This is a genomic window from Spirosoma fluminis (genome assembly GCF_054778895.1).
Genome location: NZ_BAAGZD010000003.1, coordinates 346,029 through 576,714, shown reverse-complemented (window position 1 = coordinate 576,714; position 230,686 = coordinate 346,029). Strand labels below are relative to the sequence as shown.

190 protein-coding genes, 4 tRNA genes and 2 pseudogenes (2 of these 196 only partly in view) are annotated in these 230,686 nt (G+C 51.0%); 94 read left to right on the top strand and 102 right to left on the bottom strand.

What is annotated here, in order from left to right; all coding sequences use genetic code 11:
* The 10 genes from ACYVBJ_RS04375 to ACYVBJ_RS04330 form a co-directional block, all read left to right on the top strand.
* Window positions 1-893 carry the 3' portion of a hypothetical protein gene (locus tag ACYVBJ_RS04375; protein WP_460981069.1) on the top strand. It extends 232 nt beyond the left edge of the window, so the window shows 893 of its 1,125 coding nt (coding positions 233-1,125); its start codon lies off the left edge, out of view; the stop codon is at window positions 891-893.
* Window positions 894-956: 63 nt separating this feature from the next.
* On the top strand, window positions 957-1,850 hold the full coding sequence (locus tag ACYVBJ_RS04370; protein ID WP_460981068.1) for a hypothetical protein: 894 nt from the start codon (window positions 957-959) through the stop codon (window positions 1,848-1,850).
* 8 nt (window positions 1,851-1,858) lie between these two features.
* Window positions 1,859-3,409, top strand: coding sequence for a phosphatase PAP2 family protein (locus ACYVBJ_RS04365; protein WP_460981067.1), 1,551 nt, complete (start codon window positions 1,859-1,861; stop codon window positions 3,407-3,409).
* A 223-nt stretch (window positions 3,410-3,632) separates the two neighbouring features.
* Entirely contained in the window at window positions 3,633-4,535 is a 903-nt protein-coding gene (locus ACYVBJ_RS04360) for a hypothetical protein (RefSeq protein WP_460981066.1), read from the top strand.
* A 15-nt stretch (window positions 4,536-4,550) separates the two neighbouring features.
* Entirely contained in the window at window positions 4,551-6,062 is a 1,512-nt protein-coding gene (locus ACYVBJ_RS04355; RefSeq protein WP_460981065.1) for a phosphatase PAP2 family protein, read from the top strand.
* A gap of 207 nt (window positions 6,063-6,269) precedes the next feature.
* The gene (locus ACYVBJ_RS04350; protein ID WP_460981064.1) at window positions 6,270-7,466 is read left to right on the top strand and encodes a glycosyltransferase family 2 protein; all 1,197 of its coding nucleotides are present in this window, start codon (window positions 6,270-6,272) and stop codon (window positions 7,464-7,466) included.
* 276 nt (window positions 7,467-7,742) lie between these two features.
* Window positions 7,743-8,507 carry a TolC family protein gene (locus tag ACYVBJ_RS04345; RefSeq protein WP_460981063.1) on the top strand — a complete coding sequence of 255 codons (765 nt, stop codon included), beginning with the start codon at window positions 7,743-7,745 and terminating at the stop codon, window positions 8,505-8,507.
* 9 nt (window positions 8,508-8,516) lie between these two features.
* Entirely contained in the window at window positions 8,517-10,709 is a 2,193-nt protein-coding gene (locus ACYVBJ_RS04340; protein WP_460981062.1) for a GumC family protein, read from the top strand.
* Between the two features lie 99 nt (window positions 10,710-10,808).
* A complete protein-coding gene (locus tag ACYVBJ_RS04335) occupies window positions 10,809-17,510 on the top strand; it encodes an amino acid adenylation domain-containing protein (protein ID WP_460981061.1) in 6,702 nt (2,233 codons plus the stop codon).
* Between the two features lie 7 nt (window positions 17,511-17,517).
* On the top strand, window positions 17,518-21,549 hold the full coding sequence (locus ACYVBJ_RS04330) for a non-ribosomal peptide synthetase (protein ID WP_460981060.1): 4,032 nt from the start codon (window positions 17,518-17,520) through the stop codon (window positions 21,547-21,549).
* A gap of 46 nt (window positions 21,550-21,595) precedes the next feature.
* Here the strand turns inward: ACYVBJ_RS04330 and ACYVBJ_RS04325 are convergent, their stop codons facing one another.
* The 3 genes from ACYVBJ_RS04325 to ACYVBJ_RS04315 are packed head-to-tail and all read right to left on the bottom strand — an operon-like array spanning window position 21,596 to window position 26,367.
* Window positions 21,596-23,035 carry an MOP flippase family protein gene (locus ACYVBJ_RS04325; protein WP_460981059.1) on the bottom strand — a complete coding sequence of 480 codons (1,440 nt, stop codon included), beginning with the start codon at window positions 23,033-23,035 and terminating at the stop codon, window positions 21,596-21,598.
* 49 nt (window positions 23,036-23,084) lie between these two features.
* Window positions 23,085-25,439, bottom strand: coding sequence for a T9SS type A sorting domain-containing protein (locus ACYVBJ_RS04320; protein WP_460981058.1), 2,355 nt, complete (start codon window positions 25,437-25,439; stop codon window positions 23,085-23,087).
* A gap of 13 nt (window positions 25,440-25,452) precedes the next feature.
* Window positions 25,453-26,367: a gliding motility-associated C-terminal domain-containing protein gene (locus tag ACYVBJ_RS04315; RefSeq protein WP_460981057.1), complete on the bottom strand. Its 915-nt coding sequence runs from the start codon at window positions 26,365-26,367 to the stop codon at window positions 25,453-25,455.
* A 215-nt stretch (window positions 26,368-26,582) separates the two neighbouring features.
* On the opposite strand from ACYVBJ_RS04315, the gene ACYVBJ_RS04310 reads away from it, so the two are divergent.
* Window positions 26,583-27,326, top strand: coding sequence for a 4'-phosphopantetheinyl transferase family protein (locus ACYVBJ_RS04310; protein WP_460981056.1), 744 nt, complete (start codon window positions 26,583-26,585; stop codon window positions 27,324-27,326).
* Window positions 27,327-27,498: 172 nt separating this feature from the next.
* Here ACYVBJ_RS04310 and ACYVBJ_RS04305 read toward each other — a convergent pair whose 3' ends face one another.
* Together ACYVBJ_RS04305 and ACYVBJ_RS04300 are read right to left on the bottom strand one after the other, a co-directional pair.
* Entirely contained in the window at window positions 27,499-28,473 is a 975-nt protein-coding gene (locus tag ACYVBJ_RS04305) for a dihydrodipicolinate synthase family protein (protein WP_460981055.1), read from the bottom strand.
* An 18-nt stretch (window positions 28,474-28,491) separates the two neighbouring features.
* Window positions 28,492-30,090: a sodium:solute symporter family protein gene (locus ACYVBJ_RS04300; RefSeq protein WP_460981054.1), complete on the bottom strand. Its 1,599-nt coding sequence runs from the start codon at window positions 30,088-30,090 to the stop codon at window positions 28,492-28,494.
* A 231-nt stretch (window positions 30,091-30,321) separates the two neighbouring features.
* Here ACYVBJ_RS04300 and ACYVBJ_RS04295 point away from each other — a divergent pair, with 231 nt between their 5' ends.
* The 6 genes from ACYVBJ_RS04295 (at window position 30,322) to ACYVBJ_RS04270 (ending at window position 37,464) form a co-directional block, all read left to right on the top strand.
* Window positions 30,322-31,197: an AraC family transcriptional regulator gene (locus tag ACYVBJ_RS04295; protein WP_460981053.1), complete on the top strand. Its 876-nt coding sequence runs from the start codon at window positions 30,322-30,324 to the stop codon at window positions 31,195-31,197.
* A gap of 412 nt (window positions 31,198-31,609) precedes the next feature.
* Window positions 31,610-32,710, top strand: coding sequence for a sialidase family protein (locus ACYVBJ_RS04290; protein ID WP_460981052.1), 1,101 nt, complete (start codon window positions 31,610-31,612; stop codon window positions 32,708-32,710).
* Between the two features lie 1,220 nt (window positions 32,711-33,930).
* Window positions 33,931-34,884, top strand: coding sequence for a hypothetical protein (locus ACYVBJ_RS04285; protein WP_460981051.1), 954 nt, complete (start codon window positions 33,931-33,933; stop codon window positions 34,882-34,884).
* A gap of 53 nt (window positions 34,885-34,937) precedes the next feature.
* Window positions 34,938-35,810: an alpha-1,2-fucosyltransferase gene (locus ACYVBJ_RS04280; RefSeq protein WP_460981050.1), complete on the top strand. Its 873-nt coding sequence runs from the start codon at window positions 34,938-34,940 to the stop codon at window positions 35,808-35,810.
* A 68-nt stretch (window positions 35,811-35,878) separates the two neighbouring features.
* Entirely contained in the window at window positions 35,879-36,517 is a 639-nt protein-coding gene (locus tag ACYVBJ_RS04275; protein ID WP_460981049.1) for an acyltransferase, read from the top strand.
* Window positions 36,518-36,594: 77 nt separating this feature from the next.
* A complete protein-coding gene (locus tag ACYVBJ_RS04270; protein ID WP_460981048.1) occupies window positions 36,595-37,464 on the top strand; it encodes a glycosyltransferase family 2 protein in 870 nt (289 codons plus the stop codon).
* Between the two features lie 27 nt (window positions 37,465-37,491).
* Here ACYVBJ_RS04270 and ACYVBJ_RS04265 read toward each other — a convergent pair whose 3' ends face one another.
* The 7 genes from ACYVBJ_RS04265 to ACYVBJ_RS04235 all read right to left on the bottom strand — a co-directional run bounded on the left by ACYVBJ_RS04265 (window position 37,492) and on the right by ACYVBJ_RS04235 (window position 45,210).
* Window positions 37,492-38,718, bottom strand: a complete 1,227-nt coding sequence (locus ACYVBJ_RS04265) for a glycosyltransferase (protein ID WP_460981047.1) — start codon at window positions 38,716-38,718, stop codon at window positions 37,492-37,494.
* Window positions 38,719-38,772: 54 nt separating this feature from the next.
* Window positions 38,773-39,549 (bottom strand): glycosyltransferase family 2 protein, encoded by a 777-nt coding sequence (locus tag ACYVBJ_RS04260; RefSeq protein ID WP_460981046.1) that lies wholly within the window; start codon window positions 39,547-39,549, stop codon window positions 38,773-38,775.
* A 29-nt stretch (window positions 39,550-39,578) separates the two neighbouring features.
* Window positions 39,579-41,033 (bottom strand): O-antigen ligase family protein, encoded by a 1,455-nt coding sequence (locus ACYVBJ_RS04255; RefSeq protein WP_460981045.1) that lies wholly within the window; start codon window positions 41,031-41,033, stop codon window positions 39,579-39,581.
* Between the two features lie 26 nt (window positions 41,034-41,059).
* On the bottom strand, window positions 41,060-42,277 hold the full coding sequence (locus ACYVBJ_RS04250; RefSeq protein WP_460981044.1) for a glycosyltransferase family 2 protein: 1,218 nt from the start codon (window positions 42,275-42,277) through the stop codon (window positions 41,060-41,062).
* Between the two features lie 28 nt (window positions 42,278-42,305).
* Window positions 42,306-43,274, bottom strand: coding sequence for a glycosyltransferase family 2 protein (locus ACYVBJ_RS04245; RefSeq protein WP_460981043.1), 969 nt, complete (start codon window positions 43,272-43,274; stop codon window positions 42,306-42,308).
* On the bottom strand, window positions 43,253-44,191 hold the full coding sequence (locus tag ACYVBJ_RS04240; protein ID WP_460981042.1) for a sugar transferase: 939 nt from the start codon (window positions 44,189-44,191) through the stop codon (window positions 43,253-43,255). The genes ACYVBJ_RS04245 and ACYVBJ_RS04240 overlap by 22 nt, the downstream gene beginning before the upstream one ends.
* A 509-nt stretch (window positions 44,192-44,700) precedes the next feature.
* Complete coding sequence (locus tag ACYVBJ_RS04235) at window positions 44,701-45,210, bottom strand: response regulator transcription factor (RefSeq protein ID WP_460981041.1); 510 nt, start codon at window positions 45,208-45,210, stop codon at window positions 44,701-44,703.
* 440 nt (window positions 45,211-45,650) lie between these two features.
* Between ACYVBJ_RS04235 and ACYVBJ_RS04230 the strand changes: the two genes are divergently transcribed.
* Window positions 45,651-47,666, top strand: a complete 2,016-nt coding sequence (locus tag ACYVBJ_RS04230) for an alpha-1,4-glucan--maltose-1-phosphate maltosyltransferase (protein WP_460981040.1) — start codon at window positions 45,651-45,653, stop codon at window positions 47,664-47,666.
* A gap of 76 nt (window positions 47,667-47,742) precedes the next feature.
* On the opposite strand, the gene ACYVBJ_RS04225 is transcribed toward ACYVBJ_RS04230, so the two are convergent.
* Window positions 47,743-48,984: an ABC transporter permease gene (locus tag ACYVBJ_RS04225; RefSeq protein WP_460981039.1), complete on the bottom strand. Its 1,242-nt coding sequence runs from the start codon at window positions 48,982-48,984 to the stop codon at window positions 47,743-47,745.
* Between the two features lie 150 nt (window positions 48,985-49,134).
* Between ACYVBJ_RS04225 and ggt the strand changes: the two genes are divergently transcribed.
* Window positions 49,135-50,937 (top strand): gamma-glutamyltransferase, encoded by a 1,803-nt coding sequence (gene ggt, locus ACYVBJ_RS04220; protein WP_460981038.1) that lies wholly within the window; start codon window positions 49,135-49,137, stop codon window positions 50,935-50,937.
* Between the two features lie 56 nt (window positions 50,938-50,993).
* Here ggt and ACYVBJ_RS04215 read toward each other — a convergent pair whose 3' ends face one another.
* From ACYVBJ_RS04215 to ACYVBJ_RS04170, 10 genes and pseudogenes are all read right to left on the bottom strand, one after another.
* On the bottom strand, window positions 50,994-51,581 hold the full coding sequence (locus ACYVBJ_RS04215) for a DUF4142 domain-containing protein (RefSeq protein ID WP_460981037.1): 588 nt from the start codon (window positions 51,579-51,581) through the stop codon (window positions 50,994-50,996).
* A gap of 92 nt (window positions 51,582-51,673) precedes the next feature.
* A complete protein-coding gene (locus ACYVBJ_RS04210; RefSeq protein WP_460981036.1) occupies window positions 51,674-52,279 on the bottom strand; it encodes a DUF4142 domain-containing protein in 606 nt (201 codons plus the stop codon).
* Between the two features lie 76 nt (window positions 52,280-52,355).
* Window positions 52,356-53,246 (bottom strand): flavin reductase family protein, encoded by an 891-nt coding sequence (locus tag ACYVBJ_RS04205; RefSeq protein WP_460981035.1) that lies wholly within the window; start codon window positions 53,244-53,246, stop codon window positions 52,356-52,358.
* Window positions 53,247-53,252: 6 nt separating this feature from the next.
* Window positions 53,253-53,897, bottom strand: coding sequence for a hypothetical protein (locus ACYVBJ_RS04200; RefSeq protein ID WP_460981034.1), 645 nt, complete (start codon window positions 53,895-53,897; stop codon window positions 53,253-53,255).
* Window positions 53,894-54,199 carry a DUF6452 family protein gene (locus ACYVBJ_RS04195; RefSeq protein ID WP_460981033.1) on the bottom strand — a complete coding sequence of 102 codons (306 nt, stop codon included), beginning with the start codon at window positions 54,197-54,199 and terminating at the stop codon, window positions 53,894-53,896. Before ACYVBJ_RS04195 ends, ACYVBJ_RS04200 begins: the two co-directional genes overlap by 4 nt.
* A gap of 191 nt (window positions 54,200-54,390) precedes the next feature.
* Window positions 54,391-55,611, bottom strand: a pseudogene (gene fahA, locus ACYVBJ_RS04190) (fumarylacetoacetase); the annotation flags it as partial.
* A gap of 5 nt (window positions 55,612-55,616) precedes the next feature.
* Window positions 55,617-56,054, bottom strand: coding sequence for a MarR family winged helix-turn-helix transcriptional regulator (locus ACYVBJ_RS04185; protein ID WP_460981032.1), 438 nt, complete (start codon window positions 56,052-56,054; stop codon window positions 55,617-55,619).
* A gap of 66 nt (window positions 56,055-56,120) precedes the next feature.
* On the bottom strand, window positions 56,121-56,900 hold the full coding sequence (gene phhA, locus ACYVBJ_RS04180; RefSeq protein ID WP_460981265.1) for a phenylalanine 4-monooxygenase: 780 nt from the start codon (window positions 56,898-56,900) through the stop codon (window positions 56,121-56,123).
* Window positions 56,901-56,940: 40 nt separating this feature from the next.
* Window positions 56,941-58,077: a 4-hydroxyphenylpyruvate dioxygenase gene (hppD, locus tag ACYVBJ_RS04175; RefSeq protein WP_460981031.1), complete on the bottom strand. Its 1,137-nt coding sequence runs from the start codon at window positions 58,075-58,077 to the stop codon at window positions 56,941-56,943.
* A gap of 75 nt (window positions 58,078-58,152) precedes the next feature.
* Entirely contained in the window at window positions 58,153-59,313 is a 1,161-nt protein-coding gene (locus ACYVBJ_RS04170; protein WP_460981030.1) for a homogentisate 1,2-dioxygenase, read from the bottom strand.
* Between the two features lie 307 nt (window positions 59,314-59,620).
* Between ACYVBJ_RS04170 and ACYVBJ_RS04165 the strand changes: the two genes are divergently transcribed.
* A complete protein-coding gene (locus tag ACYVBJ_RS04165; RefSeq protein ID WP_460981029.1) occupies window positions 59,621-60,517 on the top strand; it encodes a nucleotidyltransferase family protein in 897 nt (298 codons plus the stop codon).
* 107 nt (window positions 60,518-60,624) lie between these two features.
* Here the strand turns inward: ACYVBJ_RS04165 and ACYVBJ_RS04160 are convergent, their stop codons facing one another.
* The 8 genes from ACYVBJ_RS04160 to nusB form a co-directional block, all read right to left on the bottom strand.
* Entirely contained in the window at window positions 60,625-61,197 is a 573-nt protein-coding gene (locus tag ACYVBJ_RS04160; RefSeq protein ID WP_460981028.1) for a DUF4136 domain-containing protein, read from the bottom strand.
* 162 nt (window positions 61,198-61,359) lie between these two features.
* A complete protein-coding gene (locus ACYVBJ_RS04155) occupies window positions 61,360-63,033 on the bottom strand; it encodes an amidase (protein ID WP_460981027.1) in 1,674 nt (557 codons plus the stop codon).
* Window positions 63,030-63,650, bottom strand: a complete 621-nt coding sequence (gene coaE, locus ACYVBJ_RS04150; protein ID WP_460981026.1) for a dephospho-CoA kinase — start codon at window positions 63,648-63,650, stop codon at window positions 63,030-63,032. Before coaE ends, ACYVBJ_RS04155 begins: the two co-directional genes overlap by 4 nt.
* Complete coding sequence (locus tag ACYVBJ_RS04145; RefSeq protein WP_460981025.1) at window positions 63,647-64,417, bottom strand: YbbR-like domain-containing protein; 771 nt, start codon at window positions 64,415-64,417, stop codon at window positions 63,647-63,649. Before ACYVBJ_RS04145 ends, coaE begins: the two co-directional genes overlap by 4 nt.
* Before the next feature lie 97 nt (window positions 64,418-64,514).
* Window positions 64,515-64,838 carry a preprotein translocase subunit YajC gene (yajC, locus tag ACYVBJ_RS04140; RefSeq protein ID WP_460981024.1) on the bottom strand — a complete coding sequence of 108 codons (324 nt, stop codon included), beginning with the start codon at window positions 64,836-64,838 and terminating at the stop codon, window positions 64,515-64,517.
* Between the two features lie 11 nt (window positions 64,839-64,849).
* Window positions 64,850-65,302, bottom strand: coding sequence for a DUF1573 domain-containing protein (locus ACYVBJ_RS04135; protein WP_460981023.1), 453 nt, complete (start codon window positions 65,300-65,302; stop codon window positions 64,850-64,852).
* Window positions 65,303-65,398: 96 nt separating this feature from the next.
* Window positions 65,399-65,701, bottom strand: a complete 303-nt coding sequence (locus ACYVBJ_RS04130) for a YtxH domain-containing protein (RefSeq protein WP_460974306.1) — start codon at window positions 65,699-65,701, stop codon at window positions 65,399-65,401.
* 99 nt (window positions 65,702-65,800) lie between these two features.
* Window positions 65,801-66,937 carry a transcription antitermination factor NusB gene (gene nusB / locus ACYVBJ_RS04125; protein ID WP_460981022.1) on the bottom strand — a complete coding sequence of 379 codons (1,137 nt, stop codon included), beginning with the start codon at window positions 66,935-66,937 and terminating at the stop codon, window positions 65,801-65,803.
* Window positions 66,938-67,094: 157 nt separating this feature from the next.
* On the opposite strand from nusB, the gene ACYVBJ_RS04120 reads away from it, so the two are divergent.
* The 5 genes from ACYVBJ_RS04120 to ACYVBJ_RS04100 all read left to right on the top strand — a co-directional run bounded on the left by ACYVBJ_RS04120 (window position 67,095) and on the right by ACYVBJ_RS04100 (window position 73,732).
* Window positions 67,095-67,790 (top strand): hypothetical protein, encoded by a 696-nt coding sequence (locus ACYVBJ_RS04120; protein WP_460981021.1) that lies wholly within the window; start codon window positions 67,095-67,097, stop codon window positions 67,788-67,790.
* A gap of 132 nt (window positions 67,791-67,922) precedes the next feature.
* Window positions 67,923-69,704, top strand: a complete 1,782-nt coding sequence (locus ACYVBJ_RS04115) for an ABC transporter ATP-binding protein (protein ID WP_460981020.1) — start codon at window positions 67,923-67,925, stop codon at window positions 69,702-69,704.
* A gap of 164 nt (window positions 69,705-69,868) precedes the next feature.
* The gene (locus ACYVBJ_RS04110; protein WP_460981019.1) at window positions 69,869-70,966 is read left to right on the top strand and encodes an alpha/beta hydrolase; all 1,098 of its coding nucleotides are present in this window, start codon (window positions 69,869-69,871) and stop codon (window positions 70,964-70,966) included.
* A complete protein-coding gene (locus ACYVBJ_RS04105) occupies window positions 70,956-72,419 on the top strand; it encodes a leucyl aminopeptidase family protein (protein ID WP_460981018.1) in 1,464 nt (487 codons plus the stop codon). The genes ACYVBJ_RS04110 and ACYVBJ_RS04105 overlap by 11 nt, the downstream gene beginning before the upstream one ends.
* Window positions 72,420-72,520: 101 nt before the next feature.
* Window positions 72,521-73,732: an ATP-grasp domain-containing protein gene (locus tag ACYVBJ_RS04100; RefSeq protein WP_460981017.1), complete on the top strand. Its 1,212-nt coding sequence runs from the start codon at window positions 72,521-72,523 to the stop codon at window positions 73,730-73,732.
* 4 nt (window positions 73,733-73,736) lie between these two features.
* Here the strand turns inward: ACYVBJ_RS04100 and ACYVBJ_RS04095 are convergent, their stop codons facing one another.
* The 4 genes from ACYVBJ_RS04095 to ACYVBJ_RS04080 form a co-directional block, all read right to left on the bottom strand.
* Window positions 73,737-74,129, bottom strand: coding sequence for a VOC family protein (locus tag ACYVBJ_RS04095; RefSeq protein ID WP_460981016.1), 393 nt, complete (start codon window positions 74,127-74,129; stop codon window positions 73,737-73,739).
* Window positions 74,126-75,490: a neutral/alkaline non-lysosomal ceramidase N-terminal domain-containing protein gene (locus ACYVBJ_RS04090; protein WP_460981015.1), complete on the bottom strand. Its 1,365-nt coding sequence runs from the start codon at window positions 75,488-75,490 to the stop codon at window positions 74,126-74,128. The genes ACYVBJ_RS04095 and ACYVBJ_RS04090 overlap by 4 nt, the downstream gene beginning before the upstream one ends.
* 245 nt (window positions 75,491-75,735) lie before the next feature.
* Window positions 75,736-76,473, bottom strand: coding sequence for a ferritin-like domain-containing protein (locus tag ACYVBJ_RS04085; protein WP_460981014.1), 738 nt, complete (start codon window positions 76,471-76,473; stop codon window positions 75,736-75,738).
* Window positions 76,474-76,488: 15 nt separating this feature from the next.
* Window positions 76,489-77,208 (bottom strand): ferritin-like domain-containing protein, encoded by a 720-nt coding sequence (locus ACYVBJ_RS04080; RefSeq protein ID WP_460981013.1) that lies wholly within the window; start codon window positions 77,206-77,208, stop codon window positions 76,489-76,491.
* 283 nt (window positions 77,209-77,491) lie between these two features.
* Between ACYVBJ_RS04080 and ACYVBJ_RS04075 the strand changes: the two genes are divergently transcribed.
* The 4 genes from ACYVBJ_RS04075 (at window position 77,492) to ACYVBJ_RS04060 (ending at window position 82,017) form a co-directional block, all read left to right on the top strand.
* Window positions 77,492-78,751 carry an MFS transporter gene (locus tag ACYVBJ_RS04075; RefSeq protein ID WP_460981012.1) on the top strand — a complete coding sequence of 420 codons (1,260 nt, stop codon included), beginning with the start codon at window positions 77,492-77,494 and terminating at the stop codon, window positions 78,749-78,751.
* Between the two features lie 214 nt (window positions 78,752-78,965).
* Window positions 78,966-81,437, top strand: a complete 2,472-nt coding sequence (gene thrA, locus ACYVBJ_RS04070; RefSeq protein WP_460981011.1) for a bifunctional aspartate kinase/homoserine dehydrogenase I — start codon at window positions 78,966-78,968, stop codon at window positions 81,435-81,437.
* A gap of 39 nt (window positions 81,438-81,476) precedes the next feature.
* Window positions 81,477-81,704 carry a hypothetical protein gene (locus ACYVBJ_RS04065; protein WP_460981010.1) on the top strand — a complete coding sequence of 76 codons (228 nt, stop codon included), beginning with the start codon at window positions 81,477-81,479 and terminating at the stop codon, window positions 81,702-81,704.
* Window positions 81,705-81,798: 94 nt separating this feature from the next.
* Complete coding sequence (locus tag ACYVBJ_RS04060; protein ID WP_460981009.1) at window positions 81,799-82,017, top strand: type II toxin-antitoxin system PemK/MazF family toxin; 219 nt, start codon at window positions 81,799-81,801, stop codon at window positions 82,015-82,017.
* A gap of 31 nt (window positions 82,018-82,048) precedes the next feature.
* On the opposite strand, the gene ACYVBJ_RS04055 is transcribed toward ACYVBJ_RS04060, so the two are convergent.
* Window positions 82,049-82,459, bottom strand: coding sequence for a hypothetical protein (locus ACYVBJ_RS04055; RefSeq protein WP_460981008.1), 411 nt, complete (start codon window positions 82,457-82,459; stop codon window positions 82,049-82,051).
* A 168-nt stretch (window positions 82,460-82,627) separates the two neighbouring features.
* Between ACYVBJ_RS04055 and ACYVBJ_RS04050 the strand changes: the two genes are divergently transcribed.
* Complete coding sequence (locus tag ACYVBJ_RS04050) at window positions 82,628-84,634, top strand: McrB family protein (RefSeq protein WP_460981007.1); 2,007 nt, start codon at window positions 82,628-82,630, stop codon at window positions 84,632-84,634.
* Window positions 84,635-84,714: 80 nt separating this feature from the next.
* Window positions 84,715-85,746 carry a galactitol-1-phosphate 5-dehydrogenase gene (locus tag ACYVBJ_RS04045; protein WP_460981006.1) on the top strand — a complete coding sequence of 344 codons (1,032 nt, stop codon included), beginning with the start codon at window positions 84,715-84,717 and terminating at the stop codon, window positions 85,744-85,746.
* 31 nt (window positions 85,747-85,777) lie between these two features.
* Here the strand turns inward: ACYVBJ_RS04045 and ACYVBJ_RS04040 are convergent, their stop codons facing one another.
* Together ACYVBJ_RS04040 and ACYVBJ_RS04035 are read right to left on the bottom strand one after the other, a co-directional pair.
* Window positions 85,778-86,200 (bottom strand): hypothetical protein, encoded by a 423-nt coding sequence (locus ACYVBJ_RS04040; RefSeq protein ID WP_460981005.1) that lies wholly within the window; start codon window positions 86,198-86,200, stop codon window positions 85,778-85,780.
* A gap of 12 nt (window positions 86,201-86,212) precedes the next feature.
* Entirely contained in the window at window positions 86,213-86,626 is a 414-nt protein-coding gene (locus tag ACYVBJ_RS04035; protein WP_460981004.1) for a hypothetical protein, read from the bottom strand.
* A 68-nt stretch (window positions 86,627-86,694) separates the two neighbouring features.
* On the opposite strand from ACYVBJ_RS04035, the gene ACYVBJ_RS04030 reads away from it, so the two are divergent.
* On the top strand, window positions 86,695-87,774 hold the full coding sequence (locus ACYVBJ_RS04030; protein ID WP_460981003.1) for a Gfo/Idh/MocA family protein: 1,080 nt from the start codon (window positions 86,695-86,697) through the stop codon (window positions 87,772-87,774).
* A 104-nt stretch (window positions 87,775-87,878) separates the two neighbouring features.
* Here the strand turns inward: ACYVBJ_RS04030 and ACYVBJ_RS04025 are convergent, their stop codons facing one another.
* Both ACYVBJ_RS04025 and ACYVBJ_RS04020 read right to left on the bottom strand, forming a co-directional pair.
* A complete protein-coding gene (locus ACYVBJ_RS04025; protein WP_460981002.1) occupies window positions 87,879-89,189 on the bottom strand; it encodes a RagB/SusD family nutrient uptake outer membrane protein in 1,311 nt (436 codons plus the stop codon).
* Window positions 89,190-89,297: 108 nt separating this feature from the next.
* Window positions 89,298-92,486: a SusC/RagA family TonB-linked outer membrane protein gene (locus tag ACYVBJ_RS04020; RefSeq protein ID WP_460981001.1), complete on the bottom strand. Its 3,189-nt coding sequence runs from the start codon at window positions 92,484-92,486 to the stop codon at window positions 89,298-89,300.
* A gap of 157 nt (window positions 92,487-92,643) precedes the next feature.
* Between ACYVBJ_RS04020 and ACYVBJ_RS04015 the strand changes: the two genes are divergently transcribed.
* Both ACYVBJ_RS04015 and ACYVBJ_RS04010 read left to right on the top strand, forming a co-directional pair.
* Window positions 92,644-94,893 carry a S9 family peptidase gene (locus ACYVBJ_RS04015; protein WP_460981000.1) on the top strand — a complete coding sequence of 750 codons (2,250 nt, stop codon included), beginning with the start codon at window positions 92,644-92,646 and terminating at the stop codon, window positions 94,891-94,893.
* A gap of 232 nt (window positions 94,894-95,125) precedes the next feature.
* A complete protein-coding gene (locus ACYVBJ_RS04010; RefSeq protein ID WP_460980999.1) occupies window positions 95,126-95,446 on the top strand; it encodes a hypothetical protein in 321 nt (106 codons plus the stop codon).
* Window positions 95,447-95,584: 138 nt separating this feature from the next.
* On the opposite strand, the gene ACYVBJ_RS04005 is transcribed toward ACYVBJ_RS04010, so the two are convergent.
* The 8 genes from ACYVBJ_RS04005 to ACYVBJ_RS03970 all read right to left on the bottom strand — a co-directional run bounded on the left by ACYVBJ_RS04005 (window position 95,585) and on the right by ACYVBJ_RS03970 (window position 103,842).
* Window positions 95,585-96,763 carry a YjbH domain-containing protein gene (locus tag ACYVBJ_RS04005; protein WP_460980998.1) on the bottom strand — a complete coding sequence of 393 codons (1,179 nt, stop codon included), beginning with the start codon at window positions 96,761-96,763 and terminating at the stop codon, window positions 95,585-95,587.
* Window positions 96,764-96,778: 15 nt separating this feature from the next.
* Complete coding sequence (locus ACYVBJ_RS04000) at window positions 96,779-97,621, bottom strand: YjbH domain-containing protein (protein WP_460980997.1); 843 nt, start codon at window positions 97,619-97,621, stop codon at window positions 96,779-96,781.
* A 133-nt stretch (window positions 97,622-97,754) separates the two neighbouring features.
* The gene (locus ACYVBJ_RS03995; protein WP_460980996.1) at window positions 97,755-98,804 is read right to left on the bottom strand and encodes a hypothetical protein; all 1,050 of its coding nucleotides are present in this window, start codon (window positions 98,802-98,804) and stop codon (window positions 97,755-97,757) included.
* 168 nt (window positions 98,805-98,972) lie between these two features.
* Window positions 98,973-99,560: a Holliday junction branch migration protein RuvA gene (ruvA, locus tag ACYVBJ_RS03990; protein WP_460974337.1), complete on the bottom strand. Its 588-nt coding sequence runs from the start codon at window positions 99,558-99,560 to the stop codon at window positions 98,973-98,975.
* Window positions 99,561-99,678: 118 nt separating this feature from the next.
* The gene (locus tag ACYVBJ_RS03985; protein ID WP_460980995.1) at window positions 99,679-101,313 is read right to left on the bottom strand and encodes a lytic transglycosylase domain-containing protein; all 1,635 of its coding nucleotides are present in this window, start codon (window positions 101,311-101,313) and stop codon (window positions 99,679-99,681) included.
* 109 nt (window positions 101,314-101,422) lie between these two features.
* A complete protein-coding gene (gatA, locus tag ACYVBJ_RS03980) occupies window positions 101,423-102,850 on the bottom strand; it encodes an Asp-tRNA(Asn)/Glu-tRNA(Gln) amidotransferase subunit GatA (RefSeq protein ID WP_460980994.1) in 1,428 nt (475 codons plus the stop codon).
* A 151-nt stretch (window positions 102,851-103,001) separates the two neighbouring features.
* Entirely contained in the window at window positions 103,002-103,205 is a 204-nt protein-coding gene (locus ACYVBJ_RS03975) for a Sec-independent protein translocase subunit TatA/TatB (protein ID WP_460974340.1), read from the bottom strand.
* 178 nt (window positions 103,206-103,383) lie between these two features.
* Window positions 103,384-103,842 (bottom strand): YkvA family protein, encoded by a 459-nt coding sequence (locus ACYVBJ_RS03970; RefSeq protein WP_460980993.1) that lies wholly within the window; start codon window positions 103,840-103,842, stop codon window positions 103,384-103,386.
* Window positions 103,843-104,042: 200 nt separating this feature from the next.
* Here ACYVBJ_RS03970 and mdh point away from each other — a divergent pair, with 200 nt between their 5' ends.
* A complete protein-coding gene (gene mdh, locus ACYVBJ_RS03965; protein WP_460980992.1) occupies window positions 104,043-104,984 on the top strand; it encodes a malate dehydrogenase in 942 nt (313 codons plus the stop codon).
* Window positions 104,985-105,063: 79 nt separating this feature from the next.
* On the opposite strand, the gene ACYVBJ_RS03960 is transcribed toward mdh, so the two are convergent.
* The 3 genes from ACYVBJ_RS03960 to ACYVBJ_RS03950 all read right to left on the bottom strand — a co-directional run bounded on the left by ACYVBJ_RS03960 (window position 105,064) and on the right by ACYVBJ_RS03950 (window position 109,741).
* Window positions 105,064-106,557, bottom strand: a complete 1,494-nt coding sequence (locus tag ACYVBJ_RS03960; protein WP_460980991.1) for a hypothetical protein — start codon at window positions 106,555-106,557, stop codon at window positions 105,064-105,066.
* Between the two features lie 133 nt (window positions 106,558-106,690).
* Window positions 106,691-109,180 (bottom strand): zinc-dependent metalloprotease, encoded by a 2,490-nt coding sequence (locus ACYVBJ_RS03955; protein ID WP_460980990.1) that lies wholly within the window; start codon window positions 109,178-109,180, stop codon window positions 106,691-106,693.
* A gap of 51 nt (window positions 109,181-109,231) precedes the next feature.
* Window positions 109,232-109,741 (bottom strand): DUF4293 domain-containing protein, encoded by a 510-nt coding sequence (locus ACYVBJ_RS03950; protein ID WP_460980989.1) that lies wholly within the window; start codon window positions 109,739-109,741, stop codon window positions 109,232-109,234.
* 119 nt (window positions 109,742-109,860) lie between these two features.
* On the opposite strand from ACYVBJ_RS03950, the gene mnmC2 reads away from it, so the two are divergent.
* The 21 genes from mnmC2 to ACYVBJ_RS03845 all read left to right on the top strand — a co-directional run bounded on the left by mnmC2 (window position 109,861) and on the right by ACYVBJ_RS03845 (window position 130,216).
* Window positions 109,861-110,526, top strand: coding sequence for a tRNA (5-methylaminomethyl-2-thiouridine)(34)-methyltransferase MnmC2 (gene mnmC2, locus ACYVBJ_RS03945; RefSeq protein WP_460980988.1), 666 nt, complete (start codon window positions 109,861-109,863; stop codon window positions 110,524-110,526).
* A 96-nt stretch (window positions 110,527-110,622) separates the two neighbouring features.
* Window positions 110,623-111,216: a thioredoxin family protein gene (locus tag ACYVBJ_RS03940; protein ID WP_460980987.1), complete on the top strand. Its 594-nt coding sequence runs from the start codon at window positions 110,623-110,625 to the stop codon at window positions 111,214-111,216.
* A gap of 157 nt (window positions 111,217-111,373) precedes the next feature.
* Window positions 111,374-113,461 carry a M13 family metallopeptidase gene (locus tag ACYVBJ_RS03935; protein WP_460980986.1) on the top strand — a complete coding sequence of 696 codons (2,088 nt, stop codon included), beginning with the start codon at window positions 111,374-111,376 and terminating at the stop codon, window positions 113,459-113,461.
* A gap of 115 nt (window positions 113,462-113,576) precedes the next feature.
* Window positions 113,577-114,095: a hypothetical protein gene (locus ACYVBJ_RS03930; RefSeq protein ID WP_460980985.1), complete on the top strand. Its 519-nt coding sequence runs from the start codon at window positions 113,577-113,579 to the stop codon at window positions 114,093-114,095.
* A 174-nt stretch (window positions 114,096-114,269) separates the two neighbouring features.
* Window positions 114,270-114,355: transfer RNA gene (locus ACYVBJ_RS03925), tRNA-Tyr, on the top strand.
* 7 nt (window positions 114,356-114,362) lie between these two features.
* A tRNA-Gly gene (locus ACYVBJ_RS03920) sits at window positions 114,363-114,435 on the top strand.
* 27 nt (window positions 114,436-114,462) lie between these two features.
* Window positions 114,463-114,534, top strand: a tRNA-Thr gene (locus ACYVBJ_RS03915).
* Between the two features lie 140 nt (window positions 114,535-114,674).
* Window positions 114,675-115,862: an elongation factor Tu gene (tuf, locus tag ACYVBJ_RS03910; RefSeq protein ID WP_460980984.1), complete on the top strand. Its 1,188-nt coding sequence runs from the start codon at window positions 114,675-114,677 to the stop codon at window positions 115,860-115,862.
* A 124-nt stretch (window positions 115,863-115,986) separates the two neighbouring features.
* Window positions 115,987-116,057, top strand: a tRNA-Trp gene (locus tag ACYVBJ_RS03905).
* A gap of 18 nt (window positions 116,058-116,075) precedes the next feature.
* Complete coding sequence (gene secE / locus ACYVBJ_RS03900; RefSeq protein WP_012928967.1) at window positions 116,076-116,267, top strand: preprotein translocase subunit SecE; 192 nt, start codon at window positions 116,076-116,078, stop codon at window positions 116,265-116,267.
* Between the two features lie 13 nt (window positions 116,268-116,280).
* Window positions 116,281-116,841: a transcription termination/antitermination protein NusG gene (nusG, locus tag ACYVBJ_RS03895; RefSeq protein WP_460980983.1), complete on the top strand. Its 561-nt coding sequence runs from the start codon at window positions 116,281-116,283 to the stop codon at window positions 116,839-116,841.
* Between the two features lie 162 nt (window positions 116,842-117,003).
* Window positions 117,004-117,447, top strand: a complete 444-nt coding sequence (rplK, locus tag ACYVBJ_RS03890; protein WP_381523162.1) for a 50S ribosomal protein L11 — start codon at window positions 117,004-117,006, stop codon at window positions 117,445-117,447.
* A 26-nt stretch (window positions 117,448-117,473) separates the two neighbouring features.
* Entirely contained in the window at window positions 117,474-118,172 is a 699-nt protein-coding gene (gene rplA, locus ACYVBJ_RS03885; protein WP_460980982.1) for a 50S ribosomal protein L1, read from the top strand.
* Between the two features lie 3 nt (window positions 118,173-118,175).
* Entirely contained in the window at window positions 118,176-118,709 is a 534-nt protein-coding gene (gene rplJ / locus ACYVBJ_RS03880) for a 50S ribosomal protein L10 (protein ID WP_460974353.1), read from the top strand.
* A 53-nt stretch (window positions 118,710-118,762) separates the two neighbouring features.
* Window positions 118,763-119,149 (top strand): 50S ribosomal protein L7/L12, encoded by a 387-nt coding sequence (rplL, locus tag ACYVBJ_RS03875; protein ID WP_460974354.1) that lies wholly within the window; start codon window positions 118,763-118,765, stop codon window positions 119,147-119,149.
* Between the two features lie 249 nt (window positions 119,150-119,398).
* On the top strand, window positions 119,399-123,268 hold the full coding sequence (gene rpoB / locus ACYVBJ_RS03870; protein WP_460980981.1) for a DNA-directed RNA polymerase subunit beta: 3,870 nt from the start codon (window positions 119,399-119,401) through the stop codon (window positions 123,266-123,268).
* Window positions 123,269-123,371: 103 nt separating this feature from the next.
* Complete coding sequence (rpoC, locus tag ACYVBJ_RS03865; RefSeq protein ID WP_460980980.1) at window positions 123,372-127,742, top strand: DNA-directed RNA polymerase subunit beta'; 4,371 nt, start codon at window positions 123,372-123,374, stop codon at window positions 127,740-127,742.
* Window positions 127,743-127,827: 85 nt separating this feature from the next.
* Complete coding sequence (locus tag ACYVBJ_RS03860; RefSeq protein ID WP_460974357.1) at window positions 127,828-128,151, top strand: DUF3467 domain-containing protein; 324 nt, start codon at window positions 127,828-127,830, stop codon at window positions 128,149-128,151.
* Between the two features lie 141 nt (window positions 128,152-128,292).
* A complete protein-coding gene (gene rpsL, locus ACYVBJ_RS03855; protein ID WP_381523172.1) occupies window positions 128,293-128,718 on the top strand; it encodes a 30S ribosomal protein S12 in 426 nt (141 codons plus the stop codon).
* A 76-nt stretch (window positions 128,719-128,794) separates the two neighbouring features.
* On the top strand, window positions 128,795-129,262 hold the full coding sequence (rpsG, locus tag ACYVBJ_RS03850; RefSeq protein WP_460980979.1) for a 30S ribosomal protein S7: 468 nt from the start codon (window positions 128,795-128,797) through the stop codon (window positions 129,260-129,262).
* Window positions 129,263-129,316: 54 nt separating this feature from the next.
* Window positions 129,317-130,216 carry an aldose 1-epimerase family protein gene (locus tag ACYVBJ_RS03845; RefSeq protein ID WP_460980978.1) on the top strand — a complete coding sequence of 300 codons (900 nt, stop codon included), beginning with the start codon at window positions 129,317-129,319 and terminating at the stop codon, window positions 130,214-130,216.
* A gap of 99 nt (window positions 130,217-130,315) precedes the next feature.
* On the opposite strand, the gene ACYVBJ_RS03840 is transcribed toward ACYVBJ_RS03845, so the two are convergent.
* From ACYVBJ_RS03840 to ACYVBJ_RS03820, 5 genes are all read right to left on the bottom strand, one after another.
* Entirely contained in the window at window positions 130,316-131,881 is a 1,566-nt protein-coding gene (locus ACYVBJ_RS03840; RefSeq protein WP_460980977.1) for a hypothetical protein, read from the bottom strand.
* A gap of 199 nt (window positions 131,882-132,080) precedes the next feature.
* Entirely contained in the window at window positions 132,081-132,728 is a 648-nt protein-coding gene (locus ACYVBJ_RS03835) for an OmpH/Skp family outer membrane protein (RefSeq protein ID WP_460980976.1), read from the bottom strand.
* Between the two features lie 19 nt (window positions 132,729-132,747).
* Window positions 132,748-133,323 (bottom strand): OmpH/Skp family outer membrane protein, encoded by a 576-nt coding sequence (locus ACYVBJ_RS03830; RefSeq protein WP_460974362.1) that lies wholly within the window; start codon window positions 133,321-133,323, stop codon window positions 132,748-132,750.
* A 170-nt stretch (window positions 133,324-133,493) separates the two neighbouring features.
* Window positions 133,494-136,082 carry an outer membrane protein assembly factor BamA gene (gene bamA / locus ACYVBJ_RS03825; RefSeq protein ID WP_460980975.1) on the bottom strand — a complete coding sequence of 863 codons (2,589 nt, stop codon included), beginning with the start codon at window positions 136,080-136,082 and terminating at the stop codon, window positions 133,494-133,496.
* 106 nt (window positions 136,083-136,188) lie between these two features.
* Window positions 136,189-136,926 (bottom strand): isoprenyl transferase, encoded by a 738-nt coding sequence (locus ACYVBJ_RS03820; protein WP_460980974.1) that lies wholly within the window; start codon window positions 136,924-136,926, stop codon window positions 136,189-136,191.
* A 150-nt stretch (window positions 136,927-137,076) separates the two neighbouring features.
* Here ACYVBJ_RS03820 and ACYVBJ_RS03815 point away from each other — a divergent pair, with 150 nt between their 5' ends.
* The 4 genes from ACYVBJ_RS03815 (at window position 137,077) to ACYVBJ_RS03800 (ending at window position 143,136) form a co-directional block, all read left to right on the top strand.
* Entirely contained in the window at window positions 137,077-138,033 is a 957-nt protein-coding gene (locus ACYVBJ_RS03815) for a fasciclin domain-containing protein (RefSeq protein WP_460980973.1), read from the top strand.
* Between the two features lie 49 nt (window positions 138,034-138,082).
* Window positions 138,083-139,126 (top strand): MBL fold metallo-hydrolase, encoded by a 1,044-nt coding sequence (locus ACYVBJ_RS03810; RefSeq protein WP_460980972.1) that lies wholly within the window; start codon window positions 138,083-138,085, stop codon window positions 139,124-139,126.
* 83 nt (window positions 139,127-139,209) lie between these two features.
* On the top strand, window positions 139,210-140,094 hold the full coding sequence (locus tag ACYVBJ_RS03805; RefSeq protein ID WP_460980971.1) for an FKBP-type peptidyl-prolyl cis-trans isomerase: 885 nt from the start codon (window positions 139,210-139,212) through the stop codon (window positions 140,092-140,094).
* Window positions 140,095-140,325: 231 nt separating this feature from the next.
* Entirely contained in the window at window positions 140,326-143,136 is a 2,811-nt protein-coding gene (locus tag ACYVBJ_RS03800) for a TonB-dependent receptor (RefSeq protein WP_460980970.1), read from the top strand.
* Window positions 143,137-143,302: 166 nt separating this feature from the next.
* On the opposite strand, the gene ACYVBJ_RS03795 is transcribed toward ACYVBJ_RS03800, so the two are convergent.
* The 10 genes from ACYVBJ_RS03795 to ACYVBJ_RS03750 all read right to left on the bottom strand — a co-directional run bounded on the left by ACYVBJ_RS03795 (window position 143,303) and on the right by ACYVBJ_RS03750 (window position 154,454).
* A complete protein-coding gene (locus ACYVBJ_RS03795; protein WP_460980969.1) occupies window positions 143,303-144,082 on the bottom strand; it encodes a 3-hydroxyacyl-CoA dehydrogenase in 780 nt (259 codons plus the stop codon).
* Between the two features lie 29 nt (window positions 144,083-144,111).
* Complete coding sequence (locus ACYVBJ_RS03790; protein ID WP_460980968.1) at window positions 144,112-146,163, bottom strand: FAD-dependent oxidoreductase; 2,052 nt, start codon at window positions 146,161-146,163, stop codon at window positions 144,112-144,114.
* 18 nt (window positions 146,164-146,181) lie between these two features.
* Window positions 146,182-146,874: a YjjG family noncanonical pyrimidine nucleotidase gene (locus ACYVBJ_RS03785; protein WP_460980967.1), complete on the bottom strand. Its 693-nt coding sequence runs from the start codon at window positions 146,872-146,874 to the stop codon at window positions 146,182-146,184.
* A gap of 284 nt (window positions 146,875-147,158) precedes the next feature.
* Window positions 147,159-147,464: a (2Fe-2S) ferredoxin domain-containing protein gene (locus ACYVBJ_RS03780; protein ID WP_460974372.1), complete on the bottom strand. Its 306-nt coding sequence runs from the start codon at window positions 147,462-147,464 to the stop codon at window positions 147,159-147,161.
* An 83-nt stretch (window positions 147,465-147,547) separates the two neighbouring features.
* The gene (locus ACYVBJ_RS03775) at window positions 147,548-149,557 is read right to left on the bottom strand and encodes a hypothetical protein (protein WP_460980966.1); all 2,010 of its coding nucleotides are present in this window, start codon (window positions 149,555-149,557) and stop codon (window positions 147,548-147,550) included.
* 124 nt (window positions 149,558-149,681) lie between these two features.
* Window positions 149,682-150,740 carry a class I SAM-dependent methyltransferase gene (locus ACYVBJ_RS03770; protein WP_460980965.1) on the bottom strand — a complete coding sequence of 353 codons (1,059 nt, stop codon included), beginning with the start codon at window positions 150,738-150,740 and terminating at the stop codon, window positions 149,682-149,684.
* 237 nt (window positions 150,741-150,977) lie between these two features.
* Window positions 150,978-152,432, bottom strand: a complete 1,455-nt coding sequence (locus ACYVBJ_RS03765; RefSeq protein ID WP_460980964.1) for a Gfo/Idh/MocA family protein — start codon at window positions 152,430-152,432, stop codon at window positions 150,978-150,980.
* A 161-nt stretch (window positions 152,433-152,593) separates the two neighbouring features.
* Window positions 152,594-153,418, bottom strand: coding sequence for a carboxypeptidase-like regulatory domain-containing protein (locus ACYVBJ_RS03760; protein ID WP_460980963.1), 825 nt, complete (start codon window positions 153,416-153,418; stop codon window positions 152,594-152,596).
* Window positions 153,419-153,471: 53 nt separating this feature from the next.
* Complete coding sequence (locus ACYVBJ_RS03755; RefSeq protein ID WP_460980962.1) at window positions 153,472-154,101, bottom strand: hypothetical protein; 630 nt, start codon at window positions 154,099-154,101, stop codon at window positions 153,472-153,474.
* 224 nt (window positions 154,102-154,325) lie between these two features.
* A complete protein-coding gene (locus tag ACYVBJ_RS03750) occupies window positions 154,326-154,454 on the bottom strand; it encodes a hypothetical protein (protein ID WP_460980961.1) in 129 nt (42 codons plus the stop codon).
* A 249-nt stretch (window positions 154,455-154,703) separates the two neighbouring features.
* Between ACYVBJ_RS03750 and ACYVBJ_RS03745 the strand changes: the two genes are divergently transcribed.
* The 4 genes from ACYVBJ_RS03745 to ACYVBJ_RS03730 all read left to right on the top strand — a co-directional run bounded on the left by ACYVBJ_RS03745 (window position 154,704) and on the right by ACYVBJ_RS03730 (window position 157,259).
* The gene (locus ACYVBJ_RS03745; protein ID WP_460980960.1) at window positions 154,704-155,255 is read left to right on the top strand and encodes a LytR/AlgR family response regulator transcription factor; all 552 of its coding nucleotides are present in this window, start codon (window positions 154,704-154,706) and stop codon (window positions 155,253-155,255) included.
* 61 nt (window positions 155,256-155,316) lie between these two features.
* Window positions 155,317-156,204: a PhzF family phenazine biosynthesis protein gene (locus tag ACYVBJ_RS03740; protein WP_460980959.1), complete on the top strand. Its 888-nt coding sequence runs from the start codon at window positions 155,317-155,319 to the stop codon at window positions 156,202-156,204.
* A 62-nt stretch (window positions 156,205-156,266) separates the two neighbouring features.
* Window positions 156,267-156,716, top strand: a complete 450-nt coding sequence (locus ACYVBJ_RS03735) for a hypothetical protein (RefSeq protein ID WP_460980958.1) — start codon at window positions 156,267-156,269, stop codon at window positions 156,714-156,716.
* 54 nt (window positions 156,717-156,770) lie between these two features.
* Window positions 156,771-157,259 carry an ester cyclase gene (locus ACYVBJ_RS03730; RefSeq protein WP_460980957.1) on the top strand — a complete coding sequence of 163 codons (489 nt, stop codon included), beginning with the start codon at window positions 156,771-156,773 and terminating at the stop codon, window positions 157,257-157,259.
* A 57-nt stretch (window positions 157,260-157,316) separates the two neighbouring features.
* Here ACYVBJ_RS03730 and ACYVBJ_RS03725 read toward each other — a convergent pair whose 3' ends face one another.
* Window positions 157,317-157,658: a hypothetical protein gene (locus ACYVBJ_RS03725; RefSeq protein WP_460980956.1), complete on the bottom strand. Its 342-nt coding sequence runs from the start codon at window positions 157,656-157,658 to the stop codon at window positions 157,317-157,319.
* Between the two features lie 24 nt (window positions 157,659-157,682).
* Entirely contained in the window at window positions 157,683-157,895 is a 213-nt protein-coding gene (locus ACYVBJ_RS03720; RefSeq protein WP_460980955.1) for a hypothetical protein, read from the bottom strand.
* Window positions 157,896-157,899: 4 nt separating this feature from the next.
* Between ACYVBJ_RS03720 and ACYVBJ_RS03715 the strand changes: the two genes are divergently transcribed.
* From ACYVBJ_RS03715 to ACYVBJ_RS03705, 3 genes and pseudogenes are all read left to right on the top strand, one after another.
* Complete coding sequence (locus tag ACYVBJ_RS03715; RefSeq protein ID WP_460980954.1) at window positions 157,900-159,066, top strand: sensor histidine kinase; 1,167 nt, start codon at window positions 157,900-157,902, stop codon at window positions 159,064-159,066.
* A 13-nt stretch (window positions 159,067-159,079) separates the two neighbouring features.
* Entirely contained in the window at window positions 159,080-159,832 is a 753-nt protein-coding gene (locus ACYVBJ_RS03710; RefSeq protein ID WP_460980953.1) for a LytR/AlgR family response regulator transcription factor, read from the top strand.
* Between the two features lie 333 nt (window positions 159,833-160,165).
* A pseudogene (locus ACYVBJ_RS03705) lies at window positions 160,166-160,278 on the top strand (helix-turn-helix domain-containing protein); the annotation flags it as partial.
* Between the two features lie 182 nt (window positions 160,279-160,460).
* On the opposite strand, the gene ACYVBJ_RS03700 reads toward ACYVBJ_RS03705, so the two are convergent.
* From ACYVBJ_RS03700 to ACYVBJ_RS03670, 7 genes are all read right to left on the bottom strand, one after another.
* On the bottom strand, window positions 160,461-161,708 hold the full coding sequence (locus tag ACYVBJ_RS03700; protein ID WP_460980952.1) for an MFS transporter: 1,248 nt from the start codon (window positions 161,706-161,708) through the stop codon (window positions 160,461-160,463).
* A gap of 66 nt (window positions 161,709-161,774) precedes the next feature.
* On the bottom strand, window positions 161,775-163,079 hold the full coding sequence (locus tag ACYVBJ_RS03695) for a Gfo/Idh/MocA family oxidoreductase (protein ID WP_460980951.1): 1,305 nt from the start codon (window positions 163,077-163,079) through the stop codon (window positions 161,775-161,777).
* A gap of 66 nt (window positions 163,080-163,145) precedes the next feature.
* Entirely contained in the window at window positions 163,146-163,931 is a 786-nt protein-coding gene (locus tag ACYVBJ_RS03690; RefSeq protein ID WP_460980950.1) for a 3-ketoacyl-ACP reductase, read from the bottom strand.
* A 26-nt stretch (window positions 163,932-163,957) separates the two neighbouring features.
* Window positions 163,958-165,397, bottom strand: a complete 1,440-nt coding sequence (locus tag ACYVBJ_RS03685; RefSeq protein WP_460980949.1) for an oxidoreductase — start codon at window positions 165,395-165,397, stop codon at window positions 163,958-163,960.
* Window positions 165,394-166,794: a glycosyl hydrolase gene (locus ACYVBJ_RS03680; RefSeq protein WP_460980948.1), complete on the bottom strand. Its 1,401-nt coding sequence runs from the start codon at window positions 166,792-166,794 to the stop codon at window positions 165,394-165,396. The genes ACYVBJ_RS03685 and ACYVBJ_RS03680 overlap by 4 nt, the downstream gene beginning before the upstream one ends.
* A 53-nt stretch (window positions 166,795-166,847) precedes the next feature.
* Window positions 166,848-168,500 (bottom strand): flavin-containing monooxygenase, encoded by a 1,653-nt coding sequence (locus tag ACYVBJ_RS03675; RefSeq protein WP_460980947.1) that lies wholly within the window; start codon window positions 168,498-168,500, stop codon window positions 166,848-166,850.
* A gap of 156 nt (window positions 168,501-168,656) precedes the next feature.
* On the bottom strand, window positions 168,657-169,916 hold the full coding sequence (locus tag ACYVBJ_RS03670; protein WP_460980946.1) for a serine hydrolase domain-containing protein: 1,260 nt from the start codon (window positions 169,914-169,916) through the stop codon (window positions 168,657-168,659).
* A 234-nt stretch (window positions 169,917-170,150) separates the two neighbouring features.
* Here ACYVBJ_RS03670 and ACYVBJ_RS03665 point away from each other — a divergent pair, with 234 nt between their 5' ends.
* The 4 genes from ACYVBJ_RS03665 to ACYVBJ_RS03650 are packed head-to-tail and all read left to right on the top strand — an operon-like array spanning window position 170,151 to window position 176,495.
* The gene (locus ACYVBJ_RS03665; protein WP_460980945.1) at window positions 170,151-172,061 is read left to right on the top strand and encodes a sensor histidine kinase; all 1,911 of its coding nucleotides are present in this window, start codon (window positions 170,151-170,153) and stop codon (window positions 172,059-172,061) included.
* Window position 172,062: 1 nt separating this feature from the next.
* A complete protein-coding gene (locus tag ACYVBJ_RS03660; RefSeq protein ID WP_460980944.1) occupies window positions 172,063-173,937 on the top strand; it encodes a sensor histidine kinase in 1,875 nt (624 codons plus the stop codon).
* 51 nt (window positions 173,938-173,988) lie between these two features.
* Window positions 173,989-175,848: a sensor histidine kinase gene (locus ACYVBJ_RS03655; protein WP_460980943.1), complete on the top strand. Its 1,860-nt coding sequence runs from the start codon at window positions 173,989-173,991 to the stop codon at window positions 175,846-175,848.
* Window positions 175,849-175,856: 8 nt separating this feature from the next.
* Window positions 175,857-176,495 (top strand): response regulator, encoded by a 639-nt coding sequence (locus ACYVBJ_RS03650; RefSeq protein WP_460980942.1) that lies wholly within the window; start codon window positions 175,857-175,859, stop codon window positions 176,493-176,495.
* A 26-nt stretch (window positions 176,496-176,521) separates the two neighbouring features.
* Here the strand turns inward: ACYVBJ_RS03650 and ACYVBJ_RS03645 are convergent, their stop codons facing one another.
* A complete protein-coding gene (locus ACYVBJ_RS03645; RefSeq protein ID WP_460980941.1) occupies window positions 176,522-177,370 on the bottom strand; it encodes an alpha/beta fold hydrolase in 849 nt (282 codons plus the stop codon).
* Between the two features lie 421 nt (window positions 177,371-177,791).
* Here ACYVBJ_RS03645 and ACYVBJ_RS03640 point away from each other — a divergent pair, with 421 nt between their 5' ends.
* From ACYVBJ_RS03640 to ACYVBJ_RS03625, 4 genes are all read left to right on the top strand, one after another.
* Window positions 177,792-177,941 (top strand): hypothetical protein, encoded by a 150-nt coding sequence (locus tag ACYVBJ_RS03640; RefSeq protein WP_460980940.1) that lies wholly within the window; start codon window positions 177,792-177,794, stop codon window positions 177,939-177,941.
* A 214-nt stretch (window positions 177,942-178,155) separates the two neighbouring features.
* Window positions 178,156-178,545, top strand: coding sequence for a hypothetical protein (locus tag ACYVBJ_RS03635; protein ID WP_460980939.1), 390 nt, complete (start codon window positions 178,156-178,158; stop codon window positions 178,543-178,545).
* Window positions 178,542-179,087 (top strand): sugar phosphate isomerase/epimerase family protein, encoded by a 546-nt coding sequence (locus ACYVBJ_RS03630; RefSeq protein WP_460980938.1) that lies wholly within the window; start codon window positions 178,542-178,544, stop codon window positions 179,085-179,087. The genes ACYVBJ_RS03635 and ACYVBJ_RS03630 overlap by 4 nt, the downstream gene beginning before the upstream one ends.
* Before the next feature lie 101 nt (window positions 179,088-179,188).
* Window positions 179,189-180,043, top strand: a complete 855-nt coding sequence (locus ACYVBJ_RS03625) for a pirin family protein (protein WP_460980937.1) — start codon at window positions 179,189-179,191, stop codon at window positions 180,041-180,043.
* A gap of 54 nt (window positions 180,044-180,097) precedes the next feature.
* On the opposite strand, the gene ACYVBJ_RS03620 is transcribed toward ACYVBJ_RS03625, so the two are convergent.
* Window positions 180,098-180,292, bottom strand: coding sequence for a hypothetical protein (locus tag ACYVBJ_RS03620; protein WP_460980936.1), 195 nt, complete (start codon window positions 180,290-180,292; stop codon window positions 180,098-180,100).
* Window positions 180,293-180,899: 607 nt separating this feature from the next.
* Between ACYVBJ_RS03620 and ACYVBJ_RS03615 the strand changes: the two genes are divergently transcribed.
* Both ACYVBJ_RS03615 and ACYVBJ_RS03610 read left to right on the top strand, forming a co-directional pair.
* Entirely contained in the window at window positions 180,900-181,310 is a 411-nt protein-coding gene (locus ACYVBJ_RS03615; RefSeq protein ID WP_460980935.1) for a hypothetical protein, read from the top strand.
* 234 nt (window positions 181,311-181,544) lie between these two features.
* On the top strand, window positions 181,545-182,321 hold the full coding sequence (locus tag ACYVBJ_RS03610; protein ID WP_460980934.1) for a DUF2490 domain-containing protein: 777 nt from the start codon (window positions 181,545-181,547) through the stop codon (window positions 182,319-182,321).
* Window positions 182,322-182,372: 51 nt separating this feature from the next.
* Here the strand turns inward: ACYVBJ_RS03610 and ACYVBJ_RS03605 are convergent, their stop codons facing one another.
* The gene (locus ACYVBJ_RS03605; RefSeq protein WP_460980933.1) at window positions 182,373-183,686 is read right to left on the bottom strand and encodes a PQQ-dependent sugar dehydrogenase; all 1,314 of its coding nucleotides are present in this window, start codon (window positions 183,684-183,686) and stop codon (window positions 182,373-182,375) included.
* Between the two features lie 278 nt (window positions 183,687-183,964).
* A complete protein-coding gene (locus ACYVBJ_RS03600; protein ID WP_460980932.1) occupies window positions 183,965-184,966 on the bottom strand; it encodes an AraC family transcriptional regulator in 1,002 nt (333 codons plus the stop codon).
* Window positions 184,967-185,119: 153 nt separating this feature from the next.
* On the opposite strand from ACYVBJ_RS03600, the gene ACYVBJ_RS03595 reads away from it, so the two are divergent.
* A complete protein-coding gene (locus ACYVBJ_RS03595; RefSeq protein WP_460980931.1) occupies window positions 185,120-185,656 on the top strand; it encodes a nuclear transport factor 2 family protein in 537 nt (178 codons plus the stop codon).
* A 72-nt stretch (window positions 185,657-185,728) separates the two neighbouring features.
* Here ACYVBJ_RS03595 and ACYVBJ_RS03590 read toward each other — a convergent pair whose 3' ends face one another.
* Window positions 185,729-187,075 carry a DUF5018 domain-containing protein gene (locus ACYVBJ_RS03590; protein WP_460980930.1) on the bottom strand — a complete coding sequence of 449 codons (1,347 nt, stop codon included), beginning with the start codon at window positions 187,073-187,075 and terminating at the stop codon, window positions 185,729-185,731.
* A 120-nt stretch (window positions 187,076-187,195) separates the two neighbouring features.
* Window positions 187,196-188,515, bottom strand: coding sequence for a DUF5018 domain-containing protein (locus ACYVBJ_RS03585; protein ID WP_460980929.1), 1,320 nt, complete (start codon window positions 188,513-188,515; stop codon window positions 187,196-187,198).
* Between the two features lie 422 nt (window positions 188,516-188,937).
* Between ACYVBJ_RS03585 and ACYVBJ_RS03580 the strand changes: the two genes are divergently transcribed.
* The 5 genes from ACYVBJ_RS03580 (at window position 188,938) to ACYVBJ_RS03560 (ending at window position 196,487) form a co-directional block, all read left to right on the top strand.
* A complete protein-coding gene (locus tag ACYVBJ_RS03580; RefSeq protein ID WP_460980928.1) occupies window positions 188,938-190,515 on the top strand; it encodes a histidine kinase dimerization/phosphoacceptor domain -containing protein in 1,578 nt (525 codons plus the stop codon).
* Complete coding sequence (locus tag ACYVBJ_RS03575) at window positions 190,512-191,267, top strand: response regulator (RefSeq protein WP_460980927.1); 756 nt, start codon at window positions 190,512-190,514, stop codon at window positions 191,265-191,267. Before ACYVBJ_RS03580 ends, ACYVBJ_RS03575 begins: the two co-directional genes overlap by 4 nt.
* A gap of 120 nt (window positions 191,268-191,387) precedes the next feature.
* The gene (locus tag ACYVBJ_RS03570) at window positions 191,388-192,302 is read left to right on the top strand and encodes an ABC transporter ATP-binding protein (protein WP_460980926.1); all 915 of its coding nucleotides are present in this window, start codon (window positions 191,388-191,390) and stop codon (window positions 192,300-192,302) included.
* 120 nt (window positions 192,303-192,422) lie between these two features.
* Window positions 192,423-192,782 (top strand): four helix bundle protein, encoded by a 360-nt coding sequence (locus tag ACYVBJ_RS03565; protein WP_460980925.1) that lies wholly within the window; start codon window positions 192,423-192,425, stop codon window positions 192,780-192,782.
* A gap of 57 nt (window positions 192,783-192,839) precedes the next feature.
* Window positions 192,840-196,487, top strand: coding sequence for an ABC transporter permease/M1 family aminopeptidase (locus tag ACYVBJ_RS03560; RefSeq protein ID WP_460980924.1), 3,648 nt, complete (start codon window positions 192,840-192,842; stop codon window positions 196,485-196,487).
* A gap of 71 nt (window positions 196,488-196,558) precedes the next feature.
* Here ACYVBJ_RS03560 and ACYVBJ_RS03555 read toward each other — a convergent pair whose 3' ends face one another.
* Both ACYVBJ_RS03555 and rsmH read right to left on the bottom strand, forming a co-directional pair.
* On the bottom strand, window positions 196,559-198,100 hold the full coding sequence (locus ACYVBJ_RS03555; protein WP_460980923.1) for a YifB family Mg chelatase-like AAA ATPase: 1,542 nt from the start codon (window positions 198,098-198,100) through the stop codon (window positions 196,559-196,561).
* 47 nt (window positions 198,101-198,147) lie between these two features.
* Window positions 198,148-199,053, bottom strand: a complete 906-nt coding sequence (gene rsmH / locus ACYVBJ_RS03550) for a 16S rRNA (cytosine(1402)-N(4))-methyltransferase RsmH (RefSeq protein ID WP_460980922.1) — start codon at window positions 199,051-199,053, stop codon at window positions 198,148-198,150.
* 41 nt (window positions 199,054-199,094) lie between these two features.
* Here rsmH and ACYVBJ_RS03545 point away from each other — a divergent pair, with 41 nt between their 5' ends.
* From ACYVBJ_RS03545 to ACYVBJ_RS03530, 4 genes are all read left to right on the top strand, one after another.
* Window positions 199,095-200,360, top strand: a complete 1,266-nt coding sequence (locus ACYVBJ_RS03545; protein ID WP_460980921.1) for a TlpA disulfide reductase family protein — start codon at window positions 199,095-199,097, stop codon at window positions 200,358-200,360.
* 159 nt (window positions 200,361-200,519) lie between these two features.
* Window positions 200,520-200,996 carry a MarR family winged helix-turn-helix transcriptional regulator gene (locus ACYVBJ_RS03540; protein ID WP_460974434.1) on the top strand — a complete coding sequence of 159 codons (477 nt, stop codon included), beginning with the start codon at window positions 200,520-200,522 and terminating at the stop codon, window positions 200,994-200,996.
* A gap of 246 nt (window positions 200,997-201,242) precedes the next feature.
* On the top strand, window positions 201,243-201,596 hold the full coding sequence (locus ACYVBJ_RS03535; protein ID WP_460980920.1) for a type II toxin-antitoxin system PemK/MazF family toxin: 354 nt from the start codon (window positions 201,243-201,245) through the stop codon (window positions 201,594-201,596).
* Between the two features lie 21 nt (window positions 201,597-201,617).
* Window positions 201,618-204,053, top strand: coding sequence for a 3-hydroxyacyl-CoA dehydrogenase/enoyl-CoA hydratase family protein (locus tag ACYVBJ_RS03530; RefSeq protein ID WP_460980919.1), 2,436 nt, complete (start codon window positions 201,618-201,620; stop codon window positions 204,051-204,053).
* Window positions 204,054-204,179: 126 nt separating this feature from the next.
* Here the strand turns inward: ACYVBJ_RS03530 and ACYVBJ_RS03525 are convergent, their stop codons facing one another.
* Both ACYVBJ_RS03525 and ACYVBJ_RS03520 read right to left on the bottom strand, forming a co-directional pair.
* Window positions 204,180-204,821: a DedA family protein gene (locus tag ACYVBJ_RS03525; RefSeq protein WP_460980918.1), complete on the bottom strand. Its 642-nt coding sequence runs from the start codon at window positions 204,819-204,821 to the stop codon at window positions 204,180-204,182.
* 84 nt (window positions 204,822-204,905) lie between these two features.
* Complete coding sequence (locus tag ACYVBJ_RS03520) at window positions 204,906-206,807, bottom strand: ABC-F family ATP-binding cassette domain-containing protein (RefSeq protein WP_460980917.1); 1,902 nt, start codon at window positions 206,805-206,807, stop codon at window positions 204,906-204,908.
* Between the two features lie 149 nt (window positions 206,808-206,956).
* On the opposite strand from ACYVBJ_RS03520, the gene ACYVBJ_RS03515 reads away from it, so the two are divergent.
* From ACYVBJ_RS03515 to ACYVBJ_RS03505, 3 genes are all read left to right on the top strand, one after another.
* Window positions 206,957-207,961 (top strand): formylglycine-generating enzyme family protein, encoded by a 1,005-nt coding sequence (locus ACYVBJ_RS03515; RefSeq protein ID WP_460980916.1) that lies wholly within the window; start codon window positions 206,957-206,959, stop codon window positions 207,959-207,961.
* A gap of 88 nt (window positions 207,962-208,049) precedes the next feature.
* The gene (folK, locus tag ACYVBJ_RS03510; protein WP_460980915.1) at window positions 208,050-208,535 is read left to right on the top strand and encodes a 2-amino-4-hydroxy-6-hydroxymethyldihydropteridine diphosphokinase; all 486 of its coding nucleotides are present in this window, start codon (window positions 208,050-208,052) and stop codon (window positions 208,533-208,535) included.
* A gap of 95 nt (window positions 208,536-208,630) precedes the next feature.
* Window positions 208,631-209,848: a pyridoxal phosphate-dependent aminotransferase gene (locus ACYVBJ_RS03505; RefSeq protein ID WP_460980914.1), complete on the top strand. Its 1,218-nt coding sequence runs from the start codon at window positions 208,631-208,633 to the stop codon at window positions 209,846-209,848.
* A 74-nt stretch (window positions 209,849-209,922) separates the two neighbouring features.
* Here ACYVBJ_RS03505 and ACYVBJ_RS03500 read toward each other — a convergent pair whose 3' ends face one another.
* Both ACYVBJ_RS03500 and ACYVBJ_RS03495 read right to left on the bottom strand, forming a co-directional pair.
* Window positions 209,923-212,352, bottom strand: coding sequence for a TonB-dependent receptor (locus tag ACYVBJ_RS03500; protein WP_460980913.1), 2,430 nt, complete (start codon window positions 212,350-212,352; stop codon window positions 209,923-209,925).
* Window positions 212,353-212,473: 121 nt separating this feature from the next.
* The gene (locus ACYVBJ_RS03495; protein WP_460980912.1) at window positions 212,474-212,845 is read right to left on the bottom strand and encodes a hypothetical protein; all 372 of its coding nucleotides are present in this window, start codon (window positions 212,843-212,845) and stop codon (window positions 212,474-212,476) included.
* 321 nt (window positions 212,846-213,166) lie between these two features.
* Here ACYVBJ_RS03495 and ACYVBJ_RS03490 point away from each other — a divergent pair, with 321 nt between their 5' ends.
* A complete protein-coding gene (locus tag ACYVBJ_RS03490; protein ID WP_460980911.1) occupies window positions 213,167-213,343 on the top strand; it encodes a hypothetical protein in 177 nt (58 codons plus the stop codon).
* Between the two features lie 91 nt (window positions 213,344-213,434).
* Here ACYVBJ_RS03490 and ACYVBJ_RS03485 read toward each other — a convergent pair whose 3' ends face one another.
* The 6 genes from ACYVBJ_RS03485 to ACYVBJ_RS03460 form a co-directional block, all read right to left on the bottom strand.
* Entirely contained in the window at window positions 213,435-214,181 is a 747-nt protein-coding gene (locus tag ACYVBJ_RS03485) for an RluA family pseudouridine synthase (RefSeq protein ID WP_460980910.1), read from the bottom strand.
* Window positions 214,182-214,269: 88 nt separating this feature from the next.
* Window positions 214,270-215,088, bottom strand: coding sequence for a 3-methyl-2-oxobutanoate hydroxymethyltransferase (gene panB, locus ACYVBJ_RS03480; RefSeq protein ID WP_460974446.1), 819 nt, complete (start codon window positions 215,086-215,088; stop codon window positions 214,270-214,272).
* A gap of 102 nt (window positions 215,089-215,190) precedes the next feature.
* Window positions 215,191-216,375 carry a Na+/H+ antiporter NhaA gene (gene nhaA / locus ACYVBJ_RS03475; RefSeq protein WP_460980909.1) on the bottom strand — a complete coding sequence of 395 codons (1,185 nt, stop codon included), beginning with the start codon at window positions 216,373-216,375 and terminating at the stop codon, window positions 215,191-215,193.
* Window positions 216,376-216,587: 212 nt separating this feature from the next.
* Window positions 216,588-218,018 carry a murein hydrolase activator EnvC family protein gene (locus ACYVBJ_RS03470; protein WP_460980908.1) on the bottom strand — a complete coding sequence of 477 codons (1,431 nt, stop codon included), beginning with the start codon at window positions 218,016-218,018 and terminating at the stop codon, window positions 216,588-216,590.
* 20 nt (window positions 218,019-218,038) lie between these two features.
* Window positions 218,039-218,932: a DUF4292 domain-containing protein gene (locus ACYVBJ_RS03465; protein ID WP_460980907.1), complete on the bottom strand. Its 894-nt coding sequence runs from the start codon at window positions 218,930-218,932 to the stop codon at window positions 218,039-218,041.
* Window positions 218,933-219,035: 103 nt separating this feature from the next.
* Window positions 219,036-220,823, bottom strand: coding sequence for a tetratricopeptide repeat protein (locus tag ACYVBJ_RS03460; RefSeq protein ID WP_460980906.1), 1,788 nt, complete (start codon window positions 220,821-220,823; stop codon window positions 219,036-219,038).
* Window positions 220,824-221,225: 402 nt separating this feature from the next.
* On the opposite strand from ACYVBJ_RS03460, the gene ACYVBJ_RS03455 reads away from it, so the two are divergent.
* Entirely contained in the window at window positions 221,226-221,642 is a 417-nt protein-coding gene (locus ACYVBJ_RS03455; RefSeq protein WP_460980905.1) for an Ohr family peroxiredoxin, read from the top strand.
* Window positions 221,643-221,712: 70 nt separating this feature from the next.
* On the opposite strand, the gene ACYVBJ_RS03450 is transcribed toward ACYVBJ_RS03455, so the two are convergent.
* The 4 genes from ACYVBJ_RS03450 to ACYVBJ_RS03435 all read right to left on the bottom strand — a co-directional run bounded on the left by ACYVBJ_RS03450 (window position 221,713) and on the right by ACYVBJ_RS03435 (window position 223,450).
* Window positions 221,713-222,018 (bottom strand): Dabb family protein, encoded by a 306-nt coding sequence (locus ACYVBJ_RS03450; RefSeq protein WP_460980904.1) that lies wholly within the window; start codon window positions 222,016-222,018, stop codon window positions 221,713-221,715.
* Between the two features lie 77 nt (window positions 222,019-222,095).
* The gene (locus tag ACYVBJ_RS03445; RefSeq protein WP_460980903.1) at window positions 222,096-222,818 is read right to left on the bottom strand and encodes an RluA family pseudouridine synthase; all 723 of its coding nucleotides are present in this window, start codon (window positions 222,816-222,818) and stop codon (window positions 222,096-222,098) included.
* Between the two features lie 161 nt (window positions 222,819-222,979).
* Window positions 222,980-223,219 (bottom strand): 50S ribosomal protein L28, encoded by a 240-nt coding sequence (gene rpmB / locus ACYVBJ_RS03440; protein ID WP_460974454.1) that lies wholly within the window; start codon window positions 223,217-223,219, stop codon window positions 222,980-222,982.
* A 66-nt stretch (window positions 223,220-223,285) separates the two neighbouring features.
* Window positions 223,286-223,450, bottom strand: coding sequence for a DUF5522 domain-containing protein (locus tag ACYVBJ_RS03435; RefSeq protein ID WP_460974455.1), 165 nt, complete (start codon window positions 223,448-223,450; stop codon window positions 223,286-223,288).
* Window positions 223,451-223,574: 124 nt separating this feature from the next.
* Here ACYVBJ_RS03435 and rocD point away from each other — a divergent pair, with 124 nt between their 5' ends.
* Complete coding sequence (gene rocD / locus ACYVBJ_RS03430) at window positions 223,575-224,852, top strand: ornithine--oxo-acid transaminase (RefSeq protein ID WP_460980902.1); 1,278 nt, start codon at window positions 223,575-223,577, stop codon at window positions 224,850-224,852.
* A 45-nt stretch (window positions 224,853-224,897) separates the two neighbouring features.
* On the opposite strand, the gene ACYVBJ_RS03425 is transcribed toward rocD, so the two are convergent.
* The 5 genes from ACYVBJ_RS03425 to ACYVBJ_RS03405 form a co-directional block, all read right to left on the bottom strand.
* Window positions 224,898-225,980, bottom strand: a complete 1,083-nt coding sequence (locus ACYVBJ_RS03425) for a M48 family metalloprotease (protein WP_460980901.1) — start codon at window positions 225,978-225,980, stop codon at window positions 224,898-224,900.
* Window positions 225,981-226,118: 138 nt separating this feature from the next.
* Entirely contained in the window at window positions 226,119-227,144 is a 1,026-nt protein-coding gene (locus ACYVBJ_RS03420) for a WD40/YVTN/BNR-like repeat-containing protein (protein WP_460980900.1), read from the bottom strand.
* Window positions 227,145-227,167: 23 nt separating this feature from the next.
* Window positions 227,168-227,671: a hypothetical protein gene (locus tag ACYVBJ_RS03415; protein WP_460980899.1), complete on the bottom strand. Its 504-nt coding sequence runs from the start codon at window positions 227,669-227,671 to the stop codon at window positions 227,168-227,170.
* 12 nt (window positions 227,672-227,683) lie between these two features.
* Entirely contained in the window at window positions 227,684-228,136 is a 453-nt protein-coding gene (locus ACYVBJ_RS03410; RefSeq protein ID WP_460980898.1) for a hypothetical protein, read from the bottom strand.
* A 208-nt stretch (window positions 228,137-228,344) separates the two neighbouring features.
* Window positions 228,345-229,145, bottom strand: coding sequence for a Rossmann-like and DUF2520 domain-containing protein (locus ACYVBJ_RS03405; RefSeq protein WP_460980897.1), 801 nt, complete (start codon window positions 229,143-229,145; stop codon window positions 228,345-228,347).
* Window positions 229,146-229,489: 344 nt separating this feature from the next.
* On the opposite strand from ACYVBJ_RS03405, the gene ACYVBJ_RS03400 reads away from it, so the two are divergent.
* On the top strand, window positions 229,490-230,686 hold the 5' portion of the coding sequence (locus ACYVBJ_RS03400) for a cellulose synthase family protein (RefSeq protein ID WP_460980896.1). Its footprint extends 294 nt past the window's final position; 1,197 of the gene's 1,491 nt are visible here — the first part of the coding sequence; its start codon is at window positions 229,490-229,492; its stop codon lies beyond the right edge, outside the window.

The window sequence follows — 230,686 nt, the reverse complement described above, 5'->3', positions numbered from 1 at the left end:
GCGTTGAACAGGGCACTCAGGTAATCAACGTATCGCACGCCATCGATTTGGGCATTACGTATATGGTTAATCACCGGTTGTCGTTCTCGGCGAACCTGCCGGTTCAGGACAACGACCGTTCGTCGCTGTACGAACACTACGGAAATGCGGTCGCGCAGAATCCCGATCAGAAACGTTTTCACACGGGTTCGCGGGGGATCGGTGACCTGCGGATTTCGGGTAGTTACTGGCTGGTCAATCCGGTCGCCTTACCAAAGGCCAATCTGGCCGTAGGCCTGGGGATTAAGCTGCCAACGGGTAACTATAGCGTAACCGACAATTTTCATAAACTGACGAAAGAAGGAGCCGATTATACGATCAATAAACCCGTCGATCAGTCCATTCAACTAGGCGATGGGGGCGTTGGGGCCAGTGTCGAATTACAAGGGTACGTCCAGCTAACCAAAGGGTTAACGGCCTACGCCAATGGATTCTATCTGTTCAATCCGCGTGAAACCAATGGCGTGGTCCGGAGCCCCGAAGCGATCACGATTGATCTGGTAACGGGTACGTTCTCGGTGGCCGATCAGTTTGCGGCCCGGGTTGGGTTAAGTCAGTCAATTGCCGCCATTGCCGGTTTCGCCGTTATGCTCGGCGGTCGGGTAGAAGGGGTTCCGGCCATCGACGCGTTCGGGGGAAGCAAAGGGTTCCGTCGTCCGGGATACATTGTTTCGGTTGAGCCTGGCTTAGCTTATATGCGGAATAAGACGTCTATCGCGGCTACGGTTCCCGTGGCTATTTACCGCAACCGGATCAAGAGCTACTCGGATCGGCTCGACCCGCTCGGACTTCGTCAGGGAGATGCTGCTTTTGCGGATTACTTAATCTCTGTTAACGTATCCCGCTGGTTTTAATTCGTTACGTGACGTTGCGCTGTTCAGCGCAACGTCACCCTTATCTTGTTCACCGTACCTATTATGAAAAGACACCTGTACACGCTCTTGACCGGCGCATTGCTAACCGCGGCTCCGGCCTGGGCACAAATGCCCCACGATGCTATCTACATGTCGAAAAATGCGGTTTGTATAGCCGCTATGTATGGACAGAGTTCGTGGAGCCGATACTGGGAGAATAGTCTCAAACGCGAAAATTTAAACATTGGCACGCATACAACCCGGAGCGCCATGGTTATGCCCGCTATCGGTATCAGCAACCGGGTCAACATTATTCTGAGCCTTCCGTATGTATGGACCAGTACGAGCGCTGGCAACCTGATGGGACAGAAAGGCTTTCAGGACCTCTCGGCCTGGCTTAAAGTAAAAGCCATCCAGAAAGGCGGTTTCTCGCTGAACGCTCTGGTGGGCGGTTCGCTGCCGGTGGGTAATTACGTCGCTGATTTCATGCCGATGTCGATTGGCCTGCAATGCCGGACGTTGACCGGGCGGCTTCTGGCTAACTACAAGCATCCGCAAACGGGTATTTATATTACGGCGCACGGTTCGTACGGCTGGCGGGGTAACATTCACGTCGACCGGGATGCGTATCAGGCCGATGATCGGGTGTATAATACCAATGAAGTGAGCGTTCCGAACACGTACGACGCAGCCGTGCGGCTGGGCGTTTTGCGGAAGGGCTTGCAGACCGAGGTATTCGCCGAGCAAAGTTCCTGCGTGAGTGGGGATAACATTCGCCGGAACGACATGCCGTTTCCGACCAATAATATGCAGGCAACCGTGGTAGGATGGTACGGTAAGTTCCAGCCGCGCAACGTGGGTGTAAACGCCCGTGTCGGTTACGTAACGAATGGCCTCAATGTAGGCCAGAGTACCAGCTATTCTGTCGGTTTGTTGTATCAGTTCAATTTTAAGTAAGCAAGTCCATGAAACCAATCATCCGTAACCTACTGATCGGAAGTTTGTCTTTAGCAGGAATAGCATCTGTATTGATTTCCTGCGATAAAAGCATTGAAGAACCGCAGCGTGTCGGCTATACGCCTACCAGCGTAGACGAAAAAGCAGGCAGCTGGAAAACCTATGTACTTACATCTCCCACCGACGTAACGCTGGCGGCTCCAGCGTCCACGACGTCGGCTCAGTACCAGGCCGAACTGACTGATCTGAAATCAAAGTCGGCGAGCTTAACCCAGGATCAGCAGGAAGCTATTGTCTACTGGGGAGCGGGAGCCGTGTACCGCTGGAACGAGATCGCCCGCGAGCTCTCCGCCAAGTATAATCTGCCCCCAGCCTCGAATGCGGAAGGTAAATACCCCGTACCCGATGCCGCCAATCCGCTGGCCGATCCGAAGTTTCCGTTCGCCAACCCACCGTACGCAGCCAGAGCACTGGCCTATCTGGGTGTTGCCCAATACGATGCGCTGGTGAGCGCCTGGGATTTCAAGTACAAGTTCAAACGCGCGGCTCCGTCGAAAGTCGACCCAACGGTTCGGGTGGCCCTACCGGCTTCGTCGTTACCCGCTTATCCGTCGGAAGATGCGGTGGTGGCGGCTGCGTCCTATACCATCCTCAAAGCGATGTTTCCGGGTGAAGGGCCATTCCTGGATGCGAAACTGGCCGAGCACCGCAACAGCCGTGTGTGGGCGGGCATGAACGTAACGAGCGACCTCGATGCCGGGGCCGACCTTGGTAATCAGGTAGCCGCTAAAGTGATGGGCCGTGCCAGAACCGATGGCATGGGAGCCGCTAATAATCAGGCGCTCACCGCTGGTATGATCGAAGCGGCCAAAGGCCGTGGCCAGACAAATGTATGGGTAAGCCAGGAACTGCCTGTGCGTCCGCCTATGCTCCCGAACTACGGTGCCGTGGCTACCTGGAATTTCGACGCAGCAACCAAAGTGAAGCTCCGGCCCGCTCCGGCTCCGCTGCCCGGTAGTGAACAGTTCAACCGCGAACTCGACGAGCTAAAGGCGATCCAGAAAAATCAAACCCGCGAGCAGGCACGTATCGCCAACTACTGGGCCGATGGAGCAGGCAGCTACACGCCACCGGGGCATTGGCTCCGCATGGCAGCTAATGCGGCTCATGAAGCTAAGTTTAGCGAGGTGCGTATGGCGCGTACGTTAGCGCTCGTCGGTACGGCCCTGCAGGATGCCGGTATTTGCTGCTGGGATGCTAAATATTTCTATTACACTCCCCGTCCACAGCAGTTTAACGTGAAAACGTCGGTGGGCTTGCCTAACTTCCCATCGTATACGTCGGGGCACTCAACCTTCTCGGCGGCTGCTGCCGTCGTGCTGGGAAGTATCTTTCCGGAGCGGGCTGATGAATACTGGGCAAAAGCGCAGGAAGCTTCCGATTCCCGCGTGTATGGAATGATCCACTTCCGCTCTGACTGTACGGCCGGGCTGGTATGTGGTAAGAGTATTGGCAACTACGCCGTAGCCCGTGGCAAGGCTGATGGATCAGGATTGTAAGCTATAGCAGATTGACTACATTTCGGCAGGGGCGTAAAAACAACCTCAACTGGCTGTTTTTACGCCCCTACATTGTTTTCAGCCGCTAACCGTTAAACATAATAGCTATCCTGAATCGGTATTAAGCAGCTTTGGAGTAAAACGGGCCGGTTAGACAGAATCCAGCATTGAATACCGGGTGAGTACGCTTTACCATTACCTTTACTCGATCTAATACTCTTATATGCGATCTACACTGATTCGGTTCGCACTTGTCTTTAGTTGTTTTGCTGCTCAGGAAACGCATGCCCAGGGGTTAGTTGACGGCTTTATGCGGGGGCAGCGGAAAGCCAGCCTTGCGGTAACGTACTCAAAAGAAACGTTCGATACGTATTACAGCAATACTACCGAAACGCGCGACCCAAACCTGGGCACAGTAACCACCGAAGCCATTAACCTGTACGGCGTTTACGGCTTAGGGTATGATCTGGACCTGGTTGTATCGGCTCCGTATGTACGTACCGAAGCCAGCGCGGGATACTGGCAGAAACAGGAAGGGTTTCAGGATCTTTCGGCCGCCCTGCGCTGGGAAGCGTATGATTATAAGATCGGGAAAGCCCGTTTGTCATGGCTGTTTGCCCTGGCTTATACCATGCCGCTCGAAAACTACGTTACTGATGCGCTGGTCACAATTGGACGCGGCTCGCGGAATATCGACGGGCGAACGATGCTGCACCTGAAAGCCGGCATTTTTTTCCTGACGGGACAGTATGGCTACATCCGGCGCGGGCAGGTCACCCTCGATCGAATCGTCAACTATTACGATCCAAGCCAGCTGAATCCCAATAGTGGTTCGAAGGTCAACGTGCCTGATGTCACCGACCTGGTTATACGTAGTGGATTAGCGACGAAGCATTTTTACGTGGACGGCTGGTTTCAGCAGCAAACGCCTTATAACGAGGGTACGAACATTGGGCCGGGCATTCCGTTTCCGACCAATGCCGTTGGCTTTACGCGGGCGGGTGCTACGTTATACATCCCTATCGTGAAGAAATTTGGGTTTATGGGTACGTATAGTACGACACTCGGCGGCCGGAACATCGGCAAAGCTACCCGGCTTAGCGGAGGTATTGTTGTGGGTATATAGTGTTCGATTTGCTGGATGAGAAACTATTTTAAAACGACTTTGGGGCTGATTTGCTTCCTGCTGTGCCTGGCCGGATGCAAAGAGCCTGTCATTACCGAAGGAATCCTTCCCCTTCGCGAGCCCGCGACGGCTGACCCTACCGGTGGCAACTGGCGGACGATCGTGTTGAAGTCAGCCGCTGAAATTAGTGTGCCGCAACCGGCCGCTGTTTCGTCTGAATCGTACCAGCGGGAGTTGGCCGCTATAAAGAGTGGCGTTGCTGGTCTACAGCCTGAGCAATTAACGGCCATTAGTTACTGGGCCGATGGCGGTGTGTTACGTTGGAATCAGATCACCCGGCAGTTAATTTCGAAGTATAATACAACACCACTTCTCAACGAAGCGACCGGGCAATACGCACCGTATGATCCGGCGAAGCCTTCTACCAACGCTCCGCTGGCTGCCCGGATTCTGGCTTTACTGAGCGTAGCGCAGTATGATGCGCTGGTGGTTACCTGGCGGGCGAAATACCAGTACAACCGGCCGTCGCTGGAACAGCAGGGCGTATCGGCGCAGGTACCGGTGGCCGACGTACCATCGTATCCGTCGGAAGACGCAGCGATTGCCGAAGCTTCCAGCCAGGTACTGGCTTTTTTCTTTCCGAACGAAGCGGCTTTCCTGAAAACAAAAGCAGTCGAACATAAACAAAGCCGCATCTGGGCTGGCGTGAACGTAGCGAGTGATGTGAAAGCAGGTGAAGAATTAGCCGCTGCCGTAGCGGCTAAGGTCATGACGTATGCGAAAGCCGACCGGTTTGCTTCGGCACTCGACCCGACCGGAACCTGGGTGACGAAACGGACCAATGCGCCCTACGATGCAAAATGGACGAGTTTAGATATACCCGCGCGGCCACCTGTGTTGCCTTTATTGGGTAACGTAAAAGCTTGGTATGATTCGACCGCCATTACCCGAAGTCTGCCACCGGCTCCCCCACTGACAACGTCATCCGAGTTTCAGAAAGCCTTAACCGAAGTACGCGAAATTGCCCAAACCCGAACCCGTGAGCAGTATCGAATTGCCAGTTATTGGGACGATGGAGAAGGAACCTATACCGTGCCGGGGCATTGGAATCTCCTTGCGGAGGAGTATGTTCGGCAGGGGCGGCAGAGCGAACTGCGCGCTGCCCGCACCTACGCCCTGATGAACCGGGCGTTGCAGGACGGTGCCATGCTGTGCTGGCAAACCAAATACAAGTACTTTGTGCCTCGTCCGTCGCAGGCGGACCCTACGATCAAGACGGCCGTTCTGATTCCGAACTCGCCCAGCTATATTGCGGAACATGCTATATTTGCCGCTGCGGCCTCAACAGTGCTGGGCTTTCTGTTTCCAGACGAAGCCACTACAGTAACCAGTCAGGCAAACGAGGCTACGTTGTCCCGGTTGTATGGCGGTGTACACTATCGATTCGACATTGACGAAGGCGCGAAAGCAGGTAATGCAGTTGGAAAACTGGCTGTCGACTGGGCCGGCAGCGACGGGGCTAAATAAGATACTTCACTTTGCATGTAACTTTTGACAAGATTCTTCGTCAAAATGTTGTCGATCAGTAGCAATAACTCGGATTTTTCTGAAAAAAGAACAAAAGTGTTCTCTAAAACTCCGGTTTACTTTACTAAATAGCTAAATCAGTTAGTCCATTATTGGGCTCCCCGATTAGTTACGTAACGGAGTCTACCTGCTGATCGTCAACCAATTATGCACTTTCTTTACAGCCTGTACCTGATTTTTCTGGTTTATCTTGGCCTGTCGGTATTGTACCTGGCCGTGTTTGCCATAGCGGGCCGGATTGGCCGTGCTGATGATAAGCCGCTGGTGGGAGCTCCCCGTATATTTCGCAAGATTGGCGTATTGATTCCTGCTTATAAAGAAGATGCCGTGATTGCAGATTCTGTTCGGGTAAATCTGCAACAGGATTATCCGGCCGATCGCTTCGATCTCATCGTCATCGCCGACTCGCTGCAACCCGCTACGTTATCGGATCTGGCAACCCTGCCGAGTAAGGTGTTTACGGTTTCATTCGCGGTGTCTACCGTATCCAAAGCGATCAACGAAGCCCTGGTCCGTATCCCGGATGAGGCTTACGATATACTGGTGGTAGCTGATGCCGATAACCACCTGGCTCCGAATTTTCTGAGCCGCATAAACGTAGCATTCGAACAAGGATGGCGGGCCGTACAAGGGCATCGGGTGGCAAAAAATACTGATACCAGCGTGGCCATTCTGGATGCTATCAGCGAAGAAATCAACAATCATTTATTCCGGAAAGGCAGCCGGGTGCTTGGGTTGTCGTCGTCGATCATCGGCTCCGGGATGGCCATTGAAACGCGTTTGATGAAAGCCGCTATGGCGGATTTACGAACGATGGGCGGCTACGATAAAGAGCTGGAAATGAATATAGTCCTTCACGGCGCTACAGTTGGTTATCTGGAAGAAGCGTTTATCTACGACGAGAAGGTCGCTAACCGGGCAGTATTCGAGAATCAGCGCACCCGCTGGATAGCGGCTCAGTGGCAATTCTTAACGAATTACTTTCGTCGGGGTCTAACCGAATTCGCTCATGGGCGAATGGCCAGTACGTTCAAGATTGTGCAGGCGCTGGTTTTGCCCAGAGTCCTGCTGCTGGGTGTATTGGGTGTTTGTGTGGTGTTGGGGTTGTTAACTGGTAAGGCACTTGCCTGGGCTTTGCCACTGATTTTGTTATTGACGTTGGTGGGTACGCTGCTGATTTCGGTTCCCGGCTATCTGTGGAAACGCGTAACGATGCGCGAACTGCTGCTCATACCGGTCCTGATGCTGAATTTCGCGCGAGCCCTGTTCAATATGCGGAAGGCGTTCAAAAGTTTTTTGCCAACCCCGCACCAGGCTAAGCGTGACGTAGAAACATCAAGGTAAATTTCAATAGCACCTTATAAACTTTATGTGACACGTAGACGAATAAATCGTCAAAAGGTAAGGAGTCTATTTAGTTAATAGATAAAATGCTGTTGAAAGAGTATCGCTGTCCATTTTGGTTCGCAGGTATACATCTCTCAACTGGCACAGAAGGAGTTCCGGATTACTGGTTAATGATTATCTTCGTAGGTTGCAAATACGTAAACCTCGGCAAATTGTTCTGAAATGAGATTTTGTTTACTCGATTGCTTACCGTTTTCTTGCCGTCGATCTAGTTTGCCATTTCTGATTGGCATGTTCTCGTTTATGGTTTGTTCGGCTCAGACAATGAGCGGCCGACGGCTGATGATGTTTGGCCAGTCTACAGCCGGTCAGCCGGTCGATACGGTATACCTTGAGGTTGATCAGGACATTGCGGGTCAGCTCATTCCCTTCGATGAACTCTATAAAGTGGCCGTGGCGAACTCTCCGCTGGTGAAATACCAGAACGAAGTGGCTAACTCGTTAAACTCAGCGTATTCAATAGCGAAGGCTCAAATTCTTCAGAATGTATCCGGGTATACAGGGTACTCAACTGGTAACCAGGGAATTATTTCTACAGGCAGAGAGTCCAGTAATATCAACCAGATTGCGAATGGCTATCGCGTTGGGGTAGATTTACGAGTAAGTTTGTTTGATGTATTTGGGCGTAAGCACCAGACCCGGCAGGCTTATTCGAATTATCGGGCTGCTGTTGTTCAGAAAGAAACGGTTGAGTTACAGATCAAACGGGAAATGAGCGACATCTATCAGGACATGATTACGTCGCAGCAGATCCTGAAAGTACTGTTAACGGATGAGCAGGCCTCTTTAACGGCGTTGCGAATTGCAGAGTCTGAAATTCAAAAAAGTAAAATAACGGCCGAAGCGCTGGCAGGGGCTACCAGCCGATACGCGCAGGCGAAAGTGACTTCTGAACAGGCGAAAGGAAATTTCATCAAGAACGTCCACCAGTTCGAGATATTGGTTGGGATGCCCATTCAGCGGTTGAAACGTAATTAACAGGGTTCTATGAATATCGAGGTCTTTCAGCGTCTTCTGAAACAATACATTTTGTGGTTCATTGTGATTCCGGTGATCACGGCGGCTACCGCCTGGTACTTTACCCGGAATCAGCCAAAGGTGTATAAATCACAGGCTACGCTCTATACGGGGCTGGCCTCGCGGTATTCATTGCTCTCTGATAAAATACCGGGTTACGGCGACCGGTCGGCGGGCGCGTTCGACAACCTGCTCACAACGCTGAATTCAAAGGAAACCCTGCTGCAGGTTGGCATCAGCCTGCTTAGCGATCACCTCCGGCTCGAACAGCCTGATTCGCTGGTACTCGCTTCGGCCGGGTTCGATAAACTGCAGCAGACCGTTAACGCCGAATGGCGGCTTATGCTGCCGATTCTGGGCGATTCGACCCAACTGCGGCTGGCGCTCGATAGTTTGGTGAAAAGTCCCAACGACAACCCCATCAAAACGCTGCTGCTGAAATCTGATTCGTACTATTCCTTCGATCGGTTAAGCGCCAATCTGGTGGCAACCGCCCGGAAAAACAGCAATGACGTACTGTTGATGGAATACGAATCGGACGATCCGGCGGTAGCCCAGCGAACGCTTCAGTACGCTATCAAATACCTGAGCCAACGCTATACGCTGCTGAAAACATCGGAAACCAACTCGGTAGTCGGCTATTACGAAATCAAATTGCAAAAAGCGAAAGAGGCCCTCGACCGGGCCGAAGCTAATCTGCGTGCCTTTAGTGTGAAGCACAAGGTCATGGATTTCGACGAGGAGTCCAAGAACGTAGCGTCGGCCAATGAGGTGCTCTCGAACGAATACAGTCAGGAGTTGATGCGCCAAAAAGCGGCTAAGGCTTCATTAGATGCCTTAAACAAACGCATGGGGCAGCAGGGTACCATTCGTTCGGCCAATAATGAACTGAACGCTAAACAGCGCAAGCTTACCGAAGCCGAGAGCCAGTTGGCCAATGCCAGGGCGTATGGCCAGCCTAAACACGTAATCAGCCGCTTGCAGGCTGCCGTTGCGCAGGCTTCGGAGGAGTTGAAGGCCAGCGCCCTGAAATACGACGCAACTACCGACTCGCCGGAGGCTGTGCCGCCCCAGGTGATGGCCAACGACCGCTTGGCTAAAGTGCTCGAATATGAAGAGTCGACGGCCCGGCTGGAGCTTTACCAGAAGCGCATGAGTGAATACCAGGCGAAACTGAACGAGTATAGCCCGCTCGGGTCGCAGCTCCGCCAGTTGAACCGGCAACTCAGCGTAGCCGAGAAAGAATACCTCGATCTGCTTCAGAACGTAGATCAGTCCCGTACGCGTCGGCAGGATGTTGCCATTGGCGGAACGCTCGAAATTATGGATGCGCCGGACTTCCCGGTTATGCCAATGCCCTCAAAACGATTCCAACTGGTAGCGATTGGCTTCGGTGTGGGCCTGTTCATTGCCCTGCTGATTACGGCGATCGGCTTCCTGATGGACAAACGGATCTACTCGCCCGACCAGGCTGAAGCCATGATCGGTTTGCCCACAGCCGCTTTCTTCCCGGTAATAAAAAAGCCCCGCGTTTTCTCGAAAGCGACTTTGGCGGCCCGCGATATGTTTGAGCAGCTGTTCAACACCATCAACATCGAAATCGCGCAGGTAACCGCTAAGCCGTATCCGCCCATCATTACCTTGTTCAGCATTCGGTCGAAGCAGGGAAAAACCTGGGTGGCGAATCGGCTGATCGATCTGTACGTAGAAGCCGATCAGCAGGTGGCATATTGTTACCCCCGCATCACGGGTAAAGAACAGCGGGAAGTAATGAAAGGCGTTACGTTACTGCCTTATACTATTCGACCGGATTTTATGAACGTAACGAGTATCGACTATCTGCTCGACCACGAATACGGGTTTGACGCCACTCGGTACGACCGCATTATTCTTGAATTGCCAGCACTTATCAATAATCAGATTCCGGGCTATCTGCTGAAAGGCAGTGCGCTGTCGCTGTTGGTAGTTGACGCCAACAGTGCGTGGGCACGGGCCGAAAAGCAACTCTTAAGCCTTTTCGTACGGGTAACCAGCCAGCCTATCCTCATGATCCTGAATCGGGTAGGGGGCAACTACATCGGCAGCCCCGTTCGGATGTCATCTACCAGAAAGCCGCTGGAGCGGCCGGATTATACATTACAGGCTCAGCGTAACGAGCCATAGGTTGTTGGGAGGTAACCAATCACATAAGTAGGCATCGAACGCTATAAGCCGCTGCTTGTAGGGATTGACGCTTATACCTCTCAGAAAACAAGTACCTGTATGCATGTTTTCAATGGATATGGCATAGACCAAACTCGTTTTCCGTCAGGCTTCGTGCAGGAGCTTGTCGAAGCGGTTGTACGTGAGCATCCCAACCGAGTCGCCGTTACTTATGGTGATCGCCAGCTAACGTATCGCGAACTAAGTGAACGATCAGCGCAGCTCAGCCAGGCTATTCTGCACGCGGACCAGACCGCCGATAGTGCTTTTGTTGGCGTGAGCAGCGCCCGCAGCATTGAGATGGTGATCGGGGTGCTGGCGGTGCTGAAAGCCGGTAAGGCGTATCTGCCGCTCGACCCAACTCATCCGGAGCAGCGGCTTCACCAGATCGCTACTGATTCGGGAATTCAGCTTTGCCTGGCCACGGATCAGCACAAAGCGACGTTTGAACAGGTTGGTTTAAAGGTGCTTACGGCTGAAGCGAAATATGTTAATGCCGAATCGCTTACTCCGCAGCAGGGAACTGCCGCCTACGTACTGTATACGTCGGGTTCGACGGGTAAGCCCAAAGGCGTTTGCATGGGGCATGGCCCCCTGGTGAACCTGCTGCAGTGGCAGACGAAGCACTCGCAGGCCGGGCTCGATACGCGTACATTGCAACTGGCTCCCTTAAGTTTCGACGTATCGTTTCAGGAGATTTTTGCGACCCTGAGTACGGGCGGAACCCTGGTCTTGATTGACGAAAGCAGACGGCTCGACCCGAATGCGTTACTAACGTATATTGATGAACAGGCAGTCAACCGCTTGTTCCTTCCCTTCGTTGCGCTTCAGTTCCTGGCCGAAACGGCCGTTGCCGACCAGCACTATCCGACGGCTCTGCGTGAGATCATGACCGCTGGTGAGCAGTTGAAAATTACACCCCAGGTCGCAGCTCTCTTCGCGGCTCTTCCCGGCTGCATTCTCTACAATCAGTATGGCCCTACGGAATGCCACGTAGTAACCGAACTGAAGCTGGAGGGCGATCCGTCGTCGTGGCCACCGTTGCCAACGATTGGTAAACCCATTGATAACACGATTCTCTACGTTGTTGACGATTCGTTGACTGTACTGCCCGACGGCGAAGTAGGCGAACTGTGCATCAGTGGCGCTTGCCTGGCCGAAGGTTACTTGAACCAGCCCGAACTGACGAACGAGAAGTTTACCGAACTGACCCTTCTTCAGCAGGGAACCGTTCGCATCTACCGGACCGGTGACCTGGCACGCTACCTGCCCGACGGAACCATCGAATTTTTGGGCCGACGCGACGATCAGGTGAAGATACGCGGTCATCGGGTTGAACTTGGTGAGATCGAAGTTGTGATTAACCAGACAGTCGGAATAAAACAGGCGGTGGTTGTCGCCCGCGAAGGGACCGATGGTCAAAAGCAGTTGGTTGCTTATCTGCTGTCCTCGACTGGTGAAACTGATAGTCTGGCTCTTCGGAAGGCGGTCGAATTGCGTCTGCCAGAGTACATGATGCCGTCAGCATTCGTCTGGCTGGACGATTTCCCCCGGACGACCAGCGGTAAGGTGGATAAGAAGCAGTTACCCGCACCGGAACGGAAACGGTCGGACTTGGGCGGAATCTACCGAAAGCCCAAAACTGAGCTGGAAAAGACGATTGCGGGCGTTTGGAGCCGATTGTTACAGCTTGACAAGGTTGGTGTCGACGATAATTTCTTTGAGTTGGGCGGGAACTCGCTGCTGGCTCAGAAAACAGTTGTCGACTTAAAACAGCAGCAGTATACCCTGCCCGTTACCAAACTGTATCAGTATCCAACAATAGCGGGTATTGTTCGGTATTTACAGCCTGAAACAACTGTTACGGAGAAAGTGCAGTTTCAGCCAACCCGTCCGTCGGCGTATCAAACCGACGTAGCCGTGATTGGCATGAGTGGTCGTTTTCCGGGCGCTGCCACAATTGACGAACTTTGGGAAATCTTAAAAGCCGGTAAAGAAACTACACGTTTCTTCTCGGCCGACGAACTTGACCTCAGCATACCCGACCGAATTAAAAACGACCCGGCCTACGTAAAAGCGCGGGGTGTTTTGGCCGAAGTCGATCAGTTCGACGCGCAGTTTTTTGGTATACCCCCGAGCCTGGCGCAAGTCATGGACCCCCAACAGCGCATCTTCCTGGAAATTGCCTGGGAAACGCTGGAACAGACAGGTTATTTGCCGCAGCATTACAGCGGGCGCGTGGGTGTCTTTGCGGGTTGCGGTAATAATACGTATTACCTGAACAACGTGTTGGGTCACGCCGATGTAGTTGAACAGGTTGGCGCGTTTCAGGTGATGACCTTAAACGAGAAAGATTACATTGCCTCCCGGACTGCCTACCAGTTGAACCTGAAAGGCCCCGCGGTCAGTGTGTATTCGGCTTGCTCTACATCATTGCTGGCGATAACGCAGGCCGTTCAAAGCATCCGGAGTGGTCAGTGTGAGGTGGCTTTGGCCGGTGGTGCCAGCGTTACGTCGCCGGTCAACAGTGGGCATACGTATCAGGAAGGCGCAATGCTGAGCCGCGATGGCCATTGCCGATCGTTTGATGCGGAGGCCCAGGGAACCGTTTTCAGCGATGGAGCGGGTGTTGTACTCCTGAAAAGTCTGGAAGCCGCTCAGCGGGATGGCGACACGATCTACGCTGTTATCAAAGGAATTGGCGTCAACAACGATGGGGGCGGCAAAGGAAGTTTTACAGCACCCAATGCCGACGGGCAGGCTGAGGCCATCCGGATGGCTATTGAAGACGCGGGATTTGATCCATCGACCATTAGTTACGTAGAAGCGCACGGTACGGCTACTCCGTTGGGCGATCCCATTGAGATTGAGGGCTTAAAAGCTGCCTTTGGTGATCAGGATCGTACGCAATTCTGCGCGATTGGCTCGATCAAAAGCAATATGGGCCACTTGACCCAGGCGGCTGGTGTGGCTGGATTGATTAAAACGACGCTGGCTTTATACCATAAACAGATTCCGGCGTCTATAAACTTCGACCGGCCCAATCCTGCGATCGACTTTGCCGCGAGCCCGTTCTTTGTGAATACAGCCCTAACCGATTGGCCATTGCAGGCACCGGCGCGACGGGCGGGGGTTAGTTCATTCGGCGTCGGCGGAACAAACGTGCATGTGGTGCTGGAAGAGGCAGAACAGATTGTCCAGCCGACCGAAGACGCGGGTCGGCCCGTACAGCTCGTTACGTGGTCAGCGAAGTCGGTGCAAAGCCGCGATGCCTATGCAAAACGCTTAGCGAACGCACTTAATACATCGGAGAGCGTGCAACCGGCTGATGTCGCTTTCACGCTCCAGACTACGCGCCCCGGTTTTAAACACCGGGCCTTTGTGGTCGGCGCAACCATCGATGAGTTGCAGGATAAGCTTAACTCGGCCCGTCAAACAAATCAGACGGCGGATGGAAGCGTACCGGGCGAGGTCGTGTTTATGTTTCCCGGTCAGGGGGCGCAGTTTGTTAATATGGGGCGGGCTCTGTATCAACATGAATCCGTATTCCGGCAGGCGGTTGATACGTGCGCCGATATGCTGAACGCGTATCTCAGCAGAGATATCCGTCAGATCCTGTACCCCGAGGTCATTGATTCGGAAGCTGAACAGCGCCTGCGAAATACCCGCTACACCCAGCCTGCGCTGTTCGTGGTTGAATACGCCCTGGCGCAGTTGTGGATGAGCTGGGGAATTGAGCCATCCGTCTTCTGCGGACACAGTATTGGCGAATTTGTAGCGGCTCATCTGGCGGGTATCTTCAACCTGGCCGATGCCCTGAAACTGATTGCTACCCGTGGTCGCATGGTGAGCGAATTACCCCGTGGCAGTATGCTGTCGGTGCGGCTGGCAGCCGAAAAAGTTGAGACCTTTCTACCGCCTGAGCTGTCAATAGCGGCCATCAATAACCACACATTATGCGTAGTGGCGGGCCCCGACGAGCACATTGCGGACTTTGCGCGTGTGTTAGACGAACAGGAAATTCCCAATCGCCTGTTGGCGACCAGCCACGCGTTTCACTCGGTGATGATGGACCCGATTGTGACGGAGTTTGCTACCATTGCAGGTAGTGTTACGTTAAATCGCCCGCAAAAGCCGGTTGTCTCAACGGTGAGTGGTACGTGGCTGACCGACGCTGAAGCCACTGATCCGCAGTACTGGGCTAAACACCTGCGGGCGACGGTTCGTTTTGCGGATGCGCTCAACACGATTTTTGAGCTGGATCAGCCGCTTCTCCTGGAGGTCGGCCCCGGTCATACGGCAGCGACGCTGGCCCGGCAGCAAACTGGTACGAAGCCACCAGTAATTCTGGCCGGGCTGGGCAATCACGAAGATGATTTAACGGCTTATCAGTCGATATTAACTACGCTGGGGCAGTTGTATGTCCACGGTCTGGAGCCTGACTGGAAAGGGGTCTACGCCAGTCAGCGCCGAACTAAACTTCGGCTGCCTGCCTACGCTTTTACCAAAAAACGCTGTTGGCTCGATCCGGTGCTGGCTAAACCCGATACGGGTTCACAAATCGGTAGCCAACCAGCCCACATATCAGATCATGTAACGCCTTCCGCACCCGTAACACCTATGCCAGTTATGAGAAAGACTGTATTACTAGATAAAGTCAAGGCGCTTTTAGAGGATGCATCGGGCATTGAGATGGCCGACGTAAAACCCGATGAAAGTTTTCTGGAGATTGGTCTCGACTCGCTCTTGTTGACGCAGGTTGCGTTGACACTCAAAAAAGAATTTGGCCTGCCAATAACTTTCCGCCAGTTGACCAGCGACTATGCAACGCCCGAACTGCTGGCTACGTACCTCGACCGGGAACTACCTGCTGAACGGTACCAGCCTACCCCGGCACCAGCACACGTAACGCCAATGCCATCTGCGCAGCCGCTTGCTGCACCAGCTCCTGTGATGAGCTATGAAGGCACGCCGACTACGCCGAATGATAGCGCTATTGGTCTAATTGCGCAGCAATTGCAGTTACTGGCCAAACAGGTTGCGTTGCTGCAAAGTCCTCAACAGGCACCACCAGCAATGAACCCAGGTCACGTAGCGCCAGCCGTTGCTGCATCAACACCGCCTTCGGTCAATCAGAAACCAGTCGTTATGTCAAATTTAACGGTTTCTCCGGCTGATCTGAGCCCCGAAGAGGCCGCTGAACTGAAGAAGCCGTTCGGGGCTACAGCACGTATCGAACGGCAGGCGTCTGGCTTAACCCATAAGCAAACGGACTTTCTGCAGCAGTTGACAACGCGGTATAATCAGAAAACAAGCCGAAGTAAAGCGTACGCTCAGGAACACCGTTCGCACATGGCTGATCCCCGGGTTGTCTCCGGGTTCCGGCCAACTACGAAAGAGATCGTGTATCCGTTGGTTGTAAATCGCTCGGCGGGAAGTCGGCTGTGGGATATTGATGGCAACGAATACATCGACGCCCTGAATGGATTTGGCTCGAATATGTTTGGCTATCAGCCCCCGATGATTAAGCAGGCGTTGCACGATCAGATTGAGCAGGGTTACGAAGTAGGGCCGCAGCATGAGTTAGCCGGTGAGGTCAGTCAACTGATCTGTGAACTAACCGGTGCCGATCGGGCCGCACTATGCAATACCGGCTCAGAAGCGGTGTTGGGCACCATGCGCATCGCCCGGACCGTAACGGGTCGTTCGCTGATCGTCGCTTTTTCGGGCTCATACCACGGCATCGTGGACGAAGTGCTCGTGCGGGGTACGAAAAAGCTTAAATCATTCCCGGCCGCACCGGGTATTATGCCCGAGTCGGTGCAGAACATGCTCATTCTGGATTACGGCACTGACGAAAGCCTGGCCATCATCCGCGAACGGGCGCACGAGTTAGCTGCCGTTCTGGTTGAGCCGGTGCAGAGCCGTCGGCCCGAGTTTGTGCCCATCGACTTCCTGAAACAAGTTCGGGCCATAACCGCCGAATCGGGTACGGCGCTCATTTTCGATGAGGTAATTACAGGCTTCCGGATGCATCCCGGTGGCGCGCAGGCCTTGTTCGGTATCAAAGCAGATCTGGGCTCGTACGGAAAAGTGGTCGGTGCGGGTTTACCAATCGGGGTTATTGCCGGTAAACGCGAATTTATGGATGCACTCGATGGTGGTTTCTGGCAGTATGGCGACAGTTCTCTCCCTGAAGTCGGTGTTACGTATTTCGCCGGTACGTTCGTGCGTCATCCGCTGGCGTTGGCGGCTGCCAAAGCTTCCCTGCAATACATGAAAGACCAGGGACCTCAGTTGCAGCAGGAACTGACCCGCAAAACGAAACGGCTCGCCGATGCCATCAACACGGTGCTAAGCCACCGGCAGCTGCCCATTTTTGCGGCTCAGTTTGGCTCCCTCTGGAAAATAAAATTCAAAGAAGACGCCCCTTATGGCGAGTTACTGTTTACGCTGATGCGTGAAAAAGGTATTCATATCTGGGATGGATTCCCGTGTTTCATTACCGAAGCGCATACTAATCCGGAAATAGATTTAATAATTAGTAAATTTACTGATAGTTTAGACGAGCTAATCGAAGCCGGTTTCTTGAAGGGCATCCCAGCGGACGATATTAAAAGCAAATTAAATGGCTTAACTTTTGCTGGAAATACCCCACCGGCTCCTGGTGCCCGGCTAGGCCGTGATCAGAATGGAAATCCAGCCTGGTTCCTGCCTAACCCCGACCAGCCCGGTAAATACATGCAAGTAGAATTAAACTGATGCCTGAATGGTGGCAAGCTCTACCAAAGTAAATCTGATTGCCGTTGATTTCGACCCGTTTTTGGGACCGGAGATTGTGCATTTGGCACCCTCTACCGAGCCTCAACTCGAAATATGGACTGCCTGCCAGTTTGGGGGAGATGATGCCAATCGGGCTTACAACGAATCTGTGTCGCTCCGCTTTGCCGGAAGTCTTAATACATCCGCGCTGGAACGGGCGCTGGCGGAACTCGTAAACCGCCACGAAGCCCTCCGTTCCGCGTTCAGTGCCGATGGTCGTCAAATCTGCGTATTTGAGAACGTACCGGTTCGGCTAGCCTATCAGGACTGCTCCGCAAAAAGCGGAACAGAACAGGAGCAGATTGTTCAGCATTACGTAAACCAGGATGCGCTACACAAATTCGATTTAATCAAGGGCCCATTACTCAAAGCAGGCCTTGTCAAATTATCGGATAGCAGCTACCATTTCACGTTGACAGCCCATCACATCGTCTGCGATGGCTGGTCGTTGGGGGTGCTGTTACAGGATTTAAGTGCCTTATATTCGGCTTACGCGCAGGGGACCACGCCCCATTTGCCACCCGCGCCCCTGTATAGCCAGTATGCACTCGATGAGCTGGCGTTTACGGAAAGCAAAGAGTACCGGCAAATCGAGCAGTTCTGGGTTGATCAATATACGGGAACTGTACCCGTTCTGGATTTACCGACCGATTTTCCGCGGCCATCCGTCCGGACGTACGCGAGCAGCCGACTCGATTTTCCAATCGACGATGCGCTGGTGCTGGCGGTTCGGAAAATGGGTATTAAAGCAGGCTGTAGCTTTGTCACGACGTTGATGACGGCCTTTGAAGTGTTGCTCCACAAGCTGACCGGTCAGAACGATGTTGTGCTGGGTTTGCCGAGTGCTGGCCAATCGGCTACGAACAATCCGGGTTTGGTTGGGCACTGCGTTAATCTGCTTCCGCTACGTAGTCATATCCGCAGCGAACAGGCGTTTGTCGATTTGCTGAAAGTCCGGAAAAATCAGTTTCTGGATGCGCTGGAGCATCAACGCTTAACGTTTGGGCACTTACTGAAGAAGATTGCCATCGGGCGCGATCCGTCGCGGATGCCGCTTGTGCCGGTTATTTTCAACGTCGACATTGGGCTGGATAACGGGGTTTCGTTCTATGACCTTACGTATCAATTAATCAGCAATCCCCGGTCGTTCGAGAATTTTGAATTATCCCTGAATGCGTCCGGTTCAGAACAGTCGATGGTGCTGGAGTGCTCCTACAACACCCAGTTGTTTACCGCCCAGGCGGTAGACCGGATGATGACCGAATTTGTTGCCTTACTCGAAGTCGTCGTCGCTAATCCGGCTATACAAATAGAGCAGATTCCGCTGGGCGATCGGCACGAATTAAGCCGAAAACTGGCTCGCTGGAACAATACGGTAGCCCCATACCCGCACGACACATCCTTATCTGCATTACTAACTCAAACGGCAGCCACCTATCCCGAAAAAACGGCGTTGCTCGTGAACGGAAAGTCGCTTACCTATCAGGAACTCGATCAGAAAGCCAATCAGGTAGCGCACCGTATTCAACAGCAGGGAATCGGTGTGGGCGATGTGGTCGGTGTCAGTTTGGATCGGTCTCCCGAGTTGATTGTTACGTTGCTGGCCATCCTGAAAGCGGGCGCTGCGTACGTTCCCATCGATCCGGCCTATCCGCAGGACCGCATTGCGTTTATGCTGGCTGACTCGGCGGCCGGTATGCTTATTACGTCCCGCCGGTATGCGGGTCGGCTTACCCATCGGGCTAAAGAAGTGCTGATTGAGGCCGTATTGGCGGATGCGGGTGAGTTGTCGACTGAGGCCCCGGCAGTCACAGCTTCCGGCCACGACCTGGCGTATATTCTGTATACATCGGGATCGACGGGTAAGCCCAAGGGCGTACTGATTGAACACCGGAATCTGGTCAATTTGCTGTATAGCATGATCGCCTGGCCCGGTATCACTAAAGATGACATCTTACTGGGCGTAACGACCATTTCGTTCGATATCGCCGGATTAGAGCTGTTCCTCCCGTTGCTGGTTGGTGCCAATCTGGTGCTGGCCGACGCGGAAATGGCTAAAGATGGACGCGCCCTGCTGGATGTTCTGCGTGAAGGAGAGGTCACCATTATGCAGGCCACACCGGTTACGTGGAAGATGATGCTAACGGCCGGTTGGGAAGAACAGTTGCCCGTGAAGGTGCTGTGCTGTGGTGAACCGATGTCGCTCGATCTGGCTCAGAAGCTTACGGCACGCTGCGGTACGCTGTGGAACATGTACGGGCCTACCGAAACGACCATTTACTCGACCGGAAAGCAGATTCTGCCTACCGATGAGATTATTACGATTGGTCGCCCGATCAACAATACCCAGATTTACATACTCGACGAGCAGCTAAACGTAGTGCCGGAGGGTATCGTTGGTGAGATATATATTGGTGGCGATGGCGTTGCCAGAGGCTATCTGAACCGTCCGGAACTGAATCGGGAGAAGTTCCTTCGCAACCCGTTCGATCGCTCGGGTTCGGGGATGATGTACCGCACCGGTGATCTGGGTAAATTCATGGCCGATGGCGAAATCTATTGCCTGGGCCGGGTTGACCACCAGATCAAGATCAGAGGTTATCGGGTTGAGCCCGGTGAAGTCGAACAGGTGTTATTAAAACAGGAGGGCGTTAAAGAAGTGCTCGTTATTGCGCGGGAGGATCGCCCGGGCGACCAGCGGCTGACGGCGTATGTAGTCGGCCAGACGCCCGTTACCGATGAGGCTTTTGCCAAAGCGGTGCTGACATGGCGACCCAAGTTGCAGGAGGTGCTGCCCGATTATATGGTACCCGCCGACTTCGTGAACATGGCGCAGTTACCCGTTACGCCGAACGGCAAAGTCGACCGCAATGCCCTGCCAAAACCGGCGGCACTGCTTCGCTCGGAAGAACCTAACGCTTCAGAACCGATTACGGACGCGGAAAAGCTGATTGCTGCGATCTGGGCGGATGCGTTAGGCATCAGTAAGGTGAGCATTCACGACGACTTTTTCGAGTTGGGCGGGCACTCGATGATTGCCGTTCAGGTCATGACTCGACTTGAAAAAGAAACGGGAAAACGGCTACCATTATCGACGCTGATGACGTACCCCACCATTGAGCAGTTAGCAAAGCTGGTGCAGGACGAGAAACCGCCAGCCCGCTGGAAATCGCTGGTCCCTATCAAGCCGCAGGGCAGCAAAGCTCCCATCTATATTATACATGGCATCGGCCTGAATTTGCTAAACTTCAATAGTTTGGTGGCGTATATGGATGCCGAGCAACCGATATATGGGTTGCAGGCCCGCGGGCTGGATGGCATAGAAGAGCCACTCGACAACATGGAAGCCATTGCGGCCTGTTACGTTGCCGAAGTGCTGGAACAGAATCCAACGGGCCCGTATGCCATTGCAGGCTACTCGTTTGGGGGCTACGTTGCCCTTGAGATGGCCCGTCAGCTCAAGGATATGGGTAAGGAGGTAAAATTACTGGCGATGTTTGATACTAACGCGCAGGAGTCAACAACCCGTTACTCGCTGCCAGTCCGGATCGGCCGTAAGATCATCCGCCAGTTTCCGAAGTCGATCTGGATTGCCAAATCATTTATTCAGGACCCTGCCACCACTGCCAAATACCAGTGGCAGTTTCTGGAGCGACATGTCCGGAGCTTCCTCGGTTTGACGGGTTTACACACCGAAACGCAGCCGGACGAAGGGCTGGCCGCGCTGGATCGCATTATTGAGAAGCACGAAGTTGCGTATCAGAACTACGTAATGAAACCCTACGATGGTGTAGTAGACCTGTTCAAAGCGAAGGTGCGTATCTATTTCGTAGAAGATAACAAGTACCTGGGCTGGCGAAAATATGCCTTAAAAGGCGTACGCGTACACGAAGTGCCCGGCGATCATGAGATGATGCTGCTTCCGCCCAACGATAAAATATTCGCGCAGGCGCTGCAACAGGCAATGGATAAGTCCTAACCAAGTAGTACAGAGGGGAGGAGCCAACGAAAGCCTACTGATCAGCTTATAACAAAGCTTGTCGGTAGGCTTTCAGTTCGTTGAGGGAAAGCTTGTACATCAGCGTCAGCAGGGCATAGGTGATCCCGCCCAGTGCTACTTCAAACAACGTATTGAGCAGGCCCGTATACCCGATAAACGTCTTGTACACGAAGACGACGGCGACCATAATCAGGCAGAACAGAACCGGTTTGGCAATGTTTCGGAGGAAATCGCGCATAAAGTTGCCCACCAAATAGTGAACAATCACAAAATTAGCCAGCAGGTTGAACAGCGTAGTGAGGAGAAAAGCGACGGCAATACCCGTAACGTGCCAGTACGTACCGAGCCAGTACACCAGCGGAATCTTGACCACTAACGTTCCCAGGTTCAGGTAGAACAGCAAATTGGGCTTACCTTTGGTAAACGCCAGCGTAAATAACGGATGGCTTAGGCAACTGAAAATACCCACGAAAACAAAAATCCGGATCAGCTCGATGGTTTGCTCCCAACCCGGTCCGTACACCAGTGGCACGACACTATCAGCGGTAATGAACAGACCGGCTAACAGCGGTAGATTGCAGTAACTGATAAAGTCCAGAATCTTCAGATACGCTTTTTGTAGGCCCGCCGTATTGTTTTTCATCTTCGCCAATATCGGATACGCTACCTGTAAAATGATCGGATTCAGTTTGGTGGTTGGATACACCGCTAACTGATACGCGATTGTGTAATAGCCAAGCAGTTTTACTCCCAGCATACCCCCGATAAAAATGTTGTCGGCGTTCGAGTGGACGAAGCCAATCAGGCCATCGCCCAGGTTGAAGATACCGAACCGCAGATGTTCCTTTGCTTCGCGTAGATTAAAGTACGCGGCCGGAAAAAAGAATTTAAAGCCAAAAACGATTTGCAAAATGGTCTTGACCGTCTGCATCGTCAACGAGCCAATTATCAACGCCAGTTCATGATAATTGCCATACGCCAGGGTGATCGTTGTTGCCGAGCCGATCACCGTACCAACGATGTCAATAATGGCTACCGATTTAAACTTAAGTTCTTTCTCAAGGAGAAACAGATACAACTGACCAAAATAAGCAATGAGAAAGTAATAGGAAGACAGATTAAGGACACCCGCTAACTTAGGTTCATGGTAGAACGAGATAATGTATGGGCTGCTAACATGAATGGCCGCATACATGAAGAAGCCTACCAGCAGATTCAGAAAATAAAGCGTTGACAAGACGTTTCGGTCGCTCTCCTGCTTGTAAATGATAGAGTTGGAAAATCCCAGGTTCGAGAAAATCTGAAAAAAAGCAATGATCAGGTTGCTGATGCTGACGATCCCGAAATCCGTAGGACTTAGCAGTCGGGCCAGAATAGCGACCTGGACAAATTGAAACAAAGTAGATACGACGCTGGCCGCTGTAATCCACTTTCCTCCATTCATTGCTTTACTTGTGTTACTCATGCAGGTCCGCTAGTGTTACGTTCGTTGTTGATGGGACAGACGCCTGGTCTTAATGCGCTCGAATGATTTTCTTGGCAACTCGTGACTCGCCCTGGCGAACTTCGAGTACGTACAGCCCGTAGGGAAGGCTGCTGATATCCACGCGCTCGGAGAAGAGCCGATTGGCTTTCGCCAGCTTTACCTGTTTGATTCGTTGGCCTGAGTTGCTGAAAACCGTTACGTCCACCGTGTCTGTACTGCCGTTTTCCAGGGTAAGTTCGACGTACTCGGCGGCTGGAGTAGGGTAGACCCGAAGCGAGTTCAGCAGGTTCCTGGCTTCGCTGTTATTCGTTGAAGATAAGAGTGCAAACAAAGGCGTTTCGGTGACCGTCAGTGGGATTGTACCGGTTAGACTCACTTTTGTGGTTCGGGTCATTACGTCCGAGCCAATGGTGGGCGAATACAATTCGACCGTATCGCCTTTCGGGACCGATAAATTATACGTACCTGTCCGGCCCTGCTCATCCGGAATCAGCAGTACGTAGGCCGAGCGGCCATCCAGTTCATACCGGTCAACTACCGGGTCGTTGTTGATTGTTTCTTTGTACCGATAATCACCGATCAGCTTTCTAGCCTGGATTAGGTAGTCGGCAGCCGGTTTGCGGGTTTTATTATCGTTGATGAGACCCATCGAACTGAACTGCACCGGATTCTGAATGTTGTCGTCGTATAATTGATAGAAATACAGCCGGTCGATGCCTACCCGCGTGTACAAGAGGGCGGTACGTAACGTCCAGTCGGCCTGCGTTTCCAGGGCTGATTTACGGCCAATCGGAATGGCCCGGATGGGGCTTCCCTGGTTAATGTCATAGCCCGCTTCGGTAATCCAGACGGGCATGTCGCTGGCGTACTGGTGGGCAATATCGACAAAAGCGGTTGCGCGTTTGCCGACTTCGGCTACCTCCGGGGCGGCTCCCCGCTCGGAATCGCCATCCTGCGACAGCTTGGTATCGGTCGCGTATAGGTGCTGATTGATAATATCCCAACAGAGATTAATTTGACCGTTGGGCTTGTAGCCTCTGAATTCGCGGCACCAGTCAATCATCGCTCTCAGATAGTCGGTGGTCGAAGCCGCGAGTCCGCCAATAGCGACCTGAACGGAAGGATCGGCATTTTTAACCCCGACGCCGGGGCCAAGGGTGTTTTTATGTCCATCGTAGAAAGCCGACAGGTTGGCTGCGTACTCGCGGGCCGTCTGGTATGCTTTACGTCCCTTCCAGGTTTTATCCCGCTCATTTTCACACTCGATGTAGTGAATCAGGTCCATTCCGATCTTCACGGTATTGGTACCGGCCCAGGTTGTTATGGGACTTACTTTAACCAGCGAAGGATCGACATTTTTATTGCTGCCGTACCGGGCAATGTATTGAAATCCCACTTTGGCCTGAGCGATATAAGAAGCTGGTGACGACAGGTCGCTGCCGTAAGGAGCCGGTACGTTTTCACCATCGCGTTCGTCAGGGGGATACGTCTCCTGAAGCCATTTCGGGATCGTTTTCAGACAGGCAAGAACTTCGATGCCTTCGGCTTTGAGCCGTTCATACATGACATCATAGTGCCAGCTGCCATTCAACGTTGGGTTATAAGTGTAGTGCCCTTCCTGATCTTCGAGCTTTTCCCAGTCCATGTAATGGCGGATGGCAAAGAACCCTTGCAGCGCTTTGATGCGGGCTTCGTCGACCTGCCAGGGCGAAAGGCCATCCTCTACGTTCCACTCGAAAGCGTTCGCCCCGATCGACTGCCGGAATGGAGTCGATCGAACGGGGGTAGGCGTTGGCGTTTTCCCGGCCTGATAGGTACCATATAGCTCCATTTCGGATGGGTACGCGCCGGAGGTGTTGATGACCAGATAACGCGCATTCGATACGGGCGCTTTCAGGGCAAATTCCGTAAGGTTATCCGGATCGGGTCCCACCCAGTTGTTATACGTAGTACCGACAAAACTAGCGATTGGAATGCGTTCCCACTTGTCGGTAATAATGGATACCGTCATGGGAGCGTCCTCGTTAGTGCCTTCGCTGTCGTAGAACCGAATTCGCTCAATGGTCATCTTTTCGCCTTCGAGTAACGGGTAATACGCGTCGTAGTTCTCGACAAGTTTGCTCCAGCCGGTGCGAACCGGTACGTCGGTGATACCGTCGAAAAGTCCTTCCAGGCCGTTACTAACGTTATTGACCTGATACCAACGGCTGGGCACAATAGGAATCTTCCCGCTCTCCAGTGCCGACGCCGGGGTTGCCATCCGTGAGCGGATTGGCAGTGGACTACATTCTTCGGCATTGGCAAACAGCAGGAGGGTCCCAAACGCTATGGTTAGCGTCAGGATCGACTTTCGGATTCGGGAACTAGAGGAAGAGATCAGCATAGCCAGTAATGGATTAGCGTAAAAGCATAACGGTGCCCGTCTGGACGTACTGTTTCACTACGTTCGAGGGGTCGGAGAGTTGATAGGTAATAGCCCAGGAATACTTTCCGGTTGGGCAGGGCATACCCGCGTAAGTTCCGTTCCAGTGGGTGGTGAGTGCATCGCTGTTGAATACGACATTGCCCCATCGATCAAACACCTTCAGGTTGAAGGAAACCGCCCCACCTAACCGAACCACCAGATCGTCGTTGATGCCATCGCTGTTTGGCGTGAAGGCATCCGGTACGTAAACCGGGGTTGGTGGACAAACCTCGCACTGTTTGAGCTGGAAATCATCAAGGGCCAGGTCGTTTCCGCAGCCGCCATCACCCTGTTTATTGATCAGCTTAACCACCACTTCTTCGGTCGTAATCGGAGCCGTAAACAGGGTTGCAAACTGTCGCCATTGTGGCGCATCGGTTTCGGGAATCGAGCCTATATCGATGGTTTGCAGTACTTGTCCACTTACGGTTTCGATGCTGATGGATAGCTTTGGAATAAGTGGGTATGTACAGACTCCTTTTTTTAGCAAATTGACACCCCATACCGAAAATTCGTAGGTTGTACCGGGGCATAAGCCGATGATTGGCTGTCGGTAAAACTCACCGGACTCCCGAGAACCGTTAATAATCAGCATGTTTCCATCAACGTCGTTCGGGGTGTGGTCTTCGGGTAGGTTATGCCATAAGAATCCGAAGCAGCTTCCATCAACAGCACTCGCTACGGTGTATTCTCCATCCTCCGGGCAGTTCGCCGATACATACTGATACGAGGTCAGGCCCGTTAGCGACGGTTTTGTGTTGCCGCGACCGAAGGACTGATTGATGGTTAGCGCAGCCGATAAGGAGGGACAAGTTTGAGCAAAAACAGGCCTGCCGATAGTACACAAACACCCTATAATAAGTAGTGAAATTAACCGTAATGCTTGACGCAGCCGTAACATAGCATCCTGAAAAAAAGCCCTCGATTATAGAGGCTCTTATTGTTAGTTAAGACTATAACATATCGGTTTAGTCACGGGCCTATCGGATTAATCTATTAATAATTTAATATTTTTGGTCACAAAGTAATAATTTAACGTTGTCATCATCTTACCCGACCAGCATGGAGTATGCGTCTGTCCGTTGTCGTACGCTTACTGACTTCGTGTGGCACGACCAGGCTGCCAGCTTTCCACCGGCCGGGGCAGCCGTTTTTCGGTTTCAGGTTCCCAATTTCGTGCAGCCTTCCTCGTCGGTTTATGACGTATTATCGACGGATGAATGGCAGCGGGCACACCGGTACCGCCGAGCTGAGGACCACTGCCGGTTCGTCTACGCCAGAGCTTTACTGCGGGTCCTGCTGGGTACGCACACGGGGCTGCATCCCAGCGCTGTCCGTCTGGCCGAGGGCGCTAACAAAAAGCCGTATCTGCCGGACCATCCTACTTTGCACTTCAACGTATCACACGCAGGGCGCTGGATTCTGATCGCCCTCGGAGCGGCCAGCGTGGGCGTTGATGTAGAAGACATAAAAGCCGATTTTCCTATTGAAGACGTAATGGCTCAAAGCTTTACGACTGAGGAGCAGATGTATATTCAGGCCAGCGAAGCCCCCCAACACCAGTTCTGCCAGCTATGGACCCGGAAAGAGGCTCTGATAAAAGCAACCGCTAAAGGGTTGGACGATGATTTTGTTCAGATACCGGCGCTGGAGGGTGTGCATCAGGTTGCGGGTACGTTGCTCGGGGCCGAAGGCAACTGGCAGGTGGCGGGATTTACAGTGGCTGAACAGTATCTGGGTGCCATTGCTTACTGCGCTACGTGGCATGACCCTGATTTTTATACGGTTACGGCTTCTGTTTTCTGACCAATCGATTGATCTGGCCATTTAGGTGACGTTAGCGCAGCTGGCCGTATCTGATTGATGTAAATCAAGAGAAGAAAGCAATGGGATAGATTCCTGCAATTAATCGGCTGGCGCCAGCTAACCATCACATTTGCTCAACCTGCGAAAGTTTCATGGTATATGACAAGAGGAATTACAGGCTAGCAGAAGCCAATTCTATATGAAGCTCCTCACAAAGCTGTGCTGCTGAATCCATCAAATCATCGATCGCCTTGCGCAGCACCGGGGTAAGCGACTCAACCTGTCGGCGGGTGTAGAGCGAAACCGGAAGACCTCGCTTTTGCAGGCTGTATTTAGCGATGGTTGGATAAGCCGTATGCACCAGATCCATGCATTCCGTAAAGAACCGCTGCAACCGCATAACCTCTTCCCGGCGGGCCGGTTGATGAACGTGAGCGCATACCCAGCTGATGAGTTCGGGAAAGATATTACCCTGAATACAGGAGAGACCAGCAGCCCCGGCTTGCAGCGACGACACTGCATTCACTAAGTAAGCGTCGTACAAACCAAACGTGTAGCCCTTGCCTGCCTCCAGTCGGCGGGCCACCTCAGCCGCATCTAAACTAGTATCCTTGAGGTAAATCAGTCGCTTAGTTGGTAAGAGTTCAGTCAGGATCGTACTATTAATGAGCCGCTTGTAGGGCACTGGACACTCATACATTCCAACAGGTATTTTTTCGGTCAAATCCAGAAGCCGGTGAAAACGTTCGAGTAAAACGGCGTCGCTCTCGTCCTGGCGGACCAACTGATTGGTTGTGATGATCACGGCCTGAACTCCCGTATCATAAATGCGCTTTACAAAGTCCGCCTGTTGGTCAATTGTTCCTTGAAAAGTGCCAGTAGCTACGACTGGAGCCCGGCCCGCCACCTGCCTGACCACTTGCTGCGTGACAGCCAGCCGTTCGGCCTCAGTCAATTCATACATTTCGCTGGACAAACAGTTGGCAAACAAGCCGGCCGCTCCAGTTTCCAGATAAAAATCGGTTAGGTAAGCTAACCCTTTCCAATCAACGGTCCCGTTGTCGCAAAACGGAGTAAGCATGACGGGAATAAACCCACGTGGCAAGGCGTGGTCTGAAGAAATAGGCAGGGGTAGAGAATGAGACATAGTTGTGGCAGGAAAACTTTATCGTGTTACGGCTGATTGTAGACTGTCAACAGCGTTAGGTGTTTTCGGACTTTGTGGACGTAGCTTGCTCAGGAAAAGCCCAATTAAAAAAATCGTCAAGGTACCGACGACCATGGTCATGTTCGAGTGAAAAGGGCTTCTGAATGCTTTTAGGTCATCAGGTAGCCGGTTTGAGAAGGTCATCCAGATAATAACCAGCACCCCAATTACCGTTGCGGTAAGTGCCTGGGTATTGCCCGCAGCTTTTGAAATGAGGCCGAGCAGAAACAATCCCAGCATACCCCCAGCAAAGATACCCGACAGGAGCCACCAGATGTCCAATACGCTCTTTATTCCAACCATAGCGATACCCGTCAGCATTCCCAAAACGCCAAAACCGGTGGTGGCGATGTAGAGCAGTCGCAATGACTGTTTTGAGCTTAAATCAGAGGTAACGTACCGCTGATAGATATCCGCTGAAAAAACGGTGGCCGAAGCATTCATCCCCGAACTGATGGTGCTCATCGCGGCCGACATGATGGCTGCTACAATCAGGCCAACTAAGCCGACGGGGACTTTATTGACCATAAAATGAGGCATAATTTTGTCGCCTACATCGGCCAGGCTCAGACTATTGGCTACCTGTCGAAGGGCCGATAAGTTTCCATTTGGCAAGCGTTCGGCCGCTACCTGCATCCGAACTGCATCGAACAGCTCGGGATTGGCCTGGTAATACACGTACAGACTTGACCCCAGAAAAAAGAACAGGAGCGAAATTGGTACGTAGAGGTAGACACACAACCAAACCGACTGGTTTGCTTCCCGAATAGACCCTGTGGAGTGATAGCGCTGAACGTAATTCTGATCCATACCAAAGTTATTGAGGTTCATAAAGAAGCCATACAATAACACGACCCAGAACGTTGGTCCGGATAAATCGGGAGCAAAACTGCCAAGACTAAACTTGTCGTTGGCATGACCAACAGACAGCACCTGGTCCAAACCCCCGGGCAAACCATTGATTACCAGCCAAAGTATAATAACCGCTCCTCCTGTTTTGATGACCCCCTGAACGACCTCGGTCCAGATGACAGCTTCGATACCGCCCAATACCGTGTAGAGAATAATACAACTGCCTACAACGAGCATGACCGTTTCCATAGAGTAACCCGTCAGAGCCTGCAGGCTTAGGGCTATACCAAAAAAAATGGATCCCATCCGGGCCAGTTGAGTAAGCAGAAAACAACATACGGCGTAAGTTCTGGCCCAGGGGCCAAACCGATGTTCTAAATGGGAGTAGGCTGATACTTCGCCCGAGTGCCGGTAAAAAGGCACAAAAAAGCGAGTAGCAACCCAGGCTGCTAAGGGCATTGACAGGCTAAAAACGAATGAATTCCAGTTTGAACCGAACGCTTTGCCGGGTACACCCAAAAACGTATTGCTACTCAGGAAAGTGGCATAAATAGACATGCCGATGGCCCAGCCCGGAATCCGTCCTGCCGCGGTCGTGAATTGATCGGCATTGGCCGTTTTACGGGAAAAATAGACACCCACGGCTATCATACTCCCTAAATAAAACAGAATAATGACCAGGTCCAGAAGAGGTAAGGTTTTCATCAGGTTGTTACTAAGTCAGAGAGCCATTGCAAAGCAACGCCATGTTAATCTACGCCATGTGAGACTGATTCTTAGCAATCAGTTAGGTTAAGAAAACTAATACATAGTCGTCTTAGAAACCTCAATTTGTTAGAAAACTAATAGTTTATTTAATTTTCTTGGTAAAATTAGATCAGGAGTTGCCACCCCTTATATCTTCAGTTCGCCAAATAGTGTAGAAAATTAGCATAAATGAAGCCTCAATTTCACCGGGTTCCCATTGACGCCCAAAGTGCCTTTAGCGTCCGACACGACATCAAGCCAAATTTTGGTACGATCTGGCATTACCATCCTGAGTTGGAACTACACTATGTCATTCGGGGGGAGGGCGTTCGATTTATTGGCGATAATGTAAGCAATTTTTCAACCGGTGAGCTGTTGCTGTTAGGTGAGAATATACCCCACACCTGGCGATGTAATAAAGAGTATTTTAACGAGCAGTCAGATTTACAGGTTGAAGCTATTGTCATTCAATTTCGACCCGATTGTTTGGGTAATGATTTTCTCAACATGGTTGAAACCCATGCTATTCGTCGGCTTTACGAAAAGGCAAAACAGGGGTTATTAATAAAAGGAGAAGTAAATGGAAGAATAGCCGGATTGATGCAGCAGACTGTTAAAGCTACCCCACTTCAACGATTAAGCCTTCTTTTAACGGCTCTTACCATCCTGGCCGAGTCGGATGACTACGAGACGATTGCCACGGCTCACCGGTTTTACCAGTCCAACGAATCTGAAACTGTGCGCTTAAATCGAGTGTGCAGCTATACAATGGCGAATTATAGTAAAGATGTTACCCTGGATGAGATTGCTTCAGTGGCTAATTTGAGTACAACTTCGTTTTGTCGTTATTTCAAAATGATGACGCATAAAACGTATCATGATTTTTTAATTGAAATTCGGATCAATCATGCCTGTCGGGCGCTGATTGACAACCAGTTGAATACCGAAATGATCTGCTTTCAAAGCGGCTTCAATAATCTATCCAATTTTTACCGTCAATTTAAACGGATCAAAGGCGTTACGCCCAGCGATTACAGGCTAAAATATTTACAAGAGTACATTTAAAGGGAACTTCCAGTGAGAAGCAAGGCTGAGTGAAAAGACATTTTATGATAATTGAATACATTTAAATGCTATTCGTGAACATACTATATGACTTCAGACGCCTTAAATTTGCCTGTAAATAGACCTTTCTTTATAAAGCGTTACACTTTATAAAGAAATAATTGTGTTATCATTAAGGGTCACAAAGCTGTGAAATGTATTGTATTGACTTGTGCACGCTGTCTGCATCAACTGCTTTGACTGAAACGGCCTTTTTAATAACCAGAGCAGAGCACCAGGATATAACGGCGCGTAGATCGGCAAAGGATGTGAATCGGCGGCTATTGCCGGGCGTTAACATTGCAGCGAAGCGAACTACTACCGATTCTGACGGCAAGTATTAACCCTAATGTAAGCAAACCCACCGAAGCCAATGAAAAAGTCATTACTAACCGGATTAACCGCACTGTGGGTATTCGTCGGGTACGGACAGGCCTTACCGCCCTTAGCCAAACCGGGTGAGGGAGCCTATCTGAAAAGCGAACTGATTTATCCTCTGGACAACCGGCCCACCCCCCAGGTACACGCGTCAACTATTGTTGAAACGCCCTCCGGTCTGGTGAGCGCTTTTTTCTCTGGCACGAAGGAAAAGCATCCAGATGTTGGTATTCGCGTATCCAGATTGGTGAATGGCAAATGGACCTGGCCAGAAGAGGTCGTCAATGGCATAATCAATGATACCCTGCGCTATCCATGCTGGAATCCTGTGCTGTTCATGCCAAAAGGTGGTCCTCTAATGCTTTTCTACAAGATTGGGCCAGATCCGCGTAGCTGGTGGGGAATGGTAATGACCTCTACGGATGATGGAAAGACTTGGTCAAAACCAGCAAAGATGGGAGAAGACAAGAAAATCGGTCATTTGATTGGCCCGGTCAAAAATAAACCCATTCAACTGGCGGATGGAACCATCATTTCGCCGTCCAGTATCGAATATATGGTGGGAAAAGAAACGTACTGGAAAGTGCATTTCGAAATCAGTCGGGACGGGGGTAAAACCTGGCGCGTTGTGGGGCCAATCAATGACGGAGTTGAATTCGATGCTATCCAGCCCAGTCTGCTGACCTACGCCAACGGAAGCCTACAGGCCATCGGCCGGACCCGGCAGAATGTTGTTTTTCAGGCCTGGTCGACCAATAAGGGAAATACGTGGAGTAAGCTAACAGGGCTAGACTTACCCAATCCGAATTCGGGAACCGACGCGGTTACGCTCCGGGACGGTCGACAGCTGCTGATTTATAACCACACCACCCAGCAGGGCAGCGAACCTAAAGATCGGAACATGCTGAACCTGGCGGTATCGGTAGACGGTAAATCGTGGAAGCCGGTGATGACGCTAGAAAATGTACCGAATGAGCATGGGTATTCCTATCCCGCTATTATCCAGTCATCGGATGGGAAGGTACATATCACCTACACCTATAACCGGTACTCAGTCAAGTACGGGGTGATTGATCCGATGAAACTGAAAAACTAAGTGAGGCACTACGTTAGGGAGTCGAGTTTACTCGGTTTGGTTCGTACAGTGTGCCTGCAAGCGTGCGGAGGTCTGATGCAACCGAGTGGGATTAGCACTAACCACCCACAGGTTGTGCAAATTACAGGGAGAGTATTAAAAAGTGTGGGGAAAGTAAGGTTGAGCTGACATTGGAGTAGCCATAGTAGCTAGGACCGGAAATCGGGAAAGTGGACCCGGAAACATAGATCCCATTCCTTGTCTAAAGCCTTTATGGGATTCTTGGGGCAACGGGACAAAGAATGGCGCTAATGATTTTTGCTCTGCTGGCGTGCCCGTGGCAATGGGCTTGACGGGCACGCCAGCAGAGCGGAGCACTTTGAAAATGTTCGACGACTGCCAATCTCAAAGTAGCTTATGACTGAGTACTCGACTGACTCCCGACTCGTAGAGATTTTTGACGGCTGGCATATTATTGAGCGACATCAGATGCTGCCCTGTTGGTTCCGTGTTTCTACCAATTCGATCAGGCCCGTGTCGGACGGCCTAACCGATTCAGTCACCTGATTACAATCGGATCCTTAGCCCGAAGGCAACTCATCGTTCGCTCGAACTTGGGCTTATGGGCTTTTACACCCGGCACATTGTCGGTGAACACGCACTCACATCTTACCTGCCCCCGAAACTAGCTTTCATTGCGTGGCTGCCCGAGCGGAGCGACTCGTATAGCAGATTAACCAAACGTGCACCTTACTGAATACCAGCCTAGCCGAATAAAAGGCATTGGCGGCAAAACCAAAGTAAGTCACCAAGCGCGTAAACGCTTGAAAACCTTAGAAGCTGTTTGGGTACCATATCGGATATCCAGGTGAAAAGTGTCTTCAAGACTAGTATGAGCGCAACCTTAACGAAGGCAAGCCGTCGATGTGGTCATCAACGCGGCCGCAACAAGCTGATGCACGAGTCTGCGTCTTTGTACGTCGGAGCCAGAAATTATGTACCTGTCCTTGCATAACCCATAGAAATTGCCGCGGTAGCATTCCACGCGCTTAGTTCTCACGCTACGTTTGTTGTTTTTCCACTCTTGATTCACAAATAAATTAAATTGGTCTTTACCTGTCACCCAATCGCTATTATTCAGTCTTAAAAGAGATGTCTGGTAGATTATAGTCTATCCTGCTCAGGTTAAGTAACTTATTTGTTGATTAAGGTAGCTAGTTAGTTCTCTACACGCTCATTGTATGCAGCGATTGATTCTGAAGTTTCTGTACGTAGTAGCCACACTTAAAAACCCCGGTATACGACGTGATCTACGCTATTTTGTGCGGGACAATTACTTCTGCCGGTTGAATCAGATTCGGTTTGTAACGCAGGATTTTTTAGTCAAAAAGAAGTACAAGGTCATTGAATACCACGGCGAGTTTCAGTCGGAAATCATCCATGTGCTGCCGTTTGCCTACTGGCATCATTTGAATGGTACGCTTTTGCAAACCATATCCTGTGCCGACACGAAAGAGTTTTATTTCTTCAGTGAAAACCATAGCGAACGGTACCCAGTCCGGGAATGGCAGGCAGGATACGATTATTACGATGTACCCAGTATGACCCACGGTTCGTCGTTCAAATCGGTGAAACGGGCGCAGGTGCCTCTGAAAGCGCACTATCGCAATGAACTGATCACCTTCGATAAACCGATACTGGTGATTGCCAACAAGTATAATATCGAGTGGGATAAGCCACCCATGAATTTTTTGAGCATTTCCGTACTAGACAAGATTGTGTCAACCTATAAGGATCGGTATCAGATCATATACAACCGGCCGCTGCCCACCCAGATTGTAGAAGATAACAGCGAAATTCTTGACCTGAACGAGCACCAATGGTTACGGGAAACCTATCCGGAGGTGGTAATGATGAGCGATCTGTTCGAACAGCACCGGACGACCGTGCGGAATTTTAACCACCTGCAGCTCCTGGTGTACGCCAACTGTGATCGGTTTATATCTGTACACGGGGGGACCGCTGCCCTGGCCAGTTACTTCGGTGGTATCAACATCATCGTATCGAGTCCGGAAGGCGGAATGGAGCATCAGTTCAACGAGTACGCGACCATTTTTCCGGCGTTATCGGATGCTAGAATATTACTGGCTAAGACCGATCAGGAGGTACTGCCGTATCTCGAAGCCTATTATTAAAACCAGAAAATCGGGCGAGCTGCCCTTGTTTGCGCTTAGGATTCAATATGGCTATGGTTGTTGCTAAAATCACAAGTGGTCTGGGAAATCAGTTGTTTCAGTATGCGCTGGCACGTAGCCTTTCGCTGCGGAACCAGGCATCACTTTACTTTGACCTTAGCTACTACAACCAGACGTATGCGTCGGATACGGCCCGGCTGTTCCGGCTTCAGCACTTTACTATTAATTATCGGGTACTAAACGCATCGCCGTACCGATTCGTGGCGAAGGCGACAAAACTGCTCCCCGGCCGGACGCTAAAACCGCTGATCGAACTCGTTCAGGAAAGCCAGTTTCAGTTTAATCCCGCCGTATTAAGTGCCAACGCCTATTTGCTTACCCTCGACGGTTTCTGGCAATCCGAATCTTACTTTGAGACGTATGCAGATTTGATCAGAACCGAACTTGCATTTACGCACGAGCCTGGACCTGCTTTTGATACGTATCAACGGGCCATTAAAATCAGTACGACGCCCGTTTCGGTACACATCCGTCGGGGTGACTACGTAGCGCATCCTGAGTTTAGTAAAACCTTTGGTTTCGTAGGACTCGACTATTACCAGGCCGCCATCGAACTATTGAAAAAGCAGTTCCCAAACCTACACCTGTTTGTGTTCAGCGATGATCAGGCGTGGGTGCAGGCCAATTTAGGACTGAATGTTCCGCACACGTTTGTTACCAGTACCGGCGAGAATGCCGATCTGGACGATTTGCAGCTTATGAGTCTGTGCCAGCATCATGTTATCGCTAACAGTTCGTATAGCTGGTGGGGGGCCTGGCTTAACCCCCTCAAAACGAAAAGAGTTGTTGCGCCCAAACAGTGGTTTAGAAACAAGCCGGACTGTAATACCGACGATCTTATCCCGCCGTCGTGGCTGCGACTATAACCTGTAGAGGGTATACAAAAAAGAGTAACTCTGTTCTGTTCAATAAAGTACCGGATCAGAATTTAGACATGAACATCAAGGAAATTATTGACCGTAAACCAGCCCTGAAACGGTTCGTGCATTGGCTGCTGATTCCGCCGAACCAGGCCAGGCCCCGGCGTTGGGTTAGCTGGTTTGTCAATCCGTTAGTTCATGAACGGGCTCGGTCTTCTTCCATTCGGTCGCGTGCCCGCCTGGACGTACTGCCCTTTAATCCGTTTTCGATTGGTGCGTCGAGCACGGTCGAAGATTTTTGCGTGGTCAATAACGGCGTCGGTGGTGTACACATCGGCGATCGTAGCCTGGTGGGCATCGGGTCCGTGCTGATTGGTCCGGTTACCATTGGTTCCGACGTAATCATTGCCCAGCACGTAGTGTTGTCGGGTCTTAACCATTCGTACGAAGATATTCAGAGGCCAATCTGCGAACAACCCGTTACGACGCACCGCATTGTTGTGGAAGATGAGTGCTGGCTGGGCGCTAATGTTACCGTTACGGCGGGCGTTACGATTGGTCGTCATTCCGTGGTGGCGGGCGGAAGTGTCGTTACCCGCAATGTACCCGCTTATACCGTTGTCGGTGGCAATCCAGCCCGCATCTTAAAACAGTATGACCCTGAGTCCGGGCAGTGGATAAAAAGCTCTCTTTCTCTGAACCCGAGCCAGTAACTACCGGAGAGCCAGAACGTGGCCAGGAAACGTATTGCTATCTCTTTTTAATCGAACTATTTGCAGACCGTTGGTTAATGACAAACCCTCTACTGCCCGGCTGGATCGCTGAACACTTGTTTACGTACGACCCAGCGCAAGTCTCGTCCGAACAACTCGAATCATTACGGAATCGGCTCGCCCAGTTCCGGACGGAAACCCCGCTGGTTTCAATCGTTATACCGGCCTACAATGAAGAAGCCAGTTTGCTAAATACGCTGTCGTCATTGGCAAGCCAACGGTTAACGATGCCTACCGAACTGCTCGTAATTAACAATAACTCGTCGGATCGGACGCAGGCGTTTCTAGACCAGTGCGGGGTTCGTTCCGTGCTAGAGACGCAGCCCGGCGTGGCGTATGCTCGTCAGGCAGGGCTGTTAGCGGCCAGGGGCCAGTTTGTGGCGAATGCCGACTCCGATTGCCTGTACCCGCCCGATTGGGTTAACGCTATCACCAGCCCGCTGCAAAAGTCAGCCATTGCCTGTACGTATGGCCTGTACTCGTTTCTGCCGCATCAGAACACATCCCGCCTTGCCCTGGCCTGTTACGAACGCGTGAGCCATACCCTTAACTTTGCCCGGAGCTTTAATAAGCCTTACCTGAACGTATATGGATTCAACTTTGCGTTTCGTCGGGACGATGCGCTGGCGATTGGCGGCTATGCGCTTGATTCAGGACCGGTAGGGTCAGTTGCTGAACTGGTTGAGGCCGGTAAAACGCCCCCTCCACCTTCGGCCAGACGTGGGGAAGATGGCTGGATGGCACTGTCGTTACGTGAACAGGGAAAAGGAGGTATCCACCGCGTTACGGATTCGCGGGCGCACGTCTGGACGAGTGCCCGGCGCTTGCTGGCGCACGGCAGTTTAGGCAAAGCGTTCATGGATCGGATCCGGCGAACAATTGGCTGAACCACTGCTCGGAACTGGTGCTGGCGGTTAGGAGAGCGCCTTATCCGCCACCAGAACTGGCGCGGCCGCTGAGCGTACGGCCTGATGAAGAACGGCTTCAAAGGCTTCAGCCCGTTTTTCCCAGGAGTTGGCTTTGGCCAGGTTAACCCGCTCCGCTACCCGTTCAGGACTGTCATCCGCCAACGCTCGTCGAAGGGCCTCTGCGAAGGTTTCGGGCTCACGCGCCAGATCAACCACACCCGCGAAATCGTCAAGTATCGAAAACGGGGTCGATACAACGGGCAGACCAGCCGCTAAATACTCATTAATCTTCAGGGGATAAATCGTGTAGGTGTGTTCGTTACACAAATACGGGATGATGGCTACCTTCATGTTAGCCAGTAAGGCCGGGAGCGCCGGGGGTTGATGCGGGGGCGTAAACGTAACGTTTGGGTAAGCGGCCAGGCGCTGCGGGATCAGGGGTTGGTTGATTTCGCCAATAAACTGAAACGATACGTCCGACATGATGCGAACGCAGTACTCGACTAGGTCAAGATCCATTCGATTATCCATCGAACCCAGATACCCCACCACCGGCTTTTGGGGCGGATTTGCTTCGGCCAGGGCCAGCGCCTGGTTAAACAGATCGAAATTGACGCCATTTTTAACGCAGAACGTATTGGGCTGCAACGCAGACTTAGCCTGACGCAGACTCTCCGACGTTGTAATGACCGACGTAACACGCTGAATGTACTGCGGTTCGTAGCGGCTGCCGTGTCGGCTGATCCAGCTCTCAAACGATATCTCGTCGAAGCAGTAATAAACCGTAGCCAGTTCGTTGAGCTTATCCAGCATGGGCACACCAAACACCGGGTTGAGCGCGTTGACGATCACCGGCCGACGCATGTTTAACCGGCGCATAACCCGTTTCAGGCCGCTGATGAACCGGTAGCTGTTCAGGGCGAGGAAACGGTCATGCAGCGTGTTAGGGAGCCAGTTGATGGGCAGCATAAGCGGGGGAGTCCAAACGTAGACCACCTGCCCGTTTTTACCGGTCTTCTTCGTTAGTGAATCGGCTAGTCCGACCAGTTCCCGAACCGGAACGTCCTGCTTTCCCTGAGCACCCCGCACCCAGTCTTTCACAGTATACTGGTAATCGATAAACAGCACAGGGTGGCGGGCCGATAACTCGGTCATTAACTGCACCACCGACTTCTGAAAATCGCCTTCCCAGGTTGTTTGACTAACGCAGATAATACTGTCAAAACTATCCATACTACCTATTGCATTTTTGCCGTTACCGTCCACAATTTACCAGACAACAATACGTCATTGCATGAACTGAATGTCGTAGTTGTACCGAAGCTGTCTGTACACGTACCGGGCAGCGGCAATGAATGGGTTGTTGCTTTGCGTCCACTCCGTCCGTTGTACGGTGCTAGGCTCAACGGCATCGTTCTCCTGCGAAAAAAGACTTTTGAAATCCGTAAAGAATAGTCCCCGCCCACCGCGCTGAATGAACGAGATGCACATTTTGTACTCGGTGCGGTCGCCATGCAGCCCTTCGGCGTACCGGCCGAACTTGGTCAGGAACGAACTCCGGCGCAGATGCGGGTGATCGCTGTACACATAAATCTTTGTGTAATTCAGCGCCCAGCGCGGCACATGCATCTCGGCATACTCAGCCGTAAATGGCTTCAGGTAAGGGTAGGCGTAATAGGCGTAGAAGCGAACGATGTCCAGCGTCTTGTCTTCGTCCATAAAACCCAGCGATTTTTTGAGCTGTTTGGGGAAACTTGACTTAGGTACAAAGTCCTCCTGAACGTACAAGGTATACGGCGTTGTTACGGCATCCTGCCCTTTGTTCATATTGTGGCCCAGACCCCGATTCTTGGGAGTGGTAACGAGTGAGAAGCCATACTCGTTCTGTAAGCGAACGAGAGCTTCCTGGTGTTCGGGTTTACTGCCATCGTCGGAGACGACAATTGCCGCGAAGGAGCAGGCCAGCTGCGACAACGCAGCAAGCAGGCGCTGAAGCGAATGGCTGCGGTTATAATGGGTAATCAGCAGGGATACGTTGTCGAAGTGGTAACTGACGGGAAGCATAGTGATAAAACTTACGTAGTAGAGTAACGTCAGGCGCGTGTTGGCTCAACGGCTTTGGCCGTATCCCACCGTTCGCAGGTCGTGAATAGAATCGAGTTGATAAACAGGATCGTACTGGTTGGAAACTGGCCAAGTGTAGGGTTTGAGTAGCTCATCACCACTATACCAATGAACTCGGCCAGTAAAGCAACCATGATTTTAGTCAGCCAGGGGTCGTTGATCTGCCAGACTTTATACGTACCAACGCAGATGATACCAGCCAACATCAGCAAATAAAGAAATACGCCCACAACACCGGTCTCGATCCATAACTGAACGTACCAGCTATCGGGCGAAATCCGTGCGGCAAAGTGATTCGGCGAAAACCGGTTTCCGGCATCCGTCGACGTACCAATACCAGCCCCAAAGGGAAGGTCTTTCATGTAAGCCCGCAGCTTCCGCTGATTTTCGAGCCGGAGCTGGAACGAGGGATCTTCACCAGGGTGCAAGGCCGTCCGCATGCGGTAGATCTGATAGTTGGAATCACCGATGTGCGTAAACATGAGGACGGCAAACAGAGGAGCGGCAACGCCAATGCTTAGCAGTATCGTCGTTACGTTACGTCGGAGGAAGAGGTAAGCCGGGTAACCCGCCAAGATAACAAACAACGCGCTGCGGGTACCGGAAACGGCAAACCCCCAGAAGAAAAGAACTGCCAGACCAGCGTAACCTATTTTTTTTAGCCATGATCTCGCATCAAACACCCAGATCATACAAATCAGGGTAAGACCGGCCATTTCGGCTCCGAACTGGGACGCATCGGTGTAAAATGAGAAGCTCCGCAACTGCCCAAACAGCATATGGGTAGCCGCGCCAACTTCGTTCAGCCACTTAAGCTCCGCCGTTTCTAACCCGATATACTGCTGTTTAAACGACCACAGACACGCCAGAAACGACCAGAAGAACCAGATTTTCAGGAATAGTTTAATGTCCTGGCGGCTGATGGGTACGACCAAGACGATCAGGGCAACGTATATCCAGTTCAGCGAGAAGTAACGTGCGTGAAAGAACCAGGCCAGGGGGTAGGGGGCTTCCGGGTTGAAAAATTCCAAAATGGTATAGAACAACCAGATCAGCAGCATGTAAAAAACGGGGTGGTGGAGCCGACTCCAGACCATCCGTTTGCCATTGACGAGTACACTCACCACCGTTAACGCGACAAGGCCGTCCAGACACAAACCAATCGGAATTTCAACCGGACTGAACCGGGGTAGACCCAGCAAAAAGCCGAGGTTTACGTACAGCAGAAGGCCAAATTTAGGTTCAGCCAGTATGCCAACCAGCCCTATGATCGCAATGGGAACGCCAACGGTCATCAATGCGCCTATAACACCGAATGTGCCGATTAGCCAACCACCTACTATGGCCGTGATTACGCCAATGAAGCCGTATAACCAGCGGTTATCCCGGAAGACATCAAGTATCGAAAGGCCTCTGTCGAACATACAAATCGCTGTAACGGATTAGCGGCTTAAACGGCGCGCTCTGCTTTTTCCCAGATCCCGGATAAATTGCCCCGCTGGAAACGGGCGAAGCCCAGCAATACGCACCAGTTCATGAACACGAAATAGAACGGCACAAACGTGAGTTTCCAACGAGTATGGCGGTTTTCCAGGGTATAGCCTACGTAGGCAGTGGTATAGAAAAGCACCTGTAAGATAAGTATATACTGCCAAAATGTAGTAGCGAATTCACTAATCGGCAGCATCAGTAAAATTCCGTTCAGGATCAGAAGTAAGGGCAGACAAAACGGAGTAACGGCCCAGCGCAGGACGCGGTGCGATACGTACTGAAAGCTCAGCCAGCCGTACCGGAAAAAGTTGAGCAGATACGCTAGCCGCTGTATAGCCTGAAAACCACCGGTAGCGATACGTACTTTTCGCTTCATCTCTTCGCTTACCGAATGAGAAGGCCGTTCCAGTGCATAGGCATCGGGTGCGTACTCAACGCGGTACCCGCGACCGGCAATGCGAAGTGAGATGATGAAGTCGTCGAGTAACGTATCGGCTTCCACAGTTTCGTAGAGCGCCGTACGGATTGCAAAGAGTTCGCCGGCCGCACCCACAATGGTGTGGAGCTGCGCGTCTAGTTTTTTCAGGAACGATTCGTACCGCCAGTAAAGTCCTTCGCCACTGCCCGCGGCAGCCTCGCGCCCCTGCACTTGTATCCGCTTTTCGCCGGTCACGGCGCCCACTTCCGCTGCCTCGAACCGCTTGACGAGCCGGCTCACCGCTTCGGGGTTAAGTTGAGTGTTCGCGTCGGTAAATATGGTAATGGGGGTAGTTACCTGCCCCATAGCCCGGTTCATGGCGGCTATTTTCCCTAATCGCTGCGTACCGGAGATAATCGTAAGGTTCGGCACATCGGCCTTCCGCTGTTCGAGGTATTCCTGGGAGCCGTCGGTGGAGCCTTCTACGACAAAAAGCAGGTGAAGATGCTCGACCGGGTAATCCTGATCCAAACAGTTCTGTAGTTTATCGGTGAGGTAGGCGCGTTCATTATACGCCGGAACGATCAACGTAACGTCCGGCACGTACTCCGCTGCCTGACCAGGTGCCTGCTTCGCGTTGGTCTTGCCCAGAATTTTCACCAGCAGCCAGGCAATAATGCCGTAGCCCAGGTAGGTATAGAAAACAATAAACGCTAAACCGAAGAACAGGCAACTAACGAGGTAGTAGAAGAAGGTCATTTGTAGACAAACGTTAAGGCGATTTCGGTTATACCGGCGATAGGCTGGTTGAGGTGAAGTTCCACATAACCCCTTTCACGAACGCACGCGCGTGCGTTCGTTTCCCGGCAAGCAGATACGTTGTTACGTGCTTGGGAACGACGCAGCTGGCAAAGAACAGGTAAAATACCAGGCGCTGAAACCCTGTACAGTGACGGCGCATGTACAGGATGCGGTTCCGCGTCAGGTAATACGTTTTCAGCGGATTATGTTCGCCAACCGACACCGACTCCTTGTGCAGGATGGAAGCAGAAGGCTGGTAATAAATCAAAAAGCCCGCGTCTTTAATGCGCTGCGACCAGTCAAGCTCCTCGTAGTACAGAAAAAAGCGATCGGCAAACCGGCCGACCTGATCGATCACTGCCCGTTTCACCATCATCGCGCAGCCATGCGCGAAGTTGGTTGCCGAAGGGTGATCAAAACGGCTGCTGTCGGGTTGCTTATAACCAATTGGCGTGGCCGTGCCGGTGTACATGTTCATGGCGTTGTAACCGGCGTACTGAACGAGGTGAGGGGTATCGTAGAACTTGATTTTAGGACACGTAACGCCGACCTGATCATCGGCCTCGAACGGCTGCAGCAACTCATCGAGTAAGTCAGGATTCAGTTCCGTATCATTATTTACGATAAAGAAGTAGTCGCCCTGAGCCTGCTGCATACCCAGGTTATTGCCCCCCGTGAAGCCCAGGTTAACCTCACTGCGGACGATGCGCAGACCGGTATAGTCAGCCTCGTCAATGAGCGTACTCAACGCGGGTTCAGAGGCATTATCAACCACAATGATTTCGTAGTTTGGATGCCTGAGCAGCCTGGACGACTCCAGGAACTGACGGGTTGTTTCAGCCTGATTGTAGTTGATGGTAATGATCGATACCAGGGCGGAAGCCGTGAGTACCTGATCGGTAGTGCGTTGGTAGGTCGACCGTGCCGGGCGCTCTATACATTCTCCTGCTGCCATAAGCTAAATATGGTTTGCCAAATGATCGACATATCCGTCTTGAATGAGAAAGACTCGGCGTATTCAATGTCGAGCAGCGTCCGCTCCCGATCCGACATCGGGCCCTGACCTCTGGCCCGTTTTTTCACTTGCCATAATCCGGTAAGACCCGCCGGGCCAGCAAATCGCTGCGCAAATTCATCAGTAGTCAGTTTCTCGGCTTCATATAAAGGAAGCGGCCGATTGCCGACCAGCGACATATCGCCGAGGAGAATATTGAGGAGCTGAGGAAGTTCATCGATGCTGCTATTTCGTAAAAACGTGCCCAACCGGGTAATTCTGGGGTCGTTCCGAAACTTCATAAATTTCGCTACCTCTTCCGTCTCCTGTAAGTACAGCTTTTCGCAGACTGGCTTGTTCTGATCGAACAACAGTTGCTGGCAGGAAACGCCCTGCTGGCGACAGGCACTGCACAGAAATTCAGACCTATCATCGCTTACTACCTCTGCCGACGAAGTCGTTTTCTCTTTCGAATAGATGTTGTTGGCGCTGAGACTGCCTAACATCTGGTCGGCCATGGCGCGCATGGTCCGGAATTTATACATATCGAAAATATGAAACCGGGCACCGGCTCGCTTCGATCTATAAAGAATAGGACCCTTAGAGTCCAGTTTTATTAACAGGGCAACAAGGACCAGGACTGGGGAAAGAATAAGCAGGGCGGTTAGGGAAACCGTAATGTCAATAGCCCGTTTCCACCACGGTAGTTTAAATGCTGGGGTAATGAGAGCTGGTTTGCCTTCCGGCAACGCATGTAGGAACGAGTTCAGCTCTAAGTAGTAGCTTACTTTGGTTTGTAAGTTCTGATTGCCTTCCGTAACAACGAGCACATCGGTTGCTCCGTTATCGAGTACAGTTTTTACCGAGCGGCTATCCATGAAATTGCAAATAGTTAAAACCGGAATCGGTCGGGAAGAAAGCGTATTTCTAACAAGGGGAGTAATGACTGGGGCGCTTTTCCTGTCAGTGATTACCAGATGAACTTCGGGGGCACTGGTTAACCAATCCTGCGCTTCACTCGCGTCTTTAAACCGTGAGACTAAACAGATTTCGCTAGCAATTGTGACAAGCCGATTGGCGATCAGGTCATTTTCCTCAACTAACAAAAGGCGAAGCACGGTAGATTCAGTCACAAAGTTTAAGTACCCACTATCTTGACGACTCAACCAGTACAGGTTGGCATAGATTTTGCGAAGTAGTTGCGGTGGCGTCGTTAAGAGGAATAAACACCAGCGTAATTTGCGTTTTCCGAGATAATATTTCGAAAAGTTGGCTAATTATGGGTAGTAATGTAGTCATTGGTGTGCGTCGTTTACTAGTTGGCATGGCATTTGCACGAAATTAACCGGTTGGTCCATGCACGCCAACCTGAAACCAGGTAAAAAAACTAAGCGGTTTGTGAGACAACCGAATCCCGGAGCAACATGGATAAAATTCGAGATTTGAGCTGGCCGAAAGGCTTGTTTTCCGCTCTCCCCCGAACTGTAAAGGGGTTCTCGCGTATGTTGTTCACGGATGTATCAACCCGACGTAGTAAAGCGTGTAGTCTGGCTTTTACTTCAAGCGGATTAAACGGTTTGGTAATGAAGCTGTCGACGCCTTGCTCCAGACATTTTATACGAGTTCCGCTGTCGGCAGCGTTAGATAGAACAACAATCGGCGTATGACTCATCAACCGGCTCATGCGAATAAGTTTGGTCAGTTCGAGGCCGTCGAAAAATGGAAGGTTTAATTCGGTCAGGACACAATCGAATTGACTACCCTGAATCAGCAAACGAGCCGCTTCCTGACCGGTTGTAGCTACTGTTACGATGAACTCTTTCTTAAAACATTGTAATAGAATGTCTGCTACGTACGGATTCTCGTCGACTAAAAGCAAGCGATGTTTGGCGGTCATTGTACAAGAGTTTTGTTCTGAATGTGCGTCAGATTAGCTTTTAGACTACAGGGTTGATATTCGGTTACCATTCCCTTCTAAAAAATACATTTTCTGCGATCTACGATCTGTTATATCCTATTAAATACGCTTTGTGAATATCACGAAATGTAATCTTAAATAATTTAAGCTACGCTCCTGTAAATCAATTATTTGCCTAGGGATATAAGAGTACGTATTAATAGGTTGTACTATGTATATATAGAAAAAATCATACTATTTATGTAAATAACAAAGCGACTATTCTTTGTTAATTATATATTAAGCGGTATGTACTTTTCGTTGACGGATGGTACCATTTACTGGTAAAAACGCAAGCTGGGCCCCTAAGCCCGGCTTTTTTTGTAACATTGCCCTGCTAAATCAGCTTAGTAGATTATCGAAAACGAGCGTAATTCAGTATGAGTATCCCTATAAATCTGTCTGGTCAGACTCGTGTTGTCATTGAGCGTATAGTACCTGAACTCGATGGGGGGCGTTTCCCGATCAAAGCTGTACTAGGCGATATTATTGCCGTAGAGGCCGACATTTTCGCCGACGGTCATGATTATCTATCTGCCCAATTGCTGTATAAACATATAGAAGATACCGCCTGGAGCGAGACGCCCATGGCTCTGCTGGGCAACGATCGCTGGGGAGCTTCATTTGTTGTTGATAAGCAAGGTCAGTATAAGTACACGTTTGAAGCCTGGGTCGATCATCTAGCCTCCTGGCAACATGAAATTCACCTCAAAGTAGCCGATGGACAACGAATTACCAGCGAACTGCTGGCTGGGGCTCAGTACGTTGATGGCATGCTGGACCGGGCTGGAGGCAAACCAGCTGTGAAGAAAGTTGGCAAAACGCAGAAAGCCTTACCGCCCGTTGAGGAGTCGGCCGACGTGCGGGCCCTGCGCGAGATGGCCGCGCTGTTTAGAGACGAAAGTCGCTATGATGAAGCCGTATCAGTGGCCGAAAGTGATCAGTTTACGTTTTATGCGAACCGGTATCCCGAACGCCAGCATCCCAGCCGGTATCGGCACGAGTTGGGCGTTGAAGTGGATCGGGCCAGAGCCGGGTTCAGTACGTGGTACTGTTTATTTCCCCGATCCGCGTCGCGCGAGGAGGGTAAGCACGGTACATTCCGGGACGTAGAAGCCTTATTGCCGCGCATCTCAGGCATGGGCTTCGACGTATTATACCTGCCGCCCATTCACCCGATCGGGATGGCACACCGAAAAGGTAAAAACAACTCTGTTGTTAGCCAGCCGGACGACCCTGGTGTACCCTACGGCATTGGCTCTGCGGAAGGAGGACACGATACGATTCATGCTGAGCTAGGCACAGTCGACGACTTTAAGCACTTGATTGCGATTGCGGCTAACTATGGTATGGAAGTGGCAATGGACCTGGCCATTCAGTGCTCACCCGATCACCCCTGGGCCAAACAACACCCCGATTGGTTCAAGAAACGCCCTGATGGTACGATTCAGTACGCCGAAAATCCGCCTAAAAAGTACCAGGATATTTATCCGGTTTATTTTGAAACCGCCGATTGGCGTAATCTCTGGGAAGAGTTAAAGCGTGTGCTGCTCGTCTGGGGCTCCTGGGGAGTCCGTATCGTTCGGGTTGATAACCCCCACACGAAGCCATTTGCGTTCTGGGAGTGGGTCATTGCCGAGGTCAAGAAAGAATATCCGGATATGATCTTTCTTTCGGAAGCCTTCACCAAGCCTAAAGTGATGCAGGAGTTGGCGAAACGGGGATTCGCCCATTCCTATACGTATTATACCTGGCGTACTACAAAAGCGGAATTGCAGGAATACCTGACGGAGCTGACCCAGAGCGAAATGAAATACTATTTCCGCCCGAACTTCTGGCCGACGACGCACGACATCAATCCGCATAGTCTGCAATCGGGCCATGAGCCGCAATTCCTGATCCGCTATTTTCTGGCTGCGACCTTATCGAGCAATTACGGTATTTATGGCCCGTCGTTCGAGCTGATGGAGCACGTACCGTTTCCGGGAAAAGAGGAGTATCTGAATTCGGAAAAATACGAGATCCGCCTGTGGGACTGGGAAAAAACGAACAAGCTGACCTACCTGATTTCAATAACGAACCGCATTCGCAAGGAAAATGCGGCCTTGCAAACGACCAACAACCTCACGTTCTGCACCGTCAACGACGACGCGATCATGGCGTATCTGAAAGTTTCGGGCGATAACCGGTTGCTGGTCGTAGTGAACACCGACGCGTACCAACGTAGAGCTGCCATCGTTCAGGTCCCTATCTGGCAATTAGGCATTAATTCCGAGCAGTCGTACACCGTTCACGATTTGCTGACGGGTGCTTACTACGTATGGCAGGGCGAGTGGAACTACGTAGAGCTTGACCCGTACGTGTTACCGATGCATTTGTTCCGGATCGAGATCTGATACGTAACTAGTGTACCCCTTAATCAAAAAGGCGTCCTGATATCAGGACGCCTTTTTGATTAAGGTAGAACAGACTTTATTTAGCTCTAATTGCAATTACAGGGTCCATTCGGGAAGCGGAAAAGGCAGGTATAATGCCGGACAGAATACCGATAACGCTCGAGACTCCTAAGCCAAGAGCAATGTTGCCCGCTGTTAGCTGTAGGTCCAGGCTGCCCAGACTTATGAAAGATAATAGATATACTAGAGTAATACCCGCTAAACCACCTACCAGACTGAGCAGCACGGCCTCGAACAGGAATTGAAAAAGGACAAAGTAATTTTTAGCCCCCAGTGATTTTTGAATACCAATGATGTTGGTACGTTCCTTCACGCTCACGAACATGATGTTCGCGATGCCGAAACCGCCGATTAGAATTGAAAAGCCACCGATTACCCAACCTGCTACGGTCAGTACGGCAAACAAACCGCTGATGGCCTGAGCCGCTGCCTCCGGACGGTTAATGGAGAAGTTATCATCCTGCGCCGGACGTAAACCTCGCCGGGTACGGAGCAGTCCGCGAATCTCGCTTTCCAGCTCCAGCAGCCCCTCGTCCTCCTCGTAGCCTTTAATGGCAATGTCGATGTCAGGCCTTGCGGAGTGGTACATCTTGGCAAAAGCGCCGAAGGGAATCAGGCATTTAATATCCGGATTACCACCGACGTTAAGTATACTTTCCCCTTTTCGCCGTTGTACACCAATAACCGTGAAGTTGTTACCGCTGATCTTGAAGGACTTTCCAATAGGGTCCTGACCGGGAAATATATTGTCGGCTACATCGGCACCAATGATGGCTACGTTACGGGATACGTCGATCTCCTGTTGCGTAAAATAGCGTCCCTGCTCAATCGGTACGTCCGAAATCTTGTTGTAGTCGAACGTAGTGCCCTGAATCAGTGAGGCCATGCTGTTGTTGCCCTGCTTGATCGTCACTCGTCCTTTAAAGTCCATGGCGACAATTGCCTGCGCGTTTTCGAGCCGATCACTCAGGAATTTGAATTCGGTATAGGTGGGTACTGGGCGCTGGAAAAACTTCCACCACTGGTATTCGCCCCCGAAGGACCATGGCCACTTTTGCACGTAGACTACTTTGTCGCCGATGAACGACAGACTGGTCCGTATGTTTCGCTCCAGCGAATCGACGAGGGTAAATACGGCTATGATGGCGAAAATGCCAATCGTAACCCCTAGTAAGGAAAGAGTGGTACGTAGGAGGTTCGAGCGTAACGCCTGCCACGCAAATCGAAAACTTTCAAAAACCTGTCGAATGAATTGCATGGCTTTTTCTAAATACACGAACGACGGACTATGACAAAAGTAAGATATTATAGGGGTTGATTTCAAGCAATTAAGGCGAAGAAGGATGGATTAACGGACGTTTGGTCAATTTTCGTAGATTAGTGGTTTCTGATGACAACCTGCAACACGATGAATCGACCTATACTTCTTCTATTGGGACTGCCGCTTGCCCTGTTTTCAGCCTGCAAAACGCAATCGCCTGCCACCACAGCGTCGGGTAGCAGGGTGCAGGAAAGCCAGGGTGTGTATCAGTACCGCGACGAGGACCCAACTGTAAAGCCGTTCTATTCGGATCGCGTTGGCGTAACTGGACATAACGGTATGGTTGCGTCGGCGCATCCCGAGGCTTCAGAGGTGGGCCTGAATATTCTAAAAGCGGGTGGTAATGCAGTCGATGCGGCTGTGGCTGTTCAGTTTGCCTTAGCCGTTGTCTATCCGGGGGCGGGCAATATTGGTGGCGGAGGATTTATGGTATACCGCGATCAGGCGGGCAAATCCTATACCCTCGATTATCGGGAGAAAGCACCGGGCAAAGCGACCCAGAATATGTACCTCGACTCGCTGGGCAACGTTCGTCCGGGGTTAAGTATTACCGGTCACCTGGCGAGTGGCGTTCCGGGTTCTGTAGATGGTATGGCCGAAGCGCATAAACGGTTCGGTAAACTCCCTTGGGCGCAGGTGCTGCAACCGGCTGTTGACCTGGCGCAGAAGGGGTTTGCCTTAACGGAACGGGATGCTTTAGGGTTGAACCGCATAAAGAATGACTTGAATACGATCAATCCGGGTAAACCGTATTTTCTGAAAAGCGCCAATCCGGTGGATACGGTTGCCTGGCATAAAAGCGACTTATTCGTACAGACGGATTTGGCTAAGACCCTACAACGGATACAGGCGCAGGGACGGGCCGGTTTTTACGAAGGTGAAACGGCTCGTTTACTGGCCGAAGAGATGCAGCGCGGCAACGGGTTGATTACGGAAGAGGACCTCAGGAATTACCACTCCGTCTGGCGCGATCCGATTCAGGCCAAGTATAAGAACTACACGGTAATCACCATGCCGCCTACCTCCAGCGGGGGGGTAGCGTTGGTGCAGCTGATGCGGTTTACGGAGCCGTATCCGTTACGTCGCTGGGGCTGGAACCGGGATTCGACCGTACAGGTGATGATCGAAGCCGAACGGCGCGTGTATGCCGACCGGGCTAAATTTCTGGGTGATCCTGATTTTGTGAAGGTGCCCGTCGACAAGCTGACAAGCGTCGATTACCTCAAAAGCCGGTGGACTGACTTCTCCTTTGCGAAAGCGACCGACAGCAAAGCCGTGAAAGGAGGCAGTATTCCGGGTTACGAAAGTCTGGAGACAACGCACTTTTCGGTAGTAGACAAAGACGGGAACGCCGTCAGCATCACAACGACCCTGAACGGTGGCTATGGGAGCCGGGTGGTGATTGGTGGCGCTGGCTTCTTTATGAACAACGAGATGGACGACTTTAGCGTCAAGCCGGGCGTACCGAACATGTTTGGCTTGATTGGCAACCAGGCGAATGCCATTGCTCCCCATAAACGAATGCTATCATCCATGACGCCCACGATTCTGGAAAAAAACGGCAAACTCTTCATGGTAGTCGGAACGCCCGGCGGGTCAACGATCATTACGTCGGTTTACCAAACGATCCTGAACGTAATCGAACACGGCATGACGATGCAGCAGGCGGTGAATGCCTTAAAGTTTCACCACCAATGGTTACCCGATAAAACTACGTTTGAAAACGGCGCGTTCTCCGACGCTACCATACAGGCCTTGCAGAACCGGGGTTACGTATTGGAAAAGCTGACGAACACGCTCGGTCGCATGGACTGCGTGTTGATCCGGCCGGATGGCTCTTACGAGGGCGCATCCGATCCGCGTGCCGATAATACCGCGCGGGGATATTAACAAAGTAGGTGCAGTCAGGAAGTAGCTAACTATCCACTGCACCTGCTTCACCATCCTTAATCCAAGGCGTTTTTGAGCTGTTTGGCTTGTTCCTTGTGCTTTTTGTCGTCGTCGAGGACCTTCCTAGCGAAGGTTTTAACGGCGTCGGCAGGGGCGTCGTCCTCCAGGTCATCGGCGGCATCGAGTGCGTCGTCATTAAGAGAAGCCATGTAGTCGAGGTACTGAACGTCAAATTCAGTACCGGCTTTCATATCGTTCATCTTGTTGACGTAGTCCTTACTTTTATTTGTCAGCGTAGTGGGCAGGACTACGTTCATCTGCTTAGAAGCTGCCTGTAGTGCCCGGTCGTCGCGCTGATGATCGTTCATGACCGTTCGGGCATAGGCTTTGACCTCAGGATTCGTTGCTTTCTGCGTAGCGAGTTGGCTAAGCTCATATTCCGTCATGCTGGTATTGGCCAGCTCAACCATATATTGGGCTACTTTCTTGGCCTCTTCTTTGGCATCGCTGCTAACGGCAACCGCCTGTTTGTCGATACGTTCCTCATTGATCTTGTTGGCCTTTTCAGCACTATCGTTACTCGATGTGCAGCCATACGCCAATCCGAGGCTGAGGCTAAGTAAGGCAAATGGGCTAAGTCGCATGGTATGTAATAAAGCGTACGTAGTAAAAACTCACAACAACGGCGCTTGTTTGCAAGTCACCGCAGGCAGTGTCTGAACAGTATATCGAACGATCAGTTAACTGCACTTTTTAACTCTATTGCCTTGTCCATGTCCTGCTGGTTGACGGCCATCAGGTTTTCGATAAAACTCATCAGGGCAGGTTTGTCGGTGTTATTGATCAGGTTCCTGGCCTTACTAACTGAATTGTCGTTCAGTTCGGCCATAAACCTCAGGTACTGTTTGTCAAAATCGGGGCCGGGTTCTTCTTGCTGAAGCATGGCTACCATCGCTTGGCTGTCGTCGGAGAGTGCGGTTGGAAGACCGATTCTGTATTGCCGGGCCTGCGTCGTCAGCGCTCGCCTTTTTTCGAGGCTGTACTGGCGAACGATCTGCCGGGCGAAATCTTTTACGGTAGGCGTCGCAGCGCGTTGGCTGGCTAGTTCGCTCAACTTAAACTTCGTCAACTCGGCATTCGACAAGTCAACCATGTATTTTGCTACGTTCTCCTGACCGGTTTCCGAACTGGCCGATACGCTTTGCGCCGTATACGGCTCCCCGCGCTCTATATTCTTTTTGTTGACTTCCTGGGTGATTTGAGTACTATCCTGCGTTGATGAGCAGGCGTTTGTTAAAAAGACTATTGAAACTAGTAAACAACCGATGATTTGATTTCTCATGACCATGCTACTTTAAGAGAGTAGTCGTTCGGTTAACGGGCTGTTCCAGGCATTGTTTTGAAGAGTTAATACGTAATTACGCATTCGTTTGCAGCAGTGTTAGCCAGGCTTCACGTACGTTGTTTTCGGCCAGTAGCTGCCTGGCGCGGAGGTGAAGTAAGTCGGGGAGATACTGGCAACCGGACCTGGCTTCGTCGAACAGCTCGTTCAGGACGCCAGAGGCTCGGAACTCATTCACTTCGACCGTGGAGGGGAGGGCTGCAAAGCTTCCCAGCTTGCCTAAGTCATTCCCCGTGAGAATCGCGCTGGTACGTATGGTCGCAGGCATCTGATCGACACCGATGCCTGCCTTCGGGCGGGCCACTTCAAACAAGGCATTACCGTGCGCACGAGCGTACCAATCGCCACCCATTCGGCCGATCAGGTCAAGGCGATGCGGGTCAATAGCGCCGTTTTTGCTGAAAATAGCGTCGTGCAGATGGGCCATAACTACCTCGCAAACTACCAGATGACCCGCACCCGGCTTTTCTCCCCCAGTCGGAATGATTTGCCGAACGACACACTCATAAGCGGCTGGCGATTCGGCTACTCTGGGCGGACGAACCCGGTCAGACGGTACCGCAGTAAACCCTGCCTTGTCAAACTCATTAATCCCTCGTTCAAACTCCGCGCTGGCCAGCGACATCTGCTCAACCATCGCGTAGTTGACGATATTGATAACCACTTCGCCAATTTCTTCCACGTTCAGCAGCGTGTGCTTTTTATGTCCATGCCGGTTGATGCTTGGGGCAAATACCAGCGTTGGCGGGTTGTACCCAAAAATATTGAAGAAGCTGAACGGGCTCAGGTTGACGTTGCCTGCGGTATCAATAGTGCTGGCGAAAGCAATGGGCCGCGGGCCGATCGTACCGATCATGAACTTGTAAAATTCATTCGGTTGCAGATCGGCGGGGTTGATGGTTCTCATAGATGACTAGTTTGGTGCCGAACGTTGAGTGCGGTAATACAATTGAACGCCAAACCCGAGGCTTATCGAAATGGTTCGACCGGTGCTGCTTCCGAAACCGGGTGCGTACATCGATGGTGGTGCCGACGGATCATAGCCAATTGTTAATCCAGCCCCCAGCCGGGCAGTTGTATGAAGCTCGAACCGATCGGATAAGCGCATAATACCACCAACATGCGGTTCAATACCCACAACGGCCTTAGTTTGGGTCGGCAGCGAACGTGTATAATCGCCGTAGGTTGCCCCCGGAAACGTAAAGCTACCCCCTTGCTGATACACCGAAATGATACCCTGCCAGCCGACCAATACGTTTTTCTTATTTATCCGGTCGGTGCCTACTTTCACGTAGAAACCTTCGTATGCCTGATTAATATTACGTAATACAGTATTTGTTGTAAGACTGGCGTATCCCGGCTGAATGGTTAGCGTATTCTTTACTAGTGGAATTTTAAGGGTTGGCTCAAGCAGCACCGCCTGCCGAAACAGCGGCCACCCGTTCGTTGCGGTCAATATTAATTTAGTCGCATCAAGGCCAATGAGTACTGATCTGTCTGTCTGTGATAGACCGACCATGGGCCAGAGCAATAATAAACAGGTAATGACGCGGTTCATGGCTGGAGGTAAACGGTAATGCCTGTAACATCGGGGCCGGGCGATTTGAAAATACCTCCGCCTTCATAATTCAGAAACGCACTAGCTTGAGGGAAGGTAGTTCTCAGAATACTCTTCCTAGCAGGCGCAGCCAGATTAAACACGTAGCCGCACTTAGTGCTTTGATACGAGAAGGTTCGTTGATACCGCACAGTTAGCGTATCTGTGCGGCTCGCCTGAACAAACACATACGTAGTACTATCCGCGTTCAGTGAAAGAGGCAACGAAATGAGGCTGTCGGCTGGAACGTTTGATCGATTCAACGTCCCGTTAAGACTACTAATTTGCGAAAAAGCAACGCGATTAACAGGAGCAGACGGGGGACGAGTGATTAAAATCGTAAGCGAAGGCTCACCGTCTGGGCCACAACGCTCACAGCTATTTAAGCCACTGATAACGAATAGACCAACGCACGAAAGATAAAGACAGCGCATAGCGAAAATAAGAACCTACGTTAGTCGAGCCGTTGTATGGCTGGCAAAACTTTGCCTGATACCTCGCCTAACTCAACCCGAACGCCATTCGAAAAACCCCACCCCCGAAGCCCAACCACATCGCCATCTTCCAGAAACGTTCGGGTTGAACCGTCTGGCAAATGAAGGGGGCGCGTGCCGTTCCAGCTTAGTTCGAGCAGTGAACCGTAACTGCCGGGTGTGTCGCCGGAGACTGTACCGGTTGCCAGTACATCACCAATTTGTAAGTTGCAGCCGTTAACCGTATGATGCGCAATCATCTGGGCAAAGCTCCAATACAGGTATCTGGCGTTGGTACGACTGATAACGACTTCATCGCCACCTTCAGGACGTACTATAACCTCCAGGTTTAGGTCGAAATGACTGGATGAACTCTCTTGCTTCGTTGGCTGTAAGTAAGCAAGTGGCCTTGGCTCCTGGGCAGAACCTGAGACGCGAAAGGGTTCAAGATCATCGAGCGGAACTACCCAGGCGGACATGGACGAGCCGAAGTTTTTTCCTAAAAACGGACCCAGGGGCTGGTATTCCCACCGTTGAATGTCCCGCGCCGACCAGTCGTTGAACAACGTAACCCCGAATATGTATTCTTCCGCTTCATCGGCCGAGATTGGTTGCCCCAATGGGTTGCTTTTGCCAATGATCAAGCTTAACTCCAACTCAAAATCCAGCGCCTGCGACGGACCAAAAGTAATCTGCCCATCCTGCATGAACTGACCCTGCGGCCGACGAATGGCCGTTCCGGACACGACAATGGATGACGCACGACCGTGATAGGCAACGGGTAACTGTCGATAGTTGGGTAGCAGCGGATCTGCATCGGGGCGGAACATTCGCCCTACGTTCTCGGCGTGGTGGATGCCCGTGTAAAAATCGGTATAGTCACCAATTCGCACGGGGAGATGCATGGTTACGCGCGACTGGTGGATAAATACCTGATCATGAACAGCAGTAACAACGGCATTCTCATCGCTGAGCAGCGCTTTCAAATGTTCGTTCACTGCGTGCCATACTGGCTTACCTAACGTAATGAAATCATTCAGGTAAGGTTTGGCAAATACAGTCGGGTCGAACTCAAGTTGGTCGAAATAGCCGAGCAGGCCAACAATCTCTAAATCGAGCACGTACTCGCCAACTTTTACGCCCACACGCGGGCTGGCAATGTCGTAGCTAAAAATTCCGTACATCATAACGCAGACAGCAAACCCGGCTACTCACTCATGTTCATGTAAATCGAATCCATAATCCGCACGAAGTGCTGATAATCTTCATCGCTCAGATCGCCCCAGCCTTTCCGGCGCATGGCTGATACAACAGGTAAGACCTGCCCATGTTTGGTTTCACCCGCTGGCGTTAGGTAAACCAGAAACTTACGCCGATCGGTATCGGCCATACGGCGCTCGGTAAGGCCTTTCTGGCAGAGGATGTCGATAATACGGGTGACGGTTGGGGCGTCTTTGGTGGTTAGTTCAGATAAGGAGTTTTGACTGATACCCGGATTGCGGAACAGGTGATCGATTACCACCCATTGATCAACAGTCAGATCGAAACCCGCGTCGTTGAACTGCTTTTGCAGCGCGTTCCTGATCTTCTTAATGGTGGTGTCAATCTTGAAAAAATATGCCCTCGTGTCAGATGGGTGAGTCATCGTTAGGAAACAGGAACCGGTTAATAGTTGGCCGTAATCAAGGATTACAGACAAAAATAGCCCAAACTAGCTGACTAACAATTCTTCTAACTTTTCCTCAATCTCCGGCACCGAATGGAATAGCTGTTCGTACGACTTGATTACGAAGTACTGCTCCTGAAAATGGTCGATGATGTACGGCGTTTTCAGCAAGGTTTCGACATCGTATGGAATGCGTTTCGGTACGTCGCTCTCCAGGCTGTAGATCGTTTCACCAGGTGACGACAATATACCACCTCCGTAGATGCGCAGACCCTCTGGTTCCTGAATCAAGCCGAACTCAACGGTGTACCAGTACAGCCGGGCAATCATTTCGATAGACTCTTCGTGGTCCACGAACTTCAGGGCAATGTGGCTCAACGCGGCCAGGAAATCGCAGAAGTGCTGATTCGTCAATACCGGAACGTGACCAAACGTATCGTGAAACATGTCTGGCTCGGGCAAATAATCGAGCTGATCCCGACGACGGAGCCAGGTCGTTGCCGGAAACTGCCGATCGGCCATCAGCTCAAAAAACTCCCGGTTCCCAATCAAGCCGGGTACGGCGATAACCCGCCAGCCGGTTATCGGCAGAAGTCGAGGGTTCAGGTCACGTTCAAAATTTGGAATCTTGTCGTTCGGAAAACCCGTTGCGACAATTCCATCCATATAAGCCTGACTAGCCCGGCCCGGCAGACGCTCCATCTGCCGCTCGAACAAGAGCTTCCAAACGGCCTGATCGTCGGCGCTATATTTAGAATAATCCTGAGTCATGGTTTTGAGGGAGCCAGTAGCAAGGAGATAGAAGTGAGAATACTCGCACCGGATGAATTCTCACTTCTATCTCCTCGTTACTGGCTCCTTTTTGTTACAACGTTCCCCGCAGTTCTTGCTCCCGCTCGATGGCTTCGAAAAGGGCTTTGAAATTGCCTTTTCCGAAGGAACGGGCTCCTTTGCGCTGAATGATCTCGAAAAATAGCGTTGGGCGAGGGCAGACTGGCTTCGTAAAGATTTGAAGCAGATACCCCTCGTCGTCACGATCGACCAGAATACCTAATGGACGTAACGTCGCGATTTCTTCGTCGATCTGACCGACGCGGTCGGCCAGGTCATCGTAATACGCGTCCGGAACACTCAGGAACTCAACCCCGCGGTCGCGCAGGGCGATCACCGTTTCCACAATGTTATCGGTGGCTACGGCAATGTGCTGAATGCCGGGACCACCGTAGAAGTCGAGATATTCTTCAATCTGCGACTTCTTTTTACCCTCCGCTGGTTCGTTGATTGGGAATTTAACGCGGCCGTTACCGTTGGTCATCACCTTGCTCATAAGCGCGGTATAATCCGTCGAAATGTCTTTATCGTCAAACGAGACTAGTTGCTGGAAGCCCATAACGTCGGCGTAGAACTGCATCCAGGTGTTCATTTCGTTCCAGCCGACATTGCCTACCATGTGATCAACGTATTTCAGTCCCGCATCGGGTGGGCAATACGTCGGATTCCAGGCTTTGTAACCGGGCAGGAAAATGCCGTTGTACTGGCTGCGCTCAACGAAAAGATGCACCGTGTCGCCATAGGTATGGATGCCCGACCGAACGACGTAACCGTTCTCGTCTTCGTCGCGGGTGGGCTGCATAAAAGCTTTGGCACCCCGGCTGGTGGTTTCTTCAAACGCTTTGGTGGCATCATCCACCCAGAGCGCCACAACGCGGACGCCATCGCCATGCTGGTCAATGTGTCGACCTATTTCTGAGTTACCGTGCAGAGGTGATGTGAGCACAAGCCGAATTTTTCCCTGCTGTACTACGTACGATTCACGGTCTTTCAACCCAGTAGCCAATCCCGCGTAAGCCACCGGCTGAAAGCCAAACGCCGTCTGGAAATAATGTGCCGACTGGCGGGAGTTACCTACGTACAGTTCGAGGTAATCGGTACCATTCAGAGGCAGAAAATCGGTTGGCTCTGTCGTTCCGGTTCGTGGTTCAAAAATGTCTACTGCTTCCATGTTTTGTTGATGTGTAAAGCGGGCGAAATCCCGCTGCGTTAACTGACCTGCAGGTTTCCACCCGCTTCACGCTAATTACTCTAACCAGGACTTCCAATACTTGCCATCATCAAGTCGCATTGCCTGCTCGGTTACCATCAGCGGGCGGAACGTATCGACCATGACGGCGTATTCCTGCGTTTCTTTCTTGCCGATGCTACGTTCCATCGCGCCCGGTGCTGGTCCGTGCGGGATACCGCCGGGATGCAACGTGACGTGCCCTGGGGCAATGTCGTTTCGGCTCATAAAATCGCCATCTACGTAATAAATGACCTCGTCGGAGTCGATGTTTGAGTGGTTATACGGTGCTGGAATCGCTGATGGATGATAATCGAACAGGCGGGGCACAAACGAACACACCACGAACGTATCGGTCTGGAAGGTCTGGTGCACTGGTGGCGGCTGATGAACACGCCCCGTTATCGGCTCGAAATTGAAAATCGAGAAGCCGTACGGATAATTGTATCCATCCCAACCCACCACATCGAACGGATGACTCGCATACACCAGTGAGTGCAGAGAACCCTGCTTTTTGATTTTCATCAGAAAATCGCCGACTTCATCGTGCGTTTCCAGATCGCGTGGCCGGATGATGTCGCGTTCGCAGAATGGCGAGTGTTCGAGCAACTGACCGAAGTGGTTCCGATACCGTTTTGGCGTATAAACCGGCGAGCGCGATTCAACGTACAAGAGTCTGTTATCCGACGTATCAAATTCGATCTGGTAGATCATACCCCGCGGGATCACGAGGTAGTCACCGTACTGAAACGGAACGGTTCCGAACAGCGTCCGCAGTCGACCCATGCCCCGGTGAATGAACAGCATCTCGTCGGAATCCGCATTCTTGTAGAAGTAGTTCGTCATGGATTGGCGGGGAGCCGCTAACCCAAAAATCAGGTCATTATTAACAAGCAACGGCACCCGGCTTTCAATAAAATCGTCGGTCGGCTCAACGTTGAACCCAATCAGCTTCCGGGCCAGCATATTTTTCTCGACGGCCATCTTCGGCGTCATGTCAACGCTCTCCAATACGTCGCGCACCATCGTTGGCCGATGCACATGATACAGCAGCGACGACATACCGTCGAAGCCGATGGTACCAAAAAGCTGCTCGTAGTATAGTCCAGAATCATCAGGCTTAGCGAACTGCGTGTGCCGTTTGGGAGGAATCTGGCCGAGTGAGTGGTAGAATGGCATAACGTATCGGTACAGCTTTAGTCTGGCCAATCCAGGGGTGAATCAGCCAGACGTTCAAGCCTCTTGTTGATGAAGTATGATACTTGTTAAAGCAATAATTGTTTAACGTACAATTATAACGCTAACGGCAGGAAATTGTATGTTGCGCAGAAATAATTTTATTAAAAATTGATTGCGCGGGTAAAAGCACTATACTGAGCCTTCGGGTAGGTAGCCGTACCGCTTTTCTATAACTTTGACCGGGCGGTGCTGTAAGTAGACCACTGCCCTAAGACAGACATTTTTATACTGATTATTTATAATTAAAATGCAACCAACACTTCTAATCCTGGCGGCCGGCATGGGTAGCCGCTACGGTGGTGTCAAACAGCTTGACCAGTTTGGTCCGCACGGCGAGACAATCATCGACTATTCCTTATTCGATGCGATCCGGGCGGGTTTCGGAAAAGTAGTCTTCATAATCCGCGAAGAACTACGTGACGATTTCGAAGAGGTATTTAATCAGAAACTAGCTGGGAAGATTGAGGTCGATTATGCCATACAGGCGCTAAGCTCGTATGTTCCGGATGAACTGGGAGAGGTAAAACGTACGAAACCCTGGGGCACCGGGCACGCCATGCTGTGTGCGAAAGACCACGTGAATACCCCCTTTGCCGTTATCAATGCCGACGATTTTTATGGGCTCGAAGCCTTCCAACTGATTGGCAACTTCCTGAAAACCGATACGGATGACCAACTGCATGCTATGGTTGGTTACGAGGTGAAGAACACACTGTCGGAGAATGGCTCTGTATCGCGGGGCGTGTGTGCCGTGAGCGAAAACGGTAATCTGGCTTCTGTTATCGAACGTACTAAAATTTACGAGAAAGACGGCCGGATTGTGTACGAAGAAGGGGAGGGCATTACGCCTTTATCGCCGGATACGCCAGTTTCGATGAATTTCTGGGGTTTCAAGCCCAGTGTGTTTCCGCTCGTGCAACATCAGTTTGAAAGCTACGCTTTTGCAAACATCAACTCACCTAAGGCTGAGTTCTATATACCAACTGTTATGACGAATTTGATTCAAACCGATACGGGGCACTGCAAGGTATTCCGCAGCCGGTCGGCCTGGTTTGGCGTAACCTACCCCGAAGACAAGCCAACGGTGCAAGCGTCGCTCAAACAACTACATGACGAAGGGGTTTATCCTGATAAATTGTGGTAGTTATCAAAGATTAACGCTAAGCCCTAGCTCACATTAAACACCGCTACAAGCAAAAAGGCCCCGCATGGCAATATATGGGACCTTTTTGCTTGGCAATGATGTGAATATCAACTGTTACGTTCGGGGAATTTTTCAACGATTCGCTCGGCTTCTTTGCTCAATTGGGCAGCAATTCGGGCTGGATCGCCTACGGCGTTCTGAACCGAACCACGCCATACGAGTTTACGAGTTCGCGCATCAACCATATCGACCACTAACGTACCAGCCTTATACTGTTCCTGCGTATATTGCTGACTGCCCCAGCCCCACCAGCCAGGTCCCCAGCCACCGTAGCCCCAACGCCCCCATCCTAAATAAGGGCCATAGTAGGGCGAGTTAGGCGTCGATACGGTACGTGTCTTGTCCTCGACGAAAAAGTGATAGCCTACGATCAGATCGGGCCGTGAATTAACCTGCTTCAGGCCTTTGTCGGTGAGCACTTTGCTCATCGTGTTCTCCACATTTTCTGTTGCCAATTGACTATAATATAATGGGTTTTGACCAGCTTTAACGTCCGAATCCATCCAGGCAAACGTTTTGTATTTGCTGAAGTTGACCCGGCTGTTGCTATCAACAACTACCCTGGGGGCACAACTGTAAATTATGGCCAGTAAGCTGGCTATCACCAATATGCGTTTCATAACGTTTGTTGTTTATATGTTTTATATGAAATCTATAGATTAATAGAAATGTTTTATTGCAAGCCTTATAAACACACGGGGCCGACGTCCAGTTAGGATTCGGCCCCGCGTTAAGATATGCATCAGTCAATACGTCGTTTGTCTACTTAACGGCTTACTCAGTTACTGAAGACTAGGGTGCTTTTTGTGCCAATCGGTTACGTCCTGATACGCCTTAGCAACCGCTAATACCTTTCCTTCTTCAAACAGCTGGCCCATAAACGTAATGCTGGTCGGGGTATTCTGCTTTGTAAAGCCATTCGGCAGCACTACGCAGGGATTTCCGGTCAGGTTCGTCAACGTCAGATTACCACCCGCATACGTTGGGCTAACGTAGACGTCGATTTTGGCTTCTTTGAGTTGCTTGTTCATTTCATTGATCAGCTTGGTGCGGGCGCGATTCGCCTGTATGTATTCGACGGCGGGCACAAAGCGCGACGCACGGAATTGATTTGGCCAGGCGTTTTTAAGTTGCCGCACCATCTGATCATCACGGCCTGAACGGGTTAACTCATCAAACGCTGCCGCAGCTTCAACGCCTAATAAAAACGAGATTCGATTGGCCGGTACGCTCGTCGGTAAGTCAAATGGTACTAGCTCCGCGCCCAATTTACGCAGGCTCTCCAGCGTGAGCGAATCATTCGCTTTGCCTGAGTAGTTCGTCTCAAACGCTTTTTTGACGTACCCAATCCGCATGCCTTTTAATGAAGCGGCTGGCGCATACCGGAATGGAGCGGCCATAATGGTGGGGTCATTGCCATCTGGCCCGTAAATAGCATTAAAAACCAGAGCGCAGTCTTCAACCGAGCGGGCAATGGGGCCAATCTTATCCATGCTCCAGCTCAACGCCATAGCCCCGTGCCGACTCACTCGCCCAAACGTCGGACGAAGCCCGGTTGTCCCGCAAATTGTTGACGGCGACACAATAGAACCCAGTGTCTCGGTGCCAATACCGAAGGGTAACAGACCAGCTGAAACGGCCGATGCTGTTCCGGCTGATGAACCACTGGACCCCGTTTCTGGCTTCCACGGATTGCGCGTCATACCCCCAAACCAAACATCGCCCATGGCCAATTCACCCAAGGTGGTTTTGGCGCACAATACGGCTCCGGCTTCCTCTAATCGCTGGATAACGGTCGCATCCTGATTAAGGGTCTGATCTTTATAGGGTACCGATCCCCAGGTTGTTTTGTATCCTTTTTTTGCCAGTAAATCTTTAACACCGTAGGGGATTCCGTGCAACGGACCGCGGTATTTGCCCACGTTTAATTCGGCGTCAGCACGTTTGGCCTGTTGGAGGGCCAGCTCCTCGGTCAGCGTAATCACGCAGAGCAATCTGGGGTTGTACGTTTTGAGTCGATTCAGGAAAAACTGTGTCAGCTCAACTGATGATACCTGGCGTGTCCGAATCAATTCACCCAACTGCCCAACGGTGTAGAAGGCGAGGTCTTCGCGATTTGCGGACAACTTAACTTTACCCGCCGGTGACGCTTTGAAGGACGAGGGGCCAACCGCCATGTTGAAGTCGGCTGGCAGTGGGTTGAAATACAAGGCTGGCGCTACGTCATTCGGCAGTTCAACCTTACGCAACTCCTCATAATTTGTACGAAAATTGGTTAAGTTGCCAAGCATCGAGTCGCGCTCGGCGGGGGTAAACTCCAGGCCGAACAACTGAGCGGCCACCTCCGCCATGTCGGCGGTTATGGGTTTCCGGGTGTCGTTGGGAGCTGTGATGAAGGCGCCGAGCAGGAAGCTTCCTGTGCAGGCGATAAGCAACGTAAGTACCGGTTTTTTCATGCACTAAAAGTAACAAAAGCCTCGTGCAATGTTGTTACCTGCGGAATCAGTAACTGGCTTTCGTCATTGGCAATGATGTAATCTGCCAGAGCAATGCGCTGCTCATCGCTGATCTGTCGATCAATGATATTGAGGACTTCGGCTTCCGAGCGGAACGGATCACGCTGCCGGATTCGGGCCAGTCGCAGGGCCATTGGCGCCTGTACCGTAATGACCCAGTTGAGCGAGTTGTTATCGCCAGCCGCTTTCATAATGGCAGCTTCTTTTAGAACGTAAGGCTTATCGGCATGTTCCTGAACCCAGTCGTCTGTATCGGCCATGACCCTCGGGTGAATTACGCTGTTTAGCCGCGATAGTAGCGATGAATCCGCGAACACCTGAGACGCGACCCAACCCCGATTATAATGTCCGGCAACATCGTACGCATTCGGGCCTAACACACGAATAATATCGGCTTTGAGAATCGGGTCGTGTTCGGTTAACCACTTGGCCCGTTCATCGGCTACGTACACCGGAATGCCCAGCGCCTGGAAAATCTGACATACCACACTCTTGCCCGAGCCAATGCCACCCGTAACGCCTACCTGATAAGGTCGCTTGGCTGGCGTCTGGCTCATCGACGGGTGCGCGTTTTTGGTTTAGATTTTTGCGTCGAAGTGGGTTTTTGCGTAGCGGTCGGGGCCAGTGGTGGCGTCGGTAATGGCGACAGGAGTTCGCCAACTTCGAAGCTTACAGCTACACGATCAGCACTGGAATGAAGGAGCGGATGCCGTAGGTTCGTTAAAGGAACTTCTTCGTCGTAGTTATCGGCAATCCGCTTGCGAGGAATCTTCACAACCAACGTATCGGCCAGGCCGCGAACTAAGCGGGCGGGGCCTTCGACCTGAATCGTACGGGGCGTCAAATTTATTACGCTCGACACCACGTAAGGCGGAACCATATTAATGTGCAGGCTGTCGGGAATTAGCCGGATGGTTTTGGTCATACGTCGGTCAAAATCCATCTCCAGCGTATCGGCCACTACGTAGTTAACCTGCAATTTCTTTACGTGTTCGGCCAGGGCAGCCGTCAACGAAGACGTATTAATAACACTAGCCTGCAGCGGATTCTTGACTACATAGTCAACCGGGTCGACGCGAAACGGAAGCCACGAATGACGTAACAGACCCCAGCCGTCGCTCGATACGTTGACGGTAACCGTACGCGGCAGGGGAGAGGTGGGTATAAACAGCGAATCGTTGTAAACGAAACGTACCGGATACTCAACGTTGAGCGTATACCCTGTTTTGTTCAACGCGTTCAAAAACCAAAACAAAGCCGCAGCCGCTAGGCACAACAAGGCTTTGGTCGGCTGAAACGGTTGCGCGTTTTGTTGAAAATTCAAAGCTGGTCAGTTAGGTAAGTGCAGTGAGCGAAGTTAACGGAGTCCAGGCAATCAGCAAGCTTCTGTTTCCCTGAACACCTGATGAGCCCCTGGCTAATTACAGCTTTTCAGTTTCTATGGGCTTACCGGTGGCTTCGCGGGAAACAGACGTTTTCTCGAAGGTCATCTTCACGCCACGGTCAACTTCCAGCGTAACCGTAGTGCCTTCCACCGAAACTACGCGGCCATGCAGCCCGCCAATGGTAACTACGTTATCGCCTTTCTTCAGGTTTTCGATAAATGTCTTCTGATCCTTCTGCTTTTTCTGCTGCGGACGAATCATAAAGAAATAAAAGACCCCGATGATGGCTACCCAAAGCAATACGTTGTAAAGCATGGGGGTGCCGGAGCCTGCTGCGGCCTGGAGTAGTATCGAATGCATAAGCGGGTTAATTAAGAGGTTTTAGTTGAATCGGTCTTAGGTTTTACCAACGCTCTGAATTGAAGATCGGTCATCGACGGATCGGTGTTGGCGAAAATGGTAATGGTTTTATTCTGCTCGCCACCTTTGCCCCGGCTGTTGAACCGTACCCGCACCGACGATTTAGTTCCTGGTGCTACCGGCTCACGCGGCCATTCGGGTGTTGTGCAGCCACAGGAAGCTGTGATGTTGTTAATAATTAAAGGAAACTCGCCGGTATTCGTAAACTCAAAAACGTGCTCGACCGTATCTCCTTCGGTAAGGGTACCAAAGTCGTAGATGCCTTTTTCCGCAAAAGTGATTTTAGGCATTTTCCCAGAGGCTACTTCCTTAGACGTTTCGCCCTGCTGCCGGTTATCGCAGCTGATCTGCCCAAAACTGACGGCGGTTATCGCTGCAATGAAAAGCCAACGTTTACTATGCATTCCAGGTAAAATTATCAGTAAACTATTCGTTAGGACCGTAAGCAGTTATCGCTGAGCCAGATGACTTGTGGTAATAACTGCTTACGGGCCAGTTCTCTACGCGTTCTGCTGCTTGATTTGCGCCATCAAACGGTCTACATCTTCCAGCAGTCGTTCTGCTTTTTCGCGTGCGTCCTTTACGACGCGCTGCCCTTCGTTTTTCGATAAATTCTCGGGTAGGTCCGCCGAGTTGATCAGGTCATTCAGTAACTGTTCAATCTGCTCTCTGTACTTCGACAACCGGAACGACAGGCGATCGCGGGTAATTTCGCCTTTATCGGGCGCATACAGCAAGCCAATAACAGCACCGGTGGCAATTCCGGTCAGCAAAAAGGTTAAATCACGGCCAATTCTGCTCATTTTTGTAAAGTGCTAAAGTTGTAGGATTACAGAGTTCACCGCGTTCTAAGGGTAGCCAGGCCAACTTTACAACCTTATAACGGAATGACTTTGTAACGCTTATTTATTATCCAGCAAACCTCGTCCGCTTTTCCGAAGACGTCCCGACGTCTGTAGTTTTTCGGAAAGGTTGTCTAGAATTCCATTGACAAACTTACCGCTTTTGGGCGTACTGTAGGCTTTTGCCAGTTCGATATATTCATTAATCGTTACTTTCACCGGAATGTTTGGGAAGTTGAGCAACTCGCAAACCGCCAGTTTAAGAATTATCTTGTCGAGGATGGCTACGCGCTCAACGTCCCAGTTTTTGAGCTGGTCGGTCAACAGCTGTTCGTAGTCCGCATCGTTTTCGAGCGACTTCCCAAACAGGGTCGTCAGAAACAATTCGTCCTCTTCCCAGTCGTCGGTGAGTGGTTCGAGTTGTAATCCCGCTGCACTCTGGGCCGACTTCAGCGTACGAATGGCTAAGCCACGCACCACTTCGCTGTTCTCGGCCCAACTCAGGTCGATTTCAGCCAAGTGATCTCTGATCACCTCGTGCTTAAATACCAATGTTCGCAACACGTACTGTGCCAGCGCCTGATCTTCGTCGGTAGTGTGCGTTTTCTGTTCGCAGTAGGCGCGGTACGTATCATCGGTCTTCAGTGCTTCACGTAACGCCTTGCGAACAAATCCCAGATCTTCGGTCCACGAAATGCCGTGCCGAACGGCTTCGTTGCGGAGCGCCTGGTGTTCGGCCAGAGCTTTTACGACGCTGTTGTCGTTCAAGTCCGACTCAAACGGGAATGGAGCCTCGTCAACATCGCGGTAGCGACGCTCGCGGTCGATGCGGGCGGCATGACCCAACTCAACCAGAAGCAGCAAGATGCGCAGGTAATCGTCGTAGATGCCGTTCACCTGCTTGATCATCATCTGAGCCAGGTGCTGACGGTCTTTCTTGGTACGAATCTGATAGAACAGTAAACCGTCGTTAGCCGCTTTGAGTACCTTTTGGGGAGCGTCTTCGTCCTGAGCGGGCTGATTGGTTTTGATGGCCTCTTCAAACAACAGACCGGCAAGCTTTCGGTAGCCTTCGAGTTGCCGCTTATTCTGCGGCAGCATCGAGTTAAGGTCGGGCTGGAAAAGATCAGCAATGCCATCGAGGGCTAGTTGCTGATTAGAAAATTCGGCCTGTCGAAGGGCATATAACGCCTGCATGACCTTTATTCGGAGTAGTCGCCTGTTGAGCATCCCGCCTAAAAACTAGTAAATCTACCGATAAGAAAAAGAACTGTCTGAACTGGTTGCAAAAATACGGAATCCCGCGTTTTTTTCCCAACCGAAACTATATGGCTTAACCTCTACTTCCTCTTTTATGTTCCCTGTTACGTGGCGATCCGGCCGTTCCCATGCCGTCGCCGTCGCTTCCGTCCTCGCTCTGCTGTCCGGCTGCGGGCCGACCCGCTATGCGTACTTCCAGCCCCAGCGAAATGCCATTGAGCGGCTGGCTTCTCCCTCAAACGAGCTTGTTGCCTCTGCCGATACGTTGCCGGAAGCCAGCCCAATTTCGATGCACACAAGCACAGAAGCATCGAACATCGACGCTGAATCCCCGGCGTCAACGCCTGCCACTGCAACCCGATATCCGGCATTGACACTAAGAATCAGTGCCAGCAGGCATCTGAACCCGGAAAACCATTCGCCAAAGCGGCTGGGTCGGTTGTTTCGCTCGATTCCGGCCGCGCACGTTGCCCCCCGGATGCAGGCCATTGATCACAATAGTACGAATCGACGAACGCATCCTCTGGCGGTAATCGCGCTAGGTGTATCGGTACTGGGCTATGTTCCTCTGTTGTTAGCGGCCAGCGGTACGTTGGTGTGGGTGTTGAGCGTAACGCTGCCACTGGCAGCCGTGCTGATGGGAGCCGCCAGTCTGACAACGATCAATCGCAACAAGGACCGGTATCGGGGCCGGGGCTGGGCCATGGCCGCCATCATGCTCGGAACCGGTATGCTGGGTTTAGCGCTGGTTGCGATTGCCGCCGTGTCCAAAGTCGTTCTTCAGAAATAAACCTCAAAAAAGCACGGATCAATCAGGCGAATGGGTGGATATACCTTTCACTCATTCGCCTGATTGATCCGTGATAATCTGCAACTTTTCGCGGATTCACGGGGTTAGGAACAAAAAGCGGTTCGGTCACCTGTGAAAGCACTTTCCTATCTTAATAAATACCTTCTCAAGTACAAATGGTACCTCATTCTGGGAACGGTATTTACTATCATTTCCAATCTGTTCGGCATCTTTCCGGCGCAACTGGTCCGGTACGCGCTTGACCTGGTGCGCGAGACGCTCGACATCTATTATCTCTACGATAAATCGCCCTTACAATCCGCTCTTTACGACGTCTTTGGCTTTAGTATTCTGCTCTTCGGGGTACTGACGCTCGTCATGGCGTTGCTGAAAGGATTCTTTCTGTTCCTGGTCCGCCAGACGCTGATTGTGATGTCGCGGCACGTGGAGTACGACCTGAAAAACGAGATTTACGATCACTACCAGACGCTGCCGCTGAGTTTTTACCGTCAACACAATACCGGCGATTTGATGGCACGTATTTCGGAAGATGTCAGCAAGGTACGCATGTACGTTGGGCCGAGTATTATGTATGGGCTAAATCTGATCGTGCTGTTCATCCTGGTCATTACGTACATGGTGAGCATCAATGCTCGCCTGTCGCTCTACGTACTGTTGCCCTTGCCAATTCTGTCGGTAGCGATTTACATTGTCAACAACATCATCATTCGTCGGTCGGAGGAAATTCAGCGGAGCTTATCGAGGCTATCGACCTATGTGCAGGAGGCTTTCTCGGGCATTCGGGTATTGAAAGCCTTTGTGCAGGAAAACAATTCGGCGGCCAAGTTTGAGGTCGAAAGTGACGAATACCGGTCTAAATCGCTCAGTTTGACGCGGGTCGATTCGCTGTTTTTCCCGATTGTTGCCATTCTGGTCGGCCTGAGCAACGTATTGGTGGTGTTTGTGGGTGGTCAGGAGATTCTGGCGGGGCGGCTGACACCGGGTAATATCACCGAGTTTATCCTGTACGTGAACATGCTGACCTGGCCGGTGATGGCCCTCGGCTGGACAACCAGCCAGACGCAGCGGGCAGCTGCCTCGCAGGAACGTATCAATGAGTTCCTGAACATCAAAACTGATATTATCTCGCAGAAAGATATTCAGCACACCATCCAGGGTGAGATTGAGTTTAAGAACGTTCGCTTCGTCTATCCAGACTCGGGTATTATCGCCATTGACAATTTCTCGATGCACGTTCGTTCGGGTGAAACCGTAGCTATTTTAGGTACGACCGGCTCGGGTAAAAGTACCCTGGCTAACCTGCTGACGCGCATGTACGACGTATCGTCGGGTGAGATTCTGGTTGATGGCATTCCGATCAAAGATTACAACCTGAACACGTTACGGGGCCAAATGGGCTACGTACCGCAGGACGTATTTTTGTTCTCCGAAAGCATCAGTAACAACGTTCGTTTCGGTAAGCCGGATTTACCGCAGGATCGGGTCGAACAGGCTGTGCGCGATGCCGACTTATACCAGAACGTCATCGACTTCCCTGAGCAGTTTGAGACGCGGGTGGGCGAACGGGGCGTTACGTTATCGGGTGGACAAAAGCAGCGGCTGAGTATTGCCCGTGCCATTGCCCGTAATCCCAAAATCCTGATTCTGGACGACTGCTTATCGGCGGTCGATACCAATACGGAAAACATTATCCTGAATAACCTCCGACGCATCATGGCCGATCGTACATCGGTAGTTATATCGCACCGTGTATCGTCGGCTAAACTGGCGGATTATATCATCATGCTCGACGACGGCAAGATCATTGAGCAGGGCACACACGAAGAGTTACAGGCGCAAAACGGTGCTTACCGCGAACTATACGAGAAGCAGCTTCAAACCGAAGAGGTTTAATTTGCTCTCCCTGAGGGTGCAAAGGAGTAACGGGTTGTTCCAGTTGGCGTAGGTTCCGTGTCAAGCCTGGAAGAATGGGCGTAGGCGCCAGACGCCATTTGAAGATCTGTGCAACTTTCCCGAACTAGTTTAAACCAAGGCCAGCCGGTTGGGTTTTAAGCGGTATGGCAGACGCATTACGTTTAGAACTATACACCCCTGTTATCGACGACCGCCCGGTATTTGTATCGGGTAATTTTAATGACTGGCACCCCAATGCCAATGGCTTTCAGCTTCAGTCAGCCGGGCCGGGTCAGTACTATTTTGAGTTTCCTGCAGATTTACCTTTGTCTGATACCGTTGAGTATAAGTATACTAAAGGAGGCTGGGATCACGTCGAGTTAAACTCGGCTGGCGAAGGCGTGCGGAATCGCGTTATGGCGACCAAAAAGCACGATGAGGCTGATATTGTACCGCACTGGCGATGGTTTGGGCAGCCCTTCAATTCCGAGTTTTTGCCGAAGGTGGTGGATGAAGAGTTTTATTTACCACAACTAGATACCAACCGCCGGATTAATGTGCTGCTTCCGCACGACTACGAAGCGCATCCTGATAAAAGATATTCGGTGCTTTACCTCAACGATGGACAGAACCTGATTGGCGAGGGCGCTGGATATGGCAGCTGGCACGTTGAAGAAAAGATGGCCATATTGGCTAGTCGTGGCCGTCATGATGTTATTCTGGTAACGATCGATCACGGGCAGGAACAGCGCATACAGGAGTATACAGTTGAAAAAACGCGCATGGCGGGTCGGGCTCGTGGCCGGGAGTATTTGAAATTTATTCGAGATACCCTCAAACCTGTGATCGATGCCAAACTGCGCACTTCACCCGGTGCCGAAAATACCGGAATTGGAGGTAGCTCGCTGGGAGGGCTTATTAGCATTTATGCCGGTTTAATGCATCCTAACGTGTTTGGACGGCTCATGGTCTTTTCGCCATCGCTCTGGATTTCGCCAAAGATTTATTTTGAAGCCATTAAGTTTGAAGCTCCGGTTCCTATGCGCGTGTTTGCGTACGGTGGAGAAGCAGAATCAAAATACATGGTGGCTAACCTTGAACGCTTCAAGGAGGCCTTAGTAAAACAACAGTACGGAGGTAATCCGATTGACGTGTACGTATCAATATACCCCCAGGGCACTCACGAAGAAACTCATTGGAGCCGCGAATTCCCCAGAGCGATTGAGTGGCTATTTTACGGCGAACATTACGATGCAAATTAATATAGACCCTCAGTCTCTCTTTGGTGGAGACGTCGTTATTCCGGTTGTAAAGACCGACGAATTGGCCGATCAGCTGATTTCAATCGCTGAACGGCTGAGCCTGCCTGCTTCGGTGCTGCAGCGCGATTTCAAAGCTGAGTTGAAAGAAACCTTAGTTCTGTATGCACCTCACGGTACGAAAACATATCTGTTAGGCCTGGGCAAGAATCCACAAGCTATGGATTGGTTGCGGGCGTTTCGAAAATTGTTTTTTGATCAGAAAGTAAAGCTGTCCGAACAGGTTAGCGTTGATCTGGCTGACTTTGGAGGAGACCTAGTAGAATCTATTGTCGTCGGTGTTCGCGGGGGCGCTTACGATCTTGGACTTTACCAAACCGAGAAAGCTGATGGCCCAGTCTTTTATTCGGACGGTGGTCGCCTGTCGATTCATATTGCACCCGATCAAAAAGAGCGGGCAGAGCAGGCATTAAAGCAGGGCGAAGCGCTTGCTCAAACCCAGCGCGAAATCCTCGATCTGATGAATGCGCCCGCCAATTACAAGCGGCCACAGACGTTAGCCGACTGGGCGGAAGCATCGGGTAAACAGCATGGCTATGACGTAACGATATTTGATAAAGCCGAACTTGAAAAGCAAGGCTTTGGCGCTTTGCTGAGCGTTAGCCATGGGAGCGACGTACCACCTGTACTGATCATTGCCGAATACAAACCGGAAGGCGTAAGCGAAGCGCCCAAAGTTGGTCTGGTTGGCAAAGGCGTTACGTTCGATACGGGGGGCGTGTCCATTAAGCCGTCGACGAGTATGCACCTCATGAAGAGCGACATGGGCGGGGCTGCCGCCGTGCTGGGTACCGTGGAGGTTGCGGCTAAGCTCAAGTTGCCGGTCCACGTAATTGGTATTGTTCCATCAACGGAAAACTCGACGGATGGCCGCTCCACCAAGCCGGGCGACGTAATTACCTCCTATAGCGGAAAAACCATTGAAGTGATCGATACCGATGCCGAAGGGCGGGTGATTCTGGCGGATGGCCTGAGTTACATGATGCGCCATTTTCAGCCTGATGTGCTGATTGATCTGGCAACGCTGACCGGCAGCGTAATCGCTACACTAGGCTATCATGCCGCCGGACTGTTTACGCCGAACGACGAGTTAGCCAGCCAACTGACTGCGGCTGCCGATCGTACGGGTGAGCGATTGTGGCGTTTGCCGGTCTGGGATGCCTATAAAGAAGACATTAAATCGGATGTTGCCGACGTAAAGAACTTCCACGGCAAACCGGTCAACGGAGCCATTGCCGCGGCCAAGTTTCTGGAAGTGTTTACGGAAGGTCACCCGGCCTGGGCGCATCTGGACATCGCCGGGATGGCTTTTGCGGATACAGAATTTGGGTCACAAAAGAACGCTACCGGCTTTGGCATCAGGCTGTTGATTGATTATTTACAGAAATTGGCCTAGTTTACGCGATCAGCGGTTATTCAGTACCGCTAACAAGATGCTGTAAATGAAGTTTGTCCTATAGATAAGCGCTTCAATCTGACTCGATACTTTTTCCCGATATGAGCCAATTGTCTTTTTTGTGCATTGCTACCTTCTTCAAAGGTCAAGAGTTCATGCGTACCTGTAAAGAACTAGGCCATAACGTGTACCTGCTGACGGATCAGAAACTGGCTGATGCCGACTGGCCGCACGAAGCCATTACGGAAATGTTCTTTCTGCCTTCGCCCAGCAATGCGGCCGAAGATCTGGAACGCATGCTTGTCGGCCTGGCGCATGCTATGCGGTCGCGCTGGATTGATCGGGTTGTAGCCTTAGACGATTTCGATGTGGAGAAAGCCGCGCTTATCCGCGAAACCTTCCGAATTGACGGCATGGGGCAAACCACGTCCCGCTATTTCCGGGATAAACTGGCGATGCGTACGCGTGCCGCCAGGGCTGATATTCGGGTACCGGCGTTCAGTCCGCTTTTTCACGACGAAAGTATCACCCATTTTTTGCGCACAACCGAAGCGCCGTGGCTCATCAAACCACGTTCGGAAGCGTCGACAACGGGTATCCGAAAGGTTCACTCGCTGGAAGAAGCCTGGGATGCTGTGCATGCGCTGGGCGATCAGCGGTACCAGTACCTGATCGAAGAGTTTAAACCGGGTAAAGTTTACCACGTCGACAGCTTATCGGTGGAGGGCCGGGCGGTATTCAGCCGGGTGAGTCAGTATCTGGCTACGCCGATGGAAGTGGCACATGGCGGTGGGGTATTTCGGACCACTACGTTAGCCGACGATGAGCTGGAAGCCACGGCGTTACGTCAGTTGAACAACCAGGTACTGGAAGCGTTCGGAATGCGCTACAGTGCCTCACATTCAGAGTATATTCGGGGCGATCACGACGGCGAACTGTATTTTCTGGAAACGGCTTCCCGGGTTGGTGGCGCGCACATTGCTGAGATGGTTGAGGCTGCGTCGGGCGTGAACCTATGGCGGGAGTGGGCGAAGCTCGAAACGGCGATGGCGTTGAAAGAACATTACGTACCACCGGTTAACGAGCCGCATCACGCCGGATTAATTGTTTCGCTGGCCCGGCAGCAGTGGCCCGATCTGGCCGGTTTTACCGAGCCCGAAATCTGGTGGCGTATGCATAAGGAGTATCACGTCGGCCTGATCGTTCGTTCCGATGACCGAAGCCGAGTTCTAGAGTTACTGGACGATTATATGCGCCGGATCAACGACGATTTCCACGCGTCGGCACCGGTGCCCAATAAGGCAACGAGCTAGAGGTCTACGCTTTGGGTTCGATCAAATCCCACAGGTTGCCATATAAATCTTCGAATACCGCCACAGTGCCATAAGGCTCTTCGGCAGGCTGGCGCACAAACCGAACGCCCTTTTCGAGCATGGTGTTGTAATCCCGCCAGAAGTCGTCGGTATGCATGAACAGGAAAACGCGCCCGCCAGTCTGGTTACCGATGCGACTTCGCTGTTCGTTGCCAACGCCTTTGGCAAGCAGCAGTCCGCAGGAACTTTCGCCTTGTGGTGCTACCCGAACCCAGCGTTTGGTATCGCTCAGGCGGGTATCTTCCAAAAGAACGAAATTGAGTTGTTGGGTATAAAACTGGATGGCTTCGTCGTAATCGTCGACGACTAAAGCCAGTTGAATAAGCCGTTGGTTCATTTTTTGTCAATCTTTTCTAATAACCCCACCATCATCTCCTTGAAATAATCGCCATTATACGGGCCGAACCAGTTCATGTCGCGGGTTTCGTAGGTCGTGCGGTTGTAATATTTATCGGGTGTTACGTAGCCAATGTAGCCGCCGTCGAAGCTGGTAACCATTACGTTAAGTCCTTTCTGGTTCGCTACGGGATTTATCTCGGCGGCTAACTCGCCCGAAAAGTCGCAGGGTGTACCGAGCAAAACTGTCTGGCCGATACGTAGCGCTTTTAAGTCTGATGGGTAATCGCCGTAGACCGCGTAGAATAGCCAGGGGCGAACCCGCCAGTTGCCAATTACACGCGGATGGGGTTCGCGCAAATCCAGTGGTAAGGTTAGTATAGCCAGGGCGCTGTCGGGTTTGGTTTGAATCTGCGGTACGGTACGTTCGATACGGGCGGCTAAATCACCCGCGTAGTTCCGTATCTCCTGGAAGTCGGTGCTGCCCCGCGCTTTTGGACCGGTGCTGCCCACGGCTCCGGCCATAAACACGGCAAAGTCGGCCGACTTCTTCTCTAACCGATCCACCAGCGATCCCGGATAATCGCGACTCAAGTATTCGCCCCTATCACCTTCAAATAACGTAGCATGACCCGCAAACGAACAAAGTAAGGCCGACTCACCCGTATTCTTCTGGATTTTGAGCAGACGTATCTGCCCATCAAGTGGTCCGGTTGGGCCCGAAAAACCAATGCGGTTATAGATATGATCGCTGGCGTCGGTCTGGCCGAACCCAACGGTGACTGGTGCCATATTCCCCTGCGCCGTGCGAATCGCTTTCAAAATGCCGTCGGTAATGCGCGTAACAATTTTTTCGTCATACCCGCCGGCAATCAACTGACCGACAATGCCCGGTGCCCAGCCCCCAACGCTGTTGTGCGAGTGAATTGCCCCCGTGTATACATTCTCCCAACGCAGTCCAACTTCCGGGAGCCGTTTCTTGAGCGCTTCGGTTACGGTCGGTGGCGTGATGAGCAGGTCGAGTCCGATAATAGCGGCTTTCGTTGTTCCGTTATCCAGCACAATTGCCCTGGCGAAAATCGAATCGCTGACAATCTGCCAGTGTTTACCCCGCCGGGCACCGTAGCCACCCGTGGGTGTTGTATAGGGCGGGGTAATATTTGTTTTCGCCCAGCCCGCCCAAAGTGGCGCTTTACCCGGTTGGGGGAGAGATAGTTGGGCAAGCCGCTGTTTGGTCTGGGTGTAGTACGGCATCTGCTGATAAGGGGTCTCATCGACAGGTGCCAGGCTTACTGCCAGAAAAAGGAGCAGGAAAATAACTATTCCTGCAAGGACTTTGAAGAGTGTACGGAGGACGTTCATACCGGCTTGGCCGACGCAGTAAAATGAGCTGCAAGCAACAAAAAAAGGACTGGATGAAAAAGCCACAAACAAAAAGGCACCAAAGAATATCCCTGGTGCCTTTCAATGATCTACCGGTTTCCCGGCTCCTCAAACTAACCTTTACTATTATCGTTTCTCACTGCCTGAACAGTGATGCTAAAGTCATTTTCCCGTATATACGAAAGCCGATGTAGTCTGGATTTCGTATCGAATAAAAAATTTTATTAACCCAAAAAAGGCTTTGCTATCGCCAGCACCTGATCCTTTGTCAGTGGCTCATCGAATGCTTCGCGGAGGGCGTCGTCTGACTTGCCCAGGTTCAGGGCTTTCAGATCAACCCCACCCTGATTGAACGTAGTCTGAGCGGTGTTGGACACCCATCCTTTCTGACCGCGCAGCCGCCGGACTTCCGATGCGTGACGGGCCTCTACCGAGTGAATCTGCAAGGCAGTCTGCAGGATGGCTTTATCGTTGATTAAAGTGCCGGCCTGACCTTTGTAGGCCTGCACACCCGTATCTTCCAATGCCTGCGCCAGACCCAGAAAGGTTTGGTAGTTCGTAAACGCATCAGCGGGAAACTTAAAAGTTGGCTTAGCAACAGCCGCTGCCCCTAATGCTCCTCTCAGCAGATTCACGTGAGCAGTTTCGTGCTTACCGATCTGAGTGAAAATGGCACGGTCGGCCGCTGGAATCAGATTCGCAGCTGCCAGCGCATTCTTGTAAAACTCATCTTCGAGGTACTCGAGCGTCAGAGCGAAATTCACTACGTCGACCGCAGCCTGCGAGGGAGCACCCGATTGCGCAAAGGCCTGATTTGCCGTAGCAGCGAAGAATGCCGGTGCAGCTGCACTGGCCAGCTTCGTGCCGTATTTGAACAGATTCCGGCGCGAATAGAAGCTATACCGTTCGCTCGCTTCGGAATCAACTTTTTCTATTTCTGAAATTATAGTTAACAGATTCATGATGCTATGTCAGGTTTACATGGGAAGATTAGCCGCCGTGATCGTCGTTTTAACGAACTTCTGAGCGGTTGGCAGAATGGCCGACGGTTTATCGGCTTTGTCGAGACCGGTTGCTACGGCCACGACGTCATCACCAGCGAAGTCTGCTGATTTAGGATTGAGCAGGTCGCGGATAGCCGCTGCGTGACGAGCTTCTACCGATACAATCTTCCCGGCCAGCAACAGGTAATTCGGGTCTTTAATGAGGTTGCCTGCGCCGTTGTAGGCCGATACGCCCAGATCTTCGAACGCTTTAGCCGTACCCAGCACGCTGGCCCGGTCGCTGAAGTTCACCGAACTGAAATCAGGCGTTAGCCCCGCAATGGCCATTGAGCCAAGGGCAGCCTTGAAAAACTCGCGGTGAATAATTTCGTGATCGCGGATATCGGTCAGCAACTGGCGTTCGGCATCCGTAATTCCCGTATACGGAGTGGTAATCACCTGCGTGTAAAAGGCGGCTTCCAGTTGCTCCAGCGCGTAGGCATAGTTCAGAATACCTACATCGCCCGTACCTAAATCAACGGCTGTGGTTGCAGGTGGTACGTTCGGATTATCGTCTTTGCTGCAAGATGCTAACAAGGCTCCACCGGCAGTGATCGCGCCAGCATAGCGCAAAAACAGTCGGCGACCGACCATGACCGGCTCCAGCTGACCTGGTAACATCGGCAGGCCTGATTCGTTTTGATGCTTACTCATTTCAAGATAAAAGTTATGTGTGCGAAAGCGCTCTTGTCGTTGAGGACTTTGTAAACACTTACGGCTACTCGCTGCGCTTGGATTTATTTTTTTGAAAGACCGCCGGAATTGATGGCTAATAGTGGCGTTTGCAAAGCGGTTTCCCTGACGGATTCGTGCCCCTTCTGTTACCCTTCAATTAGTTTATGATTTTTCTATGCAGAACCCAAATCATTTTGGCCTAACGGTCGGTACAGCTACGTAGGTACTGATGTGGCAACACGCTGGAGTTGACGTTATGAGAATGGATCGCCGATTGATTTTGATTTTTGCCATTACATTACTTGATATTATTGCTGCCAACGGGCTGGGGGTTATGGTGACCAAGTTCGTTGTCGCGCTTCCTAACAAGCCCGTATTACTCACTGCCGGTACGGCTCTCATGCTCGGCATCCAACTGGCTCTTTCGCCCGCCATTGGTCACCTGTCGGATAAGATTGGTCGCCGACCAGTCGTGATAGGTACGACCATAGCCTCCCTGATGTCCTCGCTGTTTCTGCTGCCGGTTCAGGCCTGGGGATACGTAGTGAACCGAGCGGCTAAAGGCGGAACGAATGGTCTGTATGCGGTGATGCGTTCGTCGGTGGCCGATATTACCGAGGGAAAAGAACTGATTAAATATTCCAGCCTCCTGAGCTTTCTGGTCGGGTCGAGTATAGTGGTCGGCCCGTTATTAACGGGGCTTATCCTGGTAGTATCGGCTGAAGCGCGTATCGACGCCATGCCGATGGTATTGTTCCTGATCGGGGTTGGGACTCTGAATATCCTGCTGGCTTTTTTCTTTAAAGAGACCAGCGATAACTGCGAAAAGGTCGATGTAGGCGAATTAACCGATAAGGTGGTCAAATCACTGAAAGTCAGTGAATTATGGCGGAAACTTGATGAAGCCGATAAGCAGGTTCCGGGAATCAAAGCCATCTTCATTCTGAATATGCTCGGAACGCTGGGCTTCGGGTACTACAACTTTTTTATTGCTTTCCTGACGCAGAGTGATCTGAACATGAGCCCGGTGGAGGTCGCTCATTTCTTTATGTATTTCGGCACGTTATCGGTGGTAGCGAACCTCATCTTCTTTCGGTATTTCGTAGATCGGGTCGACAAGCAAAAGGCCGTGATCCTTATTGCTGGCGTAAACATTGGCTTGCAGATTCTGTACATGTTCTCTGAATCGTCCGTTACGTTGCTGTACGTAGTCGGTGGAGTGGATGCCCTGACGGTGTCGCTGATTGGGGGGCTCATTGGCGGGGTGCTCACCGAAATCACGAAAGCAGGCGGTGGACAGGGCGAAATGTTTGGCAACATTCAGGCGTTGGGTGGACTGGCCAGCTTTGCTACAGCGCTGGTCAATAGTCTGCTTTCGGGGGTGAATATGAAGGCTCCGTTTATCTTTTGCGCTATCTGCTCGGGTATTGTAATCTGGTGGAGCCGGCGATTGCCCGATAAAACTAAAAAGTACACCGGTAAACAGAAAGACAGCCCTCAACAAGCACCTGCAAACGCGTAGCCGGTCTAATGTGCCGATTACTCCAGAGGCCGTAACAAAAATTGCAAAAGCCCCAGGACTAACCCCCATCCAATTTTCTTTATCTTTGCCCGCTACAATTGCCTTTATCAACAGCTTCTATGTTTGGAATGAATAATGCATCGTAATTAATCACCGTGCGTATAGTGGCCCGGCGGCATTATTCATTGGCTTTTATTCATTACACATTTCCACAATGCAGGTTCTTAAGTTTGGCGGTACGTCGGTTGGCTCGGTTGAGAGCATCAAGCAAGTTCTTCAAATCATCGAAAATCACCGCCGTGGCAACGAACCGCATCAAGGTGATCGCATTGCCGTTGTGTTTTCGGCAATGGGTGGCGTTACCAACCATTTGATTGAGATTGGTCGCATGGCCACGACCGGAAACACCGATTACATGGAGCTGGTCCGCCGTATTGAAGACCGCCATTTCAACGTCGTTAAAGCCTTGATTCCCATTAAGGAGCAAAGCAAGGTGTTTGCGCACGTACGGGGCATCATCAACGAACTGGAAGACCTGTTACGGGGGGTGTCGCTTATTCGGGAACTATCGCCCCGAACGCATGATCTGATTACCAGCTTTGGCGAACGCTTATCGACAACCGTTATCACCGAGTGTGTAAAGAGCCGGGGTATTCCGGCGCAGTATCTGGACGCGCGCACCATCATCAAAACGGATGCGCAGTTTGGCCAGGCTGAAGTGAATTACTCCTTGACCAATCAGCTTATTCAGGATCATTTCGCCAAAACGACCGACCTGCAACTAATCACCGGCTTTATTGGATCGACAGAAAGCAACGAAACCACAACGCTGGGCCGGGGTGGTTCAGACTATACGGCGAGTATTATAGGAGCCGCCTTAAACGCGGAAATGATCGACGTCTGGACGGATGTGGACGGGATGATGACCGCCGACCCGCGTAAGGTGCCCAACGCCTTTAATATTCCGACAATCACCTACGCCGAAGCGATGGAACTCAGCCACTTCGGCGCGAAAGTGATTTATCCGCCAAGTTTGCAGCCCGCCTTTGCCCGGAATATTCCGATTCGGGTACTGAACACCTTTAACCCCACCCACGAGGGCACCGTAGTGAGCCGAACGGCTGAACGGCGTCAGTATACGATTACGGGTATTTCGAGCATCGACGATATTGCGCTGGTCAACGTGCAGGGTTCAGGGATGATCGGGGTAGCGGGTGTGTCGGCTAAATTGTTCGGCGTGCTGGCAGCTCATAAAATCAGTGTTATCCTGATCTCGCAGGCGTCATCCGAGCACTCGATCTGTTTCGCCATCGACCCGCGCGGGGCCGAGAACGTAAAGGCCGTTCTGGACGCCGAATTTGCAACAGAGATTGCGCACGGCCATATTGATAACATCAGCATTGAGCGTGATCTTTCGGTCATTGCCACGGTTGGCGAGGGCATGCGCAAGTCGTCGGGGATTGCCGGCAAGTTGTTCTCGGTGCTGGGTAAGAACGGCGTCAACATCGTAGCGGTGGCACAGGGATCATCGGAGATCAATATCTCGGTTGTTATCAACAAAAATAACCTGTCGAAAGCATTAAATGCGCTGCATAATATCTTCTTCCAATCGGAAGCGCGGGTGCTGAATCTGTACCTGGTTGGAACGGGGCTGATCGGCAAAACGCTGCTAAAGCAGATATTTGAGCAGAATAACTACCTACGTACCGAAAAGCTGCTTAAGGTCTGTGTAGTTGGCATGTCGAACACCAAAAAGATGGTGCTTGACCCGAAAGGTATTGCGCTGGATGACTGGCACGAACGCTTGTTAACCGAAGGTGTAACAACCTCGCTGCCCGCCTTTGTCGATAAGATCAAGGATTATAACCTTCCTAACTCGGTGTTCATTGATTGTACGTCCGACAAGGATATTGTGCAGTTCTATGAATCGCTCCTGGATGCCAATATCTCGGTAGTGACGCCGAACAAGGTGGCCAATTCAGGGCCGTATAGTGAGTATCGCCGTTTGCAGCGGACGGCGCTGAACCGGGGTGTCAAGTTCCTGTACGAAACCAACGTAGGGGCTGGCCTACCCATCATCAATACGTTGCAGGGCCTGATCACTGCCGGGGACCGATTCCTGAAGATTGAAGCGATTCTGTCGGGTACGTTGTCCTATATCTTCAATAGCTTCAAATCGGGAGCCTCGTTTGCCGATGTTGTTCGCGAGGCCAAAGAAAAAGGCTATACCGAACCCGACCCCCGCGACGATCTGAGTGGTCAGGACGTAGCGCGGAAGATTCTGATTCTGGCTCGCGAAGCAGGTTTCCCTTTAGAGCCGGAGGACGTAACGATCAAAAACCTGCTGCCTGATTCGTGTTTAGCGGCCCCCACGATTCCGGCCTTTTTTGAAGAACTCGAACGTAATAACGCTTACTTCGAAAGCCTGCTGACCGAAGCTGAATCGAACGGCGAAAAATTACGGTTCGTCGCTGCGTTTGAGAACAATAAGGCGGTTATTGAACTACGTTCGGTTGGTCCTGAGCACCCATTTTATATGCTGTCCGGATCAGACAACATCGTATCGTTTACAACCGAGCGTTATAAAGATCGGCCACTAGTTATAAAAGGGCCCGGTGCGGGTGCCGAAGTAACGGCCTCTGGCGTGTTCGCCGACGTAGTCAGTATCGGAAGTTATTTAGCGTAAAGATGTTACATTCGATGCACGCTTCAACGCAACAGGATTATGAGCCGTCGACAGTTGGTAGAACAAGCTCTGCAAACCATTAATCAATTACCCGACGATCGAATCAGTGAGGTAGTTGATTTTGCAGCTTACATACTAAAGAAGCACGAGGAGTCGGTGCTTCAGAAGGGAATCGAACAATTGGTCAGGGCTTCTTCGTCGTTTGCCTTTCTGAACGAAGAGGAGGATTTGTATACTATTGATGATTTGAAAGAGCGTTATCAATGATCCAGGGAGACATTGTATTGATACCTTTTCCTTCACTGACTTACCGGGTAATAAAGTTAGACCAGCGGTGGTATTGATTAACACGCCTGCCGATGTGACACTTGCCTTTATTATAACTCAACTGCATTGGCAAGAGCCCACCGATGTCGTGATCACTCCAACAGGACTAAATAGGTTGAAAAAGCATTCATTAATCCGCCTAAGTAAAGTAGCAACTATTGACAAAGTACTGATTTTAGGCCGTTTGGGTGTACTTGATACATCAGGGTTAACAGAATTAACGCATAATTTACGCTTATTGCTTCAATTATAAAGCCACGCCAGGGGGCTTACTCCGGCTGGTTTTACTGGTCAGCCAGATGATTCTGTAGTACCTGACTTAGCTTTTCCTCAAAACCCGGGAAATCCATGGTCACACGTCCTTTAGGCCCCCATTCGATGTGGATGTGGTCGGTATGTGGCATCGTCTGGCTTTGTTCGTAGGGCACCGGGCCACCCCGGTTATCCCAGGTTTGCCGGTTCCAGATGACAGCGCCCCACTTAACCCGTGGTTTTTCGCTGACTAACAGGCGCACAATGGCATCGGCAAGCTTCTTCTGATCCGAATCATTCGCATTCAGGAAGATGTCGATTGCGCTGCCATCGTCGTGTGGGCCGTGGCCGGGGTTGAAAATCTCCATCCGCTGGCAGTAACCCGAGTCTTGGAAGACTTTAGTAAAGATACGCTTCAACTCTTTTGGGGCTGGCTGTTCCATGACTTTGTCCGAGTTTAGTTCACATATAGCAGTTTTTACCGCGTGATAAATGATGAGTCGCGAAAAGCAGCTGAATTGGAAACAGCCCCGATCAGGTGTTTGAAAGCCTCCGCTTAATCTGGGTATTAACCAACTAAAATGTTGTAAATTCGCAAGGTTAACCGCATTATGATAACCGAGGCCCATCAGCAATCTCTTATTGAACGCATCCGCGACATTGGCCACCCCGAGGCTGTTCGGCGGTTCTTCGGGTTGCTGAAGGAGCTGATTGACATTGTTAATCTGCCCAACGGCGATGCCCGGCTGGCGTTCGTCTCCGAAAAAGAGCGTACGATTACCGCAAACATCAATTTCTTTACAGCACTACGTATTTTTCGACCCTATGGTGGAGAAATCGAATACAGTCTGACCATTAAAAAGGATTGTCTCGAACGTTTATCCTTCTCGGAAGAGATAGATGTTGTTCCGCTTACCGAAAAATCCGACTACGTTTCCATTGTAGTCGGGCATACCGACGTTCACCTGATTAACAACCCTATTCTGCACAGATGTTGGGTTGATTGCCTGCTCGAACTGGCTGTTACGTCGAAACGAGGGCCGCACATGCTTCGGCATGATCCGTTGATCTATCAGGCGGCAGAAAACGATGGTTTACGGGAAGAAATTTTTAATCAGGCGGCTCAGCAAACGAACGAACGACGCTACTGGGTACTTCATGTTAACCCCGACCTATACGACATCACATCCGAATTGACGGCGGTGTCCTATTCTGAGTTCAGGGTATCGGCCAGCGTAAAAGATCGGGTGAAACCTGGCGACAAGTTTACGCTTTGGCGGTCGGGGAGCGATGCTGGCGTTGTCGCGTTTGGAGAAATAACGGATAAGCCGTCTTTACGTACGCGCGGCAAGGATGAAGACCGATTCGTTAAAAACCAGGATCGAATCAAGCGGGAACGCTGGGCCGTAACCGTGCATTATCAGGATAAGTTAATTGATAATCCCCTGAAGCGCAGCGAAGTACTGCACGAGTCGGTGTTGAAAGACCTCCGCGTATTTCAGAATCCGCAAGGCATAACCAGCACTGAGCTTACGCAGGAACAGTACGTTACGTTACGTCAACTAGCTAACCTCAACGACTACGAAGTATCAGAAACGGAAGCAGCGTATAACACGGAGCCCGAACTGCCCAATCAACCTTGTAACCTAATTTTTTTCGGGCCTCCGGGAACGGGTAAAACCTATACGCTACAGCCCTATTTGCGGGAGAATCATGCCAGTCTGATCACCTTTCATCCTTCATACAGCTACGAAGAGTTTGTGGAAGGTATACGGCCTGAAGTGGCTGGTAATCAGATTGCCTACAAAGTACATAAAGGCATTTTTTACAAAGCTTGTCTGTCGGCTATCCAACAGGCCGGATACGGTACGTTGGCCGATTGTCTGAACGATACGCCCGAGAACCGCAGCCAGAAGCTAAAGAAAGCGCCAGCTCATTATCTGCTGATTGATGAGGTTAACCGGGCAAACGTAGCCAGTGTGTTTGGGGAGTTGATCACGCTGCTTGAGTCCGACAAACGACTTGGTGCAGCACAGGAACTGTGGCTGACGTTGCCGTACTCACACGAGCGGTTTGGCGTGCCGATAAACCTGTTTGTTGTCGGAACGATGAATACCACCGATCGATCGATTGCCTTACTGGACATTGCGTTACGTCGTCGGTTTGCGTTCCGGGAGATTTTGCCAAATCCAGACGTACTCGGCTCCGTTGACGATGTTGACCTGCAACAGTTACTGCGGACAATGAACGAGCGGATTGAATATCTGCTCGACCGCGATCATCAGATTGGGCACGCTTATCTGGTGGGTGTTGAAACCTACACAGATTTGTGCGGCACATTTCGCGATCGGATCATTCCTCTATTGCAGGAGTACTTTTTCAACGATTGGCCGAAAATTCAGTTGGTGTTAGGCGACAATGCGGCCTGGGGTAAAGAGCCGGATCAGCGCTTGGTTTGGGTCAAAAGGAAATACACGAGTTCGGCAGCCAGTAAGTTGTTCGGTGAAATGCCGGATGCCATCGACGAAGTGATTACCTACGAAATTAATCCGCATTTACAACGTGGTGAATACGATCAGGTACCAGCCGATGCGTTCGTGAAAATCTACCAGAAGTAAGGCGGACAGAAGTCCGCTTTTTGTGTAAACATCAATATAAACGCAACAAAATCGGACTTCTGTCCGCCTTCCTATTACGTATGAAAGCGCTCGTTTTAACCGAATACAATCAGTTTGATTTGCAGGATGTGCCGAAACCTACCATTCGGCCAAACGAAGTCCTGGTACGTGTGCAGGCGGTGGGTATTTGTGGGTCCGACGTTCACGGAATGGACGGTAGCAGTGGTCGGCGCATTCCGCCGATTGTGATGGGGCATGAAGCGTCTGGAATCATTGCCGAAGTAGGTGCCGATGTAAAAGACTGGACGACGGGTGACCGCGTTACGTTCGATTCAACCGTGTACGCGCTTGACGACTGGTATAGCCGTCGCGGTATGTATAATTTAAGTGATGGGCGTGAGGTCGTGGGCGTATCAACCCCCGATTTCAAACGGCAGGGGGCATTTGCTGAATACGTTGCCATTCCGCAGCACATTCTTTACGCTATTCCGGAGAACGTCAGCTTTACACAAGCCGCTTTGGTTGAACCCGTAGCCGTAGCGCTTCATGCGCTCAGTCTAACACCGATTCAGGTCAACGATTCAGCGGTGGTTGTCGGCGCAGGTATGATCGGTCTGTTCGTGATTCAGGCCCTGAAACTGGCGGGTTGTGGCACCATCATCGCCATCGACCTGGATGACGACCGGCTATCACTCGCTCAAAAACTCGGCGCTACGCATACGATCAACGCCAAACAGCCAGACGTACAAAAGCAGGTACAGGACCTTACGCACGGACGCGGAGCCGATGTGTCCTTCGAAGTTGTTGGCGCTGGTCCGACCGTAAAAACGGCGATCGACTGCGTTCGTAAAGGGGCAACCGTTACGTTAGTCGGTAATCTGGCACCAGCGGTCGAGATACCGTTGCAGGCGATTGTTACGCGGCAATTGCGTTTGCAAGGCTCCTGCGCCATCAATGGCGAATACGAAGCTGCACTGGCCCTGATCTCATCGGGCCGTATAAATGTTGAGGCCATTCTAAGCGCTGAAGTACCGCTCGAAGAAGGAGCCGATTGGTTCAAGCGGCTCTACGACAAAGAAAAGGGCTTGATTAAAGTGGTGTTGAAACCCTAGGAGTTTACATCAGTTTACTCGCAGAACTTGTCTAATCAGCGCGTTTATGGAGCAATAGGTTGTCGCTGGTGCGCAGGAGCAGGGTATCTTTGTCAACCCGTTCAATAGACCATTGGGCGACACCTAAGTAATCGTAATAGCAGGCCAAATCGACGTATTTGCAGAATTCGGGTTGATCAGTTACGTAATCAAGCGAAAGTGTCTTTTCGTTACGTGTAAAGCGCCGTGGTATACAGCAACTGCCATCGCTGCCAGTATCTTCAAAGCGTATCTGGCCATTGGCAGTGAACGTAATGTAGGTGGTCTTCGTAACGGCTTCTGGTGCTTTCTTGCCAATCTGTTTCTGAACCAGTTGCCAGCGGTGATAAAGCGCGCTCGTGGAGCTAATCGAGTTATCTCGGCAGGCTCCGCTAACTAGTATCAATAGACTAACGAACGCAAAAACCTTTTTCATACGGGTATGGCGTTAAGGCGCTGGCTCATAGACGAGCGTGATTTTTTCAGTTATAAGCACTAGCTTACTGGAAGTGAGCGTCGAAATCTGCCACGTAACATCATTAAATAAGGGCGATAATATACAGTTGATACGTGCACAAATGGGGTCGGATGTATTCCAGATAAAGCGGATTGTGCTGTCGTTGCCTTCGAAGGAAACAGGCGCGCAGCAGTTATAACCCTGTTGACCGTCTCCAAATCTGCCGTCGCGCTGGAATGTTACGATACGTATGTATTGGTTCGTTACGTCTGTTCCATCAATGTCTGCCTTTATTAGATGCCACGTTCGATACAAGTGATCGGATACAGGCAGTACGCTTGCATCGTTCTTTTGGCAGCCGGGTAGGCCGATCAGAAGCAATAAGCTAAGCAGCCGACGTAGCATTGTTGTCGCGGTTTTGAGTAGATGACCCGACACTTGTGCATTTCGTTGGAATACAACATGGATTAATTATGCCTTCACCCATTCGTATTGCCATTATTGGCCCCGGTAAAGTCGCCCACCTTCATGCTAAAGCCGCACTACAAACCGCCGACACTGAATTAGTCGCGGTGTATGGACGCACGTATCAAAAAGCCGAAGACTTTGCCAATCAGTACGGGATTGCCGCCTACAACGATGTATATGACATGGTGCACCGGGAAAATGTGGATCTGTGCCTTGTCTGCACAACTCACCCGGCCCACCGCGAGCCGACCGTTGCGGCTCTGGATGCCGGAGCACACGTTTTGGTTGAGAAGCCACTGGCGTCGTCGCTCGAAGACTGCGATGCCATGATTGAAGCTGCTCGACGTAATGGGCGGTATCTGGGTACGATCAGCCAACGGCGCTTTTACGAGCCCAGCCAGCGAGTTCGACGCGCCATTGACGAAGGCAAGATTGGAAAACCTGTGCTGGGTACGATTCAGATGCTGGGCTGGCGTGATGAAAACTATTACAAAAGCGATGCCTGGCGCGGTACCTGGGCCGAAGAGGGGGGCGGTGTGCTCGTGAATCAGTCGCCCCACCAACTTGATTTACTGCTTTGGTACATGGGCGACATTGACGAGGTATATGGCGTCTGGCGTAACCTGAACCACCCGTATATTGAAGTAGACGACACGGCTCTGGCCATTATCAAGTTCAAAAATGGAGGTTTAGGTAACGTAATCGTCAGCAATTCGCAAAAGCCCGGCATCTTCGGGAAAGTACACGTTCACGGCGAAAATGGCGCATCGGTAGGCGTTCAGACCGATGGTGGCGCTTTGTTTATCGCTGGTATGTCGAGCATTACCGATCCTCCGGTCAACGATCTTTGGACGGTGCCCGGCGAAGAGGACTTACTGGTTCAATTCGTCGCCGAAGACACTGCTTTCTTCAATACTATCGACGCAACGGTTTATTATTTCGGCTTGCAAATCGCCGAATTCTGCGACGCTATTCGCGCTAACCGAACGCCCTCAGTAACCGGCGAAGACGGCCGCAAAGTAGTCGCTTTATTCCAGGCTATTTACGAATCAACCCGTACCGGTTTGCCCGTGAAGATGGCGTAAAGTAAGCGGTGCCGCAGTCAGCAATTTTGTCTACGACACCCCTCAAAACGGAAGCGGATTAGCCCATCAGACTAATCCGCTTCCATTTTACAGAACTCGACTACTTAAAGCGCCGGGTCTTGAGGAGTGCTGGTGTTATTGTCCCGTTCCGTTCGTGGGTACGGGAAGAAGTTGCGGTTACGCTCGGCACCCGCAGCACCAGGTCCCGGCCGATTGAACCGACGGCTGTCTTCCAGACGAAAACCCTGATAGGCCAGCTCAACATACCGATTTTTCAGGATGTCGAGCAAAATCGCATCGGCAGTTTGCGGACCGCTATAGGCCGGTAAAGCCGCGCCAACGCCGAATGCATCCTGCGCGGGCGTTTTTGTGCGCACTTTATTCAAAGCCGATACCGCTCCGGCTAAATCGCCCTTGCGGGCCGAGGCTTCTGCTTGTATGAGGAGCATCTCACCCGGCAAATACACCGGAATCGGCGCTGCGTTGGCGGTGTAGAAACCCGTACCTCGGTTTTGCGTAGCTGTGGGCGTTGCGCGCGTGTAAAACGGGACCCGTTGATCTCCAGCCTCAGGAGCAAATGCCCCCGACAATCCCAGGTTTACGTCGGTTGGCTCAAATACGTTCCGGTTTCCGAAAGCCGCTTCAAACAGCGGATTCCGTGTGTTGTCGTCAAAGTTGAATACCGATTTTACCGTCAGATTAACCCGACCTGCTGCGGCTAGAGCTTTGTCGTTATCGCCTGCGAACAAAGCATACCGGGCAATTAACGCCTGGATCGTATTCGGTATATCGACACCCGGTACAATTCGACTCGTAAAATTGGCGGACACCGGCGTAGCTGCTACCTGCGTGGCGGCTGCTTCTAAAGTACGAATGGCTTCGGCGAATACCTGAGCGCGGGGCACAAAGGCTACGTTGGTGCCTGTAGTGATGGGAGCCTGCTCGAAAAATTGCGCTAACGTACCGAGCGATAAGGCCCGAAAGATAGACGCATAAGCGACAAGACCACTTTTAGTGCCCGGATCATTATTGGCTACGTCAACGTTCGCCAGAATTAGCTCAGCGTTTGCACGGACCAGATTGCACTGTGTCCAGAGATTGCGTACAACGCCGTTCCCGTTGTTGACGTTGCCACCGCCGACGGATAAATTGGCTTCTTCGGTGTTGCCTACGTTCAGAATAAGCAGTTCGCGGGTGGTGAGCCCGGCTCCCGCCGTTGCGTTGTATAATACGCTGAGGGCACCGCCGGCCGTGTACCGGTATTGCAGGCCATTGGCCAGTGTCAGCAGGCCATCAATCGAGCTAACCGCCTGCGACTGGCTGATGGAACTTGGATTGAGATATTCCTGCTGTTTGCAGGCATTCTGCGAGAGCAGTAACCCGCTTAATATGGAAACGATAAACGTCTTTTTCATGATGGTAATCAATAGGCATTACGTAGTCATCTTCTGGCATTGATAGTTGCCCTATTCCGTTCACAATACGAGCTTCCAATACCCACGATTGACAAGTAATGACGGTTCTTAAAAAGTGGCCGTTAGTTTAAGCTGGTACGTACGAGGAATAGGAACATTACCGAAGTCGACGGCTCGAATCAAATCGTTGTTTCCTCCCGCATTCGTTTCGGGATCGAAACCCGTGTACTTGTCCCACGAATAGAGGTTGCGGCCAATCAGCGATACGTTCAATCGGCTAATGGTTTTCACAAACTGGGGTAACGTGTACGACAGGGCTACTTCGCGGAGCTTCGTATAGGAACCCGGATCAATGCGGAATTCCTGGGTATTGTAAACGCCAAAGATATAGCCGCGAGCTAGTTCACCCCGCAGTTCCTTCTCTGCGTAATCGCCCAGACCAACACCCTGCCGGGTACGTTTATCGGCATTGAAGACATCAACTCCCTGCACCGCATCGAGTAATACGTGCAGATTCAGCTTCTTATACGATAAGTTCGTGCTAAAGGAGCCCGTCCACTTGGGGTTCGGATTACCAATAATCATGTTGGCCAACGGTTTGCTTACGTCAACTTTTCCATCGGCGGTGCGGGCGGGTACGAAATCAATAGTGCCTGTATTGGCAGCCACAGCACGTTCTGATTGTGGAAATCCTGAGGGAGACGGAATTAGTGCTCCATTCGGACCTTTTGCGTAGCCGGTACCAAAGAACACGCCAACCGGCTGGTTAACCAGTAACCGAACCGGCGCACCCGTTACCCCTTCAGCACCTACATCAATGACCGTCAGACCGCCAAGGTCGGTGACTTTGTTGCGGTTTTGGTTATAAATGACGGTGAAGTCCCAATTAAAATCGTTCGTCTTAACTGGATTTGCGTCGAGCATAATTTCGAAACCTGTGTTTTGCATCGCGCCAACATTGTTGAAAATGTTGGTGCCGCCCGTCGTTGGTGCCAGCGTTCGGTTGACCAGCAGGTTACTGATTTTCTGCTGATAAGCCGTAACACTCAGGCCAATACGTCCGTTGAGGAATCCCATGTCAATACCGCCTTCCAGTTCTCCCATGCGTTCGGGTTGCACGTCAGGGTTGGCCAGGAGTGTACCCGGCGTTACCGTATTCCGACCTAAGAATCCGACTGGGTTGAACTGGTAAAAACGGCCATACGTAGGCAGGTTAGCCAGGTTGCCGGCTTCGCCGTAACTGGCTCGAAGTTTCAGGCTGTTAAACACCTGGCCAAACGTAGCGGCTTTCCAGAAGTCTAAATCGGACACGATCAACGAACCACTTACTTTGGGATAATACTGGTTGGTTTGCGAAGGCGAGAACTTCGTCGATTGATCGCGCCGGATCGCACCAGTGATAAACGCCAGATTGCGGTAGCCTACTGTAGCCTGTGCGAATAATCCGCTTAAGCCGAACCGATCCAGGCCGTACCCCAAATTATACGTCGTGTTGCTGGCTCCGCTCACCGTTTCGATGAATGGCGAGAGGTTCTGTCCGCTGGCGGTTGCATAATCGGACTGATAATATTGATAACTATAGCCAGCTACGGCATTCAGTTTGAGGTTTTCGCCAAACTGCTTCAGGTACGATACATTCAGATCGTTGTTGAACTGCACCACCTGGTTGGTCGCGTTGGCGGCAAAGCCTTGCGGATACCGGGCGGCTGGCAAACCGGCCACTGCCTGATACGGATAAGGCCGGATGTAGTTTTTACCGAACTGCGAGTAAGCATCAACCCCGGCGATGTAATCGACTGATAACCCTTTAGCAGGGGTTAAATTCAATTGGACGCTGCTGATAGTACGGCTTACCTGCTGCGAAAACTTCATGTCTTCGATGGTCGACAGCGGATTTATCCGCGTTGGTTCGACCGCTAACAGGTTACCAGCCGCATCGCGTTTTGTAATATCGTAGATGTTATTGGTGATGTTAACCGAGTTGATGGGGCTGTAGAATACGTTCCCGTTTGCTTTCTCGTTCGAGAAGCTGTTCGCGTAACTTAAGCCCACGGTCACCTTCGCCCAGTTGGTCAGCCGCTGGTCGACACGCGCACGCAGGCTGTAGCGAGTAAAGTCAGTGCCTTTAATGATGCCCTGGTTGTTGAGATAACCCGCCGATACGTAGTACTGCGTGTTGTCATTCCCGCCCGTAACCGACAGGTTGTTATCGGTACCCGTACCGGTCCGGAAAATCTGGTCGAAGTAGTTGTAGCGCGTTACGTCAACCAGGTTCGTAGCTAGTGGCGTATATGTACCATCCCGATAGATGTCTGTCGTAGTAACTCCCGGATTCGCGGTGAGCTGAGCGGGTGTGATGCCACTTATGGTATACAACCGAAAGCCTGGGAAACCAAATTGCTTGCCATACATATTAACGGGCACACCTTTACGTAGCTCATTTACATTAAACGATGTAGAAAACGATACCTGTGGTCGACCGCTCTGTCCACGTTTCGTCGTAATAATCACTACTCCGTTGGCGGCCCGCGATCCGTACTGAGCAGCCGCAGCCGCGCCGTTAATTACATTCAGGCTGGCAATATCGTCGGGGTTAAGGTCGGATAAGCGGTTTTGACCCGGATTGGCCGTACCAATATCATTAACCAGTGCAAGCTGCGATACGTTGGTACTGGCATTGCTGACAATCACACCGTCGACAATGTAAAGCGGGTCCGATGAGCCCGCCAGTGACTTAATACCCCGCAGTCGAATGGTAATGCCACCCGCTGGATCGCCGGAGTTTTGGGTAATCTGCGCGCCCGGTACTTTGCCCTGCAACGAATTAATCAGGTTGCCGGAGCCTGAATTTTGCAGGTCCTGCGCTTTGATGGTGCTTATGGCATTACCCAGTTCGCGTTTGGGCGCTGATAGGGTAGAGCCTGTCACCACCACCTCGTCGAGATTTGTCGCGGATGCGGTTAAGGTTGCGTTGCTGGTGATTTGCTCCGCGTTGCCGAGCGTCAAATTCTGGCGTACACTTTCGTAGCCAATTGCCGAAATGACCAGTGTAATTGGGCCGGGTTTGATTGTGGCCGCAAGCGAGTAATTTCCTTCGGCATCAGAAGCGGTACCAATCGTCGTACCGGCAACCAATACGGTAGCGCCGGGTAAGGCCTGCCCATCGTTATCAATGATGCGCCCTTTAATTGTATATCGATTCCCTTGCGCAAAGCTGTTCGCGCAAAGCAAAAGGGCCAGCCAAAGCATCCAGAATGAGCGAATACGATGACCCACAGAGGAGTAATTGTTGATCATAGGAAGTACTAAGTAAATTGTAAGACAATAAGTAATTGATGCAAGGTTGAAAGATAGCACAAATTGCTGTTGAATCGACTGGTTCGGCTCGTTTATCTGTGGTGCCTGAATATGCTGTTTTTTAGTAAATTTGAATCTTAGATAAGTTCTATATTTTATGACAAAACGTACTTCATCAACGTATCTGTTGACTATAACAAGTCTGGTTCTGTTGTTAATAAGTGATCAGTTAGCAGTAGCCCAAACCAAACAACGATACGCCAATCTTCAGGAGGCCCTTTTCTCGGCCGGTCAGCTTAACGGCTCCAATGGACCACGTAGCGTGAACTGGATTGAGGGAGGCAACAAATTTTCGTTCATCGACGGACAAAGCACCATTAAATCGCTTACCCCAAAAGATCAGAAAGAAGAGCTTGTTTTCGATGGGAGTCAGCTCAAATTTCCTGGCACCGACAAGGCGTTTGCCTACGGCTCATTTCAATGGTCTAAAGATTCCAGAAACATTCTGTTTCAAAGTAATTTTCGACCGGTATACCGGCGTTCGGGGGTGTCGGATTACTACGTGTATTCGGTAGCCAACAAGAGCCTGAAGCTGGTCGCGAAGGATGCACAGACGGCTGAATTGTCGCCCGACGGATCAAAAGTCGGTTACGAGCGGGCAGGAGACTTATTTGTGTTCGACTTTACTACCCAAAAAGAAACGCAGTTGACGAACGACGCTAAACCGGCGTTCTATAACGGCCGTTTCGGCTGGGCGTACGAAGAAGAGTTCGGTTTAGCGCAGGCCTGGGAGTGGTCGCCCGACAGCAAGTTTATCGCCTTCTGGCAATCGGACGAGCGGCAGGTACCCATCTACAAGTTAACGGACTATAAAGGCTTCGACGAGAAATATGATTCGTTGCCGTACCCGCGCGTTGGCGATCAAAACCCAACCGTTCGCATCGGTACCATTGAAATTGCAAACCGGAACAAGCAATGGATGAAGGTTGAACTCGGTCGCAATGGCGAACCGGATGGCTACATTCCGCGCATTTACTGGACAACGCAGGAAGGCCAGCTGGCTGTCGTTCACCTCAACCGGAAGCAGAATCACCTTCGCCTGTTCATGACAAACGCCCGTACCGGAGAGGCCCGACAAATTATGGAAGAGAAATCGAATACCTGGATTGATGTATTCGATTTCTTCGCCGGGATTAACCATTTGCTGTACTTTCCGGCAGGAACTCAGGAGTTCTACTGGGTGTCGGACCGGGACGGGTATGCACATCTGTATCGGTACGATTATTCGGGTAAACTGCTCAATGCCGTGACCAGTGGCAAGTGGGAAGTAACGTACGTTCACCACATCGACCCCAAAGCGAAAAAGGTATATTTCACGTCCACAGAAGTGTCCCCTATGGAACGACACCTGTTTGTGGCTGACCTCGACGGTAAGAACAAGCGTCGGCTGACGACTGTACCGGGGCGGCATACGGTTAACTTCTCGCCCAATGGCCAGTATTTTATTGATCGCTATTCGAACGTTCAAACGCCCACGCAGGTAGAGCTACGTGATACAAAAGGGCAGCTGATTAAGGCGCTGGATACTAATCAGAAGGTAAAAGAATACGTGGCTGGTCACGACTATTCGCCAAAAGAGCTTACGAGCTTCACTACGTCGGATGGTCAGGCGATTGACATTTCGATTATCAAGCCGTTTGGTTTTGACCCAACTAAAAAGTACCCGGTTGTAATGGATATTTACGGCGGTCCGGGTGCTCAGTCCGTTTATAACGACTTTGCAACAACGGGCTGGCACCAGTGGCTTGCTCAATCCGGCTACGTTGTTGTGAGCGTTAATAACAGGGGAAGCGGAGGGTATGGCCGTGATTTTGAAAAAATAGTTTACGAAAAGTTGGGTAAATACGAGAGTCGGGATTTTACCGAAGCGGCCGCCTACCTGGCTAAACAGCCTTGGGTCGATGGCAACCGAATGGCGATCCGGGGCCACAGTTACGGCGGTTACACCAGCAGTTACACGATGCTGACCCATCCGGGTGTATTTAAGGTGTCGCTCGTCGGTGCGCCGGTTACGGATTGGCGGCTCTACGATAGCATCTACACCGAACGTTATATGGGCCTGCTACCCGAAAACGAAGAGAAGTATAAGGCTAGCGCCGTCTCCACGTACGCGAAAAATCTGACCGGGAAAATGTTCATCGCGCACTCAACGATGGATGAAAATGTACACGTTCGCAATACGTTTCAGTTGATGAACGCCCTGGAAGACGCCGGTAAGGATGCTGATTTACGGATTTATCCACCCGGCGCGCATGGTGTTTCGTACAACTCGGCCAGTTATGTACTGCTCTATCAACAATACACAACGTATCTGGAAAACTTCTTAAAAGGAAGCCCTATCAACTGATCATTTATCTGCAAAAAGCCCGGACATCCGGGCTTTTTGCAATTGTGCGTTAAGAGGAAAGTCGAATACAATGATTTACAATAGTTGCTTTCTAGGCCTGATATATTTATGGGTTTTTCTATAAATTATAGAACTAATTTTATGTAAAGTGTAAACAACATGATTATGTTGAAGTTTATAACACTCTGAAAGCCTGTTAAACAAGCAGGTATCTCACTTAATTCTCAACACAATGAAAACGTCAAGCGTCATTTTTGCAGCTCTATTTCTGTTTACTGCGACTACAGCCGCTTCAGCACAAGCTGTTCAGCAGGGTAAGCAAGCCAAGAAGGAAATGAAAGCCGAGAAAAAAATGGCTAAAGCTCATGAATACAAAGCAGAGGCTAAAACCGGCAAAGGCGTTGAAATAGCGGGTATCTCCGATCCTAAAACCCGAATGGCTAAAGCGAAGCGAAAAGAAGAAAAAGCCGAGAAAAAAATGATTAAAAGCGATGCGAAAGCCTTAAAGGCAATAGCAAAAAATAAGAAAAAGAAAGCGGACGGAGTCGATTAAATGATAGTCAGCTTCTTCAGTGATAATCCGTTTTGTTAAGAACGGCTACATACAAAAACCGTCTGAAAACTTATATCACTTATACGTTCAGACGGTTTTTGTATAGTAAATCCAGACAAACTAACCATTGCTGAGGGCTCACCGTCGCAACTGCCCACCGATATAATTGGTGTGGTATTGACGTAATAAGGCGTCAAGTTGATACCCGACCCGATAACGCGAGCCAACATTAGCCTCTCCATTATAGGTGTATTCCCACCTAAACTCTTCAGAAGTACGAACTCGGAATCGTTGACTTTGAATTAATCGGCCCGGTGGAATAGGTATGGCAAAATTGAAACCAGCTGTCGAACCCCGTGTTGTCATCGTAGCATAAAGGCCGATCTCCACGGAATAAAATTGACGGATAAAATCAAGCCGCGCTCCCTGATCGCCATAGAGATATTGACCGCCTGACAATTTTAACGTAATGTCGCGCGCTTTAACTCGATACGCTACGTCAGCTAAGAGCATGAATCGTTGTAGGGGCTCGCAATAAATGCCTCGTTTCGGAAAATAATAATCGCCTGTTAAGCTGGTCTCAAGTCCAAAAGACCAGGCGTTTGTTAAGTTAGCCCATCGATACTGGACGTTAAAACCGTATTGGTTGTTGTAAAATAAACCGGCTGAAGTACTCAAAAAATTCCGCTTATCAAGTGCTAAGAATTGATTCAGATATACAGGAGCTGGCCGAATATTCATCGGCTGTGTATCATAATTATTAACTAAAGGAAATAAAACACCCCAGTTTAAAACTAAGCCTTGAAGTAGATACAACTGACTTTGCAGAAGCAGGCTTGTTTTTGATTGCAGCGCGTCTGGTTTATAGCCAAAATTAGCAATGAACTCCGGGTGTATTCTAAAATCAAATTTATACTGGCGTTGACCGAATGGATATACCTTATTTAATTTTGTGCGTTCACGATGAGAAAATAACGTGGTTTTAAAAGGAGATGTAAGGCTGTAAGCCGCAATCGGTACCCCCTGAAAATAAGGAACGTATTCGGTCAGACTCGGCTTATTCAGGGCTTGGCTTAATTCTAGCAGACCAACAGCAGGATTACGGTACAGACGCTGCTCGTAATGAACACGTTGTGTTACGCTATCTACAGTTAGGTTTTCAAAATTTTTGAGCGTACTTGATTGATCTGACTGACAAATTCCATCATGAATACCAATAGTTAATATAATTAAGCAGGAGTGGTAAATAAAGAAAATTCCTTTCTTGAGGGAATATAGTTTACGAAAAATTATTTTGCTGATATAGAGACTAACCATGCCCGCTGCTTAAACTTATTGAGTTAAATGCTCTGGTTTTGATCGTAACCGTTTGGGGAATTGTAATAATGAAACCGCATAGGATGTACCAAAGGTGAGCTGGTCGAAACCACTGATGCCGGCTTGTATTGTCCAATGATTAAATAACGTAATGTAAGCTCCCGCATTAAACTGTCGAGCATCCCATTCAACCATTAATCCCACTTTTTTAGCCAACCGGAAATTTACTCCGCCAAAAAGACCGGACAAATACGGAATCGGGCGATCGTTTTTATTGTGGAGTTTATAATTTGAGAAGATATTAAAATCGTTGCCGTGGTTATCACTACGGTCAAAATAATAAGGGCTCCCAAATCCCGCCGTTACTTCAGCCGTAATTGATTTAATTACTGATACATTCTTAGTAGCTACTACTGAATAGGCAATAAGCGAATTATCGACTCCAAAAGGAGCAGAAGCAATTATAACTACGGAAGGTCTTGATTTATTTTCAAGTAAGACGGCATATTTAACGTCAAGCTGCCGATCGCCTATTCCCCGCGAGTCTAAAGGTATATAGCCATTTATGCGAAATAAGCATACACTTAATTCGAGACGTTTCAGCATAGCCAAGTGCACAAAAAATGTGCTCGATGACCGCTGGCCAGTACAATCTACAATAGGATTGGGGTTATTTAATCTATAGTCGTTACGTATTGGGTTGTAATGATAGCCAATATGAAATGAGCCTTCGGATAATACGCGCGCGGTTGGGATATTGATTAAGCCAGGTTTTCCGGCGATATTTACCTGCGCCATTCCTGAATAGGTTATCAGGTTTAGAAGTAACAATAAATTTTTTGTTACATATTTTTTCATGTATGTAAGTTATTGCGTTGAACTAATAGCTATAAATAAATTTTAAAAATCAGACTTAATATTTGCTGCTCATTTGAAATTAATTATGCCATTATAGTTAGCAATTTTCTATAATAATATATTGAGTCATTTATTATTGGCCACTTCCCTGGGTGTCATTTGAGCTCTGATAAAGTTTAAGGATTAGGTCTTGAGTTGATTTCAACGTTTCATTAAAACTTGCGTTTACTGACTTTATATCTGTGTTACGTGTAATGGTAGCAGATAAATTTTTAAATTCCATTGTAATAACAAGCGCATTATTGTCAATGGCGTGTAATATATGATTTGCTTGTTGATGATTGCTATATAAAGTGTATAGTAGAGCCGTAAGTAAATTATAGTATTGATCATTTAACCGGGACTTCGCGGCCTTCAAAGCATTAGTGTTTGCTGTGAAATTTTGATTTGTACCATCCATTAACGCGGTATATTTAGCTGAAATTCGATTCAATTCATCTTGAAATTCTTTAGCTATTTTAATCTTTTCTTGGTCGTAAGCTGAATCGATTCTACTAATCTGTTCGGCCCTTGATTTCTCAAATTCCTGCGCTTTTGACGTAAGTAACTTATTTGCCGTTTGAAGGAGCTCGTTACTGGCAGGACTTACAGCTTTGCTTGGTAGAGCGTTTATAATTGATGTAATCGAGACTGGCTCTGTAATCTCCGGAATACTACGTGGATAAGTTACAGTGGTAGAAGATGCATTAATTTCTTGCCCATTTACGGTTGCTGGTGAGAAGCCGGATAGATAAGCCTGTAAGTCAGGCGTTTTTACCAATTCATTGAATTTTGTTTGTAATGCAGGGGGTAATACACCTTTCAGCGATAAATTGGTTAGTACGTCTGGCGTAAACTTACTAATATACTCAGTAGAAGAAATATTAGTGATCGCCAGTGCGCCGTTCATACTCGCAGCCGCCTGGGTCAGAACAGAAGGTAGATCGCCAGAAGTTGGTAGACTGCTGATTCCTGCATTGAGGGATGCAGACCGAGCAGCTGTGGTTTGTGCAGAGAACGTAACAGCTATCGGCTCCGGGGATGAACGTTGAATTTCGGGGAGTTTAATAGTAATTACTACCTCAAATTTATGAGGTAATAATGGTTCTACATCTGCAGATCTGCAGCCTTGAAGGATGGCCATAGCCACTACGTATAGCAAGATAAAAGCTCTCGTCATTCTGAAAACTTAATATACACTAGCTTATAGTCGACGTACAAAGATGGCTCTGGTAGATGGGCAATTCCTAATATAGCTCGCTAACTAAGGCTACGACCTCCTGATTTATGATTAGGAGGTCGTAAGTTAACACTACCGGAGAGCCCGTCGGATTACTTCTTCAACAGTTAAGTTCGGGTCCGCTTTTAAGGCATCATCCACGCTCTTTTCGGCCGTAGGTTTTGGGAAGCCTAAGGCCACCAGCGCAGCTAACGACTCTTCACGAACAGGATTCGTCGCCTGTTGACGATACGTTGGGCCATCAGGGACGACACCCGCTTTCTTCATCTTATCGCGTAGTTCGAGAATAATGCGTTGGGCCGTTTTTGCTCCAATGCCCTTGATTGCCTGTACGGCCCGAACATTTTCGCCTAAAATAGCCAGGCGTAGGTCACCGGGCTGCATAGCCGAGAGCATACCTAAAGCCGTGTTAGGACCCACGCCTGATACGCCGATCAAATCAAGAAAAAGCGATTTTTCGTCAGCCGCGGCAAAGCCATATAAGGTCTGTGAATCTTCTCGAAATAGGTGGTGGATAAACAGTTTTACCCGGTCGCCCCCACCAGGTAGGGTCGAATACGTCTGGAGTGAAATATGAACAGCATAGCCTACTCCATGTACGTCAATGATCGCGTAGGTAGGCTCTTTATACGATAGCAATCCGTCGAGATAGGCAATCATTTAGGTCGAAAAAAGTCTTGTTAATAAGGTAGTTATAACTAGTAAAGATACGAAAATCCCACGACTTTTTAAGGTGAGTCGTGGGATGTAGAAGGGTTTGCAAACGGGTTTTTGAACGCTACCCAACAATCAATTTTTGGCCGGGCCGAAGGGCATTGCCCCGAATATTATTCATTTTTTTCAACCGGTCAATGGTTAGACCGTCGTAACGCTGGGCGATATTCCAGAGTGTATCTCCATTCTGAACGCGATGATAGCGGGGTTTATACCGCTTAGTTTTCGTTATGCTTTCAGCCTTCTTCTCAGCTTTCGGGCTTCCCTGATCGGCCAGCCGTTCGGTACGGGTTTCGGCAACTTCTTTCAGAATGACGAGCTTTTGACCTCGTTCAATACGTGACGAACGAATGTGATTCCAGCGTTTGAGATCATACAGCTCTACGTTGAACCGATCCGCAATATCGCCCAGATTATCACCCCGTTTTACAACATAGGTCTGTTTGCGGGGCTTTCGGGAGACAACCGTCTCTATATCATCCTGTAGCACATTGGCTGGCTCCGCAATAGCAAGCTGGCTGGCCACCCGTGCCTGTTTGTCGACGCCTTTTGTTGAGGCTACTACTTCGGTAGGAGTCTCTTCTAACGTAATACGGGCTAACGGATTCTTACCTAAATCTTCCCAAATGTCGACCGAATCATTGCTGTACCGAATGTCTTCGGCATGCGCTAACAGAATGTGGGGCATAGCCACCGGCAGACGGCTTGCCGAGTCCATGATAGCCCGCCGACGACTCGCGAAATACGGAAATTGTTCGCGCGGCACTCGTAGCGGATAGCGATTGGTATATTCTGGTAAGATCGTTGTTGTTACGGCTGGATTCATTTTCTGAAGATCCGCCAACGGCATGGTACTATGCTTGGCAAATGTTTCCAGATTGAAATAGCCCGTGACCTGAATGGTATCGTGCGGGATGGGGTATTCGTAGTTCTCCGCAAAAATACCGTGATCATTAGCGTAATGCATCAAATACGTAAATGCCACAAACTGCGGTACGTACCCACGTGTTTCTTTAGGCAGGGCATCGTAAATTGTATAGAAGGAATCGCCACCCGATCGGCGCATGGCGCGCTTAACGGCACCTGGTCCACAATTATAAGCAGCCATCGCTAATTCCCAGTCGCCGAAAATGTTGTAAAGGTCCCGAAGGTACTTACAGGCCGCTTCGGTCGCTTTAACCGGATCCATGCGTTCATCGATGTAATCGTCCTGATAGAGTCGCATGTCTCGGCCCGTGCCCGGCATAAACTGCCACAGTCCACCTGCGCCAGCATGGGAAATGGCTCGTGGGTTCAATGCCGACTCAACAATGGAAAGAAACTTAAGCTCTTCGGGTAGGCCATATTGAGCAAACATCTTTTCATACAGAGGAAAGAAGAGCGGGATCCGCTCCAGCATCAGCTTGGTCGAACTGGCTTTCCGGAAGGTGAAATAGTCGACATAAGCCTGAACGGCCTTATGGTAATTGAGCGGAATGGTTTTTTGTAGTTTCGTCAACCGCTCACGTAACAGGCTATCGTTGACGGTGGGAACGATAGCTACAGTGTCTTTTTTGACGATGGTACTGTCTGTTACGCCCGAATCAGCTTGCCTGGTCACAGGCGATTGAAACGTAGTCCCGGCGTAGCTGGCTGTTGCCAGACCTAGCACCGCACTCATAAAGCCCACTCCCAACAGGCTACGATTCAAGTATTTCATGTAGTTTTGGTTAGGTTTATGTTACGTAAATTGAGCGACGATTAAGTCACAAAATTCCTTTTGTTACGTTCTGCCTGACAGCTTTGCTGGTTGGTGCCAGAACCACCGTTTATAGTTGTTTGGCCAGTGCCACCAGCGAACCTTCGGCAAATGGCGGGGCCATAAATTGCAGGCCGATTGGCAGACCGTTGGCGTCAAGACCATTCGGAATCGATATGGCTGGATACCCGATCACGTTAGCCTGAACCGTGAAAATATCGGCCAGGTACATTTGCAGCGGATCATCCATCTTTTCGCCGAGTTGAAAAGCGGGGGTAGGGGTGGCTGGCGATAGTAAGAAGTCATATTGCTCAAAAACCCGTTCCGTTTCTTGCCGAATCAGCCGACGTACCTGCTGCGCTTTTGTGTAATAAGCGTCGTAGTAACTGGCGCTCAGCGCAAACGTACCCAGCAAAATTCGCCGACGTACTTCCGGGCCAAAGCCCTCCGTGCGACTGCGCTTGTACAACGATAAAAGGGCGTTTGCTGATGTATCGGCCAGCGGTTTACTTCGGTACCCGTACCGTACACCGTCGAAGCGGGACAGGTTTGAGGAAGCTTCTGCCGTAGTCAGAATATAGTACGTTGGCAACAAGTAGTTCAGTAGTGAAAAATCAACCGGCTCCACAACATGACCGGCTGACCGCAAGTCGTCAATCTTCTGTTGGGTTGCCTGGCGGATGCTGGCATCGATGGCCTCGCTTTCTACGCCATCGCGCAGATACGCAATGCGAAGCGGGCGTTCGGGTAACTGAGCTTGCGTATACGCACCAACAGGCAGGCTTGATACCGTACTGTCGAAATCGTCGGCACCTGCCATTATCTCAAGCAGCAGTGCAGCATCTTCGGCTGTGTTCGTAATCGGACCAATGCAGTCAAAGGAAGATGCATAAGCGATCAAGCCCCAGCGGCTGATTCGTCCATAGGTAGGCTTTAAGCCAACCACTCCGCAGAAGGCTGCCGGCTGGCGTACCGAACCGCCAGTGTCGGAGCCAATACTGGCCAGGCACAGACCTGCCTGAACCGCCACCGCCGAACCACCGCTCGATCCGCCCGGTACACGAGTAGGATCGGCCGCGTTACGTACGGGACCAAACGCTGAGGTTTCGTTCGACGAGCCCATCGCGAACTCGTCGCAGTTCTGCCGACCGATGATAACGACATCTTCGTCGAGCAGCCGCTGAATGGCTGTAGCGGTAAATTGAGCCGTAAAATTGTCGAGGATTCGGCTGCCCGCCCGAATACCATGACCGGCATAACACAGTACGTCTTTTATGCCGATAACCATGCCCGCCAATCGGCCCGCCGTTTTGTTCGCCAGCTTTTGATCAACAAAAGCGGCCTGTTGACGGGCCTCGTCGGCGTAGACTTCGGTGAAGACATTCAGGTGTTGGTACTCCGCGATTCTAGTCAAATATTGCTCTACTAACTGGAGACACGTAATGGAGCCGCTTTGCAGATCAGCCTGAACAGCAGAAAAGGTACGGTGTAAAGTCACAAGAGGAGGGTTACTAATTACAAATTCATGCTTACTTCCTGCCAGTTCAAGACCTTAAAAGCCCTGAACTGGCAAAGCTGGATCAAAAGAAACAGACAACCAGGCAGCCTGTGATAAAGCTACCTAATTGTCTGCTTATGATCAAACTCGATTATTTACCTGGCTCTTTCAGACCTTCTTCGATATTCTCACGAACGTCCTTCGTGGCATCTTTGAATTCTTTGATGCCTTTACCAAGGCCGCGTGCTAGTTCAGGGATCTTCTTAGCGCCGAACAACAGGAGCAGTGCTAAGAAAATGAACACCATTTCCTGACCGCCCAAACCCATAATTGCGAAAATGCTTGCCGAAATCATGATTCTTAGGATTTGAATATATGCAAATTTATAAAACTCTCGCGTAGTACCCTATAAAAACAGGGTTAAAGTTATTCTACTTTATTTCTAGACCTTCAAATCGCATCAGAACGATATTCGCTTGAGGAACATGGACTTTAGCCGCGCAGACAAAAGGTCTAAACAAAAAGCAGCCGTACTAGCCGATCTTAATCGTTTGTCGGCGTGGGGCCTCCTCCTGCGAGGTCGAATTGGACTGTTCCCACAACCGAAATTTTTCAATGTCATCTTTAATGCCGCTGAACAACCAAAGCATTAACGCAATATCATCCGTCAAGCCGACAATTGGCAGGAAATCAGGCAGTATATCGATTGGCGATACGAAATAGATTAATACCGCAATGACCCGAATCAAAGTTTTCCAGGGCAGTTGACGATAGTCGCCCGAAGCGTAGGCTTTCAGCAGGCGGGTCACAACGCCCAGCTGTTCCCGGAAGACCGCGATGTTTTTGCCCGACAAACCGCCACTTTTATCGAGCGCTTCCCGGATTAAGGTGTATAAGCTTCGCGTGTTACGAGCGTAGCGGACGGCACCGATATTGGCTCGTTTAAAAAAGATGGAGGTTAGGACTCGCGTCAGTATACTCTTATTTGCCATTGACGTTTAAGGATCATCTGACTAATCTGTCTGAATTGCCAGGTGAATGGTTAGTTACTTTCCCTATAACAAAAAAAATCTCTGAATAGTCCATAAACTGATCTTGGAGACCGGAAGTTTATTCAGCTTGCCATTGGTTTGTCTTAAACTCCGACCGTACTTTTGCGCTCGCTTGTTAACCTTTTAATTTCGAATACGCTATGAAAGTAACCGTAGTAGGTGCGGGGGCCGTTGGAGCCACCTGCGCCGATAACATCGCCCGCCGTGAACTCGCTCATGAAGTTGTGTTATTAGACATCAAAGAAGGCATCAGCGAAGGCAAATCGCTTGATATGCTTCAGGCGTCAACACTACTCGATTGCGACATCAAACTGACGGGCTCTACTAATAACTACGAAAAAACTGCGGGTTCAGATGTAGTGGTTGTTACATCGGGTTTGCCCCGTAAGCCCGGTATGACGCGCGAAGAGCTGATCGGTATCAACGCGGGTATCGTAAAAGGCGTTACCGAAAATATCCTGAAATACTCGCCCGACGCCATTTTTGTCATTATTTCTAACCCGATGGATACAATGACGTACCTGGCGCTGAAATCGTCGGGTTTGCCAAAAAATCGGGTGATTGGTTTAGGTGGAGCGCTGGATTCGGCTCGCTTCAAAACCTATCTGTCGCTGGCCATGAACTGCTCGCCCAATGATATTCAGGCGAGTGTGATTGGCGGACACGGCGATACGACGATGATTCCGTTGACTCGTCTGGCCACCAAAGGCGGTGTACCCGTTAGCCAGTTCCTGGACGAAGACACCCTGAAAAAAGTAGCGGCTGACACAATGGTCGGTGGCGCGACGCTGACGAGCCTGATCGGTACCTCGGCCTGGTATGCACCGGGAGCGGCTGGAGCTTACATGGTTGAAAGCATCCTGCGTGATCAGAAGCGCGTGATCCCGTCCTGCGTTCTGCTTGAGGGTGAATATGGCCAATCCGATATCTGCCTGGGTGTTCCGGTGGTGCTGGGACGTAACGGCTGGGAAGAAATCATCGATTACAAACTGAACGACGAAGAGCAGGCTGCGTTTGCGAAGTCTGCCGATGCCGTTCGGAACATGAACAACGTATTGAGCACGTTGAACATAGGCGTGTAAATACGTAGTTGATAGTAGCCGTATATAACAAAAGCCCTGCTGATCCACAGCAGGGCTTTTGTTATGGAAAAATAGGTGTTTAAATAAACACCTGGAACTGGAGCACAAACTGGCCGCGTCGCCCGGCTGCATTGATTTGCTGAACGTTCCCATCTACTGTTGCCCCCGTTTGGTAGTACGGCCGGTTCTGATAATCGAGGGTTATCTTCGTGTTGTTTCCGCGAATGAGCCAGTTGACTCCAAGGTTATAGATGCCTAAGGTTCCATTGATACGTTGATAATCTGCAATCTGGGCTTGTGCGTACGGCATTAATGTGCCGTTTCCATTGCCAAACAAATCTTGCCGCAGCAGATACCCCAATTGGCTATACACTACGTTACCGCTACCAAACATTGGGAATGCATTCCCCTGCGTCCCGCCAACACCGGCCGGGGCTGATGCAATCCCCGTTGCGGGGTTCATGATGCCGTTAAAGCGCAGGTAGTTCTTGCCGTAATCGGTATGAAAATACCCCAGATACGCATTTACTGCCGTACCCTTTTGTCTATTCAGCGGCATGTCGAGGAACGCGGCAACCGACCACAGGTTCAGAGCTCCGTAGACCGTATCGGGAGCCGTTGTGGTGCCTTCACGGTGCCACATAGCGTTATTTTGATGAATGAAGCCAGTTTCCAGATTAAGAATTTTCTTTTTGCCGAGGTACGTACCAGTCATATAACCCGGAGTTTGGTGCGACTCCTTATCAAAGAGTTGATAGAGAAGTAGCCCCTGAAACTGCTTCTGATGCCCTTTCTGAGCGAATGATGAGTACTGACTAAAAGCCGCTGGAACTGCTCCATTGGTTTGAACCGGAAACGGATCGCTCATGGCAAAGCGGTAATCAATCGGCCCAATTTGCCCACGGACGTACAAGCTCAGCTTACGGGCGAACTCATCCGTTTGGTCTACCGTTGCCTGCGCGAACACCGGTACGTCCATACTCACAATGGTGCTAACGCTGGGCTGACTAAACCGGGATAGACCATTTACGACGGTCAGGCCATAGCCGATCTTCAGGTAATCTTTGTTTTTGAAGACCAGGTATTCCGCTACCGCGTCGTGGAAGAATGCCTGCACTTTCCGGTTGGGTGGCGCTGTCGTAGAGCCGTAGGCCGGGTAGGCATTCAGAAAGTTGAAATTGTTCAGACCAAACTGAAAGTACACCAGAACCCGGTCGTTTAGCTGACCAAACAACTGAATACGCGTTCGACGAAGCCCAATGTCGAGGGTCTGTTCTTTTGCCGTGTTCGCCACCGTAGTGCCGGGGTTGCTGTTGTTAAGCCGTAACCACGACTGATTCAGGAGCGTAACCTTAAAGAAGTGGCTGCCTGACGCATTAAGGTTATACTTTAATTCATTTTTGTCGGTTCTGGCCGTGTCGGTAATTGTAGATGGGGGAGTAGTAGTGCCAGGTGCCTGTTGCTTTTGTTCAGTTGTAGGAGCCAGTGTGTCGGCTGGTAACGTAGTAATGGGTTGCTGGGCTACGGCTAGGCCACTACATGATAAAAAAAATGCCGCTACTAGTCGGTTCATAACTGATTACATAGGGAAGAAATGAAAACGCACGACCAAAAGTAGACCGTGCGTTTCCTGACTTACTTAGAAATTGCTTAGAATACCTGCAGCAGGTCGTTAAAAGTTGTGACCAGTGCCAGTTCAGTTGGGTTTACCGCCAGTCACAATCGGCAGAAAGCCAGTCCTGACCCGGATCAATAGGAGCACCATCGGGGGGCGCCAGGGTTGACGGGGTTACAGACCGATCGGGATCGGAGCGGTACTGCTCAATTAACCACCGGTGGTAGTCATACCGATACGTGGCGAACGTTTTTGAGTTCGTGTAGTAGGCCTGCAAACGCATGATGGCTTCGTGCGTTGCCGCCCGTACACTACCATCCGCATCTTTATTGGTGGCCAGGCGAATGAGCTGATCAAGCAGTAACCGCTCGGTTTGGCGGGCAATTTCTCCTCGGTACGTTTCCTGATTTATGAAAGACGATTTAACGACCGCGTCACGTAAGCGATCCAGTACATCATTGAGTCCTGGCAATGTAGAGTCAACGGCTTTTTGGCGTATTAAGCGAGCACATCGTTCAGGGTTCAGCAGCAACCGTAAAGTCATGCTCACAGCCGCTTCTGGTGGCCCTAAGGGGTCGAAGGTCATACCCGTATGCCGTTTGAAAACCTCGCGGGGATTGGGTTCATAGCGGAAGGGACGGGGCGGAATCAGGCTCAGGAGCTTTTCAGGTACGGCTAGTATTTGTGCATCGAGGGTCTGCAACAAGGTGGCCAGAGCTTTTTCCTGTTCAGCCGCCGGAACGGTCTGTAACACTTGCTGTCCATCCCCACGTAGTGCGTTGGTATACGCCTGGCCACCGACGACTTTTGCGGTTGCTTCAACCTGATACCGGTGGAACATATACATCGGCACGAACACTTCTTCCAGCGTAGCCATTGGCATCCCCGACGGAATCTTTTTATCCGTGAAATTGGCTAGTGCAATGCGCCGAACGGTCATTACGCGCTTTAGTTCGTCTACGGCATTGGCCCCATTATCCCAGAGGTGGGTGGCCGGGTGCGATGAGCCTTCGGGACGGGCATCCTGATCGGTCAGGAACGACAGCCCGGCCGCGTGCATCTGGTTGATGATTTTAGTAAGCTCCTGCTTCTCGTCCGCCCCGGCCGGGAACTGTTCATAACCGTACCGGATACTCCACTTATCATAAGCGCCGATACCTTTGGCGTAGGCGTCCGATAGGTCGATGGAGGCCCCCTTAATCTTGGCGACCATCGTCGGATAATCCATGACCGACGCGCGACCGAACTGATCGGGCTGCCCGCCTTGCGTACTGGCTAGGTAATTATGCGGTAGGCCCAGTGTGTGACCAACTTCGTGCGCAGCCAGTTGGCGCAGTCGATCCAGCGACATCGTCATCAGTTCGTTGACATGGGCCGAATCGCTCGTATCAAAATTGCCGATTAGCCCTTGAGCGATCAGGTAATCCTGCCGGACACGTAATGAACCTAACGTAACCTTTCCTTTTATGATCTCGCCGGTACGTGGATCGATGATACTGGCTCCGTAGCTCCAGCCCCGCGTCGACCGGTGAACCCACTGGATAAGATTATAACGGACGTCCATCGGATCGGCGTCAGGCGGCAGGAGCTTAACCTGAAAGGCGTTCCGGTAGCCAGCGGCTTCGAAAGCCTGGTTCCACCAGCTGGTGCCTTCTAGCAGCGCCGACCGAATGGGTTCGGGCGTACCAGGATCGAGGTAATAAATGATCGGCTTTACCGCTTCACTGACGGCTGCATTAGGCTCTTTCTTTTCCAGTCGGTGCCGGGAAATGTAGCGTTTGGTAATGGGCTGGCTGACGGGTGTTGCATAATCGAAGAACTCAATGCCACCATAGCCGATACGTGGGTCAAAGGCGCGGGGTTTGTAACCGGCATCGGGCAGCTGCACGAACGAATGGTGCTGGTGCATGGTCACAGCTGCTGGCGTTGGCACCACATCCCGGAGGTAGGGACCGGCGTTTTCGCCCGTAAGCGTAATGATGGTCTCGAATTCAGTATTCTGCGGGAAACTTTTGGTACGCGGCAGGTACATAGCACTGCGCGACAGATCAAATTTGTAACTGCCCTGCTTAGTCTGAGAAATGGCCTGGGCGGCCCCAACGGCGTCCTGCATCAGAAACGGCGTCAGGTCGACAAGTACTCGACCATTCTCTTCGGCAGCAACCTCAAATCCGGCATGTACCGACCTGGCAAACGACTCCTCAACCGCCCGTCGTTCGAGCGGATCGCTGCTGATAGCCCGATACGCGTAGTTCGGTTCAATCAGCAATATTTTAGGGCCGCTCCGTTGAAACTTGACGATATGCTCCTGGCCGAGTCGGCCGCGATCCAGGCCAATGTCGTTGGAGCCGACGCCCTGAGCGAGAGTAGGGTAGTAGAGAAGCTCCGTGTCGAATTTGTCGATCTCCAGCCAGATTTTGCCTTTCTTGGCATCCCAGTAATAGGTGAGAAAGCCAGGGTAACGCTCCATGTTGGCCGTAAAACCCGTGATGTTGACAGGAGCGGTGGTACTAGGTTGGGCGTTTGCCGTGAAAGAGGCTGGTAGAACGAAGCAAAGAAGAGAGAGTAAGCGTTTAATCATCTTGAGCGAGGTCGTATTTCCCCGCTCAAGATAAAAGAAAAGCAAGACAATCTAACGCAGGCGATCGGACCCCCGCACTAGCTTCTCATCCCGGCGAATAAACCGATTAGCTAATGCGTTAAACAATAAGGCTGCAATGACAGCGTAGAAGCCTAACAGAAAATTACCCTGATCGGCCGGATTGCCGAATTCCTTACCCGCGTACAGGGTTCGGTATAATATGATCCCCATGATGGCCGTGAGCATTAAGGCGTTTACGGCGCACAGCGCGGTCTGGGTCAGCCGGTTCCGGTATTGAAAAATTGCGTACACCGATGATAAGGCCACTAGAGCCAGGAGTAAGCCCAGGTACCATACCGACGTAATCATCGTCATAGGGGCTTGTTGAGCCGGAATGCCTGCCTGTTGCGGAACAGTTTGTTGTTGCGTGTATTGCAGCGCCGTTAGTTGTGCTAGTTCGGTAGGTTGAGTGCCGGTCTTCTCCCAGAGTGGATTAGCCAGCGCAACGCCCATAGCGACAGCGATAAGAAACAAAAAAATAGTTTGAACGCGTTGAATCATTGGAATAAATGAAAGATGTGTAATTGGCCGCAGATCATCGACCGCCAAACGACAGTACGTCGCATCGCTTGTCCATTATGCATTGTCCGGAGGCAAAATTAGCCCAAAACCGATAGATTATGAAAGCAGACGTCCGATTGGTCCTTACGGCCGATGGCTCACATACCGCCGTTAATCAAACACTCGATAAAACGTACCATTCGATCCACGGAGCGTATCAGGAATCACAGCGCGTGTATATCGAACTGGGCCTGCTGGCCGCGTTCGAGAAATTTGAGGATCAGCCGTTGCGCGTTTTTGAAATGGGATTCGGCACGGGCCTGAACGCCTTACTGACTGCACGCGAAGCCGAAAAACACCAGCGGCCCGTTCATTACGTAGCCGTCGACGCTTATCCAATGCCCACCGCCGACGCCCGGCAACTTAACTATGACGCATTGCTCGGTACGGATTACTTGTCGAAACTGCACGAATCCCCCTGGAACGTACCCGTCGAAATCAATTCATATATGACCCTGACCAAACTGGAAAGCAGTTTACAGGAACTTCGACTCGCTGAGCAGTTTGATCTGATCTATTTTGATGCCTTTGCGCCAACGGCGCAGCCTGAGCTTTGGGAGGAACCGGTTTTTGGGCAAATGGCAAACTTATTGCTTCCTGAAGGTATACTGACCACGTACTGCTCAAAGAGCTACGTACAACGTAACATGCGGGCGGCTGGCCTAACGGTTGAGAAACATCCTGGTCCTCCGCATAAGCGGGATGTAATCCGGGCCGTACGTTGAACTGAGGGATAAACCACATTTTAGCGCTCTCGGCTTAATTTTAGTGAAGACTGTACGTTATAAACGAAACAACTGCATCGGTAACCTCAACTGCGTATGAACCGTCTGATTCTCTTCTTCGCTGCTTTTGTGATCGTCACAATCAGCGCATTCCGTACAACGCTGCCAACGGAATCACTTGTGAAGGCTCCCACCGAAACTAAACGTATCAATTGGTTAACGGTTCAGCAAGCGTACGCCCTGACTCAGAAGAAACCTAAGAAATTCGTTATCGATGTATATACAGATTGGTGTGGGTGGTGCAAGGTGATGGATCGCGAAACGTTCTCCAAACCGGCAATCGTCGACTACGTCAACGAGAACTATTACGCCGTACGGCTTAATGCTGAACAGCCAGGTGACATTACGTTGGGGAAACAAACGTTTAAATACATGAGCAGCGCCAACGGGCGGGGCGTTCAGGAACTGGCCGCTGCACTCATGAAAAACCAGTTGAGTTACCCAACTACGGTGTTCATGGACGAAAAATTTAACTTGATTCAACCCATTCCGGGTTATCTCGAACCGCGTACGTTCCACCAGATCATCACGTATTTCGGGAACGATTATCACCAGAAAGAGCCCTTCGATCAATACAAATCGGGTACGTATACCAAGCAATTTCAGGCCGCTCTGAAATCCAGTAAGTAACGTAACAGGAGGCCCACGCGGGCCGGACAGACTCACCAGTGAAAACGGGCTAATCGTTTTATGCTGGCAAGTCCGTCCGGCCCGCGTTATTCGTTCGTATAAATGCAAGAAGATAAGTAGTTTTGTAGCCTTCATTTACCCCAACTGGTACAAGTACATGAATCAACAACTAATTTTTCTGTCGGCAATTGCTGTGTCGGTAAGCCTCACGGCTGCCACCCCGCCGAAGAAAACAACCGGTGACCCCATAAGCCGGTCACGGCCAAGCGCTCGCCTGAAAGCTGACCCGCGTAAGTTCATCGACCCGCAAAACATGGATATGTCGGTAAAGCCGGGCGATAACTTCTATCAATACGCAAACGGGAACTGGCTTCGTCAGAACGCAATACCCGCGTCGAAAACGTCATGGGGTAGCTTCAACGAGCTCCGCGACAAAAGTCTGGACGCCATGAAATCGTTGCTGGAAGATGCGTCAAAAAGCGCGACGAAAGGTCGTTTGTACCAAATGGTTGGCGACTACTACGTCAGCGGTATGGACAGCGTAACCATCGAGAAGCGAGGCTTCGATCCAATCAAACCCGAACTGGCCCGAATCGAGAAGGTCAATAACAAGCCCGCATTTCTGGACGAGTTAGCGTACCAGCGTTCACAGGGCAACGGTATGCTGTTTGGCTTCTTCGTCGCGCAGGATCGCAAAAACGTAAGCAAGTATCTGCCTCAGCTCAGTCAGGGAGGCACTACGTTGCCTGACCGTGATTATTACCTGAAAAATGATGCGCGTAGTCAGAAAATTCGGGAAGCGTACCGCGATCACCTGACCAAGATGTTTGCCCTGATCGGTGAAGAGCCTTCGCAGGCTTCTCAGGATGCCGACGTAATCATGCGGGTTGAAACGGCACTGGCTAAAGCGCAGATGGCCCGTGTTGAACTGCGCGATCCGTATAAAACCTATAATAAGTTAACAGTTGCTAATTTCAGTCAGCAAACTCCCGGCATCAACTGGGCGGATCAACTGACCAAATACGGCGCTAAAGGCCAGGATACGGTATTAGTCCAAAGCCCTACGTTTTTCCGCTCGTTGGATAGCTTAGTTGCGGCTACCCCCATTGAAGACCTGCGCACATTTATGCGCTGGAATATTCTCAAAGGATCGGCCCCGTACTTAAGTGATGCATTTGTTAAGCAGAACTTTGCCTTCTCGAAAGTACTCACTGGCCAGAAGGAGCAGACACCACGCTGGCAACGTATCAGCGGACTGATCGACGGATCGTTAGGCGACCTGCTGGGACAGCTATACGTTCAGCGCTATTTCAAACCTGAAGCTAAACAGCGTATGTTAACGCTGGTTGATAATCTCGAAGCGTCGTACAAAGAACACATCAAAAACCTGGACTGGATGAGTGAGGATACGAAAAAACGTGCCTTAACAAAACTTACCTCGTTCAAACGGAAGATCGGCTACCCGGATAAGTGGAAAAACTACGAAGGTGTCACCATTGCCCGGAATGATTTCTACGGAAACGTTAAGTCAGCCAGCAAATGGCAGTACAACTACATGATCAATCGCCTAGGTAAGCCGGTCGACCGGACGGAGTGGGGCATGACACCTCCGACGGTAAATGCCTATTACAATCCCGTAAACAACGAGATCGCGTTTCCGGCAGCTATTCTACAGTTCCCGTTCTTTGACTTCAACGCCGATGATGCCGTTAACTACGGTGGTATTGGTGCAGTTATCGGTCACGAAATGACGCACGGCTTCGACGATTCGGGCCGCCAGTACGATGCCGATGGTACGTTACGGGACTGGTGGACGAAGTCCGATGCTGATAATTTCAAGAAGCGGGCCGATCAGGTGAAAGAGCAGTTCTTCGGCTTCAAGGTACTTGATTCCATTAAGGTCAATGGCCAACTAACACTGGGCGAAAACTTAGCTGATTTAGGTGGATTAGCTATAGCTTATGATGCATTTAAGAAGACCGCGCAAGGTAAAGCCAATGCGAAAAAAGGCATGATTGACGGTTTCACACCCGATCAACGTTTCTTTTTGTCCTGGGCACAGATATGGCGGATCAACGTATTGCCCGAAACGCAGGCGCAGTTGATAATGACCGATCCACACGCACCGGGCCTCTATCGGTGTAATGGACCTCTGTCTAATATAAATGCCTGGTATCAAGCCTTTACCATTCAACCCGGTGATAAAATGTACAAGAAGCCGGAAGACCGCATAAAAGTTTGGTAATACAGATGTATCAAATGTTTAGAAGAGCCCTATCCACTACGTAGATAGGGCTCTTCTAGTTTATGGAGCTAATTTTAGTAGATTGCCCATTCAACCTGAACACTGATAGAATGCCATGAATTTCTTGAAACCAGCTAGTGTCATCCTGCTCGCAGGCAGCTTAGCCTGCCAGACAACATCGAAAACAGAAACAACGGTTGCTACACCAACCGAAGAAGTTGACAGTGTCGCTTTGCTTACCAAACGTCCCTCTGCGGAAGCCCCCAGATCGGCCGCTGATCGATTAGTAAGAGCGCTTTACTTTGAGCATAGAAAAAAAGAAAATCCGTTTAAAGAAACGAAAGACCGTACCCTTGTTGACCAATTTTTTGCAAAGCCAACGGCGGACCTTATCTGGGAAAGTAAGAAGCCACTAAAAGCTGATTTACTGTTTAATGCACCCGATAAAGCTGTTGAAAAAGCCTGGGTATTACCCGCTAACGTAGCCGGCAAAAAAGCGGTTGTGTTTGTTACCTTCAACCGCGAGAGCAGGCCTGTGGAACTGCAATGCGAAATGCAGCAGCAAGACGGCCGCTGGCGCATAACAGACATGTTGTATCCAGATGGTAAGCGGTTAACGGAGTTGCTCAAATAAAAGACGGGTTCTATAAAAAAGTCTCCGCTCATTGAATTTTCGTGCTGGTTTTAAATGAATTAGCTTTCTTCCTTAAATTATTTTCAATCTAGCTGTTGACAACACCGCAAAAGCGTGTAATTTTGCAACTCCAAACCCGAAAGGGAGCGGAAATTGTTCTTTAACAGTGATTTTGGGGAGTTTCCAGAGTGGCCAAATGGATCAGACTGTAAATCTGCTGGCGTACGCCTTCGGAGGTTCGAATCCTCCACTCCCCACCAATAAAAAGCGGAAGTAGCTCAATTGGTAGAGCGATAGCCTTCCAAGCTATAGGTTGCGGGTTCGAGACCCGTCTTCCGCTCAGTTGATTACACACTGTTAAAAACAAGCCGTTATAGCTCAGCGGTAGAGCACTTCCTTGGTAAGGAAGAGGTCCGGGGTTCAAGTCCCCGTAACGGCTCAAGACTTCTTCGTGAAGTCTTTTTGCGTATTAAAGCCGTATCCTGGTCGCGCTGTTTGGGCGTAATTTCGGACGGCTTGACTGACGTTCAGCGAGTTAATCCAAAAACAAACAACAGTTCACAATAGCGTTTTAAAAACATGGCAAAAGAGAATTTTGACCGCTCGAAACCGCACGTAAACATCGGTACGATTGGTCACGTTGACCACGGTAAAACGACGCTGACGGCTGCCATTACGAAAGTGCTGGCCGAAAAGGGTCTGGCCGCAATTCGGGACTTCTCCTCGATTGACAACGCTCCGGAAGAAAAAGAGCGTGGTATCACCATCAATACATCACACGTTGAGTACGCGACAGCCAACCGTCACTATGCACACGTTGACTGCCCAGGCCACGCTGACTATGTGAAAAACATGGTAACGGGTGCTGCTCAAATGGACGGTGCTATCCTCGTGGTAGCTGCAACGGACGGTCCAATGCCACAGACCCGTGAGCACATCCTGCTCGCTCGTCAGGTAGGTGTACCTCAGCTCGTTGTGTTCATGAATAAAGTGGACATGGTGGACGATCCAGAGTTGCTCGAACTCGTAGAAATGGAAATCCGCGAACTGTTGAGCTTCTACAACTTCGACGGTGACAACATCCCAGTTATCCAAGGTTCGGCTCTTGGTGGCTTGAACGGCGATGGCAAATGGGTTAAAACCATTGAAGAGCTGATGGATGCTGTTGATAGCTTCATCCCGCTACCTCCTCGTCAAACGGATCTTCCGTTCCTGATGCCGGTGGAAGACGTATTCTCAATCACGGGTCGTGGTACGGTTGCTACGGGTCGTATCGAGCGGGGTGTTATCAACTCGGGTGAGCCAGTTGAGATCCTCGGCATGGGTGCTGAAAACCTGAAATCTGTTGTAACGGGTGTTGAAATGTTCCGGAAAATTCTGGACCGTGGCGAAGCCGGTGACAACGTAGGTCTGCTGCTCCGTGGTATTGAAAAAACCGATATCCGTCGTGGTATGGTTATTTGCAAGCCTGGTTCGGTAACTCCTCACATGAAGTTCAAGGCTGAGGTTTACGTATTGTCGAAAGAAGAAGGTGGTCGTCACACCCCATTCTTCAACAAATACCGTCCTCAGTTCTATTTCCGCACCACCGACGTAACGGGTGAGATCTCTCTTCCTGCTAACGTTGAAATGGTGATGCCAGGTGATAACATCACGATCGACGTAACGCTGATCAACAAAATCGCTATGGAAAAAGGTCTTCGCTTCGCTATTCGTGAAGGTGGCCGTACCGTAGGCGCTGGTCAGGTAACCGAAATCCTTGATTAAGTAAGTAATTCAGAACAAGTGCATTTCTTTCGGGGGATGCACTTGTTTTTTGATATTATTTCGTAATTTTGCAGTCCGTTTCGGAAGCACGCCGTGACGGACTTTTTTTAAACAGTACTCCGATACGGGTGTAGTTCAAGGGTAGAATAGCGGTCTCCAAAACCGTTGATGGGAGTTCGAATCTCTCCACCCGTGCAAATCCCTTACTTAACAATGGACAAGTTTATCTCGTTTCTGAAGGCCTCTTGGGAGGAAGTTCAGCACAACGTGACTTGGCCCAAATTCAGCGATCTGCAATCCAGCTCAACCCTGGTACTGGTAGCATCGCTGATTTTTGCGCTATTGGTCGGGCTAATCGATTTGGTGTTTGAGAACGGACTGAACGCGTTCTATCAGTCATTCTAAAACGATAACAAACATGAGCGGCATACAATGGTACGTCATTCGGGCGGTCTCTGGTCAAGAGAAGAAAATCAAATCTTATCTTGATAACGAGATTATACGGCAAAAGTTGGATGAGATTATTCCGCAGGTATTAATTCCAGCGGAAAAGGTATACGAAATGCGTAATGGTAAAAAGCGCGTTCGGGAAAAATCATTTTTTCCCGGCTATATCTTAATCTCGGCTGACCTAGGAAATAACCGTGCGCTTGACTTGATCCTGAATATGCCAGGTGTGTTAGGTTTCTTAGGAAACTCACAGGTTGGAACAACTTCAAAGGTTCCAGTGCCCTTACGTCAGGCCGAGGTAAACCGTATTTTAGGTAAAGTTGATGAGGAAACTCAGGAAGTGGCAACACCAACTGTTGCTTACCTGAAAGGTGAGTCTGTAAAAGTAGTTGATGGCCCCTTTGGTGGCTTTATCGGTACAGTAGAAGAAGTATTCGACGACCGGAAGAAATTAAACGTCGTTGTAAAAATATTTGGCCGGAGTACTCCGGTAGAACTCAGTTACGCACAAGTAGAAAAGGAAAGCTAGTCTTCCAGCTAGCTTTCAGTTGGTCAGGCGTTCTTTGCTTCCCTTAGAGAACAAATGGCTGGAATTGAATTGATGGTCAATGGTTGCGGTTTACGATGTGACTAATAAACTGTAATCAGAAATCAGATGGGGCTGCTTACGCGGTCGTAAATTATTCAGACAATGGCAAAAGAAGTAGGTGGCTACGTAAAGCTGCAAGTCAAAGGCGGGCAGGCTAACCCTTCTCCTCCGATCGGTCCGGCACTAGGTTCCAAGGGTTTAAATATCATGGAATTCTGCAAGCAGTTCAACGGCCGTACGCAGGATAAAATGGGGATGGTTCTGCCGGTTTTGATTACGTATTATAAGGACAAGTCCTTTGATTTCGTGATCAAAACGCCACCGGCACCAATTCTGCTGATGGAAGCGGCTAAGCTGAAAGGCGGATCTGCTCAACCAAACCGGAACAAAGTTGGCTCTGTATCGTGGGATCAAGTTCGGACAATCGCGGAAACGAAGATGCCTGATTTGAACGCGTTCACGGTAGAGTCGGCAATGAAGCAGGTGGCCGGTACGGCTCGCAGTATGGGTATTACGGTGACAGGCACTGCGCCTTTCGAGATTTAATCAGACTTGCCGAAGCAAACACAGAGATGGCTAAGTTAACGAAAAAACAAAAAGAAGCGCAATCGAAGTACGATTCCTCTAAGGAATACTCACTGCAGCAAGCTGCTGAGATCCTGAAAGAGATTTCGTTCACTAAGTTCGACGCTTCTGTGGATATTGACGTTCGGTTAGGCGTTGACCCGCGTAAAGCTGACCAGATGGTACGTGGTGTTGCCACATTGCCGCATGGTACAGGAAAGACGGTTCGCGTTCTGGTGCTTTGCACGCCGGATAAAGAAAACGAAGCGAAAGAAGCAGGAGCTGACTTCGTAGGTCTCGACGATTACATTCAGAAGATCGAACAAGGCTGGACGGACGTTGACGTGATCATCACGATGCCGAACGTAATGGCTAAAGTAGGTCGTCTGGGTAAAGTGTTAGGACCTCGTGGGTTGATGCCAAACCCAAAATCGGGTACGGTAACGCCGGAAGTTGGTAAAGCAGTTCGTGAGGTGAAGGCTGGTAAAATCGACTTTAAAGTTGACAAAACCGGTATCATTCACACCAGTATTGGTAAGGTATCGTTTACGCCGGAAAAACTGGCAGAGAACGCGCAGGAGATTATTTCTACGTTAATGCGTCTGAAGCCTTCTTCGGCTAAGGGTACGTACGTTAAGACGATCAACCTGTCGAGCACGATGAGTCCGGGAGTTACGATTGATAAAGGCACAGTTGCCGGAATTTAAGCCATGAAGCGCGAGGACAAAGGAGCAATTATTGAGGAATTGACTGAAAAGTTTCAGTCTACTCCCTTCTTCTACATCACGGAAGCCAATGGCATGACGGTTGCTGAAACCAACGATCTCCGTCGGATGTGTTTTGAACGGGGCATCGAGTATAAAGTGGTGAAAAATTCATTCATCAAAAAAGCGCTCGAAACCCTTGATACGGATTATACGCCGTTCAACGATGCGGTGCTGCACGGTCAGTCAGCGGTGATGTTTCACCCTGAAAATGGCAAAGCACCGGCGCAGCTTATCAAAGAGTTCCGTAGAACGAACGATAAGCTGCAATTAAAGGCTGCTTCTATCGATTACAGCCTGTTTATTGGTGCTGATCAACTGGATACGCTCATCGCACTGAAGAGCAAGCAGGAACTGATCGGCGAAATCATCGGTCTGCTGCAATCCCCTGCCAAAAACGTTATTTCGGCGTTGCAAGGTGGTGGTAACAAACTGGCCGGTATCCTCAAAACGCTGTCGGAGCGAGAGGAAGCAGCTTAATTATCCGACGTATAATTTTCAACATCGTATCACAATCAAATTAAAATACTACAATGGCAGATTTGAAAGCGTTCGCTGAGCAGCTTGTAAGCCTAACGGTTAAAGAAGTAAACGAACTGGCTGCTATCCTGAAGGATGAATACGGAATTGAGCCGGCTGCTGCCGCTCCCGTAATGGTAGCTGGCGGTGCCGCAGGTGGTGGTGATGCTGCTCCGGCTGCTGCTGAAAAAACCTCATTCGACGTGATCTTGAAAGCGCCGGGTGCTGGTAAACTAGCGGTTGTTAAACTGGTTAAAGATCTGACAGGTCTGGGCCTGAAAGAAGCGAAAGAACTGGTTGACGGCGCACCAAAACCTGTAAAAGAAGGCGTTGCTAAAGACGAAGCAGAAGCACTGCGCAAGCAACTTGAAGAAGCTGGCGCTGAAGTTGAAGTGAAGTAAGCAATTGCTTATCGCATATCGCTCCAGGCAGGGGAGGCCAGACCAACGTCTGGTCTTTTCCTGTTTGGAGACTTTTTTGTCTATGCCCTTGCAAAAGACAAACTTATTTTTATTGACTTACGTTGTCTATTTACGCCCCTTGGGTTGGGTGACGCCTGGGGTCTGAATAGCCGCTTAGTCCGAGCGCCGTAGCAAATCTTCGCAACGCACTCATTAAGAATCGGTTACGCAACTAAACAGAGTACAATCTTGGCTACAAACGCGAAAATCAGTACGCGCAAAAATTTTGCGACGATTCAGCCAGTGATTGAATATCCGGATTTTCTGGATATTCAGGTAAAATCCTTCAAAGATTTTTTCCAGCTTGATACCCCTTCGAACCAACGGTCGGAGGAAGGGCTGTTCAAGGTGTTTCAGGAAAACTTTCCTATTTCGGACTCCCGTGAGAATTTCAAACTGGAGTTCATTGATTATTCAGTTGACCCACCGAAATATTCGGTTGACGAATCCATTGATCGGGGGTTGACTTATTCTGTGCCTTTGAAAGCCAAATTGCGTCTGTCAAACAATGATCCTGACAACGAGGATTTTGAAACGATTGAGCAGGAGGTTTTCCTGGGCAATATTCCGTACATGACCGAGAAAGGCTCGTTCGTAATTAACGGAGCTGAGCGGGTGATTGTTTCGCAGTTACACCGTTCGCCAGGTGTGTTCTTCTCGATGAGTAAGCACACCAATGGTACAAAACTATACTCGGCACGAATCATCCCATTTAAGGGATCGTGGATTGAGTTCTCGACGGACGTAAACAATGTTATGTATGCGTACATCGATCGGAAAAAGAAATTTCCGGTAACGACGCTGTTACGTGCCATTGGGTTTGGATCTGACAAAGACATTCTTGATTTGTTCGGTTTGTCGGAGGAGGTTCCAGCTACGCCAGCGAATCTGAAAAAAGCGATCGGTCGTCGGTTGGCGGCTCGGGTGCTTCGCACGTGGACAGAGGACTTCGTGGACGAGGATACGGGCGAGGTAGTTTCGATCAGCCGGAATGAGGTATTGCTTGAGCGTGACTCAGCAATCACGGCGGACGATATTGATGTGATTACAGACTCGGGTCAGAAATCAGTCATCCTGCATAAGGAAGACATGAACATGGCCGATTACAACATTATTTATAACACCCTGCAAAAAGATAGCTCTAACTCTGAGAAAGAGGCTGTGGAGCAAATCTATCGGCAGTTACGTAACGCGGATGCCCCCGACGAACAAACGGCTCGTGAAATTATTCAGAGTCTGTTCTTCTCGGACAAGCGCTATGACCTTGGTGATGTAGGCCGGTATCGGATTAATAAAAAGCTCGGTCTCGACATTTCGTCGGACATGAAAGTACTGACCACAGAAGATATTGTGTCGATTGTGAAGTACTTGATTGGCTTAATTAACTCGAAAGCCGTTGTCGATGATATTGACCACCTCAGCAACCGGCGTGTCCGGACAGTAGGTGAACAGCTGTACGCTCAGTTTGGCGTTGGTTTGGCTCGTATGGCCCGGACTATTAAAGAACGGATGAACGTACGGGATAACGAAGATTTCAAACCGGTTGATCTGATCAACGCTCGTACGTTGTCGTCAGTTATCAACTCGTTCTTTGGAACCAACCAGCTATCGCAGTTCATGGACCAAACCAACCCGCTGGCCGAAGTGACGCATAAGCGTCGTATGTCGGCACTGGGACCTGGCGGTCTGTCACGCGAACGGGCGGGCTTTGAAGTTCGTGACGTACACTATACGCACTACGGTCGGTTATGTACGATTGAAACCCCGGAAGGTCCGAACATTGGTCTGATTTCGTCACTGTGTGTCTATGCTAAAATTAACAGCATGGGCTTCATTGAAACCCCATACCGTATTATTGAAAACGGTAAGGTATCGATGGATAAGCCAGTGATGTACCTAACAGCCGAGGAAGAGGATACCCATTATATCGCGCAAGCTAATGCCGGTATTGACAAAGGCGGCAACTTTCAGGTCGATCGGTTGAAAGCTCGGTTTGAGGGCGACTTCCCAATGGCCGAGCCTACGAACGTGACGTTCATGGACATTGCGCCGAACCAGATTGTGTCGGTGGCGGCTTCCATGATTCCGTTCCTCGAACACGATGATGCTAACCGAGCGCTGATGGGCTCGAACATGCAACGTCAGGCAGTGCCGCTGCTTCGTCCTGAAGCGCCGATTGTTGGTACAGGTCTGGAAGGTCGCGTTGCAGTTGATTCGCGAACGCTGGTTATTGCCGAAGCTGACGGTGTAATTGAGTTTGTAGACTCAACTAAAATTGTGGTACGGTATGAACTTGATGACGATCAGATGGCCGTTACGTTCGATGAAGAACGTAAGACGTATAATCTGATCAAGTTCCGCCGGACGAACCAGGATACCTGCATCAACCTGAAACCAACGGTCCTGAAAGGCCAGAAGGTAAAAAAAGGTGACGTACTCTGTGAAGGTTACGCTACCCAGGCTGGTGAGTTAGCGCTCGGCCGTAACATGAAGGTTGCCTTCATGCCTTGGCAGGGGTATAACTTCGAGGATGCCATCGTGATTTCCGAGCGTGTAGTACGCGAAGATATATTTACCTCGATCCACATCGAAGAGTTTGAACTGGAAGTACGTGACACAAAGCGGGGTGAAGAGGAGCTAACCTCCGAAATTCCGAACGTGAGCGAAGAGACCGTTCGCAACCTGGATGAGAATGGTATCGTTCGAGTAGGTACGGAAGTTAAAGAAGGTGATATTCTGATTGGTAAGATCACGCCGAAAGGAGAAAGTGATCCGACCCCAGAAGAAAAACTGCTTCGCGCTATTTTCGGTGATAAGGCCGGCGACGTAAAAGACGCATCCAAGAAAGCACCACCCTCTCTGAAAGGTGTCGTTATCGATACCAAGTTGTTTGCCCGTCCGGCGAAAGAGGATCGCGGTAAGCACAAAGACGAGGTGAAGTCGTTGATGAAGAAATACGGTCGTGAGCTGAACGACTTCCGCGCCCGGATGATTGAGAAACTGGTTACGTTACTTGACGGTAGAACGAGCCAGGGCGTCAAGCATAAGTTCGGTGATGACATTGTTAGCAAAGGCGTGAAGTTTAACCGTAAGAATATTACGGATAACCTTTTCCCTGATCGGAACCCTTATCGCGACGAAAGCGGCTACGCCGTTCCGGAAGAAGCGAACCTGCTGATTGATCTCAACCTCGACGGCTGGACCGACGACGACAAGCTCAATCACATGATTGTTCAGTTGGTGAAAAACTACAACAATCGTCGGAGCGAAATTACGGGGCGGTTCAAGCGGGAGCGGTTCACGCTCGAAGTAGGTGACGAACTGCCAGCCGGTATCGTGAAACTGGCTAAAGTGTATATCGCCAAGAAGCGTAAGCTGAAAGTAGGTGATAAAATGGCCGGTCGTCACGGTAACAAAGGGGTTGTTGCCCGGATTGTACGCGATGAAGACATGCCGTTCCTGGAAGATGGAACCAAGGTTGATATCGTGTTGAACCCGCTTGGCGTACCATCCCGGATGAACCTTGGCCAGATCTACGAAACAGTATTGGCGTGGGCCGGTCAGAAACTCGACCGAAAGTACGCGACGCCGATCTTCGACGGAGCTACGGAACAGCAGGTTGCGGATGAATTGGATGCAGCGGGCTTGCCCTCGTTCGGTCGTACGTACCTGTACAATGGTCTGACGGGCGAACGTTTCGATCAACCCGTAACGGTCGGTATCATCTATATGCTGAAACTGGGCCACTTAGTTGACGACAAGATGCACGCCCGTTCGATTGGACCGTACTCGCTCATAACGCAGCAGCCGCTGGGTGGTAAAGCGCAGTTCGGTGGTCAGCGGTTCGGTGAGATGGAAGTATGGGCGTTGGAGGCTTTCGGAGCGTCGAACATCCTACAGGAAATCTTAACGGTTAAATCCGATGACGTAGTTGGTCGTGCCAAGGCGTACGAAGCGATTGTGAAGGGTGAAAACCTGCCGAAGCCGAACATTCCTGAGTCGTTCAACGTACTTGTTCACGAGTTGCGTGGTTTAGCGCTTGAAATTACATTAGAGTAAGGAGAGAGAAGGAAAGGAAGAAAGGAGAATGGGACTTAACCCCTTTTCCTTTCTTCCTCTCCTTCTTTCCTCCCTTTTTCCTTTAACATATAATCTCCAACCAATGTCGTTCAAAAAGAACAAAAAACTCAATAGCGACTTCCAGAGCGTGACAATCAGCCTGGCGTCGCCCGAGTCTATTTTGGAGAGTTCCTACGGCGAGGTGACACAGCCGGAGACAATCAATTACCGGACTTACAAACCTGAGATGGGTGGCTTGTTCTGCGAGCGTATCTTCGGGCCTGTAAAGGACTGGGAATGTCACTGCGGTAAATACAAGCGGATACGTTACAAAGGCATTATCTGTGACCGTTGTGGCGTGGAAGTAACCGAGAAAAAGGTACGCCGGGAGCGTATGGGGCACATCGAACTGGTGGTACCCGTTGCGCACATCTGGTATTTCCGTAGCTTACCCAACAAAATTGGTTATCTCTTAGGTCTGTCGACCAAGAAGCTGGACCAGGTGATTTACTACGAACGGTACGTAGTTGTTCAACCGGGTGTTAAAGCCGAAGATGGCATCAACCAGCTCGACTTCCTGACGGAAGATGAGTACCTGGATATTATTGACAAACTGCCGAGCACCAATCAGCATCTGGACGACAAAGACCCGAACAAATTCATCGCCAAGATGGGGGCTGAAGCGCTTGAGATGTTGTTATCACGTGTGCAGTTAGATGAGTTGTCATACTCACTGCGTCACGCAGCGGCTACTGATACGTCACAGCAGCGTAAAGCGGAAGCGTTGAAGCGGTTAAAAGTTGTAGAAGCATTCCGGGAGGCAAACGGCCGGATTGAAAACCGTCCTGAATGGATGGTGATCAAAATGGTCCCCGTTATTCCACCCGAACTTCGTCCACTCGTCCCGCTGGATGGTGGTCGGTTTGCTACGTCCGATCTGAATGATCTGTACCGTCGGGTGATCATCCGGAACAACCGTCTGAAGCGTCTGATCGAGATTAAAGCGCCGGAAGTAATTCTGCGTAACGAAAAGCGGATGTTGCAGGAAGCTGTCGATTCGCTATTCGATAACTCGCGGAAGGTAAACGCTGTTCGTTCGGAAGGTAACCGGGCGCTGAAGTCGCTGTCCGACATGCTGAAGGGTAAGCAGGGGCGTTTCCGGCAGAACCTGCTCGGTAAACGGGTTGACTACTCGGGTCGTTCGGTTATCGTGGTTGGTCCTGAATTGAAACTGCACGAGTGCGGTCTGCCGAAAGACATGGCGGCTGAATTATTCAAGCCGTTTGTCATTCGTAAACTCATCGAGCGGGGCATCGTGAAGACGGTGAAGTCAGCGAAGAAGATCGTTGACCGGAAAGACCCTGTTATCTGGGATATTCTGGAAAACGTTTTGAAGGGACACCCTGTTCTGCTGAACCGGGCTCCAACGCTGCACCGGTTAGGCATTCAGGCATTCCAGCCGAAACTAATCGAGGGTAAAGCTATCCAGCTGCACCCACTCGTTTGTACGGCCTTCAACGCTGACTTTGACGGTGACCAGATGGCCGTTCACGTGCCGCTGGGCCAGGAAGCCGTGCTTGAAGCTTCGCTGCTGATGCTGGCCTCGCATAACATTCTTAACCCTGCCAACGGTGCGCCAATCACGGTACCATCGCAGGACATGGTGTTAGGGCTGTACTACGTAACGAAAGGCCGTAAGAGCACACCTGAGTACCCGATTGTGGGTGAGGGCATGACGTTCTACGGTGCCGAAGAGGTTATCATCGGTATCAACGAAGGTAAAGTCTCTAAGCACGCCAACATTAAATGCCGGGTGAAAGTCCGGGACGAGAACAGTGAGCTAGTCGAGAAAGTAATTGATACGGTAGCTGGCCGGTTATTATTCAACCAAGCTGTACCCGAGGAAGTTGGTTATATCAACGAGCTGCTGACGAAGAAAAAGCTGCAACAAATCATTGCGCTTATCTTCAAGATCTCGGGTGGAGCCCGGACAGCTCAGTTCCTGGACGAAATCAAAGAACTTGGGTTCCAGATGGCGTTCAGAGGTGGCTTGTCTATCGGTCTGAGCGACGTCATGATTCCTGATGCAAAACAGGGGCTCGTTGAGGAAGCGAAAGCCGAGGTGCAAGGCGTTTGGGATAACTACCTGATGGGTCTTATTACCGAAAATGAGCGCTATAACCAGGTTATTGACATCTGGACGCGGGTAAACTCCCGGTTGACCGAGACGCTGATGAAGCAACTTGAAGCTGACCAGGGTGGTTTTAACTCAATTTACATGATGATGCACTCGGGTGCCCGTGGTTCCCGTGAGCAGATTCGTCAGTTGGGTGGTATGCGTGGTCTGATGGCTAAGCCGCAGAAGAACCTGCAAGGTTCAGTTGGTGAGATTATCGAAAACCCGATTCTATCGAACTTCAAAGAAGGTCTCGACGTATTGGAGTACTTCATCTCAACCCACGGTGCTCGGAAGGGTCTGGCCGATACGGCTTTGAAAACAGCCGATGCTGGTTACCTGACCCGCCGTCTGCACGACGTAGCGCAGGATGTAATTATCAGCGAAGACGATTGCGGTACGTTACGTGGTCTGCAAGTGTCGGCGCTGAAAGACAATGAAGATATTGTTGAGCCCCTGTCTGAGCGTATTCTCGGTCGGACAACGGTTCACGACATATACGATCCGCTCGAAAAAGACGAAAGCGGTAAGCCCGTACTGATTATCGGTTCAGGCGAACTGGTAACCGAAGAGGTAGCCGCCCGTATCGACGAAACAAGCATCGAAACCGTCGAAATCCGCTCGGTATTGACCTGCGAATCGCGGCAGGGTGTTTGCGCCAAGTGCTACGGCCGCAACCTGGCCTCAGGTCGTATGGTCGACATCGGTGAGGCAGTTGGTGTAATTGCTTCGCAGTCGATCGGTGAGCCTGGTACGCAGTTAACGCTACGTACGTTCCACGTTGGTGGTACGGCTTCTAACATCGCGGTTGATGCATCGATTAAGGCGAAGTTTGACGGCCTGATCGAGTTCGAAGAAATGCGGACGGTTGAGTCGGAAGACAACGAAGGCAACCCGCAAACGGTCGTAATGGGCCGTTCGGGTGAAGTTCGGATTGTGAACCCGAACGACCGCAACGTAGTCCTGATCAGCAACAACGTACCTTACGGTGCATTCCTGCGGGTGAAGGACGGTGATATGGTGAAGAAAGGCGACGACATCTGCGCATGGGATCCCTACAACGCCGTTATCCTGTCTGAATTAACGGGTACGTTGACCTTCGACGCAATCGAAGATGGTATTACCTATCGTGAAGAGTTCGACGAACAGACGGGCTTCCAGGAAATGGTAATCATTGAGAGCCGCGACAAAGCGAAGAACCCAGCTATTGTTGTACAAGGAACGACAACGCTGGCGCTGCACCTGCCTGATGCTGATGCGAGTGGCAAGTTACAGAAGAGCTACAACTTACCGGTTGGCTCACGTCTGGTCGTAAAAGAAGGACAATCGATCAAAGCTGGTCAACCGCTGGCGAAGATCCCACGTAACGTCGGTAAGACTCGTGACATCACGGGTGGTCTGCCACGGGTAACGGAGTTGTTCGAAGCACGTAACCCATCGAATCCAGCTGTTGTTAGTGAGATCGACGGTGTTGTTACATACGGTACGATCAAGCGTGGTAACCGTGAGATCTTCATCGAGTCGAAAGACGGCACGAGGAAGAAGTATCTGGTGCCGCTGTCGAAATTCATCCTTGTACAGGACAATGACTTCGTACGGGCTGGTGCTCCTTTATCTGACGGTGCCATTACGCCAAGCGACATTCTGGCCATCAAAGGTCCAACCGCGGTTCAGGAGTATCTGGTAAACGAAATTCAGGAAGTATACCGCCTGCAAGGGGTGAAAATCAACGATAAGCACATCGAAGCCATCGTGCGCCAGATGATGCAGAAAGTTGAAATTATCGACTCTGGCGACACTAATTTCCTCGAAGGGCAAGTCGTTGATAAGTGGGCGTTCCGAGAAGAAAACGACAAAGTGCTCGACGCTAAGGTGGTTATGGACGCTGGTGACTCGACCAACTTCAAGCCAGGTATGATCGTGACGAGCCGTCAGCTCCGCGATGAGAACTCAAGCCTGAAACGCCGTGATATGGCCCTTGTGACCGTTCGTGACGCCATGGCTGCCGTATCTCAGCCAACGCTGATGGGGATTACGCAATCATCGCTGGGTACCGACAGCTTTATCTCGGCGGCTTCCTTCCAGGAAACGACGAAGGTGTTGAGCGAAGCATCGATCCGTGGTAAACGTGATACGCTTGATGGATTGAAAGAGAACGTGATTGTCGGACACCTGATTCCTGCCGGAACTGGCATTCGACGTTACCAAAACTCGATTGTAGGTTCGAAAGAGGAGTTGGATACCATCACTGAGTCACGCGAACAATTTGCTCGTACCAAGAAACGAGCTACTGTTTAATCGCCGACTCAAATACATGCCAAACGCCCCAGCCAAGTTGGCTGGGGCGTTTTCATAGCCATACCTTTGTTTAAAAACCTGTGTTATGCAATCAGAACAGCAAAATCCAGAAGGTTCGATTGACGTTGAGTTGAGCGAAGAAATCGCGGAAGGCGTTTACGCGAATCTGGCCATGATTGCTCACTCGAACAGTGAGTTTATTTTAGATTTTATCCGGTTGATGCCAGGTGTGCCGAAAGCTAAAGTAAAAGCACGGATCATTCTTACACCTGAACATGCAAAGCGCTTGCTGGAGGCCTTGAAAGAGAACGTAAGCCGGTACGAGGAAGCCTACGGAGGCATTAACGAACCGAACAATACGTTCCGTTTTCCAGGGGGCGGGTTTAGTGGGCCGGTTGGCCAGGCTTAACAGATTGCAATCTCTAAGTGGTTGGTTTAAGTAGAACATAGCACGTGCGTAACTAGGCTATAAGCTTGGCTATTAACGGACTTTTTCTTATCTTTGCACCTCAAAATTCGGGAAGACTATTTTTTTGTAAACAAATTTAAAATGCCTACCATACAACAATTGGTGCGTAAAGGCCGCGAAAAGCTTGAATTCAAGTCGAAGTCGCCGGCTTTAGATGCCTGCCCACAACGTCGGGGTGTGTGTACGCGTGTGTACACAACGACGCCGAAGAAGCCAAACTCGGCACTTCGGAAAGTTGCTCGGGTTCGTTTAACGAACCAGAAAGAAGTAAACGCCTACATTCCGGGCGAAGGCCACAACCTACAGGAGCACTCAATCGTGCTGATTCGCGGTGGCCGGGTTAAGGATCTGCCGGGTGTTCGTTATCACATCGTGCGGGGTGCTCTGGATACGGCTGGTGTAAACGGTCGTCTGCAAAGCCGCTCGAAATACGGCGCGAAGCGTCCGAAACCAGGTCAGGCTCCAGCCGGTAAAGGTGCGCCAGCAAAAGGCGGTAAAAAGAAGTAATTTAATTTAACTGGGCGCTGGAACACTTGTGTAGAGTGGGCTACGTTCAGAGTAAGATCAAAAATCTGAAGCAATCATGAGAAAGGCGAAACCGCCCAAGCGTTACGTATTACCTGATCCTAAGTATAAGGAGATTCTCGTAACCAAATTTGTAAACAACCTGATGTACGAAGGCAAGAAGAGCCTGGCGTACGGTATCTTTTACGATGCACTTGACGTAGTGGCAAAACGCACGAGCGAAAGTGGTCTGGATACATGGAAAAAAGCGTTAAACAACGTAATGCCATCGGTTGAAGTAAAAAGCCGTCGCGTTGGTGGTGCTACCTTCCAGGTGCCAACCGAAGTGCGGGCAGACCGGAAGGTCGCGGTAGGCATGAAATGGCTGATCCGGTATGCTCGTTCGCGGGGTGAAAAAACAATGGTTGACCGCTTAGCAGCCGAGATCATCGCTGCCTCGAAAGGGGAGGGTGCCGCTGTAAAGAAGAAAGACGATACGCACCGTATGGCCGAAGCCAACAAGGCGTTCTCGCACTTCCGGTTCTAATCACCATCTGATCACAGTCCCGGTGATCAACAAATTCACAAAAGCCACTCAACATTGGGTGGCTTTTGTTGTTGTCAAGCTATGATAACTCTGGAAAACGACCTTCTTCGTATCGCTGTGCAGCCAAAAGGAGCTGAACTAACGTCAATCTTTAACAAACTAACTGCAATAGAACATCTATGGCAGGCTGATCCAAATGTTTGGCCCTGGCATGCTCCGAACCTGTTTCCAGTGGTTGGCGGGCTTTTAAACAATCAAATACTCATAAATGGGAAGCTATATCCGATGGAACGACACGGGTTTGGACGCCATTCCGTCTTTGAGCTAACCGAATCAACGGGTACGCACGCGATTTTTTCTCTACAGTCAACTGATGCAACCTACGCGGTATACCCGTACACGTTTCTTTTTCAGATCATCTACGAGTTATCTGGCTCGAGTTTAAGCGTTACGTATCGAGTGCTTAACGAGGACAGCAAAACTATGTTCTTTTCAGTAGGCGCTCACCCCGCTTTTGCGGTGCCTTTTCAGGCGGGTGGCCAATACGAAGATTATTATATTGAGTTTGACCAGCCGGAAGCTTTAGAAACGCACATGCTTTCGTCGGGCGGTTACTTCACGGGCCAAATTAAACCGGTACCTACTGAATCAGGGAATCGGCTCCGGTTAACAAAGCATTTATTTGATCAGGATGCGCTGGTCTTTAAAAATTTAGTGTCTCAGCGTGTTTCCATTCGCAGCGATAAACATACACAGGCTGTAACCGTTGCGTTTAGCGGATTCCCCTATCTGGGGGTATGGGCTAAACCAGGTGCATCATTTGTATGCATTGAGCCCTGGCTTGGCTGTGCTGACAGTGAAGGGCCACAATTACCCATAGAGGAGAAAGAAGCGATCCAGCACGTTGAACAAGATAAGGTGTTTGATGCGACGTTTGTCATTTCAATCAGCTAACGGTTGGGCTGCTGCAAGATAACTTAACGCTATACGCTGTAAACAAGAAGGCTTGTCACATCATTATGGCAGGCCTTCTTACGTGTCTGGCGAAGCTATCTACTGGGTTTCTTCTAAAGCCACAAAGTCTTTAAACGTCCGTTTAATGGCCTTATCGGTTGCTTCTTTCTTGCTTTGCCAGTTAGCATCCAGCTCTAAGGCTACCAGGCCACTTAAGCTCATGGAATTACGGAAATCATCTAGCTTCTTCACAAACTCACCACTACGTCGGGAGGATTTAAGCGAGAATTCACGCGAAAATACGTCGCCTTTATTTTGGAGTTCGTTACGTTTACCCAACACGTAATTGTAGCGGTCCATCAGCTCTTTCATCGATTTGCCAATTACTTCAGTGGCTTCCAGCGTGCCCATTGTCAGTACGGCTGTGCCGCCAACGGCGGATACATATTTTGACTGTTCCGGATTAACAACCGGAGCAACACCAGTAATCGCTCCTAACGACGCGTTAGCGACCGAACGATTACGCTTACCACTTTTTGCTTTTTTATAATCGTGTTTAAGCTGTTCTTCTTTCTCACTCAGCTGTTGAACCAATCCCCACGCCTGTACCAGCAGTTGGCGGTATTGGGCGTATAAATACCGATCTTTTTCGGCTTCATTGACCGTATTAAATACCGTAAAGGTGATTCGGCGCTCCTCGCGGTTTTGGGCTTTATCCAGTACGTAAAACGTTATCTGAGCACTTAACGAGTCATAAGGGTCCTTTACAAAGTCATAGCCTGGCTGCCAGATAAATTCGTACTGGTTCTCAGTATTCTTGACTAAGGCCGTTTTGGGGATTTGCTGATTGTCGGACAAAAAACCAAAGGCTGTTACATCGTCGTCACCGTTCGGATCAGACAAGTAAAACTTTAAGTTAACGGTCGCGTTCTCGCGCAGTCGGTAATGCGTCTCTTTCGGTATTACGGCAATATCAGGCGGTAGGTCCATCTGCGTAATTTCGATTTTTAACCGGCCTTTGGTACGTGCTTTAGACGGCTGATCTTCTACCCAAAACTCAATGTACTGTGAGGTGACCTGTTTTAAGCGGTTAAACTGATTTTGCGATAACAACCAGCTGAATTCGCCCTGTGAAGTAAGTTTACTACCCTCAGGCATCTGATCAACAATGGGAATAAATACGATGGGGTCTCCGTCGTCATCACGAACCATCTGTGCATCCATCTTATATATGTTCTGCGTGCGGTACCGTACATAAAATGGACGCAGTTCGCCAATGGTGGGCGGACGGTTGACATGCAGAATCTTAAAATCGATGGTTTGCGAAGCCGATTGGCCACGCTGGTTACGTACCTCAAAAATTACAGGGCAAATTTTGGTCGTGTTAATGCGATCGGCCAGATCGTAGCTGGGTGTCCAGCTAAAATGGCCCAGGGAGTCTAAGTGCATATTCTCCAGCTTATCCGAACTAAGCGAAAATCGCAGCGTATCACCAGGGGCACCCACCGCTTTTATGTCGAACCGGATTGCACTACCCTCGGGGACAACATTCCAGTTGGGCTGGGTAGGAAAAACGAGCTGAATTGATTTTAACTCTTGTGCAAAACTGCTGAAACTAAGTAAGTTTATCAGCAAATACATGACACTACCGGCAATTCGGGTCATAGGCAATGATCTGATAGTGGTCTGTTTTGAAGAACGTAAAAGTAAGGCTAAGATTTTACAGGCAGATGTGTAGATGTTCTAATTTGTTTTTTTCTTAGTTAGAACCTCATTTTTCGCCGATAAAATTATACTTTTTTCAGGCCGTTCTAAACAAAAAGCCCCTCCGGGTAGAGGGGCTTTTCCAGACAACAAATTAAAACTAGTTCTTTTTAGGAGCTGGAGTGCTGCCTCCGGTTGTAGCTGGCTTGTTAGCCGTAGTCGTCGTAGTAGCTGCCTTCGCAGGATCAATTCCTAACTTCTTTAATACTAACTCCGTGATGTTATTTTCTTCAGGAGCCACTAACAAAATAGGGATGGTATTGGCACCCGCATCGAGGTTGAAAACGTATTGATAGCCATTGTCCTTTGCCACGGCATCAATCGCTTTCTGAATCTTCTGCACCACTGGGTTTACCAACTGCTGGTATTTGGTTTGCAATGATTGCTCAGCCGTACGACCAAATTCCTGAATACGGGTTTGTAAACCCTGCAATTCCGTTTCGCGGTCTTTGCGAATGACGTCCGACATCTGCGCTGCCCCTTTTTCGTAGGCACCGTATTTATCTTCCAGCTCTTTTGTCATCCGCTTCAGTTCATTCTCTGACTGCGTCCGCTGAATAGTCAGCTGATTCTGAATATCTTTAGCTTCTGGAGTTTGAGCCAGGACATAATCAATATTGGTATAGCCTAACTTCAGCGGACCAGCTGCCGTTGTTGCAGCCGTCGTTGCGGTTGGGGCTTGTGCCTGTGCGTTTAAACCGCCCAACAGGAGGGCTGCAGCAAACGCCATGACGAGGTTTTTCTTCATTTGAAATAGATTGTTTGTATTACTTCGGTTTTGTGGTTGCTTTGTTTGCCGGATTATTTCCCGCCGTAGGCTTACTGGCCGCATCTAAGCCTAATTCCTCCATGACGTAATCCGTGTAGTCGTGTCTTGGATTTGTGTAGAGCATAACAAAATCAGACGCCTTGTCGAACATAAAGTCTAATTTCTTCTGCAAAGACACTTTCTCAATCGCCCGGTTCACCAACTCCATCGGAGCCTTCATCAGTTCTTTCTTCTTCTCAAAAAGTAAGCCCTGATAGCCAAACACCTTGTTGTTATAATCCCGTGCTTCGCGCTCTTTATCGCTAAGAACACGCTGCCGTTCGCGCTTCATCTCTTCCGTGAGCAGAATCTCTTCGGCCTGATAAGCACGCTGCATCTTCTCGAGGTCAACGTACTTATCCTGAATGTCTTTCGACCATTTGTCCGTAAACTTATCAATCTCGCTCAACGCCTTCTGGTACTCGGGCATCTTACTGAAAATGAATTCGGTGTCTACGTATCCAAACTTCTGCGCTCTTGCGGGAGTCGTCAGCCAAACGGCACACAAAAGTACAAAAAATAAGGCTTTTTTCATTATTAGCCGTCTAATTTTTACGGGAAGTGATTGATTGTCAGTTTAAATCTTCGCCGTGCCGTTCTTATTCGTTAGATGATAAAAAGGTCCGAACGTTTAATGGGCTTTTAATAAAATCAGCGTTTTAAACCAATTTTGTTTAAGTAAGAACGTTCAGGCCATCGATAATCTTATCTGAACTGCTGGCCAATCGTAAAGTGAAACTGGCCCGCGGCCTTGTCTTTAACGCCTGGAATCTTGTCGAAGCCGTAGCCATAGTCAATCCCGATCAGTCCGAAAGCAGGCATGAAAATACGGGCGCCGAAACCAGCCGACCGTTTCAGGTCAAACGGGTTATACTGCTTATAGGTACCCCAGTTGTTACCGGCTTCGAGGAAGCCCAGCACGAAGATGGTGGCGGATGGATTCAGTGAAACAGGGTAGCGTAATTCGGCAACAAACTTGTTATACACCACACCGCCCTGGCTGCGTGAGTTGGCATCTACAGCCCGATCGTAGTCGGCAGTATAAACGCTGCGGTCATCATACCCGCGTAAGCCAATAATGTCCTGAGCCAGTGCAAACTGTCCCTGACCTGCCAAACCTGAGCCCCCCAAAACAAAGCGTTCGAAGGGACCGATGTTGGTACGTTTGTTATAGCTGCCCAGGAAGCCCATGTGAGCCCGTGTGTTCAGGACCAGCTTACCGAATACGGTCTGGAACCAACTGGCATCGAACATCCATTTGTGATACTCCACAAATTTGTATTTATCCTCGGGCTTTTCGGGAGTGGTTGTCGCCGTCTTGAACGCTGAATAAGGTGGCGTAAACGAACCGCTTAAGCTGAACGATGAGCCAGAACGCGGAAATTGTGGATTGTCGATGCTGTTCCGGGCAATGGTGGTGTTGAGCGTAATGTTGTTCGAAATACCATCTTTATAGCCGATGTAGAACAAGTCGAGGTTGTTCAGATCGTACCGCTGGAACGACAACGAGTGGCTTAACGTAAAGAAGTCATCCGGTACTTTTAACTGCCGTCCTAAACCTATGGTGATGGCCGTGTTGGTATACGATCCAGTCGGTGTGCGACCTTGCAAGCTTCTGTAGATGCTATATGGGTCCAGTGGGTCGTAGAATGTCTTATAGACCGTATGGCTCGCGCTTACCGATAAGGCATTGGGTTTACGACCGCCCAGCCACGGTTCGGTAAACGATAGCGAGTACACCTGATACTGCGCACCGTTCGCCTGGAAGCGCAGTTGGACGCGCTGCCCATCGCCAGCCGGCAGCGGGCGCCAGGCGCTGAAGTTTGGAATATTACGGGCCGAGAAGTTGTTGAACGTTAACCCCAGCGTACCCACGAAACCGACGTATCCGCCCCAGCCGCCCGAGAGTTCAATCTGATCGGAAGGCTTCTCTTCAACGCTGTATTCAATATCAACTGTACCGTCGTTCTGCGGCACGGGGTTAATCCCAATTTTTTCAGGATCGAAATAACCGAGGGTCGCTAATTCGCGTTGCGTCCGGATCAAATTGGTTTTTGAGAACTTCTGACCGGGCAGCGTCCGGATGGTACGCATCACAACGTGGTCGCTGGTTTTGGTGTTTCCGTTCAGGATAATCCGGTTGATTGTCGCCTGTTTTCCTTCGAAAATACGAACTTCAAGATCAATCGAGTCACCGTCAATCACTTTCTCGACAGGCTGTGCATTGTAGTACAGATAGCCATCGTCCATATACAGCGAACTCAGGTCCTGCCCCGGGTTTCCGTTCAGCTTCTTTTCTAAGTCTTCCGGGTTGTATACGTCACCTTTGGCAATGCCCAGTACCTCCCGGAGCCGGTCGGCCTTATACAGGTAGTTACCTGAGAAGTCGATGTTTCGGTAATAATATTTCCGCCCTTCGTTGACGTTTATGTTAAGCGAAATGGCATCGCTACCGGTATTGATGACGGTATCACTCTCGATAGCCGCGTCGCGGTAACCCAGCTTATTATAGTACTCAATAAGTTTCAGCTTGTCTTCTTCATACTTTTTAGGCACAAACTTCGACGGGCTGAACAGACGACCAAAGCGTTTTTCTTTGGTGCTCTTCATTTTCATCCGAACGGCTGATTCGTCGACCTCGTCAAGGCCTTCAAAGGTGATCCTGGCAATCTTTACCTTCTGCCCTTTATCGACCAGCACGCGCATGGTTGCGTTGTTACGGGCACTGTCGGGTATGGTGGTAATCCTTACCTTCGTATTCAGATAGCCTTTGTCGACGAAAAACTTCCGGACGGCCAGCTGCGTGTTCTTGGTGATGGTGTTGGTCACGATCTTACCCAAGTTCAGCTTTACCTTGTCTTTCAGCTGATCCTGCTCGCCTTTTTTAACGCCCAGGAAACTGACCTTGTACAGCCGGGGCCGTTCGCGCACCCGAAACATCAGCGCTACTTTTCCTTCGCCCGATGGGGTCGCAAATAGTTCAACGTCGTCGAGCAGACCCGACTCCATCAGCTTACGTACCGATGAGCCGTTCGCTTCCCCGGGGAGCCGAACTTTGTCGCCTACTTTCAGGCCCGACAAAGAAACCAGAGAATTAGGATCGAGATAACGAGTGCCCGTGATGGTTAAGCCAGTGATTTCGTATTCTTTAGGACTGGCGTAATTCAGCAGTTCGTTCGCGTTGGTGGATGGGTCGGTACCTCGTCCGACGCCGACGCGTACCTGTGCCTGAGCAGGAAACAGGGCCAGGAGCAACAGAAATGCTCCTAAAATGACTTTTATACGGTGTTCCAAGTTGTGGTACGTGTTAATCGTTGATTGGGCGGATTCTCTATCGACTTAAACAGTTGAGGCCGACAGTAAATGTGTCTGCAACGCGGCTTAACTGGTTGAACCGCGTCTACTTGACGAGCTGTTCGCTGATTTTTCCGAACCGCCGTTCCCGACGCTGGTAGTTTAAAATCGCTTCGTACAGATGCTGCTTTCTGAAATCGGGCCAAAGCACATCGGGCATGTATAACTCCGAGTAGGCTAACTGCCAAAGCATGAAGTTGCTGATGCGCATTTCGCCACTGGTGCGAATCATTAACTCAGGATCGGGGATGCCGCTGGTCGACAAGTGCTGGCTGAAGGCCGCTTCATCGATCTCCGTCGGTGTCAGCTTTCCGTCCCGCACGTCGGCGGCCAGTTGCCGAACGGCTTCCAGAATCTCCCACCGGCCGCTGTAGCTAAGCGCCAGCACCAGCGTCAACCCCGTGTTCTGACTGGTTTCGCGCATGGCTTCGGCCAGTTCCCGCCGACAGTCGGTAGGCAGGCTTTCGGTATTGCCGATGGTGGTTAACCGCACGTTGTTGTCCATTAGTGTTTTTATCTCTCCACGGATGGTGTGTACGAGCAACGTCATTAAAGCGTCGACTTCAATTTTAGGGCGGTTCCAGTTCTCGGTCGAGAAGGCATAGAGCGTCAGGTATTTTACGCCCAGCTCAGCGCATCCTTCGGTTACTTCACGTACGGCCTTAATTGCGTTACGGTGGCCAAACACCCGGGCAGCGCCCTGCTGTTTCGCCCAGCGTCCGTTCCCGTCCATGATAACGGCTATATGCTGGGGCAGATTGCTCGGGTCAATGTGTTCCTTCATCCCAATTGGGGAGTTTTAACATTAATTAACAAGACCGCGAAGGTACGAAAATTTAACCAGTAAGTCAGTAGTCTATTGGGCCCTTACAGAAAGGAATTCATGCGTTCGCTGATGAACTCTCTTATCTTTGCCCGACTAAACCGAATGCCCATGAACAAGCTATTTCTGGCCGGAATTCACCGGATAATCGTTTTGAACGCTTTGCTGCTGACCATACTCGCCTGCCAAACGAACGATACCAACACGGCCACTCCCAAAACCATTGCCGACCGGGTGCTGGAAGACAGTCAATTCAGTCTTTTGCGGACCGCCGTTACGTATGCGGGCGTTGGCGATGCGCTCAAAGACGCTAACCTGACCCTGTTCGCGCCCACCGACGCGGCTTTTCAGGCCTCCGGGCTGACCGAAAGTGCAATTCGGTCGTTGCCGAAAGAGCAGGTCAAGGATATTGTGTTGTACCACGTATTGTATTCACCCGTATCGTCAACGGCGATTCCGTCGGGACAAAACTCCGTACAAACGGCCACAAACGGGGTTGCTTTCGTCAACAAGATAAACGCGGGCACCGTCTACGTCAATCAGGCCCGAGTAACAGAAACTGATCTGGCTACGGCCAATGGGTTTATTCACGTAATCGACCGCGTACTGATGCCGTCGGCCGGCAATATGCTGGCGGCCATCCAGGGCAATCCGAACCTGACGTTTCTGGCGGCTGCCGTCAGGCGGGTGGGTTCCAGCAGCCCGACATTGCTGGCGGCTCTTTCCAGTTCGAGTACGTCCAATCCAGTCACGGTATTTGCACCCAGCGATGCGGCCTTCAAATCCGATGGTCGTTACAATTCGCTGGCTGCGATCGAGTCGGCCAACCCGCAGACGCTCGCGTCGCTGCTGTCGTATCATGTGGTGTCGGGGGTACTTTTCTCGAACCAGCTCCAATCCGGATCAGTCAATACTCTGCTGAATGGGAACAGAGTAACCATTGCATCCGTTAATGGTACAGCAACGGTGAAGGGCGCTAAAAACTCGACTCCGGCTGCGTTGAAAACAACCGATCTGGTAGCAGCTAATGGCGTGATTCATATTATCGATCAGGTCTTGCAGCCTTAAGCGATGAGTTGATCGGCCTTTGGTTCAGGTGGCTATGTTCCCCAAAATTATGCTTTATACTGGCCTTGGCCTCCTGCTGATTATCGCGATTGCCGTAGCGATCGGTTACGCTGTGTCGGCTCCGCGCTATACCGGTCCTGTCTCCGATCATTTTGATGGTAAGGAGTTTCAAAACCTGAACGGAGTGAAGCCGAAAGGATTTCTGGAATTAACAGGCTGGCTGTTCAATCGGGAGCGAACGCAGCCCTGGGGTGCTTTTCACGACGACAAACCCGGACCTCCTCCACCCCGGCGCGTAACGGGGCACGACGTGCGCGTTACGTTCATCAATCATTCGACGGTATTGCTGCAGTTCGATGGCCTGAATGTGTTGACTGATCCGGTCTATTACGAACGCGTCAGCCCTTTTCAGTTTGCGGGACCGAAGCGAAACCGGCCACCGGGTATTCGTTTTGACGATTTGCCGAAGATTGACATTCTTCTGCTGAGCCATAATCACTGGGACCATCTGGACATAGGGACAATGGAGCGACTTTGTGCCCGTGACCAACCCAAGGTGTATTGTCCACTGGGCGTAAAAACTTTTCTGGATGAGCACGGGTGCGGTAACGTAACGGAGATGGATTGGCGGCAGGCGGTAACCTACAACGATAGCACGAGGATTCACTGTGTTCCGGCCCAGCACTTTTCGGGGCGGGGTATTTTTGATCGCAATGCCACCCTCTGGGCCGGATATATAGTGGACAGTAAGGCCGCGGGCAAGCTGTATTTTGTGGGCGACACGGGCTATGACCCTTTCCTGAAGGAGATTGGTAATCAGTTTGGTCCGTTACGCCTGGCACTGATTCCCATTGGTGCCTATAAGCCTCCGTTCTTTATGGCTCCCATACACTGTTCACCGGCTCAGGCGGTACAGATTCATCAGGACGTACGGGCTGAGCAGAGTGTAGCGATTCACTTTGGCACATTCCCCTTAGCCGACGATGGCGAAGACGAGCCGGTTACTGATCTGGCCAATGCGTTGACGGCGGCTGGTATACCATACGACCGCTTTAAAGCGTTGAAATCAGGAGAGAGTTTGGTGATGCCGTGAAAAGTTTTGGGCATCTTCCCAACGCTACGCCACGATAAAGGGTCAATAGACGTATTGACAGTATTGTTTGTTAAATCAATTCCATGCGTAAACTTCAGTTAACAATTTTCAGTGCCTTTCTGGTGGGCGGACTGGCAGGCTGTACGAGCGAAAGCGTCGACCCGTCGAGCAAGTACTACGACGATAACGACGCTCAGATAAAGACCTATGCCACGGCAAAGAATCTGAATGGAACAACAAAGCCTTCCGGCTTGTATTATGTGATTACGACTGCTAACCCAACGGGCAAACAACCCGCAGCCGGTGAGGAGGTTGAATTTAGCTTTAAGTCGTATAATCTACAGGACGTACTGGTCGATAGCACGAAGGCAAACGCGCCGGTTTATTATCCGCTGGGGATCAAATCTATTCTGGCGGGATTGGAAGAAGGAGTTAGCTTGATGCGGGAAGGTGAAAGCGCTACGTTACTGATCCCGTCGTATCTGGGGTATAATGATCAGGTCGTGAATACAAATCTGCCGGCTTACTCGGTCGTTCGGTTCGATGTAAAATTGAAGCGGTCACGTAGCGAAGATCAGCAGATCGACGAATACATTGCCGCTCAGAACCTGACGGTTACCGAAAAGCTGACCGATGGCCTCCGCTTCATCAAAACGCAGGACAATCCATCGGGAGTCGTACCGAATCAGGGGCAGACACTAACGATCCGATACAAGGGTAAGCAACTCCGTTCGCCATCCGCATTCGACAGCACGGGTACCGGAACGTTCGACGCCGTACTGGGGCAGAACCGGTTCATCAAAGGATTTGAAGAAGGCTTATCAAAGCTGAAAGTGGGCGAGAAAGCAACCGTTATTTTCCCATCATCGATTGGCTACGGGATGCAGGGTGCGGTTCAGAACAACCGGTACCTCATTACACCGTATGCGCCGTTGCGTTTCGATCTGGAAGTCGTCTCGGTAAAGTAGTACTTCTGGTCGCAATCGGTAATGAAACAGGCTCAGTTGATTCAACTGAGCCTGTTTCATTTTCTATACTGTATCGAATGACTCTCCCAGCCGCTCGGGATACGTACCGAAAGCAGAGACACTGGTCCTGGTGCGTGCAACATAAGCGATAGGATTGTGTTATTGGAGAACACATGAAGGCTAACCAGTTGGTCAGCTTTCGGCAGACGAATCTTCTAACATATCCAACGTATGAACAACAATTACAAACGCCATCGCTTCGGGCTGAGTGTGGCCTTATGGCTGCTTACCCTTATGCTGGCCCAGGCCCAGGGGGTTCGCGGCAACGTAACGGATGCTTCAGCCAACACCCCAATCCCCGGCGTAACGATCGCCGTTGTCAACACAAACTTTGGCACCACAACCGACGCCAGCGGTAATTACTCGCTCCGGCTTGGTCCCGGCAGCTATACCATTCGGGTCAGCTTTGTCGGCTATCAAACCAGGAGTGTACCCGTAACCGTGGCTGGCTCCGACTTTGTCACCGCTGATGTTACGTTGCAGGAAGGCACGGCCAGTCTTGGCGAAGTCGTTGTGGTGGGCTCACGCTCGACGCAGATTCGGACCAGTACCGAAACAGTTGCCCCGGTCGATGTGATTCAATCCCGTGATTTGATTGCTACCGGGCAGATTGAGCCAACGCAGCAACTGAACTTTGTGGCACCCTCATTTAACTCGTCCCGCCAGACGGTTGCCGACGGTACCGACCACATTGATCCGGCTACGTTACGTGGTCTGGGCCCGGATCAGGTGCTGGTGCTGCTGAACGGAAAACGGCAGCATAACACGGCACTCATTAACGTAAATGGGACTATTGGCCGTGGGTCGGTCGGTACGGACTTAAACGCCATTCCCTCGGCCGCCATTGAACGTATCGAAGTGTTACGCGATGGCGCTTCGTCTCAATACGGGTCGGATGCCATTGCGGGCGTAATCAACCTCCGGCTGAAAGAACGGGCCGGTACAAGCGTTAACGCGCAGCTTGGTCAGCAGTATGCCGGTGATGGCCAGGTAGCGCAGATCGGTATTAATCAGGGGTTCAAACTGAAAAATACCGGATTTTTAAGCCTGACCGGTGAGTTTCGACACCGGGGCGCTACAAACCGCGCGGGTGATTATACCGGTCCTGTATATGTGAACTGGAACGCGGGACGTAACACGGTGAACGGTATCGCCGAAACGGATGCCGAATACGTTGCCCGTCGGCAAGCGCTCTATCAGCAGGACCAGACCCTGATTCAGCAGAATCGGTTCGATCGGTCGCGAAACATTCAGGTAGGTAACTCGCAGGTCGAAAATGCCGGTTTCTTCCTCAATGCCCGGGTTCCGCTCACCACGCGCTCCAGTTTCTATGCGACGGGAGGGCTGAACTATCGGCGTGGGCTGGCAACGGGCCTCTATCGCTATCCGTACCAGACTACGCAGGTTATTACCGAACTGTATCCGAATGGGTTTCTGCCCAACATTCAATCAACGATCAACGACCAGTCGCTGCTGGTGGGCGTTAACGGCGAATCGAAGGGCTGGCGCTGGGACATCAGTAATGTGTACGGCGGCAACTCGTTCCGATTTGACGTAACGAATTCAAACAATGCGTCGCTGGCGTACCTGGGCACGTTGAATAACCCCACTAGTTTTTACGCTGGTACGTTGAGCTTTTATCAGAACACGGCCGATGCCAGCGCGGCTAAAGATTTTGGCAAACAGATTGGCTTACGCTCGTTTAACGTAGCCGCCGGGGTTACCTATCGCAATGACCAATATCGCATCAAACAAGGTGAAGCCGCTTCTTTCCTCAACTTTAGTCCGCAGTCGGGCCGAGTAGGAGGGGCGCAGGTTTTTCCGGGTTACCAGCCCGCCAATGCCGTCAATGCAACACGTAACGTTTATGGAGCTTATGCCGATGTCGAAACTGATCTGACCGATCGACTGCTGATCAATGCCGCCGGACGCTACGAATATTACACTGACTTTGGCAGTAATCTGGCTGGCAAGCTGGCGGCCCGGTACAAGTTCAGTGAAGCGTTTTCGTTACGTGGTTCCATTAGTAATGGCTTCCGGGCACCAAGTTTGCACCAGCGCTATTACAGTGCGATCAGTACCCTGTTCGTATCGACAGGGCAGGGTTTGGAGCCTCGACAGACGGGTACCTACCGGAACGACAGCCCGATTGCACAAGCGTTTGGCGTACCTCCGCTCGGCGCTGAGCGCTCCACGAATTACAGCGTTGGTATTACGTCGCGGCCGTTGCCAAACGTAAGTATCACGATCGATGCGTATCAGATTGATATCCGCAACCGCATTATTTACAGCAATCAGTTCAATCGCGGCACGACCGGGGCGGGCCTGATTGTGGCCAACATTCTGAACAGTGCAGGTCAGCAGGATGTAAACAGCGCTCAGTTCTTCGCCAATGCGGTAAACACCCGAACCCAGGGTATTGACGCGGTTATCGCCACAAGCCCACGTTTGAACAACAGCTCGCTGGACATAACGCTGGCGGCTAATTTCAACCGGACGCAGGTACGCGGTGATATTCAACGACCCGCTAACCTTCCGGCCGATGCGCAGTTAGGCAACTCCCTGTTCAACCGGCAGGACAGCGCTCGCCTGACTGTGGCACAGCCCAAGAGTAAAGTATCATTAACGTTCAACTACCGAGTGCGGAAATTCGGTGCGGTGCTCCGGTTTACACGCTTCGGGGAAGTGCAGAGCTACGACCCGATCAACCCGGCTTTGGACGAGGTGTTTACGCCAAGAGTTGTTACCGATTTTAGCGTGAACTACCGGCTTGTACCCAGTGTGGTGCTGACGTTGGGCGCAAACAATCTGTTCGATGTGTATCCTGACCAGTTGCGGGTAACTCAATACGCAACTCCTGAACGATTCGGGTCGGCCGTACAGGATAACACCTCGTTTGGGCGGTTCGTTTACAGTCGAAACGCAACGCAGTTTGGCTTCAATGGCGGCTACTATTTCCTGAACGTATCGGCTAATTTTTGATGAGAGTTAGAGAGAGAACAGACGCCAGTGGTATCGTTCTGAGGAAGGGGCGAAGAAGTTCACGGAATCTGTCTTGAAGCGAAAGGGGTACTGTTCGATTGAACAGTACCCCTTTCTGTGTACCGTAAAGTACACAAAGCATAGATTCTACATTAACCCCAACACGCTATTTCGGAGCCATCCGGATCGCCCCGTCGAGCCGGATGACTTCGCCGTTGAGCATGGGATTTTCAAGGATGCTCTTGGCCAGCATGGCGTATTCATTGGGCCGCCCTAAGCGCGAAGGGAACGGTACCTGCTGACCTAGCGAAATACGCGCTTCTTCGGGTAAGCCCATGAGTAAAGGCGTTTCAAACAGCCCGGGTGCAATCGTCATGACCCGGATGCCGGAGCGGGCCAGATCGCGGGCGATGGGTAAGGTCATGCCGACAATACCGCCTTTCGAGGCTGAGTAAGCCGCCTGGCCCATCTGACCATCGTAGGCGGCTACCGACGCCGTGTTGATAATGACGCCCCGTTCGCCTTCTTCATTCGGCGTGTTCTGCTCCATCGTCAGGGCCGCCAGACGTATCACATTGAACGTACCGATGAGGTTAATGGAGATGGTCTTCTGAAAAGCGGCCAGTGAGTGAGCGCCATACACGCCATCTACTTTTCCCAGCGTTTTGCGAGCTTCCGCAATACCAGCACAGTTGACATTGATGTGCAACGCGCCGAAGGTTTCCACGGCCAGGTTAATGGCCGCCTGTACATCGGCTTCGTCAGTAACGTTGGTTTTGGTGAATCGTACACTAGCGCCCAGTTCTTCGGCTAAAGCCTGACCTTTCTCTTCGTTCAGATCAAGAATGACGACGCTGGCACCCTGCGATGCCAACATCCGAACGGTGGCTTCCCCCAGTCCGGAAGCGCCCCCGGTAACAATAGCAGTAGCTTGTTGTAGGTTCATTTGTCTGACGGGCTAAGTGTGCCCGCTTCTTAGTTTGTTGGGATGAATAGTACGGCATCAGCCACTACGGGCTGCTCGGCATCAACCGTCGTTATATCGACATAAGGCTGCTGAGCGGACGCCCTAGACGTAGTAAAGGCGTACTCGCCTACCCGTATCCAGTCGTTGTTGTGATGCTGCTGATCAATGGTATTTTCGGTAACGGTCTGGCCAGTGTGTACGCGAATCCGAACACGACTCGACTTGTTGGTTTGCCGGCTGTCCTGATCGGGATTACCTCCCCCACCTTGCCGCGAAGGATTGTAAATGTATACGGCATACCGACCCGCCTGTAAACGCCTTGGCTGGAAACGTACCGATGCGGACTGACCAGACGTACTGGTTAACAACGACGTACCGTATTTGCCACCTTTGGTGTCGCGCTGCCAGCTGCCCTGCTGAACAACCTGCGTGCTGTCGTCATTGTCGATGAGAATTTCGGGACGTGACCCATTCATCAGCGGGTTCTGAGCCAGACGTGTTTGTAGTTTCTGAACGTCGATGTCCTGCACCGCTTTCCGGTCGTCGATAGCCTGACAAGCCGCTACTGCCGCCGACTGTGCCAGGACCATGAAAACGGGCTCCATACGGATTGAGCCATAAGCAATGTGACTGGCCGACAGACAAACCGGTACCAGCAGATTCTGAATACTGCCCCGTGTCGGAACGAGCGCCCGATAACTAACCGGATAAGGCGGGAAGCCGCCGACCTGAACATCCCCTTCGTTTCGGACCTGCGCGACACCGCCCGGGCCTTCAACCACCAGCCGCTGGCAATTATGCGAATCCATCGTGTAAGCGGCCATACCAACGCCGTCGGTTACCGTGGCTTTCCCTTCGCAGTTGGCCTGTGTCATTATGTATTCACCCACCATGCGCCGGGCCTCGCGAATGTAGAGCTGGTGCGAAAAGTGTTCGTTATCGGTGTACTCGTCTTTGGGGTAACCCCAGTGCAGCATCTCATCGCGGAGATGTTTGGGAACGCGTGGGTCGTGGCCGATGAAATAAAAGAACCCCTTTGTGTATAGCTCATGGTCGCGGATGATCTCGGCCCGACGCGCGTAGCTGGCCGTCGGATAGTCGTGATTCGCGCCGATCATGTCGGTTGACAGGCCACCGCAGTTGTTGATGTCGGTTTTGCGGTTCGGCATCATCACGAAGTGCATCAGATTCCAGGTCAGTTCTTTAGCCTCTTTCTTGGCAATCTGCCGCAAGAGTAATTCATACTTCGTGGAGTCGTACCCGGCGGGACGAGTGATCGGAATTTGGTTAGCGGGGTTATCGGTCAGACACATGCGGTAATTGTAGGCCTGAATGAACTTGCTGGCGGAACCATTGGGAGTCAGTTTAGCGTCGCTGATGCCGTAGAGTAATCCGCTTTCGGGTTTGCCCGGAATGCGATAGGGGTCAATGCCGTCCGGAAATTGATGCTTGTCCAGCAGTTGAACCCCATTCCAGGTTTCGCCATATTGGCTATTCGCTTCGCGACCGACTGTAAACGTAACGCCTGCCTGCGCCATCAGATCGCCTTCGTAGGTGCAGTCAATGAACTGTTTGGCGCGGATGGTCTGCTTTGAAGTTGACCGGTCTGTTGATGGCTCAAGGGTAATGCTAACGATTCGACCGTTGCTTACCTGCGTTGTCGCCAGGCGGTGTTCCATCACGGGTTTAATTCCGGCTTCGGCCAGATATTGCTTGAACAGGTTTTCTGCTACATGTGGCTCAAAGACCCACTGTTCGAGTTTGCCGTAATGCTTGCCGATACGTCGGTAAAAGTCACGGGCCAGGCCAGTTATGGCGAATTTGTTGCCGATGTCAGTAGCGCCCAGACCACCCGCTGTGAGTCCACCCAGGTGCCGACCGGGTTCGATGAGCACCACCGTTTTTCCCGCTTTCCTGGCCGAATACGCAGCCATAACACCGGCTGAGGTGCCGCCGTATACGCAAATGTCCACGTTGAGGGGCTGCTGGGCGAATCCTAAAATCGGACTAAGAAGCAACAGTGCAACCCTGCTGCTGCGTGACAGAAAGGAACGGTTCATAATGGATTTAGTAGGTAATCATAATATAGCCATCAGCTCTTTCCAGTGGCGAATATCGTAGGTAGGTTGATCATCGACCAGCGCACCCGCTGGGTTATAAAACACGGTATCCAGTCCGACACCTTTAGCGCCCAAAATATCGGCTTCGTAGTTATCGCCAATCATTAGGCTGTCGGTAACACGTGCACCCGCGGCCGACAGGGCGTATTCAAATACCAGCGGATCCGGCTTTTTAGCATTGGCGTTTTCGCTGGTAACAACGAGTGTGAAGTAATGCGCAATTTCGGCGCTATCCATCTTCACCGCCTGAATTTCGGCAAACCCGTTGGTGATGATATGCATGGTATAGCGGTCTTTCAGGTAATCCAGAATTTCACGGGCCGATTCGAGCAGATGGGGTTTCCGGGGCAGCAGGCGCAGGTATTCGGCGTTCATGTCGGTATGGATACTGCCTTCGTCGACGCCCAGCGACTTGAACACCATCGGAAAGCGATTTTCCCGGATGTAACTGTGCGTAATCAGGTTCTTGTCATAGTCTGCCCATAACTTCCGGTTTATAGTAATGAAATGGCGACTGAATTCTTCGGCCGAAGTGACGCCAACGTCAGTTAATCGAAATGTCTCGAATATCTCGGCAATACATTCGGCTGAGTTACGGTCGAAGTCCCATAACGTATGGTCGAGATCAAAAAAAATATGCTTGTACTTCATCAGGTATAAAGTTGTATAATCGTAACGTCAGTAAGTCGTCAGGCTGATAAGTTTTTTAAATAACTGACGCTTATCTGTATAACCTGAACGTGAGCTGTAGTCGTTTATCAAGGCTCAACTGAGCTTTTTATCATCCCGAGCCTGCGAGGGATCTTCTATTGCCGGAGGAACTGTCAGCTTTACTCGAAGACTCCTCGCAGGCTCGGGATGATAAAATCACTTTTAAAACAAAAGCCTAAACAACTTCACTCAGAATCAATGACTTTACGACCATACAACTACGTTTAAAAGTCTAGCTTAAGCCGTTCGACGGGCTGGTTGTTCACTAAATGACTATCAACGATTTCGTTAACGTCCGACAGTTGTACATTTCCGTAGTACGTGCCTTCGGGGTAAACCACCAGCGCGGGACCAAAGGCGCAGGCATCCAGGCATCCGGTACGTTGCGCCCGCATTTCTTTCAGTAACCCCCGTTCGGCCAGCGCTGCCTTGAAGGCGTCAACCAGTTCGTTGCCGTGCGCTTCTCCACACGATTTCTTCGGGGCTACTTTCTGATTGTTGCAGATAAAAACGTGCTTTTTGTATTTCATACGATCGTTCGATATCAAGGCGCAAAGGTAGCCAACGTAGCGCACCCGATTGTTATGCTTTCTAGTCTAAGCGCGGGGAGACCTTAGTTAACCACTAAAATGGAATGGATTGCCAGGCTGGGCACCCGTACGGTCGCTATTCCGTTGGCATAGGTTACGGCTAATTGTTTGTTTTCGGGTTGTTGAACGATACGCTGCGGCTTTTTATCGAGTCGAATTCTGACGGTCAGATTCGCAAGCGGAGGTAATTCGTCGTACGAGAACACTTGCGGATTGGTGTGTTTGCCGCCGGTGTTAATGAGATTCACCGCCAGCCTGCTGCCCAGCTGATTGACGACGACATGGACCAGATGCGTTCCGCTTATCTCTACTTTGGGGTTTTTCAGCAGAGGCTTGGTGAGCCAACTGATGAAGTCGCGCTGTTTAGGGGATTGATGCAGCTGATAGTCCCGGCTTAAGTCGGCGTAGACGCCAATCAGCTTGCCTTTGCCGAATGGGGTCGTCGTTGCGATCGGGCCAAGCTCCTGCCCGCCCGATTCGCGGCTGAACACCCGGCCGAGTGTGTGGGCGGCCGTTCCTGCCTGAACAGGCTGAAAGGCTCCGTTCACGACAACGTATGGGCCAGGGTAGCTAACCCATTTTGTGCTGGTCGATGGTGAGCCGATGGGCGTTACGTTTAATTCATTGGCAAAGTTGCGGGTGGTTTCGGCCCCTATGAGTACCAGATTACCTCCTTGCCGGGCATAGGTCAGCAATTCTTCGCGAAAAGCGGGGGCCAGCGAATCCTGCTGCGAAACGATGATAACCGGATACTGGCTCATTCGGCCCTGAATATGATGCTCGGCCAGTACGTCAACGGGTAACTGCGAGTCGAGCAGCGCGGTTAACAGGCCCTGAATGCGCTGCGTCTGCTCGTTGCTGAACAAGGGATTATTGTACTTCCTGAACGTAGCGTTGCTGTACAATAGCGCAAGTTGCGGAACCGGCGTTGAACCCTGGCAGTACGGTTGTCTGACCCGCACAAACCGGCTTAACGACTTCATCGTCTCGACTTCGGCGGTTGGCAGGGATGCGTCCCGGTGCTGACGGAAGTAAACCTGAAACCCACCACCCAATGATATAATCTCGGCGGCATCCTGCATGAGGTGAACGGCCGTTTTCTGGTCGCCACCCATCGGCGGAGTAAACTGCTGCCAGAAACTCCAGGTCATCAGGTCCCAGGGTTTTTGGTAAAGCTGCCCTTGCGGAGCCAGGATGCGTCCTTCCAAAGCGGCTGAGTTAATGCTATTGCCGGGTGTAAGATCGCCAGACAGATAGTCAACATGAGTCGTAATGGGCTCGGGCATCATGGAAGAGTAGGCCCAGTTTGAGGCTACCCTGAATTTCGGATTGTGACGGTGCAGTTCGTCAACGTAGTGGCCCAAATAGCGCAGAAACGACTGACGAGAAAAATCTTTGAATTCTTGATAGTGGGCGTCTTTAGCGGATCTGGGTATGGTCTGAATACCCGTTTGGGCCTTAAAACGGGCCAGGGCTGCGGGAGAGTAATCAAGCACCGTAGCCCAGCATTCACCATCTACCCAAACGCCGTTGATGCCATAGTCGGCCACCTCGTTTAGCTGCGGAATGAGCAGCGAATCTACGTAAGGGCCGTGTACCGACGCTTTCGACTTATCTGGATCACCGTTAGCGTTAATGGCGCTCCAGCCTGGATGTTTGGCCAGAATGGCATCGTCGAACACACCTGAATAGTGCACGTACATATCTATACCGTGCTTTTTGGTTAGAGTCCTGTAAAACGCTAGCGGGTCGTTTACGATACGTTTTGTGGTGGTAGCGTTGGCTACTTTGGAAGGGTAACTTGCCACGCCCGGATGCCCTTTAGAGTCAACCTGAATAAAATCGGGTTTTATGGCGGTCAGCAGCGAATCGAGGCTGCGCTCCGATAAGTTTTTGCCTACCAGCGTATCATTCGGCTCGGCATGGAAATCGAAGTGCATGCCAAAATAGCGTTGGCCCGTTGGATTGGCTTTAGGCTGGGCAACAACCCGGAGACTAATCAAGACGATTAGTAACGTAACGAACTGTTTCATTAATGAGGGGACAGCAGGCGCAGGTTGTTCGGTGGCTTGTGCCCGTATCAATCCAAAGCAGAAATAACGACAGAATTAACGTGAGTGCTAAGTAAGCAGTTAAGCTGGACAGGTTGTGAATACCTCATCGCTTGGCGACAACCATTGTGCGCCCGGGCATAGTGCGGTAATGAATGACTTTGTGGCGCTTTAGCCCTGCTGATTGCTGCCAGCTCTGTATTTCGTCAACGGAATAGTTGCCCGCCGTACTGCTCAGACCGTAAAACAGATCCGTGCTGCTGCCGATCAGGTCAGGCTTGGCACCAACTTCGGGTCGGATAAATTCATTGACGATGAACACGCCACCGGGCTTAAGTGCTTTAGCGACCTTGTTGGTGACTAACTGGTTCTGTTCGGGCGTGAAATGATGCGCCAGACTCGACATAAGAACAATGTCAAATACACCGTCACCAAAATCGTCGGTCAGCGCATTACCGGCCTGATGCCGAATCCGGTCGCCCATACCTTGCTGCGCCAGCAGAGGAGCGGCCTGTTCGATTGCCGCGGGCAAGTCGAGAATGGTCGACGTAAGATTCGAATGTTTCCTGCACAGCGATACGGAGTGCTGCCCGTGTGAACCACCAATGTCCAGCATCTGCGTCGGTGCGCCCGACCGTACCGATTTAGGAGTGGGGGCTCGATAACCAAACTCACGGGCTTCGGTGCTGCTGGCCGCGACCATCGCCTGCTGATAATAATTCCACTGCTCGGCGTTGAGCGTGTCGTGATATTGAATGCCCTGTCCCGTCTGAAGATACTCGCCCAACTGACTCATCCAGTCCCAAACAACGCGGTTATTGAAGATCATCATGCCGTAGACTGACAGAGGATCATCCTTGAGCGTGAAACGTCGGGCCATGCGCGTAAGCGCGAAGCGGTTATCCCGAAAGGTGAAATAACCCATAGCCGTCAGTAATCCCATGAGTTCACCGAGTGCTTTTCGATTCAGGTTTAATTCCGCAACGAATTCGTCAAGGGTTTTCGGCCCGTTTTTAGCGGCTTCAAAAACGCCTTTGTCTGCGGCTTCCAAGGCAGCTTTCGCCAGCATGGGCATGATTTGAGCATGTAGCAGAGGAATGGGAGCAAGATTAGCACGGAGGGCAAACCACTCAACGGGATTTTCGGGGGAAATAGTCAGTTGCATGAATAAACGGATGCCTATTTTCAGTAAACGATTTTACGAGGCAATCGGCTTTTCGATACGCAAATTCGGCTATTGGCAGTACACCGAATTACGTCCTGAACCGGTTTGGTGAAAAACAGAGTAAACGTAGCAGGCCGTAAACGCTGAAAAGCCCAGCCCTTCCCTTGACCAGGAAAAGAACTGGGCTTTGTTAAAGCTGTAATAAACTTAATCTAACGTAGCGCTTATCGATCCAGACTACGATTTTTTAGCCGATGTTTTGGCCGTAGCTACCGTCTTTTTGGGCGCTGCTGCCGGGGCCGTCGCTGTCTTTTTCGTCATGGTCACGGGGTCCCACAGCACGACTTTATTCTCGAAGTAACTTTCGTTGCAGGCCAGAACCGGAGCTGCAGCCCGGAAACCGAAAACCGGATCTTCGATGGTGCCCTGGCTGCCTTCCCGAACGTTTTTGAAGAAATCGCCGAAGTGCTTCGCGTGCGCATCGTCGTCTTTGGGTGCTTCAAACCGTACTTCCTTAACCGGTTCAGCCGTGCGCGTTTCGGGGGGGTACTGCGCGTCATACTGCCGCACAAACTCCTGCTGAACGTCGGGGGTGAACGTAAAGAAGCTGTCGTAATTGCCGTAGCCCGGTGCTTTTGCCAGTTTCTTTTTGGTCAGGATCAGGTTGTTCTCCGAAAACTCGATCTGGCCTTCGTTGCCGATGATACGCGTCACGTCGCTGATCTTACCCGCATTGGCGAAGTTAACCCGCAGCACCATCTGGAACGCTTCGTGCTGATCGGTTTTGGGATAATCCATGATGCTCGTCATCACGTCAGGGACGTCGCGGCCGTCTTTCCAGTACGCCAGGTTACCCGACGAGAAAATGCGCGTTGGCCCCAGTGAGTTGGTTACGTAATGCACACCCGTGATCAGGTGAACAAACAGATCACCCGCTACGCCCGTGCCGTAATCTTTGTAGTTCCGCCAGCGGAAAAAGCGTTTCGGATCGAAGGGGCGCTTGGGCGCGTCGCCCAGAAAACGGTCCCAGTCGATGGTTTGCGGGGAGGCATCCGGAGCGACCGAGTAATTCCAGGCACCGATGGAGTTGAACCGGTCGTTGTTCGACTCGATGTAGTTGATATTGCCAATCTCGCCAGCCTGCACGAGCCGCTTCGCTTCCTGAAATGATGCGCTGCTGATTCGCTGGCTGCCGACCTGCATGGTTTTTCCGGATTTCTTCCAGGCATCGATGACGGGCTTTCCTTCATTGATGTGCTGGACCATGGGTTTCTCGCAGTACACGTTTTTCCCGGCTTTCAGCGCGGCAATAGTGATGTGGTCGTGCCAGTGGTCAGGAACAACAATCAGTACGGCGTCAATGTCCGGACGGGCCAGGATTTCGCGGTAATCGCGCGTAGCAAACAGCTCTTTATCCTTGCCAAAAGCGGTCTGGGCGGTTTTCAGTCGCCCTTCGTACAAGTCCGATACGGCGACTAACTCAACATCCGGATTGCGCAGAGCTGCCCGGGTATCGTAATTGCCCTGAATTCCCATGCCAATGGTAGCAAAGCGGATTTTGTCATTCGGAGCAATCTTTTTCAGGTTCGGGATATACGCCGGAAAACCGAACGGCCTGGCAATGCTCTGGGTGGCTACCAGTGCCGAGGCCGCTGATATACCTTTTATAAATTTGCGACGGGACGACTGCATAAGTTGATACAATTTTTTGTCTCTATCCAAAAGCCAATCCGGCAGCAGATTTACCCGTACCTCCCTGCTTCCGGATTTTTCGACGTAACGCATTGCACTGGATGAGACCGTGCCTTGTTATCATCCCGAAAAACGAGAGCAATTCGCTGCTAAGAATACGGTTAGCGGTTTGTGTAGCCAATGCCCAGCATATTGGAGCGGGTAGCCGATTCCCGACCGGTAAAATCGACGGTCACCGACGAGCTGTAGTTGTAGTCGCTATCGTTATATACATCGCAGACGCGCAGGGCTTCTCCTGTTGGTTTATAGACAGCCGTCACTTTGTAGCGCCCGATGGGTACGTCTTTAATGAACGAATCGTAGCGCTTTTTCGAGCGTAACGTCAGCGTTTTGCCCGCAGAACCGTCGATGAGCGGGCCAACGGGCGTGAAGGTGAACTCAATATTTTCGTTGTCGCGCAGTTCGTCGGCATTCAGATCGCGGAAGGTTTCCACAGTGCCGCCGTAGTACAGGTCGAGGCTTAGATCGGGAATGTGCCCGGTTAATTTCCACCGAAAATTGCGAACGGGCTTCTCCTCTTCCGTAAACGAATCCGGATTGTCGGGATCGAGATTGATTTTATAGACCCGGTCGTTGTATTGTTTCAAAACGTATCCCTTAGCGACCCACTGGCCTAAATCTTTAACTAACTGCACCTGAAACGTACCATTGGCGGTTGTATTCACTTCGGCCCCGCGCCCTTTGAACACCGTATTATCGGTATAGATGGTGGCTCTGGACAGCGGTTTTCCCTGCGGGTCGGTAACGGTACCAACTAAATAACCCGCTTTCCCGGTTGAGCCGGGCCCTGGATTAGTTCCAGTACTCGTGCCAGGGTCGGGCACCACAATGTCTTGATTGGTGGGTTTATTCTCACAGGCTGTGAGGCTCATGAAGCTGCTAAGCAACAGCAGGGTGGTGCAGGTGCGGAAGGATTGAAACAACATAGTATTGATTGGTCAATATATAAGAGAGACGAAAAATAAAATAAGTGACTGGTTTACAGCATGATGGATTCAATTTGGTGCGCGGATTTATATTCAGGTGTTGACCACACTACGTAAGCCAGTAGACACCAGCAGACCGATGCATACACGCCCGAACTGATCAGAATGTAGAGCATACCATCATCTTCGCGAGCCGCCATGTTAAACAGGGATAAACTCATCAGTTTACCCAGCAGTGCCGTCAGTGGTAACCACAGCCCTACGGCCAGGGGAACATAGCGTCGCCAGCCACGTAGTTGGCCCACCCGGGCAACCGTGATACCCACTACCAACATCATCACCATGCTGATGGGCCAGAAAGCATCTAGTATGCGGTATAAAAGAGTATTGGCATTAGGGGCAATGGCTTGATAGATGTTCCAGACGTTGGCCAGGGTAAGCGTCACCAGGTTAGCCCGGATGATGAAGTGACCAAAAGCGGAGTGGCCAGTAGCGTTCAGGCGAATGAGTCCCACTAAGCTACCCATCCAGGTCAGCATGAATGCCAGACCGACGAGACCATCAAAGGCCGATTGCCCCAGGGCTGGGTATCGCATTGGTAGCAGGGGCGCGATTAACATATAATGAGCGCCCAGAAAGCCGAGGGCACCCAAGGTGCGGTTGCTTAACGGAAGATTGTTCATTGGTTTTTGGTTTAGTTGTTTCGCGTGCGTTGTCAGCGATTACTGACGATGTAAAACTGGTCAATAGACGGGGGTAGATTCAATGCTGACCGTTGCCAACTGGCTCACGAGCGTTATCAATTGACGACATACCGGCGCGAATTGTCATAAAACGATTAGCCGGAACTGGGCGATTGATACGTAACGAGGCCCGTCACCAGCGACTTTGGCCTGTGCCGGGTCGGTCACGGATCAAGGCGGCTGTATCCCATTTGATGCGCTAAATCGGGCAGTTCAGGATTCATTGCGTAGTAATCGCCGGGGAGGCTAAGCAGCTTTGTGAACGAACGTAACAACTCGCTACTGAACGGCATACCTCGTCAGGATAAGACCATATAAAACGACTCCATCATTATGATGCTTACACATGGATTATTCACCTGAAACTACGTAACGATTGCTCATCAGGAGTTCGCTACGCAGGCCAGTTTGTAGGGTAATGGATGGCCACACCCTTGACCTACATCAAGGCCATTTCTTAACCTATATCAAGCAGCCGAGGCTGTGGGTCGCTCTAGCTTTGTGGGGTCAAAACGAATTGACCATGACAAGCCAACAAAGCGATGAACAAGCCTGCCCACACTCCCTCACTCAACCCGCTCGTGCTGAAGAGTCGGGCTCTGGATACCTTTGAACGAGAGACTAGTCAACTGGTTGTCAGGCCGGAAAATGATACGGTGTCTGCGTTAGCCAACGCCTACGACACAGTGCGTTATGCGACTGAGCTGGAGATATTGGTCCGGGAATTACAGGCCGTGGGACGGACCACAGCCGCCTACCGAAGTCGGTTCTTAGTCAGGCAGGGGGGCCGGCTGATTCCCCTGCCCGTCGATCAGATCGCCTACTTTTTCAGCAAGCAGAAAATGACGTTCGCCAAAACCTGGGACAACCGTTTTCATAGCATCGACTACCACCTGGACGAGCTGGAGAAGATGATTGACCCCCGCTTGTTTTACCGGGCGAACCGACAGTTCATTATTAGTCCGAGGGCCGTTGAACGAATTAGACAGCAGGCGTATAATCGCCTTAACGTTGAGCTTAGACCCGCCAGTGAAGACGAGGTATTTATTAGCCGCGATAAAGCCGTTGACTTTCGGACCTGGATGGGAGAATGACGTCTAACGTGAACGAGAAAGGCCTATAACCCCTTCAATTTTTTTCATGTACGATCACACTATGCAAACACGAATCGTTCCTGTTGTAAAGGCTTTTATTGAGGGGAAACAGGGCGGTAATCCCGCTGGTATTGTCTTACAGGCCGACCAATTTGACTCCGCAACGAAACAGCTCATTGCCACGCAGGTCGGTCTTTCGGAAACGGCTTTTGTGTCGGCTTCATCGGTGGCCGACGTTAAGCTGGAATTTTTCACCCCGGCCCGTCAGATTGCTCAGTGTGGCCACGCGACTATTGCTACGTTCTCCTACCTCGCGCAGCAGGGTGTACTAACCAAAGGACGTAGTGTGATGGAAACGGTCGACGGTCCACGCGCTATTTCTTTAGAAGGAGACCAGGCCTTTATGCAGCAAACCGCCCCGACCTTTACCGCGCCGGAGCGTCTTCATCCCGAAGTTACGGTGTCGGCTATTTTGCGCTCCCTGGATTTGTCGGCCACCGATCTGATTGAGGGTCTGCTGCCCACGGTAGTAAATACCGGCAATTCGTTTTTAGTGGTTCCGCTACGGTCGGCTCAGGGCGTTAACCGGGTCGTACCGGATCTGGTCGCTATTGATCGGATAAGTTCGCAACTGGGGCTGGTTGGCTACTACGTCTTTTCGCCGGAGACCCAACTGCCTGGCCGCGACGCTGGTGCGCGCATGTTTGCGCCGTATTACGGTATTGCCGAAGAAGCCGCCACCGGGATGGCCGCTGGCCCGTTGGCCTGCTACCTGTATACGTTCCGGCTTCAACAGAAAGCAACGTTTGTGATCGAACAGGGACATCTGATGCAACCGCCGTCGCCGAGTGTGCTGACGGCCAGACTACAGCTCGACCAGGGTGACATTACCGGTCTGGACGTAGGTGGCCGGGCAGCGGTATCGCACTCCGTCGAGATTACGTTTTAAGCCCCAGTCCGCCAGGGCAACCGATAGTGGCGTTCACCTCCATAATTCAACTTTAGAACGATATGAAACGGAAAGAAGCAACGTATGTACCGCAGGAGAAACTGGTTGTTACGCACATAAGTGGCGACCTGGATGCTAATGACATCAACGATTGGCGGCTGGCCTTGACGCAGGTTTTCAACCAGCTTCCCGACGGCGCCCGGTTCAAGATTCTGGTCAATCTGCACGGGTTTAAAGCCGTTGATTTTGAATCGCACAAGCAGTTCAGGACCATTATTCCGCTCGCGCTGGCCAACTACGGGTGGTACATTGGTTATCTGCGGCTGTTCCCCGAAGCCGAAATCACGATCCGGTCCGAGCGGGGAATTCACTGCATAGCGGCTGCCCACGTACACCACGACGAAACGAAAATCACCAACTACGATACCAACTTCCGGATGCGTAACGAACGATTTTTTACGGACCCGCAAACGGCGAGAGCTTGGATTGACGGCATTGTTGTGCCCGACTAAAACGTAAACAAGTAGACCAGTTCCATGACCCGAATCAGCGTTCTCTTTTTAATCATGCTTGTATTCAACTCTGCCACAGCGCTGACCCAGCCATCGGCCAGTGATACGTCCCCAAAAACCGCCAGACAAGTGGTTGAAGGGTTTCTGAAATATGTTCGCTCGGGACTTCATCCCGAACAGGCCGGTGACTACATGGCCGATACGGTGTTGGCTCACCAGCTTACGGCCGAAAAGCCGACTACGGTTCGGCGTACGCCAGCCAATTATGCCGCCCACGTAACGGATTTTCTAACGCTATTCGGCGAGTTTAAGCTTGAGGTGACCGAACTGCTGGCGGATGGGGATAAAGTATATGTTCGGTGGAAACAAACTGGCAGGCACCTGGCCGAGGTTGACGGGTATGCGCCCACGGGCTTACCGCTTATTGAACTGACCTCGGTGGTGTACCGGATTGAGCAAGAAAAAATTGTGGAATACTGGCTGCAAACCGACCGTCTGGGGTTCGAGCAGCAGCTGAAGCAGCAGGCGATGTCGAAAAAGTGATCTTTATCTCCTCACCGGGAGCGGGGAGATACGTAGTAACTGCGGTGTGATTCAGCCTCAGTTCTTATCGAACTGAATTGCTACCCACTGCCGGTCGGCGGGGAGTTTGTGCGTGGCATTCCAGACAAACATGGCCTGTTCCAGTGCTGAACTCAGATTGCGTTTGGTTTGGGTACGCGCAATGTTCAGGCGACGCTCTACTTTCTCTTCGTAGATCAACTGGTTGGCGTTGGTATAAAAACGAACCATGCATTCGTTGCCTTTAGCGGGTGTTTCGATCACCCAATAGCCTTCACGGGCAACAATCGGTGCCTGTTTCTTTTGCGCCTGTGCCGCAAATGAAACCGTCGTGAACAGCAGGCACAGCAGGGCTAAACGGATAGAGGAAATGGTGTTCATAGCGTTTGTGTTTGATTGGGTCGATTACTGCATCAAAGGTAGAAACGCAACCTCTTGTCCGCTGGCAAAGTAGCTGGCCAGCAACCATTCGCTGTTATACGGCAGATAATTGACAATCAACGTCAAACGTCGTGGAAAACTGCCGTTCAGCGACGAATAAATGTCGTTTGTCGACAAACCCATCGGCTCATAGGCGAACCGGTTACGTTTGGCTATATTCGGGTACTGAATCAGCACGGCTATGCAACGTTTCAATAAAGAATTTGTCTTCTCGAACAAACTCCGTTACCGACTGGCCCGGCACGGGTTATTCTGGCTGGCATGGACGTTATTTTTCGCCGTTACGTATGCGTTCCTGCCAGCGGGCTATCTGATCAGGATGGGCACAGCACCCGCTTTGGCACTCCTGAAAGGCGTTGTTGTGGCGGCCATTGATGCTATGCTGTTTATGCCGGCTCACATGCTGTTAACCTACAGTATCATGTACTGGCTCATGCCCCGCTTTCTGTTCAAAGGACGTTACGGCTGGGTGATTGTGCATTTGCTGCTGATCATCGTTATGGCTGCGCTGTTTTCGGCAACCCTAACTGTGTTCGTTGTGGACCCGACCCGGGTTAGTATGGGTATTGTTCCCCATACGTCAGGAAACACGTTCTCATTTGCGATGATGGCGGGTATGCGTGGTGGAATTACCATCGGTGGCTTTGCCGCTGCGATTAGGCTAGTGAAGGTTTGGTACCTCAAACAAGAAGCTTACCGGCAAATTGAACGGGAGAAATTGCAGGCGGAATTGCAGTTGCTAAAATCCCAGATACACCCGCATTTTCTGTTTAATACGTTGAACAACCTGTATGCCTTTACGCTCCGCAAATCCGATCAGTCGCCAGCCGTTGTTCTGAAGCTGTCGGAGCTGCTGAGTTACATGTTGTACGATTGCAATGCGCCGGAGGTATCGCTCGAAAAAGAGATTACGTTCATGCAGAATTACATTGGTCTGGAGCAACTGCGCTACGGCGATCGGCTGGATATGTCGGTTACGATTTCGGGCGACTATCAGGACAAACTGATTGCGCCTTTGCTGTTGGTCCCATTTCTGGAAAACGCGTTTAAACACGGAACGAGTGAACAGCTCGAACAAGCCTGGATGCACCTCGACTTGTGGGTTCAGGACGACAGGCTAAAGTTTAAACTGATCAACAGCCGGGAGGTAACAAGCCATGATGATACGTACGTTGGTGGCATTGGCCTGCAGAATGTGAAAAAACGACTGGAACTGCTTTACCCCAATCGGTATAACCTGCGCATCAAGGCCGAAGATGAGACGTTCATGGTTACGTTAACGCTGATATTACTCCCTGCGAAAATCGATAATCTGGTTTCCACCCCTCAATTGACCGAGGCTGTTTAACTTTCGTTACGTTATGCATCTACGCTGCCTGCTTGTTGATGATGAACCGCCCGCGCTGGAGGTGATTGAGTCGTATATTGATATGGTCGACGGACTGGAGGTTGTGGGTAAATGCCCTAATGCGGTTCAGGCGTTTAGCCAGTTGCAGGAAACGCCGGTGGATCTGATGTTTCTGGACATCAAAATGCCGAAGCTGCTGGGTACCGATTTCCTGCGCAGTCTGCGTCAGCCACCCAAAGTTATTTTCACGACGGCCTATCGCGATTATGCCGTAGATGGTTACGAACTCGATGTGGTTGACTACCTGCTGAAGCCTATCTCGTTCGAGCGGTTTTTGCGGGCGGTTTCCAAAGTGATGAAGGCCGAGCCGATTTCGATAGGTGGAAACCAGTTCGGTTCGTTACCGACTCCGCCGGTTGAGAAGTCGACTGTGCAGCCTGCCGCAAACACGTTTCTGTATTTCCGGGCCGAACGAAAGATGGTCAAGGTGTTTACCCGCGATATTCTCTACGTGGAAAGCCTGAAAGATTACGTCAAAATTGTTACCACAGCGACGAAGCCACTGCTGGTCAAGCAAAGCATCAGCTCGCTGGAAGCGATGTTGCCCGAGGCTGATTTTGTGCGTATTCACCGGTCGTTCATTGTGGCGGTCGATAAAGTAATGGCATATACCCTAACGCATGTAGACATTGCCGATCAGGAGCTGCCCATCGGTCGCTTGTACCACAAAGACGTTGGACGACTTCTGAAAGTAAGTATGGAGTAGTGCAGCATTGGTCTGCCCAGCTTGAGCCGACTGATTCATTACAAAACGGGTATTATTGGTATGGATAGCAGCAAAAGAAATAGAGGGAGATAATTCCGTGTGCTCCTGTGTCAACGTGATTTAACTACCCTGGCCGCAACTGGCCCAAACCGGAAACCGGTGGGGTTACTTTGTACTGTGTTCGGCATCTGTAACGGCCTGTAACCACTTGACGATGCCTTTTTCGGTATTCGGCAGTATGTACGTGTGGGTCATACCACTTCCGGGGACTAGGTTGACCCGTACCTGTACGAAATGCACTGAGAACGAATACATCGAGTCCTTTTCCTGTTGCGGTCGGTCAGCCAGATTTCTTACGACTGGGGTTTAAGTATCCGCAGCATTTCACCCGATTCTTCAAACAAAAGATGGGAGTTTCACCCAATGAATACAGAGGGCTGAATTAAAGAACGGGCTCGTAAACAAGCATGTCGGGAAACTCACTAGCCCGCCCATTAAACACGTCTGGTGGAAAAGTAAAGCCCTGCTGGTTCAGACGTATTGGACCTGACTGGAAGTCAGCCGGATTGTTGACTTTGCTAGTACGTCTTAAACGAACCCCAACACCTGCTACACGTTGGGGTTTCACTTATTCGGTTTCTACGTAGTTCAGGTCTTTGCTAAAGGTTTCTTCCATGAAGCGTAGGGCGATGAGTGCTAGCGCTACGGTCAGTAAGCCAACGCCCAAGGCACTGTACAGAACGCCAACCTGCGCTTTCCCCAGCACAAACAGCGAGGTTAGGGGAATGACGGCTCCCCGCACAAAGTTCGGAACTGTGGTGGCCACGGTTGCCCGAAGGTTGGTGCCGAACAGCTCGGCCGCGATGGTCACGAATAGGGCCCAGTAGCCATTGGCAAAACCCAGGAAGACGCAGACGAGGTAGAACGTATCGATGTCGCGCAGGGGAGCCAACAGATAGACGAGGATGAAAACCAGCGACAATAGAATAAAGCTGCCGATGGCCTTCTTGCGGCTTTGAATCCGCTGACTTAGCAAGCCACTGGCTACGTCGCCAAACACCTGACCCGTAAACGACAGCATAACGGCTTTGCCCGCTACAACCGGAGCGGAAAGCCCCATCGCCTGCCCGAATTCGGGAGAGAACGTAATGAGGATGCCAACTACGAACCAGATAGGCAATCCCACCAAAATGCATTGCAGGTATTTTAGAAAGCGGGTTCGGTTGGAAAACAGCATGATCAGATCCCCACGTTTTACCTGCCGTTCTTTCACGGTTTCGAAAATGCGCGATTCAAACACGTTGACACGTAGTAACAGGAGTAACAAACCCAATCCTCCGCCGATAAAGTATGCGTTACGCCACTCGAACAGATCGGCCACAAAATAGGCCATAATCGCGCCCAATACCCCCATTGTGGCGACGATGGTGGTACCGTAGCCGCGAATTTTCTTTGGTAATACTTCGGTTACTAACGTAACACCGGCACCCAGTTCGCCCGCCAGACCAACCCCGGCCACAAAGCGCAGGATAGCGTACTGGTTCAGTGACGTAATGAGACCGTTGCCAATATTGGCCAGGGAATAAATCAGGATAGAGCCGAACAGGACCGACAGTCGCCCACGCTTGTCGCCCAGTACACCCCAGAAAATGCCGCCGACCAGCATACCGGCCATCTGCATATTCAGGAGCATGATGCCGTCGGGCAGCAGTCGATCTGGGACGGTGCCTAAGGCTTTCAGGCTGGGTACCCGCACGACGCTGAACAGAAAGAGGTCGTACATATCCACCAGATAGCCCAAAGCCGCTACCAGTACGGGAAGTTGCAGTAATTGTTGGGCAAGACTACGTTGCTCCGTTTGCGGTTGTTCGACCATTTTGTTCGACGCGAAAGAAAAGGTTGTAAGGTTAGATTGATCGGCAGGCGAGTCACTACGTATGATTTACACTTGCTGAGGTACAGTATAAGGAGCGCGGTACTTGCGGGTCAGCATGGCGTTGGCCTCCGAATCACTGATGAATTCTTCCTTTTTAGGATCGAACTTCAGCGTGCGGCCCAGACGATATGCAATGTTGCCCAGGTGCGCAATGCCGGATGCCAGATGCGCCGTTTCGACCGGACCATTCAGCTTCGATTTGTCCCGTGCCCGCACCGCTTCGATAAAGTTCAGGTAGTGATCGCCACCGGCGTGGCCGGCTGGTCCGGGTGTTCGTTCTCGGCCCAGAAAGGTTTTGTAATCATTGTAGCCATTGACGACCATGTACCCCTTATCGCCGTAGAAGAAGTTGCCAATCTCAACGCCATCTTCCCGGTTGGTCATCCACGGGCGAACTTCAAACTGAATCACTTTTCCTTCCTTCGGGTAATTATAGGTCGACATCAGGGTTTCGGGCGTTTCCTTACTGTCTTTCCAGAGGTACTTACCGCCGGCCGAGGTAATCTCTTCGGGCAGGCCTACGTCCAGTCCCCACATGCACAAATCCGTTTCGTGGATGCCCTGATTGCCGATGTCGCCGTTACCGTAATCCCAGAACCAGTGCCAGTTGTAGTGCACGTAGTTTTTGCTGAACTGACGAGTTTGGGCTGGTCCTTGCCAGAGATCCCAGTTTAACCCGTCGGGTACGGGTGATGGCCCCTGATTGCCAATGTCGGCGCGCCATTTATACACGATACCCCGGGCCATATACACCTTGCCGATCAACCCGTCGCGCAGGTGCTTGATGGCTTCCTGAATGGCCGTCGAGCTGCGAAGCTGTACGCCATGCTGTACGATTCGCTTGTATTTGGTGGCCGCTTCCACCAGCTTGCGCCCTTCGCGAAGATTATGCGAACCGGGCTTCTCAACGTACACATCTTTCCCCGCCTGACACGCCCAGATAGCCGCCAGCGAATGCCAGTGATTCGGCGTGGCGATACTAACCGCGTCGATGTTTTTATCGTCGTACACCTGGCGGAGATCTTCCATCGTCTGCACTTTCCGTCCGTATTTTGTCTCGAACTCGCCCGCCCGCTTTGCCAGGATGATCTTATCCACATCACATAACGTAGCGACCTCTACATTGGGCAGCTTCGAGAAACCGGATATGTGATCGGTGCCGCGTCCATTGACGCCAATTACAGCTACGCGGATGCGGTCATTCGAGCCAAAGGCGTGGGCCGGAATGATGGTGGGCATACCGAGCACCGCTAGGGAGCCGGTGGCCGCGGTTTTAAGGAATTTCCTGCGGGAATCTGATTGAGCGTTCATACGGGGTCATGGGGTTTAGGGACTGATGCATCAGGTATAGAAAAGGGTATTTTGCACGGGCTATACTTACAGTCTGGGTAGAGTTAAACCCCCGTCAATCATAATGACCTGCCCCGTTGAGTAGGGGAAGTTACCACGGGCGAGCGAGGCTACCGCTTTTCCCACGTCATCGGGATATCCCCAGCGCTTCTGCACACAGAGGCCGTCGTCGATCAGTTTGTCGTATTTGCTGGTCACGCCAGCGGTCATGTCGGTGCGGATGATACCCGGACGTACCTCATATACCGGAATGTCGTATTCTCCCAGCCGGGTTGCAAACAGTTGCGTAGCCATACTTAGCCCCGCCTTCGCTACGCAATATTCTCCACGGTTAACGGAGGCTACGGTGGCGGAAATAGACGATACGTTGATAATGCAGCCGGTAAAGTCCTGCTGTCCTGTCTTTTGCTGAATCATCCAGTTGGCAGCCGCCTGGGTCAGAAAATAAGCGCCTTGCAGGTTGGTGGTCAATACGTGCTGAAAGCTTTCTTCGGTGGCTTCCAGAATGTCACGCCGTTCCTTGGGAGCTACTCCCGCATTATTGACCAGGACGTTCAATCGCCCGAAATGCGAATGAATCTTATCCAGCATAGCAAGCCTGGCTTCTGTCGACGCTACGTCGCCGGGGCAGTAGATAACGTCAGCGCCCAGGGTCCGCAAGCCATCGAGGGCCTCCCGGGCAGCTTCTTCCGGACGAACCCCATTGATAGCCAGATCAAACCCCGCGTTCGCCAGGTGCTGGGCAATGCCATACCCAATTCCCCGGCTGCCACCGGTTACGAAAGCTACCTTCTTCGGTTGGTTCGGGCTCATTCCGTTACGTTGTCCTCAGTCATGGGCTACACTTTAACCGCTTTCAGCTGTTCGGCTTCCGGCATCTTCTTGTAATGCGGGTCCAGGGGATAACAGCCCGAAACCATACCGTGACGGGGGGCCGTGGTGCAGTCCGAAAACGTACGGCATAGCATGTTACGCACGAGAGGTCGACCGGCAGTCATATCAGCGGGCATAGTCGGGTAGGAGAGTACCATCCGGCCGAAGCCAATGCTGTCGGCCAGGCCGGTTCGCAATACGTACTGCGCTACGTTCGGCAACCATTCCTGTAGGTAGGAATACCCCGACCCGATGATGACCAACTCAGGAAAGGCCTTCTTGAGCTCATACGTTACGTCGAGGTGGCGTTTCACGCCCTTGAATGGCTCTTCGGGGGGCAGGTACCCATCGGAAGGGGGAAACAGGGCCGGCCGCGTCAGGTGGGGATTGTAATACGGACTACCCGCCGTAATGCAGACCAACTGAATACCCAGCGATTGCACTAATTCAAGCATCGCTTTGGTTTCGGTCAGGTCGATGCCCAATCCATTGGATTGCCCACCAAATGCAAACGGGTATTGATCTGCAGACTCAGGGATGCCGACATCGTCGGGGCCTTTTTTGAAGGGAAGGAAATCAAACGCACTGAGACGGATGCCCATTTCTAAGCCCGGCGCTGCCTGCCGGATACCGGCAACGATGCTGCGCAGATACCGGGTCCGGTTTTCAAAACTTCCGCCGTATTTACCCGGTCGGCTGACCGCGCTTAAAAACTCATGACCTAGGTAGCCGTGGCAATGCTTGACATCGACAAAATCAAACCCGGCTTTCTGCGCCAGTACGGCCGCTTTCACGTAATGCTCGATAATCTGATCAATTTCCTCATCGGTAAGCGTCGGATAGTCGGCCTCCATCCCGAAACGCTTATTCAGAAACGGGTGGCTGTACAGAATCTTTGATTCAAACGCTTTATGGCTATGCGGTTTGCAGAAACGGCCGGAATGTGTCAACTGCAAACCAATGACGAGGTCGTCGGTACGTCCGAACTGCTCGGTATGCTGGTCGAGAATTTGCTGATGCAGTTCGACGAAATCGGGGAACGTATCGTCGTTTAGTACCAGCTGATTCGGATTGGCCTTGCCCGAATGACAAACGGCTACGGCTTCGCATCCGAACAGCAGCTTAGCCCCACTGACCGCAAATTTGCGCCAGCGGTTACGGGTCAGCTCCGACGGATGCCCGTCGAGCGTGCCATCCCAGCCTTCCATCGGCAGAATGCACAGGCTATTGCCGATGACCTTGCCCGATTTGAGCGGGATAGGCCGATTGAACGGGCTTTCGTCGGGTGGTAACAGCGTTTCGTCAAACGGTAACTCAACACCGCTGGCCTCCAGATACGATTGAAAATCAGCCGCTGTCTTTAACTGAGCGACGCGGGAATACTTCGGTTTATTTTTCGCACTCATGGTTGCAGGCAGTTGAAGAAGGCGTAGTAAGGCTGGGCATTGACAATGCGCTGAAGGTACAGCGCCACTTCGCGGATGTGATAATCGCCCCACATGCTCGACTCGCCGTACGGAATGGTGCTGCCTTCCGGTACGTAGTCCCAGCCGTTCGGCCGGTGGTAAATCGAGTGTAATAGCAGGCCCTGGTGATTCGGATCGGTGCTCAGATACGGCTCGTCGAGCAGCGAATTCAGTACGGTCAGACCTGCCTGCCAATAGCGGTTACCGGCTTCCGTATCGCCTTTGTTAGTCAGGTAGTTGCCCAGTCGGAGCAAACCCTGGGCGCCAATGGCCGCTGCGGTGCTATCTACCGGTTCGTAGTCATTATACGGGTCGGCGGGCCGGTCGAGGTAATCGCCCAGTTTATGCAGGTTGGGGGCGCCGGTGTCCCAGTACGGAATGCCGTTGAGGGGCGTATGCTCAATATAAAAATCGCAGGTGGCACGGGCCGCTTTGAGCATGAACGTTTCGATGGCTTCGCGTCCGCCCAAAGGGCCAAGTTCACTGTCGTCGAGGGTAGCCAGGTATTCAAGTTCCTCAGGGAAGCCACACATAGCCCAGGCTAAGCCACGGGTCCAGGTCGTGAATCCGGAGTATCCCTGCTGCGAATTCGGACAGCGGTAGTTGCCATCTTTGACGTTAAATATGCATTCGTGGGCGGTGCGGCCCCACACGTCATACGTATCGCGGCCCTCTCCGTAAAATACAGAATAGTCGGCCGTGGCTTTCATGTGCAGGATAGCCCGTTCGAGTAAACTGATCTTTACATCACCTTCGGCCTGAAATACATGGCCCAGGCTGTGGCTAAGCACCAGTGCCCGGCACGAACGTATCGTATCGACAAACAGCGAATGAGGACCGTTAAATGAGTGAATGAACCCTGCGCTGGCAGAGGGACTGCTCTGGATAGATGTCCAGCGGCTGGCCTGAACCGCGCCCGATATTTTTAGGGCCAACTCATAAAAATTTCGCTCGGGTTCATTAAATGGCAACCTGCCTTCTACCATGAGTCGAAGCAGGTTGCCGTAGGTACTGACATTGTTGAAACCGTGGTCATGGACGCCAACGTGGCTGATGTGTGGAGCCATTACGTCGACGGTCTTCTTGCGACCCATGTCCAGAAAATACGCGTCGTCGGTAGCGTCGTATTGCAGAATGGCCGAGCCGTATTGAAAGCCCTGTGTCCACTCCGTCCAGCCGCGGGTAGTGTACGTTCCCTGAACCGTAAAAACAGGTGAACCTTTGTCTGTGTCGTATTGCTCGTCGATCAGGCGAATTTTTTGCCCGGAAAGCGCCCAGAACTTAGTTAGTTTCGCTGAAAAGTCGGTGGGTGTAAGATCGTTGTTAATCTGAATCATTCGCCGGTTAAAGAAGGAATCTACCGACTAAAGAACAACACCCCCATAAGTTACTAACTTATTACGTCGGCAGCGATCGGCTTTTCGTTGAAGACTGACGTACTGCTGACTTGATTTGCTGAGGCTAGTGCCTGCAACTGTTGGGTGAGGCCTTTGTACATACCGGGGTTAAAGGGAGCCATAAATTCCTTGATCGGGTTCGCCGTTCGGCGTGTTTTCAGGCCCATGTCGCGCATCAGTTCGTCGGCGTGGTGGAACGAGAACGGAATGATGCAGGTACCGGACGAGTGTCCGTGCGGCACCCGTTTTAACAGCCACTCCTGATGCTGAGCCAGTTCTGCCTTCATTACGTCGGGGTTGGGTAAGCGAAGCTGGTTTTTGAAATACTGGGCGGAGTAATGAGCCGCCAGCTCGGAGGTGAAGGGCGTAAACAAAGATGGATTATAGCCCACGAAGGCCAAATTCGGTACGTCGATCGGCAAGACGTTCCGGTAGAGCTGAAACCATCCTTTTGCGTTACGTAACTGACGGCTGACGGTCTGGCTGAAGAAGGGAACCGTTTGCCGGAAACCCGTTGCAAAAACAACCAGGTCGGCCGCTATTTTTTTGCCGGTTGTCAGCATAACGCCATCGGCCTCGAAGCGGCTAATCTCGCCTTTCTCCAGTTGGATTTCACCACTGGCGGCCCGTTCGTAGAAGTTATCGGACGTTAAGCCAATGGAGCAGTTGGCAATGCTGTCGAATGGTTTGTCGGGTAGCAGACCACTTTTTTTGAGTTTTAGCTGAGCGGCTACCAGCTTACCGATGCTTTTGACCAGTACGTTGGTTACTGGTTTGCCCAGCGGCCCGTGCAGAAACTTGTGGATACCGTACAGGAACCGATACGGAAACAGCGATTCGCCAAAGCGGTGCAGCAGCAGGTATTTGAAGTTGAGTCCCCAGAAAATACGGGGCATTTTCCACTTGGCTTCCCGATAAATGCAGACGGGTTTTTCGGATACGTTGCTGACCTGGGATAGAATATCGTGGGCGGATTTGGCAAAGCCTACCACCGCTACCTTCTGGGTTCTGGCGGCTTCGAGGTGCTCCTGCCGGAACTGAGTGCTGTGTAGTACCTGACCTTTGAACTGGTTCTGTCCCTGAATCTGCGGCATGTTGGGTTCGCTGAACACCCCGTTGCACACGACCAGAAAGTCAACCTGAATTTCCGTTGAGTGCCCATCTGCTGTGATGCAAAGTACCCAGCCACCGGTTCCCTGCTCGATCGGTTCCGCTTGTTCTACCTTCGTGTTGAAACGGATGTAGGGAAGGATACCAAACTGGTGGGCGTAGCCGGTGAGGTATTCCTGCACATGTTGTCCCGACGGCCACTCCGGATAGTGCTTGGGCATTGGGAAATCAGAGAACGTATACGTATCGCGCGTGTTCTGGGTCGTTACGTTGGGGTACCGGCGGGTCGAGGTCCAGACACCGCCCAACTCCGCTTCTTTTTCAAAGATGATGACGTCGAAGCCGTGCTCACGCATGGTTTTAGCGGTTACCAGACCGCTGACACCCGCACCAATAATACCGACCAGTTTTTTACGGTCAGGTCGGTTTGTAGAAGCCGGTTGGTGTGGGTCAGCGGTACGGTGCCGTTCGGGAAGCAGGGGAGAAGACGGTTTAACGGATGGAGTTGAGTGCTGGTTGAACTGGAGCGTTTTCATAGCTTTTGCGATGGTTAACTGATAGGACAAAGTTGGCAGATTGGGGAGGGGCATTTCCATACCAACTTGTTTGTATTTTTCGGCAGAAGGCTTAAAAAAAGCGACCCATAAATCGGGTCGCTTCTGCGAAAAACTGTAGCCAGCGAGTACGACTGCTTACTTCCAGGCGCTTTCGAACGCTGTCTGTATCCAGTTGATGTCGGATACGCTGCTCTTATTTTGGTTTGCTACAACGGCCACCTGCACATTCGCAGCCGAACAGTCGAAATCAACCAGCATGGTTGCCAGGCCACCGGATTTGCCGTTTGAATTCCAATTCGCTCCGCCGTATTTGTAGTAGTATTCGCCGTACTTACCTTTTCGCGAATCGTTGAAGCCTAAGGGGCGTGATTTGTACCCGGTTCGAATGGCATTCATCAAGGGTTGCGACACGATCTTGTAATCCCGGGCCGCCGATGTGATCTGCGCCAACTCGATGGCGTTTAAGTCAAATCCAACCGATCCCAGATTGCGGTTTTCGTTTAATACGCTGATGCTTACGCCACTGAAACCCATTACGTTGTTCGAGTAGTATAAGGTAGGTGAGTTATTGCCGGCATCAACGGCACCGATCTGATTCCAGTCTGATATACCAGCAGGTTTAAACACATCGTTGCGGACAAAATTCAGGAAAACAGTTGCCAGCTCCGTGTCCAGGTTCGTTTGGTTGGCTTCTTTGTTCTTCAGGGTCTGGGTGCTTAGTTTCAATACCTGTTTCCAGTAAACGTACGGCAGCAGGAGCCGACATAACGCAAAATTCATGTTGTTGTACTGGTACGAATCGTGCAGTGTGCTGTTGTCCGTCTGCACGGCAAGGATCATATCGGCCAGTGTAATGTTCAGATCGTCGGTGTCGCTCACCAGCCCCGAGTGGTGCGAGAGCAACTGCCGGAACGTAATGGTCTTGGATTTTGGCGAAGGCGTCATGAATGAGGGCAGATAGGACCGGATTGACGTATCGAGACTCACACCAGCGCGGTCCAGCATCCGGACCACAGCCAGTGTCGTAATGTATTTCGAGCAGCTGGCCACTTCCTGCCGGATCCAGGGCGAATGGGCGATGGCCTGCGATTCGAGGTAATCCACCGATTTACGGGCTACTCCCCCCCGTCCTTCGGCTGTTGCTACGCGCTTGCCGTTGACAAATATGGTATACGCATAACCGCTTACATTCTGTGCGTTCATGTAGGCGTCGATCTTTGTTTTCATAACTGCCGGATCAAAACCGTGGGCGCTGATATCGCCAATGTCACCCAGGCGAGCGCCACTGGTCGAGTCGAGGGGTTGCACATCAAGGGGTTTGTCGCAGCTTGTGGTCGTAAGCAGCAAACAGGCGGTTAAGGCTAGACCAGAAATAAACGTAAGGGAGCGTTTCATGGGGTTTGTTTAGTTAGGGCGGTAGTTGCCGCCGAATACGGGTTCATTATGTTTGTTTTGATGATGCAAAGGTGGCCTGTCAAACAGGGGCGTTTCCATACAGACTTGTTTGTATTTATTGGAGAAATACGTTTCTTTTGACCTATGCCTGTCTATTCTGTCGTTCTAAGTGACTAATAAATAGAGGCATAGGCACTTTGCCCGGTGCCTTGACAACCTTAACCTATCCCGCCAATGAAATACGTCTGGTTTCTGTGGCTGTTCCTCGGAATAGCCCGTGCGGGTTGGGCGCAGCCCGGCCAACAACCCCTTTTGGTCGGAGCATCTCGTTTGCCGTCCGGCGAGTTGTCGCTCAGAGATGCCTTGTATCGCCTGGAAGATTCGACGGGAAAGCTTACAATCCGCGAGGTGATTCGACGGCGCGAACAAGGTCAGTTTACGCCTTCTGTTAGTCCCACGTTTCGGCAGGATTTTGGCTACAACACCTCGGTTCAATGGCTGTATGTTGAACTGGAGTCGGTTCAGAAGGCCGATCTGATGCTCGAAATTGAATACGCCAACATCGATCAGGTCGAGTTATTCGAAGTCCGGAACCAGCGAGTCCGCTCGGTAGCGCTGACGGGCGATCGGTTTCGTTTTAGCCAGCGGCCGTACGTGAACAATAACTACGTGTTTCCGCTGCGCATTCCGGCGGGAGAGAAAGCCGGATACTACCTGCGTTTTGACCGGCCCAACGCCATTCTTTCGTTCTTTATCCGGCTCTGGCCCCGCACTGTGTTTTCGCACATCGACCGCGATGAGTACTTCATCTGGGGTATCTATATCGGCGTCATCTGCATCGTACTGGTTGTTACGTTAGTCATGCTGCTGGCCACCCGCGACCGGATCTATCTATGGTATGCGTTGTATCTGCATTTTATGACCATGCATCTGTTTTCCGATGCCGGGCTGGCGTTTCAATACCTCTGGCCCGATACGCCCCAGATCAATGCATACAGCCCGGTTTACCTCTACGTCTGGTTAGCGATGGTGGCACAGATCACGTTTTTGCAGTTTTTCATTCACCAGACCGCGCACAACAGCCGTGTGTTTCGCTGGATAAATTGGTTCAAACTCGTAGTCATTGGCACTTTACTACTGGTTGTTGGTATTCAGGCTATTGAGCTCGATGGACGGGAGACGTATCTATACAAGCTGGTTGCGTCTGCTACCCGCTATTTTGTGATCCTGATTTTGCTGCTGACGGGCATCAGCCTGTATGAATCGGTACGCCGGAGTGCCCGAAAGCAGGGGCAACAGGTGGTCCGTTATTACGTCTACGCGCTTATTGTTCAGTCTACGGGATTCTCGATTGTGGCGTTTATCAACTTTTGTCAGAATCAGGGCTGGGCGCTGCCATTCGATGTGGAAACGTACGTGGTTATGGGCGTAACGGTGTTTCTGGACATCGTTTTCTTTTCGTACGGCCTGGCATATCGATACCGCGCCTTCCGGCAAACCAACCGGGCGCTCGAACTCAACCTGCTCGAAGCCCGGCAGGAATCGCAACGGCGCGTGATCAACGCCCTGGAAGACGAACGGCGTCGGCTGGCTCAGGACCTCCACGACGACGTCGGGGCTACGTTATCGACGGCCAAAGGCTACCTGTCGCTGCTGAGTCGCAATGAGAAATCACCCCAAATGCTTCACTCGCAAGCCCTGCTCGATCGGGCGGCCCACGAATTACGTACCATTTCGCATCAGTTGATGCCCCGTCATTTTGAACAGATTGGGCTGACTAAAGCCATTGAACAGACTATCCGGAACGTAGTAGGCGAGCATACGCAGGTCGAGTTCGTCAGTGTGGGGCAGGTGAAGCCGCTGGATGCTCAGTCTGAGATGCTGGTGTTCAGTATGGCTACCGATCTGCTCCGGCAGGTTCAACAGCGGCCGGATGCGACCGAAGCGACTGTACAGTTGATTTATCATCCCGATCGGCTGAACCTGACCGTTGAGGACAATGGCCTGAACGCGGATGAGGGGGGCACGGCAAGCAGCTGGCGCAGCCTGCGTACGAAAGCAGCGTATCTGAACGCCGATCTGCTGATCGACGCCAATGAGCAGGGCCATTCGGTTATGGTCAGTATTCCCCTTGCCACTCCCTGATATGGTTCGCAATCTGATCGGATTATTTGTGGTCGTGGTCCTGTCCATTTCGGGCCTTGCGTGGTACCATGCCCAGTCCGTCAGGTCGATAAATGCCCAGCCGCTTTTCCTGTTTCACTGGGAAGATACCACCGCGCAGGCCACCATTCGGCAGGTAATACACGTACCTGATTTCAAACCCGTCAGACTGCATCGGCAAAGCTTCGGTTATACTGAGTCGCTGCACTGGTTCAGGTTTCGGTTATCGGCCGGTGATACTCCCCGGGAGCTTACGCTTGATGTTCGCAATCAGACGATCAACCGGCTCGACGTAATCGCCGTGCAGAACGGCCGGCTGCTTTCGGTGACCAGAACCGGCGACTGGCTGCCGTTTAGCCAACGTCCTATTCTTACCAAAAGCTTTGCGTTCCCCGTTTATCTTGACGCTCACCAAACCATCGATTATTACGTCCGGGTTGACAAGCGATTCGAAAATCTGGCTACGGAAATTACGCTCTGGCGCACCAGCGACTTTGAAGATAAAGAACAGCGGGCGTATTTTCTGTGGGGCATTTTTGTGGGCGTAGTCGTGCTGGTGGTGCTGCTCAATTTCATTTACTGGGGCACAACCAGCGACCGGGTGTACTTGTGGTACGCGCTCTACGTACTCGGCCTTACGTTGCGGCAGGCGGCTGACACGGGACTGGGCTTTCAATACCTGTGGCCTGCCCTTCCGGCTCTGAACGCGCCCGATCCGGTCATTCAGGCGCTGTGGCTGTATATCCCGGCGATGCTGCAGTTTCAGCAGTATTTTCTGAATCTGCAAGAGGAAAATAAGCCCCTTTTCCGGGTTACGCAAATCATGAAATACGTCTTCTGGGCAGGCTCGTTGATCATTATCGTCTTGCAAATATTGGCTATTCCGCAGCAGTATCCCGAGATCGTTATTACCATCACGCGTATTCATGCTGTACTGGCGAATATAATGACAGTTCTATTCGTCTGGACTGCGGTTGTGGCGCTGCGTTCGGATAATGAGTTAAGGCAGTTGTATGGAGCCGGAGCTGCTCTACAGACGGCCTGTCAGCTGATCAATATTATTCAGAATACGATGCGGTATCTGGCAAACAGCACGTATTTTATTGATCCGTATCTGATCCTGACCGTAATCTTTTTTATTGATCTGGTGGTGTTTGCCTACCTGCTGGCGTATCGGTATCGCCAGTCGCTTAGTGAGCAGCAGCAGCTGACGATCAACCTGGCCCAGTCGCGTCAGGAAACCAACCAGCAGATCATTGAGGTGCTCGATGCCGAGCGGGAGCAAATCCACACCCTGTTGCAGGTAAACGTATGCCGACGACTTCAGGAAGCCGGGCAGACATTAGAAAACGGCATGTCCTCGCCAAAACTAGCCGAGTCCAGGCGGCTTATTCAGCAGGTCGATACAGATTTAAACCAGATTTTGCAGAACAGCCTGCCGGTCGTTGTGGCCGAAAAGGGTTTGACGAATTCGCTTTTTGAGTTGATTCAACACCTGAATCAAACCCAGCCGGTGCCCTTTACGCTCACGCGAACCGGCGACGTACCTTTCTTATCGATTGGCCAGGAAGTTCAACTGTATCGGATCGGTACCGAGCTGATTACCAACGTTATCAAACACGCAAATGCAACCCAGGCCAACGTAGTAGTAAGTGCCGACAGCGAGCGCGTTTCGTTGACGGTGAGCGACAACGGAAAGGGATTTGATACGGCGACTGTGGCAGAAGCGACGGGTGGCATTGGCGTGCGAAATCTGTACGCCCGCGCCCGCGAACTACGGGCCGAGGTAACAATTAAGTCGGGCCGTAACGGCACTACTATAGCCGTTCTGATCCCGCAAAAAATACAAACAAGTTAGTATGTTTTAGGGCGCAGCCCTGGTCTACATTTGTTTTAAAGCCCGCTGCCTTTGAAAAGAATAGGTTACATACTGCTAGTGCTGACGCTGAGTGCAACCTGGTCGCAGGCCCAGAAAACGTACTGGGTTGAAGCGGGTAAGCACCTGGCGCTGGATGGCTCTGTGGCCCATTACGAAGATACCTCGGCTCAACTCACCATTCGTCAGATTGTCGACCTGGAAAAACGGCGGGCTTTCAACGATCTGCCAACCAGCGTACTAAACCGGGGCTATACAGCATCGCACCACTGGCTGCATTTCCGCTTAGGGGCCAGAACGCCACGAACTGTTTTCGTTGAACTGGACAATCCGCGCATCAACGATTTCTGGTTTTATCAGGTGATTAACAACCGGCTGGTGAAGCAGGTGATCACGGGCGATGCGCTGCCGTTCAGTTCAAGGGGTTTTCCCAGCAGCAACTGGGTTTTTCCGGTGGCCCTGGATGGGAAAACGCCCACCGACATCTTTGTAATGGTTGCTAAACGGTATGAGGTCCTGGGCGTGCGGGCCAGTCTATGGGAAGCCGACGCCTTTGAGCGGGCTGATCGAAAAAGTTATCTGTTCTGGGGTATCCTGACCGGACTGAGTATACTGATCTTTCTGATCAACGTAGTGGCGTATGCAGCTACCCGTGAGACTGTTTACTTCTGGTTCGTGGGGCTGATAGTGGCGATCGCGTTTCATATCTCGGCCCAGTCCGGATTAGGGTTTCAGTACCTGTGGCCTGATTCGCCGGGTTTCAACCGGCTCGACCCGGCCCTACTGTCGGGCTGGCTCATCATGCTGGCCCAGCTGCAGTTCATGCAGCATTTTATCGGCCAGCGGGCAGCGCATAGCCGGGCGTTCTGGGCGGTGCAGACGTTCAAGTACAGTATGCTGGCAATCCTGGCGCTTAACATCGTGTTGCGGATGCTGGACGTATTTCCGCTTAATCATTTCCAATGGACGTACAACACGACGCTGGCGTTTATGGTCATCAGTATCGGGCTGGCGTTCTGGTCCATCTTCGAACGGATTGGCCGACGCGAAAATGTGGTCATCTTTTACACCGTTACGCTGGCGCTTCAGCTCATCGGCTACCTGCTTGTTTTCTTTATTAATCTGGCCTTTATCCGTGGGCAGGAGCCTTTGTTTCAGGTCGATAGCTACGTAGTGGTCGTTATTAATTTTCTGTTCGATCTACTGGTCCTGTCGTCGGGCGTACTCTACTTCTGGTTTCAGAAATATAAACTGCAGAACGAACAACTGCTGACCGCTCTCCACCGGAGCGAACAGGAACAGTCGCGGAAAATCATCGACGCCCTCGAAATCGAGCGAAACCGGATTTCCGAAGATTTATACGACGACGTAGGAGCCATGCTGTCAACGGCTATTGGGTATCTGTCGAGTGCGCTTCGCAAGCCCGACATCGGCGAACGCTTCCCCGTTCTGGCCGAAGCCCGCAAGCTGTTAGACCGGGCCGTTGAGAACCTACGTACCGTTTCGCACAACCTGATGCCGAAAAATTTTGCGCAGTTAGGCCTGTCGAAATCGCTGGCCGAAACCATCGATAAAGTGGCTGATACCAGTTCCATTCAGTTCGAATACATGGTGGTCGGTACGGAACGGCGGTTCAACGCATCGACGGAGGTACAGGTGTTCCGGATCGCGTCCGAACTGATCAACGACATTTTGCGAAACTCCACCGCTACGCAGGCAACGGTTCAGCTGATTTTTAATCACGACCACCTGAGCTTCATCACCGAAGACGATGGCCCGCGAACCCCCGATTATAATAACCTGACGTCTAAAGTAGATTTTATCCAGGGAAAGCTCGACGTGGATGCCAGCCCGCACGGCGTAACGGCCATTGTCGAAATTCCATACCAATAACGAAACCGATGGAAACACAAACCCGAATCCTGATTGCCGACGATCATCAGCTGTTCAATGACGGCATGAAAATGATGCTGTCCACCGAGCCGAGCCTGGCGGTAGTAGGGCAGGTGTTTAGCGGAAAAGATGTGCTGGAAGCCGTCAATCGGCTGATGCCGAACGTAGTGCTGCTGGATATCAACATGCCGTACATCAACGGACTGGACGTAGCGACTCAGTTGCTGCGAGTGGCTCCAACCGTTAAAATCATCGTGCTGACGATGTATAACGACCGGAAGTTCGTGGACGACTGCAAAAAGATGGGCGTGCAGGGCTACATCCTGAAAAATTCAGGTGTCGATGAAGTCATAAACGCCATTGAGACCGTCAGCGCCAACAAGACGTACTACGACCCGAAACTTACCCAGGCGCATAAAGCGAATATGCACGCCGACGATTCGTTTATGAAGCAATTTCAACTCACCAAACGCGAACTTGAGATCATTGGTCTGGTTGGGCAGAGCTTTACTAATGAAGAAATTGCCGAAAAGCTGTTTTTAAGCGTTGCCACGGTCAAGACGCACCGCAACAATATCAACCTGAAACTAGGCATCAACAAACCCGCCGACCTGGTCAAATTTGCCCTCGAACATGGACTGGCCTGACCAGCTGTTCGTTGCTGATGCCCGCATTATTTGTAAAGCCACTTCAGCAGTGCTTTGTTAAAGCGCTCCGGTTCTTCGAATTGGGGGGTGTGGGCACTCTTGCTAAATACGCGCAGGGTCAGATTTTGGAATTGGGGCCGAACGTCATTCCATAAAAAAGGTAAGCCCGTCAGGTAATCATATTTGCCCAGCGCCAGAAATACCGGCTTGTCGAACGTATCGAGTCCTTTGGTGATGTCAATATCCCGAAACACTACGCCCCAGACGTAATCCAGGATCTGCATATTGGTATACACTCCCTCCCACAACGTGGTGGCGTCGAACGTGTAGTCATACCAACTTAGCGGACCGGCGCAAACGCACATGTGAATAAAGCGCCGGTCGGGTTGGGCCATGATCCGGGCGGGCAGCAGGGCCATACTTTTTTCAAGGGCCGATTTTCGCTCGGGCGTTGCGTCCTGCTCGAAAAAGGCCTGCCTTGCCTGAGCGGTAGCCTCGCTGTAGTCGGGGCTGGCACCGATCATAACCACCTGTGATACGTGTTGCGGATAGGCTTTGGCATATTCGAGGGCCAGAAAGGCGTGTCCCGAATGACCAATGACTACACAGCGGGTTACGTTCAGCGCGGCCCGCATGGCGTCAATGTCTTCCAACAATACACCTATCTCGAAATCATCGGTGGTTAGCTGGGCAGATGGCGGTCGAACAAAACCCCGATGATCAATAAATATCAATTGCAGGTGCTCCCGAATCTCGTTCAGAAAGGTTCTGGGGTAATAAATGGCACTACCAATCACCAGCGCTGGAAGGCCCGTTCCTTCAATGCTATACCCTAGACTAAACCCTTGACTATCAATTATTCCTGTACTACTCATTATGCTGTCTGTCTGTTCGCTGTCCACGAACGCTGGCAAACCGGGGCTATGTCCATGGTGCCGGTACGGATTACCTAAGCAACCATCGAGGCCTTAGTAAAGCTAAGGTAGCCCGAATCTGCTACGTAATGAATTTAATCGCTATCAATCCGCGAATCGGATCGATGAGTTGAGCTAAATTACGCTTGAAGTGAAGACCACTGGGCAACTTCGTATCGGGTCGGTTCAATAACTCACTTCTCTGTTTATTGACCCTATCTTCTCTATTACTGTGGAAGTGACTAAAGCGAACCCATCCGGAAACGGCTCGACAAACGAGAAATCCGGCGGAAAGGCAAACCTGCCTGTACACTAAAGCCCGCCGGACCGTTGTGGTGGATAATATACACAGCCGCCCGTCCGGCTTTGCCAGCTTTGAACGTTGATACGTAACAGCATTGATCGGAACAGGCTGCTGTTCCTGAGCGGAGAGTGGAGTGGCCAGTTCGGCACGCTGACGCACCGGTTGTCATACGTACTGGATGGCCCAGAGCGAGCCAAATACGGCGATAGTGCAGACGATTTTCAATAGCTGCTGTTTTTAAGTTGGTAGGAAAGCAAACGCAGAGAAATAGCGTTCAACGCGTACTGGATTGGCTCAACGTCTGCGTTTTGTATAAAGGGCCACTGAAGTTGTAACTGACGTTTGTTTTATGTGCAACGGCTATGCCGGTAGGAACTGATTGAGCAAAAGTCAGTAAACCCAATGCCGATGGCCCTTTACGCAGGGGTGTTGATCATTTCCTATGAAACCAGTTTCTCGTCGCACATTCCTGCTGTCGTCAGTCGCTTTAACGGGCAGCCTGCTGACGTTACGTCACTCGTCGTTGGGGTTTGCCCAAAAACCATTACGCCTGGGCGGTCCTATTTTCCTGAAAAGTGAGGATCCCGACGAACTGGCCCGCGAGCATCGACGACTGCACTACAGTGCGGCTTACGTACCCAGAGTTGAGTTGACAGATACGGCCCGGATTACCGCCATTCGTAAGGCATTTGCTGCTCAGAATGTCGTTATTGCCGAAGTCGGAGCTTGGGTGAACATGCTGGATCTGGATGCCGAAAAGCGCCGGAAGAACCTGGATTATGTTACCGAGCGATTGGCCTTAGCCGAGGCCGTTGGGGCACTACCTGCGTGAACATCGGCGGGTCGTATAACCCCGTTCGGTGGGATGGCCCCGACATCCGGAATCTGAGCCGGGAATACTTCGACGCAACGGTTGAAAACTGCCGGAAAGTGATTGATGCGGTGAAGCCGAAGCGGGCAAAGTTTGCGCTGGAGATGATGGGCTGGAGCCTGCCCGACGGGGCCGATTCGTACCTCCGGTTCATAAAGGCGATCAATCGCCCGGCTTTTGCCGCTCACATCGACATCGCCAACATCATCAACAGCCCCGACCGATACTATAATAACACGGCGCTCATCAACGATACGTTCCGCAAACTGGGTCGCTGGATCGTGTCCGCCCATGCCAAAGACCTATACGGGAAAGATGGCCACTTTGCCGAAACCTTGCCCGGCCGGGGCGGTCTGGATTACGGTACGTATCTACGGAATGTGTCAGCCCTACCTCAGGATGTCCCTTTACTGCTCGAGCATCTGCGCACGCCCGAAGAATACGACGAAGCGCGTCAGTTTGTGATAAATAAAGCTGCTGAAGCCAAGATCAAACTGGCCTAAAGCAGAACCACGTCAACTTGTTGATAAGCCCGATTTTGAACCGGCACAGGCGATCATCAGTTCATTAAGCGAACACCAACCGCCAGAAGGCTCGATTTCGCATGATCACCCTAAAACGCATCCATCAGGCTGAATACGCGCCCATCAGCGATCTGATTACGTACCGGGCCATTCCGACTCGTTCGATCGATTACCTCGATCCGTTTCTGTTCCTGAACCACCACGGACCACAGGTTTACAAGCCGCAGAACCGGGGCCTGCCCTTCGGACCGCACCCGCACCGGGGTATGGAAACGGTTACGTTCATACTCGAGGGCGACATTGCGCACAAAGACAGCAGCGGGCACGATAGCGTAATCACGGCGGGTGGTGTGCAGTGGATGACCGCCGGGCGGGGCCTGATTCACGCCGAAGTATCGTCGGATGCATTCAAAGAAACAGGTGGCCCCCTCGAAATTCTTCAGCTATGGCTCAATCTACCAGCGCGGCTTAAAATGACCGAGCCGTTTTATAAAGGCTTACAGCGAGATGACATTCCAAGCCTGACTTTAGATAACGGTAACGTAACGGTTAATCTGGTTGCTGGTGACTGGGATGGGCACAAAGCCGCGTTTGATTCCAGCACGAACGTGTCCCTGAGCACCATTTATTTTAAACCCGGCGGTAGCCTGAACCTCAAGGTTCCTCAGGAGAATACCCTCTTCTTTTACGTCATCAAAGGCGTTATTACGGCGAATGGTACTGATGTGGAAGCACTTTCGCTGGCCGAATTTAACCGGGATGGCGAAGAGCTGACCCTAACCGCGGGTGAAGACAGTATTCTGTTATTCGGGCATGCCGAGCCGTTCAACGAACCGGTAGTGTCTCAGGGGCCATTTGTGATGAATACCCAGCAGGAAATTATGGAGGCATATGACGATTACCGGCGTGGTAAATTCGGTACCTGGAGTCAGTAAGAGGACATAAATAGCGACTGTCGATCGCCGGGCCGTTACTACTGGATAAGGCGTTTATAGTGCCTTACCCGATCGTGATGGTTTACCGTGAATCGCCCGGTACCGGTTTATGCCCACTTCGGATTTTAACCGGTGTGCCTGCTTTGCTTTTACGGGTTCCTGATCGATCTGATGAACCAGGGTTGATAGTTGCTCCGTGAGTGAGTCGAGTTGTTGCTGTAACGAAGCAACTTGCTGATGTAGTGACATAATGTATGGTTGATTAAGTGCATTAGTGCTGGTCAGGCGGGTAGCGTACAGCGCACCCGGCGTGACGGAATAGCCGTTAACGCAGTTCTTGAAAGAAAGTGATATAGGTGCTGATATGGAGTCTGCAGGTGTATAAGCTGACCAGACTAGTTTCCGTAACGGCCTGTGGAACCTAGCCAGTTACCACCCCAGGGGGCCGCCATGCGGGTTAAGCCCTCGAATACGTTTGCATTTACCTGGATAAAGCCTTTAATGTAAAATCGTAAAAAAGTCCAAATGCTGATAAATGTAGCTTTAGTTTTATTACTGTGTTTATAAGTCTGAGTAATTTCCATTTTACATATAATTAACTAACTATCAATATTTAAATATGGCTACGCTAGCTAGTTTCTATTCAAGTATATAACCCATATACTATATGTAAAAGTTTATATTTAATGGTATAGTACAACAAGTGCCTATAATATATCAGTGAAAAGCCAGATTGTGCAAGCGATTCTTAAGTTAATCTAATCTTTGTTACGCTTAATTGAAGGAGGTTGTGCAACTTTACCAACCTAAAAGGTATCTTTTTATAAATTTAGTCTATTCACTAAACGCATTAGCTATGTTACGTAAAGCTTTAAGTATACTGCTGCTCACAATTGTCGCTACGTATACGGCGGCATCGGCACAAACAGCTGCCTCAACGACCGATTCACTGGCTGCGGTTGTCGGCAAATGGACCGGAACGTTTGACGGTGCTTCGTCGGGGAAGTTCGAACTGGTTCTTACCAAAGACGCTTCCAGCAAGCTCGGTGGGCAGATTATTATGCTGGCGGATGACGGAAACAAGTATCCCATTGACCTGAAGACGGCCAACTGGCGAAATGGAAAATTAAGTGCTTCGTACAGCGACCCGTCGGGCGGAGACGTCAGTTTTTCGGGCACCTTAACTGACCCAGCGCTGAAAGGGAACTGGGAAGCGAACGGCGGACAGGCAACCGGAACCTGGCAGCTTACCCGCGCTCCGAAATAGATGGGTTCTTGTTTGTTGCGTGTATGGCGGCCTGCATGAGCGGGCCGTTTTTGCTTCTGGTGAGGACAGTAAGTATGGTTATAATCAGCAACCGTTGCTTTACGTGCTTACTGGCTAACGTAAAAACTGATTCGCCCGTAGGTCGCTATTCTGTGCCTGTCGATAGGATTAGCTTCCCCTGACTCTGATCAGTTGTTGTGTAGGTAGCTCTTAGTAGGGCGGAAGCCAAATTATATGCACAGGTACGCCGTAGCCATATCCCTTCTGGGTTTACTTTCCTTTTCGGCCTCGGGGCAGCAAAGTCGGCTGAACGATCATAATCAGATCGGTTGGTTTGTCTACAACGGCGATCACAAAGTGAGTCAGAAGTGGGCGATACATACCGAATACCAGTGGCGACGCGTGAACTGGGTCGAATCCTGGCAGCAGTCGCTGGCCCGGCTGAGTGCTGTTTATGCCGTAAACGACCGAATCACCGTAAGCAGTGGGTACACTTATTTCGTTACGTATCCCTACGGGGACTACCCTACAGCAGATACCGGAGTGCCTATTCCCGAACACCGGCTGCACGAAGACATTGAACTTTCGGAGGCTCTAGGCATTGTGGCGCTGAAACATCGGCTTCGCCTGGAGCAGCGCTGGATTGGCGGGGCTGCCGAAGATGGTTCGCATCGAATCACTGGCTGGGAGTACCAGAATCGCATCCGGTATCAGTTAGCAGCCACTTTACCCCTGCGGGGACGTACCCTTGATGATCACGAGTTCTATCTTTCTTTCTTCGATGAACTCTTTATTAGTTTTGGGCCAAATGTTGGCTACAATACGTTCAACCAGAACCGGATTTATGGGGCGGTTGGGTATCAGTTTCAGAAGAATTTCAAACTGGAACTTGGCTGCCTGAACCAGATTACACAGCATGCCGAAGCCGACCCGATTACGAACAGTCGCGTATTTGAAATGAACAACGGATTCCGGCTCAACGTGATGTATGATCTCGATTTTACGAAATAACCAGAGCGAGCCGGTGAGGACTCGCTCTGGTTATCATAAGGGTTCGCTGGATTAACGCGCTGGCGTCACTCGCCATAGCGTATTGCCCGAATCATCCGCGACCAGCAGGGAGCCGTCGGGCATGACCGTTACACCTACTGGTCGGCCGTAGGCATCGTCGCTGCCTTCCTTCAGAAAACCTGTCAGGAAATCTTCGGGCTTACCAGGTTTGCCATCGGCGAAGGGAACGAACACGACCTTATACCCCGAAAACGCCGAGCGGTTCCAGGAGCCGTGCTGCCCAACGAACGCGCCATTGCGGTACTTTTCCGGAAACGCGTCTTTGTCGTAAAAGGCCAGTCCGAGCGAGGCCGTGTGCGCTCCCAGTGGTACGTCGGGGACCAGGGCTTTTTTCACCAGATCAGGGCGTTGCCCTTTCAGTCGCGGATCTTCATTCTGGCCGTAATACGAGTATGGCCAGCCGTAGAAAGCACCTTCTTTCACGCTGGTGATGTAGTCGGGTACGAGTTCATCGCCCAGCTCGTCGCGTTCGTTAACGGCGGCCCACAGCTTTTTCGTGCCTGGCTGCCAGTCGATACCGACCGGATTGCGAAGGCCGCTGGCATAGATCCGTTCGCCCGAACCGTCGGGGTTGATCTCAAGAATGTTAGCGCGTCTGATCTCATTCTCCGGACCATGTTCCTGTACATTACTGCCCGACCCAACTGTTACGTAGATCTTGGAGCCATCTTCATTGGCGAGCAGGTTACGGGTCCAGTGGTTGTTGTAGCCGCCCGCGGGCAACTCTTTGATCTTCTCTCCTTTACCCGTAATTTTAGTCTGCCCTGTCTGGTAGGGGAACTTCATTATTCCGTCGGTATTGGCCACGTAAAAGGCGTTACCAATGATAAGCATACCAAAAGGCTGATTCAGGCCGGTCAGGAACGTTTCGCGGACATCGGGCTTCCCGTCTTTATTCGTGTCGCGCAATAGCGTAATGCGGTTTGCACTTTCGTCCATACGCTGCGATTTGGCCTGCCCACTCACCACCGCTTTCACTTTTTTGGTGCCTTTGGGCTCAGTATTTGATTCGGCTACAAGTATATCTCCATTCGGAGCTACGTATGTCCAGCGGGGATTAACGAGGCCGCCCGCGTATTTCGTTACTGTAAAGCCAGCAGGGGCGGTCGGTGTTTTATCCGCAGGCCAGCCAATCACTTTTGTAAAATGAGTCGCGGACTTCGTGGCGTAAGGGGCGGGCAGGTTGAGCGCCGTGTCTGCGGTGGCCACGGTGGCTGCTTCGCCTTCTTCCTTGTTTTCTTTTTTGCCGCAGGCAACCAGGCCGATCGCCAGCGCGCCACTTATAAGAATGTGTCTTGTCTTCATCGTTGAGTAAACATATCCGGTGTATATACCAACCTTTAACCATACGATGAAGGGCATTGTTTGTCCGACCCCGAGCGCGCTTGTTCGGTCGCTGTTCATGCGAATTTGCTGATAGTGAAAACCCGAACCTCAGGTCCTGATCTTACCGGAGTTGCTCACCTATCTGACGAACAGTCAAATGAGCCTTTCGCTGACGCAAATCGTTTTTAAAGAAACTACGAGAAACATGAATTGGGTAGGCTGGCACCGTCACATCATGATAAAATGACGCATTTTGCCTATCGTGTGTAGTTAATAGGTGAGTAACCTGTCCAGCGTTTGAACGCTCTCGTGAATGCACTGATCTCGTTATAGCCGAGGATGTACGAAATTTCTTTGATAGGATATTTGCCAGATTCGAGGTAATGAAGAGCCAGCGATTTTCGAATTGAATCAGCTAACTGCTGATACGTAACGCCTTCTTCCTGAAGCCTGCGTTGCAGACTGCGCGAACTGGTATTGAAGTTCGCGGCAATGCCGTCCAGGGTGGGAATACCTAAATACGCATTGGCGAGCAGAAACGTGCAGATCCGTTCTTTCAGGGATTGGCCGGCCTCCAGCGAATTGCTCATAGCACTGGCTTTCTGAAGTAACAACTGCTGCAACTCGTAGTTCGCCGTCAGGATCGGTACGTCCCGATACCGACCGTCAAACACAAGGGCATACGTATCGCCTTCGTTAACCGACCGGCAACGAAGAACCCGCTCATACTCCTGATAATCGGGTGATACGTAAGGAAGCGTTACGGTAAGTGGGGTCATCTTTTCTAATAACAAGCCGTCTAACTCGTGCAAAACGAACACCGTTGCCAGATCAGCCAGTTGCCGATATAAAAACGGATATGCTTTAACCCGATCTTCATTCGCAACAAACTGCACAGAAAAGGTTCGACCGGTTTGCGTTACGTCCATGTCGAACAGGTCCGTCAGGAGGTGAATAAATTCGGCGGCATGCGTTAAAGCTTCGCCAACGGTTCGACTGTTCTGAATAATCTGGCCGACAATGCCTAAAGCCGCCAGTTGTAAGGATTCGCCAAAGTGTAGGCCAAACAAAGGGTCTTTGGTCAGGTGGCTTGCGTTGAGCCAGAGGTCATTTACCTGCTTAGCCGTAAGGGGCGTTTTACCTGCCTTTACCTCCTCCCAATCCAGGCCAGCGAGTTTGCACAGCCGTTCGGGCGATACGTCTTTTTGAATCGTATAGGCGAGCATGCCCAGGACGAAACGGAGTTGAAATTCTTCCATGACTGAATGTTTCGACTAAAGTAAGCCGAATCTTTCTGTGTCGTTCCTCCGTGGCGTGAAGTGGTAATTCATTGGCGGATTTGGGTAAGACCCAGCACAGGGTCTCGGGGTAGTTTTGCCCTGTAATCAACGCTGATCAACAGCCCAACGAACATGAACGCACAACGTATCATCCACGCAGTTGCAGGCCTTGCCCTCGCCGTATTCAGTCAGTCGATCACCCAGGCTCAGGTACAACTGGCCAGCAGAACAACCAATCAATCAACAACCAATTCTGTAAACGCAAAAAGCATGGAAAATCAAGCCGCACAAACCGTCAAGACGTTTTTAACTGCCGTTCAAAAAGGAGACCAGGCCACGTTCGGCGGTTTAGTTCACCCAAATATTCGCTGGAGCCAACCGGGTACCAACCGGTTTTCGGGTGTCAAAAAGTCGAGCGCCGATGTATTCAAGATGGTGGGAGGGATGTTCGAAGCTACCGCGAATACACTCCGCCTGACCGACATTAAGCAGTTAACCGTTAATGGCAACAACGTAGCGTGTTTGATCCGTTGGGAAGCCGCTCAACCCGGTGGTGGCATATTGAATGTCGATAACATCGACGTGTACACCGTCGAAAACGGCAAAATCGTCGAAACCACTGTCTACTCGGCTGACCTCGCCCAAGAAGACCAGTTCTGGGGTAAGTAGTGGAGTAGAACTGCCCTGCAAAGTATTTCAAAAATACCTTGCAGGGCTAACTTGTTTCGGAATAATTGCACTCTATTGGCAATTTGAATAAATGTATTTCAGTTTAAATTTCTCATTAGAGAACGAAAAGCTTATCTCCGCTTGGGTGGGAAAATTACTGTTATTGTATAAATAACTATATCTAATTGACTTTCCATCGTCTGTTGTCAATTTTACTAGGTTATTATTAAAACTAGTAGTGAAATTTAATAATGGCCCATATTCGCTTCCGATCATAGCGAAATAATACACAGCTCCGAATATACCTTTTGGTTTGCTGGCAGATAAATGATGTTTTTTTGCGTCATATTCCATGCGATATTCTCCGAGTTTATTAGGGCCGTCATAGTTTTCGTACTTAACTAGATTACTATTCTCGTAGCTAAATACATCACTCTTGTATTTTAGCATTTCATTATTTTCGTTTAGAACAAAGTCTTTTATGTACTCGCCATCGGGTCCATTTACCGTTCCTGTCACTAATACTCCGTTTTTGTATAACTTATAACTAGTCAGTTTTCCGTTTGTATAGCTCAATGCATCGTAGTATCCATCTGGTTTTATCCACTTAACTAAATTGCCAGCCTGATCGTATTCAAATGAAAAAGTGAATAAGCCAAATTTTTGCGTAGCAGTCATTTTCGACAATCGTCCCTCCGATGTGTACTCATAAGCTATATATTCATTTGAATTGGAAGCATCTTCAACCCGCGTTAACAGACAGGGCACCGTACTATTGACAACGGCTTGCTTGTCTACCTTCACCTCATACTCCTGCTTACTACCATCTTCTGCCGTGACGGTGTAGCTGACCGGATTGGTGAAGTTCTGCGCTACGCCTGATGCAGGTGAGACACTGGCCTTGCTCGACACGGTCAGGGTGGGTACTAGCTTGGTTAGGTCCGTGCTGGCGGGCACCGTAGCGGTGATCTTGCGGGTGGTCTGGTCAGTGCTGGCCTGCACAGCCGGGTTGAGGGCAGCAAAGCTGAAGGCGGTGATCTGCTTCTCGGATGACTTGGGGGCCTGCTCAAGGAGGACCGTAACCCGGATGGTCTGCTGGCCTCCATCAGCGGCTGTGATGGTGTAGCTGACGGGGCTGGTGTAATCTCTAGCAACACCAGGGTCAGGATCAACCCTGCTTCCACTGGCAACGGGTATGCTGATCTTGAGGGCTTTGATGTTGGTCCCGGCGGGTACGGTAAGGGTGTAGGTAGAACCGCTGACCGAGACGCTGGCTCCGCTGACACCAGTGACGGTGGGGTTGGCCGTGATGAGGTTGCCGACTGAGGTAGGGTTAGGTTGCCCATCGTCTTTCTTACAAGATAAGATAACTCCTATGCAAAGGAGCAGGCAGACAAAAAGACGGCTTAGCTGGTACATAGTTATGGGCAGTGTGAATTAGAGCGGGTTGACAAATGCTTGTTACGTATGAAACTGTAATGTTATCTCTTACAGTGAGACCTCCGTTTGTGAGCTTATCTGGTCTTATTTATGATTAGCTCATTGACAATTTGCGTACGTCCATTTCGCTAGAATAGCTTTGCCGTTTGCATCTATAGCTTTCGCTTCTACTGGATAATTATTTTTGTTGTATGTATATGTCAATGAATAACTTCGGGAAGAATCGCTTGCTTTTAAGGTTATGTAATTGCTTGTTAATGGATGTAAAATTCCATAACTCCAGAAAATAAAAGTGAATATGCCATGCGGTTTGCTCGAAGCTATTGGATTGTGCTTATTGTCGTAAGTTAGTTCAAAAAATTTAGTTTCTTTTTTTAAACTATCGTACTCAATAGCCTTAATTAAATTTCCGTTACTATATTCATAATTGTCCTTAAAACCAGATTGATTTATTTCAATCATTTCGTTTTTGTCATTGAATTTTATAACTCCTTCTTTAATGAAATCACCTAAAGTTTTGTTGTTGGAATCATATAGTCCCATTTTTATTACTTTGTTGTTCTGGTAAGAAAACCTGAAGTCGGTATTCTTTCCATATAAGCGTATTAAATTTCCGTCTTGATCATAATCAATATTTTCTTCTGAAGTGAATTTATTGCCACGTAGATCAATAAACTTTATTTTGTTTATTCTACCATTTTGGTCGTGAGAGTAGTCTAAACTATAGGTTGAGTTATCAGAACTGTATTCCTCATGAACGCATAAACAGGCTACAGAGCTGTTAACAACGGCTTGTTTGTCGACTTTCACCTCATACTCCTGCTTACTGCCATCTTCCGCCGTGACGGTGTAGCTGACCGGATTGGTAAAGTTCTGCACCACACCTGATGCAGGTGAGACGGTTGCCTTGCTCGACACGGTCAGGGTGGGTACTAGCTGGGTTAGGTCCGTGCTGGCGGGCACCGTAGCGGTGGTCTTGCGGGTGGTCTGGTCAATGCTGGCTTGCACGACTGGGTTGAGAGCGGCAAAGCTGAGGGCGGTGATCTGCTTCTCGGATGACTTGGGGGCTTGCTCAACAACGACTGTAACTCGAATAGTCTGCTGGCTTCCATCAGCGGCTGTGATGGTGTAACTGACGGGGTTGGTGTAGTCGCGGGCAATACTAGGGTCAGGATCAACCCTGCTTCCACTGGCTACCAGTATGCTGATCTTAAGGGCTTTGACGTTGGTACCGGCGGGTAGCGTAAGGGTGTAGGTAGAACCGCTGACTGAGACGCTGGCTCCGCTGACACCGGTGACGGTGGGGTTGGCCGTGATGAGGTTACCAGCTGGGGTAGGGTTGGGTTGCCCATCGTCTTTCTTACACGACAGCGCAATTGCCATTGCTAGGATGCATACAAGCAGTAAAGTCTGTTTCATAAGGTTACGGTTGATAAATATGGTGTGGATAGAAGCTTTCAGGAGTAATTCTGGTTGCTCAACTGTCTATATCTAGATATGTCAGCAGATGCTACGTCAAAGAAGCCTTAATTTTGGTAACACCCTTTTGTAAACTATACAGGATCAGCGTTTTTCTTGATGAAAGCCTTCTTTTTCCGAATGGCCAAATGCCGTTAGGCCAGATTCATAATTTCTCTTTATTTTGGCCGCTGATCTTTACTGATTGAGCCACAATGCCTCCAACCCTTGCCCACTTTTTTTGGTATACGAAGCTCCTCTTTCCCTTTTTACTATCCGCAATAATTGGTTTTGCACAACCGCCGACTCCATTAAAACTTCAACCCCACAAACTACAGTTAGCCCAAAAGCTGTGTCGTGACGGTATTGCCCAGAAAAAGCCTATGCTTGTGGCCGAGGGGTATTATGAATACGGTAAGTTGTATGCTGCCGCCAGTGACTATATCAACGCGCACCGCTGGTTTCTAAAATCGCTCCGCATTGTAGAACCACTGGGCGATTCCTACGAATTGGCTCGCCTTCATGTACGACTCGCGGACCTGGCCACTCTTCAAAGTCAATATCCGGAAACTGTACAGCATGCCTATGAAGCTTTGGCAGTGGCTAAACGAAGTCAGTCCAAACGGGCTATGATTCGCGCCTGTGCTTTGCTGGCTCGTGTACACGAGATCGACTGGGCTGCTCGAAGTCCACCTTCCTTGCGCTGGCCTAAAGCGAATAGTGATAGCGCCCTTTATTACTTCCGTAAGGTTGAGGCATTGGCCTATCAGCTGGGTGATCCCATGGAAGTAGCTCATGTGAAACAGTCCATTGGTGGACAGTTGATTGGCCGCAATAATTCACAGGCTATTACGTACCTGACCGATGCCCTGGCCATTGCGACGCGCCAAAACAGCGCGGACAAACTCCACATGACGCTCAGTGTAGCTTCGGCTTATTTACACTTCGGACAACCAAAACGCGCCTGGACCTATATTCAGCAAGCCCGGCGGATGGGGCAGGTCGAATATCCTGATGTCTATTATTGGCAGTTTGCTGTCGAAAATGCACTTCTCGAGTTTTATCGTCAGACTGGTGACTGGAAACAGGTTGCGATTCATGCCGAACGAATTCACCAGTGGGAAAAACGCGATTTACTGGCTGATCGGGAAGGGGCTATTTCCCGGCTGCACCTTGATTACCAGACCCAGAAAAAAGATTTGATGCTCAAAGCCCAGCAAAAGCAGGTGCAGCTTCAGGCCGAAAACCTACAGGCTCATCAGCAAGTGACCCTTACGGCCCTGGCTCTGCTTGTGCTGGCAACTGTAGCCAGCGTAGTTTTTTACAAACTTTACCGGAAGAATCAGCGCATTAGTAATTTGAACGCTCAGTTGGTTAATGAACAGAACCACCGGGTAAAAAACAACTTACAGGTTGTTTCCAGCCTGCTCAGTTTACAGGCGAATCGACTGACGGACGCAGGGGCGAAGGAAGCTATTGAAAAAAGCCGTTTGCGGGTTGAGTCGATGGTGATTTTGCACCGCAGGCTCTACGAAGGCGACAAATTAGCGTACGTGAACCTGCATGATTTTATCGACGAGATTGTAGAAACGGTTTTACAGACCTATGGCTATGAGTCTATTCAGCCCACCCTTGATCTGGAGTCAATCTATTTATCCGCCGATGATGCCGTAGCGGTAGGCTTACTGGTCAACGAGTTGACGACTAACGCCTGTAAACATGCCTTCCCTGGCCAGTCTTCGCCCAGTTATCGCTTAGTTTGCCGACGTAACAAACAGCAGGTCAACTTAACGGTGGCTGATAATGGCCCCGACTTCGTCAGTGACGTTGCGCTGGCCGCGAAAACGAGTTTTGGGATGCGCCTGATTCAAACCTTATCGAATCAGCTTCGGGGTGCCTATCAATTCAGTTATCAAAATGGAACCGTATTTACGTTAACTTTCTCGCGAGACGAACCATGAATTCCCTGAACATACTATTAGTTGAAGATCAGGCTATAACGGCTGCGGATATTGAGGAAACGTTAGAGAAAGCCGGTCATCGGATTACCGCCATAGCGTCTAATCGGCACGAAGTGCTGACAGCCGTTCAGGCAGAAACTCCGGATCTGGCGATTATTGATATTCACCTGGAGGGGTCAACTGCGGATGGAATCGCCATTGCGCAGGAGTTGCTTAAAATGAACGAGATGCCCATTATTTATCTGACCGCCAATTCAGAATCACCCACCTTTCAGCGCGCCAAGAAAACTCGACCAGCTGCGTATTTACTCAAACCTTTTCGGCAGGAAGAGCTAGCGTTTCAGGTAGAACTGGCGTATCTCAATCAGTGTGAAGAACGTTACGTTTCATCACCCGATCAGTCGGAAAGTCTGTATATACCCGTCAATAAAGGGTACGAAAAAATTGACAAAAAAGACGTACTCTACTTACAGGCGAGTGGGGCGTATGTCAAGATTTTTAAGGTTGCTGAAGCGCAGCCTCACCTGTTGACCATGCATTTGGGCCATTTGGCTCAATATTTCTCCAGCGCTGATTTTTTTCGCCTGTCCCGGTCGATCCTGATCAACCTAAGCTACGTTTCGCGTCTGGAAAGCAGTCAGTTATATCTGCTCGGTAACCAGGTTTGTTTACCAATCCCCGAAGGCAGCCGACCGGACCTGTTAAAGCGATTAGCCGTTGTACGGACGCCAGCCAAGCCGAAAGAAAAATAAGAATCCTGCCGGGCCTTGTCTCTTTGGTGGGTAACCGCTCATATAATATCCGTCGGGCGTCGTTGTGTAGCACTTTTCGATTCCTTAATTTGCTAGCGTACCTTAAACGAACCCGCTGGTATGCAGCTAGAAATTACGGACTTAACCAAGACTTATTCGAACGGAGTACGCGCCATCAAAGGCGTTTCGCTAACCATTTCGCAAGGCATGTTTGGGTTACTTGGCCCAAACGGAGCGGGTAAATCGAGCCTGATGCGCACCATCGCTACGTTGCAGGAAGCCGACCGTGGCCGCGTCCGGTTAACCGGCGTAACGGTACCCGGTATGGCTGAAACCGACATCGACGTACTCACGCAAAAAGACGCATTACGGCGCGTGCTGGGTTATCTGCCCCAGGAGTTCGGCGTGTATCCGCGCGTAACCGCCGAGTCTATGCTCGATCATATCGCTACGTTAAAAGGAATCACCAACAGCCGCGAACGTAAAGAGATCGTAGACGCACTGCTGCAGAAGGTCAACCTGTATCAGGTGCGTAAGAAGAACCTGGGTACGTACTCGGGCGGGATGAAACAGCGCTTCGGCATTGCGCAGGCCCTGATTGGCAACCCGCGACTGATTATTGTGGATGAACCGACCGCCGGTCTCGACCCGGCCGAACGTAACCGGTTTCATAATCTGCTCTCCGAAATCGGCGAAAACACCATTGTGATTCTGTCGACCCATATTGTCGAGGACGTGACGAACCTTTGCTCCGATATGGCGATCATCTGCCTGGGCGAAGTGGTGGCCACGGGCAATCCGAATGATCTCGTGCGTGACCTGCGCGGAAAGGTATTTGCCAAATCCATCGACAAAGCCGAACTCAGTACGTATCGATCAACGCATCGGGTTATTTCTACGCAACTAAAAATGGGTAAAACCCAGATTCACGTCTTGGCCGATACGCCACCGGCTAGTTTTGAGCCAGTTAGCCCCGACCTTGAAGACGTGTACTTCGCGAAGATCACGGAGAAAATGGATGTAGTAACTGTGTAGGGGTTCGGAGCGAGGAGATAGAAGAGAGGAGTTGCTGACGCTTCCTGTTATTCCTATCCGCATGAATGGCTCCGTCCCATTTTATCTTCTCTTTTGATACTACCCACTAGCACTTTGAAAATGGAAAAGACAAAACATTTCACGGAGCTGATTGTCTGGCAAAAGGCTCATCAGTTTGTATTGAAGGTATATACGTTGACCAAACTATTTCCCAAACAAGAATTATTTGGGCTAACCTCACAGCTTAGACGTAGTGCTACGTCGGTACCCGGCAATATTGCCGAAGGATACCGAAAACGGACTATTCCGGATAAAGCTAAATTCCTGAACACCGCACAAGGATCACTCGATGAGTCTCATTACTACCTGATTCTGGCCCATGATCTGGACTATGCCGACACTAAAGACTTGCAGGCTGATCTCGACGAAATAGCCCGTTTGCTAAATGCCTATTATATGGCGGTTAACAGCCAACGATAATTGGCTACCTCTCCGACCGGATGGCTTCTCTCTCCTCGCTCCTAACTTCTCCATACTATGTTCTTCGAGATCTTCCGCTTCGAACTGGCGTACCGGCTCAAACGCCCGGCTACGTATCTGTACGCGCTGATTCTGTTCCTGTTTACCTTCCTGTTTGTTATTTATGGGAACGGGCCGGCTTCCGAAAAAACGAATGTCAACTCGCCGTACGCCATTACTCAGTTCGTGGTGGTCATGACCATCATCGGGATGCTGGTCGCGTCGGCAATTATGGGCGTTCCCGTATACCGCGATATTGAACACAACACAAAGAATTACTACTTCAGCTTTCCAATTCGTGAGCGGGGGTACCTGCTCGGCCGCTATCTGGGGTCGTTTGTGGTGCTGCTTGGGATAATGGCCGCTGGTATGCTGGGTATTGTGATCGGGTCGCTACTCGGGCCGGTGTTCAACTTAGCCAACAACGTCGAACGCTTCGGGCCCATTCGCTTCCGTGATTATGCCAATCCGTTTCTGGTGTTTGTGGTACCCAACATGTTTTTGGTCGGCAGCATCTTCTTTGGTTTAGTCGCCTTCTCGCGGCAAGTGTTTACGACGTATGCGGGCAGTATTCTCTTGTTTGTGGCCTACCTGTTAGGGGCGACGCTGATGCAGGATCTGGACAATAAGCACCTCGTTAATCTGCTCGATCCGTTCGGTTCGTATGCCTATGATGCCGCCACCAAATACTGGTCGCCGGTGGAGCAGAACGCGCTACTGGCCCCGCTGGAGGGCGATCTGCTCATGAATCGTCTGATCTGGTTCGGTGTGGGCCTGCTGGTATTTTTCTTCACGGTAGCGCAATTCAGTTTTATCCGGTTTCTGGCCGTTAAACTTGGCAAGAAAGAGAAAGGCGAAAGCCCGGCGAAGGCTGTTCCATCCTTGGCGAGTTTACCCACGCCAACGCCGGTGTTTCAGGTCGGCACGTATGTTCGGCAGATGTTTCGGCAGGCGCGTATCGAATTTGTCAGCGTTGTCCGAGACCCTTATTTCATTGCCATTCTGCTGGGTGCTGTGCTCTTTCTGTTCCTGGATGGCTGGTTCGGTATCACAACGTATGGTACGCCTTCGCTGCCTACGACCTATACCATGCTTGAGGCCCGCAACGGTACGTTCTTCTTTTTTGTCCTGATCGTGTTGATTTTTTATACGGGTGAGGTTGTTCACCGCGACAAGGCCGTTCATTACGATGCGATTGCCGACGCCCTGCCCGTACCGGACTGGATGAATTACGGGGCCAAGCTCCTGTCAATGATCTATATCTGCCTGCTGCTGACGACCTTAGTGCTGGTGTCGGGCGTGTTGAATCAGACTGTGAAGGGGTATTTCAATTACGAGTTTTCGATCTATTTCCGCGATCTGTACCTGATTGCATTTACCCAGTATTTTCAGCTGGTGATGCTGGCGTTCTTCGTGCATACGCTGGTGAACCAGAAGTTTGTCGGGCATATCGTTACGCTGGCAACCTACATTGTGATCTGGGCGGTACCGCAATTTGCCGAGTTCAATTATCGCCTGGCGCTGCCGTTTTCGGGCGGAACCATTCAGCTTTCCGATATGAACGGCTTTGGTCATTACGTGGCGAGTCTGGCTTCCTTTCGGGTGTACTGGTATGCCTTTGGCGGGCTGCTGCTCGTGCTGGCACTGTGGTTCTGGAACCGGGGAGCCGACACGAGTCTGAAGGCCCGCTGGCAGCTTGCCCGCCAACGTATGGGGCGTTTGTCTATGCTGGTATTTGCCGGGCTGTTGCTGGCGTTTGTAAGCATGGGGGCCTGGATTTATACCAACGTGAGCGTGCACAACCGGTATTATTCGGCCGATGAACAACGCGAACGGCAGGCCGAGTTCGAGCAGACGTATCACCGCTACGCGAATGTTCTTCAGCCAAAGATTACCTCGGCAAAGGTGAACGTGGATGTGTTTCCGGAGGAGTTTAAAGCCGTTGCTACGGGTATGTTTTCGATTGTGAACAAAGGCAATCAGCCCATCGACTCGCTGCATCTGAGCCTTCCGGCTGATAACTTCCATCGGCAACTGACCAAACTGTTCATTAATGGAAAGACACCTGGCTTGCTGGTAAACGACACCGAGTTGGGCTACTACATCTACAAGCTTCCGCATCGACTGAATCCCGGCGATACGGCCCGGATGGAAATGGCGGTGACGGGTCAGTACGTTGGTTTTGCCAATAGTGGCGATAGCCGGGATGTAGTGGCCAACGGTACGTTCTTTAACGTTGGTATCTTCCCCGGTTTCGGCTATGACGAAGGCCGGGAGCTAAGCAGCGACAAATACCGCAAGAAGTATAAGCTGCCGGTTAAAGAGTGGACGCTGCCGACGCAAACCGATTCGCTTGGCCTGCGCGATTTTCTGTTTACTGATGATGCCGACTGGGTGACATTCGAAGGAACCATCTCGACCACACCCGACCAGACAGCCATTATGCCCGGTCAACTATTGAAAACCTGGACGAAGACTGGGCCGGACGGGAAGCCACGCAAGTATTTCCAGTACAAGCTTCCTGGCTTTTCCGATTACTTCTTCAGCATGTGTTCGGCCAAATACGGCGTAAAGCGCGACCGATGGACATCGCCCGACGGTAAAGCCGTTGCCTTGGAAATATACCATCATCCCGGCCACGAACGGAATCTCGACCGGTTTATGGCGAGTATGAAAGCGTCGCTGGCGTACTACTCGAAAAACTATGCACCGTACCCGTACCCAGTATTGCGGGTGCTGGAGTTTCCGCGTTACGCTACGTTTGCGCAGTCCTTCCCAACGACCGTACCGTACTCAGAGGAATTCGGCTGGGTAGGCGACTTCCGCGATCCCAACAAAACAGACTATGCTTATTTTGTTACGGCGCATGAGATAGCTCACCAGTGGTGGGGACATCAGATTATGCCTAGCCGAACAAGAGGAGCTAACCAGATTTCAGAGACAATGGCCGAATATTCAGCGCTTATGGTACTCAAGCAGCGTTACGGTACCGACGCTATGCCTAAGTTCCTGAAGTATAGCCTGGATCAGTACCTGCGTGGGCGGGCCAATGAGGATAAATTTGAAGCGACTTTACTCCAAAACGATACGCGTTCGTACGTCTGGTACCAGAAAGGATCGCTGATTATGTATGCATTGCAGGATTATATCGGCGAAGAGCGTGTTAACCAGGCGTTGAAGAAATACATGGAAGCCGCCCGATTCCGGCAGGAAGCGCCATTTACTACGTCAACCGAGTGGTATAGCTTCCTGAAAACGGCTACCCCAGATTCGTTACGTCCGTGGCTGACTGATGCGTTCGAGAAGCTGACGTTGTACGATAACCGGATCACCAAAGCGGAGGCTAAATCCATTGGTAACGGGCAGTACCGGGTTAAGCTCTACGTTCGTACCGCCACCGAATACTACGACAAAACCGGCAAGGAAACGGCGAAGGGCAAAGGACCAGTAATTGCTGATATTGCGGTGTTGACCGATGATAGCAAGAACAAAGACGGTATGACGACGAAAACCCCTTTGCTGATGCAGAAGCGCAGCCTGACCCCCGGCGAACACGTAATCGAAGTGACGGTTAAAGGTAAGCCTGTGAAAGCCGGTATCGACCCCTACAACAAGCTCATTGATCGCGTATCAGACGATAACCTGGTGAATGTTGAGATGTTATAACCGCAGGCTTTGAATTTTATGCTGTCGCCAGTTCTCAACGTATTGGGGGCTGGCGACAGCTTTTTTGTTGATTACCCCGCCCAGTTCTCGCGGTCGAGGCTGCGGTATTGGATCGCTTCGGCCAGGTGTTCAATGCGGATTTCTTCGGTGCCCGCCAGGTCGGCGATCGTGCGGGACACTTTCAGGATACGGTCGTAGGCGCGGGCCGATAGACCCAGCCGTTCCATTGCCGTTTTCAATAACGCCCGGCCCGCATCACCAATCTGACAAACTTCTTTTACCATCTGAGAAGGCATCATCGCGTTAGAATAGATACCCGGCTGATTGACAAATCGCTCGGTCTGGATGTTGCGGGCTTTGATTACGCGTTCGCGAATGGCTTCGCTGGTTTCGGCGGGGCGGTTGGCGGTCATCTGATCGAAGGAAACCGGTGTCACTTCAACGTGCAGATCAATCCGGTCGAGTAGGGGGCCGCTGATTTTGGCCAGATACTTCTGCACAATGCCCGGTCCGCAGACGCACTCTTTTTCGGGGTGATTGTAATAGCCGCAGGGGCAGGGGTTCATGCTGGCAATGAGCATAAAACTAGTCGGAAACTCCACCGCCCACTTCGCCCGTGAGATGCTCACCTTCCGGTCTTCGAGCGGCTGACGCATCACTTCCAGCGCGGAACGCTTGAACTCCGGTAACTCATCCAGAAACAAGACGCCGTTATGCGCCAGCGATATTTCGCCCGGTTGCGGAAAACTGCCCCCACCGACCAGAGCTGCATCGGAAATGGTATGGTGCGGAGCCCGGTAAGGACGGGTCGCCATCAGGTTGGCCCGTGTGCCGAGCTTACCCGCTACCGAATGGATCTTGGTTGTTTCGAGCGCTTCCTGCAATGTCAGCGGAGGGAGGATACTCGGCAGGCGCTTTGCCAGCATGGTTTTACCCGCGCCCGGAGGTCCGATCATAATGACGTTATGCCCACCCGCGGCCGCAATCTCCATCGCCCGCTTAATATTCTCCTGGCCCTGCACATGCGAAAAATCAGCATCGTAGGCGTTAATCTGGCTCATGAACAGATCGCGCGTGTCGCTGGATAGGGGGGCGATGTCTTTCTTGCCCTCAAAAAACTCAACCGCTTCCTGCATCGTCGTGACGCCAATCACATCCAGGTTATTGACGATGGCCGCTTCCTGCGCATTTTCGACGGGTAACACAAACCCTTTGTAGCCTTGTTTTCTGGCCTCAATCGCGATCGGCAATACGCCCTTGATCGGTCGTAAACTGCCATCGAGCGCCAGCTCACCCATGATTACGTAATCGCCAAGATTTCGCTGGGTTGTGATCTGTTCGGAGGCTTGCAGTACGCAGAGACCAATCGGCAGATCGTAGGCTGAGCCTTCTTTCCGAATGTCGGCAGGAGCGAGATTAACGACAACTTTCTGGCGGGGCATTCGGTAGCCGAAAAATTTGAGCGAGGCTTCCACCCGCTGTTCGCTTTCTTTTACGGCGCTGTCGGGCAAGCCGACCATGTGAAAATGCAACCCCTGCGCAACGGCAACTTCAATGGTAATGATACTGGCATTGACGCCATACACGGCCGCGCCAAAGGTTTTAGCTAACATGTTAAGTTACGGTAGATAGTAGGGTAAACGAAACCAAAGCTACTGAATTAAATCTTCTCGGCAATCCGGAGCTTGGCGCTGCGGGCACGCGGATTTCTGGCGGTTTCGTCGGGCAGAGCCTCAATGGGTTTACGCGTCACGGCACGTAGCGGTTTGATCTCGTTGCCGAACAAATCTTTCTCGACCTCACCCTGGAATTTACCTTTGTTGATAAAGTTCTTCACCAGCCGGTCTTCCAGCGAATGATACGACATAACCACCAGTCGCCCACCAGGTTTCAATACGTCCGGTACCTGTTCCAGAAACTCCTCCAGCGCCTGCAATTCTTCGTTTACTTCGATACGTAACGCCTGGAAAACCTGGGCGAAATACTTGTTCTCTTTACCACGTGGGGCATACCGCTGGAGGGCGCCCTTTAGATCGTTAACCGTTTTGAGCGGCCGGTTCGATCGAGCCGAGACAATAGCGCTGGCGGCCGTTCTGGCGTTCGTTATCTCGCCATACATACCCAGAATCCGGTGCAGGTCGGCTTCGGTATACTCATTTACAACCTGCCGGGCGGTGCGATCAGCCTGCTGGTTCATGCGCATATCCAACTCTGCGTCATATCGGGTAGAAAAACCACGTTCAGGCGTATCGATCTGGTGAGACGAAATACCCAGATCGGCTAAAATACCATCGACCTGCTCGGCTTTGTACAAACGCAGATAGCGTTTCAGATTGCGAAAGTTCGAGGCAACAAACGTCAGGCGGGCGTCGCCAATCGCCTGGGCGTTGGCACGGGCATCGGCATCCTGATCAAAACCAAACAGCCGTCCGCCTTCCAGCTGACGCAGAATTTCACGGCTGTGGCCACCGCCCCCGAACGTAATGTCAACGTAGGTGCCGCCGGGTTGTATATTCAGGCCATCGATGCAGGCCTGCAGTAAAACGGGTTCGTGGTAGTTGGACATTCAGAAACTAACCTGCTTTAGTGGTCGTTGTTGTTTTTGTCATGAAAAAGCTCATTCCTCTCGCGGCCGTTGCGCTGCTGTCGTTACCAGCGGCCTGCTCGGGCCAGTCGTCCTCGGCTACCGTCAAACCGGGTACCTATCGGGCTATATTGAAAACCCGCGGAGGCCAGCTCCCGTTCGGATTAGCTATTCAGTCTACGGCGAATGACCCGAAAACGTATACGGTTTTTGTCTTAAATGGCAACGAGCGCTTAAAAATGGACCCGGCTACCGTGCAGGGTGACTCGCTTCGCATACCAATGGCCTTGTTTGAATCTGAGCTGGTTGCAAAGATAGACGGTAATATGCTCCGGGGAGTATGGCGTCGGCGTCGGGCAGGGCAACAATATCAAACTCTGCCGTTCGAAGCGCAGTCAGGCTATACGTATCGGTTTGCTCCCGATAGTGAAGCAGCATCCGCTAACCTAAGCGGAAAATGGGCAACAAACTTCGATAGTAAAACCGGACGCGTTGATACGGTAAACGCCGTTGGCGTGTTCGACCAGAAAGGCAACCGCGTTAGCGGAACGTTTCTGACCCCAACCGGTGATTATCGGTATCTCGATGGCAACGTAGTGGGTGATAGTCTGTTTCTATCCTGCTTCGACGGCTCACACCTGTTTCTGTTTAAAGCGAAACACAACCCCGTCACTAAGACGCTGACCGGTGGTTTCTGGTCGGGTGTATCGGGGTATGAATCCTGGGTAGCTCGTTTCGACCCGAATGCTGAACTGCCTGACCCGGCTAAGTTGACGTATCTTAAACCCGGTGCCAAGACGCTTACGTTCTCGTTTCCGGAGCCGAACGGAAGAATGGTTTCGCTGGCTGATGACCGATTTAAGAATAAAGTAACGATTGTGCAGATTCTCGGTACCTGGTGCCCTAACTGCATGGATGAAACCAACTTCCTGAGTCCCTGGTACAAACGTAACAAACAGCGGGGTGTTGAAGTGGTTGGGTTAGCCTTCGAACGATCGCCCGCACTGGCCGAGTCGGGACCGAAGATCGAACGTATGAAGCAGCGGTTTCAGATTGATTACCCCGTTGTGTTAGCGGGCACCAACGATAAAGTGCAGGCTTCCAAAGCTTTGCCTGATCTGAATGCCGTTGTGGCCTTTCCGACTACCCTGTTCATCGATAAAAAAGGCCAGGTACGCCACATTCATACCGGCTTCTCAGGGCCCGGTACGGGTAAATACTATGATCAATACGTTGAGGAGTTTAACCGACTCGTCGATAAGCTGCTGTCTGAACCCGGATTGAATTGATTTTAGATAAGTAACAGGATTCTGCTCTTTTTAATTTATAGAAGTGGAATCCTGTTGATCCATCTTAAGTTAAATTTGGGTTTAAGTGGTATGCATGCATACTATTTTCTGAAAAAATAGTAGATTTACAGTCTGAAATTGGACAGGACGACACCTACTATGAAAAAGGAAAAAACCGTTGATTTTCATATAAAATGGGGTTGGCATGCCATTTCGCGCATGTACAATGCCTACGCAGCCCGATTTGATATTACAATGGCGATCGGGTTCGTGCTGATTAACATTGACCTGGAGGAGGGCACGCCCGCCACGAAAATTGGGCCTCTGCTGGGTATGGAGCCCCGTTCGCTGGTCCGGATGCTGAAGAGTCTCGAAGAGCGTGGCCTGATCCGCCGGGAGGTTGATGGCAACGATAAGCGCTTTGTGCGAATCTACCTGACCGAAGAGGGAAAAGTGAAGCGCGAGATGGCGCGTGATGGTGTTATTCAGTTTAATAACATGATCCGCGAGAAGATCCCGCTCGATAAGCTGGTTGTGTTCTTTGATGTTATTAAGGACATCAACCGCATTGTCGAGGAAGAAAACGCGAAGATCAAAGCGGCTGAGGCCGAGATCGAGGAACTACCCCTGGATTAAAACGAGGCTAACCATCTGTATAGGTATGACTTGGAAACGAATTGTAGAAGTACACGACAATCAAGTTACCCTTGATCTTCCGTCGGAATTTGATAATAAGAGGGTATTGGTTGTGATTGAAGAGATCAGCGATGCAAAAGTTTCTAAGTTCGAGATGATGTAACAAGCTGCGATCGATCCTTTATTCTTTGCTGATATCGACGAAGTACAAGCGGATTTTGGGCCTATTGATGGAGAAACGTTGTAATGCAGGTTGTAAAATGGTCAATCTACCGAGCAAGTCTTGACCCTATTGTGGGATCAGAACAAGGGAAGTCCCGGCCTGTGTTGGTAATCAGTGATGATGTGATCAATGGCCTTCTCAGGGTAGTCAACGTATTACCGATCACGTCGCGAAAAGAAAACCGACAGATCTATCCAAATGAAGTCCTGTTGCCAGTTGGCAGCACTGGCTTACTAAATGAATGTATTGTTTTGTGTCATCAAATTAGAACTCTTGATAAGCAAAGGCTTACTAGAGACTATGGAGCCGTTACAGATCCTGACCTACAAGAGGCAGTTTATAAGGCTTTGTGTTTTCAACCAGGCATTGAGCGTTAAATCGAGAATCTGAAAAATAGCATGGAAGCCACCCTAGAAAAACCTAAAAGTGTATCAAAAAACCGCACCATACGGCGTGTAGCTGTACTGGGTTCGGGTATTATGGGTTCGCGTATTGCCGCCCACTTCGCAAACATTGGTGCCGACGTATTGCTGCTGGACATTGTTCCAAAAGAGCCCAATGCTGTCGAACAGGCAAAAGGACTGACAACCGAAAGCCCAGTTGTACGTAATCGAATCGTAAACGATGCGTTCCAGGCCATGCTTAAGGCTACGCCAGCCTCGCTGTACAGTTCTAAGTTCGCCGAACGGATCAAGCTGGGTAACTTCGACGATAACCTGAAAGATATCGCCAGTTACGACTGGATTATTGAGGTCGTGGTTGAGCGGCTCGATATTAAGCGCTCGGTATATGAGCGGGTTGAACAATTCCGTAAGCCGGGTACGCTCATTACGTCGAATACGTCGGGTATTCCGATGCATTTGCTGACCGAAGGCCGGAGCGACGATTTTCGTCGTAATTTCTGCGGTACACACTTCTTCAATCCGCCCCGGTATCTGCGGTTGCTGGAAGTCATTCCGGGACCTGATACCGACCCCGCTGTGGTTGATTTTCTGATGAATTACGGCGACTTATACCTTGGCAAAACGACCGTACTGTGTAAGGACACGCCCGGTTTTATTGCAAACCGGCTGGGCATTCAGTCGCTGATTCAAACGATTCGGGTTGCCGAAGAAATGGGACTGAGCGTCGAGGAGGTTGATAAACTGACCGGTCCGGTTGTAGGACGGCCCAAATCCGGTACGTTTCGCTTATCGGACGTAGTGGGTCTGGATACGACGGTGAACGTAGCGAGTAACCTCGCCAAGATGGAGCATGATGAGTCGCGGGCATCGTTCGAACTACCGGCTTCGGTGCAGAAACTGATGGAGAACAAGTGGCTCGGCGACAAAACCGGTCAGGGCTACTACAAAAAGACGAAAGACGAAAAAGGGAAAACGCTGATCCTGGCGCTTGACCTGAAAACGTTTGAATACAAGCCTTCCGAAAAAGTTAAATTTGCTACACTGGAAAGCACTAAGGCGATTGATAACCTGAAGAAGCGCTTCCCGGTGCTGTTGGCGGGACAGGACAAAGCAGGTGAGTTCTACCGTCGGACCTTTGCTGATGGGTTTCAGTACGCAACCCACCGCATTCCCGAAATTTCCGATGAACTGTACCGGATCGATGCGGCCATCACGGCGGGCTTTGGCTGGCAGGTTGGTCTGTTCGAAACCTGGGATGCCATTGGTGTTCGGAAAGGTGTTGAACTCATCGAAGCACAGGGTAAGAAACCGGCACAGTGGGTCTATGACATGCTCGACGCTGGTTTTGAGCAGTTCTATAAAGTTGAGGGCGGAAAGCGGAAGTATTACGATATTCCGACGAGGAGCTATCAGGTTATTCCGGGTACAGAAGCGTTTACCATTCTGGAGAATCTCAGCAACAACATCGTCTGGAAAAACGCGGGCGCAAATATCATCGACATCGGCGATGGTATTCTGAACGTTGAGTTCCGCAGCAAGATGAATACCTTCGGGCAGGAGGTTTCCGAAGCTTTATTGAAAGGGATTTCGTTAGCTGAAAAAGACTTCCGGGGATTAGTTGTGGGTAACGATTCGACCGAAGCATTCTCGGCCGGAGCCAACCTGGGTACATTGTTCATGTACGCGGTCGAGCAGGAGTTTGACGAGGTTAATCTGATGATCGCTCAGTTCCAGAAGCTGATCACACGCCTGCGCTATTCGTCAATTCCGGTTATTGTCGCTCCCCATACGCTTACGCTAGGCGGTGGCTGCGAAGCGGTATTACACTCGGACCGCGCGGTCGCTCATGCCGAAAGCTACATCGGTCTGGTTGAAGTTGGGGTCGGTCTTATTCCGGCGGGTGGCGGTACGAAAGAGATGGCGGCACGTGCATCCGATCTGTACCAGACGGGTGATCCGGAGTTGAACATTCTGCAAAGTGCGTTCATGAATATCGCTACGGCGAAGCTATCAACTTCGGCGCAGGAAGCGCGGGAGATGAACTACCTCCGTTCTACGGATCAGATTGTGCTGAACCGCAGCCGACTGCTGGCCGAAGCTAAACAAGCGGCTATTAACCTGTCGGAAGATGGCTATACGCAGCCCAAACCACGTACGGACATTAAAGTACAGGGCAAAACGGGTATTGCGCTGTTTAAAGCGGGGATCACGGCCATGCGTATGGGTAACTACATTTCGGACCACGACGTGAAGATTGCCGATAAACTGGCATACGTCATTTGCGGTGGTGACTTAAGTGCTCCCCAGCCTGTATCTGAGCAGTATCTACTCGATCTGGAGCGCGAAGCCTTCCTGTCGTTAAGTGGTGAGAAGAAAACGCTGGAGCGGATTCAAAGCCTGCTCACGGGTGGCAAGCCGCTACGCAATTAGATCTGTAAGTATAGTTGAGAGACAGAAAAGGCAGCTCACGAGCTGCCTTTTCTGTCTCTCAACTATGAACCTGTCTAGGATTTAGAAAATCACCTAAATAAGAAAACCTGAACAGGTCTAAATCCTTTATACCTTCTCAGGGCGGCTGTCTCGTCTGGCGTTTAGGTAACCTTTCACGACGGTATACGTAGTGATGGCCAGGAAGAAGATAATAATCCAATGGACGTAGTTGATGATCCACGGAAACTTCTCGCCAAAGTAAAATCCGCCACCAACGAGTGTACCGACCCAGATTGCTCCGCCAATGATGTTGTATAACATAAAGAAGCGAAAGTTCATGTGGATCAGGCCCGCCAAAAGTGGGGCAAACGTACGGACAACGGGTAGAAACCGGGCCACAATCAAGGCGCTGGTACCGTATTTCTCGAAGGCGGCTCTTGTGTTATCAATATACTTCTTCTTGAAAAACAGCGAATCAGGCCGGTTTTGCAAGCGACCACCAGCAAAATGACCGGTGAGGTAACCGGTTAATGAACCGAGAACAGCCGCGCCGAAAATGCACGTTAGCAGAAGCCAAAGCGGTACATCGAGCGTTCGGGTGCCGGTAAAAACACCCGACAGGAAGAGCAGATAATCGCCCGGCAGGAAAAAACCGAAGAATATACCATTCTCAACGAAAATGATGAGCGTAATAATTACCAGTCCCCCGGTCCGGATTATCTCCTCGGAGTCAAGCAGGTATTGGAAGAAGTCGACGATTTGATCCATGGTTCAAAGATCGAAAGAGTGAAAGAGCGAATGAGTGACTTTTGCCATTTCTTTCGCGCATTCGCTCTTTCACCGATTCACTCTTTAGATATACTCCGCCAGCTCAAGCCAGCGGTCAGATTTTTGGGCAATGACCTGGTCAATTTGCTCGATCTCCCGGGCCCAGTCTGTGAGTTGCTCATGATGGCCACCCCCATTCAACAGACCCACAACTTCAAGTTTTCGTTGTTCCAGCGATTCAATTTCTTTCTCCAGCGTTTCGTACTCACGAAGCTCCTTAAACGACAGTTTCTTTTTGGCCACGTTGGCGTTGTTCGCAGGGGAAGCTGCCGAAGAAACCGAAGCCGTTGTCGTTTGGTTCTTTGTCGATCCTGGCTTCGCCGAAGCTGTCTCGGCTTTACGAGTGGGCTGGGCGTCGCGCCATTCCCGATAATCGGTGTAATTGCCCGGATAATCGCGGACTCTACCTTCGCCTTCCAGCACAAACACATGGTCGACGAGCCGGTCCATGAAGTAGCGGTCGTGCGTCACGATCAGTACGCAGCCCGAGAAGCTCAGCAAAAAATCTTCCAGTACGTTCAGCGTCGTAATGTCCAGATCGTTGGTCGGCTCGTCAAGGATCAGAAAGTTCGGATTTTGGACTAGCACCAGCAGCAACTGAAGCCGACGTTTTTCGCCCCCGCTTAATTTTGATACGTAGTCGTATTGCTTCTGGCGGTTAAACAGGAATCGGCTCAGCAGTTGACTCGCCGTAACCGTATCGCCATTTGCTAATTTCATAACTTCAGCCACATCCTGCACAACATCAATAACCCGCTGATCTTCGGGCATATCAAGTTCGGTCTGGGTATAATACCCAAACTTCACCGTACCCCCCGTCATAATCTTACCCGAGTCGGGACGTAATTGGCCCGTCAGCATATTCATGAGCGTGGTTTTACCCATGCCATTCTTACCAATCAGCCCTACGCGGTCGAATCGTTTAAAGGTATACGTAAAATGGTCGAGCAAAACCTTGTCGCCAAAGCGTTTGCTGAGGTTTTCGACTTCCAGGATTTTCGTGCCCAGCCGTGACGTGCGCAGGTTCAGATCCAGCTCACCGTCATTACGTCGACCGCCGGTTTTTTCTTTCAATTCTTCAAACGCATCAATCCGGTATTGGGCTTTGGTACCACGCGCTTTGGGTTGCCGACGCATCCATTCCAACTCACGCCGGAAGGTGTTCCGATCCTTAGCCAGTTCGGAGGCTGCCGCCATTTCGCGCTCGTCTTTTTTCTCCAGGAAGTAAGCGTAATTGCCTTTGTACGTGTAAAGCTGGCCGTTATCCAGCTCCGCAATCTGGTTGCAGACCCGATCCAGAAAGTAGCGGTCGTGCGATACCATCAGGAGCGTACCGTTGTTGGTATTCAGGTAGTTTTCCAGGTATTCAATCGCTTCCAGGTCGAGGTGGTTAGTGGGCTCGTCGAGAATCAGCAGATCGGGGTTCTGAATCAATACCCTGGCCAACGCCACCCGCTTACGCTGTCCGCCCGACAAGGCGCTGACGGGCTGGTTAACGTCCTGTATACCTAATTCGCCCAATATCTGCCGAATCTGGGCTTCGTAATCCCAGGCTTCGAGTTTCTCCATATCACTCATCGCCCGTTCGAGCAGCGTATGATCTTCATGAGCCAGCGCGTGTTCGTAAGCCCGAACGGCATCGAGCTGCGCACTTTCTCCCGCCAGTACTACCTCCATAACCGTCAAGGCATTGTTGAGGTCGGGTTGCTGGTCGAGATAGCCTACTGTGATGTCTTTTCGCTGGCTAACAAGACCCGAGTCGGGCGGCATAGCGCTTGCTAAAATCGACAGTAAAGTTGTTTTGCCTGAGCCGTTCGCTCCGACAATAGCTACCTTGTCGCCCCGGTTCACCCCAAATGTAAGGTTGCGGAACAACACACGGTCGCCGTATGATTTCGTTAAGTTTTCAGCTGAGAGGTAATTCATAATTCGCTAAGCCCGTTAGGTCTTAGATTAGGCCGCTCTGGCCTTACAGGTTTTAGAATACAAAGGTACAACAAAGAAATTCGTTCGTACTTTTGGGCACGGTCTTTACGCCAATTGACGCAACGAATCCTTTTCTCCTAAAACCAAGAATGTACGCAAAACCTCTCATAGCAGCGTTTGCAGCAGCAATTAGTTCGGTTGTTACGCTCTCTGCTCAGACAACCACTGCGTTTAAATCGTATACCCAGGTCGTGCCGGGCAGCAACCAGACGTACGCCATGGTCGCTATTCCGGGTGGAGCCTTCACGATGGGGAGCCCGGCTACTGAAAAGGGCCGCAAGCCCGACGAAGGCCCGCAGCATAAGGTAATCATTGAACCCTTTTATATGGGGAAGTATGAGGTTACCTGGGATTTATACGACCTGTTTGCCTTCACAAATATGGAGAAGGAGATGGCGGCCAAGTATACCGACGCCGACGCGAACCTGACTAAAACAGATGCGACAATCCGTCCCAGTCCACCGTATGTCGATATGTCGTTCGGTATGGGCCGGGCCGGTCACCCAGCCATTAACATGACCCAGTATGCCGCTATTAAATTCTGTGCCTGGCTCTACGCAAAAACGGGGATATTTTACCGGCTGCCAACCGAAGCCGAATGGGAGTATGCCTGTCGGGCGAACACGACCACCCCGTATTCGTTCGGGGCCGATGTGAAAAAGTTAGGCGAGTATGCCGTTTTTAAAGGCAACAGCGACGGAGCCTATAAAAAAACAGGTACCAAGAAGCCCAATCCGTTTGGCTTATATGACATGCACGGTAACGTAATGGAGTGGACGAAGGATCAGTACATTGCCGATTACTACGCGTCAGTTGCCAGGGGAACAGTTAAAGAACCGTTTGCACCAACAACGGAACTGTATCCCAACTCGGTGCGGGGTGGGTCGTGGGACGATGACCCGGAGGTTCTCCGCTCGGCAGCACGTACACCATCGGAACCCGCCTGGAAAGTTCTCGATCCGCAAAGCCCAAAGTCTGACTGGTGGCTAACGTCGGCTTCGTTCGTTGGTTTCCGTATCGTTCGCCCGGCTAAAATACCGAGCGCGGAAGAAATCAACGCGTATTACGACATCAAACCAATCAAGGACTATTGATCAAGTTGTGAATGGGTGATTGAGCGAATTAGTTAATAAAGTTAACACGCACACCAATCACTCATTCACGCATTCACTCTTTCGCTCATTGACCGTTTATCTCCTCCTTGGCGCTAATCTCGGCGACCGCGTCCTGACGCTACGTCGGGCCGTTGCGTTGATTGGCGAACGTATCGGCAACGTAGTACAGCAGTCCAGCCTGTACGAAACCGCTCCCTGGGGCGTTATCGATCAGCCTTCGTTTCTCAATCAGGTGTTACGTGTTGAAACCGCGTTGGAACCCCAGGCGCTGCTTGTGCAGACACAGGCTGTAGAGGAAACGCTGGGACGCGTCCGGCATGAGCGGTGGGGTGCGCGGCAGATTGACGTTGATATTCTGTATTACGATCAGTTAATTCTGCACAGCGCTACGTTAACCATTCCGCATCCTTATCTGCACCAGCGTCGGTTCACGCTCGTTCCACTGGCCGAAATTGCGCCAGATTTTGTCCATCCGGTTTTGAGGAAAACAACGGCTCAGTTGCTGGCCGAATGCGAAGATCCAAGCGAGGTTACTCTCTTGTCGGTATTTTGATAATTTTTAATTTTCGAATAAGTACATCCCTCCACTGAAAAGGTAGTACCTTTGCACCCAGTTTGTTGTCAAATTTTCAAAAATTACCACCAATTATGTCTGCCACGCTCGACACCGTGAGTTTGTTAGCCGACCGCATCAACGCGCTGGAGGAATCGTCCACGCTGGCGATGACCAAAAAAGCCCGTGAACTGGCTGCACAGGGCCACAAAGTAATCAGTCTAAGCGTTGGGGAGCCAGATTTCAAGACGCCCCAGCACATCTGCGAGGCTGCCAAGAAGGCGATTGACGATGGTTTCCACGGCTATTCGCCCGTTGCTGGTTATCCTGACCTGCGCAAGGCCATTGCCGATAAATTTAAACGTGACAACAACATTGACTGGAAACCTGAGAACATCGTTGTATCAACGGGCGCGAAACACTCGCTGGCTAACGTCATTCAGGTGCTCATCAACCCCGGCGATGAAGTAGTTATTTTCTCGCCGTACTGGGTTAGCTACTCGGAAATGGTAAAGTTGGCCGAAGGAAAAGCCGTTGTTGTAGATGGCTCTTTTGAGAATAACTTCAAAGTAACGCCCGAGCAGTTTGAAGCAGCCATAACCGACCGTACCAAAATTGTGATGTACGCGTCGCCGAACAACCCAACCGGCTCGATTTATTCGGAAGCTGAACTACGGGCTATTGCCGAGGTGGTGGCTCGTCACGAGAATGTTTTCGTGCTGGCCGACGAAATTTATGAATACATCAACTTTACCCCGGAAGGCCATTTCAGCATCGGGTCAATCCCTGAGATCGCTGATCGCGTAATTACGGTGAATGGCGTTGCCAAAGGCTATGCCATGACCGGATGGCGCATTGGCTACATTGGCGCGGCTAAATGGATTGCCGATGGCGTTGAGAAGCTCCAGGGGCAGGTTACGTCCGGTACCAACTCAATTGCGCAGAAAGCCGCTGCTGCGGCCATTAGCGGACCACTGGAGCCGTCGATGGAGATGGCTAAAGCCTACCAGCGTCGTCGGGATTTAGTGGTGAAATTGCTGAAAGAAGTACCCGGTTTCCGGACTAATGTGCCCGAAGGCGCATTCTACGCGTTCCCGGATATCAGCTACTACTACGGTAAATCGGACGGTACAACGACCATCGAAAACTCAGATGATTTTGCCGGATGGCTGCTGAATACAGCTTACGTATCAACCGTAGCGGGTTCGGGTTTTGGAGCGCCTAACTGCTTACGTATCTCGACGGCTGCTTCGGACGAAGCTTTAGCCGAAGCTGTACAACGTATTAAAGACGCCGTTGCTACCTTGAAATAAGGTTATGTTACGTATAAAATCAGAAGCCAGTCGACGGTGTGTCGACTGGCTTCTGATTTTATGGATCGGCCTATTTAGCCTTTCTTCGCACCGAACGGTACAACTACCTTCACGCTCACGTTGCGGCCCATATTGAAAACCCCCGCCCGGCCGGTAACTTCGTTGACGCCGAAGTATTTGAGCCGGTTCTGGTGACTTTGATACGCTACGTCGAATATATTCTGAATGGTCAGATAAACCTGAAACAACGTCCGTCCGTTCGCATTGACTAGATCGCTGCCCGCGCCCAGATTAACGAGTGTATACGCCGGTGTGGTTGTTTCGGTCCCGTACGCCAGCAAAGCCTGATTTTGCCGGGCGTTGTGTTCGACCTCCAGCAGAGCATAGGCGTTACGCCAGTGGCTTCCCATTTCGGCCTTTGTGAACTTGAGCTGGCTGATGATGCGGGGGGGAGGCAGGAAAGGCAGGTACCGGGCCGAGTCGGACGTAGCGGATAAATTACGCGACCGCACCAGCGAATAGGAACCCGTGAAGTGAAACCAGCGGGCTGAGCTTGGATTAACGCTGATTTGGGCTTCGCCACCGAACAGGACAGCGTTGCCCTGTACATATCGATACGTAAGAATCGGGCGGGCAGGGTCAACAATCGAATCGCGGCCGAACCGGTTGAGCACCTTCTCCGAATACGTATAATTGTTAATCCGATTCTGGAACAAGCTGGCCGTAATGGATACGTCGGGCGATTCATAATTTATGCCTAAGTCGCCCTGCCATGAGGTCTCCGATCGCAGATTGGGGTTGCCGATTTCGTAGCGGAACGTACCGGCATGTTCGCCGTTTGCCGATAATTCGGGGGTGGCAGGCGCCCGGAAGCCGCGACCCAGGTTAGCTTTAATAATCCAGCGGCTCGACAAATTATACGTGGCTCCGAAGCTGGCCGTCGGATTTGAGTACGTTTTATTCAGACCCGCGAAACGTACCTGCCCATTGGGAATCGGTTTCTCACTGAATACGCCATCCGCGTCAGCGTAGAGTCGGTTGATCTGCATCTTCCGTACGTCCATCCGCAAACCGCCGTTGACGATGAACCGGTTGGTTTTCTTTTGGGCAAACAAAAACAGGCCATTATCCCAGGACTTATACCCCGGATACAACACCTGTAGGCCCAGGTTCTGATTGTGCTGATAGATGCCGTTGCCGCCTATCGTAAAGTCCCATCCGTTACGTCCACCGAAGTAATATTTCAGGTCGTAGAAAACGTTCTGGAGGTAAAAATATAAGGCTGGTTGCCCCGGCGTGAGCGTACTGGCAAACTCCTGCCGTCGATTCTGGCTGTAGCTGACAATAGCCGATACGTTACCACCGCCAATTTTGGCAAACGTATTCAACGAGGTTTTAAAGTTGTTCAGACTTTGGTAATTGGCGGGTATAATAGCCCGGCTGCGCAGGGTAGCATCCGAAGCGGGGCGTAGAGCCTCTGAATCTGTCGATACGCGAACGAGCTCCTGGAACCGGCCTGTGCGGTCACGCTCGCCCGTTACGACATTAATGTCCTGATGCCAGTTCGAAACATATAACTGCGTATACCCCCATTTGCGATTGATGCCGACCGTCGTGTTTATATCAAATTCGCGGTACGCTGACCCATAGACGCGCCCATCGTAGCGATTCTGGTAGTTTCCGGCATTTTTTGAGCTGATACGTACGCGCCCGAACAGGCCTTTCTGCGTGGTGCCTTCGAGCACGCCCGATAAACCAATCAGGCCATTGTTGCTTTGATAGTTGGTCAGGACTTGACCTCGGAATGTACCAGCTTCGGGCGGACGCGCCGAGATTAAACTCATAACCCCCCCCAAGCCATCGGAGCCGTACAGTAGGCTACCTGATCCTTTGATGATCTCGTATCGATCAATGGAGTATTCGTCGATCTGGAGGGCGTGCTCTTCGCCCCACTGGTTATCCTCCTGCCGAACGCCATCGTGGACGGTAATCACCCGGTTGAATCCTAGCCCCCGAATAACAGGTTTCGACAGGCCTACGCCGGTCGTAATCTGCGACATACCCGGCAGTTTCCCAACTGCATCAACCAGGTTCGTTGATGACGTTTGCAGCCACTGAATCTTATTGTATGTCATAATCGGAACCGGACTCTCTTTTACGGTTGAGCCGGTCGTCAGGCCCGTTACCACAACTTCCTGGAGTTGGGAGGCCTCGGGTTCAAGCGCAACATCAACCGTAGTTTCTCCGTCGAGGATGCGGACCGAACGAGTAAGGGTTTTATAGCTTAGGAAACGAACCTCGGCTTTGTGCTGGCCCGCTGGTATGCCAGCTAATCGATAGCGGCCTAAGGTATCGGTTAAGCTGCCTTTTTGCAGATCGGGTAAGTAGATCGTAACGCCAATGAGTGGTTCTCGCGTGGTTTTATCAATAACCCGGCCCGCGAGTATAGCCTGAGCGATTGCTGCCGTTGGCAGCAGGACTGCAATAAGAAGAAGTCGAAGCATGGAATGAGGGAAAGCATTTGGTTGATTGAACCGAATACACGCAGGCACGTGCATGCACCGCACTGAGTTTCTGGGAAACTTCAGATTGATAACAGCGTAGGTGTGCGTCGAAAAACAGAACTTATACCAAATCCTCAGGCGGTCCCCGGTGCCGATAAGCAACGTGAACGGCCGAAAACGAAAACGAAACGGGAGTGGCACCAACAAGAGTTAGCAGGGTAAGGATAGCGACTAAGGCTGTCCAGATGCTAAGGTCCGATTGGGTATAGACGCCGTTTGAAAAAGCCGCCAGCCAGATGAACTCATCGCGGCTGTGGGCATGGGAGGGATATTGGCTACCCGGAGATGATTTGTACGGGTGAGCGTGACAAATGATTGTTCCGTCGGCTAACCGGTGGGCGTGGCGGAACACGATCCCATTGATCAGTATAGCGATATACAGACCAAAGAGTACGCGAGCTATGCCAAACCGATAGACCTGTAGCCGGAACACGCTGAACAGTTATAAAAAATATTGTCGTAAAAGTATCAAATTGAACGTAATTTCAACTATCTTCCTTTGGCTCAATTAGCTGCTGCTCATGTTGGCACAGTAATTGATCGAATTTATGCGCTGGTTGCCAAGTCACATAAACTATACACCAGACGGGGTTTGAAAGGCCCTGTTTCCCGTAAACTTTTTCAGTTTTAGCTTGTTTTTGTATTAAGTCAAGGTTAACTTTGAATATGATAAGAACAGCATTTACGTGTTCGTATCTATTCATTAACAAAGTTGGTAAGGCCGTATACTTAACTTTAAATATCCTCTGAGCTGATGAAAAATGTTCGTTTATATATGATTTTCCAGTGGGTATTCTTTTTGCCCATTATTTTGCCGCTTTGCCTGACGTACGGTGCCATTCGGGGTGCAGTGCAAATGGCTGAGCGCGTAATGGAGCAGATACTTACGGATGTTGCGCCCCAGAATGAGGCACAACCTAGCGTCGACTAACTCGTTACGTATCCAGATAGTTAATAGAAAGAGCCGCATCGTCTACTGTGGAGTAGGAGATGCGGCTCTTTCTATTAAGGCAAAACCTAGATTACTCGTAGATGTAATCCAGATTTTTGTCTTTGTAATTTTCATCATCCAATTCCAGAAATTCCTCCCAGAACCGGTCGTTTGGTAATCCTGCTTTGCAGATGATTGGCCGTTCTGGCTCTCCCGCTGGCTTTACCGGATGGATAAAGTACAACCGACGGGCATGCAAATAGATTTTCTTATCCGGAACGATCCGATCATACCCGTATTTAACGTCCCCCCGAATCGGGCAACCCATGTGTGCCAACTGCGACCGAATCTGGTGGGGGCGCCCCGTAATGGGGTTTACTTCAAGAAGGTAATGCTCATTGATGCGACCCATTACCCGGTACGATAGCTCGGCTTTCTGCGAGTTGGGTACTTCGTAATCGTAGACGGTAACCTGGTTTTTCTGTTCGTCTTTAATGAGCCAGTTGACCAGTTTGTCGGAATCCTTAGGTGGCTTTTGCCGGACTACCGCCCAATACGTTTTTTGCACCTGCCGTTTCCGGAAAATCTCGTTCATCCGCTCCAGCGCTTTCGACGTTCGGGCAAATACAACCAGACCACTTACCGGGCGGTCAAGGCGATGCACCAGGCCCAGAAATACCTCACCTGGTTTGTTATATTTTTCTTTGATATACTCTTTCAGGACGTCCAGCAACGTAACGTCGCCGGTGCGGTCGCCCTGCACGAGTATACCCGGTTCCTTATTGACAATCAACAGATGATTATCTTCATAAACAACCTGAAATGGTTTCTTCTTCATTACCCTTTTACATAAACGAGGAAAGACGTTTCCAGTTCGTCTTCTATCTTTTCCCGTAGTGCTAACTAATTCTATTTCACTTAGTAACTTAATATGCTTCGTTCTCGTTCGGAAAATCGTTGGCCTTTACATCGTCAACGTAATGACCGATTGCCTGTTTCATCAGCGTGTGCAAATCGGCGTAGCGCCGTAAGAAGCGTGGTTTAAACTCGTTGGTGATGCCCAGCAGGTCATGAATAACCAGAATTTGCCCGTCAGCATCGGGGCCAGCGCCAATGCCAATAGTCGGGATTGTCAGGCTTTGCGATACGGTTTTGGTCAAAGCAGCTGGAATTTTTTCCAGAACCAGACCAAAGCAGCCAATATCCTCCAGCATATGGGCGTCGTCCATGAGCTTCTGGGCTTCGGCGTCTTCTTTAGCCCGAACGGCATACGTACCAAATTTATAAATGGATTGGGGAGTTAACCCAAGATGCCCCATCACGGGCACACCGGCGCTCAGGATACGTACGATCGATTCTTTTATCTCCAGGCCACCTTCCATTTTCACGGCGTGCGCTCCGGATTCTTTCATGATGCGAATCGCCGATCGTAAGGCTTCGGATGAATTACCCTGGTACGAACCGAACGGCAAATCGACGACGACCAGTGCCCGTTTGACCGCACGTACTACGGAACTCGCGTGATAGATCATTTGATCGAGCGTGATGGGCAGGGTTGTTTCGTGGCCGGCCATGACGTTCGACGCTGAATCGCCTACCAGAATCAGTTCGACGCCCGCCATGTCGACTACGCGTGCCATGGAGTAGTCGTAGGCCGTAAGCGCCGTTATTTTTTCGCCTTTATTCTTTAACTCCTGAATTGTGTGCGTAGTAACGCGTTTAATATCGGGATTATGAACAGACATCGGAGCAGTTTTGAGCGTGAAATGAGCGCAAAGTTAGGGAGTTCAGCGTGTCAGTTCTCTTTTGCTCGAAAACTAACTTCGTATCCAGATGACCGTTGCCTGTTATTCATCCGTTTCGGTAAATACTTTCCCCTTACCTACTGTTCTCAGAATTACGTACCCAGCCATGCCCGACAGAATCGATGCGGTCAGTACGGCGAATTTTGCTTTTGATGAGATCGCTTCCTGATCCGGGAAAGAAAGCAGGGCAATAAAAATTGACATTGTAAAGCCGATTCCTCCCAGAATACCCACGCCCAGAATGTGTCCCCACCGCGCAGCCGTTGGCAGTGTGCCCAAGCCCAGCTTCACCGCTGCCCAGGAGAAGAGTGAGATGCCCAGCGGCTTGCCAATCACCAACCCCAGCAGAATTCCCAGCCCCATTGGCGTTGCCAGGCCATGCATCATGCCTGGTTCAAATCTGATATTTGTATTAGCCAGGGCGAACAGTGGCATGATGATAAAATTCACGGGCTTTAATAAGGCGTGTTCCAGCTTTTCCAGAGGTGATTCAGTGTCATCTGGTGTTGTAGGCAGCGTCAAGGCGGTCAGCACACCGGCAATGGTGGCATGAATGCCGGAGTGGTGAACCAAATACCACATTATCAGGCCTGGAACCAGGTAAAAGGACAGGTGCTTTATGCCCATGCGGTTAAAAATCACCAGCAGCGCAAAAACACCCCCTGCAAGCGCTAAATACAGTGTGTGTAATTCTGTGGAGTAGAATAGGGCAATGACCAAAATCGCGCATAGATCATCAACAATGGCCAGTGCTGCCATAAACACTTTAAGTGAAACCGGAACCCGTTTGCCCAGTACTGTGATAATGGCCAGCGCGAAGGCAATATCGGTAGCCATCGGAATGCCCCAGCCGACTACAGTGGTCGTTCCCCGATTGAGCAGAAAATAAAGCAGCGCAGGTACAATAAACCCGCCGAGAGCGGCCAGAATAGGTAAGGCCGCTTTTTTGAAAGATGATAACTCTCCCTCTACCAACTCGCGTTTAATTTCCAGGCCAACCATCAGGAAAAATACGGCCATCAGGCCATCGTTGATCCAGGTCAACAGGGAATAATTCAGGTCTAGGCCCGCGCCATCAAATCCGATGGTGTGCGTCAGTATACGCTCGTATGCAGACCCTAAAGGAGAGTTGGCGACGATCAACGCTAGAATGACGCTACCCATCAGCATCAGCCCGCTGAGCGAACTGGAAGCAGAGAATGTTCGAAATAGTTTTAAAATTTTCATCAGATACCAGTTTAGCGAAACGGTCCTTAGCCACCAGTCACTCCTAAGACCTGTTTTACGGATTGGAATATCCGATTTACAAAATTGGCTATCAACCGAATATTGCTTCCTGGCATTAGCAACTACATACGCAGCAAAATAACTTGGACAGACTGGTGAATTAGGCTCCGATCCACACAAGTAAGTAACTTATTGCTTGTGTATGACGTCCTTTACCGGTGTATCAACCACGACTCGGGGTTGAGTTTGGTGAATTCTTTCCAGATCTGGAATTGGATTTCCGACACGCCATTTTTATCGGTGGCCACCGTGCCGATATGTTCGCGGGCTTTTACGCGCTGACCCGCCCGGACCGATACGCTACGTAGCTTGGCGTACACCGTAAAATAATCACCGTGTTGAATGGCTACTACGTTATTCATGCCCGGCATGCTGGTTACGTCCTGAACAATGCCATCGTATACCGTACGGACGCTCTCGCCCGCATTCGTTTGAATATCAATTCCCTGGTTTTCGACGTAGATACCTTTCAGAACGGGATGCGGTTTCCGGCCGAAGCGGTCAGAGATGAACCCCTTGGAAACAGGCCAGGGCAAATGAGCCCGCGAAGCCGTAAACGACGAAGCCAGGGCCGTTTCTTCATCGTTGAGGTTGTTGTTACGTCGTTCGTCCGGCTTTGTCGGGGCGGGTTCTGGTTCAACGGGCTTTTCGACTTTGGCTACGTCAGCGGGGGCGGGTTTCTCCCCGGCTTTTTCAGCGGCAGCAATGGCTTCTTCCGCCCGTTTGCGCTCGGCACGTTCAGCGGCTTTCCGGGCGGCTTCAATTCGGGCCAGCCGCTCCCGTTCGGCGCGTTCGCGGGCTTCCCGCTCTGCCCGCTCCTTAGCCTCGCGCACAATGATGCGCGTGATCATGGCTTCCAACCGGTTAATCGCCCGCCGACTTTCGGCCAATTCAGCCCGAAGCTCCGTTTCTTTCTGCCCCAGTTCCTGGACAACCTGATTTTTTTCTTCTTTCAGAGTTTCCAGCTTTTTTGTTTCGGTCAGCTTTGTGGTCAGTGTGCTCTGCTGCTGCTGACGTTTGCGCTGGGTGGCGACCTGCTTACCCTGCAGCATCGTCTGCACGTTATTCATCTGGCGAACCTGACTTTGGCGGGCGTCGGAATACTGGCGTAAATAGCGGTAACGGGCAACCAGCTGGTTAAAATTGTCGGAGGCAAACAAGAAACCGAGTGGGTTAACCTGCTGCCGCCGTTTTTCAGCTGCGTAAATCATTGACCCGTATTCGTCTCTCAGCTTGTCCAGATCGCGGGCCAGCGACTTACTGGCCTGACGAAGTTCGGTGATTTCGGTCTCGGTTAGCCGGAGGTCTTTGTTGAGCAGACCAATTTGCTGCGATTGCGCCTGAATCTGTTGGTTCAATGCCTTCAGCTGCCCGATGCCTACCTGTTTTTCAGAAGCCGTCTGTTTTAAGATGGTCCGGATCTGGTTCATCTTTTCCAGATTCTGCTTTTTCTCTTTTTCCAGCACCTGTCGATTCCGCTGAGTCTGCTGGGCTGATGCTGGCGTAAGCAACAGGCCAGCGAGGGCCAGGCTGATGAGAAGCCCCCGGACAAGAAAAGAAGAATGCAAAAAAATGGAGTGCATAAATGAACCAACAAATAAACTTACTGCCGACGTTGATACGTCGACGGAATGGTAAACGGAAACCCCGGACTCTTGTCAACTAATTCTACCTTACTGTGCTTAATGCGAAGCAAGGTCTGATAAAACTGACCGTCAGTCTTCGATTTATAATCGAGCGTTACCAGACTCGTGTATGGGAACAGAAAATTGTTGAGCGACGTGAAATCTTCGTAGTCCAGCCGAAGGGTGTTTTTCGTGGGTTGCTCAGTCACCATCAACTTCTTGAGTTTACGATCCTGCTCACCAATGTAGTTCTCGACCAATACTTTGCCTTCACTCTGACGTAACAGCAGATAATCCCGTTCATTCTTGATCTTCTGAGCGGGGCGTTTTGGTAACGGTAAATTACCGACAATCAAGGCTTGCAGCAACTCAAAATTCATATTAAAATTAAATTGGCGGCTCAAGGTCGGAAAATCGTAGACCGAATACTCTTTGTGGATTTTGTCAATGATGACGATCGAGTCTCTGGTGATGAGCCCACGTACCGCTTCGATGCCAAGCTTTGACACCGACAGCCAGATCAGACTGTCTTTACGTACCCGAATGTTGATGTTTGCATTGTCAATATCCTGCTCGGGCCCTTTAAACGAAATCTTTGACTTGGCCGTCAGGTACTGAAAGTCAATCTCGGCTACATTGGCGCGGGCCTCTTCGATGCCCGGACGGTTTGGCTTGCTGGCGGCTGTGGAGTCGGGCAGACGACTGGGCCGAATGGCCGCCAGCGTATCCGGTTTAGCTGAATCGGCCTTGCTTACAACCGAGGGCACCGATGCCGGTATTGAATGAGAGGGGGAGGTTAACTGACTGCGCCGACAACCCGACCAGTATAATGATGTGCCTACTAAAAAGGTTACGAACAGGTATCTATTCATTTAGGTAGTTTACCGCTTTAGGAACCGGATAAGGCAGCTACGTGCCAGGTGCTACGCTCCGGCATAAGTTACTGCCTGCCCCAGACCGTCGGCCAAAACCGGTTTACAACTTTCCGCTGGCAATTTTTTTGTCAAGATCGGGGCTGGCTCCACCTTTTGCTTTTGCTTTTTTCCACTGCTCCAGCGCTTTATCGGGCTGGCCAAGCTGATACAGAACGTCGCCGTAGTGTTCGATGATCGTGCCACTCGCTCCCGCCGGATCAGCGATTGCTTTCTCCAGATACTGCCGGGCTTTGGCGTAATCCTTCGACACGTATAATACCCAGGCATACGTATCGAGGTAAGTTGCGTTCGTTGGATGGCGTTCTACTAGTTTCTGGGCCAGCTGCGCGGCTCGCGGCAGGTTGGCTTTCCGCAGCGACAGAAAGTAGCTGTAATTATTGAGCACGTGATCGTTCAGCGGGTCGACCTTTAAAACAGCTTCATACGCTTCATCCGATTTGGCATGATCGCCGAGTCCATTATACGCGTCGCCCAACTGAGCGTTCAGCCCATTTTTTAATTGCGTATTCGACGTAGCGGCCAGTAACTTCTGGCTTTCTTCGAGGGCGTCGACTGCCTGCTGATACTGACGTTTCATCAGATGAGCTGCCCCATTCGAGTACCAGAATAAGCCTTGCGTCGGAAACACTTCAAGCGCCTTCTGCGAGTGTTCGAGGAGGCTGTCCACCTGATTCAGCTCGCTATCCAGTTGTAACAGGGCTTCCCATACTTCGTAGACGGAGCCGTCGAGCCGGGCCGCCCGGGCATAGGCATCGCGGGATTCTACTTTTTTGCCTTGCTGCATGAGCAGATCGGCCACCATAATCTGCGATTTCGGATCGCCAGGATTGGATTTAGCCAGGTCCTGCGCCATTTTTAAGGCATCTTGTTGGGCGTTCGGATTTTCGCTCGTCATGCCAGCGTAGCTGGATAGAATACGTGCTTTCAGGCCTGCTTCCAGGTTGGGGTTCGCAAATACCTGATTAAGCTCTTTGGTCACGCGCGCCATGTCGCCTTTTTTGCGGTAAATGTCGGCGAGTAATACGTGAGCCTGGGGCAAATCAGTATTTAATTTAAGAGCGCGGTCAATCCAGCCGATGGCCTGATCGGCCCGGTCGTTGGCGATGAGCAGTTCAGCCCCTTCGAGCAGATAATCCGGATCGCCGGGCTCCGATGCGACCAGTTTTTCGGCCTCTTCAATTGCCTTGTCGATCTTGTTTTGCTTAAGATAGATCCGTTGTTTCTGACGGGTAATCTCTTCGTTTAAACCAAGCTCGCGCTCCACCCGGCTGTAGGCATCCAGCGCTTTGTCAGGTTTGTCGTCAAACAGGTAGATAGCCGCCAGTTCAACCCCGTACTCAGCGTTGTCAGAACCTTTTTTCAGCAGATTTTCGTAGAGTTCCTCCGCTTCACCGTAGCGCTTCTGTTTTACATAGAGTTCGGCCAGCAGCAGCGCATAAAATTTGTTGTCCCTGGCCAGCGAATACGCTTTCGCAGCGTATGGTATGGCTTCGGCAATCCTGCCTGTTTTCAGCATCGCGTTGGCCGTTGAATACTGAGCCGCTGCGTTGTTGGGGTCTTTCTGTAAAACCTTGGTGAACTGCGTAATGGCCTTCGTTGGCTCGTCAGTCATCAGGTAACGGATGCCTTCCGTAAACTGAGTTTCGGCTTCGATACGTGTTGTGGTCGTAGATGCCGCTTTGGCCAGCGTGGTACCCGCCTTCGGATCGGCTTTTTCGCGTTTGCGCTGCGATAAACCAGGAGTAGTAATCAGCCAAAGGGCCAGAATAAATCCGCCCATCCGTCCGGGGCACTGCCAGTTGCGGTAAAATTTATGCGTAACATTCATGCTGGTCAGCGTGTTGAGATGCGTATTTAGCAAAAAACGTGGCTTCCCTTGTTCTATTGCGGCTTACGGCTAATAACGGCCTAAGACAAAGGTAGTTTAAAACGGTGGAATGTCCGTCAACTCTCGATACACCGGTTTCGTACGCCCAGTACGGGGTTTACCCCGCAACTATCCTGCCTTTCTGTTTCGAACAAGGGGTTATTAAATATAACCAATTCGGCGGATATAAAGACCAGTTGAGCGGGCATTACGTTGCCTGATCCGATAAAAAGCTGCTGGTCACCAAAAATCTGGTGAACAAGTTGGCCGATTCGGGTTTACACTTCAGGATGTACACGTGTACCAATGAAGGATGAAGAATTTAGCCTCTATTCTACACGGTACCCACTAACTTAAACGTATATGGCAGAAACTGTGTATACCGCCACCGTAAGTAATGTCGGTGGGCGAGAAGGTGACGTAAAGTCGCTTGATGGAAATCTGGAGTTAACCGTTCGGCGCCCCGTTGAAATGCACGGCGAGGGTGGAGCCGCTAACCCCGAGATGTTGTTTGCTGCAGCCTACAGCTCCTGTTACAACGGCGCACTCATGGCTGTTGCCGAACGTCGGAAAGTCATACTGCCCGAACATGCCGTCGAAGTGAGTATATCACTCAATAAGGATGGTAACAACATGTTCCTGTCGGGCAAAATTACCGTGAAGGCGCCACACATGGATAAGGATCAGCTCCAGCAACTGGCCGAAACAGCTCATGCGGTTTGCCCATACTCGAAAGCCGTCAAAGGCAATATGGAGATGAAGATCGAAGTGATGGTGTAAGTGAATAATCAGCAGGGCGAAGCGGGAGGTGAGCTTATTGAACTCCTCACTTCCCGCTCCTAGCTCCTGATTACTGTTTTCCTACAGCATCATATACCTGAACGCGTTCCCAGAGGTGGCTGCACTCGGCCACAAACTCCAGATGAACCGGATGCTCCTGGTACGCATCGTGTGCGACCTTGTCTTCAAAAACGAACGTTATCGAGTAATCGTACGAGTGATCGATAACCGGTCGGCGGGTTTCAGCAGGTGTACCGATATAAGCGGCCGAGATGTCTTTGACACCTTTTAGGGATTCAAGCCCGGCTCCTAAAGCGGTACGGTCATCCTGGCTTTCGGGGTGCTTAAGCCAGAAGAAAACAGTATGAACGAACATATTGCGAATGGGTAAGTGAATAAGTCGGTAAGTTAGTAAGTCCGGAACGAAAGAAGCGGCTCTCCGGCCACAACTTACTAACTGAACTTCTCCAACTGCTTTACCAGTACCCCAAAGTCTTTGGGATACGGAGCTACAAACGTCTGCTCATCGCCATTCGGCAAGGTAAATGTAAGTGAATGAGCGTGAAGCGCCACCCGCTGAATGAGCGGCAACTCCTCTGTTCCCTGCTTCAGATTGAATTTGCGTTTGACTTCGGAGAGGTAAACCGGCTCGCCACCATACGTAGCATCATACACGATGGGTGCTTTCAGGCACATCAGGTGAACCCGAATCTGGTGCATCCGTCCCGTAATGGGCATGCACTCTACCAGCGTCGTTGTGCGGAAAGCCTGTAACGTATTGAAAATCGTTTCGGCAACCTTTCCCTTCTCCCGGTCAATCCGGACCGCGGTTCCATCCTTGATGGGCGAGATAGGCAGATAGACCGAAATCCCTTCAAAATTATGCACCCCGTTCGTGACCGCGTGGTAGCGTTTGGTAACCTCCCGGTGTTCGAACTGCATAGCCAGATGGCGATACGCATCGGGGTTCTTGGCGATGGCCAGGACACCCGACGTTTCTTTGTCCAGCCGGTGGCCGAGCTGCGCATCGGGATGATACGCCTTAGCCATACGCAGAATACTCTGACCACCCCGGTCGATTGTTCGCTCGTCGAGCGAGGCTACGTAAGGGGGTTTATTGATGAGTATGTAATCGTCGTTTTCAAAAACGATAAGGTCTTCAAAATTCAGTTTCATCTATAAAGTTAGTAGTGGTCATTACCAGTCGTTCGCTGGCATTACGTTGTATTCGCACGGAACGGCATCGAATCACTAACAATGCCATTGAACAACAGGCTATGTAACGCAAAAAAGCCTCCTCCAGACGGAAGAGGCTCGGACAAATATCTTTAGAAAGACTACAACGACAGCGTACCGCGCTCGTGAGCCTTGCGAAGCGTTGCTTCTAATCCGTTTTTGTTGATCGTCTTGATTGCCGACGTAGCAACTTTCAGCGTAACCCACTCACCTGTTGACTCGATGAAGAACCGCTTCTTTTGCAGGTTCGGGAAAAATTTACGCTTTGTTTTATTGTTGGCGTGGGAAACATTGTTTCCTGTCCGCGTGCGCTTTCCTGTTATTTGACAAACTCTGGCCATTACCGTACTCGTTTTCCGTATGAGGGCGCAAATTTGGCTAAATTATTCATAATCTGCAACCCTTCGTTACTTTTTTTTGAATCCATAAGGGCAGTGGCGGCAGCCATTTTTGCAGCAATAACCGCGTTTGAGGTGATAGGCCGCCGTAAATACGACAAAGCCTTCGGGTGTATAGTAGTAATCTTCGTCGGCTAAGCCGGGAATCTTTTTGTGCTGGGGGTGGGATTGCATCGTTTTGTGCGTCTGTAGAAGAAGCCGTACTTTTGAGGCCAAACGCACTGTTCACGCAGTTAGTTGTAAATGGTGTAAATTACTTCATCGACAGACTCATTTTCACCCAATTCTCGCTACAGCTATGGAAACAACACTGCCCATTCAGGCCAGCCTTACCCAGACGGGGCCTATCTCAGCCGCTGATCAGGCTATGCAATTAGAGTGGAATTACGGGGCTCATAATTACCACCCGATTCCGGCTGTTCTCTCGCGGGGAGAAGGGGTTCATGTCTGGGACGTAGACGGAAAACGGTATTTCGATTTTTTGTCAGCCTACAGCGCCGTTAGCCAGGGGCACTGCCATCCACGTATCATCAACGCGCTGATTCAGCAGGCGCAGCAGTTAACCCTGACGTCACGGGCCTTTTATAACGACAAAACCGGCCTTTGCGAAAAATTTCTTTGCGAATACTTCGGCTACGACAAGGCGCTGCTGATGAACTCCGGGGCCGAGGGCGGAGAAACTGCTCTGAAGTTGACCCGCAAATGGGCGTATAAAGTGAAAGGGGTTCCCCAGAATCAGGCCAAAACGGTATATGCCGCGGGTAACTTCTGGGGGCGGACACTGGCGGCTATTTCGTCGTCGACCGACCCGAGCAGTACGAATGATTTTGGACCGCTGCTGCCGGGTTACGTCGTTATTCCGTATAATGACTTGAATGCGCTGGAAGATACGTTTAAAGCTGACCCAAATATTGCTGGCTTTATGGTGGAACCGATCCAGGGTGAAGCGGGCGTTGTGGTGCCCGATGAGGGGTATCTGCGGGGCGTTCGGGAGCTGTGCACAAAATACAACGTTTTGTTTATTGCTGATGAGGTACAGACCGGCATCGGCCGAACGGGAAAGCGCGTAGCCTGCGACCACGAAGGAGTAAAGCCTGATCTGCTCGTGCTGGGAAAAGCCTTATCGGGCGGAACCATGCCGGTTTCGGCCGTACTGACGTCCGATGAGGTGATGCTGACCATCAAGCCTGGCGAACACGGCAGTACGTACGGAGGAAACCCACTAGCCTGCGTCGTAACGATGGAAGCCCTTCGGGTAGTGGAAGACGAGAAACTGGCCGATAACGCAGCGACAATAGGCGAAGTATTTCGATCCCGGATGACTGCTTTGAGCGAGAAAACCGACCTCGTTAAATCAGTACGGGGTAAAGGTTTGCTCAATGCCATCGTCATTACTGAGCGGCCCGATCTTGGCCAGGAAACGGCCTGGGAAATTTGCTTAAAGCTAAAGGACAACGGTTTGCTGACCAAACCTACACATGGCGACAAAATCCGTTTTGCGCCCCCGCTCGTCATCAACGTAGAGCAAATGCACGAAGCCTGCGATATAATCGAGAAGACAATCCTGGCATTCTAGTCAATCGGCCGAGAAGGTACATATTTCCTTCTCGGCCGATTGATTTTATAAGCCTCCCCGTTCTTTAGTGCCGTCGGCGTTGTAAAGAGCGGCATTGCTGGTGGGCTGCCCGTTTAGAAATGTGCCGACAATACGGTCGCCATCGGCGAAATAATACGTTCCTTTTCCGTTGGGTACGTTCTTCTGAAACCAGCCCATGTACTTATCCCCGTTCCGATAATAATACACGCCGTAGTCAGCGCGCAGGTTATCGCGGAAATTGCCTTTGTACTTGAGCTTCCCATCGGCGTAGTATTCTGTGCCTTCGCCGTGTTTGTCGCCTTCCTCAAACTCGCCAACGTAACGCTCGCGGGTCGGGTAAACAAATACGCCTTTTCCGTCTTCACAGTCACCCGATACGCAGCCGACTGTTGTCCGGGCCGTAGCCTGGGGCGCAACAACCGGCCGGGTAGCCGCTACCGATGTCGTGTTCGTATTGATGGGCTTCGGAGCCATGGCTACCGCCGGTTTACCCGCAGCAACCCGCGTTTTAGGATACATCGCTTCGGCTTCCAGCCAGCCTTTCCGAATGGCGTCAATTCGGGCGGGTTTGGCGGGGTGCGTTGGCGTGGCCCGTTCGTTACCTAAGGCCCGCACGGCCACGAGCGATTCCTCCAGCGAAGCACCTAACTGGTGCAGCACGAAGCCCGAGAACTTATCGGCTTCGATCTCTTTCTGAGGCTGACCACCCCGACCGTCGATGGTGTGACCTTGCAGGTGGTGCCCGATTTCGTGGGCCATGATGCTGATAGCGGACCAGTCCGTTTCGGTTTCTTCTTCGATGGTTTGCATAAAGGCCGCATCATACACAATGAAGCGTTGCCCTTTCAGCACCGTTGCGAAGCAATTATCAGTATTCGAGCACTCAATGACCTTGAAATTCCGCATCAGGCCAATGGGTCTGAGGATCCGATCGACAACGCGTTCGGCGTGGCCGTTCGACGCGGTTGTGGGTGAGCAGATAACTTCCGATCCGGCATTGCGGCCGGTGTAATTACAGATAAATGGCTGTTGGTGAGGCTGGGCTCGCAGCGAACTCACGGGGACTGCACTCAGTAGAATGAGGAAGAGGGATAAAGCCGTTTTCACAGGTATAACCAGGTGGGTTAATCGTTCGACACGGCAGAATAACGACGAAAGCAGGCTATGGATTGTGATGAACATAAAGTCATTTGGCAGCCAGCTGCAAATGACCAACGAACAACAACGAAGAACTGGCGATGGGGATTACTTGAACACCTGTTTACTCACTTTTCCCTTGCTGCCTACTGCGTAACAGGTGCCCTTGGCGCAACCAACGGAATGATAGCCGTCGGTATCCAGTTTTTGCCAGGTCTGCCCCTGATCAGCCGAGAGACTTGTGCCCGAAGGGCCAACCGTTAGCAGTCGGTCGCCGGGCAACAGCGCAACGGCTTCTTTCAGACCGGGTGGGTCGGTAGGGTTGAGTAACTGCCAGGTTTGGCCACCGTCGCGGGTGATGGCTGCGTTGGGTCCGGGCTGCAGTTCCTGCTTGTAATTTCCACCCACGGCGACCCCAATTTTTTTGCCGAAGAATTGCAGACCGAACAGGCCCGTAGCTTCGCCAGCGGGCAAAGGCGTCGACGTAACGCTCCAGCTTTTGCCCCGGTCGGTTGACCGAAACACCCGCCCGTTTATACCCCCGCCGGAGGCAATCCAGACGTTTTGCTTGCCCTCTACGACCAGGCTGGTTCCGCTAGCCGCGAATGCAGCTTCGCCGGGCTGCATAAGGGGCAAGGCCGCTGGCGATACAGGCTGCCAGGTTTGGCCACCATCGGCCGTTGTAAGGATGAACCACTTGCCATCGATTGGGTCGCTGAACACGATGCCGTGCTGCTTATCCCAGAAGTCCATGCCATCGAAAAACACACCGGGCTGCTGTGTCTGATACACCAACGCCCAGGTTTGCCCGCCGTTTTGGGTTTTATAAATGCGAGCCTGGCCTTTTTCGGCGGGGCCTGCACTCATCAAATAAGTGGTTTGGGCATCTACGGCCTGAACATCCCTGAAATCGCAGGTCTGGGCATCGGGTACCGTACCGGTTTGCCAGGTCTGGCCACCGTCCGCCGTTCGCACAAAGGTGCCTTGCGTACCGCCAATCCAGATTACTTCGGGACTAGCCACACTTACGGCCCGGAAACTGGCGTCGGTGTTGACAACTTGTGAGCGCCATTGCGCTACAGCAGGCAGTCCATACACCAAACAAAGGACCAGACTACAGAGAACTCGTTTCATGAAAAGTAGTTACACAGGACAACTCAGGGGTTGCCACCGCGAGGCATTGATGTCGACTGGTGCATCTCGGCTTTCAGTCGGTCAATCTCCTGCTCCATACTGGAGGATTTGAAGTAATAATAGAGGCCCAGTACAAGAAATATCTTCGATAAAACAAATACCGCAATGAACGCAAGCCGCCAGTATTTGTGTACCCGAATGTGTGTATCATTGATTTCGACGTCCAGATACTGAGGGCCTTCAGGGTCGGGATCTTCCTGGCGGGGGGCTTTATGCTCCGCAGGTTTCCACTTCTTAACCTCCGTGTTGCCGACACGTCTTATCAAAGCCTCTTTTACGCTGGGTGGGGGAGGAACTGCGTTGCTCAGGAAGTACTGCTCTATGTCGGTTTCGAGCTCATTCAGCTCTGCTAAAATCTCCGGATCAGCGGTCAATACACGCTCTACCTCCTCCTTCTCCTGATCAGACGCCAGGTTCAGCAGGTAGGATTCCAGAATACCGCTTGTCAGATATTGATGGGTCTTCAACGTATAACGTGTTTAACGGGTACGAAGATAGGCAAAATGATCCCGAATTGCTTTCATTACATCCGTATGTGTTATCTGTAATTTTTCGGCAACACGTTCAGGCTTGTACCCTTGACAAAACGTCAGATCAAAAATAAGTGCGCCGAGGTTCTCGTGTTTCGTTGAATTCGAGTCTGCCGATACAGGGGCATCCTGTAATTCTCTGGGTCGAGCCGCCAGGGCTTTTTCGCGGGCGATCCGGATAATTGTAGTAGCCGGATTGGCCGTAATCGTAGTAGACGTTCGCAGTTCCGTCGACGCAAACATCTCGACCAGTACGCGCTGTGCTACATCAGGTTGACGGACAATGCGCAGGATAATCCCGTATGCTATTGAGCCGTACTTGTCGTACAGCGCAATGCGGTCTGTCTCCGGCCCAACTCCCTGCGAAGTGGATTTTGCACCCAACCGTTCCAGTTTATTCATATTGACGACAATTAGGCAATGCTTTGAAATCCCCGAAAGAATTTCGGCAGTTCACCTGTATAACCCTGTGTTGTTTATGATTGGTTACACAGGAGTAAGCTTTTGAACTCTAAAGTACAATAAATTCATGAGTATATAACAAGTTATGTGCCGTTTCGGCTAGCGCCAATGAAATAGTAACAAGGCTAGTATCTTCATTTAATGGCTATTAGCGCTTATAGTGCCGAAGAATGCTTTGTGTCAGCACCTGGTACAGCTCTGACAACTGCGGGTGCTGATTAAGCACGGTAAGGTGGCTCTCAATGGTCGTCAGATCCCCCCGCCGGGCCGGTCCAGTCTGGACTGTAGCCGGGTTATCGGCCGCCAGTCCTTTGCGGATCGTTTCCTGAATGAGCGGACGTAACAAATCAAACTCTAACCCGTTTGCCGTAACCAGCTCGTGAGCAATGGCAAACAAATGGTTGGTAAAGTTACAGGCAAATACAGCGCCAACGTGCAGCAAACGACGCTCTTCGGACGTAATTAAGTAAACCGTATCGCTTAGCTCCTGGCCGAGCTGAACCAGTACGTCCTCGGTCGTTTTGTCGGACGCTTCCAGGCAAAGCGGAATCTCATCGAATACCATAAACGGTTGCCCTTTTGTGAACGTTTGCAAGGCGTAGAAAACGCCGGTCTGAACCGGAATATCACTGTAAATCGCCATCCACTGCTCCAGAGCGTAGAGCGATTGGCTGCCCGATGTATGCACAAGAATGGCCTCTTCGGGTAGCACGAGCCGGGAGCAGACGCTATCGAGCGTATCATCCGGAACGGCCAGGATAAACAGCCGGGAAGGGCTATCGGCAAAATTGAGGTCGGAATGGGTATGCGCATCGTATAAGTTGCTGACCAGCTGACGCGCGTGCTGGAGTTGGCGGCTGTAGACTTCGTTGATGTGGTGCCCCGCACTTTCGAGTGCGGGAGCCAGATGCCAGGCGAGATTACCCGCGCCAATAAATGAAATTTCCATCGTCAAGTATAAGCGTTTTTTTGCCAGATCGATACGTAGCAGCCGCTGTGCCTTACTGAACAACGTACCTATAGAACAGGACGCATCGGATCGGAAACTCAGGCCGTCTTTTACAGCTTGGCATGAGCTAGTAGGCAGGTACGTCCGTTTAACTGAACGAATTATATAGACTAAACAGGATCAGTAAGTATGACCGCTCAGCCTGGGCAAACGGCCTACGCTCAGAATTAGCAACAAAAACCGGGGGTTCTGGTTCTTCTGCATACGAATTGAAGAGCAAAGTAGCTGGTTTTATCTCCTCAACGAAGCTATACTCAACGCGACGATTTTGATGTTTATTCAATATGGACACTGTAGTTGTTACACTATATGGCTTAACATTACTCCTTTTGTTTCTGTACAACTGCGGTCAACTAAGCCTGATTATCATTTATTTGCGGTCCGTACAAAAGCGACGATCCGCCATTCGGCTGGCCGACATAAACGCACCGGATACATTGCCGCGAGTGACAGTACAATTGCCCGTTTATAACGAACTCTACGTAATCGAGCGCCTGATCGACGCGGTCGTTTTGCTACGCTACCCAGCCAACAAGCTCGATATTCAGGTTTTAGACGATTCGACGGACGAGACGGTCGACATTATTGCCGCTAAAGTTGACGAGTACCAACGCCAGGGTTTCGATATAACCCACGTCCGTCGGCCCGAGCGGAAAGGCTTCAAGGCAGGTGCGCTGGCGTACGGGCTTGAATTTGCCAAAGGAGAGTTTATCGCCATCTTCGACGCCGACTTTGTACCTGATCCGGATTTTCTGCTCAAGACCGTCCCGCACTTCAACGACCCTAAGGTTGCGATCGTACAGACCCGCTGGGAGCACCTGAACGAAGATTTTTCGTTGATGACCCAATTACAGGCGTTTGGACTGAATGCTCATTTTACCATTGAGCAAAGCGGTCGGTATGCGGCTGGTTTCCTGGCCAATTTTAATGGAACGGGGGGCGTGTGGCGGAAAATCGCCATTGCCGACGCTGGTGGGTGGCAAAGTGATACGTTGACTGAAGATCTGGACCTGAGCTACCGCGCTCAGTTGCGGGGGTGGAAGTTTGTGTACCGGGAAGATGTGGGCTCTCCGGCTGAGCTACCCGTAGCGATGAACGCGATAAAATCGCAGCAGTACCGCTGGATGAAAGGCGCGGCCGAATGCGCCCGCAAACTCTTTGTTCAGGTCCTGCGGACACCGGGTGTATCGCTCATGATGAAATTGCACGCGTTTTTTCACCTGTTCAGCAGCGCTACGTTCATTCTGGTACTTGTGCTGGGCGTAATGAGCGTACCGCTCATTTATATTCGAAGTCAGCATCCCGAATGGGAACGGGTGTTTTACGTGATCAACCTCTTCCAGTTCAATCTGCTCATTCTGCTTTCGTTTTATGGCATCCCATTTTTGTTGCTCAACCGCGAAAGCCCGGCCAAACTAGGGTGGTATTTTCCAATGTATTCTTCCCTGATGATGGGCCTGTCGCTGCACAATACCATTGCC

What these genes read in the sequence shown, in the direction of transcription:
- ACYVBJ_RS04370 (WP_460981068.1), top strand. Translation starts at nt 957, where the DNA reads ATGAAAAGACACCTGTACACGCTCTTGACCGGCGCATTGCTAACCGCG.
- ACYVBJ_RS04365 (WP_460981067.1), top strand. Translation starts at nt 1,859, where the DNA reads ATGAAACCAATCATCCGTAACCTACTGATCGGAAGTTTGTCTTTAGCA.
- ACYVBJ_RS04360 (WP_460981066.1), top strand. Translation starts at nt 3,633, where the DNA reads ATGCGATCTACACTGATTCGGTTCGCACTTGTCTTTAGTTGTTTTGCT.
- ACYVBJ_RS04355 (WP_460981065.1), top strand. Translation starts at nt 4,551, where the DNA reads ATGAGAAACTATTTTAAAACGACTTTGGGGCTGATTTGCTTCCTGCTG.
- ACYVBJ_RS04350 (WP_460981064.1), top strand. Translation starts at nt 6,270, where the DNA reads ATGCACTTTCTTTACAGCCTGTACCTGATTTTTCTGGTTTATCTTGGC.
- ACYVBJ_RS04340 (WP_460981062.1), top strand. Translation starts at nt 8,517, where the DNA reads ATGAATATCGAGGTCTTTCAGCGTCTTCTGAAACAATACATTTTGTGG.
- ACYVBJ_RS04335 (WP_460981061.1), top strand. Translation starts at nt 10,809, where the DNA reads ATGCATGTTTTCAATGGATATGGCATAGACCAAACTCGTTTTCCGTCA.
- ACYVBJ_RS04330 (WP_460981060.1), top strand. Translation starts at nt 17,518, where the DNA reads ATGGTGGCAAGCTCTACCAAAGTAAATCTGATTGCCGTTGATTTCGAC.
- ACYVBJ_RS04325 (WP_460981059.1), bottom strand. Translation starts at nt 23,035, where the DNA reads ATGAGTAACACAAGTAAAGCAATGAATGGAGGAAAGTGGATTACAGCG.
- ACYVBJ_RS04320 (WP_460981058.1), bottom strand. Translation starts at nt 25,439, where the DNA reads ATGCTGATCTCTTCCTCTAGTTCCCGAATCCGAAAGTCGATCCTGACG.
- ACYVBJ_RS04310 (WP_460981056.1), top strand. Translation starts at nt 26,583, where the DNA reads ATGGAGTATGCGTCTGTCCGTTGTCGTACGCTTACTGACTTCGTGTGG.
- ACYVBJ_RS04305 (WP_460981055.1), bottom strand. Translation starts at nt 28,473, where the DNA reads ATGTCTCATTCTCTACCCCTGCCTATTTCTTCAGACCACGCCTTGCCA.
- ACYVBJ_RS04300 (WP_460981054.1), bottom strand. Translation starts at nt 30,090, where the DNA reads ATGAAAACCTTACCTCTTCTGGACCTGGTCATTATTCTGTTTTATTTA.
- ACYVBJ_RS04295 (WP_460981053.1), top strand. Translation starts at nt 30,322, where the DNA reads ATGAAGCCTCAATTTCACCGGGTTCCCATTGACGCCCAAAGTGCCTTT.
- ACYVBJ_RS04290 (WP_460981052.1), top strand. Translation starts at nt 31,610, where the DNA reads ATGAAAAAGTCATTACTAACCGGATTAACCGCACTGTGGGTATTCGTC.
- ACYVBJ_RS04285 (WP_460981051.1), top strand. Translation starts at nt 33,931, where the DNA reads ATGCAGCGATTGATTCTGAAGTTTCTGTACGTAGTAGCCACACTTAAA.
- ACYVBJ_RS04280 (WP_460981050.1), top strand. Translation starts at nt 34,938, where the DNA reads ATGGTTGTTGCTAAAATCACAAGTGGTCTGGGAAATCAGTTGTTTCAG.
- ACYVBJ_RS04275 (WP_460981049.1), top strand. Translation starts at nt 35,879, where the DNA reads ATGAACATCAAGGAAATTATTGACCGTAAACCAGCCCTGAAACGGTTC.
- ACYVBJ_RS04270 (WP_460981048.1), top strand. Translation starts at nt 36,595, where the DNA reads ATGACAAACCCTCTACTGCCCGGCTGGATCGCTGAACACTTGTTTACG.
- ACYVBJ_RS04265 (WP_460981047.1), bottom strand. Translation starts at nt 38,718, where the DNA reads ATGGATAGTTTTGACAGTATTATCTGCGTTAGTCAAACAACCTGGGAA.
- ACYVBJ_RS04260 (WP_460981046.1), bottom strand. Translation starts at nt 39,549, where the DNA reads ATGCTTCCCGTCAGTTACCACTTCGACAACGTATCCCTGCTGATTACC.
- ACYVBJ_RS04255 (WP_460981045.1), bottom strand. Translation starts at nt 41,033, where the DNA reads ATGTTCGACAGAGGCCTTTCGATACTTGATGTCTTCCGGGATAACCGC.
- ACYVBJ_RS04250 (WP_460981044.1), bottom strand. Translation starts at nt 42,277, where the DNA reads ATGACCTTCTTCTACTACCTCGTTAGTTGCCTGTTCTTCGGTTTAGCG.
- ACYVBJ_RS04245 (WP_460981043.1), bottom strand. Translation starts at nt 43,274, where the DNA reads ATGGCAGCAGGAGAATGTATAGAGCGCCCGGCACGGTCGACCTACCAA.
- ACYVBJ_RS04240 (WP_460981042.1), bottom strand. Translation starts at nt 44,191, where the DNA reads ATGGATAGCCGCTCGGTAAAAACTGTACTCGATAACGGAGCAACCGAT.
- ACYVBJ_RS04235 (WP_460981041.1), bottom strand. Translation starts at nt 45,210, where the DNA reads ATGACCGCCAAACATCGCTTGCTTTTAGTCGACGAGAATCCGTACGTA.
- ACYVBJ_RS04230 (WP_460981040.1), top strand. Translation starts at nt 45,651, where the DNA reads ATGAGTATCCCTATAAATCTGTCTGGTCAGACTCGTGTTGTCATTGAG.
- ACYVBJ_RS04225 (WP_460981039.1), bottom strand. Translation starts at nt 48,984, where the DNA reads ATGCAATTCATTCGACAGGTTTTTGAAAGTTTTCGATTTGCGTGGCAG.
- ggt (WP_460981038.1), top strand. Translation starts at nt 49,135, where the DNA reads ATGAATCGACCTATACTTCTTCTATTGGGACTGCCGCTTGCCCTGTTT.
- ACYVBJ_RS04215 (WP_460981037.1), bottom strand. Translation starts at nt 51,581, where the DNA reads ATGCGACTTAGCCCATTTGCCTTACTTAGCCTCAGCCTCGGATTGGCG.
- ACYVBJ_RS04210 (WP_460981036.1), bottom strand. Translation starts at nt 52,279, where the DNA reads ATGAGAAATCAAATCATCGGTTGTTTACTAGTTTCAATAGTCTTTTTA.
- ACYVBJ_RS04205 (WP_460981035.1), bottom strand. Translation starts at nt 53,246, where the DNA reads ATGAGAACCATCAACCCCGCCGATCTGCAACCGAATGAATTTTACAAG.
- ACYVBJ_RS04200 (WP_460981034.1), bottom strand. Translation starts at nt 53,897, where the DNA reads ATGAACCGCGTCATTACCTGTTTATTATTGCTCTGGCCCATGGTCGGT.
- ACYVBJ_RS04185 (WP_460981032.1), bottom strand. Translation starts at nt 56,054, where the DNA reads ATGACTCACCCATCTGACACGAGGGCATATTTTTTCAAGATTGACACC.
- hppD (WP_460981031.1), bottom strand. Translation starts at nt 58,077, where the DNA reads ATGGAAGCAGTAGACATTTTTGAACCACGAACCGGAACGACAGAGCCA.
- ACYVBJ_RS04170 (WP_460981030.1), bottom strand. Translation starts at nt 59,313, where the DNA reads ATGCCATTCTACCACTCACTCGGCCAGATTCCTCCCAAACGGCACACG.
- ACYVBJ_RS04165 (WP_460981029.1), top strand. Translation starts at nt 59,621, where the DNA reads ATGCAACCAACACTTCTAATCCTGGCGGCCGGCATGGGTAGCCGCTAC.
- ACYVBJ_RS04160 (WP_460981028.1), bottom strand. Translation starts at nt 61,197, where the DNA reads ATGAAACGCATATTGGTGATAGCCAGCTTACTGGCCATAATTTACAGT.
- ACYVBJ_RS04155 (WP_460981027.1), bottom strand. Translation starts at nt 63,033, where the DNA reads ATGAAAAAACCGGTACTTACGTTGCTTATCGCCTGCACAGGAAGCTTC.
- coaE (WP_460981026.1), bottom strand. Translation starts at nt 63,650, where the DNA reads ATGAGCCAGACGCCAGCCAAGCGACCTTATCAGGTAGGCGTTACGGGT.
- yajC (WP_460981024.1), bottom strand. Translation starts at nt 64,838, where the DNA reads ATGCATTCGATACTACTCCAGGCCGCAGCAGGCTCCGGCACCCCCATG.
- ACYVBJ_RS04135 (WP_460981023.1), bottom strand. Translation starts at nt 65,302, where the DNA reads ATGCATAGTAAACGTTGGCTTTTCATTGCAGCGATAACCGCCGTCAGT.
- ACYVBJ_RS04130 (WP_460974306.1), bottom strand. Translation starts at nt 65,701, where the DNA reads ATGAGCAGAATTGGCCGTGATTTAACCTTTTTGCTGACCGGAATTGCC.
- nusB (WP_460981022.1), bottom strand. Translation starts at nt 66,937, where the DNA reads ATGCAGGCGTTATATGCCCTTCGACAGGCCGAATTTTCTAATCAGCAA.
- ACYVBJ_RS04120 (WP_460981021.1), top strand. Translation starts at nt 67,095, where the DNA reads ATGTTCCCTGTTACGTGGCGATCCGGCCGTTCCCATGCCGTCGCCGTC.
- ACYVBJ_RS04110 (WP_460981019.1), top strand. Translation starts at nt 69,869, where the DNA reads ATGGCAGACGCATTACGTTTAGAACTATACACCCCTGTTATCGACGAC.
- ACYVBJ_RS04105 (WP_460981018.1), top strand. Translation starts at nt 70,956, where the DNA reads ATGCAAATTAATATAGACCCTCAGTCTCTCTTTGGTGGAGACGTCGTT.
- ACYVBJ_RS04100 (WP_460981017.1), top strand. Translation starts at nt 72,521, where the DNA reads ATGAGCCAATTGTCTTTTTTGTGCATTGCTACCTTCTTCAAAGGTCAA.
- ACYVBJ_RS04095 (WP_460981016.1), bottom strand. Translation starts at nt 74,129, where the DNA reads ATGAACCAACGGCTTATTCAACTGGCTTTAGTCGTCGACGATTACGAC.
- ACYVBJ_RS04090 (WP_460981015.1), bottom strand. Translation starts at nt 75,490, where the DNA reads ATGAACGTCCTCCGTACACTCTTCAAAGTCCTTGCAGGAATAGTTATT.
- ACYVBJ_RS04085 (WP_460981014.1), bottom strand. Translation starts at nt 76,473, where the DNA reads ATGAATCTGTTAACTATAATTTCAGAAATAGAAAAAGTTGATTCCGAA.
- ACYVBJ_RS04080 (WP_460981013.1), bottom strand. Translation starts at nt 77,208, where the DNA reads ATGAGTAAGCATCAAAACGAATCAGGCCTGCCGATGTTACCAGGTCAG.
- ACYVBJ_RS04075 (WP_460981012.1), top strand. Translation starts at nt 77,492, where the DNA reads ATGGATCGCCGATTGATTTTGATTTTTGCCATTACATTACTTGATATT.
- thrA (WP_460981011.1), top strand. Translation starts at nt 78,966, where the DNA reads ATGCAGGTTCTTAAGTTTGGCGGTACGTCGGTTGGCTCGGTTGAGAGC.
- ACYVBJ_RS04065 (WP_460981010.1), top strand. Translation starts at nt 81,477, where the DNA reads ATGAGCCGTCGACAGTTGGTAGAACAAGCTCTGCAAACCATTAATCAA.
- ACYVBJ_RS04055 (WP_460981008.1), bottom strand. Translation starts at nt 82,459, where the DNA reads ATGGAACAGCCAGCCCCAAAAGAGTTGAAGCGTATCTTTACTAAAGTC.
- ACYVBJ_RS04050 (WP_460981007.1), top strand. Translation starts at nt 82,628, where the DNA reads ATGATAACCGAGGCCCATCAGCAATCTCTTATTGAACGCATCCGCGAC.
- ACYVBJ_RS04045 (WP_460981006.1), top strand. Translation starts at nt 84,715, where the DNA reads ATGAAAGCGCTCGTTTTAACCGAATACAATCAGTTTGATTTGCAGGAT.
- ACYVBJ_RS04040 (WP_460981005.1), bottom strand. Translation starts at nt 86,200, where the DNA reads ATGAAAAAGGTTTTTGCGTTCGTTAGTCTATTGATACTAGTTAGCGGA.
- ACYVBJ_RS04035 (WP_460981004.1), bottom strand. Translation starts at nt 86,626, where the DNA reads ATGCTACGTCGGCTGCTTAGCTTATTGCTTCTGATCGGCCTACCCGGC.
- ACYVBJ_RS04030 (WP_460981003.1), top strand. Translation starts at nt 86,695, where the DNA reads ATGCCTTCACCCATTCGTATTGCCATTATTGGCCCCGGTAAAGTCGCC.
- ACYVBJ_RS04025 (WP_460981002.1), bottom strand. Translation starts at nt 89,189, where the DNA reads ATGAAAAAGACGTTTATCGTTTCCATATTAAGCGGGTTACTGCTCTCG.
- ACYVBJ_RS04020 (WP_460981001.1), bottom strand. Translation starts at nt 92,486, where the DNA reads ATGATCAACAATTACTCCTCTGTGGGTCATCGTATTCGCTCATTCTGG.
- ACYVBJ_RS04015 (WP_460981000.1), top strand. Translation starts at nt 92,644, where the DNA reads ATGACAAAACGTACTTCATCAACGTATCTGTTGACTATAACAAGTCTG.
- ACYVBJ_RS04010 (WP_460980999.1), top strand. Translation starts at nt 95,126, where the DNA reads ATGAAAACGTCAAGCGTCATTTTTGCAGCTCTATTTCTGTTTACTGCG.
- ACYVBJ_RS04005 (WP_460980998.1), bottom strand. Translation starts at nt 96,763, where the DNA reads ATGGTTAGTCTCTATATCAGCAAAATAATTTTTCGTAAACTATATTCC.
- ACYVBJ_RS04000 (WP_460980997.1), bottom strand. Translation starts at nt 97,621, where the DNA reads ATGAAAAAATATGTAACAAAAAATTTATTGTTACTTCTAAACCTGATA.
- ACYVBJ_RS03995 (WP_460980996.1), bottom strand. Translation starts at nt 98,804, where the DNA reads ATGGCCATCCTTCAAGGCTGCAGATCTGCAGATGTAGAACCATTATTA.
- ruvA (WP_460974337.1), bottom strand. Translation starts at nt 99,560, where the DNA reads ATGATTGCCTATCTCGACGGATTGCTATCGTATAAAGAGCCTACCTAC.
- ACYVBJ_RS03985 (WP_460980995.1), bottom strand. Translation starts at nt 101,313, where the DNA reads ATGAAATACTTGAATCGTAGCCTGTTGGGAGTGGGCTTTATGAGTGCG.
- ACYVBJ_RS03975 (WP_460974340.1), bottom strand. Translation starts at nt 103,205, where the DNA reads ATGATTTCGGCAAGCATTTTCGCAATTATGGGTTTGGGCGGTCAGGAA.
- ACYVBJ_RS03970 (WP_460980993.1), bottom strand. Translation starts at nt 103,842, where the DNA reads ATGGCAAATAAGAGTATACTGACGCGAGTCCTAACCTCCATCTTTTTT.
- mdh (WP_460980992.1), top strand. Translation starts at nt 104,043, where the DNA reads ATGAAAGTAACCGTAGTAGGTGCGGGGGCCGTTGGAGCCACCTGCGCC.
- ACYVBJ_RS03960 (WP_460980991.1), bottom strand. Translation starts at nt 106,557, where the DNA reads ATGAACCGACTAGTAGCGGCATTTTTTTTATCATGTAGTGGCCTAGCC.
- ACYVBJ_RS03955 (WP_460980990.1), bottom strand. Translation starts at nt 109,180, where the DNA reads ATGATTAAACGCTTACTCTCTCTTCTTTGCTTCGTTCTACCAGCCTCT.
- ACYVBJ_RS03950 (WP_460980989.1), bottom strand. Translation starts at nt 109,741, where the DNA reads ATGATTCAACGCGTTCAAACTATTTTTTTGTTTCTTATCGCTGTCGCT.
- mnmC2 (WP_460980988.1), top strand. Translation starts at nt 109,861, where the DNA reads ATGAAAGCAGACGTCCGATTGGTCCTTACGGCCGATGGCTCACATACC.
- ACYVBJ_RS03940 (WP_460980987.1), top strand. Translation starts at nt 110,623, where the DNA reads ATGAACCGTCTGATTCTCTTCTTCGCTGCTTTTGTGATCGTCACAATC.
- ACYVBJ_RS03935 (WP_460980986.1), top strand. Translation starts at nt 111,374, where the DNA reads ATGAATCAACAACTAATTTTTCTGTCGGCAATTGCTGTGTCGGTAAGC.
- ACYVBJ_RS03930 (WP_460980985.1), top strand. Translation starts at nt 113,577, where the DNA reads ATGAATTTCTTGAAACCAGCTAGTGTCATCCTGCTCGCAGGCAGCTTA.
- tuf (WP_460980984.1), top strand. Translation starts at nt 114,675, where the DNA reads ATGGCAAAAGAGAATTTTGACCGCTCGAAACCGCACGTAAACATCGGT.
- secE (WP_012928967.1), top strand. Translation starts at nt 116,076, where the DNA reads ATGGACAAGTTTATCTCGTTTCTGAAGGCCTCTTGGGAGGAAGTTCAG.
- nusG (WP_460980983.1), top strand. Translation starts at nt 116,281, where the DNA reads ATGAGCGGCATACAATGGTACGTCATTCGGGCGGTCTCTGGTCAAGAG.
- rplK (WP_381523162.1), top strand. Translation starts at nt 117,004, where the DNA reads ATGGCAAAAGAAGTAGGTGGCTACGTAAAGCTGCAAGTCAAAGGCGGG.
- rplA (WP_460980982.1), top strand. Translation starts at nt 117,474, where the DNA reads ATGGCTAAGTTAACGAAAAAACAAAAAGAAGCGCAATCGAAGTACGAT.
- rplJ (WP_460974353.1), top strand. Translation starts at nt 118,176, where the DNA reads ATGAAGCGCGAGGACAAAGGAGCAATTATTGAGGAATTGACTGAAAAG.
- rplL (WP_460974354.1), top strand. Translation starts at nt 118,763, where the DNA reads ATGGCAGATTTGAAAGCGTTCGCTGAGCAGCTTGTAAGCCTAACGGTT.
- rpoC (WP_460980980.1), top strand. Translation starts at nt 123,372, where the DNA reads ATGTCGTTCAAAAAGAACAAAAAACTCAATAGCGACTTCCAGAGCGTG.
- ACYVBJ_RS03860 (WP_460974357.1), top strand. Translation starts at nt 127,828, where the DNA reads ATGCAATCAGAACAGCAAAATCCAGAAGGTTCGATTGACGTTGAGTTG.
- rpsL (WP_381523172.1), top strand. Translation starts at nt 128,293, where the DNA reads ATGCCTACCATACAACAATTGGTGCGTAAAGGCCGCGAAAAGCTTGAA.
- rpsG (WP_460980979.1), top strand. Translation starts at nt 128,795, where the DNA reads ATGAGAAAGGCGAAACCGCCCAAGCGTTACGTATTACCTGATCCTAAG.
- ACYVBJ_RS03840 (WP_460980977.1), bottom strand. Translation starts at nt 131,881, where the DNA reads ATGACCCGAATTGCCGGTAGTGTCATGTATTTGCTGATAAACTTACTT.
- ACYVBJ_RS03835 (WP_460980976.1), bottom strand. Translation starts at nt 132,728, where the DNA reads ATGAAGAAAAACCTCGTCATGGCGTTTGCTGCAGCCCTCCTGTTGGGC.
- ACYVBJ_RS03830 (WP_460974362.1), bottom strand. Translation starts at nt 133,323, where the DNA reads ATGAAAAAAGCCTTATTTTTTGTACTTTTGTGTGCCGTTTGGCTGACG.
- ACYVBJ_RS03820 (WP_460980974.1), bottom strand. Translation starts at nt 136,926, where the DNA reads ATGAAGGAACACATTGACCCGAGCAATCTGCCCCAGCATATAGCCGTT.
- ACYVBJ_RS03815 (WP_460980973.1), top strand. Translation starts at nt 137,077, where the DNA reads ATGAACAAGCTATTTCTGGCCGGAATTCACCGGATAATCGTTTTGAAC.
- ACYVBJ_RS03810 (WP_460980972.1), top strand. Translation starts at nt 138,083, where the DNA reads ATGCTTTATACTGGCCTTGGCCTCCTGCTGATTATCGCGATTGCCGTA.
- ACYVBJ_RS03805 (WP_460980971.1), top strand. Translation starts at nt 139,210, where the DNA reads ATGCGTAAACTTCAGTTAACAATTTTCAGTGCCTTTCTGGTGGGCGGA.
- ACYVBJ_RS03800 (WP_460980970.1), top strand. Translation starts at nt 140,326, where the DNA reads ATGAACAACAATTACAAACGCCATCGCTTCGGGCTGAGTGTGGCCTTA.
- ACYVBJ_RS03795 (WP_460980969.1), bottom strand. Translation starts at nt 144,082, where the DNA reads ATGAACCTACAACAAGCTACTGCTATTGTTACCGGGGGCGCTTCCGGA.
- ACYVBJ_RS03790 (WP_460980968.1), bottom strand. Translation starts at nt 146,163, where the DNA reads ATGAACCGTTCCTTTCTGTCACGCAGCAGCAGGGTTGCACTGTTGCTT.
- ACYVBJ_RS03785 (WP_460980967.1), bottom strand. Translation starts at nt 146,874, where the DNA reads ATGAAGTACAAGCATATTTTTTTTGATCTCGACCATACGTTATGGGAC.
- ACYVBJ_RS03780 (WP_460974372.1), bottom strand. Translation starts at nt 147,464, where the DNA reads ATGAAATACAAAAAGCACGTTTTTATCTGCAACAATCAGAAAGTAGCC.
- ACYVBJ_RS03775 (WP_460980966.1), bottom strand. Translation starts at nt 149,557, where the DNA reads ATGAAACAGTTCGTTACGTTACTAATCGTCTTGATTAGTCTCCGGGTT.
- ACYVBJ_RS03770 (WP_460980965.1), bottom strand. Translation starts at nt 150,740, where the DNA reads ATGCAACTGACTATTTCCCCCGAAAATCCCGTTGAGTGGTTTGCCCTC.
- ACYVBJ_RS03765 (WP_460980964.1), bottom strand. Translation starts at nt 152,432, where the DNA reads ATGCAGTCGTCCCGTCGCAAATTTATAAAAGGTATATCAGCGGCCTCG.
- ACYVBJ_RS03760 (WP_460980963.1), bottom strand. Translation starts at nt 153,418, where the DNA reads ATGTTGTTTCAATCCTTCCGCACCTGCACCACCCTGCTGTTGCTTAGC.
- ACYVBJ_RS03755 (WP_460980962.1), bottom strand. Translation starts at nt 154,101, where the DNA reads ATGAACAATCTTCCGTTAAGCAACCGCACCTTGGGTGCCCTCGGCTTT.
- ACYVBJ_RS03750 (WP_460980961.1), bottom strand. Translation starts at nt 154,454, where the DNA reads ATGCCGTTCAGTAGCGAGTTGTTACGTTCGTTCACAAAGCTGCTTAGC.
- ACYVBJ_RS03745 (WP_460980960.1), top strand. Translation starts at nt 154,704, where the DNA reads ATGAACAAGCCTGCCCACACTCCCTCACTCAACCCGCTCGTGCTGAAG.
- ACYVBJ_RS03740 (WP_460980959.1), top strand. Translation starts at nt 155,317, where the DNA reads ATGCAAACACGAATCGTTCCTGTTGTAAAGGCTTTTATTGAGGGGAAA.
- ACYVBJ_RS03735 (WP_460980958.1), top strand. Translation starts at nt 156,267, where the DNA reads ATGAAACGGAAAGAAGCAACGTATGTACCGCAGGAGAAACTGGTTGTT.
- ACYVBJ_RS03730 (WP_460980957.1), top strand. Translation starts at nt 156,771, where the DNA reads ATGCTTGTATTCAACTCTGCCACAGCGCTGACCCAGCCATCGGCCAGT.
- ACYVBJ_RS03725 (WP_460980956.1), bottom strand. Translation starts at nt 157,658, where the DNA reads ATGAACACCATTTCCTCTATCCGTTTAGCCCTGCTGTGCCTGCTGTTC.
- ACYVBJ_RS03715 (WP_460980954.1), top strand. Translation starts at nt 157,900, where the DNA reads ATGCAACGTTTCAATAAAGAATTTGTCTTCTCGAACAAACTCCGTTAC.
- ACYVBJ_RS03710 (WP_460980953.1), top strand. Translation starts at nt 159,080, where the DNA reads ATGCATCTACGCTGCCTGCTTGTTGATGATGAACCGCCCGCGCTGGAG.
- ACYVBJ_RS03700 (WP_460980952.1), bottom strand. Translation starts at nt 161,708, where the DNA reads ATGGTCGAACAACCGCAAACGGAGCAACGTAGTCTTGCCCAACAATTA.
- ACYVBJ_RS03695 (WP_460980951.1), bottom strand. Translation starts at nt 163,079, where the DNA reads ATGAACGCTCAATCAGATTCCCGCAGGAAATTCCTTAAAACCGCGGCC.
- ACYVBJ_RS03690 (WP_460980950.1), bottom strand. Translation starts at nt 163,931, where the DNA reads ATGAGCCCGAACCAACCGAAGAAGGTAGCTTTCGTAACCGGTGGCAGC.
- ACYVBJ_RS03685 (WP_460980949.1), bottom strand. Translation starts at nt 165,397, where the DNA reads ATGAGTGCGAAAAATAAACCGAAGTATTCCCGCGTCGCTCAGTTAAAG.
- ACYVBJ_RS03680 (WP_460980948.1), bottom strand. Translation starts at nt 166,794, where the DNA reads ATGATTCAGATTAACAACGATCTTACACCCACCGACTTTTCAGCGAAA.
- ACYVBJ_RS03675 (WP_460980947.1), bottom strand. Translation starts at nt 168,500, where the DNA reads ATGAAAACGCTCCAGTTCAACCAGCACTCAACTCCATCCGTTAAACCG.
- ACYVBJ_RS03670 (WP_460980946.1), bottom strand. Translation starts at nt 169,916, where the DNA reads ATGAAACGCTCCCTTACGTTTATTTCTGGTCTAGCCTTAACCGCCTGT.
- ACYVBJ_RS03665 (WP_460980945.1), top strand. Translation starts at nt 170,151, where the DNA reads ATGAAATACGTCTGGTTTCTGTGGCTGTTCCTCGGAATAGCCCGTGCG.
- ACYVBJ_RS03660 (WP_460980944.1), top strand. Translation starts at nt 172,063, where the DNA reads ATGGTTCGCAATCTGATCGGATTATTTGTGGTCGTGGTCCTGTCCATT.
- ACYVBJ_RS03650 (WP_460980942.1), top strand. Translation starts at nt 175,857, where the DNA reads ATGGAAACACAAACCCGAATCCTGATTGCCGACGATCATCAGCTGTTC.
- ACYVBJ_RS03645 (WP_460980941.1), bottom strand. Translation starts at nt 177,370, where the DNA reads ATGAGTAGTACAGGAATAATTGATAGTCAAGGGTTTAGTCTAGGGTAT.
- ACYVBJ_RS03635 (WP_460980939.1), top strand. Translation starts at nt 178,156, where the DNA reads ATGAAACCAGTTTCTCGTCGCACATTCCTGCTGTCGTCAGTCGCTTTA.
- ACYVBJ_RS03625 (WP_460980937.1), top strand. Translation starts at nt 179,189, where the DNA reads ATGATCACCCTAAAACGCATCCATCAGGCTGAATACGCGCCCATCAGC.
- ACYVBJ_RS03620 (WP_460980936.1), bottom strand. Translation starts at nt 180,292, where the DNA reads ATGTCACTACATCAGCAAGTTGCTTCGTTACAGCAACAACTCGACTCA.
- ACYVBJ_RS03615 (WP_460980935.1), top strand. Translation starts at nt 180,900, where the DNA reads ATGTTACGTAAAGCTTTAAGTATACTGCTGCTCACAATTGTCGCTACG.
- ACYVBJ_RS03610 (WP_460980934.1), top strand. Translation starts at nt 181,545, where the DNA reads ATGCACAGGTACGCCGTAGCCATATCCCTTCTGGGTTTACTTTCCTTT.
- ACYVBJ_RS03605 (WP_460980933.1), bottom strand. Translation starts at nt 183,686, where the DNA reads ATGAAGACAAGACACATTCTTATAAGTGGCGCGCTGGCGATCGGCCTG.
- ACYVBJ_RS03600 (WP_460980932.1), bottom strand. Translation starts at nt 184,966, where the DNA reads ATGGAAGAATTTCAACTCCGTTTCGTCCTGGGCATGCTCGCCTATACG.
- ACYVBJ_RS03595 (WP_460980931.1), top strand. Translation starts at nt 185,120, where the DNA reads ATGAACGCACAACGTATCATCCACGCAGTTGCAGGCCTTGCCCTCGCC.
- ACYVBJ_RS03590 (WP_460980930.1), bottom strand. Translation starts at nt 187,075, where the DNA reads ATGTACCAGCTAAGCCGTCTTTTTGTCTGCCTGCTCCTTTGCATAGGA.
- ACYVBJ_RS03585 (WP_460980929.1), bottom strand. Translation starts at nt 188,515, where the DNA reads ATGAAACAGACTTTACTGCTTGTATGCATCCTAGCAATGGCAATTGCG.
- ACYVBJ_RS03580 (WP_460980928.1), top strand. Translation starts at nt 188,938, where the DNA reads ATGCTTGTGGCCGAGGGGTATTATGAATACGGTAAGTTGTATGCTGCC.
- ACYVBJ_RS03575 (WP_460980927.1), top strand. Translation starts at nt 190,512, where the DNA reads ATGAATTCCCTGAACATACTATTAGTTGAAGATCAGGCTATAACGGCT.
- ACYVBJ_RS03570 (WP_460980926.1), top strand. Translation starts at nt 191,388, where the DNA reads ATGCAGCTAGAAATTACGGACTTAACCAAGACTTATTCGAACGGAGTA.
- ACYVBJ_RS03565 (WP_460980925.1), top strand. Translation starts at nt 192,423, where the DNA reads ATGGAAAAGACAAAACATTTCACGGAGCTGATTGTCTGGCAAAAGGCT.
- ACYVBJ_RS03560 (WP_460980924.1), top strand. Translation starts at nt 192,840, where the DNA reads ATGTTCTTCGAGATCTTCCGCTTCGAACTGGCGTACCGGCTCAAACGC.
- ACYVBJ_RS03555 (WP_460980923.1), bottom strand. Translation starts at nt 198,100, where the DNA reads ATGTTAGCTAAAACCTTTGGCGCGGCCGTGTATGGCGTCAATGCCAGT.
- rsmH (WP_460980922.1), bottom strand. Translation starts at nt 199,053, where the DNA reads ATGTCCAACTACCACGAACCCGTTTTACTGCAGGCCTGCATCGATGGC.
- ACYVBJ_RS03545 (WP_460980921.1), top strand. Translation starts at nt 199,095, where the DNA reads ATGAAAAAGCTCATTCCTCTCGCGGCCGTTGCGCTGCTGTCGTTACCA.
- ACYVBJ_RS03540 (WP_460974434.1), top strand. Translation starts at nt 200,520, where the DNA reads ATGAAAAAGGAAAAAACCGTTGATTTTCATATAAAATGGGGTTGGCAT.
- ACYVBJ_RS03535 (WP_460980920.1), top strand. Translation starts at nt 201,243, where the DNA reads ATGCAGGTTGTAAAATGGTCAATCTACCGAGCAAGTCTTGACCCTATT.
- ACYVBJ_RS03530 (WP_460980919.1), top strand. Translation starts at nt 201,618, where the DNA reads ATGGAAGCCACCCTAGAAAAACCTAAAAGTGTATCAAAAAACCGCACC.
- ACYVBJ_RS03525 (WP_460980918.1), bottom strand. Translation starts at nt 204,821, where the DNA reads ATGGATCAAATCGTCGACTTCTTCCAATACCTGCTTGACTCCGAGGAG.
- ACYVBJ_RS03520 (WP_460980917.1), bottom strand. Translation starts at nt 206,807, where the DNA reads ATGAATTACCTCTCAGCTGAAAACTTAACGAAATCATACGGCGACCGT.
- ACYVBJ_RS03515 (WP_460980916.1), top strand. Translation starts at nt 206,957, where the DNA reads ATGTACGCAAAACCTCTCATAGCAGCGTTTGCAGCAGCAATTAGTTCG.
- ACYVBJ_RS03505 (WP_460980914.1), top strand. Translation starts at nt 208,631, where the DNA reads ATGTCTGCCACGCTCGACACCGTGAGTTTGTTAGCCGACCGCATCAAC.
- ACYVBJ_RS03500 (WP_460980913.1), bottom strand. Translation starts at nt 212,352, where the DNA reads ATGCTTCGACTTCTTCTTATTGCAGTCCTGCTGCCAACGGCAGCAATC.
- ACYVBJ_RS03490 (WP_460980911.1), top strand. Translation starts at nt 213,167, where the DNA reads ATGAAAAATGTTCGTTTATATATGATTTTCCAGTGGGTATTCTTTTTG.
- ACYVBJ_RS03485 (WP_460980910.1), bottom strand. Translation starts at nt 214,181, where the DNA reads ATGAAGAAGAAACCATTTCAGGTTGTTTATGAAGATAATCATCTGTTG.
- panB (WP_460974446.1), bottom strand. Translation starts at nt 215,088, where the DNA reads ATGTCTGTTCATAATCCCGATATTAAACGCGTTACTACGCACACAATT.
- nhaA (WP_460980909.1), bottom strand. Translation starts at nt 216,375, where the DNA reads ATGAAAATTTTAAAACTATTTCGAACATTCTCTGCTTCCAGTTCGCTC.
- ACYVBJ_RS03470 (WP_460980908.1), bottom strand. Translation starts at nt 218,018, where the DNA reads ATGCACTCCATTTTTTTGCATTCTTCTTTTCTTGTCCGGGGGCTTCTC.
- ACYVBJ_RS03465 (WP_460980907.1), bottom strand. Translation starts at nt 218,932, where the DNA reads ATGAATAGATACCTGTTCGTAACCTTTTTAGTAGGCACATCATTATAC.
- ACYVBJ_RS03460 (WP_460980906.1), bottom strand. Translation starts at nt 220,823, where the DNA reads ATGAATGTTACGCATAAATTTTACCGCAACTGGCAGTGCCCCGGACGG.
- ACYVBJ_RS03455 (WP_460980905.1), top strand. Translation starts at nt 221,226, where the DNA reads ATGGCAGAAACTGTGTATACCGCCACCGTAAGTAATGTCGGTGGGCGA.
- ACYVBJ_RS03450 (WP_460980904.1), bottom strand. Translation starts at nt 222,018, where the DNA reads ATGTTCGTTCATACTGTTTTCTTCTGGCTTAAGCACCCCGAAAGCCAG.
- ACYVBJ_RS03445 (WP_460980903.1), bottom strand. Translation starts at nt 222,818, where the DNA reads ATGAAACTGAATTTTGAAGACCTTATCGTTTTTGAAAACGACGATTAC.
- rpmB (WP_460974454.1), bottom strand. Translation starts at nt 223,219, where the DNA reads ATGGCCAGAGTTTGTCAAATAACAGGAAAGCGCACGCGGACAGGAAAC.
- ACYVBJ_RS03435 (WP_460974455.1), bottom strand. Translation starts at nt 223,450, where the DNA reads ATGCAATCCCACCCCCAGCACAAAAAGATTCCCGGCTTAGCCGACGAA.
- rocD (WP_460980902.1), top strand. Translation starts at nt 223,575, where the DNA reads ATGGAAACAACACTGCCCATTCAGGCCAGCCTTACCCAGACGGGGCCT.
- ACYVBJ_RS03420 (WP_460980900.1), bottom strand. Translation starts at nt 227,144, where the DNA reads ATGAAACGAGTTCTCTGTAGTCTGGTCCTTTGTTTGGTGTATGGACTG.
- ACYVBJ_RS03410 (WP_460980898.1), bottom strand. Translation starts at nt 228,136, where the DNA reads ATGAATAAACTGGAACGGTTGGGTGCAAAATCCACTTCGCAGGGAGTT.
- ACYVBJ_RS03405 (WP_460980897.1), bottom strand. Translation starts at nt 229,145, where the DNA reads ATGGAAATTTCATTTATTGGCGCGGGTAATCTCGCCTGGCATCTGGCT.